This window comes from Actinospineispora spinosispora DSM 44797 (assembly GCF_000429025.1).
Lineage (GTDB): Bacteria > Actinomycetota > Actinomycetes > Mycobacteriales > Pseudonocardiaceae > Pseudonocardia > Pseudonocardia spinosispora.
The window spans coordinates 1-227,009 of the sequence record NZ_AUBB01000021.1; the positions used below are offsets into that span (position 1 = coordinate 1).

Genomic DNA, 227,009 nt, shown 5'->3' on the forward strand with positions numbered 1-227,009 from the left:
TGGACCGACTTCCGTTTCGCACATTGGTTGAGTCCCGGTCCGGCTCCGCCTGATTTTTCTTGTGCCCGAGATGCTCGGTCATTTCCTCGTCAAGCGCCGCTTCCAGCACGTTCTTAGTGAACAGTTTCAGCAGACCGTCCGGGCCAGTCAACGCCAATCCCCGTGCCTTGGCCTCGGCCACCATCGCCGCCGCGGCGGCCTGCTCCGGCGACAACCGCGCCGGCTTCTCGTCACGCTTGCCTGGACTCACAAGGTCCGATGTCATCACTCACAGTGCCCATCCCGCCGGACCTCAGCCCGGCGTGTCGGGCCGGAAACACCGATCTTGGAACAGTCCCGGCCGGTCGAGGAAGCGGGCGTGGAGCCCTGACGTCATGAGGCTGGCTCGTGGCGATTGCGCGCGGCGAGAGTGACATTCCCGGGTGACAGACCGGGGCCGGTTGAGACCCGCGAGCGACTCAACCGCACCGGCAGCGTGACCAGACCGCGAATCAAGGTGCTATTGCGGTAGACCGGCGACGGCGCGGCCGGGTCGAGGGTCAGACCAGGGAAGCGTTCGATCAGCCTGCCGAGAGCGATCCGGCCTTCGAGCCGAGCGAGCGGGGCGCCGAGGCAGTAATGGATGCCGTGGCCGAACGCCAGGTGGGGATTGCTCGGGCGCCGAGGGTCGACGGTGTGGGGGTCGGGGAAACGGGTGTCGTCGTGGTTGGCCGCGAGCAGGGAGATCAGTACGAGCCGGTTTGCCGGGATGGTGACGTTCCCGATGGTGACCGGCACTGTGGTGTAGCGATTGGTCGCGGTGTTCAGCGGACTGTCGAACCGCAGCAGCTCCTCGACGGCGTCGGGCAGCAGGGTGGGCTCGGTCCGCAGCTGGTCCAATCGGGTCGGGTCGTTCAGCAGGGCGAAGACTCCGTTGCCGATGAGGTTCACGGTGGTCTCGTAGCCGGCGACGATCAGCAGAAAGATCATGTTGATCAGCTCTGTCTCGGTCAGCTGGTCGCCCTGGTCGGTCGCTCGGATCAGCATGGAGATCAGATCCTCGTCGGGCCGTCCCCGCTTGTCGGCGATCAGCTCAACCAGGTAGACGGCCAGCTCGGTCTGCGCCTCGACGTACTTCGTCGGATCAGCCTGGTCGACCAGCAACGGGTCGATCCAGTCGCGTAACCGTGGGTGATCGGCCGAGGGTACCCCGAGCATGGCGCCGATCACCCGGATCGGCAGCGGCAGCGCGTAGGCCTCGATCAGGTCGACGGCCGCGTCCCCGGACATGGCGTCGAGCAGGTCGTCGGCGATGCGCTCGATGGCCGGGCGAAGGCGCGTCACGGTGTGAGCGGTGAAGGCCTTGCTGACCAGCCGCCGTAGCCGGGTGTGATCGGGTGGGTCGGCGCTGAGCATGTGCTCGGACATCGGCGTGGAGTGCGCACCGGCCAGCTCGGGCGGGAACAACCCGATGACGCGGTGGAAGTCCTTGCCGAGCCGGGGGTCGCCCAGCAGCTGCCGGGCCTCGTCGTAACCGGTGACCAGCCACACCGGCACTCCACCCCAGGCCAGCGCGGGGCTCACCGGTGCATCGGACCGTAGCTCCCGATACAGCTCGTGCGGATTCTGGACGAACTCCCGGCCCAGCCTTACTCGTTCTGACCGCTGCATGAGGTTCAGCGCAACACAACCCGATCAATGATTCGTCAAGACGGTTTCGTTATCGTGGGCCTGCTCGGAGCGGCCTTCGATACGTTCGTCAGCGAGGTCACCTTTCATCGGCCGAGTCCGTGACGCGCTGGTCGAGCGCAACAATCCGATCGAGCAGGGATTCCAGGGTGGTGCGGCAGGTGGCCGGGGCCATGACCGTCAGTCGCAGGTAGCGTCGGCCGGCCAGTTCGGTCGAGCTCAGGTGGTAGCTGCCCTCGTCCATGAGTACCTGACGCAGCCGCGCATGGTCACCTGTGCCGTACCGGAAACAGACGATATTGCTCTGCGGTTCGTAAGGGAGTTCGAATCCGGCGCGCCGTCGGGCGATATGCCAGAACAGATGAGCGGTCTCGTAGCACTGGGCGACATAGTCTCCGAGACCCCGTTCACCGCGCCAGGCGAGGTTGAGGAATATCTTCAGTCCGAGCGCCGCCTTGGTCCCTTCGACCGTCCGCCGAAGCTGGTCGAAACCCTGGTCGCCGTAGAACAGATAGGACGCCTGCTGTCGGAACGCCGCATCGAGAGCGGCCTCGTCGCGGACCAGCACCGCGGCGGCCACCCCGGACGTGCGCAGCATCTTGTGTGCATCCCAGACGACCGAGTCGGCGAGCTCGATCCCGTCGAGCAAGTGCCGATACCGGTCGGACAACAGCGCTGACGCCCCGTGAGCTCCGTCGACGTGGAACCATATGCCGTTCTCACGGCAGAACCGACCGACGGTGACGAGGTCGTCGTAGAGACCGCTGCCGGTGGTACACGCATTGGCAACCAGCGCGATCGCCGGCTGAGGGTGGTCCAGTATCTCCGGCAGCCGAGTGGAGTCGATGCGTCCCCATTCGTCCACCGGCAGAGGGCGAACATTGTCCGCGCCGAGCCCGATAATGCCCATCGCCCTGGTCAGCGAGTAGTGCGTCGCAGGGGACGCCCACAGTACGAACGTGCCCCCGACCGCATCCGTCCAGGCATTCGGCGCCACTGAGGACCGGGCGGCGAGCAACGCCGTCAGATTGGCCAGCGAACCGCCGTGGGTGAGTACGCCCGCGCCACGGGTGAATCCGACCTTGTCCAGCATCCATCGCAGTACCTCGAACTCGACGGTCGCGGCGGCAGCGCCCATCTCGTAGATCGACATGACGTTGTTGGTGACGCCGTGGATCAGGTCGCCGAGTGCGGCCGGGAAATCTGGGGACGCGACCTGGTGGGCGAGATAGGCCGGGTGATGCATGCGGACGCCCTCGTCGAGGTAACGATCGAGGAACCTTTTGTAGGACTCCGCTGTCATGCCGCCCTCGCGCAGGTAGCGGCGGATGTCCAGGAGCCTCGCAATCTCACCCGGCGGTCTCCGACGCAGCACCGGGGTCTCACCCGCCTCGCTGCGCTCCACATGCCGGGCCAGACGCCGCACCGTCAGGTGGGCGGACCTCTCGAACGCGTGGGCGTCCCACCGGCCACTCCGAGTCGGTCGGGGCGTGCCGATGTCTCCGTCCGAACCGCCCTGTTCATCCCGCTCCGCATTGGTCATCGCATCCTCCGCGCCGCCTCTTCGGCCCTCGATGGTTCGGCTCAGCCCGCTCGGTTTCGGGCAGCTCGAAGGGCCCCGCGCCACGTCCGCTGACCGTGCGGTCCGCACCTGTCGATCAGACCAGTGGACTGATCTGATCGGGCCGGTCGAGCATCGCCTTGCCGTGGATCTCATATCCGACGAAGGAGTTGAGGCCGGCGTGCCGGGCGCCGGTGTTGGCGTCCCGCCAGTAGCGTTGCAGCCGGTTGGACTCGGCGAAGCTGGCGGCGCCGTGTGCGTTGAGCAGGATCTGCAGCGTGTGCAGCACTTGCTGGGCGGCATAGCCGAGTTGAGCCCGCATCTCGGCTCGGGCGAGGTACCCGAGGCCTCCGGCATCCGCGTCGGGGCCGGCGACGAGGCTGGCGTCCAGCTGATCGGCGACGCTGTAGGCGTGCAGCCGGGCCGTCTTGAGATGCAGGGCCGCCTGGGCGATCTGGATCTGGAAGCCGACCGACTCGTCCTGGCGGGTGAAGAACGTATGGTGCATGCCTTTGGCCGAGGCCTGCTCCACGACGAGGTCGAGTGCGGCCTGGCCCAGCCCGAGCAACGGGCCCAGCAGGGCGGCGGTGGCCAGCGTGGCGAAGGGGAGTCGGTACATCGCCTCGTCGCTAGGCGCCGGCCAGGTGCCTTCGACCAGCCGCGTCATGGACAGAAACCGGTGTTCGGGGATGAACAGATCCTCGCCCAGCCAGGTGTTGCTGCCGGTGCCGCGCATACCCACGGTGTGCCATGTGTCCTCGAGGGTGAGCTCGTCGACCGGCACCAGACCCATCCCACCACCGACCGCCGCGCCGTCCTCGTCCGTCAGCAGCAGAGCCACCGTCGCCCAGTCGGCGTGGTGCGCACCGGACGCGTAGGACCACCGCCCGCTGACCCGCACCCCACCGGGCACCGGTCGAGCCAGGGCCGGCGTGCCGCCCCCGGCCAGGAACGCGGTCGAGCCCACGCCGAACAGCTCTTCCTGCGCCTCCCGGGAGATCCGTCCGGCCAGCCACTGCGAGACCGACTCGAGCGCGACCACCCAGGATGCCGAGCCGTCGGCCGTCCCCAGTGTCTCGGCCACCGCAAGCACGGTGCCGATGGTGCTCTCATGTCCACCCAGCCGCCGAGGCACCAGCATCCGGAACAGACCGGCCTCGGCCAGTGCGTCCGTCACCACGTCGGGCATGCGCCGGGTCGCCTCGGCCGAGCCGGCCTGCTCGCGCAGTAGCGGCCGCAAGGCTGCCGCGCGCTCCAGCAGGTCGGCCGGGCTCAACGCGCCCAGGACAACAGGAGAGGTAGTCGCTTCGGCGGCGGTCACGGGCCCTCGTCTCGACCGGGTACTGGGGACGACGAGCGAACCACGCGAGGTTCGACAACGTGTTGATCCGCACGTCCCCGGCGTCCCCCGCCTCCGATCCGCGACGTTCACGGCGCGGCAGACGAGCTCACTTGTTCCGTCGCTCGTTCGGCTTGATCGGTAGGCGGCCACCTGGCTTCACCGTCTTCATGGCGATCTGTGAGGTGATACGGGAAACGGCGGGCAAAGTGGCCAGATGGGTGATGTAGGAGCGTTCGTAAGCGGCCAGGTCGGCGACCGCGACGCGTAACAGGTAGTCAGGTTTACTGACCATTCGGTGGCACTCGACGATGTCTTCGACGTCTTGGACCGCCGATTCGAAAGCGGTGATCGTGCTCTCGTCGATGGGGCTCAGGTCGATGTAGACCAGGACGTCGAAGCTGCGGCCGACTGCCCTCGGGTCGATGACGGCGCGGTAGCCGACGATGATCCGCTCATCTTCGAGGCGTCGTACGCGTCGAAGGCAGGGTGAGGCGCTGAGGCCGACGCGATGTGCAAGCTCCAGGTTCGGGAGCCGACCATCGGTCTGCAAGAGGTCAAGAATTTCACGATCAAGCGTATCCATGGCATCAGATGCTACGAACGCGGCGCCCCGGCGGCAAACTAGGGGCCATATTTCAACCTGAGGCACATAAGATGGCTGAGGTAAGCGTGCATCCTCACCGGGAGTGCCACGCTGTCGGGCGCGCCGTGATCGAGCGCGAGATGTGGGCTTCCTCCTCGGGTATGGCGTTGAGGTGGTCCGAGTGCATTTTTTTGAGAACGGCGGAAGACCCGTGATGGTGAATGGAGAGCTGTTATGGCGGACGAGCTGACCGGGGCTGAAAGTCTTGTTCATACGCTGGTCAATAACGGTATTGAAGTGTGTTTCGCCAACCCCGGCACTTCGGAGATGCATTTTGTCAGCGCGTTGGATCGGATCGACGGAATTCGCCCTGTGCTGGGCCTGTTCGAGGGAGTGGTCACCGGGGCCGCCGACGGCTACGCCCGCATGACCGGGCAGCCGGCCGCCACCCTGACACATCTGGGGCCAGGGATGGCCAACGGGCTCGCCAATCTGCACAACGCTCGTAAAGCCCAGTCACCGGTAGTCAACGTGGTCGGTGACCACGCCACCGGCCACCAGCGTTTCGACGCTCCCTTGACCGCCGACGTCGAGGCTTTCGCCCAGCCCGTCTCGCATTGGGTACATGCCGTTCGCAGCGCCCGGACCGTCGCGGCCGACGCCGCACGGGCGGTCCGTGCCGCGCGAACCCCGCCCGGACAGATCGCCACGCTGATACTTCCGGCGGACACTGCCTGGAGCCAGGCGGAGCGTCCCGCGCCCGCCCTACCGGCGCCATCACCGGCGTCCGTGGCCGATACGGCGGTCACCGAATCGGCCCGTGCGCTGCGTCGTGGGCGCTGCGCCCTGCTGCTTCGCGGTGACGCCTTGCACGGTGCCGGTCTGCGCGCGGCCGGCTCGATCGCCGCGGCCACCGGTGCACGGCTCGTCAGTGACACGTTCGCTCCCCGGGTCGAGCGTGGCGCGGGCCGCGCGGTGGTCGATCGCATGCCTTACCGGGCGGCTGACGCACTCAGGTACCTGGACGACGTCGAAACCCTGATTCTCGTGGGCTCCCAGCCGCCCGTCGCCTTCTTCGCCTACCCTGACCAGCCCAGCGAGCTGACCCCCGAACACTGCACGACGCTGACGCTCGCCCATCCCCACGAGGACGGCACCGCCGCGTTGAACGCGCTGGCAGACGCCGTCGGTGCCACCGGGATGCGGCCGCCCGCCGAACAGTGCGATCGTCATGAGCCACTCAGCAGCGGTCCGCTCGACCCATACAAGATCGCCCGGCTGGTCTCCCGCCACCTGCCCGAGAACGCGATCATCAGCGATGAGGCCATCACCAGTAGCTTCGGCGCCTATCCGCTGCTCGGTCGAGCGGCGCCACACGATGTGCTGCAATGCACCGGCGGCGCGATCGGCGGCGGCCTTCCCTTGGCAACTGGGGCCGCGATCGCCTGTCCGGACCGCAAGGTCGTCAGCCTCGAAGGCGACGGCAGCGCCCTGTACACCCTGCAGGCGCTATGGACACAGGCACGTGAGCATCTCGACGTACTCACCATCATCTACGCCAACCGCTCGTATCAGGTGCTCGAGCAGGAGCTCACGCTGCTCGGCGCGGGCCGGCCCGGGCACAAGGCGCATAGTCTGCTCGACCTGCACAACCCCGAGCCCAACTGGCTGAAGCTGGCCGAAGGCATGGGTGTCGAGGCCCACCGCGTCGACAACGTCGAAGCCCTCGACAAGGTTCTCCGCACTGCCATGCGTGATTCGCATCCTCAGCTCATCGAGGCTGTGATCTAGTGCTCCGCGCCGTGGCATCTCCAACACGTAATCGCGCCCTATCGCGTACCGGCGTCGAAAAATTGCGGAAACGCCGTTACGAAATGGCGTGACGGCAATTCCACGCCCCACCCATGTCTATGTTATTGCAGTCGTCCGACACTACTGGGCGACTACGAACGGGGCGAATGAGTAGTTCTAAGAGTCTGCAAGTTAGGCTGGCTTACACATCGGCAACGAGATGACGTAGTAGGCCGGCGATCGTCACCGTAAAGTGTAAGGGGACGCACGTGACCGATCCGATTAGATTTGGACTGCTGGGGCCGGTGGAAATGTGGTGTGGCCAGCGGGAGATCTCCGTCGGCTCACCTCAGCAAAGAGCGCTGCTGGCGATGCTGCTACTGCGGCATGGAGAGCGCCTCGGGCTGGGCGAGATCGTCCGGGCATTGTGGGGCGAGGAGATACCACGCGGTGCGTATGCCACGGTTCGCACCTACGTCTCCCGGTTACGCCGCATTCTGGCAGGCGTGGCTGACGGAGCCTCCGGACCGCTCGACATCCGCACCGAGGCGGACGGCTACCGCATGCTGGTGGAGCCGACCGCGATCGATCTACACAATTTCCGGGCAGGCGTCGCTTCAGCCCAGCGAGTATGGGGGCTCGGCCAACCGCACCATGCCGCTCGCCAGCTGGCTGGAGCGCTGTCCCTGTGGCGGGGCACCCCGCTGACCGGGCTCGGTCACATCAATGGACCATTCTTCAGCCACCAGCGAACCTGGCTCGAGCAGCTACTGATCGAGGCCACCGAGGAACGGCTGACGGTGGACATCGAGATCGGCAACTACGCCGACGCCGCCGCCGACCTCAAGGCAGCGGTGGTGGAGCACCCTTATCGGGAGCGGCTGTGGGAACTGCTCATGCTGGCGTTGTATCGACTCAGCCGCCAGGCTGAGGCATTGGCCGCCTATCGCGAGGTCAGTGGCAGGCTAGCCAGTGACCTCGGCGTCCGACCCGGTCCCGGCCTGCAACGCATCCACGCCCGCATCCTGGCCACCGATCCGGAGCTGATCACCGGTCTGCCCTCGGCGGTCTGACGAACTCGCGCCAGGACAGCGGCGACCCGGTCGTGCGGTTTCACAGGAACGTCGGCCTCGGATCGAGCCCCAGAAGATACTTCCCGACATCCTCGAAATGCGCTTTACGGCCCTGTGCCTGCTGCGCGAGGGTGTGGATGTCGCGGAACCGTCGCTCAAACGGATGGCTCTCGAAGATGGCCGACGCGCCGGCGGCGTCGTAGACGATATCCACGGCTTCCTTCGCCTGATGAATTGTGTAGGTCGAGGCGAGCCGAAGGGCGACGCGCTGCTCGAGTGTCGGCCACATCTGGTCCTCCAGACGGGCGGCGACCTCCGCTACCGTGGTCCGCAGATAGAGACGCGCCGCACGCAGCCTGCCTTCGCATTGCGCCACCTCTGACTGGACGACGCTGTCGTCGCGCAGCGCGTGGTCGATGCCGATGCGCGTTTTGTTCTGAGCCAGGTCTAGGAAAGAGTCCACGACGGTGCGAGCGATCCCGAGAGCGACGCAGGCAAATCCGGAGGAGAACACCATGCCACCGGGGAGTCGGTAGATCGGGCTCGAGTCGAGTTGTTCGGACTCGACGTCGCGCAGGCAGGTGTAGGCGGCGGGCACGAACAGGTCGCGCAGGACGAAGGAATCGCTGCCGGTCCCGCGCAGGCCCATGACATGCCACACGTCTTTCATCTCGGCCTGTGATTTCGGGTAAAGGACGGTACGCCGCTCAATCTCACCCCGTGCATTCCGTCGTGGCGTACCGTCGGGCTCATCGACGAGGCAGTGTGCGCCGAGCCACGTGGCGTGGCGACTGCCGCTGGCGTATTGGCCTGAATAGTTGACGATGTACCCGCCCTCGACAGCTCGGGCGTGTCCACCGGGGTCGGGGCCCCAGGCGAGCACCCCGTCGGGTTTTCCGAATATGTCACGCGCCACGGCGTGATCGAGATAGCCCGAAACCATGGAACAGCCGGCGCTTTGATTGATGCACCACGCGGCGCTCGCGTCATGTTTTGCGATCTCCTCGACCACGCGCAGGTAGCTGAGAATGCCGAGCTCGCCGCCGCCGAGCCGGCGCGGTAGCAGCATGTGGAACAGGCCGGCTTCGCGCAACGCGGCGACGACGCCACGCGGCAGCTCGCGCCGGTCCTCTTCCTCGCCCGCCGCCGCGGTAAGTACGGGTGCCAGCGTCTGTACGCGAGGTAAGTAGTGTTCGGGCGATTGTGACTCGGTAGCTGTGTGCGACATCCGATTTCCCCCACTGTGGACTCCGAGTAGGTCAAGGCAACTGTCTCAGAGGTGAATCACCGAACTTTAGCGATCGTTGGTCGACGAACTTTCAACCCTAAAGTCATCTGGTGATTGTGGAGTCGCACCATGTTGACAGAATGCTGATCTCGACCAGTCAAGCTGGTACACCCAGCTTGCGGAGGAGACCGGTATCGTTGTCCATCACCTGGTCGAGGACCTTGTCGATCGAAACACGACAGAACGAGCTCGTCGGCTTGCCCTCGGGCCGCCTGCGGATCGATTCGTTTCCCATGTATCTACTGCGTCTGGGGAACCAGAAGTTCTGGATTCCCGATCATATTGATTTCACCCAGGACATCGAGGACTTCGAATCCATGGATGTGTCGGCCCGGCAGACGGTGCGCATGTTGGTGGCCGGGCTGGTGGCTGGCATGGAGCCCGCGACACGGGATGTCGAGCCGTTCGCGCGGGCCGCGGCGGCCGAGGGGCGGCTGGCCGACGAACTCTACTTGAGCCAGTACGCCTTCGAGGAGGCCAAGCATGTCCGGGGCCTTCGGCTGTGGCACGACGCCATCGGGCTGACCGGAGAACTGCACGAGTACGTCGAGGACCGGTCCGACCACACCGCGATCTTCGCGGAGGCCCAATCCACGACCGCGTTCGCGCTGCTGGGCGATTCGTCGCCGGCGGCTCAGATTCGCGCATCCGTGGTGTACAGCCAGATCGTCGAGGGGACCCTTGCGCTGGCCGGCTGCCAGATGTGGCACGAAATTCTGGCCGGAACCGGAGCGTTGCCCGGGATGACGCGGATGCTCAAGAAGATTGCCGGCGATCAGCGCCGTCATACGGCCTGGGGCACCTTCACGTGCCGCCGGCACGTGGCTGCCGCTGACGCGAACTGGAACGTAGTCCTGAGATGTGTCGAGGAGCTGCGTGAGCCGGCGATCGATCTGCTCGTGGCGCGCAGGCGCGCGCTGGACGAGGAGAGCGAACGCGGCCTCCCCGGCGCCGACGTCCACGAGCTGGCCACCAGGGTGAACCGCGCCCTGGACCACCGTCTGGCGCTGATCCACTCGGCCCTCGGCCGCTCTCCCTGGGAAATCGACGGAGACTGCTCTCCGGTGGAACTCGAGGACCGGCTCGGCGAGGAGTCAGCTGGGTGAATCGTCGTTCCGGTTTACGGCAAGGGTCAGAGAAAATCCGGAGCAGGCACTTTCGGGGTGTGGAAATATGGGTTTCGAGACTGATGACACATCGTATGACCTTTATATGGGCCGCTATTCCCGGGTACTGGCTCCGCCGTTCCTGGAGTTCGCGGGTGGGAACTCCAGGAACGAGCTTCGGCTCGCGCTGGACGTCGGTTGTGGACCAGGCGCGGTGACGAATGTGTTGGCTCGGCGGCTCGGGCCCGACGCGGTGTCGGCGATCGATCCGTCGGAGTCGTTCGTTGCGTCGTTGCGCATCGCCCTCCCCGGAGTGGACGTTCGCGCGGGGGTGGCAGAGGAGCTGCCGTTCGTAGAGGGTCGATTCGACCTCTGCGTCGCGCAACTCGTCGTTCACTTCATGGCCGACCCGGTCGCCGGCCTGGCGGAGATGACGCGGGTGACTCGTTCTGGCGGTACCGTCGCCGCCTGCGTCTGGGATCATGCGGAGGGCGGTGCGCCGACCAGCCGATTCTGGCGGGCCGTAACAGCACTCGATCCCGGGTGTGCCGGCGAGCCGAGACGGGCCGGGACGTGGCGTGGGCACCTGGTCCAGCTATTCGAATCAACGCGTCTGACTCGGGTGGAGGCGGGCACGCTCACCGTGCGCGTACGGTACTCGTCCTTCGACGAATGGTGGGAGCCGTACCTCCTGGGGATCGGCCGCGCCGGCGAATACGTCTCCAGGCTGAACCAGAGCGGTCGAAACGCCTTGCGAGAAAAGTGCCGGGAGGAGCTACCGGCAGGTCCGTTCGACATCAGTGCGACGGCGTGGGCGGCCCGAGGTGTCGTCGCCTGAAGCGGAATTATGACTCACGTTGACGGGTGGCGAGCGTCGCGGCGACGGAAAGTCGTCAATGCCCTGTCAATATCGACACCTAGGATCTCGTTCGTGATCATTGAGATTGCCACCCTGGATGTACAGCCCGGACGCGCGGAGGAATTCGCTCAGGCATACCGGCACGTGCAAGATCTGCTGACTGCGTCAGCAGGTTTTCGGTCGGTCCGCTTGACTCGAGGTGTGGAGAACCCGTCACGATTTGTTGCGGTGGTCGAGTGGGACTCGGTCGAGGCTCACGAGGAAAACTTCGTCAAGACGGAGCGATTCAGCAAGTTCGCTGCCCATCTGACGCCGTTGATGTCGGCGATGCCTGCCGTCGAGCACTTCGCCGACTGCTGATCCCAGGAGGCCGATAGCTCCTCGACACCGAATGGACATCCGGCGCCGCCAGGAGATCACCACCGCCTGAGGGTTGTTCCTCGGCCCGAGATCAGCCCTCATGCGGTGGTGATCATGACCGTGCTGTGGCGAGCAGGTTCAGTTCGATGAGGGACACGGCGCTTCGCCGCTGTGACAGGGGGAGCGTGATACGCGAGCCCCGGCGCTGCAGACGCCTCACCGGCCGAGTCGAACGAGTTGCGACTGTAGTCGATCTATGCCCCGATTAGTTAGTCCGTTAATATGACGATATAGCTGGGCAACGGGCAGTGAACATTGGGAGCTGAGGTAGGTGGATCCGCGTCAGGTCAGAGACGAGGGCAACTGCCATGACGAGCTGAGGAGCAGTCAAGGACCAGGTAGAACACCAGACGGGGGTCGAGTTCGTCGACCGGTCGGCCACGGTGCCCCGCCGCGGCCGCCGTCCGACAGATCTTGCGATGGTCGCCGATCCATGATAGTCATGGAAAATGTCTAATCGACTAGCTGGTGATGGTCCTTGATGTCGGTGGGGTGCCGGTTCGATGCCTCGTTCGCTCAGGGGTCAACTCTCCGTGAGGGTTGATGCCCGCCGGCGGCGCGGACCGTCCGGGCTCGATCTGGCGGGCGCTCAAGACCATCCGGACGTCGCGGAGTTCCTGGACGCTGTCGATGTGCAGCGTCTCGGCGGTCATGCCTGCGCGATCGTGTCGGAAGTGCGCGCTTCGCCGCGTCCTGACCGGCACCGTACTACCAATCAGATGCGTTCTCGATGTGAGGAGAAGTGATGTCCGGAAACAAGTTCACCGAGCGGCTGACTCGGGACAACGCCGCGGTGGTGCTGGTGGACCACCAGGTGGGTCTGTACAGCGGCGTTCGGGACATCCCGGTGGGCGAGCTGAAGCACAACGTCGTAGGGATGGCCAAGGCCGCCCAGGTGTTGGGGCTGCCGTTGGTGGTCACCACGACGGCTGCCGAGAGCATGTGGGGTCCGCTGATCCCCGAGCTTGCGGCGGTACTGCCCCAAGAGCTGCAGGTGATTGATCGGTCAACGGTGAACGCCTGGGATGACGAGCGGGTGGTGAGCGCGATCCGGGCGACCGGGCGCAAGAAACTGATCATCTCCGGGGTGTCGACCGAGGTGTGTCTGGCGCTGCCGGCGCTGGCGGCAACGGCCGAGGGCTTCGATGCCTATGCCGCGATCGATGCATCCGGAACGTTCTGGCAGACCAAGCGGGAAGCCGGCCTGGCCCGGATGGTTCAGGGCGGAGTCATCCCGGTGGACTACTCCAACGTGATGGTCGAGATTCTGGGTGACAATGCCCACCCGTTGTCCGCGGATGTCTACGCGGCTCTGGACATGCCGTTCGCGGTGCTGGTGGGTCAGATCGCCGACGCCTACACCAAGAACTGAACTGGGTCGGGGGTCGGCACGAGATGGGTATAGAGATTCCGGCCGGCCGTTATGCGGTCGATCCGGTTCATTCCACCGTCGGTTTCGCGACCCGGTTCGTCGCGGCCAGGGTACGCGGCACGTTCCCCGCGTTCACCGGCGAGATCGAGATCGCCGAGGACCTGACGAAGTCCTCGGTGACGGCCGAGGTCGAGGTCGGTTCGCTCACCACCGGGACCGCGGCTCGGGACGAGCACCTGCGCAGCGTTGACTACTTCGACGCTGACCGGTACCCGAAGGCGTTTCTGCGCTCCACGGGCTTGGAGGTGGACGGCGAGCGTTACCTGCTGGCCAGTGAGCTGACCGTTCACGGTGTCACGAGAAACGTGGAGTTCGTGCTGTACTTCCTGGGGGACGGTGAGGACCACTATGGCAATTTCCGCCTGGGGTTCCGTGCACACACCCGGGTTCCCCGGTCCACGTTCGGTGTGTCGGGAAATGCCGTGCTGCCCGGGGGTCTGCAGCTGGTCGGCGACGCCACCGACCTGACGTTGGAGATCTCGGCGATCCGGCAGTGATGATGAGAGGTGCGTCGCGGCCCGGGCGTAGGGCCGCCGCGCCCGAAGGCATCACCGCGTGACAAAGACGTCCCCAGGAGACGGGGGCCGGGCGAACTCGACACGCTCGGCCCCCGTCGCTGCATGCCCAGCCGGGAAAGTGGCGCCCGCGCAGCGCTCCGGCCCAGACTGTCAGTAGTCGGGCGAGATATCCTCGTAAGCGGATTGATGTTCGGTAATTTCGAACAAGGTGCGCATGAAGTGTCGGTAGTTCTCAGGTCCGACGAGCTGCGCCAAGCGTTTCTGCATGGACACCAAGATCGCATCGGCCGCGCGTATCTGAGCTAGGCCATGTTCGGTCGGGTAGACCAGCTTCGCCCGACGATCGCGCGGATCCGGACGCCGCTCGGCGTAGCCCAGGGCGACCAGATCATCAACGAGGGTTCCGATGTTCTGTTTGCGCTGACGGGTCAGGCGAGACAATTCACTCAGGCGCACACCGTCTGTATCCAGGTAGGCGAGGATGGTTCCGTGGCGGTGCTTCAGGTCGTCATACCCCAGGTCGGCCAGTGCGGCGAATAGCTCACGCTGTACGGTGAACAGTAGCTGGCCCGCAAGTACTGACAGATCAGGGTCGTCTTCGTGTCGTTCCGCACGGTCCGCCATTCGCTGTACTCCTATCTTTCGTGCGGAACCGTCGCCAATAACCAACGGCGGTCACTGCCTTCTATAATAGGTCGTATCGGATGATGCGGCTCGCCGAAATCTGGGTTCGATTCTGAGAAAGTCAGTGCGTAAAGCCATAGCGGGTGGCGGACAGAAATTTCATACCATGTTCAGAGCCGATCGAGCTCACGCCTTAGTGCAGGTGTTCGGCGAGGAGCTTTTCGAGCGTCCGTGGGTCATCGGTGTGGATACGCGGTATCCCCCGAATCCATTCGTGGTCGGTCAGACCCGGGTTGTGGGCCGTGAAACCGTCGGGGAAGAACAGCTGGGGGCTTCCCTGAATCGGCAAGGTCTTGCTCGTCTCGTAGTCACTCAGTACGTCGGCGCGCACCGGTTCTTCTCGCCAGACGCATAGCACTTCGCCGGCGTCCAGCTCGCCGTACTGCCGGGCGAGTTCGAGTGCGCGAGTGAGGCCACCGAGGATGCTGACGTCGACGCTGTCGCGGAAGAATGCCAATCGCAGTGCGTAGTCGACGTTCTCGGCCCCACGCGCGCCGTGCACTCGACGGGCGGCGGCCACCAGCTCGAACGCGGGCAGGAAGGTCGACGGCCACGACGGGTCGGTGTAAGCGCCGAAGATCGTCGGTTCATGGTCGGCCAGAACAGCCGTCTCGTGAACCACGATATGCCGAGGGGTGCCTTCGTTGTTGACCAGTTCCAGCGGCCACGGCCTCGGATCGAGGATCACGCCGGGATGGCCGCCGTCACGGGCCTGCCGAAGCCGATGAACCACGGTGGTCGCCCACGGGCAGTGGATGTCGGACCAGATCGTCACCGTGGGGGTGCTTGTCATGAACTGTTCCTCCCGCTGGATACGAGGTGTGGTTTGGTCGTTTGCTGCGGCGATGGGGTGTAGCGGTACCGGGCTCCTGATGTCGGGCGGGCTGGACAGCTCGGCAGGAACGCGGAAAGTACGGATAGAAGCAGACGGTCATAATACTTTACTTAAAATGTGGCCGATCTGCCCCCTCAGATCGGGATCAGCGGTCGGCCGATCCGGGTGAGCTCAGGTCGGTGGCGGCGTCAGGCTCGTGGAGTCCGTACGAGGAAGCTGCCGAGGGCCAGAGCTCGAATTGTGCCGATGGTCAGCCCGAGTACCAGCAGCGTTATCGCGGCGAGCACTGTGTCCGCCAGTGGCATCCGGATGCCCGGACGGCTCGCGGCGATCAATCTCAGGGCCAGCGCGGCGACAGTCGCGTAGGAGAAGCTGAAAGCCCAGAACCCGGCGGAAAAGGCCAGATCTCGGTATATCCGGACGAGTCGCAGCTGAACCAGCATCATGAGCACGGCATACCCGGTGAGGGCGCCACTGAGAAGGTCCCAGTGGTCGCCGTTGAGTAGCAGGACAGCGTTGGCCGCTACGGCTGGAGGCGCGGCTTCGATCGCCAACGTGGGCAACAGCGGGGCGGGTAGGAGTGGTCGCACGAACAGTCGTCCCAGGACGACCGAGCCCAGGGAGAGCCAGCAGATCATCCCGATCCCGAACGCGCACTGGGCCAGCCCGCGCTGACCAACGGCGGCCAGTGGGCCGGCGGCTACCAGGCCGCCCGCGATCGTGGGCAGGAAATAGCCCGGATGCCAGTCGTCGAGATGGCCTTCCTCCATGATCCAGCCGGCCGTGAGCCACCCACCTAGACCGAGGGTCAGGAAGGCGAAGACGTCGACGATGACCCGTCCGGCGTCGGGGGCGACGAGGGCGAGGGCAGCTCCCAGGAGCATCCCCACGATCGGCGGCAATGAGACGAACGGTCCGTACACCGGGTGGCGCAACTCAGCGCCGAGCCGAAGGCGGCCCGGTCGAAACTGCGCCCCCCACGCGACCACGAGTACGGCCCAGACCAACGCCGATACGCAGAAAAGTGCTGTAGCGGGCCAGGCCGGCGCCCACCGCTGGGCGTGGGCGAACTGCCAGCAGTTGGCCAGCCCTGCGAACCCGAACGCGATGCTGAAGAGGTTCGGCGTGACGCGAATCCGGGTCGCTGTGGGCTCGGTGGGTGTCGGGTGGGTTCGGGGTGAATGGTTCTGGTCCGACTCGGCGGTCATCGTGGCCACCCCATCCTCAGCGATCGATACCGCGGTGTGATTGTCAACCGAGCTCCTCGACAGGTAGGCCTCAGCGTTCGTCGAGACGGCCGAGAGCGATGGTGGCGCAGCCAGGGGCGTCGAACCGCCGACCGAGGGCCAGTGCTCGTTGTCCGGCCCGTGGCCTTCTGTCAAACCACTTGTATACTGATCCTAATACATTACGAGTACGATCCGTTGCGACGCTGTGTGCGATGGCAACGAACGGTCGCCGGCAGGGTCGGTGACTGTTCTCCGTGACGTGGCGGTAGCCATCTTGGTTAGTCATCGTCTGATGAATTGCCTGCCTGTGGCGCGTGCAGAGCCGCATCGCGAGGTGCGTGGCCGCGCCGCGAGCTCGGCACGTGATGGCGAGTCGCCGATACCGAGTTGCTCGCCGATCCTAACTCGTTCGAGTGTTGCCATAGTCATAGATTTTGACCAAAACTGAATCTGAGCCTACCGTCGAGTTCGTATCGATCGAGGAGCCCTGGCCGTATGTCTCGCAGTCGTGGCCGAGCAGTTGCGGTGTCGTCGGGACGCCGTGGGGCGCTCGGCCGCGCCTCGACGGAGAGTGCGGCCTCGATGGAGATCGACTCAGTGCCGCTGGCCGAGGGGCCGCCGTTGACGGACCGGCGTGCGAGCGGGGGCCGGGGTGCTCCGTACGGCGTTCCCGATGGTCCGGTCGGTTCTCGAGGTTCGTCCGACCGGTCGCGGTCGAGCCCGGACGGAGTCGGTCGTTGTGGGCGTCAGCCTGAATCGGGACACGGGGAGGGGACCGGCAGGTGCTAGAGGACGAGGCCAGGTTCCAGTTGCTCGGCCCGGTGCGGGCCTGGCGGGGGCACCGGGAGGTGCGCACGGGCAGTCCACAGCAGCGGGCGGTGTTGGCAATGCTGCTGCTGCACGACGGTCGGTCAGTCTCGTTCGATGCCATCGTCGAGATGTTGTGGGGTGCGCGGATTCCGCCGGCAGCCGCTGGAACCGTTCGGACTTACGTATCGCGGATCCGTTCGACGTTCGGTGGTGCGGGTGGGGACGAGGGCAAGGTGCGGCTTGAAGCTTATGGGGACGGGTATCGGCTGATAGTCGATCGCTCCGCTGTCGATGTCGATCTGTTTCGCGGTCATCTCGCTCAAGCGCGCCTGGATCGGCGATACGGCGATTTGGTCTCGGCGGCTCGGCGGCTGGAGGAAGCGCTCGTGCTGTGGCGCGGCCGACCGTTGGCCGGCATCGGTAGGCCGGCCGCCGCTGTGGAGCCTTTCGGCGCCACACCGCCCTATTTTCGGGGCCGGATTAGTTGGCTGGAGCAATTGCGGTCCAGCGCGGTCGAGGAGCGATTTGCGGTGCAGATCGAGCTTGGTGACTTCGCCGGCGCGATCAAGGAGCTCGAGGAGGCGGTAGCCACTGACCCGTACCACGAGCGGATGTGGGAGCTGCTGATCTCAGCCCAGCGTGGTGCGGGCCGAATTGATGACGCGATGGCCAGCTTTCGAGTGATATGTCGGCGGCTCGATGATGAGTTCGGGTTGGGTCCTGGTCCGGGTTTGCGCGAGCTGTATCGGAGGTTGCGCGCCGATCCGGTCGGTCGGAGTGCGAGATAGGCCCAATCGCTCGGTCGCATCCTGACTCCTGTGTATCCATGACCGACGGAGGATGAGCATGGCAAGGCGGATGGCGGGTAAAGTCGCTCTGATTTCGGGTGCCGCGCGCGGACAAGGGCGTCACCACGCGGTGCGGCTGGCCGAGGAAGGCGCCGACATCATCGCGTTCGATATCGCGGGTCCGGTTCGAGCGCAAGGTGCGCCGGCGGCGTCGCCCGCCGACCTGGCCGAAACTGTGCGTCTGGTCGAAATGCATGACCGCCGTATTCTTGCGACCCAGGCCGACGTGCGCGACTCGGATGCCGTGACCGATTTGGTGAACCGTGGCGTGACCGAGTTCGGTGGCCTTGACATCGTCGTTGCGAATGCCGGAATCCAGGGTAATCCAGGACCCGTCGCGGAGCTGCATCCGGCGGACTGGCGGGCGGTGGTCGAGACAAATCTGAGTGGCGTCTTCCATACGGTGCAGCCCGCCATCCCGCACCTGGTCGCGCGCGGTGGTGGCTCGATCGTGATCATCAGCTCATCCATCGCTCTGCGAGCGGTGCCGAACCTGGCGCCCTACGGGACCGCGAAGGCCGGCCTCGCCGGGCTCATGCGGACCTTGGCGCTGGAGTTGGCGGAACACTCGATCCGGGTGAATTCGGTCAACCCGACCACGGTCGGTACGCCGATGTTGCTGAACCCGATCAACTTCGGGCTTTTTCGACCCGATCTGGACGATCCGACCGAAGAAGACGTTCGGCCGGTCTACCGCTCTCTCAACGCATTGCCGGTGCCTTATCTGGATCCGGATGACATTAGTAATGCTGTGCTCTTTCTCGCCTCGGATGAGGGCCGCTACATCACAGGTGTCGCGCTCCCCGTCGATGCCGGATATGCGATCAAGTAACTGCCTGCTCAGACAATAATCGACTCAGCGAGGGGAATTCGAAATGAAGATCGCTACCGAAGTTCCGTGGCAGGACCGGCGCTTCAGCGTTCCGGTGGAACGGATTCGACGGTGTGAGCAGCTGGGATTTGATGCGGTGTTCACGGCCGAAGGAGTAGGCAATGACGGGTTGACGCCGTTGGGGTACCTGGCGGCGGTCACCGAGCGGATGAGCCTGGGTACACACATCTCGACGGTGACCGCGCGTCCGCCGACGGTACTGGCCCAGGCCTTGATGACGATCGACGCGATGGCGGGTGGGGGACGGGTCATCGCCGGGCTCGGGAGCGGATTCCCGAGCTCGTGCGAGGGCTGGCACGGTCGACCTTGGGGGAAGCCGGTTCGACGGATGCGGGACTACGTCGACGTCCTGCGTCAGGTGTTTCGTACCGCGGGCGCTTATGACGCGGAGGGCGCATCGATCGAGACGACCGAACTGTTCGATGAGAGCACGCGGTCGCGGTTGGCCACCACGGTCCACTGTCAGAGCCCGGAGTACAGCATCCCGTACGCCGGTCGGGACGCGCTCGGTGTTCGCCCGTGGGTGAGTGCCTTGGATCGCGGGCCGGCTGATCCGCCAGTGGTGCTGGCCGCGGTCGGCCCGCACATGATCTCGCTGACGGCCGAGATCGCGGATGGGTGGTTCCCGTGGGGTTTCGCCCCCGGCATGATGCCCACCTACGAGCCCTATCTCGCGGCTGGGTTTGCCCGCGCGGGAGCGGGCAAACGGCGAGAGGACTTCGATATCTGGGCGATCGTCGACGTGTTGGTCAGCGACGATGTCCGGGCCGGGATCGATATGTTCCGGCGGTACGTGGTGGAGTGGGCGCCGCAGATGCGGCAGCAGACGGAGGCCCTGGGGTTCGCCGGACTGTGCGACCGGCTCTCCGAACTGGTCGCGGCGGGGCGCTACGAGGAAGCGCTCGCCTCGGTGCCGGAGGACTACGTCGACCAGTCCTTTCTCATCGGTTCGCACGCGCGAATAGCGAAGCGGCTCAAGCCGTGGTTGGAGTCGGGGGCGACCGGCCTGGTCTTCCGTTACGGTCCCCAGGTCCAGGTCGGGGCATTCGACCTGGTCGAGGACCTCGATGTGTGGGAGACGATCGCCCGCGCCTCGCACGCCTCCTGACCTGGATGAGCGAAATGGCGGATGGTAGCTCGAGCGATCCGGGATCACTGACGGCGACGGTGGCGATCGTCGGAGGGGGAGCCAGCGGGACTCTCACCGCGTTGAACATACTGCGGGCCAGTCGTGACCCGAACCTGCGGATCGTGCTGTTCGACGCCGACCCCGGTCGCCACCATCTCGGGGTCGCATACGGTACGACCGACGAGCGGCACCTGCTCAACCTCCGAGCTCTGATGATGAGCGCGTTCCCGGACGAGCCTGACCATTTCGCGACCTGGGCGCGCCGCGCCGACCCAAGGTGGGGACCCACCGACTTCCTGCCCAGGATGATGTACGGCCGTTACCTGCGCGATCTCGTGCGGGAGCTGGGTGGTGACAGGCTTCGCGTCGTCAGTGTCCGGGTCGAGGATGTGATCACCCTGGAGGGCGGGTTCGAGGTCGTCACCGACGGTCCGGGTGCCACAGCCTTCGTGCGACACGTGGTGCTGGCGCCCGGCGTCGCCGACCCGCCCCGGCTACGCACGGCCGAGGGAGAACCAGTTCCGGACGCCCGATGGCACCAGCCGACTCCCTGGGACCTCGCCGCACTGGCCGGCGTAGCTGAAGACGCCGCGGTCGTGATCGTCGGCAGCGGGCTCACCGCCGTGGATGTGGCGCTCACGCTGCTGGAGGAGAGTCCTCGGCGTCGGGTGTGCATGGTGAGCCGAGGTGGCGAGCTGCCGAAGGCTCACCTCGACGAGATGCCGGGGGAATGGGCGGTCCCCATCCCGTCCGGAGCGCTGACTGCTGACGGGCTCGCCACGCTCGTTCGCGGCCAGATCGCGCTGGCGAAGGAGCAAGGCGTCAACTGGCGCGCGGTGGTGGACGGCATTCGCCCCCACTCGCAGTCGATCTGGCGTCGGCTGGACGAGAGCCAGCGCCGCCGCTTTCTCGCTGAGTACGTCCGCACCTGGCTCAGGCACCGCAACCGGATGGCCCCGGCGGTTGCCGCGCGGATCGGGACATTCATCGCGGCCGGGCGTCTGACCGTCCACGATGGTGGCCTGCGGTCGGTGGCCGACCTGGGCGAGCGCTGTCGGGTGCGCCTCGCCGAGACCACGCTCGAAGCCGACACGGTTGTCAACTGCACCGGACCGATGACCGACATCACGAGGACCATCGATCCGCTACTGCGAAGCTTGCTCGACAGAGGCACCATCGGGCCCGACTCACTCGGTCTCGGCATGGCCTGTACCGAGCTCGGCGAAGTCATCGCTAGGGGCGGTCGGATCGTCCCGGGTATGTATGTCGTCGGTCCGCCATCCATCGGCACCGTCTGGGAAGCGATCTCCGTGCCGGAGATCCGAAACCAGACCGCCCGGCTTGCCGAGCACCTCACCGGCCCGGTCTCGGGGCATCCACCGTCGGTGCCTGTCGGAGGGCGGGATATCTGGCCGGGCGCGGCTCGCTGAGACGCCGGCCGCCGTGGACCGAGCGGGACCGTTCGGCGGACGATGCTCAGCGCACCGGCGGCATGCTGAGAACCTCGTTCAACGCTTCGGTGGAGGACGGATGGGTGTAGATCGCGTCGCGCAGCTCGCTCGCCGGCACGTCGTGGCGCATGGCGAAGGCGACGAGGTTGATCACCTCTTGAGCGTCGACACTGAGCAGGGCGGCGCCGACGAGGCGGTCGGTCTCGCGGTCGATCAGGAACTTCATCAGTCCCCGGGTCTCGCCGACGATCTTGGGGCGCGGCATCGCGGCGATGTCGGCAATGGGTTTCTCCAGCACCTTGATCGACAGACCCTGCTCGTGGGCCTCTCGTTCGGTGAGGCCGACGCGCGCGAGTGGGGGGCTCATGAACACGGTGAAAGGAACGTGCGTGCGGTCCTTGGTGGAACGGGCCCCGGAGCCGAGAAGCTGGTCGGCGACGACGCGGTTGTCGTCCAGCGAGATGTAGGTGAACTGTGGGCCGCCGTTGACGTCGCCGACCGCGAAGATGTGCGGCTGGCTGGTACGCAGGTGTTCGTCCACCTCGACCGCGCCGAACGATGTGGTGCGCACTCCGGCCCGGTCCAGGCCGAGGCCTTCGGTCGCGGCTTTGCGGCCGGTCGCGGCCAGTACCTTGTCGGCGGCCAGCGTGTGAGTGCGGCCGTCGCGCTGGTAGGTGATCTCCACGCCGTTGTCGATATCGCGTACCAGCGTCACGTGGGCGTCGGTCACGAACTCGACGCCGGCGCCTCGGAGGATCTCCGTGGCCGCGGCCGCGATGTCCTCGTCCTCGCGCGGCATGATCCGCTCGGCGGCGTCGAGCACGGTGACCGCACTGCCGAACTGCGCGTACATCGATGCGAACTCCACACCTACGTAGCCGCCACCGAGGATCGTCAAGCGCTTCGGTAGGTGATCGATAGCGATGAGGTCGGTGCTGGTGAGCAGGTGCTCACTGTCCGCGAGACCGGGGATGGGCGGAACTGTCGGAGCGGCGCCAGTGTTGATCACGATGGTCTCGGCGTGCACCGTCAGGACGTCCTCGCCCCGGGTGACCTGGACCGTCTTGGGATCCAGGAACGCCGCCCTGCCGGTGATCACCGTGACCGAGTCGATCGTGTCGAGCATGGCGAAGTTCGCAGTGCGCAGTCTGGTGGTGAGCACGCGCGTCGCCTCGATGGCGGTGCGGTGACGTTCCCCGGGTTTTCCGGTCCCCGGGTGCTCGGCGTGGTGGACGAGTGACTTCGTCGGGACACAGCCGATGTTGATGCAGGTGCCGCCGTACATCTCGGCGGATTGCTCGACCATGGCCACACGCTTACCGAGTCGCCCCATCGTGGCGGCCAACGATTTGCCGCCTTTGCCGAATCCGATGACCAGGAGGTCGACATCTATTGCGTCCATGCAACCAGCATGCTTCGGTCGCCGATCCACGACTACGTATGAAGAACTCATTTTTCGTCGCGATCGGATCATGGAAGGTCTCGTGATCGTCGGGCTGTGCGATGCACACCGCGTCGCTACGTGGCGGCGTCCAGGTGTGTAGATCTCAGGCGGTCTCAGGCGCTAGCGCGGTGGACAGCAGACTGCCCGCGAGCTTGATCGACGCCAGGAACTGAGCGCGTCCGCCGGTCCTGTTCTTGATGTCCTCGACCTGGATGACGCCGACCACGATTCCCCAGACCACGTCGGCCAGGGGCCCGACCGGGACGTTGCGGATCAGGCCCTTGTCCATCGCCTCGCGCAGGATCGCGCGCGCCAGTCTGAAGTCGGCCCGTCCTTGCAGGTCCAGTGCCTCGAGGGCGGTACCGTCGAGCGACTCGATGAGCCGAGTTTGGTGAAGCAGATGGGTGAGCCGAAAGCGCTCGGGATCGTCCTGATACGACGACAACAATGCGTCGATTAATTCTTCGATTAATTCTTCGGTATTTCCGTAGGCGTTCTCCGACAGACGTTCCAGCAGAACTTCGAGATGCTCTCCGATCTGTACGAATATCGGAAGCATCAGATGAAGGAGGATTTCGTCTTTCGTGCGGAAGTAGCCGTAGAGCGTCGGTTTCGTGATCTCCGCCCGCAGTGCGACCTCCTCCATTGTGGTGGCGATGAAACCTCGCGCTGCGAAAGAGTCCCGAGCGGCGGCCAAGATGCTTTCCCGACGGGCGTTACGCTCACGCTCACGCCTACGGCGGGCCACTGCGGATATCTCGCCGGCGCGAGTCATCGAATCTCCTTGAAATTGGGGAGGATCTCCCTCACGCCGCGGCGGTACCGCCCTGGAACAGAGCCGTCGGGTCGGGTGCGGCCGAGGCGCTCGATCACCACGGCGTCGACGTCGTTGAGCTGGTGAACGCATTTCTTGTGCTGATGGGGCACGTTCACCTCGTAATGCGCGGCGCCGATGCGGGCAAAAGCGAGAATAGCACCTGGCACATCTATTGATCGATTCGCTCAGCGACGATCGCGCAGCCGGGCCGGCGTCCGTGGCACGCAATGTCGGCTGTCCTTGTCCCGGAGGGGCGTCCTCTGCTCGACGTCAGCGCGGCGCCGCGTGCTCGTCCGCGCTGCTCCAACGGTGCTCGCCCGCCGCGTCCTCGCGTCGTCCAGCAGCGGCGTCTCGCCGGAAGCGCGCGGGTGAGGTCCCCAGCGTGGCGCGGAAGGCTTGCGCGAACGCCGACTCCGATCGATAGCCGACCTCGTCGGCCACCCGGGCGATCGAGTGGTCGGAATGCGTCAGCAGGTCGGCGGCCCTCATCATCCGAATCGAGGTGAGCAGTCTGGCCGCGGTGGTCCCGGTGCTTGCCGTGAAGCGCCGGATGAAGGTGGCGCGTGACATCGCGGCCGTGGCCGCCATGCGGTCGAGGGTCCATTGTTCGTCGGGACGGTCGATGACGTCAGCGATCACGCGACCGATCACCTCGTCGGCCATGGCGGTCCACAGGGCCGTAGCACCGAGCCGTTGGTCCGGGCGGCTGCGTAGTGCCATGACGAGCAGCGCGTCGCACAACGCGGCGACGATGGCGCCCGTGCCCGGTCCATCCATGCAGGCCTCGCCGCGAAGCACGTCCGCCAGGGTGAGCGCCGGGGTATCCAGCGTGGCGTGAACCATGGGCGGCAGCAGCCGGAACAGTAGCTCGCCCGCGGCCGAATCAAAGTGGTAGTGGCCGCAGAAAAGATCGAGCTCGGGCTTGGCGTCGGCCGAGCGGCGGATCGGGAAGCTTCCTCCGGCCTCCTCGATGATGCGGTGACGCGGTCCCGAACTCGCCATCACGCGGTGCGCGGCGCCTTGCGGGAGCAGGAGGAGCTGGCCTGGGCCGAGTGCGACGGTGGAGGCACCCGAAGCCACGGTGCACCAGCCGTCGAGTACCAGGTGAAACGGCACCACGCCCGGTCCGGCACGCGGATTGTCGAGGGTGAACTGGCCGGCCAGCAGACAGCGTACGTCCACGTCACTGCCCAGCCGGGCCATCCGAACGAGCCTGCTCACCCCGTCCATGAACCGATCCCGACGAAAGATGATCCGATCACCCGTTGTCCTCCCCATTGAGTCAGTGAACGCTTCAGGTATGACGGGCAGGACTGACGGACACGTGCGTTCCGGCGAGTTCACGGCCACGGAGCAGGCGGCGAGTCTGCAACGGGTGCTGGTGAATCTGGTCGCCCTGCGGCTACAGGGTAAGCAAGCGCAATGGACGACCGTGGCCTCGGGCGGTGGCGCGCTCGGGGGACACCTGGATGAGCTGGTCGACGATCTGGGGAAATCCGGCGACCGGGTTGCCGAACGGATCCGTGAGCTCGGTGCGGTCCCCGACGGCAGGGCCCCGACAGTGGTCGCGGGCGCAGGTCTGGATCCCTTCCCCCTTGGCGAGCACACCGGTCCGGTGGCGGCGCGCCTCGTGGCTGATCGGCTGCGGACCGTGGCGGGTGTCGTGCGCGCCGCGCGGGACGACGTCGACGCGGACGATCCGGCGACCGCGGACCTGTTGCGTCAGATCGTCGAATCCATCGACAGGCACGCCTCGCTGGTCGGTGCCGAAGCAGAGCAGGTCTGATGTCCGGAAGCCCGTGCGAGTCCAGGAGAGTGGATGACTGAGAAGAGCAACCTGGTGGTGCGGCCGCCGCACGACCTGGGTGGGCTGCCCGGAGAGCCGTTGGCCCGGACAGAACACGAGATGACACCGTTCGAGAAGAACTGTCATGCGCTTCTCAACGTGCTTGCCGTGCACAGACTGGTGAACACCGAGGAGAAGCGGCGGGGAGTCGAGGACCTCGGGTCGGAGATGATCTCCACGTTGACCTACTACGAGCGGTGGGCGGTCTCGGCGGCGAAGGTCCTCGTGGAGAAGAAGATCCTCACGAACGAGGAACTGGGCAACCGGATGGCCGAGGTCCGCGCGCGGTTGCTGGCGAACTCGTGATGGCGACTCGATTCCGTGAGGGCGACGAGGTACGAATCTCCGATCGGTACGCGCCGGGTCACGTGAGGACTCCCGTCTACGTGCGCGGCATGCTCGGCGTGATCGAACGTGTGCTGCCTCGTTTTCTCAACCCCGAGCTCGAGGCGTACGGGGTCAACGAGGGAACCGAGACGCAGCTCTACCGGGTACGGCTGAGCCAGAACTCGCTGTGGCCCGATTACGACGGCGAGGCATCCGACGTGCTCGAACTGGAGATCTACGAGCACTGGCTGGAGCCGGTCGCGCCTGCATCGAACGGTAGGGAATGACGATGTCAGCACATCTTCACGACGACCCGCACGCTCCGATCGAGGAGAACCCGGAGGAACCTGACTACTTCGACGTGTTGCAGACCGCGATCAGGGAGCTCCTCGTCGAGAAGGGCCTGATCGGCGCGGGTGAGGTCCGCGCCATGATCGAGACGCTCGACGCGCACGCACCGGCTCTCGGGTCCGCTCTCGTGGCGCGCGCTTGGTCCGACCCGGACTTCAAGGAGCGGTTGCTCGCTGACGGCACCGCCGCCATCGAGGAATTCGGCATCGACAACTACGACGGTACCGAGCTGATCGTTCTGGAACAGACACCCGACACGCACAACCTGGTCGTCTGCACTCTGTGCTCCTGCTATCCGCGTCCGGTCCTGGGGTTGCCGCCCGACTGGTACAAGAGCCGTCCGTATCGGACGCGTGCCGTCCGCGAACCGCGAGCGCTCCTGGCGGAGTTCGGCACGACCGTGCCCGAGGACGTGACCATCCGCGTCCACGACAGCAACGCGAACATGCGTTACCTCGTCCTCCCGATGCGCCCGCCGGGCACCGAGGACTGGACCGAGGAGCAACTCGCGGAGCTGGCCACCCGGGACACGATGATCGGTGTGACGACGGCACGCACGCCGTGAGGGCGGCCTCGAACCTCCAGGACGGGCGCCGCGGTCACCACGCCGAGGAATGGCCGCCCTCGGCGTGGGCCGCCGAAGCACTCGGCACCGCGCTGCTCGTCTTCGACGCACTGAGCGCCATCGCCTTGACGATGGCTCCTACTGCGCCGTTGCGGGCTTTGCCCGCGGAGGTACGGCTGCTCATCATCGGTGTCGTGGTGGGAGGCACCGTTGCGGTCTTCGCCATCACGACCGCCGGCAAGAGATCTGGTGCGCACCTCAACCCCGCGGTGAGCGTGTACATGGCCTTACGCGGAGCGCTGTCCGTTCGCGATGCGGTCGCCTACTCCGTGGCGCAGCTGGCCGGGTCGGTCGTTGGTGTGCTGGTGGCACGTCTGTGTTGGCGCGGGCCGATGCTCGAGGTGTCCGATGGGCTGATTCAGCCCGGCCCCGGTGTGGACGCCGGAGGGGTTCTGCTCGGTGAGACGCTCAGTACCGTCGGACTGCTCCTCGTCCTCTCCTGGCTGGTCTCCAAGCCTCGACCGAGGGAGACACCGTGGGTGATCGGGGGATTGATCGCCGTCCTGATCGTGATGACCGGCGCGACATCCGGCGGTAGCTTCAATCCGGCGCGTAACTTCGGTCCGTTCGTGCTGGGGTCCGACTTCGACTTCTTCTGGATCTACATGCTCGCGCCCTGCGGCGGCGCAGTGATCACCGCGGTCGCACTGCACCTGACCGGCGCCTGGACGCCGCGCACCTGCAAGCTGTGCGGGCCTGCCTTCGACGAGGAACCGATTCGCGGGGAGGACCCCGGGGGCCCCTTCCGGCAGAGGGTGTGCCGGGAGATCGAGTTGGCCGGTTTCAGCATCTACAGCCAGGGCCCAGGGGGTGGGGTGGAGGTCAGGATGTGTCCCGAAGAGTACGGCGGCGGCGTGCTCGTCAGTTGGGCCCCGCATTCCGCCGCCTGTGTGCCCCTGAACGAACGAGTGACCGCGGTCGAGAAGGCCATGGCGGATGCACTCGTGGTCGTGATGTCCGAGCTGGGGTTCAGCGCGTCGCGCCTCGGCGAGTCCTTCGCGGTCCGCGTGGCGGACGCGTGACAGCGACGCGCAGCCGCCCCTGGTCAGTCGTCGGTCAGGTGAGAAATATAGACGCGTTGGTTCTCCGTGATCTGGAAGAAGACGCGCTTGAAACGTTGATACTCGTCGTGTCCGATGATCTGCGCGTGCCGCCGCTGCATCGCCGCCAAGATGAGGTCGGCCGCGCGCATCTGTGCGAGACCGCGCTCGGTCGGGCACACGAGCTTCGCTCGCCGGTCACTCGGATCGGGGCGTCGCGTGACGTAGCCTAGGTCTTCCAGCTCGTCGACGAGTGTGCCGATGTTCTGTTTGTACTGGTGGGACAGCCGGGAGAGCTCACTCGGGCGGACGCCGTCGGCGTCGAGGTAGGCCAGGACCGCACCGTGTCTGTGCCTCAGATCGTCGAAGCCCAGCTCCGCGAGCGCGGTGAACAGCTCGCGCTGCACCGCGAACAACAGCCGACCCGCGAGTACGCCCAGGTCAGGGTCGGTCGAGTTCCGTTCCGCGCGAGTCACCACTCGCTGTGCTCCTATCGCTCGTACGACGCTACCGTCAGTATCGACGACGGTCGCAGCTTGCGACGATAGGTGCTGCCCGGCCGCGAGCCGTACCCAGTTTAGGAGGCCCGCAGAGCGGGTGCGGTCGGCGAGGAGCTGGTCGGGTGCCCGGCGGGCGTCGTGGAAGGGTCCGCTGCATGCCGCTGCCGCACGTGGTTCACCAGGTCACACGACGGTCCCGTACCGGCGCGAGAGGACCGCGGACGCGACCGGACCGCGTGGGAAAGTTCCTGTCGATCGGACGCGGGGTGCCCTCCGGGACGTCAGGGAGCCAGCTGTTGCCCGGCACCGTCCAGCTCCGCTCTTTGATCATCAGCCGGGCCGCTTCCGCGTACTCGCCGGTCAACGCCTCCAGGAACAGGTGGCCGTCCAAGTGGTCGACCTCGTGCTGGAAGCAGCGGGCCAGCGTCCCGGATGCGAGGATCTCGATCGGTGCACCGGTCAGGTCCTGCCCGATCACCTTCGCCCACTCGGCGCGCGCTGTCGGGTAGGTGTCGAACGGAACGGACAGACAACCCTCGCTGTCGGTCTCCGGATCAGCGGCTGCCGGTACCCCCGATGTCTGCAGCTGAGGATTGATCACCACGCCCGAGTGCCAGAGCCCGTCGGCGTCCGGGCAGTCGTAGACGAACACTCGCAGTTCGACGCCGATCTGGTTCGCCGCGAGACCGACCCCGCCGGCCGCGTACATCGATTCGAACATGCCCGCGACGAGGGCCGTCAGCGCGTCCCCGAAGTCGAGCACCGTGCGGGTCGGGCTGTGCAGGACCGGGTCACCGGCGATCCTGATCGGATAGATGGTCACGTCTCTGGTGCTCCAACCCCACTTGGCGGGGATGTTCGCGGCTCGGGCCTGGTCGGCCAGCTCCGCGGCGTCGTAGGAGGTCAGCCAGCGGTCCTCGACGAGCCGGTGAATGTCCGTGCTGACCTTCCGCAGGTAGTCGGCGTGAGTCGGGTACAGAACCTTCAGGTACTCGGGGGAGAACGGGATGTCGTAGCCGGCGTAGTAGCTGTTGTTGCTGTGTGGGGCTCTCAGACCCCGAGGCACGAAGGTCGCGATGGGCACGTCGACCGCCACGGTCCGGACGCCGCCGACCGGGTTGCCGAGTTGGTCCAGGTCGGGAACGACCGGCCAGGTGGTCGTGTCGTGAGGGGTGAGCCGGGTGGTGTGCGGCGGCGCGGTACCTGTGCTGACCCAGCTGTCGAGGTTGGCGAACGCGGCGTCGAGAACGACGTGGAGCGGGAACGAGCTGAGCGGGTAGGTGGTCCGTGCCTCCGGGGCGAACCCGGCGCGGGCGAGCTCGTCGGCGTTGGGGAAGTACCAGCCCTGATCACCGGGGAGGTGAGAGCCGCCGCCGATCTCGTAGAGACGGATGCGGCGGGTGGGGGTGTCGCTGTCGGCCGGCCGATCGGTACGTCTGTCGAATGACGCGGCGCTGTAGAAGTCCGTGGGGGTGGTGACCACGATGACCGGGGTTCCCGAGGGCGGGTCGTAGCGGGCTCGTGGATCACCCGAGGGCGGTAGTGCCGCGCACTGGCTGATCGGAGTGGCGGCATAGCTACCGGCGCCGGGGAGATACCCGTCGAAGATCGGCCGTCCGTCCGGCAGCTGGACGTGGCGCGCGATGGCGTCGAGGTAGGTCAGGTCGTACGAGCCGCTCTGGGACCAGCCGGTCAGTGTGCTGATCCGGGGATGCAGGTCGTGCAGAGGATTCGCGGGGGAGTCCGTCTTCACCAGTCGCCCCACCTGGCTGAGGACGTCCCAGGCCAGCCCGGTCTCTCCGCTGGTGTCTGTCGAGCCGGGATACGGGGCGCAGCGGCTGGCGGGTGCCATCGGGCTGGCCATCGACAGACCGCCGTAGCGGGCCGGGTCGAAGCGCTTCAGCGCACCGATGGTGTCCGGCGAGATCGTGACACCGACGTAGGCGTCCCCCGAGTGCATGAAGCCGTTGTGGGCGATCTCCCACTCCGCGTCCAGGTCGTGGCCGGATGTGGGGTTGAGCGGTTCCACCCGCACCGACCCGCTGAACCTGGTCGGGTCCGAGGGGCGGCGGACGAGTATCCGTGTGACGTACGGGCCCGATCCGAGAACCGCCAGCGTTGCCAGGTCGGGCCAGGAGTAGACGTTGGCCCGGCCGCTGACCAGGAATTCTTGCTCGACGTAGCCGTGCTGCCCGAGATCGACCGGAGTGGCGTCGTGGTCCGAGGCCAGGAACGGGTAGGACTCACGATTCGAAGGAAGCGAGGCAGATGCAGCCGGCAACGGGGGAACGGTGATCTCGGTCGTCGAGGCCCGGACGGGGGTGCCCGAGTTGCCGTCGCCAGCCGAGCAGCTCGCCACGCTCAGAGCCAGTGACAGGGCCAGCGCCGCTGCTCGGCAACGTTCGAACGTCACCGGACAGCGTGCCCTCAGACGCCGGGAGCTACTGGACAATGGCCTGCGCCTCGATCACTGCCAGTGGTGAGCCGGTGGGATGTACCGCGATGCGCCGCAGCCCGGCCGCTTCGAACAGCGGGTCGAACATGGACAGCGACCGCTCCCGGCCCTGCAGGACGGCGAGCATGCTGAGGTCCTGACCGGGTACCGCGAACTGCTCCGCGCCGACCTCTCCGAGCAGCATCTCCAGCACACACACCCGGCCGCCGGGGGCCATCGCCGTCCGACAGTTGCTCAGGATGCGGATGCACTGTTCGTCGTTCCAGTCGTGCAGGACATAGCGCAGCAGGTACAGGTCACCGCCGGACGGGACCGAGGCGAAGAAGTCGCCGCCACTCACGCTGAGCCGATCGGAGAGACCGAGCGCCTCAGCGGCCGCCACCGCGTGCGGCAGCACCGTCGGCACATCCATCACCACCCCGCGCAACGTGGGGTTGACCGCCATGAGGGCATGCATCAGCGTGCCGGTCGAGCCGCCCACATCGACCGCCAGCGTGCTCCCGGACGTGTCGAGCACGGCGGCTGCCTCGGAACCGGCCACCGCCGTCATACCGTCCAAGCCAGTGGCGAACGCGGCCTCCTCGTCCGGATGGGTGGTGTAGTAGTCGAAGATGGGCTGGTCAGCCTGGCTCGTCCCGGCGCGGATCGCGGCCGGCAGCTTGCCCCACGGCTGCCAGTGGCCGGGTGCCGGCAACGACACCGCGAACCCCCACTGGGAGCCCTCGGCGTCCCTGCGCAACGTGTCGAGCAACGCGGTGCCGGTGAAGTGCAGGCCGTCGTGCGAGGTCGTCAGTCCGACAGCGGCACAGGCCCGCAGGAACCGCGCGGTCGCGGCAGGGTCGGCGGACTCGGCCCGCGCCAGTTCACCGGCCGTCACGGTCCCCTCGGCGCAGTGTTCCGCCAGCGAGAACAGTGCGGCGGTGCGCACGATCTGGCTGACCCGGTATGCCGTGATCATGTCCCAGATGACCGCGCGGGGGTCGGCGGGCGATGAGCCGTCGCGCGAGTGGTGTCGCGGTTCGAAAAGAGTCATGGCTCCTTAGCTCTCGGCCCGGGGTGCCGCCTCGTGCGCCACCTCGATCCCACTGTGGAGAGGTCGACACCCTGTCAACGCCAGATGAGGATGGAGGCGCGGCCGGCTCGTGGCCGTCCGTTCCGGGACTGCGACGCCGCCGGCGTTCCGTGTCGACGAGGTGTCCATCCGGCTCTGGTCGACTGACCCCGCGGGAAGACGGTCTCGCGGGGAAGGGGCCTGTGATGTCGGAGCGTTACGACTATGTGGTGGTCGGCGCCGGAACAGCTGGTTGCGTTCTGGCGGCGCGGCTGTCGGAGGCCCCGGACGTCCGGGTGTTGCTCGTGGAAGCCGGTGGGCGCGAGCCGTTGCCGGAGTCGAAGGTGCCCAGCGCGTGGCCCCAGCTACAGGGTTCGTCCATGGACTGGGCGGATCAGGCTCTGCCGTTCGCCGGAACAGGTTCCACGATGACATGGCCGGGCGGACGCGGGTTGGGCGGATCGTCGATGATCAACGCCACGTCGTTCCTGCGCGGGCACCGCTCCAGTTACGACGCCTGGGCGGCGGGTGGCGCCGAGGGCTGGGGCTTCGACGATCTCCTGCCGTTCTTTCGTCGCAGTGAGGCTTTCGTGGGACGAGACCCCCGCTTACGGGGGACCGAGGGGCCACTGACACCAGCGCCGGTGGCGACACCGCACCCGCTGTCCCGGGCGGCACTGGCAGCAGCCGAAGAGCTCGGTTACCCGGTGGTCTCCGACCCGAACAACGGGGTCGAGGAAGGGTTCGGCTATTGCGACCTGAACATCGTCGGCCAGCAGCGGCAGAGCGCGGTCCACGCCTACCTCGGACCCGCCCTGACCAGACCCAATCTCACCGTGATCACGGATTCCGTGGTGGAACACCTGCTGCTCGAGGACGACAGGTGCACCGGAGTCCGGTATCGCCCCTCCGAGGCTCACGTGGCGACGGAACCACCAGGGCGGTCCGAGTCGGATGGAACGCGCCGGGTCTATGCCGAGAGGGAGGTGGTGCTCGCGGCTGGTGCACTCGGGTCGCCCGCGCTCCTGCTCAGCTCGGGAATCGGGCCGGCGAAGCAGCTACAGGTGGCGGGTGTGCCGACACTCCACGACCGGCCAGGGGTCGGTGCTAACCTCCACGACCATCCGATGTCGGGAGTGGTGTACCGGTCCGCTCGCCCGGTGCCTCCCGCCGCGCCGGACAGCAATGGGGGCGGCGAGATCAAGGGCCTGCTGCGGGCACTGCCCGACTCGACGATGCCCGATCTGCAGATGTTCACCGCGATCACGCCGATGGTGTCGCGTACTCTGCCTGGTCCGGACCGCGGCGCCGGTTACAACATCATGATTGCCCTGATGCTTCCCCGAAGCCGGGGCTCGGTGCGACTGGCCCCCGCCCACACGGGGTCGTCCGGGCGTCGGAGCCTGCTCATCGAGGCCGGCTACTACCAGGAACGACGTGACCTCGATGTCATGGCAGCGGGGCTCGACACCGCCCGGGAGTTCGGCGCCAGCCCCGCCTTCGACGAGTGGCGACGCGAACAGGTGCAGCCCCGGCCGGGCACACTCGACCGCCGAGAAATCCACGATTATCTTCGACGCAGTCTCGCTACCTACTTCCATTACGCGGGCACGTGCCGAATGGGTACCGACGCGATGGCGGTGGTCGACCTCGCGCTGCGGGTACGAGGTGTCTCCGGGCTGCGAGTCGTCGACGCATCGGTCATGCCGGCTCCGGTCTCGGCCAACACCAACGCCACGGTCTACGCCATAGCCGAACGCGCGGCCGAGTTGATCTCGCGGCCGGTGGACGCCGTCGCGGTGAGCACCGATCAGTATTCGCCTGAGTAGCGTCGAGATGCTGTCGCTCGGTTGCTCATAATACGTCAACAGATTGTCAAGCACCCGGCACTATCCTTTCGCCACATCTCGCGCTCGCGCTCGCGCTGGATAATCGCAAAGGTGGCTGCAAGAATTGCAGAGAAAAATGCTGGGGCGGTCCGGAGTCGGGGTCTCTGAGTTTTTCTTCGGAGCCCACTCATCGTGCGATGCGAACCGCGCGGTCAAGGCCGCGGGAGCCGGCGGTGTTGCGTCGGACGGTATTCAGCGCCTCAGCAGAGCGTATGACATGGGAATTCGCGTTTTTGATGCGGGAGGCTGCCGAGGCGCGGGACCGGATGAACGCGCGGTCGGCGACTGGGTGACCCGGGTGCGTCCGAGGGGCGTGGTCGTACAAACCGCGGTCCGAGCCGGCTACCGAGCCGTAGCCGGGCGCGGCCTGTCTCGGGGGCACATCGCACGACAGCTCGTACGGAGCCTTCAACGGCTTGGCCCGATCGATCTGTATGTGGTGCACGCCCCGGACCCTGTCGCGCCCGTCGAGGAGATGCTGTGTGCGTTCGCGGCGGCGCGGGAGGCGGGACTGGTACGGGCGTTCGGTTGCTCCCATGTCGATGTGCGGACGGTGGAACGGCTCCTTGAAGCCTCCATGACCCATGGCCTGCCGAGGATTGAATTCGTCCAGAACAGGTTCGACTTGCTTGACCGTCACGATGAACGAGAAATGTTGTCATTCGTGGCGGCCGAGGAACTCGGTTACGTGGCGATCCCATCCGTGACGAGTCGGACTTATGCGTCCGAACTGTACCGTCGAGCACCCCGGTTGAGGCTGCTCTCACGGGTGTCCCGGATTGGAATCGAGGGACTGACGCTCGCCTGGCTGCGCTCTCATCCGAACGTAACCGCGACGGCCGTCGTGCCGAGTTCGGACGAACAATGGGGAGCTGTGCGCGATGCGCTGGACTTCGAAGTCGACGACGAGTTGCACGCGGAGCTCGGCGAGTGTTCCTCGGTCGCCAATCGTGCGGCGGCTCGGCTCGCTGGATCGGTCTGACCGGACATCGACTGTCGGCCCGCTGCGCGCCATCGGCGCCGCTCCGAGAACTTCGCTGCCTCCGTTCGGGCGGGGTGGGAAGTGGCCCGACTCATGCGACACGCCTCATCACGGCGGTGGTGCGCCGCACGTCACAGAGTCGGACATCGAGGCAGGTAGCCAACGATGAGTCGGTTACTTTACGATGTGTTGTATGTACGAAGGATCGGGTCCTTGTCGCCGCGTCGCTCGGTTCTGCGCGGCGCCGAAACGGCCGGAGTCCCTCACCATCACGCTGACGCGGCGTTCGTACCGATACGGCTCGACGAGATCCCGGGCATCGCCGTCGAGTGGCTCACTCGTCGACAGGTCGGCCAGGGAACGGACGCTCCGGCAGAGCAGCCATGTCCCGCACTGAGGTATTGCCGACAGTCCGGCAAAGGCATGAGCGCACGCGTGATGCTCGACGGGCGAGCATCCTTGCCGCCGCACGTGAAACCTTTGTATCGCGCGGGTTCGTGAGCGCGACGATGGAGGAGATCGCGCTGAGCGCGGACATCGCGAAGCCGACACTCTACGGCTACTTCCGCACGAAAGACGAACTGTTGCTGCAGTTGATGCTTCCGATCTTCATCGAGATCGGAGAGCAGCTGGAAAGAGTAGTGAGCCGAGTTGCCGCCGGCACATACCACGATCGCGACGATTTCATTGCTGACTTCATCGAGGCGCTGCTTGTGCCGTACCGAGACGATCCGGACGGGTTCAGGCTCACCCAGCTGCTGCACCAGAGTCGACTTGTCGAGTCATTGAACTCGGCGGCGCTGGATGCGCTCGATCGGCAAGGGCGAACGGACTTCCGGCTGGCCCGAGCTGCTCTGGAAGGTGCCATCTGCCAGGGACTGGTTCGGGACGTGGCAGTCGGACCTCTGGCTGACGTGCTCTGGGGGGTTGTGGTAGGTGTCATCCAAGTTGAAGAAATTAAGCGTAGAACGGGCGGTCGGTCGCAGTTCTCGGCCGCGATTCATCTTGCCAAGCGGGCGCTGTCGGCTGCATTGGTGCCATAGTGGGCCGCCAGTCGATCAATTAGTCGGCGGTCGTTGATTCGGTTGTGAAGGCGCATCGTGGCGCTGGCTAGTGTCATATTTCCCGCCTTTCAATTGCTTGACCGGTCTCAGTCTGGTCTGTTGTGGTTTGCCTGGCCGGCCTTCGCCGGAACTGACTTGTCTGATTCATTCTCCTTATCGACGCAACGCCGATCTCAGGTATCGGCCGGCGCGTAAAGATATTTGAGGCTCCAAGCGTGAATCTGAGCGGTGTTCGACATGGGAAGGGGTACGGGGTGATGGCAGACGCAGTGAGGTTCCAGCTGCTAGGCCCGGTCCGGGCTTGGGTGGGGAATCGGGAGGTACGGACCGGTAGCCCGCAGCAACGTGCCGTGTTGGCCATGCTGCTGTTACACGACGGCAGATCAGTGGCTCTGGACTCGATCATCGAAATGTTGTGGGGCGCCCGTGTCCCGATTGCGGCGGCCGGAACCGTGCGAACATATATTTCACGTATCCGCTCGACATTCGCGGAAACGGTCGAGGGCGCGAGCAACCTACGGTTGGAAGCCTACGGTGATGGCTACCGGCTCGTGGTTGACCGGTCAGCGGTGGACATCGACCTGTTTCGTGGTTACCTGACCCGGGCTCGTATGGATCGACGATGCGGGGAGTTGGTCTCGGCGGCTCGGTGGCTTCAGGACGGACTCGGTCTGTGGCGTGGATGCCCGTTGAGCGGAATCGATGGCTCTACTGGCGCCTTCGGGTCCACGGCGTGCTACTTCTACGGCCGGATCCGTTGGCTGGAGCAACTGCGGTCCAGCGCATTGGAAGAGTGGCTGGCGATCGAGATCGAGCTGGGGAACTTCGCCAGGGCAATCGAGGAGCTGGAAGAGGCCGTGGCGGCTGATCCATACCATGAGCGAATGTGGGAGCTGTTGATGTCAGCTCAGCACAGTGCTGGGCGAACCAATGATGCATTGGCAAGTTTTCGCTCGGTGAGTCAACGGCTTGACGATGACTTGGGACTGTCTCCAGGACCGGGATTGAGCGCCCTATGCCAACGAATGCGTATCGACGAGGTGGGTCGGGATTGCTTGAGACCGTGAAGTTCGGCCGAATCAACGGCGGCTCCCTCGCGCAGCTGGGCCGCGGGCATCTAGCATCTCGCTACAACACGACTAGGGGTCTTAGTTGAAGAAGCTCGGCGGGAAGGTTGCCATCGTCACTGGCGCCTCCAGGGGAATCGGTGCTGAGATAGCGAAGACTCTAGCGGGCGAAGGCGTCGCCGTGGTGGCTCACTATTTCTCGAGGAAAGAAGCCGCAGATCAGGTCGTGCGAGACATTACGGCGGCGGGTGGGCAGGCGTGTGCGATGCGTGCCGACATTTCCCGAAAAGTCGAGGCGGCGGCCCTGGTCGCTGCGGCGATCGACCGGTTCGGGCACCTGGATATCGTCGTGAATAATGGAGGGATCGTCGCGTACGCCAGCATTGAGGAATCGTCCGAGGAGCTATATCGACGCCTGTTCGACGCCAATGTACTGGGAATATTCCTGTTAACGCAGGCTGCGCTGAAATATCTCGAGCGTGGAGCGAGCATCATCAATATCAGCTCGGGTTCTACGAAGATGACGCCGCCACAGAGCTCCCTTTACAGCGCCACCAAGGGTGCTGTCGATATCTTCAGTCGCGTACTGGCTCGCGAACTGGGCCCGCGTGGAATCCGCGTCAATACTGTCAACCCCGGACTGGTGGAGACCGAGGGAACGCGGTCGGGCGGATTTCTTGAGGGTGCCAGCCGATCCTGGGCAGAACAGGCCGCCGCGCTGGGCCGGATCGGCCAGGTCGACGATATCGCCCCGGTCGTGGCCTTCTTGGCTTCCGACGATGCGCGCTGGCTCACGGGCGAGGTCCTCTATGCCACAGGAGGAATGGGCTGACGTTCAGCAAGCTGTCGCCGGCCCGGTAGAACGATCGTTATTCTCCTAGGCGGGGTTCGTGACGGCTCCAGTGTCCTGGGCGATCATTCGACGAGCCATGTGGTCGAGCGCCGAGCTGAGCTCCTCCGGGCTGGGTGAACCGTCGTCGAGCCAGCCGGACAGTTGCGCCCCGAGCCAGGCAGTCCACTGATCGATGACCTTGTGAATCTCTCGTTCCCCGGCCATGGTCAATGAGATCCGGGCGTCGTCGACCGTCAGATATCCGAGGGTGACGGCTCGGGCGAACGCCGGCCACAGTACTGGACCTGGCACTCTGAACTGTTCCGCTATGCCGGCGAGAGTCGCCTGGCCCATCAGGTGGATGCGCAGGTGCACCTGGGTGAGACACCAGGCGCTCGCCACGTCCAGGTCCGTGTGGGCTGCCGCGAGTATGCCCGGCGCCGCGGCCCGCCCTTCCTTGCCCAGGACTCGAGCGATCGCCTGCTCGAGTAGCTCGTAGGACGCGCGAGCGTCGGGCATGGCGAATCCGGCACCCACATCGGTTGCTCCCGCACGCACCGCGTCGCACATCGGGATCTGTTTGAGGAACAACGAGAGAACCAGGGCCAGCAGCGCGACCGGGACGCCCGCGAGGAACAGCGACTGCACGGTGCTTGCGTACGCATCGACGATGGGCGCCGCCTGGTCGGCGGGCAAGGCGTGAACCGCCGCCGGTGAGCTGATGGTGTCCGCACTGAGCCCGGGCACGGCGGCCAGTGCACCCGCCATGTTGTCGGTCAGGTGGCTGGCGTAGATGGTGCCGAACACCGAAGCGCCGAACGAGCTGCCCAAGGTCCGGAAGAACGTCACTCCGGAGGTCGCTACGCCGAGGTCGCGATAGTTCGCGGTGTTCTGAACGACGATCGTCAGAATCTGCATGGACGAGCCGACGCCCGCTCCGAACACGAGCATGTACACCGAGGTCACCCACACCGATGTCTGGGCATCCATCCGCGAGAGCAGGAACAAGCCCAGTGCCATCACAGCGCTGCCCACGATCGGGAACGGGCGGTACCTTCCGGTGCGGCTCACCGTCATGCCCGCGAGCGTCGAGGTGACCAGGAGGCCGATCACCATCGGCAGCGTGCGCAGTCCGGACGAGGTGGCGCTCACACCTTGCACGTACTGCAAGAACGTGGGCAGGAAGGTCACCGCGCCGAGCATGGCGAAGCCGACCACGAAGCTGATTGCGCTGGCGAGTGCGAAGACAGGGCCGGTGAACAACCGTAACGGCAGCATGGGCTCCGCGGCGCGTCGTTCCGCCACCACGAACAATCCGATCGCTGCCACTGAAGCAGCGAACAGCCCGATGATCGTCGGTGAGGTCCACGGGTAGGTGCTGCCACCCCAACTGGTGGCGAGCGACAGGGTGGTCGCGCCGACCGAGATGATCACGATGCCCGGGTAGTCGATCAGCGGTTTGACCTTGGTCGGCACAGAGGGCAACGTGCGCATCGCCACCAGGATGACGGCGACCGCGATCGGTACGTTGACGTAGAACGCCCATCGCCAGGACAGATGGTCGGTGAACAGCCCGCCGAGCAGCGGGCCGACGACAGTGATCACTCCGAACACCGCGCCGAGTGCTCCCTGGTAGCGCCCGCGTTCACGCATGGGGATGATGTCCGCGGTCAATGCGGTCGCCGTCACGGTCAGCCCGCCGGCCCCGATGCCCTGCACCGCCCGCATGGCGATCAACCAGCTCATGCTGTCGGCGAACCCGCAGAAGAACGAACCGATGGCGAACAGCGCGCAGGACAGCTGGAACACCAGCTTGCGACCGTAGAGGTCGCCGAACTTGCCGGCCAACACGATGGCGATGGTTTCGGTGAGCAGGTAGGCGGTGATCACCCAGGCCATGTGGTCGACGCCGCTGAGATCGGCGACGATGGTCGGAAGAGCAGTGGACACGATGGTTTGGTCCAGCGCGGCCAGCAGTATGCCCAGCACGATGGTTGCGAACGCGACGTTGGTGCGCGCGCGGTCGAGTGCGGCGTTCGGCTCGGTGCTCGACGCGAGCTCAGCCCCTGACTCCTGGCCCACAGAATCTCGGCCCAGGTCCCGCGCTCCATCCTCGGGCCTGTCTCGGCCGCCGGTCGGCTCCATGGCCCAACTCCTCCGCTAGGTGTGGTCGCGGCGGGCTCGAGCCGGCCACAAAGTAGTCCAGAAATATTATCGCTCTGCCGTGTCATGCGTGGGGGAGCGTAGAAGGGTGAGACCTTCGGTCGGGCGGCGGCCAGGCACTCGCCTCGTGACTGATGGGTCACTACAGGGTACTTGCACGTCAAGCGCGTGTCTCGTGGAGGCGGATGGTGACGGTCCGGCCGCCGAAGCGCGAAGGGCATGGACGTCGGAGGAGCTGCGGGTCGACTGACAACGAGTCTAGCTCGACCTGCCTGCGAGGCCATTTAGTCTTTATGTATGACTAGATTAATACTTGTGGGCTCGACATGAGTCTGTCTGGATGCGAGCGATGGCTCGAATCGAGTCGTGGGCGAACCGGCAGGGGCCGTGGCGTGTAGCGAGATTGAACTCGTCGGCATTCATTTCACGGTTAATCCGTTGAGTTGCTGTCGATCATCCTGGTGTCCAATCGTGAAGGTTCACTGTGCCGCAGTGTGAAAGCACATCGCGGGATCTTGGTATCAGGAAAGGGGAAGGTGTGGGCAAGCTTTCGGGGAAAGTGTGTCTGATTACCGGTGCGGCGCGCGGGCAGGGCCGTAGTCATGCGGTGCGGTTCGCGCAAGAAGGCGCCGACATCATCGCTGTCGACATCTGCCGCCAGATGGACACGGTGGCGTATTCCATGGCCAGTCCCGAAGATATGGCGCAGACGGTGGCCGAGGTCGAGGCTCTGGACAGACGTATTGTCCATGCTGAGGTCGATGTACGAGATGTCGCGGCGTTGAAGAAGGTCGTCGAGCACGGCGCCGCGGAGCTGGGAGGGCTGCACGTCGTCGTGGCGAATGCCGGTATCTCGACGAACATGGATCCGGATGTGGACCAGGACTTGATGTTCCGCGAGGTCGTCGAGGTCAACCTGCTCGGGACCTGGAACACCGTGCGTGCGGCCGCGCCACTCATGATCGAGGCTGGTGAAGGTGGGTCTGTCGTCCTGACGAGTTCCGCACTCGGTCTCAGCGGGCGAAACGGCGACGGTGGTGGCTCGATCAGCGGGTATATCGCCAGCAAGCATGCCATCGTCGGTTTGATGCGAGCGTTCTGCCATTGGCTCGCGCCGCACAATATTCGTGTGAACAGTGTGCATCCAGCGGTGGTGAACACGCCGATGGCAGTCAACGAGGCGATGGAGAAGTGGAGCGCCGCGAACCCGGCGGTGGCTGAGACCTGGGTGAACCTGTTGCCCGTACCCATGGTCGAGCCAGTGGATATCAGCAACGCGATCGCTTGGCTGGTGTCAGACGAGGGCCGTTACGTCACGGGCGTCACCCTGCCGGTCGATGCCGGGTTCGCGGCAAAGTAGTCCGCTAGGACTCGCGACAGAGAGCTGGGAATATGGTCGCAGATCTTGACGATGATTTCAATCCGTCGATATCGCCGTACCGCGCATCACCTGAAAAGTTCTACGAGATGGCGCGTGGTCGACCCGTGTTCTACAGCGAGACCATGGGTGCGTATCTGGTTACCAGGTATTCCGACATCGTCGCGATTCTCCGTGACACCGAGACCTTCTCGTCGTCGGCGTCGGTGCCGCGAATGTACGACGGTCCGCCTGAAGTGGTACATGTTCTCAGTCGTCATCAGGTACCGGAAGAAGGGTTCATCGTCAATGAGTCCGGCGCCGAGCATGAACGATCTCGCCGGGCATTCGAGACCGCACTGACGCCCTCGCGACTACGCAAGATAATGCGATCCGTCGAGGCGAGAGCTCACGACGCGATCGACCAGTTCGCTGATCGAGAAGCGGACCTCGTCGCGCAGTACGCGGTGCCTGTCGCTCGTGCTGCTATCGACGAGTTGATAGGGTTCCCAGACGAGGACGCTGGACGAGTCGCGGTTTGGACGGACGATTTTGTCACCGTGTGCAATGCGGGCGCCCCGGTAGGAGCAAGGGTCGATGCGGCTCATTCCGTGGCGGAGTACACGCTCTACATCCAGGATCTCATCGAGCGCCGCCGGAAACATCCGGAAGACGACATGATCTCTGACTTGATTCATGGAACGCGTGACAACCCGCCGATCTCCGATGGCAAGATACACAGCATTATTCGGGGATCAGCGAGGTTGGCAGGATTTGCTACGAGCTGCAACGCGATATCGACGACCGCCCTGTTGATGCTTCAGAACACAGCCGCCCGGCGCGAAGCAGCCGCCGGGTCTCCCGGCGTGACGCGCACGATCGTGGAAGAGTCACTGCGACTCGAAGCTCCTCACCGAGGGCTGTTCCGTTCGGTGACTCGCCCTGTCGAGTTCGGCGGAGCGTCGCTGAGGGCCGGCGCCATGGTCCTGTTGATGTTCGGCTCCGCGGGCCGGGACGAAGCGGTTTTCCCCAATGCTGACGCTCTGGAGTTCGGACGCAAATCTCGTCCTGGTCATCTGGCGTTCGGTCATGGTCTTCACGCCTGTCCCGGAGCCGCGATGGCCCGGGGCGAGATCGCCACAGCAGTTCGAGTTCTCTTCGAGCGTCTCCCGGATCTGAGGCTGATACACGGGGGAGAGCCGGACTGGTCCGCGAACCCGTACTTTCGCGGCCTTGACTCGCTCCCGGTGACCTGGTGAGTCACCACCGGACGCCGCGTCCTCTCGGCTTGCGAGTTGTCTGCCTCGGACACGGGCCGACCGGCCATCTGGCACAAGAAGACGGTTCTTGAATGGCGAGTCGATGGGAAGCAATCCTGGGCGAGCGGCTCGACCCCCACGGTCGGGAGTCGGCGGCCGCGGCCGCGTCGCTGGTGCCTTTGTTGGCCGCCAACGCCGGCAGCGCGGACACCGATCGACGGATCCCGGAAGCGAATCTCGTCGCGTTGCGCGAGGCAGGACTGCTGAGGCTCGCTGTGCCGCGCGCACTCGGCGGACACGGCGCCGGACTGCGCACGATGATCGCGGCGTGCGCGGAGCTCGGGCGTGGATGCGCATCGACGGCGTGGGTGACCGCGGTCCACGGGGCCGGGAGCACGCTGGCCGGGCGGCTGGGCGACGACGCTCGTGCCCAGATCTGGGCCGGTTCGCCGGATGTGATCATCAGTGGGGCGCTCGGGGTTCCGCGGCGGGCGCGCCGGGTCCCGGGTGGGGTCACCGTGGATGGCCGGTGGTCCTGGGTGTCCGGGATCCGCCATGCCGACTGGGTCGGTCTCGACGTTCAGGCCGAGCCGGCTGGTGGGGGTACACCCCAGCGAGCCATGGCGTTCACGCCGGTCGCGGCCGTGACTGTCGAAGACACCTGGGACATGGCGGGGATGAGGGGCACGGGCAGCGATACCGTCATCGCCGAGAACTTGTTCGTACCTGACGATCTTGTGCTGAGAACCTGGAGCCCTCCGGCCGAGCGTGCCAAACTCCGGAGATACTCGAACATACGCTCGAAGAGCACAAGTCGTGGGCGGTGCTCGCCGCCGAGGCCCGGCGGATCTTCGATACCTCCTGGTCGTCGGTCTCAGACCCGGTACCGAAGGCGTTTCCACGACGCCATGAAGGTCCTGCGGGACGAGCTAGCCTTGACGTTGGGACCGCGCACAGCCGACTGGGCCGTGTCCTGCTGGTTCCTGCAACCAAGCTAGTCGATCTACGAGGCTGCCCGCATCGAAGTAGCTGAGCAGTGCCCCTTAAAACACAAGAATGCCCCGGGCCCATTAAGGGCCAGGGGCGTCCTTGGAGTACAGCTAGTTCAGTTGACGTCGGTGTTGCTCACGTTGACACCAGCCAGGAAGGCCTTCCACTCCTTCTGGCCGAAGCCGAGCATGCCGCCCTGCCGGTCTTTGGTGTCACGAACCAGTACACCGGCAGTGCTGGCCGCGACCTCGACGCAGTTACCGTCGTTGCCGCTGTAGCTGCTGACCCGCCACGGTGAGATCAACTCAAGGTCCATCGTGCACCTCCCAGTGTCATAGGTCCGCAATCATACGGTGAACGAGATCAAGGGACCGGGCAGGACTCAGCGCGACGCGCTGCAAGTCGTTGGCCCCTGCCTGGTAAGTGGCCACCCGCGCGCGGTCTGTCAGATACACCGCGTCGTCCAGCATCTCGACGTACGCAAGCTTGCTAACTGAATCGATCTCCAGAATGACGAAGGCACCCGTGGCGTGAACTGCGTGCGTGCCGTCCTCCGGGCGCAGAATCTGGATGGTCACCGTAGGCAAGGAAGCCATCTTGACCAGGTGCTCCAGCTGGGCGCGACGCATATCGGGCGTACCGATGGCCATTTCAAGCGCCCACTTCGTAGTGATGCAGTGCAGCGTCAACGGTCCATCGGGGTCAGTCAGCCGCTTGCCGCGAGCTTCCCGGAACTTCACCACGTCCTCGTGCCTGTCAGCCCGGACCATCAGAGACTCAGCTGTCACCGCAGCCGCGTATTCAGGAGTCTGAAGCAAGCCCGGCACTAGGTGCGGCTCGTACACGAACTCGCGGTCGGCGAGACGCTCCAGGCCGGCAAAGATCGTGAACCAACGAGGAACGGCGTTAGATCGTGTCGTCCACCAGTTCGCCTCCTCCGTGCGCTTTGCGAGCGCTGTGAGCCTCAGGATGCTCCGCTGCTCTGCGCCGTACACGGTAAGTAGGCGCCGGATGTCTTCCGCGCTTGGCGTCTGACGGCCAAGCTCGATGTTGGCGATCTTCGCCTTCGTCACGCCCACTAGCGCAGCGGCCTTGGTCATCGACAGCTTGGACTCAGCCCGCGCTCGCGCCAGCTCCACGCCGAGAATCCAACGCAAGGGTGGAGTAGGCGGAGTAATCAACAGAGTCTCCTTTTCTCCATGCAACGTTGCATGGTACGGTCTTGGCAATGCTCTCGGGGTGAAGCGTACTCGCCGGTGCATGCCGCTGAGTCATATAGCGAGGGGGACGCGTCGTGCCTGCGCCGATGAACTACACAGTTATCACTTCTAACACAGACGGTCTTGATCACTGTGTCTCTGATGTCTTGGTCCGACAGATGTATATGGACAGAGCACGCGCCGGATACCGCGCGGCGTGTGGAGCCACGGTCCTGCCGACTAATGACGTTCTGACCATGGGCCGAGAGGAGTGCCAGACCTGCACACGGCGATTGCCTGAGGGTGCCCATGTACAAGGCCGCCCCCGACGAGTCCGCCCCTACGTAGCGGAGGGAGCCAGCTGGTGAGCGCTCTGACGTACGTCAAGGTCAAAGGCAGTCTCCAGATTCATGCTCAGCTGGCCATCGACGCATCGGACAACCGAACTGCGTGTGGGCGGCTGGCCGGAGATGAGACAGAAGAGCCTCCCTCCGGTCAGCGTTGTGAAGCCTGCTGGCTGGACTGGCGCGTACGCCGCGAACTGGCGCGTCCCCGCATCGTCCAGACCTAAAGCTCCCGCTTAGACACCAAGCGGGTTAGCCCGGCCCCCGAGGTCGCCTTCCACCCCTCGGGGGCCGGGTGTACGTGAGACACAAAAAGCCCCCTCACCTGATTTCCCAGGGAGGGGGTGTTTTGTTGTTCAACCTGCTCGTACGCCGAGCTAGTCCGCCCGGACCCACTCACCGCCATCGTCCTCGATCTCTGAGGGATCGACGAGTTTGCTCTTGCTTGGGTCTTGCAGAGCTTGGTGAATCTTGGCTGCGTTGCTCCAAGCCGCCATGATGTTTTCAATCAACTCATCTTGGTGAGGAAGTGCGGCAGCCACCTTCGGATCGCCGTTCGAACCGGTAGCAAGCGCCGTTGCGTGGGCGGACAGATCACCGCTCAACTGACGTAGACCCCACAGCACGTCCATCAGAGTCGCAGTGCTCTGCTTCAGCTGATCGGCGCTCGGATCCACAACGTCCGACGCATTGTCGATCTCGAACACAGCTTTCAACTCGGCGAGACGTCGCTGGGTAAAGCTTGGGTCGTAGCCCATTTACTGTCCACCCCTACAGTTCGTTCTCGAATACGCAGAGTCTACCGGCTCAACCTTGAGTCAATGTCAGAGGTGCTTGAGCACCATCCTTTTGTCACACGCGTTTCCATTGGGTGGCCTAGCGGTGACATTAACCGTGATCGTTACTTCGGGGCCATTTACGGTCACGACCGCGTTGAGAGGACTGAATTCGTCGAATGGCTTGGTGAACGACTCTCTGCCGTCAGCGTCATCGATAGAGATGTCAGCTATGCCGCTTCGAGCGGGGTAGATAATCGTGTAAAGCTCAGGACCGGTAATGCGTACGACCCATCTATCGATAGGTTGCCCAGTTCTGCGGAAGGCCTGCACTGTCATGCCGCACTCAGCACGTGCCGCCAGAACCGGAGCGTGTCCCTGCACTGGTTCGGCCGCCATCGCGGTTGGGGCGGATATAATTGTAACCGCAACAGCGACTAGGACTGCTAGGAGCGCACTTAGTTGGCGCATCTGTTCCCCCTGGGGTCTAGCTCAACTGGATGCGTTGACCGTAGACAGGACTGATGACCGTGACAGTGTTTCCTCAGAAAGGGTTTGCGATCGCGAACGAACTTCCGATTTGGTAGACACGACGGGCGCCGCCTGTTACGAGCGGCTACACAAAAGCCCCCTCTCTCTAGGATTCTAGGGAGAGGGGCCTTCGCACCAGCTACGGCTTACCGTACCTCTGAGTCCACGCGGCGTGCCGATACTCCGACAGCGCTGCGTTGTACCGGACGACCTTGCCGGCGTTCTGTTTCTTCTGTATCGCGTGCAAGGGCCACCAAATGAACAGACCCCACATGCCTCCGGTGATCACTGTCAGAGCTACGCGAAGGCCGGTGTTCGTGGTCTTGTAGATCGGCGGTTCTGGAGGCGGATTGTCCGAAGACGGATCAATCGAGGGTTGGAACCCCGCGATGGGGTCGTTGATCATCTCGGAACCCTTTCCGTTGCACCCTGGGAACCTCGGCAGGCGGGCTCCGGAGGCGGGGAGAGGTACGTCACTCTGCAACGTCACGTCAGATGTAGACACGGACAGTCGGAAACTTTACGGTCCGTTGTATGTGGAACGATACGGTGCGGCTCATGCGTGGGCTGGGTTACCCGGAGGCTTGGCTCGAGGAAGCGGCTGAGTACGGCGACGAGGATGCCTACGTTGCGTTCGACCCGAGCTGGGTCGGTGAGTTCCCGGAGATCCCGGAACAGACCGTCGACCAGCTTGTACGCCGACAGGCGGAGAAGTCGCCGAACAGTCCGGCACTCCGTTATCTCGGTCGTACGCTCAGCTATGCCGATTTCGAGGACCTGATCGGCCGTGCCGCGGGCGTCCTCCGAGCCCAGGGTGTCGGCAAAGGCGACGTGGTGGCCGTCATGGTGCCCACCTCCGCGATGCACTGGGTGGTGTTCTTCGCTCTCGCCCGTCTCGGAGCTGTGCATTGCGGAGTGAACGTGATGTATCGAGCCGACGAGCTGTCCTACCAGCTGGCCGATGCAGGTGCGAACGCAATTGTGTGTCTGGATCACTTCCTGCCGTTGGTCGAGGGCCTCCCGCCGGAGGTCAGGCCTACTCACGTCCTGAGCACGACCCTTGGCGATCTCGCCGACCCGACTTTCCAGCCCTATGGCTCACTCCACGACTGGTGGAAGCCCCACGGGGGGACCGGATCGAGCGCGACGCCACTGCTGGAAGCGATGCGGAGCGTCGAGCCGATCCGCGAATCGAGCGACGCCGACGTTCGCACGGAGTTAGGTCAGATCGTCTATACCTCGGGTACCACGGGCCGCCCGAAGGGAGTTATGCAGACTCATTACAACATGATTCACAACGCTCTCACGCATACTCTCGCAATGGTGACGACCACCACGCCGGTGACCTATTCGCCCATGCCGATGTTCCACACCGGTGGGTTCTTCGTGTACTCATTGCCGGTATTCGCCCGGGGCGGGGTGGTCGTGCCCCGACCGCTTTTCGATCCATCCGACGCGCTCGCCTGTATAACCGAGGAACGAGTCAACGTCCTGTTCGGCCCGCCGACCCTTTTCGCGGCTCTGCTGGCCCATGGCCTCGACGGTTACGACCTGGCCGGCATCGAGATCTGCGCCACCGGTGCCGCGCCGGTTCCGAAGGACCTGGCACGGCGCTGGAAGGCGGCGACCGGTCTGGTCATGCGATCAGGCTGGGGGATGAGCGAACTCAACAGCCTCGGTACGTACAACGCGCTGCCCGGGCGTACCGATCTGAACACCGTCGGCGTACCGGTCGTGGGGGAGATGCGCGTCGTGAACGTGTCGCGCGACGTGGTAGGGCGTGATGAGGTCGGTGAGATCGAGTTCCGAGGTATGCAGGTGTCGCGAGGCTATCTCGGCAAGCCGGACGAAACCGCGATCACCTTCCAGCCTGATGGCTGGGTGAGGACCGGTGACGCGGGGCTGATCAACCGGAACGGCTTCCTCGAGTACGTGGATCGGATCAAGGACCTCATCATCGTCTCGGGTTACAACGTCGCGCCCGCGGAGATCGAGGCGGTGATCCGAGCGGTCCCCGGAGTCACCGAGGTGGCGGTCGTGGGTGAACCGCATGAGTACAAGGGCGAGGTTCCGGTCGCGTACGTGTCAGGAGACGTGACCGAGCGCGCTGTGTTGGATTTCTGTCAGCAGAAGCTGTCGAAGATCAAAGTTCCGGCCCGCGTTCAGGTGATGGAAGAACTTCCCAAGAGCTCCATGGGGAAGGTCATGAAAGGGCGGCTCGGGCAACACGCCCGAGATGTGCGCTAGCGCGGGTCGAGAACAGCGATTGGTCCGCTCCGGGCGAGGTTTGCGGTAAATAAGTTCAGTGCTGGTCGGTACAGAAAGCTGGAGATCGTGGTGAGCGAAAAGTGTCTGGAAGGTCAGGTAGCGATTGTCACGGGCGCTGCGCGGGGTATCGGTCGGGCCATCGCGGTTCGATTGTCCGCATGGGGTGCTTCGGTGGTGCCGGTGGATCTGGACCTTGCGCCGTTGGCCGAAGGCGATGGTCACTTCCAGGGGCCGGTGAATCCTGTGGAGGTCGACTTGACACAGCCCGACTCGGGAGACGAGGTGGTCCGGATAGCCCTGGAGGCCTACGGACGGCTCGACATCGTCGTCAACAACGCAGGTTACACCTGGGACGGTCCACTTCATAAGATGTCGGATAGGCAGTTCCAGGCGATGTTGGACATACATACGATCGCCCCGTTCCGAATCTTGAGGGCGGCGGCCGGTCCCATGCGTGCGGCGGCGAAGCAGGATTCTCGTAGTGGGTCCGCTTCGCATCGCAAGGTCGTCAACGTCGTATCGCTGTCCGGTCTCATGGGGCAGTCCGGCCAGGCGAACTACTCGGCGGCGAAGGGCGCGACCATTGCTCTGACGAAAGCGCTGGCGAAAGAATGGGGGCCGCTTCGAATCAATGTCAACGCGGTTGCGCCGGGCTTTATCGATACGCGCCTGACGTCCACGTCGGACGATGCGGGAGAAATATCTGTTGCCGGCGATACGCACGTTCTGGGGATCAGGCCCGAGGTACGGGATCTCGCTGTGGCGACGAACCCCATGGGTCGGGTCGGAACGGTGGACGAGGTGGCGAGTGCCGCTGCCTGGTTGGCTTCCCCGGCTTCCGACTATGTGAACGGGCATGTCTTGACAGTGAGTGGCGGGCAGATCGGCGGTATGACCGCCTGAGCGGGTGCGGTGCGGTTGTGTGCGGACTCTCGGACGTCTGCCGAACTTGATCGATGTGAATAGGAGTAGCTGGTGAACGACAATCTTGTTTTGTTCGAACGGCGTGGAAATATCGCACTGGTGACCCTTAATCGGCCGGAGCAGCGAAACGCGTTCGATCCCGATCTGTCCGCCGCGCTCATCGAGACGTGGGACCTGATCAAGAGGGACAGAGAGATTCGAGCGGTCGTCCTTACCGGCGCGGGTGAGGCTTTCTCGGCCGGGGCCGATCTGAAGAAGCTCATTCCGTCGATCCGAGACGCATCCGACGAGGAGAACCGTCGACGCGCCTACGAAGGGCCGGGATGGGGTGGAATATCGGGCGGATACCAGTTCCACACGCCGGTGATTGCCGCGATCAACGGATCGTGCATCGCCGGAGGGCATGAACTCGCCGAGTTCTGTGATATCCGAATCTGCGTTCCCGAAGCCCGATTCGGGCACCAGGAGATTAGATGGGGGTTGATGCCTGGAGACGGGGGCTGTTCGCGACTCCCGCGCATCGTGGGGCTCGGGCGAGCGATGGAGCTGATCCTCACCGGTCGAATCTATGACGCTGAGGAGGCACTTCGAATCGGTTTCGTCACGCAGATTGTGCCGGCTGACGAGCTGCTCGCCACCGCTGTCGGAACTGCCGAGCGTATTGCGGCCAACGGACCGCTAGCGGTACGTGCGGCAAAGCAGGCAATCCTCCGGGGACTGGGTCGACCGCTCGAGGAGAACATTCCGTTCGAAACCGAGACGTTCAGCTTCCTGTGCAAGTCCGAAGACTGGCTGGCTGGGCAGGAAGCATTCCTCACCGGATCGACGCCCGAATTCAAAGGCCGCTGACCGAGTAGTTCCAGAGCTGTACGCAGCTTTCGCCCGCGTCGAGGGTTACGTACCTCAGGGCGAGGGACGCAGCTCGTAGACAGGCTCTCACCTGAATCGAGTGCGCAAGTCGGGTGCTCCACGGCCAGCTGGGCGTGCAGCGCCCGACTCGTAGCCTGGATTCCCCGGCCGTCACGCTGTCCTCGAGCGCGTGTTCGGAACGAGTGCGTCGAGGCGGTTGAGCGTGCCGGGCACGCTGCCGCTTGTCGGCGAGCCGAGCCAGTGGATTCGTTGACCCTGTGTCGATGATCGGGCGCCAGTATGTATTTCGCCGGCCTGGTGTAGCGCCGGCCCGAGTGCAAGCGACCCCGAAGCGATCGTGTCGTAACGAATGGTCGCCGAGATCGCCACTCGGCAAGGATGATGGCCCTCACCTACGAAGCAGCGAGCATGCATCTCTTATCAGAGCTAGTGTGGGTCGTCAGCCCACGTACCGTCGTGATGTTGCTCGCTTCGGCGGGTGCTGTAGTGGTCGGCATTGCCATTGTGCTGATCAACGACGAGCGCGCCTCAGCCCACGCGCCATCTGTTGTGAATCGCCGAACACGGCGGTGGGCTGTACGGCCGTCGGACATACTTCTGTACTTCGGTGCGCCGTATCAGCCGTCGCATGAAGCCGAGGCTGTACCGCTGAGTTCCCTCGACGTGCAGGGCCTGACGGCGGAGACGGGTGGCCGAACGCCCGATGATCCGGAGATCGGGGGCGACGAGCTGGAAGAGATGTTCGGTGCTTTCGAAGAGGTCATGACGCTGGAGTGGCATTGGAGCCTCCCGCGCGCACAGACATCCCCCACCGAGCTCCCGAGGCACAGCTAGACCTCGTCTGTCTCGATCACGACTTCCGATTGCAGGGTGCGGTGTACCGGACAACGATCCGCGATGGCCAGCAGCCTGGCGCGTTGAGCGTCGTCGAGCGGCCCCTCGAGGCTGATCTCGCGCACGATCCGATCCACGTGACCGGTCCGGCTCTCGCAGTCTTCACAGTCGCGGGCATGTAGCCGGTCATGGGTGAGGGTGGCCTTGACGTGCTCCAGCGGTATCCCTTTGCGATTCGCATACATGCGAATCGTCATCGCGGTACAGGCCCCCAACGCCGAGAGCAGAAGCTGATAGGGGTCCGGACCGGAGTCAGAACCGACGGGGGTGGGTTCGTCGGCGCGCCACCGGTGACGGGCGGTGGAGATGTCCTGGGCGTACCCAGCGGCCTCGATCTCGGTGACGACGACGGTCCCGGGCTCGGGGCGCTCGTCGTCGGACGGCGCAGTGTCGGGTAGATAGGGCGAGGCCCAGGTGTCGATGAGTTGGGTCACGCGATCGGCATCGGAGCTGCGGGAGAGGAGATGATCCGCACCTTCCAGCGGTATCAGCGCCGCTCGGGGCCCGATGGCCTCCACGATCCGTAAGGCGTCTGTGTTCGGGACAATGGTGTCGCCGGTCGCGTGCAGCACCAGTGTCGGCCGGTCGATCTGTCCGAGATAGTCGGGGGAGAGCTGTTCGAGTTCGTCGAGGAACTCCCGACGAAGTCGGATGGGCCGTCCGCCGATGTCGATCGTCGCCTCCCCGTCACGTTCGAGCGCACTCCGGTTCTTGCCGAGGAGCTCGAGGACGTGCGCCGGTGAGAACGGTGCTCCGATGGTGACCACCACGCGGACCTCCGGAATCCGGGCGGCCGCCGCCAATGCGGCGGCGCCGCCCAACGAGTGGCCGACAAGTATCTCGGGGGCGTGGCCGTCCTCGCGGAGCCGATCCGCGGCGATGACGAGGTCGGTGACGTCGCCGCAGAAGGACGATTCTTCCGTTCCTCCTTCGGACTCGCCCAAGCCGGTGAAGTCGACTCGTAGTACACCGATTCCGTGCGAGACCAGACCTCGAGTGATCCGGCTCGCGGCCAAGCTGTCCTTACTGCAGGTGAAGCAGTGTGCGAACAACGCCTGTGCCCTCGGTGCACTATCAGGCCGGTCCAGACGGGCGGCGAGCTGTGCTCGCCCACCGGTAATCACCCAGGGTAGGGAAATCATTTCCGCGACACCTCACTGTGCTCTGGGTCTGGTGAACTTGATCGAGATCCGACGTTCCGGGGTGGGCGCCCCATGGGGCGGCGTACCGGCAGGCGGTGCTGTGGCAGGAAACGCACTGTAAGGCCCCCGTTCAGGGCGGGCTCGACCGACACATCTGGTGGTGGCGGTCCGGCAGAGTCGCCCGGCCCCGGGGCCACGTCAGCCCCGCCAGGATCGTTACCGTCCGGCGGGGCTGACAGGGTGGACACCGCAAGGCTCCCCTGAGGTTCACGGCGCCGTCACTAGTCAAGCGATCCTGAGTGGACATCGGATCAATACGGAGACCGCCGACGCGTGAGCCGCGGTTCCAGGCTCAGTCCACGGCGCGGACGGTCGCCGCCCGCCTGTCACCCGCGAGTCGGGGATGTAGGCACACCGAGTCGCGGGTTTCAGCACCCGTGACCCGAAGTGCTGACATGCCCGAACCGGTGTGCTCAGACTCCCGACTCGCGGGACGACGGCCTGCGGGGGCGAGGGCGTGCGTCGAAGCATCACCACGACACGGCATCCGCATCGGTTCCTATTATCGCGCCAAGATTGTTGACAATAATGGCGCGATGAGTCACGGTGAGACCACGACCTCGAGGAGCCACCATGTTGAGGCTGATGTCAGAGTCGATTCGAGAGGCAGACACCGCGATGAGTGAACCGCTGAAGGTGACTCGATGAGCTCTCGGTTCGCCCCGACTCCGGGCTGGTTGGGCTACCACCCCGCTCCGTCCAGACCAGCCTTCACGCTGCCGGCCGGTGCGGTCGACGCCCACTGCCATGTCTTCGGCCCTGGCGATGTCTTCCCCTACGCTCCCGAGCGCAAGTACACGCCCTGTGACGCGGGCAAGGAGCAGCTGTTCGCGCTGCGCGACCACCTCGGCGTCGCCCGCAACGTGATCGTCCAGGCCACCTGCCACGGCGCGGACAACAGCGCGATGGTCGATGCGGTGCACGCGTCGGGCGGGCGGGCGCGCGGCATCGCGACGGTGCGCCCGGACGTCTCCGACCAGCAGCTACGAGAGCTGGATGCGGCGGGCGTCCGTGGGGTGCGGTTCAATTTCGTCACACGCCTGGTCGACGCCGCGCCGAAGGACGACCTCGCGCTGATCGCCGCGAAGATCGCGCCCCTTGGGTGGCACATCGTCGTCTACTTCGAGGGCGCGGACCTGCCTGAGCTGGAGGGTTTCCTCGGTTCGCTGCCGGTCCCCCTTGTCGTCGATCATCTGGGGCGGCCGGACGTGACGCGGCCCGTGGACGGCCCGGAGTTCGCCAGGTTCCTGCGTTTCGTCGACGGTCACGACGTGTGGGTGAAGCTCAGCTGCCCGGAGCGGCTGACCGTGACCGGTCCACCCGCGCTGGACGGTCGGTCACCTGCCTACGTCGACGTGGTTCCCTTCGCCAGGCGGGCGGTGCGGGAGTTCCCCGACCGGGTGCTGTGGGGTACCGATTGGCCCCATCCCAACCTGATCGACCACATGCCCGACGACGGGCTGTTGGTCGACCACATACCGGAGATCGCAGTCACCGGGGAACAGCAGCGCAAGCTCCTCGTGGACAACCCGATGCGTCTCTACTGGCCCGGCGAGGATCTTCGCGGCGCCACGCTCTGACCCACCTGCTCGTTCTTCTCGACAAAGGCGTTGACATGCAGAGCTCGAACGCGGCCAACCGGCTCGACAGGCTGCCGATCGCCCGCTTCCACCGGACCACGCTGGTGGCCGTGTCCTTCGCGTACTTCTTCGAGTTCGCGGACATCAACAGCTTCGCGGTCACCGCGCCCCGGCTGATCTCGCTGTGGGGCGTCACGGTCAACCAGATCGCCTACGTCACCTCGGTGTCGTTCGTGGGGATGTTCCTCGGCTCGGTGGTTGCCGCCTGGATCGCCGACCGATGGGGGCGCAAGAACGCGCTGACCTTCACCACGATGTTCTTCGGGTTCTTCTCCTTCGCCTCGGTGTTCTCCTGGGGCACGGTGTCGCTGGGTGCGTTCCGGTTCCTGACCTCCGCGGGGCTGTCCGCGATGACGGTGGTGGCGGTCATCTACGTCAGCGAGCTGTATCCGGCCGCTCGTCGTGGCAAGTACCAGGCCTACGCCATCACGGTCGGCATCTGTGGCACGCCGGTCACCAACCTGATCGCCAGCGCGGTCGTTCCGTTGACCGACTGGTCGTGGCGACTGGTGTACCTGTGGGGCGCGCTCGGCATGTTCTTCCTGGTGTTCGTCCGTCAGCTGAAGGAGTCACCGCGCTGGTACGAGAGTCGCGGGGAGTACGCGCGCGCCGACGCGGTACTGCGGGAGATCGAGGAGCAGGTCGCCGCCGAGACGGGCCCGCTGCCTGAGCCGGCCGCCCCGGCCGCTGTGCCCGACGTGCCGCCGGCCAAGGCGCGGTTACGGCTACTGCTGCGGAAGAGATACCTCGCGCCGACCCTGCTGCTCACCGTGCTCTGGGTGACACAGACCATCGGTTTCTTCGGCTATTCCAGCTGGGCACCCACGCTTCTGGCCAAAGAGGGTTTCAGCGTCGAGAAGTCGATCTTCTACGTCGCGCTCACGACGATCGGTGCCCCGCTCGGCTCCTACCTGGCCTCCCTGGTCACCGACCGGTTCGAGCGCAAGTGGTGCCTCGCGGTCTTCGGCGCGGTCATCGCGGTCTGCGGCCTGCTCTACGGGCTGACGTTCAACCCGGTGCTGATCGTCGTGTTCGGCTTCCTGGTGAACCTGATCGAACGCGGCTACACGGCTCTGGCGTACGCCTACTCCCCGGAGCTGTTCGACACCCACGGCCGCTCGCTGGGCACCGGCATCTCCTACGGGCTGGGCCGTCTGTCGAACGCGGCCGGCCCGTTGATCATCGCGGTGCTCTACAACGGCAGCGGATACACCAGCGTGTTCGTGTTCATCGCCGCAACCTGGCTGGTCGGGGTTCTCGCCTTGGCCCTGTTCGGCCCGAGCACCCGACGGATACGGCTCGGAGAGGCCGCGCGTACACGACCGGTGGGTGCCTGACCCCAGTGCCGCCGGCTCGACAGTTTGATCATGACGAATCGTGGCCCCGTTCGGGGCGAGGAGGAGCAGTGATGGCAGAACCGACGTCCGGTGCGGCGGCGCACGGACCGACCACGACGGACGACGGCGGCCTACTGGTCGTCAGCGCGCACGCCGGTGACTTCGTGTGGCGTGCCGGCGGCGCGATCGCGCTGGCGGCCGAGCGCGGCCGGCGGGCGACCGTGGTGTGCCTGAGCTTCGGGGAGCGGGGCGAGTCGGCCCGTGCCTGGCGCGAGGGTCGTGGCCTGGACGAGATCAAGACCATGCGCCGTGAGGAGGCGGAGAACGCGGCCGCCGCGCTGGGCGCCGAGGTCCGCTTCCTCGACGCGGGCGACTACCCGCTGGTGGAGTCCCAGGAGCTCACCGACCGGCTCGTGCGGATCTTCCGCGAGCTCACCCCGTCGGTCGTGCTCACCCACACGCTGGCCGACCCCTACAACGGTGACCATCCCGCCGCGGCACGCATGGCGCTGCAGGCACGCGTACTCGCCCAGGCCATCGGCTACGACGCCCCCGGCGAGCCGCTCGGTGCCCCGCCGGTGTTCTTCTTCGAGCCGCACCAGCCCGAGCAGTGCGACTTCCGCCCCGACGTGCTGCTGGACATCACGGAGGTGTTCGGGCGCAAACGCAAGGCCATGGAATGCCTCCCGGCCCAGCAGCACATGTGGGATTACTACACCGACCTGGCCCGCCGTCGCGGGGTACAGCTCAAGCGCAACGCCGGCCCCAACCTCGGCCTGGCACACGCAACCATGGGTGAGGCCTACGTCCGGCTCTACCCCCAGGTCACCGGCGAGCTCGCATGAGCACCTCGACGGACAAGGTCGTCATCACCGATCCGCCTCGCGCCGATCTCACCGACGTCGACGAGCTGGCCGCACTCGGTGTTGCCACCGTGCACGAGGCACTCGGCCGAAGCTGCTACCTCGGGCCCGGGCTGCGCCCCATCCAGGACGGAGCACGCATCGGCGGTACGGCGGTCACCGTGCTGTGCTGGCCGGGGGACAACCTGATGATCCACGCTGCCGTCGAGCAGTGCCGGCCCGGTGACCTCCTCGTCGTGACCACCACCTCGCCGTGCGTGGATGGATTGTTCGGCGAGCTGTTCGCCACCGCACTGGCTCATCGTGGGGTGCGAGGACTGGTCACCACCACCGGCGTGCGCGACGTGGCGGACCTGCGGACCATGGGCTTTCCCGCCTGGTCCGCCGCGGTGAGTGCGCAGGGCAGTGTGAAGGCCACCGCCGGCGCGGTGAACGTGCCGATCGTGGTCGGCGGCCAGCTCGTCCGGCCCGGCGACGCCGTACTCGCCGACGACGACGGCGTCGTGTGCGTACCGCGCGCGCGGGTCGCCGAGGCACTGGCGGCCGGTCGCGCCCGGCTGGAGAAGGAGGAGGCCACCCGGCAGGCCTTCCGCCAGGGTCAACTCGGCCTCGACCGCTACCACCTCCGAGTCACCCTCGCGCAGCTCGGTGTCGAGTACCTCAGCGCCGCCGAGTCGGGGGAGTGGCAGCGATGAGTGTCGCGTCGGTGCCGTGCATGCTGATGCGGGGCGGTACGTCCAAGGGACTGTTCTTCCTCGCCGCTGATCTGCCCTCGGATCCCTCGGGACGCGACGACCTCCTCCTACGGCTCATGGGCAGCCCGGACAGCAGACAGATCGATGGCCTCGGCGGCGCCCAACCGGTGACCAGCAAGGTCGCCGTGGTGGCACCGTCGACCGAGCCCGACGCCGACGTCGACTACCTGTTCCTGCAGGTGGATATCGAGACGCCGACCGTGTCGGACCGCCAGACCTGCGGCAACCTGCTCGCCGCCGTGGGGCAGTTCGCCGTCGAGCGTGGCCTGGTCACGCCGGGCGACGTACACACGAGCGTCCGGGTCCGGCTGGTCAACACCGGCGGTCTCGCGGTGTCGACGTTCGCCACCCCCGCCGGGCGCATCGACTACAGCGGGAACACCGCGATCGCCGGGGTGCCCGGCACGGCGGCGGCGGTCGCGCTGGAGTTCACCGACACCGAGGGCGCCGTCTGCGGCAGCCTGCTGCCCACCGGGCGGCTCGTCGACGAGATCGACGGCATCGAGGTGACCTGTGTGGACAACGGCATGCCTGTCGTGCTGGCACGTGCCGCCGACCTCGGCCTCACCGGCTACGAGTCACCTGACGAGCTGGGGGCCGACACCACGCTGGCCGAGCGGATCCAGAGCCTGCGCACCCAGGCGGCGACCTTGATGGGGCTCGGCGACGTCAGATCCAGTTCCGTTCCCAAGACGACACTGCTCGCCGCCGCGCGTGCCGGTGGCGCCCTCTGCACCCGTACGTTCATCCCGATCCGACCGCACCCGTCGATCGGTGTCCTCGGCGCGGTCAGCGTGGCCACCGCGGCACTGATCGACGGCGCGGTGGGCCACGAGCTGTTGGCCCTCCCGCCCGACGGCTCCCCGCTCGCCATCGAGCACCCGAGCGGTTCGCTGGAGGTCGACATCACCCTCGACCACGACGTCACTCCGCCACGAGTGCGGCGCTCGGCCATCATTCGCACCGCTCGTTCGCTGTTCGACGGCGCGGCTTTCCCCCGCTCATGACTCGATGTCCGGCACTGGACACGAACCGGAGCATCGAGGTCCGAGATCGACAGAGAACCGCCAGTACCGTGAGAGCATCATTCTTGTTACCGATCCGCACGCGGAGGTTGTTGACGATGACGGCGACGGGGGGCCCCGGCCTGGACGGGAACGATCCGGCGGTACCGGTCGTCGACGCGCTCCGTGCTGCCATCGCCGGCGGCGAGTTCGCCCCCAACCAGCGACTCATCGAGGCTGATCTGTCCGAGCGTTTCGGCGCCAGCCGAGCGAGCGTCCGCACCGCGCTGCTCGAACTGACCAGTGAGGGCCTGATCGAACGACTGCAGAACCGAGGCGCGCGCGTGCGGGCTGTCTCGTTGGTCGAGGCGATCGAGATCACCGAGGTCCGGATGGTCCTGGAAGGTCTGTGCGCGGCGAAAGCAGCGGGACAGCTGACCGAGAACGGCCGTGGCCAACTCCGGGCGATCGGCTCCGCGATGCAGGCCGCGGTAGCGACCGGCAACCTCCTGGACTACTCGGATCTGAATAAGCAGCTTCACACTCTGATCCGGGAGCTGGCCGGACAGAGCACAGCGGGCTCCATCCTCGAACGACTACGGGCTCAGAACGTGCGGCACCAGTTTCAACTGGCCATGCACCCCGGCCGTCCCTCGGTCTCCCTTCCCCAGCACCTGGAGATCATCGAGGCGCTCTGTGCGGGGGATCCGGAGGCCGCCGAGGCGGCCATGCGGCGTCACCTCCGCAGCGTCATAGACACCCTTCCTGAGGTCGACGCGACCCGAACTCGTCGATTCAACACCCTGTGAAGTCGGACGGGACTAGTTCCGCGATCCGTTTCGAGTCGGTCACATAGCTCGGGGCTCTGCCACCACCGGTGTCGCTGGGAGCCTCGGCGGAACGCGGTGCATCGTTGATCGAACGTCGATCGCGGCGACCTACGGTCGCCCGATGATCTGGCGCTCGATAGTGGTTCTTCGGCGACGTGTGAGCTGGCGGGTGGGAGTGCTCGCTACGGCCGCTGTGTTGCTGACAGGATTGGCCGGATGCGGGGTGTTCTCCCCCGACGATCTGGCGCTGGACGGCTTGCATGAGTGCTCGAAGGCCGAGCTGGGAGACATCGGCGCCGACCCACCAGGCGTGCCGCCGAACGTCCCGGTCACCATCGCATTCCACTGTGGCAGCCTGGACGTACCGCTCGACCACGGACTGCTGCCGGGCCCGAAGACCGATGGCCACCTGAGGCTGCAGGTGTCGGTGGCCGACAACAAGGATGCTCCGCGCGGGGTGCTGGTGTGGCTGGTCGGTGGCCCGGGTGAACCCGGGGTGCCGCTGACCGCCGATATCACCAGCGGTTTCGATCCGGCGGTGTTGCGCGACTACCGCCTGGTGTTCATCAGCGGGCGCGGAACGGGCCAGAACGCGTTGCGTTGCCCAGCGCTGCAGGAGGGGGTCGGCGACTCCGACTTCGCGGTGCCGCCGCCCGGTTCGGTTCAGGCGTGCGCCCGGGCGATAGGGGAGAGCCGGCGGTTCTACGGCACGGCGGACACCGTCGCCGATCTTGACCTGGTACGCCAGGCTCTCGGTGTCGAGAAGCTCAGCCTGGACGGCGCGTCCTACGGTTCGTTCGTCGCCGAGCGGTATGCGATCACCTATCCGGACCGGGTCAACCGCCTGGTGCTGGATTCGGTCGTGCCCCACGACGGCTTCGACATGCTGAACTTCGCCGGCTTCGCCCGCACCGCCGAGGTGCTCGGGACGGTCTGCAAGGAGACCGGCTGCACCACCGACCCGGCCAAGGACCTCAGCGAGCTCGTGGCGCGCCGCCACGACGGGGTCGAGCTGCTCGACACCATCAGTGGGCTGTCCAGCGGCCACCCGGACCTCGGTGGCGTGCCGGCCGCCCTGCACAGCGCTGTCCTCGGCGATCCCACCCTGCTCGACGCGATGGTCGCCCAAGGCAAGAAAGACGCGGCCGCTACCGCTGAGCAACTCAGCCAGGGCCTGCACACCGCCGCGATCTGCCAGGACATGCCAGGGCCGTGGGGCGAGGCGGACACACCGGTGACCGGCCGCGTCGCGGCGGCCGGTGTCGCTGTCAGCCGGCTTCCCGACACGGCGTTCTACCCGTTCGACCGGGACACCGCGCTCGGCAACGGGCAGATCGTGGCCTGCGAGCAGTGGCCGGCCACGCCGATCGTGCGCTTCGCTCCCGGCCGTGACCTGCCGCCGGTGCCGGTGCTGGTGCTCGCCGGCGACCACGACCTCAACACACCGCTCTCCGATGCCCGGGCCGAAGTCTCCCGCGCGCGCCTGGGTCGCCTCGTGATCATTCCCGGCTCGGGACACATCACCCAGGACCATGCCAACGGAGCCGCCGGTCGCGAAGCGGTACGACAGTTCCTGTCGAGCTGACGATTTCGCGGCGATCCGATTCGGCCGCGGATAATTGATGGGGACGTTCACGATGACGTCCAACAGGCCAACCTGATGACGAGGACCGTTATGGCAACCGGCCTACTTCGGTGAGGTGTGTTGTTCGACCACCTGGGGATGGTCGGAGTTGCTGGTCGAGATCGAGCCCGCTCCGCTGTCCTCAGAAGATGAAGCGTGGCTGGCCGCTGGTGGCTCCCACCCCGCCGTCGACGCGGATGTGAGCGCCGTTGACGAAGGAGGCGTCGTCGCTGGCCAGGAATGCGATCACGGCCGCGACCTCTGAGGGCTGGGCGTAGCGACGCATCGGGATCCGTTCCTTGAACGCGTTCAGGACGGGCTCACGATCGATGTTCATCGCCGCCATCTCGGTATCGGTCAGCGACGGATGTACCGCGTTGACCCGCACACCCTCGGCTCCGTGGTCGACGGCCATCGCGTTGGTCAGGTTGACGACCGCCCCCTTCGCGGTGTTGTAGACGGCCGCGCCCCAGTCCCCGCCGAACCCGGATGCCGATCCGACGTTGATGATGCAGCCGCCGACCGCGCGCAGGTGCGGCAGGGCGGCCCGGGAGCAGAAATAGATGCCATCGACGTCGACCGCCATGACCTCGCGCCAGTCCGCCGGATCGAGCTGCTCGACGGTTCCGATGGCGGCGATGCCGGCGTTGTTGACCAGGACGTCGACCCGTCCGTGTCGTGCCGCTGCCCCTTCGATGACGGCCGTGATCGCCTCGCGGTCGGAGACGTCGCCGACCGCGACCTCGACAATCCCTTCCGCGCTCGCGGCCGTCCTGTGCAGCTTCTCTTCGGTCCGTCCGACCGCGACCACGGTCGCACCCTCGGCCGCGAAGCGGCGCGCCGTGGCCGCTCCGATGCCCGATCCGGCGCCGGTCACGATCACAACCTGGTTTGTAAAGCGTCCCTCTGCCATCTCTGCCTCCTCGAACCAGCCGCTGTATGAGCCGACGAAGGTCTCGGGAACAGCCTTGCCGGACCAGTCGGTCGGTCTCCGGGTCCGGCTGGAGTCAGCCGGACGGCGTCCTCATCGCTCGCCGCCTCCGAACGCACCCTCGCCGCACCCCGCGAGCATGCCCAACCGGCATCGACAGGCCATAAACGACGCTCGACCTGGAAACCGCCTCCCCGCGGTACAGCTCGGTCACGCGCGTGACTCGATAGCTATGGACCCGACCTGGAAACGGAGCCGCGGTCTACCTCGGCATGCCGCTCACCACCGACCACCGGCATCGCCGGCTGCGACAAACCCAGCGGTGGGCGCTGTTGTGGTCCTCGGCCCGATCTCAACCCGGAGTGATGCTCCCGCTGAGCAGTAAGGGCCGCACAACGCCAGGCAGCGTCATGTCCGAACAGACGCACTGACAGGTCCCTCGCCGCGGCATTACGGCCGATCCTCAACGCTCGCTTCAGTGGCGACCACTTCGCTCAAGCCCCGAAGGTTCCACCGTGCTCCAACGTTCGGCCGAGCTGGTCGGCTGCGCTCATGCGGCCCTGGCACCGGCGCAATCTGGCGCCGCAACGGCCTGAACTCTCGAGTTTCTGGCGGATTCGCTCGCGTGTCGGGCGGTGACAATGCGCTGATGCGCTCACCCAGCGCGGTGCTCAGATCGCGCAGCTGCCGTCGGTGCAGGCCCCACCGTCGTCGGACGGTGCGCCGGGCAGGGTGACCAGCGGCGACGGATTCGCCTCGGCCCACGCCGTGTCGAGCACCTCGCGCAGCGCGGCGGCGGGCTGCGCACCGGACACCCCGTACTTTTCGTCGACCACGAAGAACGGGACGCTGGTGATGCCGTAGCGGCGGGCCTGCAGCTCGTCGGCGCGCACCGCGTCGGCGTACCGGTCGCTGAGCAGCACCGCTCGGGAGCCGTCGGCGTCCAGCCCGACCTCGGCGGCCACTCGCACCAGCGTGTCGGGGTCACCGATGGGCTCGCCCTCGGTGAGGTAGGCACGGAACAACCGCTCTTTGAGCCGGTCCTGCAGCTGGGGGCCGCCGGTCTCCAGCGCGTGGTGCAGCAGACGGTGGGCATCGAAGGTGTTACCCGGGCGGGCCTTCTCGAAGTGGAACTCCAGGCCGTCTGCCGCCGCGGTTTCGGTCATCTGCCGATGCCGGCTGAGGGCGTCCTCGACGCTCATGCCGTACTTCGCGGCCAGGTGCTCGACCAGCGGCCCAGTGCGCTCCCGGGGCGCCTGCCCGTCGAGCTCGAAGCTGTGCCAGCGCACCGTCACCTCGTCCTGGTGCGGGAACCCGGCCAGCGCGGCCTCGAACCGCGCCCGCCCGATGGCACACCACGGACACACCACGTCAGACCAGATATCCACCTTCACCCCAGGGTGAACGCGATAGCCGGAACCATCATTCCGCCGCTGCCCTCGCCTGCAAGTTCGCCGACCCGTCCGACGCACCGGGAACGCTTCCCGCGGGCGCCGGACGGGGTGAGAGCCTGGGGCCTTGCCCTTGTGTGTGACGGCAACCATAAGAGGCGGCGGCGGGACGGACGTGTCTTTGCAGCACCCTCACCTGACGACGGTGAGAACCGGAGGTGGGTTGCGGCGAGCCGGATCTCCGGTCAGGTTCGAGCCTTTCGCGGAGTGACGGTTTCGGGTTGTGGACCGATTTCGGCGAGGCGGCGGGCAACGAGCTGACGAGCACGTCACGATCACCGCCGGCGAGGCCGAAACTCGGCCGACGATGCGCCCAGCGGAATCTCCAGTGACACCCCCACCTGATTGGTACCCGTTGCCGAGTCCGAAGTGGACCCAGGTTTCGTGCTGAGACGGCGTTAGCGTCGACCATCTGGGCCGCCGTGTTCAGGCGGGTTGACGCGATGTCGTTGTGTGTACTGGACGAGGGGAACGTGCGGGATGAAGGCGATCGTGGTGTCGGATCAGGCCGCTGGTACGGCCGGGATGACGTTGGCGGAGCGTCAGTTGCCGGAGGCGGCGGGCAACGATGTGCTGGTCGAGGTCCGCGCGTCGGGGTTCACTCCGGGGGAGCTGGACTGGGACGGGACGTGGACCGATCGTCTTGGTCGTGACCGGACGCCGTCGATTCCCGGGCACGAGGTTGCGGGTGTGGTGTGCGCTCTCGGCTATGGCACGCGGGGTTTGTCGGTGGGGCAGCGGGTGTTCGGTCTCGCGGACTGGACCCGTGACGGCACGTTGGCCGAGTACGTGGCCATGGAGGCGCGCAACCTTGCTCCGCTGCCGGGTGATCTGGACTTCACGGTGGGCGCGAGTCTCCCGATCTCGGGTCTGACCGCGTGGCAGGGTCTGTTCGTGCACGGCCGCCTTCAGGTGGGGCAGAGTGTGCTGGTGCACGGCGCCGCGGGCGGAGTCGGGTCGATGGTGACGCAGCTTGCGCGTGAGGCGGGAGCGTATGTGATCGGCACCGGGCGCGCCGCTGATCGGGAGACCGCGCTCGACATCGGCGCGCACGAGTTCGTCGACCTGCAGGACGACTCCCTGGCCGACGTCGGCGAAGTGGACCTGGTGTTCGACATCTTCGGTGGGGAGATCCAGAAGCGGTCCGTGTGCCTGATGCGCCCGGGAGGCACGCTGGTCACGATCGCCGGTCCGCCCGAGGCACGGCCGGTGAACGGGTTGGCGATCGACTTCGTCGTCGAGGCCGACCGCGCCCAGCTGAGCGAGATCGCCCAGCGCGTGCGGGAAGGGCGCCTGCGCACGATCATCGGGAAGGTCGCGTCGCTCGACGACGCCGTGGCCGCCTTCAACCCGACCGAGCGGGTCAAGGGCAAGACCATCATCCGCGTTCGTCCCTGAAGACGGCAACGTGATCAGCCGGACCGGGTGGCCCGCCCGGTCCGGAGCTGATCGACAAATACCTTGGTGAGGGTGTCACCCGAGCTGGTGCACTCGAGATTCCTCCAGGCGTGGACACCCTCGGGCAGAGAGAACCACGTCATGACATCTGACTTCCGATTCCGGCTCGTCCCGATGGTGCCCCGCGACCCGACCGAAGCCGGGCGCACCGCATCCACCCTGGAGCTGTTCTTCGACCTCGTCTTCGTCGTCGCGGTGGGCACCGCTGCCGCGCAGCTGCACCACGCGCTCATCGTGGGCCACGTGCGCGACGGGATTCTCGGCTACTGCTTCGTGTTCTTCGGTCTTTGGTGGGCCTGGATGAACTTCACCTGGTTCGCCACCTCGTTCGACACCGACGACTGGTTGTACCGGGTGCTCACCATCCTGCAGATGGGAGGCGTTCTCGTCTTCGCCTCGGGTGTCGGCCCGGCGTTCGACGAGCGCGACTACTCGGTGCTCATCGTCGCCTACGTCGTCATGCGCGTGGCACTCGTCGCCCAGTGGCTCCGCGCGTCCCGGTCCTCGGCTTCCACACGATGGACCACGCTCATCTACGCGGTGGGCATCTCACTGGTGCAGCTCCTGTGGCTCGTCTGCCTGCTGCTTCCCGAGGGGAAGGTCACCGTCGCGCTGGTTGTGCTCCTCGCCGCGGAACTCGTCGTACCGATCATCGCCGAGCGCACCGGAACCACACCGTGGCACCCACACCACATCACCGAGCGCTATGGGCTGTTCACCCTCATTCTTCTCGGTGAGAGTCTGCTGGCTTCCGCCAACGCGATCATCGACGCCGTGCACGACACCGAGTCGCTCGGACCGCTCATCGGCATCGCTGTGCTCACGCTCACCGCCACGGCGGCCATGTGGTGGCTGTACTTCTGGCCGCCCCATCACCACGCGATCAAGGACGTCGCCGGTTCCCTGCCCTATGTGTACGGGCACTTCTTGATCTTCGCAGCCGCCCGCGCGTTCTCGGCCGGCATCGAGGTCGAGATCGACGTCCTCACCGCGCACACCACACTGCATCAGTCCTACGCGGCGTTCGCCTACACGATTCCGCTGGCTGTGTTCGTCCTCGGCGTGTGGGTCCTCGCGATCAGGCCCCACGCCGACCGTGTCGTCAACACCGTTCTGCCCGTGGCTGGGCTTCTCACCCTCGTCGACCCCCTCATCCCCATCCCTTTCGCCATCACAGCCGCCGCCCTCGGCGGCGCCGTTGCCGTACTCGTCTGGCGCCCACCCCTCCCGCACCCGGTCGACGATCTCCGGCAGCCGACTCGGGATGGGCTCGACGACGAAGTCGACCGTGCGGCGGTCAGCAGGACGAGCGGCGCTGATGTCGGCAGCCCCTCACCCGCGACCGGGCCGATGAGGTGAGAAGAGTCGCCGGCCATGTTGTGCAGCGACGTTCGGCCGGCCAGATGACGAGGGCAACGAGGAAGACCAGGACGTGGCCTGAGCCGCAGCACGACAGGCATTCAGCTGGGTCATTCGAGCCGTGGCAGTGGCATGGTGTCCTCCGTCGCCGACACCCCGACGGCGACGATGACCCACCGAATCTGACCGTCGATGCGGGCGCTGGTCAGGCACGTCCGGCCCGGCGCAGGTGGGGGCTGCCGCATGTACCACCTTGAACGCCCCGCGTGCTCTGACAGCGGGAGAGCGGTCACCGGAGATCGACCAGCCGGCCGTCTGGCGTGTACTTGAGGATGGTCCGATAGTTGCTGCCGCCTGGTGAAACAGCCGCGTTGCCGTGGTCGTAGATCCAGACCGTGTATCCGTCCGCCGCGAGTTCTTTCGCTGTCTGCTCGACCTCTGTCAGGTCGTCGGCGTCCTGGGTGCGAAGGTCGTTCCGTTGTGGTTGACCGAGTGGACCACGATGCAGGCGCGCATGCATGTGGTACTTCACCGGCTCGCCCTGTTCGGGGCCGCCAGCACGGAGCGAAACCCGGGAACCAAGGCGAGCGGGTGCGGGTTCGCGGTGACGCGGTACAGCAGACGGCGGCCCCGGAAGTCGTTGCGGCCGTGCAACCAGCGCAGGTTGTTGATGACGTACCCGGATCCGGCCGGCATCGGCATCGTCGTGGTGTGCTTCTCGATGGCCGCTTCCAACGTCGACATATGGGTGTTGACGATGGGGCCGAACCGCACGAGGTCATCGGTCCTCAACCGGATCGACACCCTGTCGCCCTGGCGGGTGAAGATGCTGCCGAGGTATCCATCGGCGCTGCCGAACAGCGCGGACCGGGGCGTGCAGAAGGCTTCCAGCGCTGCCGGGCTCGTGCTGGCCAGCTCGTCATAGATCGCTTTGCCATCGGCCAGCAGAGATTCGCCACCAGCCACCGGGACATATCCGCAGGCGGTGAGTACCAGGCCCGGCGGTACGGGAATGCTGGATCGGTCGGTGTGCGGGGCGAGCCCCTGCCGGGTGAAGGCGACCATGCCGCTCTCGGTGGCGCCTCGGTCTTCGATGACGGTGACGCCGTCGGGTCTGCTGTCTCGGTGGGGCGCGAGGACACCGAGCGCCGAGGCCAGACTGAGTAGGTCTGTCGGGCCAGAGACATCGGTCAGCAACGCGATCCCAGCTTGAGCGAGATCGGTGAGGATGTCGGCGACCGATGAACAGCGGTGAGGGGATAGTTCGAGCATGAGTGCACCTCCAAGGACTGCACTCAGCACACCGTGACTACGGGCGAAGAGCCAGTGACAGGTTGTCAACCTCAAAGGACCCGGTGAACGTGTGACCTGCTGCTAGGTTCGGCCGCATCCCGAAATCCGTTGTTCTTGAAAGGGCCGGCCCCTGTGCAATCCACCACGTACGAGCCGCTGATGTTCCCGATCTCCGTCAAGGGAGTCGTGCTGCGGGAGGGCCGCGTGCTGTTGCTCAAGAACGAGCGACAGGAGTGGGAACTGCCGGGTGGTCGCATCGAGATCGGTGAGACCCCCGAGGAGTGCGTTGGTCGCGAGATCGCCGAGGAAACACAGTGCAAGGTCACGGTCGGGCCGATCCTCGATACGTGGATGTACTACATCAACGCAGCAGAAAAGCACGTGTTCATCGTGACCTACGGCTGCTACTCCCAGGACACCGTCGAACCGGTCCTGTCGCACGAGCACAAAGAGGTTGGTTTGTTCACCGAGCAGGAAGTTGCCGGCCTGAACATGCCCGATGGGTACAAGCGGTCGATCGCCAACTGGTACCGCGTGTACAGCCAGACCCCCGAGTCGTAACCGTGGGCGGTCCGGAGAGCCTCGGTCGTCGACCGTCGGCGATGTGGCTGTGGTCGAGCGACCAGGCCAGTGCCGCGCTCCGGAGTCGTGACCTCGGCCAGATTCTGCGGGTGTACCGGCGGATCAACGGCCTGAGTCAGGAACGGCTCGCCGCTGTCCTCGGCTACGACAAGACCTACATCTCGATGATCGAGACCCGCCGCCGTGCGATCACCGACGTCGGGGCGCTGCGCCACATCGCCCACACGCTCGGTGTGCCGGTGCACGTCCTCGGTGTGACCGAGCCTGACGACGCAACGTATCTGGCCATGGTGCAGTTCGCGGGTTCGATCCTGAGCCTGGCAGACATAGCGAGGCAGTCCGGGCGTGCGGTGGACGCGATCAACGAGCTGTGGCCGCTGGTGGCCAGACTCGAAGCACGTGCCGCTGACGGGTTCGCCGACCGGGAGTCCTTGGGCCTGCTCGGGCGCGCGCGAGTCTCCCTCGGGGTCGCGCTGGGCACGGTCCTGCCGGACGAGAAGCTATCGACGGCGGCGCGGTGGACAGGTCAAGCGCTCGTGGTCGCCGAGCGACTCGATAACGAAACGACGTTGGCGCACACCCTGGCCATGCACGGCAACGAGCTACGCAAGGCAGGCCACCTTGCCGCCGCAGTCAGTCGACTGCGGCGCGCGGTCGCCCTGTCGCAGACCCCGGAGGCACGAAGCGCCGCGTGCGCGATGCTCGCCCGCGCGGCCGGCGAGACGGGACACGCCGAGCTATTCGATGAGGCCATCGATGCCTATCAGCGCCAGCTGGACGGCCCCGCCGGCTCCTCCGGCATGTTCGGCAACCGCTTCACGCTCCGCGAGGTCCAGCTACGCGGTCTGGCTGCCACCGGCCGTGCGCCGCTGGCAGCGAGACTCCTCGGCGAAGTGCAGGACGAACTGCCAGCGGCTCCGCAGTGGCAGGTGATCGGGCACGTGACGACCGGCGAGGTTCTCCTGGCCGTCGGCGACCGCCAAGGCGCCGAGCAAGCGTTACTGGCTGCGATTGCCGGTGCCACGACCTACCGACTGCCGCACCAGATCCAGCGCGCTCTCCGGCTCGCTAACGGCCAGCTTGACGAGGTAGTTGCCGCCGGGCGGCCTGCGTTGGACGAACTGGGGCGTCAGTTGGCTCACCCGCTGTAGAGAGAGCAGGGTCTTCATTCCGCTGGGTCTTTGCCGCTCTCGCGCGGTGTCCAGGCCAGAAAGGGGAAGTGCGCGATGACGTAACGGACGCGACCTAGGGGGTCGCGCACCTCTCGGCCCACAGCGAACAGCGACTCGCCGGTTCGGCGATCTCGGTATCGCAACCAGGGGGTGCCCCGAACGGGATCGTGGCCCTGGACGATCTCGACCCCCGTGTCGGTGATGTCGATCCATCGAGGTTCGGCCTTCGGCTTAGGCCGGAGCTGCCGGTTGCGCCAACGGTGGACGTGCTCGTGGATGAGTCCCTCAAGCTGGCCGAGCAGGAAGAAGATTCGCTTGTGAGCGGGGAGGTAGAGCATGTCGGCCAGGAGCGCGGCGTCACGCTCTGTGTCCTTGGTCGGATAGAACCGGGTGACCAAGCGCAGAATCTTGCTGGTGAACTGGCTGGGGTGGAAGCTCGCCCCGAGCATGATGACCCCACCTCCCACGAATGTGCCGATCGCTAGGGAGAGCATCAAGTTCACGCCAGCAGCCTCCTGCGGCGAGCGATCTCGCGCGCGGTCCGCCGTGAAATCGGGCCTTCTATTGACTCCACGTACATGGCTGGGTGTCTGGGAAGCCAAGCCGTAAGGCTCTGCTCCGTTATCTCGATACGCCTAACCGCCTGGCCCTCCCTCAAGACCACCACCTTGAGGTCGTGCCTCCTGGTCTTGCTGCGGCGACGGACGCGGTCGTTGAGGCCGTCGAACAGGCCGGTCTCAAACTGTTCGAGCACCCAGAACCATCGGCGGAGGCGCGGCACCGCGTACAGCTCTGCGGCAAGCTCTTGGCGTCGAGGGTGTTCCTTGGGGTAGCACGGCAGCACTACGGCTCGGAGGAAGAATCCCGGCGCGAACCCGAACACGGCGGCCGCGGTGAAGTAGGTAATGAGGAACCCCTCGGACGTCAGATGCTGGAGCAGGCCCTCGATCTCGTTCACTGCGCGAACCCAAGTCCAGAGGTGGGCGCGAACTTCGTGTTCTCCGCGCGCGCGATGACCGCCCCGAGTTCCATCCGTCCCGCGTCGGTCAGTTCGTAGTACCGACGTGGTGGGCGACCGTGCACCTCTCGTTGGTCCTCCCAGCCGTCGCTCAGCCAGCCAGCCTCAAGCAGCCTGGTCAGCATGGGGTAGAGGACACCGGACCGGACGCCGGATTCTTTGCCCAGCTCGTAGCCATACACGTGCCGATTCGGGTCGCGCATCAGTGAGATGGCGACGGCGACGAGTTGCTTCGATTGGCGCATGCGCGCAAATATACCTATGTAGAGTTAGTAACTCTACATAGGCCTGCCAGTGAATGTCCCTTGAGAACGGGTTCGCTAGATCACCGGGGGATCGATGGCCACCGCCGACCCCGCGGCCCAGCTCGCACGCGTCTACGCGGACGCCGAGGCCGCGCTCATGGGCACACTGGCCGACCAGGTCCGACGTGCGATCAACCGGGGAGGCGACCCCAACGCACCCGCAGTCCAGCTCGACGCACTTCGCGCGATACGGCGACAAGCCCAACGCGTCGTGCGCGCCCTCGACGGCCAGACTCCGACGTTGCTGCGCGAACTGCTCGACCAGGCCGCCGAGCTTGGCGCGCGGGCCGCGCTCGCCGGACTGGCGGCGTTGCTCGGCGCCACGTCCGGCACCGGCGAGCAGTTCAACCGTGCGGCGCTCGACCGACTGGCGGCGAGCGTCACGGACCTGGTCACCGAGGCGCATCACGCGATCCTGCGCACGAGCACCGACGCCTACCGAGACGTCATGTTGCGTGCCACACCGAGCGTGCTCGTCGGCGCCGACACCCGCCGGCAGGCCTTACAACGAGCCATGTGGACACTGCAGACCGAGGTGTCACCGGGTTCACCGGCCGATCCGGCCGCCGGTGGGAGCTGTCCAGCTACGTCGAGATGGCCACCCGCACAGCGGCGCAGCGGGCGACGACCGACGCGCAGATCGACCGGCTACAAGCCGCCGGCCGAAACCTCGTGATCGTGTCGGACAACGTGCAGGAATGCTCGGTCTGTCGCCCGTGGGAAGGCCAGGTACTCGCCATCTCCGGCGCCGCCGGCCGGCAGCCGGTCGAGCACGCCACCCGTGACGGCGAGATGGTCGCCGTGGACGTCAAGGCCACCCTGGCTCAGGCCCGCGAGGCCGGCCTGTTCCCCTCATCCCCATCCCTTTCGCCATCACAGCCGCCGCCCTCGGCGGCGCCGTTGCCGTACTCGTCTGGCGCCCACCCCTCCCGCACCCGGTCGACGATCTCCGGCAGCCGACTCGGGATGGGCTCGACGACGAAGTCGACCGTGCGGCCGTCAGCGGGACGAGCGGCGCTGATGTCGGCAGCCCCTACCCGCGACCGGGCCGATGAAGTGAGAAGAGTCCCCGGCCATCAGTTGGCATCGTTGGACTGGAGGGAGTCTCCAGTGGTGGAGACGTAGACGACCAACAGCTCGGCTGGTTCGGTGGTGCTGGCATTGGCGGCGACGACGTGATGGGCACCTGGTTGTTCGAACCAGTTCTCGCCTTGGCGGTAGGTGGTCGCGGGATCGTCGTCGACCTGGCTTCGGACAGTGCCTTTCAGGACATAGGCGTACACGAAAGCCTGGCCGTGACGATGCGGCGGTGCGGCTGCACCTGGCGGGAAACTTACGACCTGCGACGTGAACGTCTTGCCTTCGGCGTTGGGAAGGGCTTGCTGAAGAAGTATGTTCACCGAGGGCGGCCGTGAGGCCGTGTTAGCCGCCGGGGCGGCGCTCGGTGGCGTGGTCGCCGTGGCGGCGCGCTCGTCGTTCGAGCCACAGGCGGTTGCGCCGACGAGCGCGGCGATGGCCAGAAGTCGGCCGACGATCTGTGATGGAACCATGACTGCTCCCAGTGGAGACGGCGTGACGGCAGGTGATTGGGCGCGGACGTCCTCGGCTGAGCCGGGTATACGAATTGGTGTTGTAGGGGACCGGTTATTGCGTGGTCTGGCCGTCACGATGCCCGTGCACGTTTCTGCTGAAAATCTGGTCGACGCTGAGCGCGAACGTGTTCACAGGCGCGATGGCCACTAACAAGGAAGCGGCCGCGGCGGCGAACACGGAGTAGCTGAACGGCGCTGTCCAGCCGAGGAACAGGCCCATCGACATCGCGAACCCGAGCAACAACCCCGTCGCGGCCAACGCACTCCAGCGCACGAGGACACCGGCGAGCAAAGCCAGGCCAATCGTCGATTCCGCAATGGTCGCCGCCCATGCGGTGGCGCCTTGAAGCCCGTCAGGTATGTACGGCGAGAGAGAGTGCGCATAGGCGGTATACGTGGCGAAATCGCCCCATCCGACCGACCCGGTCCCCGGCGGGCCCCACAGACCGAACCGGTCGGCAACGGCCGAGAGGAAGCCGGCGGCCAACGCCAGACGCGCGAACACTGTCACGGCCGACCACACACGTGCCCGCTGAGCGGCAGCCTTCAAAGACAGCGTCCGCGTACGTCCCTCCGCCCCCTGTTCGCCATTGGCGTGCCCAACCATCAGAACTCCTCTGTGTATTCGAACTACACGCTGAATCGGCTTCTGGCGGTCAGCGCGATTCCGAGGCTAGTCAGGCGCTGGTGCATTATCTGGGGCCACTTGGACGGTGGAAAAGGGAACCAATCGAGTCCGGGGGCGAGCCAGCATTGGTGCACGCCGCCGGCGCAGGCCTGATCGGTTATCGGAGTGTGCGGATCAGGGCGTCGAGGCTGCCTGTCCAGGCGCTGGGGGAGGGGGCGGCGAATCCGACGACCAGGCCGTCGCGGTCCGATGTGGAGTCGGGGTTGCGGAAGAAGTCGAGGGATTCGACGGCTAGTTGTTCGCGAGTCGCGCGGCGGACGAGTTCGGCGCCGGTCCGGCTGGGGTGTTCGAGGAGGACCTGCAGTCCAGCGGACATCCCCACGATGCGTGTCGCGGGTGACTGCCGGTTGACCGTCTCGATGAGCTGTTCACGTCGGCGGCGGTATCGAGTGCGCATCGCGCGGATGTGTCGGTCGTAGGCCCCCGAGTCGATGAAGTCGGCCATTGCCAACTGGTTGACGAACCCGACAGAATCCTCCGCCCACCCCTTCTCCGCGACGATCGGGCCGACCAGACGATCAGGAACGACGAGCCAGCCCAGGCGTAGTCCTGGAGCCAGTGACTTGCTTGCGGTTCCCATATAGATCACGCGATCGTGATCCAGTCCCTGCAGCGCGCCCACGGGAGACCGGTCGTAGCGGAACTCGCCGTCGTAATCGTCCTCGATGATCAGCGCGCCCCGCCGGCGTGCCCAGTCCACGACCGCCGCGCGTCGATCGGATTGCAGCGCGACTCCAAGGGGGAACTGGTGCGACGGCGTGAGCAGTACCGCGCCCACGTCAGGCATATCGTCCAATACGGATGTGTCGGCACCGTCGGCGTCGACGGGAAGCAGGACGGGCTCGATTCCGGCTTTCAGCAACGCCGGTCGCTGGGTATGGAGACAGAACTCCTCGATCGCGACCTTCGTGACCCCGGCGTTCACGAGCACCGCGGCGACGAGACGCAGGCCTTGCGCGGCACCGCTGCAGACGATGACGTTGTCCGCGTGAGCGTGCACGCCCCTGGCTCGAGCGAGATAGCGAGCGACGGCATCGCGCAGCTCGCCCCGGCCATGTGGATCGATGTACCCGAAGGCCTCGAACGGAGAGGTGGTGACCGTACGTTTCACCGCACGAACCCACTCGTCTCGCGGGAACGACGACAGGTCCGGAAATCCAGGCCTGAGGTCGTGCACCCACCTCGGTCGCGCCGCTGGAGGCCGCGGTCGTGACCAACCGCTCGGGAGTTCCGACGAACGCCGCGACACCTCGGTTCCCGAGCCGTGCAACGCGGTGAGCCACCCCTCGTTGATCAGCTCGGAGTAGACCCGGACGACTGTGTTGCGGCCGAGCCCGAGGTCGGTCGCCAGCACGCGGCTCGGCGGTAGCCGCGATCCAGGTGCCAGACGGCCGGTGCGGATCGCTTCGCGGAAGGCGTCCATGAGGCTTGCACGGACGTTGCGACCAGTTTCGCTGATGGGGCCCAGGTGCAGATCGAGACCAGACGTTCGGGTGCCGCGGGCCGTTGGATCAGTCACACCGGGCAACGTTACGGGCCGGTCGGACGAGGCCCGCGAAGCCACAAGGAAAACAAGGAGCACGGGCCTCGTAGCGCTCGACGTGGCCACCGTCGCGGGGTGGCGTCGCCGGTCCCACACGATTCGGCTAGGTAATTTTCGCCGACGCGAGAGCGTTGTCCGGCAGGAGATAGTCGCGACGGTAGTTGATCAAATACCGTTGAGTGTCAGCTGGGAGCGGGAAAAATGACGAGGTACGCCCGACTTGTGATAGTCGGATCGCTGCTGATCCTGACTTCTTCCTGTGGGCCTGGCGGTTCCGGGGAAGAGGAGCAGTCAGTGGGTACGCCCCCGGCGCCCGCCGCGAGTTCATCGACGGTGTCGAAGCGCGCGGAAGGCGGTTCAGCGAGCGACGCGAAATGCACTGATCGCATCAACTATGCCGGGGACCCTCGACCCAACGCCGAAATCAACTCGATCGGCTCACAGTCCGGGAAGTGCCCTGCTCCACGGCATGCGGCCGCGGTCGCACCGCGGAAGTCGGACGTATCGTGCACAGACCAGTTCAACTACGCCGACGATCCTCGGTCGAATGCGGAGATCAACTCGGCGCGGTCGGCCACGGGGGCCTGCCCCGCGCCGAAGCAGACAGGCGGGGTTCCACATCGGCCCGGCGTCCGGTGTACCGATCAGGTGGACTACGCCGGCGACACACGGGCCAACGCCGAGATCAACAGCATCGGTGAAGAAACAGGCCGGTGTCCCGCCGTCCAGCGCTGAGGTGTGAAGGGGCGACAGCCATGCCGCCCGCAGCTGTCGAAGGCCGGGATCGTGCGCGGGACGTATGCCCGTCGCTTCTCGCGGGGGCATGCGCGGGCGCGTTCTCGCTGCCGAATCTGCCCGTCGAAGCCGACCCCGTGCGACTCGCGGCCGGTCTGGCGCCGTTGGCGGAAGCCGAACATGCCGAACACGTGCTGGGCTCGTCCGGTGAGGCGGCGGTCGCGCTCGAAGGCCCTGATGTGCTCACCGCCGAAGCGCTGCGATGGTCCAGGGAAGCGTCGACGGCGGTGTCGGCGTGCTGTGGTGACCGGCTCACCGAGGCAGCCTCGCTTCCCGACCTGCTGCGCTTCCTCGGGCCCGATCCGACCAGCTCGGAGATCACCTCGGCGATGCAGCTGGTGCCGCCGTACCTGAGCGGGGCGGTGGTCAGCGCCGACGCCGGGCGATCGGCCGCGTTCTTCGGACTGCGACTGCAGGACCTGGGGGAGCAGGGTGCATTGCTGGACACGGTGCGTGGCGTCCTCCCGCCCCCGCCACCGGGTTACCGGGCGGAGCTGGCCGGGCTTCCCGTACTGGCGGCGGCGTCGTACGACTCGGTCTCCACCGGCCGTTACCTGGGTAACGTCGCGGGAATCGTCGCGGCCGGCGTGATGCTCTCGCTCGGCCTACGTCGTCGGTCGGACGCGGGGCGCGCGGTCCTCGCCGCGTTGCTCGCGACCGGCTGGGGGCTGTGGCTGGTGCAGCTGAGCGGCCAAGGGCTGACTCCCTTCACGGTGGCTCTCGGCTCGCTCACCGCCGCGGTGGGGTGCGAGTTCACGGTCCTGCTCTGCCAGGGGCACGGGGAGCGATCGGTGCACAGGGCGGTCGGGCTCGCGGTGGCGAGTGCCGTTGCCGCGTTCGTTGTGCTCGGCCTCAGCCAGCTGGCGGTCATGCGACAGTTCGGCCTGTACCTGGCCGCCTCCGTGCTGCTGTCCTACCTGGCGGCTCGCCTCGTCATCTGGTGTCTGCCCGCCCGCCTGTGACTCGCGAGTGGACGCATGGCCGGTTCCGGTCAGTGCCCGGCGTGTTCGAGTTTCGCCACCGCGCTGCGCCAGACGAGGTCGTCGTTGAACCCGGGACCGAGGTCCGGCAACTCCGCGATGTCCTCCTCGCTCAGTTCCGGAACCGGGTTCCCGGAGCTGGTCGCGTGCAGCGTCATTCGTGCCAGCGACTCCAGGTTGAGAGCGCGCACCACGGCCTGGGCGACGGTCTCCCCGGTGGCGACGATGCCGTGACCGCGCAGGACGCACACCGGGGCGTCGCCGAGCGTGCCGGCCAGTGCCTTGCCCAGCTCGGAAGAGCTGATCAGTACGCCCCTCGGGTACACCGGGATCCCTCGGTCGGCAAGGCGCATCGCCGGGATGTTGTACGCGCCGATGATCGGACGCAGCGGCAGCCCCGCCAGGTCCGCCGCCACCACGGCGGGTGGGTGGACGTGTACGACGACCCGCACGTCCGGTCGGGCCAGCAGTATCTCCCGGTGGATCGGCAGCTCGTTGGGCACCGCGTATCCGGCCGGCGGTCGCGGTGTGCCCTCCAGCTCGATCCGGTGCACGTCCTCGGCCTCCGTGAACAGCAGGCCCCGCTCGCGCGGGCCTCGGCAGCGCACGCTCAGGGTGTCGTCGTCACCGCGGACACTGACGTGGCCCAGGATGTCTTCGGCCAGCCCCTGGTGGGCCAGTACCCGGCAGGCCAGCGCGATCTGCTCCGCGTCGCCGTGGTTGCTCAAGGAAGTCCTCCCGGTGTAGCTGTACGTCAGTCGGTGCGGCACCGGGTCCCGCCGATCGCGACGCGTCGATCACGGATGTGGATCCTGCGGCTGACTAAATGGACTAACAGATAGACCGTATGAGGATGCTGGTCGAAGTGTCAAGCGCAACCTCGGCCCGGTGTGACCCTCAGGGACCTGCCTTGAACTGTTGAGGTGACCTGCGCGAAGCGGTAGCAGCGGGGGGACTCATCCGATCAGGTGGGCGCAGCGCTCAGCGTCGCCAGCGTCGGCTCACGGTCGCCGGGGCGTGGTAACCATGCACGGCCACAGTCGGTACCGGCCTGCTGAAATCAGCCGGTCGCCGCCGGATTTCAAGAGGACACGACAGGTATGCACAGTCCAGACCCTGATGGCCTTATCATAAGGCCATGAACACCCAGCCCCAGGCCACGGCCGCTTCTGGATCGCCCGACCGCTCGGACATGTTCAGCAGGGTCAACGCGGGCCGGGTCTCGAACCTGATCGTGGAGCAGATTCGGCTCCTCATCCGCGACGGACAGCTCATCGCGGGCGACCGGCTGCCGTCCGAACGTGAGTTGGGCGAGCGTTTCGGGGTGAGCCGCGTGACCGTGCGGGAGGCGTTGCGGGGCCTCGAGGCCAACGGCCTGGTCACCATCAAGGTAGGTGCGCGGGGTGGGGCGTTCGTCACCGCACCGACGAGCGAGCAGGTGGGCGAGGGCATCTCGGACCTGCTCACCTTCTCGGTCGTGGAGCCGGGTGATGTCACCGAGGCTCGGCAGATCTTCGAGCTGGGGATCGTGCCGCTGGTCTGCCGCCGGGCCGACGAGCACGACATCGCCGAACTGCTGGAGATCTGCGACCGAGCCGAGGCGACGCTCGAGACGGAGAACGAGTACCCGGTGTCGTTGTCGGCGGAGTTCCACGTGCGAGTGGCCCGCGCCGCGCACAACCCGGCGATCGAGCTGCTCGCCCGCTCCTTCCACGGCCCGATACTGATGTCGCTCCTGCGTGCCCAGGAGAGCGATCCAAAAGTCGGTGTCGTGGGCACCAGGGAGCACCGCGAGTTCGTCGAGGCTGTGCGCATGCGCGACGTCGCGGCCGCCACCGCGGTGATGACGACGCACCTCGCCAGGACCGCGGAGCGGTTGCGTCAGTACAAGGCCGAAGGGGCGGGCGGCAACGAGGCAGGTGGAGGCACGCTCGGCAACCGGCCGTTGCGCGAGTGAGCGGCTCGTTGGGTGGCCCGCGACCCAAGGCGGGCACCGCGTGAGGCACCGCCGGGGTCCGCGCGGGTGAACCGAGCACCATGGCCGGTTCGCTCCGAGCAGCGATGACGTACCGCTCACCCGCGCGGACAGGGCCGGTTCAGCGGCCGGCGGCGGCGAGCCGGGCGTCGAGGCGCGGGTAGACGCGGCGAACGTTGCCCTCGAACACGTCGCGGCGGGCCCCGTCGTCCAGCTCGACGGCGTCGAGATAGGTCCTGGTGTCGTCGTAGTCCACGCCCGTCTTCGGGTCGGCGCCCCGCACCGCACCGAGCATCTCCGACGCGAACAACACGTTCCCCGGACCGATGACGTCGAGCAACAACCGCATCCCCGGCTCGTGGTACACGCACGAGTCGAAGAAGACGTTGCCCATGAGGTGGCTGTCGAGCGGTGGACGGCCCAGGCGCTCGGCCAGCCCCCGGAACCGGCCCCAGTGGTACGGCACCGCCCCGCCGCCGTGGGGGATCACGAAGCGCAGCGTCGGGAAGCGGCTGAACAGGTCGCCCTGCAGGAGCTGCATGAACACGGTGGTGTCGGCGTTGAGGTAGTGGGCCCCGAGGGTGTGCACCGCCGGGGCGCACGAGGCCGAGACGTGGATCATGGCGGGCACGTCGAGCTCGACCATGGCTTCGTAGAGCGGGAACCAGTGCTCGTCGGTCAGCGGGGGAGCTGTCCAACGGCCGCCCGACGGGTCGGGATTGAGGTTGGTGCCGACGAAGCCGAGTTCCCCGACGCAGCGCCGCAGCTCGGCGACGCAGTTGCCGATCGAACCCTCCGGGGTCTGCGGGAGCTGGCACACACCGGCGAAGTGCTCCGGGAACAGCTCGGTCACACGGTGGGTCAGGTCGTTGCACGCGCGGGCCCAGGAGCGGGCGAGCGCCGGATCGGGCACGTCGTGCTCCATCGCGGATGCCTGGGGCGAGAGCACCATGAGGTCGCCGCCTCGGTGGCGCAGCACTCGCAGCTGGTTGGTCTCGATGGCCTCGCGGATCTCGTCGTCGGTGGACGGGACGAGCACCGGTTCGTCCAGGCCGGGGTCGGCGAGCCGCGCCAGCTGAGCCGTGCGGAAGTCGCGGTGGCCGAGGGGCGGGCCGGTGAAGTGGCCGTGGCAGTCGATGATCATCGCTTGTCCTCCGTGGCCTCGATGTAGCGCAGGCCCTTGTCGCGTAGGCGCTCGCGCATGCCGGCGACGTCGAGGCCGAGCTCACCCGACCGGTAGCGGGTCCGGGTCCTGGCTTCCTTGTCCTCGCGCGCGGCCGCGGCCGAGGCCACATCGGGCACGTCCGCCAGTGGGACGACGACCACTCCGTCGTCGTCGGCGACGATGGCGTCGCCGGGCCGCACGAGCTGCCCGGCGCAGGTGATGGGCGTGTTGACGCTGCCGAGGGACTCCTTCACCGTCCCGAAGGCGGAGACGCACCGCGACCACACGGGGAATCCCAGGTCGGTCAGCTCCGCGACGTCGCGGCAGCCGGCGTCGATCACCAGGCCCAGCACGCCGCGAGCGACGAGGGACGTGGCCAGCAGCTCACCGAAGTAGCCCGCCTCGGAGCGGGTGGTCGGTGCCACCACCAGTACGTCACCCGCGCGGCACTGCTCGACGGCGACGTGGATCATCCAGTTGTCGCCCGGCGGCACGCTGACGGTGACCGCCGTGCCGGCGATCCTGGCGCCGGAGTAGATCGGCCGCAGCCGTGGCGCGAGCAGGCCGGTCCGGCGCTGCGCCTCGTGCACGGTCGCCACGCCGAAGCGGGCCAGCTCCTTCACCGAGGCCTCGTCGGCCCTCGGCGGGTCGGTGACGACGACCCCGACGTCGGAGGCGCTCACCTGACACCGGCCCAGGGGAGCAGCGACACGTGCACGACGTCTTCCTCCACCTCGCCGCCCACGGCCCGGATGGCATGGTCGACCTGGTCGAGACCGAACGAGTGGGTGGCCAGCCGGTCCAGCGGAAAGCGTGCCGAGGCGAGTTGGGCGAGGGCGAGCTCGCAGGAGCGGTAGCTGTGCCCGCGGGCGCTCTTGATCGTGATCGCCTTCTCGGTGATCTTCTTGAGCGGGAAGTCCGGGAACGCGGCGAGCTCGCCCTGGACGACCATGACCCCCTCACGGCGGGTGAGGGCGTCGACCCCCAGCAGCACCGGTGCGGTGCCCGCGCCCGCCGTGCAGTCGAGCACCACGTCGACGCCCTTGCCCCGGGTGACGTCGCGGACCACGGTGAGCGGGTCCTCGACGGTCACGTCGACCACGTGGTCGGCGCCGAGATCCTTGGCGAGCTGAAGCCGGGCGGCGTCGCGGGTCGTGCCCGCCACGATGATGGTCGAGGCGCCGGCTTGCTTGCAGGCGACCACCTGGGAGAGGCCCTGCTGACCGGGGCCCTGGACCAGGACGGTCGAGTCGTATCCGACGCCGGCCGCGACCAGTGCCCACTCGATTCCGTTCGACAGCGGGGTGACCAGGCCGGCGAGCTCCGCGGAGACGCCGTCGGGTACCGCGTGCAGCACGGCGTTCCACGGCAGGTACATGTACTGGGCGAACCCGCCCCACAGGTGGTACGGGTTGTCGGCGGAGGTGTAGCCGTAGCGGCGCGCGTCCGGGTTGGTCCGCCAGTCGGTGTTCTCGCAGTGGCGGTACTCGCCCGCGTGGCACCACTCGCAGTGGAAACAGCCCACGTAATGCTCGACGAACACCCGGTCGCCCTCGGCCACGCCGTGGCGGCGTGTGAACGCGGGGCCCGCGTGGGCGATCGTCCCGACGTTCTCGTGGCCCATGATCACCGGCGCGTCGAACGGCGGCTTACCGTACATCTTCACGTCGGTCCCGCAGATGCCGGCGACCTCGACCTTGAGCAGCGCCCCGTCGTCGGGCACCTCGGGCATGGCGAAGCTGCGCACCTCGGTGCGCCCGGGTGCGGTGCGTACCGCGGCTAGGACGTCCTCTGCCATCACGGCCCTCTCGTCGATGAACGGACTATTGGTCTGTCGTTAGACCTCAATGGTAGAGTTCGTTCGTCGGTACGGCCAGAGGTGGCTGCCGGACGACCGAGCGGAGGCAGGACGAATGGCCGAGCTGCACCTGAGCACCCTCACCAGGGCCCAGGGGGCCAACGCCGCCCTGCTCGACGGGTCGGTGGTTCCGAGCGCCGGAGTGTTGGACGTCGTGGACGTGCCGGTCCTGGTGCAGGGCTTCCGCCGGATGGTGCGGAACCTGGAGTTCGACGTCGCCGAGCTGGCGGCCACGACCTATCTGGTCGCCAAGGCGCACGGCGCCCGGTTCACCGCGCTGCCGGTGTTCCTCGTGCGCGGGTTCCACCACGGCGCGCTGCAGGTCAGCGCCAGTTCAGGCGTGCACGGACCGGCGGACCTCGAGGGTCGCAGGGTCGGGGTCAGCCGCGGCTACACCGTGACGACCGGCGTGTGGGCGCGTGGTGTGCTGTCCGAGGAGTACGGCGTCGACCTGGACCGCGTCACCTGGGTGCTGTCCGGGGACGAACACGTCGCGCAGTACCGCCCGCCGGCCAATGTCGTGTCGATGGGTGCCGGTGAGGATCTCGCGGGCCTGCTCGGGTCCGGCGGGATTGCGGCCGCCATCGGCGCGGGCGTGGAGCACCCCGACGTCGTCCCGCTGATCCCCGACGCCGAGGAGGCGGGGCTGCGGGCCCTGCGCCGTGACGGGTTCCATCCGATCAACCACCTCCTGGTGGTCCGCGACGAGCTGCTGGAGACGTACCCGGGGCTCGCCGAGTCGGTGTTCGAGGCGTTCGCCGAGGCGAAACACCGCTACGTCGGGCGTCTGCGGGCCGGGATCGCCGACCCGACGAAGGACGACCGCATGCATCTGCGGGTCATGGACGTCACCGGTGCGGACCCGTTGCCGTACGGCATCGAGCCCAACCGGGCGGCACTGGAGCGACTGCTCGACCACGCCGTACGTCAACACATCCTCGCCGAGCGTCCGAGTATCGACACGTTGTTCGCCAAGGGCACACACGACCTGATCGCCTGACCGGTGCCTCAGGGCGCTTCCCGAAGGGGTACATCGATGAAGATAGCGATCGTCGCCGACCACAACGCCGTGCCCATGAAGGCACGCCTCGCGGGGTGGCTGCGCCGACACGGGCACGAGGTCGACGACCTCGGGGTGCACGACGATGTTGTCGTCGACTACCCGCTGCTGTGCGAGGACCTGGGCGCGCGGGTCGTCTCGGGTGCCGCCGGCCTCGGCATCGTCCTTGGCGGTAGCGGCAGCGGGGAGCAGATGGCCTGCAACAAGATCCGGGGGATCCGGGCCGCGCTCTGCCACGACACGTTCGTCGCCGAGATCGCCCGAGGGCACAACGACGCGAACGTGCTGGTGATGGGTGCCAAGGTCGTGGCACCCGACCTGGCCGAACGCATACTCACGACCTGGCTGACGACCCCCTTCAAGGGCGGGCGCCACCAGGAGCGGGTAGACCAGATCATGGCGTTGGACCGAGGCGAGTCACTCCGCTAGCGGTCGCGTGCCGGGCAGCCCGCACAGAGCGAGTGCACGCCGCACAGAGGCCCCACGGACCGGGCCTCTGTGCGGAGTAGCGCGATCCCGGATTGTGAGCTGCGGCTTTGTCGGTGGCCCTGTCTACTACGGTCTGGACCGGGGACGGATTGGCACGTGGCGGTTATGGCCTGCCGGGCGGCGGTGTGGTGTGCGGGCTGCGCCCCGGATCGGAGCCCACCAGTCTCGCCGGCACCGCCGGTCTCCCGTCGCAGAGCGTCGTGTTGTGTCGCAGACGCTGCAGTGTCTGCGACACGACGTGAAGCTCTGCGAAGTCGAGCTCAGTGCGGTCACCGGGCGGCTTCTCATGACCACCACGGTGTGGTGGCTGAATTTCCGCCTGGATTCAGCTACCACACCGTGGTGACCTTGCTTGAGGGCTTTCGGGCGCAGCCCGCGTAGAGAACCTCTGTGCGAGCTGCCCCCGCGAGGCGGTGCATGTGGTGTGCGGCAATCAGGTTGCCGTGTGGTCGGTGACGGAGTCTAGGAAGGCCAGCAGTCGGGCGGGGGCCGTCTCCTCGGTCTGCGCGGCCACCGGCACGTCCCACAGCTGCGAGGCGGGCAGGCACTCGTGCAGGAACCACGCGGCGGAGCGCGCGTGCGAGGCGTCCTGGCCGGGCACGACCAGCGCGGGCACGTCCAGCAGCAGCAGGTCCTCCGGTTCGGGACCGGGCACGCTGTCGCGGTCGAACATGGTGCGGCACAGACCGTCGAGCACCGTTCGGTACCGCACCGGGTCGAGCGCCACATAGGCGGCGGCAAAGTCGGGATCGGTGCGCAGCGCAGTGGCCCATGGCCCGAGGCAGGGGTCCTCGCTGAACCCCGCTTCGGAGCGTTGTGCCCGGTCGGCGACCGCGGTCATCCCGCGCTCGGCGACGAACGCGGCGTGCCGCTGGAAGCGCTGGTGCTGGATCATCCGGTAGCGGGCGCCGCCCGCGGGGGAGTAGAGCACCATCGCGGCTGTGCGGTCGGGGTGGGCGACGGCGAAGGTGGTGGCCACCGAGCAGCCCACGCAGCCGCCCATGACGAACGCGCGGTCGATCCCGAGGTGATCGAGCAGCCCCCGCGCCTGGGTGGCGTAGTGGGCCCAGGTGACCCGCTCGACCCGGCCGCCGGACCGGCCGGACTCGCGCCGGTCGAACGCGATGCAGCGGTAGTGCTCGGCGAGCCTGCGCACGAGGTTCGTCCGCTGGTAGACGCCGTGCGTGGCCCAGTTGTCGAGCGTCGCGTTGAAGCCGCCGGGCGAGAGCAGCAGTAGCGGCCTGCCCTCGCCCCACAGTTCGTATCGCGTGGCCAGTCCGTTGATCGTGGTGGTGGGCATGGTGCTCCCGTCAGAGCTGCTCCGAGTCGTCTTCGAGCGGGATGCCGCCTCGGATCTGCCTGCCCGACCGCACGTCGGCGGCGTAGGCCCTGATCGCGTCGTGGCTGATCCGGGCGACGTCGGCGTAGGTGTCGGGTGTGTCGTCGAGACCGTCCGCGCCGTACCCGATCGCCGCGGTGGCCATCCGGACCCGGCCGTCGAGCCACGGGCCGCCCCCGAAGCCGCCGAGCACCGGGACCGACACCGCCCGTGCGACCGCCGGGCCGACGACCGCGCCGGAGTTGGTGAAGTTGAGCAGCGATGCTCCGGCGGCCTCGAGGGCCTTCGCCTCGGCGACGAGCTCGTCCTTCATCTCGGGCGGGACCTCGCTGCCGGGCCCAGGGGTGGCGGTGTAGGCGACGCCGTAGCGCAGGGCCGTCTGCGGGGTGATGCCGAACTGGGCGAAGACCGGGATACCGGCGCGATGCACGGCGGTGACGGCGTCGAGATGGTCGGCGGCCCCGTCGAGCTTGACCAGGTCGACGCCACCCTCCTTCACCAGCCGGATCGCCGCGCGCACCGCACTGTCGGGCCCCTCCTGCAGCGGACCGAACGGGAAGTCGCACGACAGGAGCGCGCGCCGGACCCCGCGCCGCACCGCCTGGCAGACGATCAGCAGCTGGTCCATGGTGATCTCGAGCGGGTTGGGCTGACCCCACAGGTTGACCCCGACCGTGTCCCCCACCGACACGAGGTCCACGCCGGCCCGGTCGACGATCCGTGCCATCTGGTAATCCCAGGCGACCACGCCGACGATCTTGCGACCGTCGCGCTTCATCACCTGCAGCTCGGGCAACGTCACCCGCGCGGATGTGTGGTTCATGGTCGAGCCCTTCTCGGCGGAGTCATGCTCGGATCGCGCTCAGTACCTCGGCGACGTCCTCCTCGTCGCGGCTGACCAGCAGTACCTGGGCGTGCGGCCGCAGGGCGTTGACGGTGTCGGCGACGAGGGAGTGCTCGCCCAGCACGACACCGGCGGTCATGATCCCGCGATGGGCGCACGCCCGGCCGATGATCGACGCCGCCGTGCCGCTGCTGCCGGTGGTCGCGACCATCACGGCGACGTCGGCCTCGGCGAGCTCGACGTCGAGGCGGGTGGAACGGCCGGTGGTGGTGTGCAACGGCATGTCCGGGCCTCCAGGGTCCGGCCCGCCTGCGACGAGGGTGAAGAACCGCGCTCCGTTCCACGGTGCGCGGGCGAGGCGTCGGACGAGGGTCGCGGCACCGTCGTCCAGCGCCACGACCCTGGCGCCCCGACGCCCCGCGATCGGGGCGTCGATCCGGAACCGGGCCTCTGCCCGGCTCGTCGCGAGCGCACAGCTGCTCTGCAGGATGGGCTGCATCATCGTGCCCGCTCAGACCGACGCGTGCGGCTTGCCGAGCTCGGCGGTGAGCGCCTCGCGGCTGGATTCGATGAACGACGCATCACGGGGCAGCACGACCGCGGCCGAGCGGACCTGGTGGTGGGCCGGTTCGATGCCGGGGGGCGTGGTGCCCTCGTCGCGCAGGGCGAGCGCGGCCTTGCGCAGCTTCTGCCGGGCCTTGATGATCCCGGCATCGGCGGAGACCAGCCGCTCCTTCGACCGGTCGACGATCGGGCCCATGCTCTCCTGCAGCGAGGCGTCCTGGATGGCGATGCCCCTGACCCCGGAGAAGAGTTCGCCTCGGCGTTGAGCGTCCCGGTCCATCAGGTAGTCGTTGTCCTTGTTCGCCGTAGGACGGTAGGTGCCGGGCATGTTCTCGCTGTGCACACCGTGGCCGGCGCGCATGGCGTCGAGCTCGGCCTGGGTCAGCGGACGGGTCGGGTGGTAGTCGAACGAGTAGGTCCAGCAGTTGTCGTCGTCGATCGGGATCCACCAGTGGCCGTGCACCGGGTGGTCGCCACGCGGGGGGATGAGGGTGAAGCTGGGCATCACCCACGGCGTGATCCGCCAGTAGTAGGAGTCCTCCTCGGCGTTGCGCCGCGCCCCGACGAAGAGCCCGCCGTCGGCCTCGGCGACCTCGAAGTACGGGCGGAAGTCGGCCAGGTTGTACTCGTTGCCCTTGGCACCCTTGAACAGCGGGTCGTTCTTGAGGCCGCCGGAATGCAGCCAGGAGACGTGGCTGGAGTCGATGCCGCCCTCGAAGGCCTGCAGCCAGTTGCACTCCTGCCAGCGCTTCGACGTGTAGTTCTGCTCCGCGGCGACCTTCGCGAACTCGAACTCGGGCATCGGAGGGCGCTTGGCCGGGTCGCCCATGTGCGTCCAGAGCACGTCGCCGATCTTCACCAGCGGGTAGGCGCGGAGTTTGACGTGTGCGCAGAAGTTGCTCTCCTCCGGCTCCGACGGCACCTCGACGGCCTGGCCGGTGACGTCGAACTTCCAGCCGTGGTACGCGCAGCGGAGTCCGCCCTCCTCGTTGCGGCCGAACCAGAGCGACACCCCCCGGTGCGCGCAGAACTCGTCGATCAGTCCGTAGCGGCCCTCGCTGTCGCGGAAGGCGATCATGCGCTCGGACAGGAGCTTGACCCTGATCTGCGGGCACCCGTCCTCGGGTAGTTCCTCGGCCAGCAACGCCGGAATCCAGTACTGCCGGAACATCTCGCCCATCGGAGTGCCGGGCCCGGTCTGCGTCAGCAGATCGTTGATCTCCTTCTTGAGCACCGTCGACTTCCTTTCACCCACTGCGTCGTGATGTCGGAGGAGCCGCCCTGGCGCCACCGAATAACCAATGTTAAGACCATTAGACCTATAGGTCCAGAGTGTGCGTGCCGCGGTTCGGACCGGCCGGCACGAGGAGCTCCTTCAACGGTCGGCCGGTGTCGCGCGCCAGGTCCGGGGGGATCGCCGCGCCGGTGCCGAGTGCCTTGCGCACCACGAGGTAGTCCACGGGGGAGTTCACCGCGTCGACGGCTACCACCGCCCCGTTGCGGTAGTAGAGGACGGAGAACCGCTCGGCGTCGAGGTCGCCGCGCACCACGGACTCGTCGTGGCCGGTCGACAGACCGGCGATCTGCAGCTTCAGGTCGTATTGGTCCGACCAGAACCAGGGGACCTCCGGCGCGGGTGGTGGAATGCCCGCCAGCGTCGCTGCGGCTGTCTTCGCCTGGCTCACGGCGTTGGCCACCGACTCGAGCCGGACCAGGCCGACGCCCGTGGTCGGGTGCGGCATCGCGGTGCAGTCGCCGGCCGCGACGATCCCGGCGTTCCCGGTACGTGCGTGCCGGTCGACCACGACTCCGCCGTCGCAGTGCAGGCCGATCGCCTCCGCCAGCTCGGTGCGCGGGACGACCCCGATGCCGACGAGCACGAGGTCCGCCGGCAGCTCGGTGCCGTCGGTGAGCCCGACGGCACTGACCCGGCCCGCGTCGCCCAGTACTCGCGCGACCGCCGAGCCGAGCAGCACCGCGGTACCGCGTCGTTCGTGCGCGGACCGGTAGAAGTCCGAGACCGTGGGGGCGACCGAGCGGCCCACCAGTCGGTCCGAGGCCTCGACGATCACCACGTCCTTGCCCAGCGTCCTGGCGACAGCGGCTGCTTCCAGGCCGATGAACCCGCCACCGACGACGACCACCCGTCGCGCGGCGTCGAGCGCAGCGCGCAGGAGCACGGCGTCGGCCATGTCGCGGAGATGGTGCACCCCGGCGAGGTCGGCGCCCGGGACGGCCAACCTGCGGACCCGCGCGCCCGTGGTGAGCGCGACCTGATCGAACGCGAGCGTGCGGCCGGTGCTCGTGGTCGCGCTGCCCTCGGCGGTTCCAGGACGGAGGGCCAGTCGCTCGACCCGTTCGCCGGTGATCAGCTCGATGCTGCGCTCGGCGTAGAACGCCGGGGTGCGGAATGCGAGTTTCGCGGTGTCGGTCCCGCCGAGCAAGAACGCCTTCGACAGCGGTGGCCGCTGGTAGGGCGGGTGCGGCTCAGCGCCGACCAGCATCACCGGACCTGTCTCGCCTGCCTCGCGCAGGGAGACGGCCAGCTGTACGCCCGCCTGGCTAGCGCCGACGATGAGGGTTGCGGGGCTCACGGCTGCTCCGGTGGGATTTCGACGGTCAACCCGTCCAGCTCCTCGGTCAGCGTGAGCTGGCAGGAGAGTCTGCTGCCGGGACGGCGCTCGGAGACGGCGAGGTCGAGCAGTGCCTCCTCGAGATCGTCGGGCTCCCCGACCACATGGGCGAAGTCCTCTCGCACCCACACGTGGCAGGTCGCGCAGCTACAGTTCCCGCCGCACTCGGCGATGATTCCGGCGACACCGTTCTGCGTGGCCGCCGTCATCACCGAGTCGCCGATCCGGGCGTCGACACCGGTCTCCGTGCCGTCCGCGAGCTGGAAAACGACCTTGGGCACGTGTGCCTCCTTGGGCAACCGGGTCTGAGTCAGATGGCTATTGGTATGACATCATACCGCGATGAATGCCGCTCGCCCAGCCTTTCCGGGGAACCGCGCCGGTACTCGGAGTGACAGCGCGGAGCCGGCCGCCGGCGAGCCGAGTGCCCCGGGCGTGCTCGTGCTGTTGCGCCACGGCTACAGCGTCGGCAACGCCGAGGGCGGCTTCACCGGGTGGCTGGACGTGCCGCTCGCGCCGCGTGGGCGGACGGAGGCCGCACGGGCCGGCGCGTTGCTCGTCGAGCAGGCTCGCACGCCCACGGTCGTGCACGCCTCGGTGCTGCAGCGGGCGGTGGACACGGCTCGGATCGTCGCCGACGTCGTCGTGGCGGCGGGGTCGCCCCGGCCGCCGATACGGTGCAGCTGGCGGCTCAACGAGCGCCACTACGGGGCTCTCCAGGGTCGGTCCAAGGTCGAGGTGCTCGACCGGTACGGCGGTGCGCAGTTCACGCGCTGGCGGCGTTCGTACTGGTCCTCGCCACCTCCGCTGGCACCCGATGACCCGGCGCATCCCCGGCGCGACCCGCGTTATGCCGAGATCCCCGACGAGCTGTTGCCCGGCGCCGAGTCGCTGGCCGACGTCCGGGCGCGTCTGCTTCCGTACTGGCGGGTGATCGTGGACGACCTGCGTCGGGGTGAGTCGGTGCTGGTGGTGGCGCACAGCAACTCCCTGCGGGCGCTGTGCATGCACCTCGACGGGCTGGGGGAGCGAGAGGTCGAAGGTCTCGAGGTTCCGACGGGGGTGCCGCTGCACTACGACCTCTCTTTCGCTCCGGATGGTCGTTCGGAGCCTCGGCCCGTCGTCCGTGGCGGCGTCTATCTCGATCCGGTCGCGGCTCGCGCCGGCATCGCGGAGATGGCCGTGCGGGGCTGGTCACGGGCCTGCGGCGACGGTGCGTGAGTGTCGTGCGGACCGCGGTTCCGTGTCTGCGGTCACAGCGAATCCTTGCGATGGTCTGTTGTTAGACCGTATGCTCATTCGCATGGTTCGGAACACAGGCTCCGCAGAGACGCACCCCGGGACGGGCAGGTCCGACGTCCGGGACGGGCCGATCGCCGGCGGCATCCTCGCCGGATCGGTTCGGCCCGACGCCCCCGGAACCGGCACGACGCTCGCGCACCTCTCCGCCCGTGACGTCCGGATCGAGTACCGGTCGCCCGGTTCCAGCGACGCCGACAGCACCCTCGCGGTCGACAACGCGAACCTGGAGCTGCAGCGCAGCGACTTCGTCTGCGTGGTCGGCCCGTCGGGCTGCGGGAAGACCACGTTCCTCAACGCCGTCGCCGGGTTCCTGCCCATCCAGGGCGGCTCCCTCGAACTCGACGGCAAGGACATCCCGGGTCCCGGTCCCGACCGTGCGATGGTGTTCCAGCAGGCCAGCCTGCTGCCCTGGCGCACCGTTCTCGACAACGTCACCTACGGCCTCGAACTCGGCCGGAAGCTGAAGCGGGCGCAGGCCCGCGACCGCGCCAGGGGGCTCCTCGACACGGTCGGCCTCTCCGGGTTCGGCGACCGCTACCCGGCCCAGCTGTCCGGCGGGATGCAGCAGCGGGTGAACCTGGCCCGCGCACTGGCCGTCGATCCCGAGCTGCTGCTCCTCGACGAGCCGTTCGCCTCGATCGATGCGCAGACCCGCGAGGTCATGCAGGCCGAGCTGCTGCGAATCTGCACGGCTCGCCACGTCACGGCACTGTTCGTCACGCACGACATCACCGAGGCGGCCTTCCTCGCGGACCGGGTGTGCGTGTTCAGCCCGCGCCCCGGCCACATCGTCCGGGAGATCACGGTGCCGTTCGAGCGGCCGCGCGACCAACGGCTGCGCCGCTCCCGCGAGTTCATGGAGCTCGTCGACGAGATCGCCGAGGCGCTCTACGGCCGAGCTGGCATACCGGATGAGGAGCTCCGCTGATGGCAACGGTGACACCGACCCGCGCACCCGCGCCGAGGCCGCCGTCGGCTCGTCGCGCGCCCCGTCGCCGGATCCATCCCAAGTACCTCTACGGCACCGCGGCCGTGATCACCGTGCTCCTGATCTGGCAGCTCGTCGCGGCACTGCGCATCAAGCCCGCGATCGTGCTGCCCGGCCCGTCGGACGTGGTCAAGGCGTTCGGGACCCTGTTCGCCTCGTCGACGATCTGGACGGACCTCGGCGCCAGCGGCAAGGAGCTGCTGTACGGCCTGGTGCTCGCCACCCTGATCGGGCTCCCGCTCGGGCTGATGATCGGCTGGTACGTGCGGCTGTCGTACGCGCTCAGCCCGTTGATCACCTTTCTCTACGCGACGCCGCGCATCGCGCTGACCCCGCTGCTGATCATCTGGCTCGGTATCGGTGACGCGTCGAAGATCGCGATCGTCTTCCTGATGGCGGTCTTCCCGATCCTGATCAACTCGGCGACCGGGGTCCAGAACCTCGATCCGGCGGTCCTGCGGGTCGCGCGGTGCTACGGCGCGAGCCACCTGCAGATCTTCCGGACCGTGGCATTGCCGGGTTCGGTGCCGTTCCTGGTCAGCGGGCTGCGGCTCGCCGTCGGCCAGGCGCTGATCGGCGTGTTCGTCGCCGAGCTCAGCGGAGCCTCGCACGGCGTCGGGATGATGATGAGCACCGCCGGGCAGCAGTTCCAGACCTCGACCGTCTTCGCGGGCCTGTTCATCTTCGCGTTCACCGGAGTCGTGCTGACCGGCGTGCTGCGCCGGGTCGAGCGGCGCTACGCCGCATGGCGACCTCAGACCTGACGCGCCGGACCTGACGCGGGCGCCCGGGTGCCCACACCACCACAAGGAGAACGACGATGAAGTCGGGTATGGCACACAGGGTCGGTGGGGCGCTGCTCGCCGCCGTCGCCGCCTCGGCCCTGGCCGCCTGCGGCAGTTCGGCGACCGGCGGCGGCACGGCCGACAACACGATCACGCTCAGCTACAGCCAGGTCGTCGCCGATGAGCTGCCGCTGTGGATCGCCGAGGACGCGGGGCTGTTCAAGGCCCAGGGGCTCGACGTGAAGCTGGTGAGCCTGAGCAGCTCCGACGGCTTCCCGGCGCTGGTGTCCGGGCAGACCCAGATGGCGTCGATCGGGGCGTCGGAGATGGTCTCGGGCGCCGCGGCGGGCGGTGAGGTCAGCTACCTGGCCACGCTCACCCCGGTGTTCCCCTACTCGCTCTACGCCAAGGTGGCCGATCCGAAAGAGCTCAAAGGCCGGCGGATCGGAGTGACCTCCACCAGCGGCTCGCTCTACATCGCCACGCTGGAGGCGCTCAAGCAGGTCGGCCTCGCCCCCACCGACGTGCAGCTCACCCCGCTGGGCTCGGTGACCAACGTCAACAACGCGCTGGTCGCGGGCACGATCGACGCCGCGCTCTCGCACCCGCCCGCCACCACCCAGATCGAGGCGGCCGGCTTCCACCCGCTGGTGGACCTCGCCAAGCAGAACATCCCGACGTCGAACGTCGGCATCGCCGCCACGAACGACTACGTCTCCGGCCACGGCGACCAGATCCGTCGCTTCATGGTCGCACTGCAGCAGGGGATCAAGCGCGAGAAGTCCGACGAGGCCTACTCGTCGCGGGTTCTCGGCGCTCACCTCCAGATCACCGATCCCCAGGCGCTGCACGAGACCTGGCAGTACTACGCCGGCGAGGTGCTGCCGGACGTCCCCACCCCGACGGTCGAGCAGTTGCGGACGTCGGTGACCGAGCTGGGCCCGTCGGTCCCCGGGGTGCGGGATCTCGACGTCTCCCGGCTGGTCAACGCCAGCTTCCTCGCGCCGTCGGCCTGACCCCGCCGCACGGACCACCACCTCTCCCACCCTCAGAAAGGCCTCACTGTGACCGCAGCGTCGCGCACCACCACCGAGGTGACGCACTACCACATCCAGAAGAAACGGCGAGCCGCTTTCGTGGAGGAGTGGCGGAGCTACCAGAAGACAGTGGTCGCGCTGTCGGACGTCGAGATGATCGAGAGTGCCCGCGGCACCCGGGTCGGGGTCTACTGCGGCGTGGACGGCGACCGCCCGACGCGCACGATGGACGCGCTCGTGCACGAGATCGACCAGGGCGTCGTCTCGACGGTGCACCGCCACTCCTGGGACGCGATGGTGTTCGTCGTCGCGGGTCGCGGCTGGACCGAGGTCGACGGCGAACGGATCGAATGGGGGCCCGGTGACTCGCTGCACCTGCCGGCGTGGTCCTGGCACCGCTCGGGCAACGACAACGCCGAGACCGCGCGCTACCTGTCCTTCTCCAGCGAACCGATGCTGTCGACCATGGGCATGGCGGTGCTCGACGACCGGGGCCACACTCCCGTCGCCGAGCTCCCGGGGCGGCCGGACTACTCGGGTGAGATCGACGGCGCCGACCCGTACGCCCGCCGGGTCCGCCGGTTGGCGAAGGAGCAGCACCAGCGGCGCAACGGACGCCTGCACACGGACTGGGACGGTCTGGAGCTGCTGCCGACCCCCCGTGGCACCCGCACGACGTTCCTGCTGGACCGGGCCATCGGCTACCAGGCCTCCGGCATCACGATGGCGATGTTCGAGATCGGCCCCAACCGCGGCCAGTCGATGCACCGCCACCCGGGTGAGGCGTGGCTGTACGTCGTCGAGGGTGAGGGCCACAGCTATCTCGGCGAGGAGCCAGAGGGCGGCGTGAACCACCCGTGGAAGAAGGGCGACCTGATCGTCGTCGACCACTTCCTGTGGCATCAGCACTTCAACGACTCGCCGGACAAGACGGCGAAGGTGGTGCGCATCCACATGTTCGACAGCCTGCTGGAGACCATGCGGGTGCTGATGGACCCGAAGGTGCTCTTCGAGGAGCCGCCGGACCACATCCGCGACGCCCAGGCCGGTAACTACCACGAGATCCAGTGGCCGGAGATCGTCCGACCCACCTGGCCGTGAGCCCGGTGGCCACCCATCTGCCGCCGGGGCTGCTCTCGGTACACGCCCTCCCGGCCGACCATCACGACGGGCCGTGGGACCACATCCTGGTGCCCGACGGGACGAAGGAGCGGTTGCTCAGCCAGACGCTGCTGCGCCTGCGCCACGGCCGGGAGCTGCGCAACCTGCCCGGCATGCCGCACGGGCTGATCGTCCTCGCCGGCCCACCCGGCACCGGGAAGACGACGTTGGCACGGGGGCTCGCGCAGTCCGCGGCGCGAGCACTGGCGCCGATCGGGGCCACGACCTACATCGAGATCGACCCGCACGCGTTCCCGAGCGAGATGCTCGGGGAGAGCCAGCGCAACATCACCCGGCTGATGACCGACACGCTGCCGGAGTTCGCCGCGCGCCGGCCGCACACGGTGGTGCTGATCGACGAGGTGGAGAGTTTCGCCGTGCGCCGCTCCACCGCGTCGTTCGGCAGCAACCCGGTCGACGTGCACCGGGCCACCGACGCGGTGCTGGCGGGTGTCGACTTCCTTGCCGAGGCCCACCCCCGGATCGTGTTCGTCGCGACGACGAACTTCCCCGAAGCCGTCGACGAGGCGTTCCTCTCCCGGGCGGACCTGGTGCTCAACCTGGCCCTGCCCGACGAAGCGACCATCGCGGCGATCCTGCGCCGCACGCTGGCCGAGCTGGCCGGTATGTGGGAGGGCGTCCGCCCGCTGGTCGCCGACGAGGGCCTGCACCGGAAGCTGGCCGCCCGGTGCGCGGGCTGGGACGGGCGCCGGGTGCGCAAGCTGGTGCTGACCGCACTGGCCCAGCGCCGCGAGGTGGCGCTGAATCCGGGCCTTCTCGAGGCGGGCGATCTGCTCACCGCGGCGGAGGCGACCGGCTGAGTCCGGTGCTCGACCCGTGGCGCGAGCGTGCGCCACCTCGGCCGGATCGGCGCGGTTCCGTGTACCAGCGGTCGCCGGCCCGGCCTGCCTGCGCCCTCGTGCGGCGCCGGTGCACTGACGTCGACCTGCTCGATCGTCCATCTCTGGGAGCCCGATGATGTGCTCGTCCCGACGACCCCCCACCTCCGCCCGTTCCGGCCCCGGGAGCCGGCCGCTCGCCCGGATCACCGGGGTTGCCGCCGTACTCCTCGTCCTCGCCGGCTGTTCCTCAGGGCTCGCCGACAGCCCGGGAGCCGGGCCCGCCAGGGGCGCCTCCGACGCCTACGCGGCCTACACCGGACTGACCGGCCAGGCGCGAACCGACAAGCTCCTCGCCGACGCGAGGAGCGAGGGTGGCGAGCTCGACGTCTACACGTCCAACACCGACATCCAGTCCCTGGTCGACGGCTTCCAGGCGGCCTACCCGGGCATCAAGGTCAACGCGTTCCGGGCCAACTCCGAGACCGTCCTGCAGCGGGTGCTGCAGGAGACCTCCGCCCACAAGACCGCCAACGACGTCGTCGACACCAACGACTTCGAGCTGCGCGTGCTGAACGGCCAGGGCGCCCTCGCCACCTACGACGGGCCCGCGAAGGCGAACCTCCGCAAGGACGCGGTGTTTCCCGGCTGGCAGGCCGAGCGCTTCAACGCCTTCGTCGTGGGATGGAACACCGCGCAGGTGGGCGACGGTCAGGGCCCCGGGGACTTCACCGACCTCGCCGACCCGAGATGGAAGGGCAAGGTGGCGCTCGAGGTCGGTGACTGGGACTGGTACGCCTCGATGCACAGCTACCTCACCGACGTGCGGAAGATGCCGGCCGCCGACGTCGACGCGCTGTTCCAGAAGATCGTGGCCAACGCGAAGGTGACGAAGGGGCACACCGTGCAGGGTGAGCTGCTCAGCGCCGGCCAGTTCGCCGCCGCGGCCTCGGTCTACAGCCACACGATCGACAACGCCGCGGCGAAGGGTGCCCCGGTCGCCTGGCATCCGGTCACGAGCCCGGTCATCCTGCGCCCCAACGGTTTCGGCGTCATGGCCGCGCCGCGCCACCCCGCTGCCGCTCTGCTCTGGGCGGACTGGGTGCTCGGCGACGGCCAGCGGAGCATCGCCGGGTCGCACCGGATCCCGGCCGTCGAGAACGTGCCCGGATTCGCCGACCCCATCCCGGCCGGCACCCAGGTCTACACCGTGCCCGACTCGGTGATCAACGCCTCGGACAAGTGGAACAAGGCCTACGACGACCTGCTCCGCGGCGTCCCGCAGGCCGGCTGAGGGGAGAGCCGGAGATGACCACCACCACGCCGCCCGTCGCGGTCCGCACACCACCGGAGCCTGCCGGTCCCGCACCCCGGCGACGCAGGGGGCCCAGCCCGCAGGTACTCATCGTGGGCGCCGCGATCGTGATCGTCGGCTACCTCGCCGTCGTGCCGTTGGCCTACCTGTTCCATGACACCTTCACCGGCAGCCGCGGCCTGACGTTCGGGGCATTCGCCCGTGCCTACGGCGGCGACACGCAGGCCGGCCAGATGATGCTGAACTCGCTGGCCTTCGCGGTGGGGTCCTCGGCATTGGCGCTGGTCACCGGCACCGTGCTGGCCTACGTGCAGGTGCGCACCGACGTGCCGTTCAAAGGGCTGCTGTTCGCGGCGTCGCTCGTGCCGCTGATCGTGCCCGGCATTCTCTACGCCGCGGCCTGGATCTTCCTGGGCGATCCGACGATCGGCCTGGTCAACACACTGTTGCTGCGGCCGATCTTCGGCGTGAACCCGGTCAACGTCTTCAGCCTCGAAGGCATGATCTGGGTGCAGGGCCTGCACCTTGCTCCCGTGGCGTTCCTGCTGATGGTGGCCGGGTTCCGGGCGATGGACCCGTCGCTGGAGGAGTCGGCCGCGATGTCCGGCGCGCACCGCCTCACGGTGTTGCGACGGATCACCATCCCGCTGCTGCGCCCCGCGCTGATCTCCTCGGCGTTGCTGATGTTCGTGCAGTCCTTGGAGAGCTTCGAGGTACCGGGCCTGCTCGGGCTGCAGAACAACATCTACGTCTTCACCAGCCGAATCTACTTCGTGCTGCGCCAGTACCCCATCGACTACGGCGCCGCGGGTGCCTACGCGTTGGGTCTGCTGGCGATCGCCGCGGCCGGGGTGCTGCTCTCGGGCTGGCTGCAGCGCAACGCGCGCGGCTTCCAGACCGTCACCGGTAAAGCGTTCCGGCCTCAGCCGGTCCACCTCGGCAGGGCGCGGCCATGGGTCGGTGCGGGTGTCGTGGTGTTCTTCGTGGTGACGGTCGTGCTGCCGGTCGGCGTGCTCGTCTACGCCTCACTGCTGAAGTTCTACGCCGCGCCGTCGGTCGAGGCGATCGCGACGATGACCCTGGACAACTACGCGTCGGTGATCCGCAACCCGCTCGCCGGTACGGCGCTGAGCAACTCGTTGATCCTCGGGGTCGGGTCGGCCACCGTGGTGATGCTGCTGTCGGCGGTCGTCTCCTGGGTGGTCGTCCGCACCCGGCTGCCCGGCAGGCGGGTACTGGACCTGCTCGCGTTCACCCCGATCGTGATCCCCGGGCTGGTGCTCGGGCTGGCACTGTCGTTCGTCTACCTGCGGGTGCCGCTGCCGATCTACGGCACGCTGTTCATCCTGCTGATCTCCTACTGCACGCGGTACCTGCCCTACGGCATGCGCTACTCGTCCTCGGCGATGGCGCAGATGTCGAAGGAGCTGGAGGAGTCGGCGACGGTGTTCGGAGCTTCGTGGCTCCAGACCTTCCGACGGGTGCTGCTGCCGTTGGCCAGCAGCGGTGTGCTCGCGGGCTGGGTCTACATCCTCGTCGTGTCGTTCCGGGAGCTCTCCAGCACGATCCTGCTCTACAGCCCCGGCAACGAGGTGCTCTCGGTGCTGATCTGGGAGCAGTTCGAGAACGGCCAGTTCACCACCCTCGCGGCGCTGGGCGTCCTCATGGTGGTGGTCCTCGTCGGGCTCGTGTTCATCGCCTATCGCCTCGGCGCCCGTGTCGGGCTGCAGTCCGACACCGACCGCTGACCGGCACTCGGAGGAACTGACATGTTGATCGTCGACGGCCTCGTGAAGAGCTACGGCGGTGCGGGACGCGGGCGGGCCCGCGCCAGTGCGGGGAAGGCCCCCGATGGTGAACGCGTGTTCGCCGTCGGGGGCGCGAGCTTCGAGGTGGTCGAGGGGGAGCTGTTCACCCTCCTCGGGCCCTCCGGCTGCGGGAAGACCACGACGCTGCGCTCGATCGCGGGCCTGGAGAACCCCGACGGCGGCCGGATCACCCTGGCCGACCGCGTCCTGTTCGATGCCTCGGCCAGGGTCAACGTGCCGGCCAACCGTCGCGCGCTGGGCATGGTGTTCCAGTCCTACGCGATCTGGCCGCACATGAGCGTGTTCAAGAACGTCTCGTTCCCGCTCGACGTGCTGCCCCGTCGCGAGCGCCCCCGGCGTGCGGAGATCACCGAGCGGGTGGAGCGGGCACTGGAGGTCACCGAGCTCTCCGACTACGCCGCCAGGGCCGCCACCAAACTGTCCGGGGGCCAGCAGCAACGCCTCGCGCTGGCCCGCGCGCTCGTCATCCAGCCCGACCTCATGCTGCTCGACGAGCCGCTGTCCAACCTGGACGCCAAGCTGCGCGAGAACATGCGCTTCGAGCTGAAACGGTTGCAGCGCGAGCTCGGGCTCACCGCGATCTACGTGACGCACGACCAGTCCGAGGCACTGGTGATGTCCAGTCGGGTCGCGGTGATGAACAAGGGCCTGATCGAGCAGGTCGGCAAGCCGAGGCAGATCTACACGAACCCGGCGTCGCGGTTCGTCGCCGAGTTCATCGGCACGTCGAACTTCGTGAAGGGGATCGTGGTGTCCGTGGCCGGCGACGAGGTGTCCGTCGACACCATGGAGGGCCGGCTGGTCGTGCGTGGAGCGACGTCGCGGCCCCCGGTCGGCGACGAGGTGCTGCTCTCGATCCGACCCGAGTGCATCTCGCTGTCGGTGGAGCGGACCGCCGGCGCGGTCAACGAGTGGTCCGGTGAGGTGCTCACCAGGGCATTCCTCGGTGACGCCGTGGACCACGTCGTCGGGGTGAGCAAGCTGGAGATCCGCACCCGGTCCAACCCGACCCTGTCGATCGAACCCGGCACCCGAGTGCACCTGAACGTGGATCCGGCCAAGGTCACCCTGGTCCCGGCCGGGTGAGCGGCCCGGCCGAACGGGGTCGGACGCGGCTGCCCCCGGTCCTGCGCAACCGGGACTTCGACCTCTACTGGGGTGGCGTCGTCCTGAGCCAGGTCGGGACGCGGGCGGCGGTCGCGGCCAACCTGTACCAGGTCTACGAGCTGTCGCACTCGACGCTGCAGGTCGGCTTCGTCGGGATCGCCCAGGCCGTCGCGCTCGTGGTGCTCTCGCCGCTCGGCGGGGTCGTGGCCGACCGGATGGACCGGCGCCGGCTCCTGCAGTACACACAGGCGGCGGCACTGGTCGTGGCCGCGGTACTCGCGGCGGTGACCCTCTCCGGACGGGCGACCACGTGGATGGTCGTGCTGTCGTCGCTGCTCGCGACGGCGGCGGCGACCTTCGACCAGCCGGCTCGACAGGCGCTGATCCCGGCGCTCGTCCCACGCCACCAGATGGTGGACGCGATCGCGCTGATCAACCCCTCGCGGGAGCTTGCGGTGCTCACCGGGCCCGCGCTCGCCGGCGTGCTGATCGCGGCGGCGGGCCCGGGCGCGGTCTACCTGTTCGACGCCGTGACCTACGCCGTGCTGGTGGGGACGCTGGCGGCGGTCCGGGTGACCACGCCGAGGCCCGCCGGTCGAGCCGAACCCGTGCTGCGTGCCCTGGCCGAGGGCGCCGCGCAGTTCCGGCGGCGCCCGGTGGTCTGGCAGATGATGGGGCTCGACCTCGCCGCGACGGTGTTCAGCTCCTACCGGGTGCTGCTGCCGGCGTTCGCGCTCGATGTGCTGCACGCCGGGCCCACCGGCTACGGGCTGCTCTCGGCGGCGCCGTCGGCGGGTGCGCTGGTCGGTTCCGTGCTGGTCTTCCGGCTCGTCCGGTCCCGCCGGTCCGGCGTGCTGGTGCTCGTCTCGACCGCGGCGTACGGGTTCGTGGTGCTGGCGTTCGCGGAGGCCACCGTGTTGTGGCTCGCGCTCGCCCTGGCCGGCCTGCTGGGGGTGGCCGACGCCGTCGCCACCACCGTCCGGCAGGCCGCCGTGCAGGTGGAGACCCCCGACGAGCTGCGCGGGCGGGTGTCGGCGATCTACCAGATGGCTTCCCGGGGCGGACCCGCGATCGGCGACGGGCTGGTGGGCGCCGTGGCCGGCGCGCTCGGACCCGTCGAGGCGCTCACGATCGGTGGACTCGTGCCGATCGTGGCCGCCGGTGCGACCGCCCTGGGCGGGCGCACCGTCCGCGGTTACAGCATCGCCGCGTCCGGCCCAGCGCCCACCTGAATCCCGGCACGCCGGCATGCCGCTCGGCATGCCGGCCGGCACGACCACGCGCGAGCGCGCGTACGAAGGAGTGAGGACGATGTCGGTCGACACCGCCGCGAAGCAGGCCGATGCCGGTGACGGCGCGGGACGCTTCCTGCTCGACCCCTACCTGGACTGGGCGAAGGGCGAGGGGATACCGATCCACGACGACTTCGGGTTCGACCTGCTCGCGGTCGAGACCGGCCCGTGGGAGCGCTACGACGCTCGCGGCTGCTTCGCCCACACGCTGGGGCGCGGCGACTTCATGAGCAACTACGTGCTGGAGGTCGAGCCCACCAGGCGCACCCGGCCCGTGCGCCACCTCTACGAGGCGTTCTTCTACGTGCTCACCGGCTACGGTTCCACCACGGTGTGGCTTCCCGACGGCACCGAGAGCAGCTTCGAGTGGGGGCCCAAGGCGCTCTTCGCGATCCCGCTGAACTGCCGCTACCAGATCCTGAACGCCTCGGGTGTCGAGCCGGCGCGGCTGTCGTGCACCACCGACGCGCCGCTGCTGCTCAACCTGTTCCACAGCCCGGAGTTCGTGTTCGGCAGCGACGCGGCGTTCCCCGACCGGGTCGGTGCCGCCGCCCGTTTCGAGGGTGACGGCGAGCACTCGGTCTACAACCAGGACTCGGCGAAGGTACAGAACGTCTGGGAGACCAACTTCGTCCACGACCTGACCAGCTTCAAGCTCTACTCCTTCGAGGGCCGGGGCACGGGCTCGATGAACGTCAACTTCGTGCTGGCCGACGGCACCATGCACTCGCACGTCTCCCAGATGCCCGTCGGCCGCTACAAGAAGGCCCACCGGCACGCCGCCGGCACGCACGTGCACGCCGTCGACGGCGAGGGGTTCTCGCTGCTCTGGTACGAGGGCGACGCGGAGTTCCGGCGCTTCCCGTGGCGGCACGGGTTCATGTACTCCCCGCCGTTCTGGATGTTCCACCAGCACTTCAACACGGGGCCGACACCGGCCCGCTACGTGGCCTGCAGCCTCGGCAGCCGCAAGTACCCGTTCCTCGCGCTGCGGCGCAAGAGCGCCGAGGGCTCCGGGGCGGTGTCGGTGAGCCAGGGCGGGCGCCAGATCGAGTACGAGGACCAGGACCCGCGCGTGCACCGGATGTTCCTGGAGGCACTCCGGGAGGCCGGCGTGGAGTCGCGGATGGGCGACGCGTTCGACGAGGCCGCGATCATGGCCCTGCCGCCGGAGTCGCTGACCGGCGTGATCCACACGCCGCGCAGCACCGGCCCCGCGATCTGAACGGGGTCCGCCGGATGCACGACGTCGACTTCGACCACGAGCACGGTGCGGGCCTCTCCGACGAGGAACGGGAGGCGATCGCCAGGGCGATCCTGGAGCAGGACACCCTGGAACTGCTCACCGTAGGGATCGACATCGGCAGCTCCACCTCGCACCTGCTCTTCGCCCGGGTCTTCCTCAAGCGGGACGTGCGCGCGGTCTCGAGCCGCTTCGAGGTGGTCGACCGACAGGTGGAGTGGCGGTCGCCGATCGTGCTCACGCCGTTCCTGCCCGACGGCACGATCAACGTCCACGAGCTCGGGCACTTCCTGCGCCACAGCTACGTGACCGCGGGCCATACCCAGGCCGATGTCGACAGCGGCGCGGTGATCCTCACCGGCGAGGCGATCAAGAAGCGCAACGCCAGGGCGATCGGGGAGCTGTTCGCCAGCGTGTCCGGCACGTTCGTGTGCGCCACCGCGGGGCACCGGCTGGAGGCCATCCTGGCCGCGCACGGTTCCGGCGCCACCCGGGTGTCACGCGAGCGCGGCGTTCAGGTGCTGCACGTCGACATCGGCGGCGGCACGACCAAGCTCGCACTGATCGACCGGGGCGAGATCGTCGGCGTCGCCGCGTTCGCCGTGGGTGGGCGGCTGGTGGCGACCGATCGGGCGGGGGAGTGGACGCGCGTCGACCACTCCGCGCTGCGGGTGGCCGCGGCATTGGGCCTGGGTACGAGTCCCGCCGAGCTGGCCGATCCCTCGGTCCGGCGCGCCATCGCGGAGCGGCTGGCCGACCTGCTCGTCGACCAGGTAGCCGGCGGCCCCACCGATGAACTCGGGCGCGAGCTGGAGCTCACCGACCCGTTGCCCCGCACCGTGGCACCCGCCTACCTCACGTTCTCCGGTGGGGTGTCGGAGTACCTGCTCGGGAACGAGCGGCGCGACTACGGCGACATCGCGCGGGACCTGGCCGAGGCGGTCGGCGCTCGGCTCGCCGGCCGGGTGGGGCTGCCGGTGCTCGACCCAGGGCAGCGCATCCGTGCGACCGTCATCGGTGCATCCCAGTTCACCGTGCAGGTCAGCGGCAAGACGATCCATCTCACGCCCGGCGCCACGCTGCCGGTGCAGAACGTCCCGGTGGTCCACCTGGGGGAGCCGTTGGCGTTCGACGTCGACCCGGTGGCGGTGACGGCGGCGTTCCGGCGCCGCGCCGCGCTGCAGGACCGCGGCTCGGACGAGGCACTCGCGTGCGCGTTCGCGTGGACCGGACCGCCCACCTACGAGCGTCTCGCCGCCGTCGGCAGAGGGATCGTCGGCTTCGCGGGCGAGAGCGACCAGCCGTTGGTCCTGGTGATCGACGGCGACGTCGGGCAGAGCCTGGGCCGGCTGCTGGAGCGTGAGCTGGGCCTGCGCAGGCCGTTGATCTCGATCGACGGGGCCGAGCTGGGCGACCTCGACTTCGTCGACGTCGGCGAGCTGCTCGACCCACCGGGTGTCGTGCCGTTGGTGATCAAGTCGCTGCTCTTCTCGTGACGGATCACGCCGTTCCGTCGCCACGGTCCGTCGGGCTGGCGGTGTACCTGCCGTCGCTGCTGTTCGGCATCGGCCAAGGCGCGGTGGTGCCGCTGGTGGCCCTGTCGGCGACCACCCGAGGGGCGTCCGTGGGGATGGCGGCGGTCGCGGTGGCGGCGATGGGTGTCGGCAAGCTGCTGGGCGACGTCCCTGCCGGGAACCTCGCCGCGCGCCTGGGGGAGCGGCGGGCGATGCTCATCGCCACCGTCGTCGCCGTTGCGGGCCTGGCCCTGTGCCTGGTCGCCCCGGATGTGATCACGCTGTGCGCGGGTCTCGGCCTGGTCGGGGTCTCCTCGGCGGTGTGGAGCCTCGCGCGGCAGGCGTATCTCACCGAGGTCATGCCCTACCGACTGCGTGGGCGGGCGTTGTCGCTGCTGGGCGGCATGCAGCGGGTCGGGCTGTTCGTGGGGCCGTTCCTCGCCGCCGCGGTGACCGGCCCGCTGGGGCTCGCCGGTGGCTACTGGGTACACGTGGCTGCGGCGTTACTCGCGGGCGGCGTGCTGGTCGTCGTGCCGGACCGGGACGTGCGGAAGCTCGAACCGGGGCCGGACGGGCACTGCGTGGCCGACACCGTAACGCGGTCCTCGACCCGGATCCTCCGTGATCATCTGCGGGTCTTCGCGACGATCGGGATGGGGAGCTTGACGATCAGCGCGGTCCGCACGGCCCGCCAGGTCGTGGTTCCGCTGTGGGCGGACCAGATCGGCATGACACCGACGGCCGCGAGTGTGGTCTTCGGGCTGTCCGGCGCGATGGAGATCGCCACGGTCTACCCAGGTGGCCTGGCGATGGACCGGCTGGGCCGGCGCTGGGTGGTGACGGTCTCGATGGCAGGCCTCGGCCTGGCACTGTCCGTAGTGCCGCTGGCGACGACCCCGGTCCTGCTCGCGGCGCTGGCGTCGGTGATGGGGTTGGCGAACGGCCTGGGCAGCGGCCTCAACATGACTCTCGGCGCGGACGTCTCGCCTGCCGTGGGCCGGCAGGTCTTCCTCGGAGCGTGGCGGTTCTGCACCGACATCGGAAACGGGCTGGGGCCGGTGGTGATCGGCGCGGTGAGCGCGGTGTCGGCCCTCGCGCAGGCGTCGATGGTGATGGGCGGCACCGCCGTCGTGTGTGCGGCGGCGATGCGGCGCTGGCTGCCGCGACCGGACCTTCCCTTAAAGGGCTAATTGTAATACCATCAGTCCGAATCGGACGGTGTTGGTGCTCATCCCGCGGAAGGACCAAGTCGATGAAGACTCGATCGCTCGTCGGGCAGACGGCCGCGCTGACCGCACTGGCGCTACTGGTCACCGCGTGCGGCGGCGGACTGGCCGACTCCGCCCAGGGTCGGAGTGACCAGCCTGCCGCGTCGGCGGCCCAGGCCGTCTACGCCCAGATCGCGGCGCTCCCCAAGGATCAGCAGCGAGCCAAGGCGGTGGAGCTGGCCAAGCAGGAGGGCGCGTTCTCGCTGTACACGTCGATGACCGACAGTCTCGCCCAGCCCGTGGTGGCGGCGTTCACGAAGCAGTTCGCCATTCCGGTGAGTCTCTTCCGGGCCAACTCCGAGACGATCGTGCAACGCACGCTGCAGGAGGGGCAGGCCAACCGGCCCGGTGCCGACGCGGTGGAGAGCGACTTCGCCGAGATGGCGACGCTGGCGGGTGAGCACCTGTTCGCCGACTACGACGGCCCGGCTCTCGACAGGGTGAAGGAGGGACGGTTCGACCACTGGACGGCCGACCGCGTCAACCTGTTCCTGCCGGCCTGGAACACCAACCTGATCGCGCCGGGCCAGGAGCCGCGCAGCTGGGAGGCCCTCGCCGACCCGAAGTACCGCGGCAAGATCACCATCGAGCTGTCGGACAGCGACTGGTACGCGAACCTCACCGACTACTGGCTCGCCCACGGAAAGACCCAGCAGCAGGTCGACCAGCTGTGGCAGGGGATCGTGGCGAACGCCAAGGCGGCCAAGGGGCACGTGGTGATGATGCAGCTGCTCAGCGCCGGACAGACCTCGATGGACGCGATGAACTACACCTACATCACGCAGCAGTCCAAGGACGCAGGCGCTCCGGTCGCCTATCGCCTTGCCGACGGGACGAACCCGATCCCGGCCTTCCCCCGGCCGAACGGCGTCGGGATGCTGGCCAACGCGCAGCACCCGGCCTCGGCCTGGCTGTTCTACGACTGGATGCTCGATGAGGGCCAGAAGCTGCTGGTGGAGCAGCACCTCACCCCCTCGACCGAGGTCGAGGGAGACACCAGCCTGCAGGGGCTGAACATCGTCCCGTTCGACACCCGGTCACTGGTCGAGAACGCGAAGTCCTGGGATGACCGCTACGACGCGCAGCTGCGCGGCGTGCAGCAGGTCAGTAACTAGATCGGAGTAGCTGAATGAGCGACGGCGACCAGCCGGGGGACGACCCGGCACTCGCGCACCTGTACCACAGCCAGAAGAACCGGACCTTCGTCCGCGCGATCCAGGGTGAGTACGGGCTCAACGCGGAGCTGCGGCGGTTGCGCTCGATGCCGCGCGTCCGCAAGGCCAACGAGATCAAGTTCGTCGACGGGCCCCAGGCCTACAGCCGCCACTACGTCGAACCGAAGGACGGCATCGCCCAGACCTTCCATCTGCACCTGGAGGAGTACGGGCCGGGCGGGAAGTCGCAGAAGCACGGGCACGTCAACGAGGCGGCCTTCTACATCCTCGACGGCCGGGGTTATGAAATCCACGACGGCATCCGCTACGACTGGTCGGCGGGCGATGTCGCGATCGTGCACAACAACTGCGTGCACCAGCACTTCAATGCCGATCCGGACCGGCCCGCCCGGGCGCTGGTGATCAAGACGAAGCCGATGTACCTGTTCCTCAACATGCTGTTCCAGAAGCAGGTCGAGCCGCGCGCGACGACGGCCGCCCCCGGCGGGGAGGCCTTCACCGCCCGCGAGGAGGAGACCGACCACAACCACCCGGCAGAGGGGTACTGAGATGGCGTGGGACGAGACCGGTGCCTGGGTCGCGGGGGCGCGCACGGCACAGCTCTACGCCGAGCAGCTGCAGCGGGCGGCTGATGCGCCCGTGCGCAACGCGGGGCGACGCAAGGTGTTGCACCCCGACGACATGCCGTGGGAGATGTCGCGCCAGGGCCTGCTCAAGCACCTGCTCAACGAGGCGCTGGACACACGGATGGAGACCGTCGACGCGTACATGCAGATCATCCCGGGTGGCAGCCGATCCGGTCGGCACCGCCACCTCGCGGAAGAGTGCCTCTACGTACTGGAGGGCACGGGATACGACCTGCACCAGGACTGCGACGTCGAGATCACCGACACGTACCACTGGACGCCACAGGAGGAGGTGCAGCGTTTCAGCTGGGAGGCCGGCGATGTCATCTACGTGCCACCCAACACGATCCACCAGCACTTCAACGCCGACCCGGCGCGCCCCGCCCGGCTCATCTCGGCGACGAACCGCGTGTACCGGTACTGCGGGCTCGACGACCTCGAACAGTACGAGGACGCCCCGGAGTACGACCCTTCGGTCGTGCTCGACGCGGAGAGGGTGCGCCAGTACGTCGCGACCCGCGAGCTCAGCGGACGCTCTGCGGCGGACCAGCCGTGAGCCGAATTCCGATCACCCTGGCCTGCTGGGACTACGACCGCACGCGAGCTCTCGCCGACGGCACCGTCCGGCCTGAGGGTGTGGACCTGACCTACCTGAACCTACCGGTCGAGGAGACGTTCTTCCGGATGCTGCGGCACCGGGAGTTCGAGGCGGCGGAGATGTCGCTGTCGTCGTACGTGACCCACCTGGCGGCGGGCGGCGCGGAGGCCGCCGATGGCCTGGTGGCGATCCCGGTGTTTCCGTCCCGCGCGTTTCGCCACCACGGCGTCTACGTCCGCGCCGACAGCGCGGCCGAGAAGCCGGCCGATCTCGCGGGCGGCACGGTCGGCGTTCCCGAGTACCAGCTGACGGCGGTGGTGTGGATCCGAGGGATACTCGCCGACCGGCACGATCTGCCGGTTGCCTCCGTGCGCTACCGCACCGGGGGCATGCACACGCCGGGACGCGTCGAGAAGCAGCACCTCGACCTGCCCTCCGGTATCGACGTCAGGCCCATCCCGGCCGACCGCACACTGGTCGACATGCTGCTCGGGGGTGAGATCGACGCGCTCTACGCCCCGCGCACGCCCCGGCCGATGCTCACCGGCGGCGGCGAGCTGCGCAGGCTGTTCGCCGACGCCCGCGGCGAGGAGGAGCGCTACGCCGCCGAGACCGGCATCTTCCCGATCATGCATGTGGTGGTGCTGCGCAGGGACGTATACGTGGGCCGACCGTGGGTCGCGCGCTCGCTGTACACGGCATTCGAGCGGTCCAAGGCGCTGACCGAGGCGCGGATGGGGGAGGTCGCGGCCAACCCGTACATGGTGCCGTGGCTGACCGACGAGCTGGAGCGGACCCGAGAGCTGCTGGGCCGCGACTTCTGGCCGTACGGACTCGCCCCCAACCGGGCGACCCTCGAGGTCTTCCTGCGCTACGCCCACGAGCAGGGGCTCACCCGCCGCCGGCTCGCCGTGGACGAGCTGTTCGTCCCCGAGACGCACGAGAGCTACGTGATCTGACGGGGACCGCACGCGGCCTGGACTTCCCGACGCCTCCCGGGTGCTGATGATCGGTCTACGGCCCTCAAACGGACCTGGGTGAAAACGAGCTGGTCGTGGCCGGTTCGAATCCGTCCGCCGTCCAGTCGGCGGTCTCGCCGCCCCGGGTGGGATCGTCGTCGGACCACAGGTCGTTCTGGTCCTCCAGCGGCCATGAGTCGTTCGGTGGGGTCTGGCCGTGGCCCATCGCTTCGGCGGTACGCCGTCGGATTCTGTTGCGCATTCGCTCGAGGAGGCAGGTCAGTCTCACCGCCACGAGCAACAGATGGTCCGGCGGTCCCACGAGAGCGGCAACGTGGTGGCTGAGCGTCATGGACATGGCAGACCTCTCGCATATCCGGGTGTATCGAGGCATTCGGATTCAGGAGGCGAATGGCCTGGTCAGCATCGCCTAATCAGCCGATCGGACGCGCACGGTCGTGGACGATTCGCCCGCGCGTGTTGGACAGCGGTGGGCCTTCACGGGTGTGGCCCGGCTGAACCGGTCAGGGCTCCGTTGGGGTGTTGTGGTTCGCCGGTGAGCCGGTTGATCGGGAGCGGCAGGGGTTCGAGTGGCCGGCGGCGGAGTTGGACGATCTGAAGGATGGTCAGCCCGATCAGGAGCGTCAGAAGTGCGACCGAGCCCCACAGCGTGCCCCAGCCCAGGCCACCTTCGTCGGTTGGTTTGGTCAGTGCGTCACCGCCGGCGGCGCCGAGCGGACGGGTCAGGATGAATGCCAACCAGAACAGGAGGGTGCCGTTGACGCTGGTCAGGTAGTGCGCGGCGACGATGACCAGCATGATCGCCGAGATGACAAGGAAGGCGCCGGTGAAACCGAGTCCGGTGTCGTCGGACAGCCAGTCGCCACTGGAGGTGCCCAGGGTGTTGGACACGAGGATCGCGATCCAGTACAGGAACTCGCCCTTGCGGCTGGCGATGTTCTCCACGTCGTAGGTCTGGCCGGTGCGCCACCAGGCCAGGAACACGAGCGCCAGCAGCCCACTGAGTAGGACCGCGCCCCAGGCGTAGCCGATGCCGTTGGGTTCGCTGGAGTGGCCGAATCCCCGGTTGAGGAAGTCCGAGACCTCGGTGCCGACCATGCTCGTGCCGAGGACCACGGCCCAGAACAGCGCCGGGTGCAGACGTCCGGCTCGGAGCTGAAGTGTCAGGACCGCGCCGAAGAAGACCAGGAAGATGATCGCGGTGGCGACGTAGCCGACCTGGAGGGTGATGCCGAGCAGATCTCCGGCGGTCTCGCCCAGTGTGACCGCGACGATCTTCAGTACCCAGAACAGCAACGTCACCTGGGGGAGCTTCCGCATTACGTATCGGGTCGATTGTTGGGCGTGCGAAGACATCGTCCTCCTGTCTTTATGCCTTGCTGATTGATGCGCGCGTGAGTCCGCTGCGTCGACGTCACGGTAGCGGTCGCGAGTGACCGCCACTCGACATTCACGATGGGTGAGACGGTGCGTTCGAGTCGGAATACGATTCGTGCTGAGTAGCGCTGACCTGCGGATACGTATGGTGCGTCAGTCTTGTTGGGCGACTCACTCGGCCGCCGATAGATGAATTAAATGGTCAAATCATGGCCATCGGATTACCGACAATTTACCTTCCGAGGTGCGAATCGACTTGATCGACCGATTTTCAGGCGGACTCGTCGGGGCCATCCGGTGTCGGTATGAACAGGGTGAAAGTGGGTGGTGCGGGCTTGGTCAGCCGGAGTCGGCCGCCCTCGGCTTCGGCGAGGCTGCGCGCCAGCGCCAGGCCTATGCCGTGACCGGTTGCGGTCGGATTGCGCCGGGTGAACAGCTGGTCGACACCCAGGCTGATCCCCGGGCCCTCGTCGGCCACGTCGATGGCCAGTGCGGCGCCGGCGTCGCGGACGCTCACCCGCACGGTGCCCACGCCGTGGGTGACCGCGTTGTCGATCAACACGGCGAGGATTTGGCGGACCGCCGCCGCGGCGGCGTTGGAGACCGGTAGCCGAGGCGCGGTTGTGCACGCGAACATCCGGTGCTGTGCTTCCAGACGTGGTCTCCAGGTCAGGGTCAGCGCGTTCAGCAGGGGTTCGAGCGCGAGTGGTTCGCGGAGCCGGGTGGAGTCGCGTGCGAGGCTGAGCAGGTCCTCCACGGTCTTCTGTAGCCGTTCGGTGCCTTCGACGGCAGAGGTGACCGCCGCGCGTAGGTCGTGGCTGGGCTCGTCGAGTGCCACCTCCAGGCCGAGGCGCAGCGCGGTCAGCGGGGTGCGGAGTTGGTGCGATGCGTCGGCGGAGAAGGCGCGTTCGCGGGTCACCAGGTCGCTGAGCCGGGTTCCGGTGTTGTTGAGCGCGTCCGCGACCGAGTCGATCTCCGGTATGCCGGCGACCGGGAACCGCACGCTGAAGTCGCCATCGCCGAGTTCTCGGGCGGTCACCGCCAGGTCTTCGAGGGGTCGACTCATCCGTAGGGCCATCCGTCGCGCGATGAGCCAGACCGCGAGCACCGCCATCAGGGCGAGTCCCGCCATCAGCAGCCACACCAGGGCGATGCGGGTGTAGACCTCGGTGGCGGTCGTGCTGGCACGCACCATGGCGAGCAGGGTGTCGCCGTGACGGATCGGTACCGCGACCACGATGCCGCCGTCACGGTCGGCGACATGGATGCGGCCGTTACGTGCTCTGTCGACCGCGACATCGCCGATCGGTGGCCCCTCGCCGATCATCCGTCGGCCTGACGGGTCGTATACGGCGAGGATCGCGTCGTGTTCGGTGCTGGCGACCGGTCCGGGCTGCTGACCGAGCGCCAGCTGGATCCCGACGGTGACGGCGGCGAGGTCGGCGGACCGTTCCAGCTCGCTGTGTTCGTCGTCGATCAGGTACCGCACGACGAACGCCGCGAGCGGAACGCCGAACAGCGCGATCGCCAGCGTGGCGGCCAGGACGGCGAGGCCGACGATACGTGTGCGCACTCCGGGATTGTGCGCCCCGGGCTTCCTCTGCTGACCGCCGGTTAGGCTCGGTGGGGTGACGGCTCGGGTGATGGTGGTCGAGGACGAGATGACGATCGGTCGTCTTCTGGAGGGTAGTTTGCGGTCGAACGGCTACCAGGTCACCTGGCAGCGCACCGCGCACGGCGCGTTGCGTGCCGCGCCGTCGGATTTGATTTTGCTCGATCTGGGGTTGCCCGACTTGGATGGTGTCGAGGTGTGTCGGCAGTTGCGTGTCGCGCAGCCGGGCACGGTGATCGTGATGCTCACCGCTCGTGATGAGGAGATGGATGTTGTCGTCGGGCTGGAGGCGGGCGCGGACGACTATCTGACCAAACCGATCCGGTTGCGTGAGCTGCACGCGAGGATCCGGGCGCACCTTCGTCGCGGTACCACGTCCCAGACTTCCGCGCCGTCCTACACGCTGGGCGATCTGGAGGTTGATGTCGCCGCTCGGCGGGTGCAGCTGGGTTCGGTGCCGGTGGTGCTGCGGGCGCGGGAGTTCGACCTGTTGGCCAGGCTCGCGGCCGAGCCGGGTGTGGCGATCAGTCGTTCGACGCTGATGGCTGATGTGTGGGGTCATGACTGGTTCGGTCAGACCAAGACGTTGGACGTGCATGTCGCGGCGTTGCGGCGAAAGCTCGTGGCGGCGGCCGAGGGGCTTGATGTCGTTCTTCCCGAGATCGTCACGTTGCGGGGTCACGGGTTCCGCTTCGAGCTCGCCTGATCATGCTGTGGTGAGGTCGGGAGTTTGCCGATCGATTACCGTCGGCTGGTCGGGGGCTTGCTGTCGGTTCTTTAGCGTTGATCTCGTGTTGATGACACTGGCTGCGTCCACGGCGGTAGTGCTCGTGCCTCCGGCGCCGAGCGAGAACTGATCTTGGTGTCCGGGGCGATCAGGGCGCTGTCGGCTCATTACCGGTCAGCGGTGCGGGACCGGCCGGCGGCGACGTCCGAGGAGATCGCCGCCATGATCATGACGCGGCTCGATCGTGAGCAACTCGTGGCGTTGGCCGCGGATGGTGTGGGCATGGGTGGACGGCCGGGCGCGGACACCACGACGTTGGCATACGGCTTCGTGCGGAACTTCGTGCGCGCGATGGATTCCCCGGACGACGAGTAGCGCTACCGGTCATCGATCGGTGGGGCGGGTGATGAGGCCTCGCGCGACGAGTTCGAGGGTGATGAGCACGGCGATGACCTCGGCGGCGAGCAGCCCGATGAGGACCAGCAGCTGCGCGGCGCCGGCCTGGACCGGGTCACCGCTTCCGAGTAGCACCCCGACGAAGGCGCCCGGCAGGGTGACCAGGCCGACCGTGCGTGTCTGGTCCATCGGCGGGATGAGCGCCTGGGTCGCGGCCGCCCGGCATACGTGCAGGGCCGCGTCCCGTTCGCGCAGCCCTATCGACAGGCCCGCTTCGTACTCGCCGTGGCGGGTGTGTATCTCGTCGAGTGCTCGGCGCCCGGCCTGGGAGGTCGCGGTCATGGTCCCGCCGATGATGATGCCGGCCACCGGCACGATGGCGATGCCAGTCATCGGTACCGCGGCGGAGCCAAGAGCAACGGTCAGTACCGGTAGCGTGCCGGCCGCGATCGGGATGGCGCTGAGCAGCGCGGAGCGGTCGGGTGACATGCGGCGGGCGGAGGTCCACAGGGCCGCGCCGAACATCAGCACGACGAACGCCGCGGTCAGCCACAGCGACCCGACCACCGCCACGATCACGGCGGAGACGGCCGCGAGCTGCAGGCAGGCGCGGACCGCGGCCGTCACGACCTGGCGTGCGACACCCAACCGGCCTGCCGTGGCCGCCCCGACCGCGACGGCCACCAGCACCACCAGCGCCGCACCCAGACCCCAGCCGAGGTTGATGGTGGAACTGCCCACAGCGTGTGGCCTCCCTGGTGCGGTGTTCCCTGACACAGGGTCAACCGCTTCTGTGTCACGGGCAACCATGCATGGGTCGGGCGTCGATCGTGGGTCAGCGCGTGTGGGCCGGTGCTGTGCGGGGAGCCGCCGCCGTAGGGCAGAGGTGCTGGAGGGTGGCGATGAACAGGGTGAAGGTCGGGGGAGCGGGCCGGGTCAGTCGCAGTCGGCCGCCTTCGGCCTCGGCGAGGCTTCTGGCCAGTGCCAGACCGATGCCGTGCCCGGTGGCCGTCGCGCCTCGGCGGAGGAAGAGTTCATCGGTGGGTGTGGTGATTGCGGGGCCTTCGTCGGTCACGTCGATGGCGAGCGCACCGCCGGCGTCGCGCACCGCGACGACGACACCTCCCGCGCCGTGGGTCAGGGCGTTGTCCATCAGTACCGCCAGAATCTGTCGTACCGCGGCGGCCGAGGCGCCGGAATCGGGCAGGTGTGTTCCGGTGTGGATGGTGAGGGTTCTGTTGTGGGCGGTGAGCCGGGGGCGCCATGCCTGGTCGAGGCCGTGGAGTAGGGCGTCGATGGCCAGTGGTTCGCGCGAGCGCGCCGTGTCTCTGGCGAGTGAGAGGAGGTCTTCGACGGTCTTCCGCAGGCGTTCGGTGTCCTCGACCGCGGCGACGACAGCGGCGCGCAGGTCCTGGTGGGAGTCCTCCAGCGCCACCTCGAGTCCGAGACGCAGGGCGGTGAGCGGAGTCCGCAGCTGGTGGGAGGCGTCGGCGGAGAATGCGCGCTCCCGGGTCACCAGGTCACTGAGCCTGGTGCCGGTGGTGTTCAACGCGTCTGAGACCGAGTCGATCTCGGCTATCCCGGCAGCACGGAAACGCACGCTGAAGTCGCCGTCGCCCAACTCGTGCGCGGTCTCGGCCAGGTCCTCCAACGGCCGGGTCAACCGGGCGGCCATCCGTCGGGCGAGCAGCCACACCGCCAGCACAGCCCCGACGGCCAGACCGGCCATCAGCAGCCAGACGGTGACGACCCGCGAGTACACCTCGGTTGTCGGTGTGCTGGAACGTACGACCCCGAGCACCGAGCCGCCGGCGCGGACGGGCACCGCGACAACGATGTCGCCACCGGGGTCCGAGGTGTGGACCCGACCGTTGCCGGCGGCTTTGGCCACCGGTGGGTCGGCGGTCGGCGGCCCGTCGCCGGTCATCCGACGCCCCGTCGGGTCGTAGACGGCGAGGGTGGCGTTGTGTTCGGTGCTGATGAGCGGGCCCGGGGTCTGGCCGAGTGCGAGCTGGATACCGACCGACACGGCCGCCAGATCCGCGGAGCGTTCCAGCTCGCCCCGCTCGTCATCGAGCAGATATCTCACCACGATGGCCGCCAGCGGTATCCCGAACAGGGCGATCGCCAGCACGGCCGCGAGCGCGGACAACCCGACGATACGTGTGCGCACCCGAGGAGTCTGTGCCCCGCGCCCCCGCCGACAACGCACGGTGACCCGATGATGGGCAGCCGATAACCCTCCGTTTGCCTTGACCGGCAGTGTGGCGAACCGGGCCCGACCTGGGACCACCCGATCTGGACGGCGTCGAGGTGGACACGGCCGCGCGCCGGGTGAGCCCCGGTGACGAACCGGTTCGCTCGCCAGGCTCGTCGGCGAGCCCGGCGCCGCGATCAGCCGTGCCACGCCAATGGCCGGCGACGTCGACATCCCCGAGATCGTCACACTGCGTGGGTATGGATTCCGCTTCGATCCTCACCGACAGCGAAGCTCGGCGGCGCCCGCATCGGCCGGACCGGGGTCAGTCGAGCGCGCGCGAGCGTACTGCCACTGCGCTCTTCTCACCCGATCCGTCACATCCGGCTCGGACCAGCGGTCACCGGGTTCACCGTCCGCCCGCCGGGCGCGACTCGCTGGGTGGCCGCGACGGCGACGGGAAGGAGAACACCGAGACCAGCTCGCCGACGCCGGTGTTGGCCAGCGAGTGCCACCGGCCGGGCGGGATGAAGATCGCGTCGCCCTGCTGGAAGGCGATCGGGTCGCCGTCCCGGCGAAGCTCGCCGCTGCCCGCCGCGACGTACATGACCTCGCCGGTGGTGTGCACCGTCTCGTGCTCGACCACGACGCCCTCGGGCACCGTGGCGACGCCGAGACAGTGCTCGATCTCCGGGACGTTCACCGATGACAGCAGCAGCCCGCTCTCGTCCGGCCCGCCCCGGTGCCGCACGAACCCGCCCACGTGCACGTCCCCGCTCATACCGCACCGTCCTTGCGCAGCGTGTGCCACCACTCGGCGATCTGTGCCCTGGTAGTGATCCACACGTCCGGGAACGACGAGGCGTAGGCGAGGAAGTCGTCGAGGCCGCCGATCCGCCCGGGCCGCCCGATGATCCGGCAGTGCAGCCCGACCGACATCATCCGAGGCCGAATCTGCGCCTCGGCGCGCAGCACGTCGAACGAGTCGCGCGCGTAGGTGTGGAACTCGCCGCCGGTGACCATGGTGCCCATCCACCACTGCATGTCGTTGACGTCGGCGGTGTAGGGCACCACGAGCTGGTCGGTGCCGTGCACGTCGACGTAGTAGGGCAGGTCGTCGTTGTAGGCGTCCGAGTCGTAGCTGAACCCGCCCTCCTCGACCACCAGCTCGCGGGTGTGCACGCTGGGGCCGTAGCGGCAGTACCAGCCGACCGGCCGCGTACCGGTGACCCGTTCGATGATCTCGACGGCCTCCCGGATGTGCGCGCGCTCCTCGTCACGGGACAGCTGGAAGACCTCCTCCCAGCGCAGGCCGTGGCTGCAGATCTCGTGCCCCTGCTCGACGGCCACCCGCCCGACCTCGGGGTGGATCTCGAGAGCCTTGGCCGCCGCGAAGAAGGTGGCCGGGGCGGAGTGCCGCTCGAGCACGTCGAGGATGCGCCACACGCCGACCCGGGAGCCGTACTCGTACATGGACTCCATGGCGAGGTCCCGGGTGCCGTCCGGCACCGGCGAGCGCCCCCACTCGGTGCCGGTCTCCTGGGTGTCGTCGCCGCTCGGATAGGCCCGCTCGGCGCCCTCCTCATAGTTGACCACGATGGACAGTGCCAGTCGCTTTCCGTCTGGCCAGGCCACGTCCGGGTAGTTGTTGTTGTACCCGATGAAGTCTCTCGGCATGTCGTTCCTTCCTGGCCCGGGCGGGCCGGTCTTCCGATGCGGGGTGGGAGCGGGGTGCTCAGCCGGCGCGGACCGGTCTGCCGTGCAGCTCCTCCAGCGAGACCCCCCGGGTCTCGGTGCTCAGCGGCATGAGCAGCGCCATCAGCAGGTACATCACGGCCAGCAGGCAGAACGCGGCGACGACTCCGGTCCGCTCGAAGACGACGGTGGCGACCACCGGCATCACCGCGCCGCCGAGGAAGCCGACGTTGACCACGAGCGCGGTGCCGAACGCCCGGATGCTGGTGGGGTACAGCTCCGGCGACCAGAGCCAGACGGTCGTGTTGACCATGAGGCAGCAGAGCTGGAAGGCGAAGCCGATCAGCAGGATCGACCAGTCGGAGTAGGCGTACAGCGCGAAGACGACCACACAGACCGAGCCGGCCACCGTGCCGATCGCCACCACGGCCCGCCGGGCCAGCACGTAGCTGGCCAGCGTGGCCAGGCATGCGCCGATCAGCGCGCCGAGGTTCTGCACCATGGTCAGCGCGAGGCTGCCGGCGATCGAGTACCCGCGCTGCACCAGCAGGGTAGGCATGATCAAGATGATGCTGAACTCGACGCCCCAGGCCAGGAACGCCGCGACCGACATGACGACGGTGCGCCTGCGCAGCGGCGGGGAGAGCACCTTGGCCAGTTCGCCGGACGCGGACCCGCTGGTCTGCGCGCTCTCCGAGGCCGCGGCGGTGCGTTCGTCGACGAACGCGGTCACCTGGTCGTCCGGCGGCGGCCGCAGGCGTCCGCTGGCCAGCCGGGTCAGCGCGCGGTTGGCCCCGTCGATGTCGCCGCGCTTGAGCAGGTGCGCCGGGGTCTCCGGCAGGTAGCGGCGGAAGAACACGATCAGGATCACCGGCAGCCCGAGCAGCCCGAACGCCCACCGCCAGGCGTCGTCGCCCGCGCCGGTGAGCGTGGCGACCGGGCCCAGCACGAGCAGGGTGTAGGCGAACACGAGGAAGACGCCGACGCCCGCCGAGATGGTGTTGAACAGCGAGACGAACACGCCGCGCACCTTGGTCGGCGACAGTTCGGACAGGTAGGTCAGCCCGATGGCGATCTCGCCGCCCACGCCGAGGCCGGTGATGACCCGGCTCAGCGCGAGTACCAGGTACGAAGGCGCGAACGCCGAGATCACCGTGCCGACGCAGTACACGGCCAGACTGACCGACAGCACCGACCGGCGGCCGAGGCGGTCGCCGAGCACGCCGCCGCTGATCCCGCCCACGACGACGGCGACCAGCGTGATGCTGGACAGGATGCCGATGCTCGACGTGTCGACCCCGAACGCTTTCTGCAGCGCGGGGCCGAGTGAGGACAGGATCAACTGCTCGAACACCTCGAACAGGCCGCCCAGCACTACGAGGACCAGCGCGAAGTAGTGCGTTCTGGTCACGCCGATCCGGTCGAGGACCTCACCGAGGGTGGCGGCGCGGCCTCCCGGACCGGACGCGGTGGCCGCCACGGACTCGTGGCCGGCCGGGGGTGGTTGGTTCATCATGGCTCACCTCGGCGGTGTCGGGCTCGGGTGTCGGCGAGGCCGCGCACGGGACTGCCCACGGTGTGTCCGCGGACGACCTGGTCGACTTCGTCCCCGCTGTGCATACAGCACCGTTGCTGATTGTGTACTGACTTGCATACAGAACGGGATAGCGGGAAAGCTACAGCTGACCTGCGCGTACGGCAAGGGGCTCGGCTCGATTGCCGGTGCGGGGTACGGTGATCGGCCGGACCGGTGGGCCGGACTCGTATACTCCGCGGTACACGGGTTTCGTGTGCGGGCCGCTGGTCACGGGGCGACAGAGAGTAGGACACTGGAGTCGATGGGGGCTGCACAGAACGAAGCACGGAGCCAAAAGGTCGTCGACGCGGTGGCCCGGCAGATCTCGGACTTCGAGCTCGAACCTGGCGAGCGGCTGACCGAGGAGGGACTGGCTCGTCGCTACTCGGTGAGTCGAACGCCGGTGCGTGAGGCGCTGAAGTCGCTGCAGGAGATGGGGCTGGTCGAGCGACTGCCCAGCGGCGGGTACGCGGTCCGGGTGGTCAAGCTGGAGACGGTCGCCGACCTGATGGTCATCTGGGCGACGCTGGAGGATTTGGTGATCCAGCTCGTCGGCGAGCAGGCGGACCGCCCCGCGCTTCAGGCGCTACTCGCCCGGACGTGCGACGGGACCAGCGGGGACCCGGTCGTCGAGGAGCGGGTGCATGCCGAGCTGGCCGCGCTGTCCGGCAACGACGAGCTGGTCCGGATGCTCGGCACCATCTACAGCCGTACCCAGCCCTACCGGCGGCTAGACGGACTCAACCGGCGCGAGGAGGTCCACGGCGACCACGTCCGGATCCTGGAGCTGCTGGTCGACGGCAAGGTGGCAGACGCTCGCTCGCTGATGCGCGAGCACGTGGAGAAGAGTCACCGGTTCGTCGACATGCTGCTGCGCGGCGGCGTGCGCTCGCTGTCCTTCGACTCGCCGGCCTGACCGACGCCCAGGTCACGATCGGCCGGATACCGGCACGCTGCTCCAGGACGCCGTGTTCTCCCGGACCACCTCTGTGGAGCCGCCGTAAGCGCAGGGCGTGACTGTGGCGGTGTCCAAGAATGTAGCGCTGCTAGATATTCGAGCGATAGCAGTGCTAGCGTTGAACGGTTACTTGTCGATGCTAGGTCCTAGCGAGGGTCGCCGTGCTCAACGCACTCGAGGTCGTCACCACCGTGATCGTCGGCGTGATGGTGGGGGTGGAGTTCTCCGTCGCCTTCGTCATGAATCCGATCTTCCACGCGCTCCCCGAGGACAGCGGCCAACTCGGCCACGCCCACGGGGGTCGGATACTCGGCGCCGTGATGCCGATCTGGTACATCGGCTCCCTCGTCCTCGTCGGGTTCTGGGCCGTCGCCGGGCGACACCATCCCGGTAGCGGCCTCGTCGTCACCGCCGGCGGGCTGCTGTTCCTCAGCGTGGTCATGTCGGTCCTGCTGCTCGTCCCGATCAACAACCGGAACAAGACGTGGACCCCCGACAACCGGCCCGAGGACTGGACTCAGCAGCTGCGCCGCTGGGAACGCTTCCACTATGTCCGCGTGGCGGTGATCATCGCTGCCTTCGCCCTGCTCGTCACGGCGCTCGCCTGAAACCCGAGGCCCCACCCGGGCCTGAGCGCGGGTCCCGTTGGCTCACTGTTGCTGGGGTGAGGTGACGGCCTTCGGTGGGTAGGCCCTCAGGACCAGTGAGGTGGTGACGGGGCCGAGGCGGGCGACGGTATCGACGATGCGCTCGAGTCGTTCCGCGGAGCCGGCGTGGACATCGAGCAGGAAACAGTCCTCGCCGGTCAGCCGGTAGGTGTTCGTGATCTCCGCGAGCTTGTCGAACATCGCGAGCGCCGTGGGGATCTGGGCGTGCGTGGTCCGTAGGCGAATGACGGCATGGATGTTGAGTCCCAGTTTCGCCGGATCGACGCTGGCTCGGTACCCGGTGATGACACCCGCCTGTTCGAGCCGATGGATACGGGCGGACACCGCGGGTTGGGAAAGGTTGACCCGGCGCCCGAGCTCCGCCGCGCTGAGCCGGCCGTCGCTCTGCAACAGGGCGAGGAGCGCGGCATCGGTCGAGTCCATGGAATGCATCGTTCCTCCGGGCATCTACTTTCGATTCATTCGTCGAGAGCGACCGGGGTGATACCCCCATGTCATCGTCACCCAGGTAACTGTTCGTCGCCCCACCCTCTGGGCGCATAATGATTGGTGACTCGTGGACTTCGTGCTGGTTCCCGGTATCGACGGATCGGATGAGCGCCACTGGCAGAGCCGGTGGGAAGCCGCCTGGGGCCACCGTGCCACTCGAATCGCGCCGGCGTCATGGACCGCACCCGACCTGGAGGACTGGAGCAACGCCATCACCCGGGCCTGCGCACGATCTGGACCGGACACCGTGCTCGTCGCCCACAGCCTCGGCTGCCTCGCGGTGGCCCACTGGCTGTCGCGGCACGCCGACGACACGCGCGGTGCGTTCCTCGTGGCTCCGCCGGACAGGCACGGCGCTGCCTTCCCCCGAGACGCGGCGCCGTCGTTCCTGGTCGTCGCCGCGCTGCCGCTGGGCACGCCGAGCCTGGTGGTAGCCAGCGACGACGACCCCTACTGCGCGTCGCCCAGCTCGCGGGACCTTGCCCGGCGTTGGGGCGCGCCCCGGGTGAGCGTCGGTGCGCAGGGGCACTTGAGCTCGGACAGCCAGCTCGATTCCTGGGACCACGGATGGAACCTGCTGACCGCCTTCGTGGCCGGCCTCGGCGGTCACCCGGGAACAGACAGCGAGAGCTGACCGGACGCGGTTCGGATCGACCACCGATCCGGCGTGTCGTGCCAGGGTTCACCCGTGGCGGACCTGGTTCGGCGACTCGCCCGCCGCGGTGCTCCGGGCCACGTGCTGCATGAGCCGTTCCGGCCACGCCGCGACGTCCGCCGGGACATGGGCGACGTCGAGGGTGCAGTCCGGCAGCGTCGCGACCAGGTTCTCCGCCGTCGAGACCGGGTGGGCCGGGTCGTCGACCCAAGCGAGCACATGGACCGTCATGCTCAGCCCGGCGAGAGCCCGTCGAGCCGGCAGATCGGTGAGCGCCGCACCCCGCAGCAGTGCCGGGAGGAGGTGCTCGGGCACATCGGGGGTCGTCTCGGGCTGCTGCGAGGTCGCGGGTGGGACCGGGTACAGCCGCCCGGCTCGCACGAACGCCGCCACGCCGTGCTTCTCGACGAGATCGGCCGCGCGACGGTAGTCCTCGGCCTTCGCCGCACGCGTGTCCCACGCTGTCGGCGGGACGAGCAGAGTCAGACCTGAGAACCGGTCCGGCTGCCTGAGCGCCGCGTGCAGCAGCGTCCCGGTACCCATCGACGGGCCCACGCCGTGGACCCGCTCACCTGGGAACCACCGGTCGAGCAGCCGCAGCAGGTCGTCGGCCAGAACCTCCCATCGGTAGTCCTCCGGGACAGCTCGCCCTGCCGAGCGGCCGTGCCCGCGCGCGTCGTACCGCAACAGCCGGGTGCCGCTGAGCCCTCGCCCCAGATCGAGGTCGAGCAGCCGGTCGCGGACGCGGCTGGAGGTCAGGCCGTGCAGCTGGACGACCGGGTGGCCTCCCTCGTCGCTCAGCTCGACATCGAGCTCGGCGCCGGGGACGGCGAAACGCGGCAGAGGGCGGCTCACAGGCGGCTCCAGGAGGGGAGGTTCGGCTCCCTAGAGTACGGAGATGCGGCTGACCAACGTTGCGCACCTGCGACTGCCCTTCGGCCGGCTCCTCGGCTACGACGTCACCGTCGGGCCACCCGGGCGCGCACTCCCGGTCTCCTTCGACCAGCGACGCCACGTCGGTGCCGGAGACCGCCCGGGCTCATGGATGGCGCTGTCGGTGCGCCTTGCCGAGGCTGTGGAGCCGGGGCACCTGGCAGCCGCCTGGCTGGCGGTCGTGGCCCGGCACGGCACCCTCCGGTCGGTCTTCACACGGGCCGGGGACGGCACCCCGCTACTGCACGAGGTCGACATCTCGCCGGGTGGCTGGGTCGAGCACCCGGTCGCGTCCGGGCAGGCCGTGAACGACACGCTCCGGGCAGTGCTCGACGCGGCGTGCACGCCGTACGCGTCTCCGTCACACCGACTCTGTCTGCTCGAGACCGCGGACTCCCCGACCGTCGTCGTTGCGGCCGACCACGCCCACGTGGACATGTGGTCGATGCTCGTCGTCGCCCGCGACCTGCTCGCGGCCCTGGTCGACGCCCGCGCCGGCCGGACACCCGTTCTCGCCGAGACACCTCCCTTCGCTGCGCACACCAGTGCCATGCGCGACCGCCCGCTGGCCCCGGACGGGGTCCGCGCGCGGTGGGCCGAAGTGCTCGCGGCGTGCGGCGGGGTGATGCCGAGGTTTCCGCTCCCGCTGGGGGAGATCGACGCGATGCACCACGAACGGGTCGAGGTCCGCGACGTTCTCGACGTGGACGCCAGCGCCGCGCTCTCGGTGCGCGCCCGTGAGGAGAAGGTCTCAGCGCTGGCGCTGGTGGTCTCGGCGATGACCGCGGTGACCCGTGAGCGAGCGGACATTCCGCTCCGCGCGGTGTTCCCGGTCCACAGCAGATACGAGGCGACCTGGCACGACTCGGTCGGCTGGTTCATCACCAACGCCGTCATCGAGTCGGCCGACGCCTCGCCCCGCGCCTGCGCGGAGGCCGTCAAGGAGGCGGTGCACCTCGGGTCCTGGCCGCTCGAGGACGTGCTCCAGCCATGGGGTGGGATGCCCGAGGCGCCCGGCATGTTCGCGATCTCGTGGCTGGACCTGCGCCGGTTGCCGGTGCGCGTCGATGCGACCGGCCTCGAGGCGCACTACGTCGGAGCGGCGGTCCTCACCGACGGGGTGATGCTGTGGTTCATCCTCGACGAGTCCGGCCTGCACCTCCGTTGCCGCTATCCCGACACCGTCGAGGCGCGTAGGCACGTCGGCGGCTGGCTGGACGCGCTGGTGGCGCGGCTGCGTGACCAGGCAAGGGCCGCCGACCACAGTGTGCTCCAGCTCGCCGGACGGGTGTACCGCATCGACCGAGCCGCCCGGTCCGACGTCCCAGCCCTCATCGCACTGCTCGCGAGCGACGAGACCGGGCAGGACCGCGAGGTCAGCGACGTCGAGCGCTACGAAGCGGCCTTCGACGCGATCTCGCGCGACCCGTCCCACTTTCTCGCCGCGGTCCGTGACGAGCTGGACCGTGTCGTCGGCACCATCCAGCTGAGCATCATCCCCGGTCTGTCCCGAGGCGGCGCCAGCCGGATGCAGGTCGAGGGGCTCGGTATCGCTCCCGCAGAGGGCGCCGGCAGCCTCGGTTCGGCCATGATCGAGTGGGCCCACGACTACGGCCGCGCCCGCGGCGCCACCCACGCCCAGCTCATCACCGACACGGCCCGTACCGATGCCCGCCGCTTCTACGAGAGCCTCGGGTACGTCGCCAGCCACGCCGGTTTCACACGGCCGCTCTGACCTGGGGGAGGCTGTGGAGAATGGGGCGGTACAGACCGCCGTGCCCGCTCCAACGAAGACTGCAACCGCTCCAACGGTCCGTCAGGCCAGCGGCCATCTGCGCAGGGTGTGGTCCGCGGCCGAGGTGAACACCCAACGGTGGTCCGCCGAGAGCGCTGAGGCGGTGACCACGTCGTCGTGGCCACTCAGTGTGGCGTGTGGGTTCATTTTCTGGCTGGTCCACACACGCGCGGTGCGGTCCTGGCCGCCGGTGACCATGATCTCGTGGTCAGCGGAGAACGCCATGGTCCGGATCTTGCCGACGCGACCGACGCCGTGCGCCTGCAGCCGGCGTAGGGCGAGGCCGGTGGTGATGTCCCAGATTCTGACGGTGCCGTCCGAGCTTCCCGAGACCAGAGTGCCGTCCGGTCGGAAGCGCAGGCAGCGGACCTTGCCGGTGTGGCCGCGCAGCCAGCGCCGCGGCTCGCCGCTCGCGGTATCCCAGACCGCGATTCGGTGTGCCTCGTCACCGGAGGCGATGTGCCTGCCGTCCGGGGCGAAGGCTACCGAGCGGACCGGCGCGTCGTGCCCGGTCAGCACACGGTGGTCCGGCCGGTCGGTTCGCCACAGCCTCACCGACCCGTCGTTTCCGGCGGAAGCGATCAGGGACGTGTCGGGGGAGAAATGGACTGACCACGTCCGGCCCTCGTGTCCGGTGAATCCGCGGATGCGTGTTCCGGTGGTGGTGTCCCACAGCGCCACCGCTCCGTCATAGCCCGCCGTCACCAGGCGTTGCCCGTCGGCGGAGAAGGCCAGATCGCGCACTTTCGCCTCGTCGGCCCGCCAGCGGCGCAGCGTGTCGAACGTTCGAGGGGCGAGCAGACGAATCTCACCCCGGCATTCGACCGCAAGCACGCCGGTGGCGGGTGACAGGTCCATGGCCAGCACCGATCCGTCCAGCTCGGTGACCACGTCGGCGACGGGAGTCGCGGAATCTGCCCTGACGGTCGCGGTGCGCATCGTCGGCACGCTACGGACTCCACCGTCGGACCACCGCATCCGAGGCTCAGGAACCTGCCAGTTCCGACAGACCGCTGCTCAGCCCTTCACGGTGCCACTGATCTCGCTCAGCGCCCAGCCGCCCGAACCGGAGAGGTCCAGATGGTTCGTGTGCACTGATTCCAGGGTGTGATGGTGCGCGACGCTCACGATCGTGCATTCGGGTAGGTCGTCACGGAGCAGGCGGTAGAGCATGAGCTCGATCCCGGCATCCATTGCCGAGGTGGCCTCGTCCAGAAAGGCAATCCTCGGACGGTTGAGCAGGATTCGTGCGAAACCGAGACGCTGCTGTTCCCCGGGGGACAGGATTCTTCCCCAATCGCGGGGTTCGTCGATTCGTTCGGCGAGATGACCGAGCTGAACCCGGTGGAGAATGTCGACACCCCGAGCCGGGTCGGAGTCGGTCGCGGTGTCTTCCGGGTAGTACAGCGACTGCCGCAGGGTGCCGAGCGGGAGATAGGGGCGCTGGCTCAGGAACAGTGCTTGCGTGCCGGTCGGTCGCCGCACCTGGCCGTCGGCGTACGGCCACAGGCCTGCCAGGGCGCGCAGCAGAGTGGTCTTGCCGCATCCGGAAGGCCCCTTGACCAGTAACGTATCGCCGGTGCCCAGCGTGAACGTGAGGTCTTCGATCAGCGGCTGACCGGTGGGGAGATTGATCGTCAGGCGTCGGACATCGAGGCGTCGGTCGGTTCCGATGCTCAACGTGGGCATCTTTCGTGCCTGCGCATTGACCTTCTTCAATCCGATGAGCCGATCGATCGTGGCGCGGTAGGTCGCGAAGGTGTCGTAGTTGTTGCGGAAGAACGACAGGGAGTCGTGGACCTGCCCCATCGCCGAGGCGGTCTGCTGCATATCGCCCAGGCTGACCGCTCCACTGAAGAACCGGGGCGCCTGCAGGATGAACGGGATCACGACGGAGAGCTGGGTGACCACGATGTTGAGGCCGTTTAACTTGACGTTTCGGTGCACCAGGTCCCACGCGTTGCCGATGACGGCGCGGAATCCGCTGTCCAGATTTCGCCGTTCCACCCGCTCCCCGGAGTAGAAGGCGACGCTCTCGGAGTTGTCGCGCAATCGGACGAGCGCGTACCGGAAGGATGCCGCCAGGGCTTCCTTGACGAAATTCAGCCTGATCAAGGGGTGGGCGACCTTGAACACCACGACCGAGGCCACGGTGACGTAGATCAGGATGGCGAACGTCATGGCGCGCGGAACCTGGAATCCGAACACCGACATCGGTCCGGACAACGTCCACAGCACCGCGACGAACGAGCAGGTCGAGATGATCGCGCTCACCGCGCCGAGCAGCAGATCCTGTGAGTTCGAGGTGAACGAGTTGATGTCCTCCTGAATGCGCTGGTCCGGGTTGTCCACCGCATCGGGGAGGAAGTTGGCCACGTGGTAGGACCTGTCCGTCATCCAGTCGGTCAGCATTTCGTTGGTCAACCACACTCGCCAGCGGATCACCAGCAGCTGACCGAGGAAGTAGCTGAGCATCACTTGGACGACGTTGACCGCGGCGATGAATCCGAAGATTCCCATGTAGCGGTAGAACTGTGAGGCGTCCCGTTTCTGGAACGCGGTGTAGAGCCCATTCTGGAAGTACGAGTCGAGTACCTGCAGCCTGACTCCGACGATGGCCAGGACGAGCACGGCGGTGATCGACAGTATCGGTTGCCAGCTGGCCCAGCTACGGCCCGGGATGAAGTGCGACAGGGTCAGTGCCTTGAAGTTTCGCCCCCAGCCGGTGAACTTCATGACCGAGGCGGCCGACAGTGCGAGTACGACGAGTGTGACGACGGAAACCTTCAGCGTCCACGACAGGCTCAGCAGCCACTCGTCGGGCCAATCCAACGAGTCCTCCATCAAGCGATTCGCTCGGTGCGGACGAGGGTGCCCTGGTTGTCGTCGCACGCCTCCGGTGGGAGCCCGATCATGACCCCACGCTAATCCGGCCTGGCTGGGGAACTGTCAGCTTCGCCGAGACCCTTGCCGATCCTCGACCGGTCGTTGCCGCCGATCTCGGCGACTTGACCTGAGTCGCACGACTGTGCGACACTGACTGAGTCGTACAGTCGTGCGACTCTCTCAACATCGCGGAGCGGGTCGATGAAATCCTGGGTAAGCCACGAACCGGGTGGCCCCGAAGCGCTTGTGCTCGAGGACGTACCGGTACCGACACCCGGCCAGGGCGACGTGCTCGTGCGGGTGCGCGCGGTCGGGATCAACTTTCCGGACAGTCTCCTCATTCGCGGGCAGTACCAGGTCTCGCCACCTCGCCCTCTCACACCCGGAAGTGAGTTCTGCGGCGATGTCGAGGCCACTCGTGACCATGAGTCGGGCCTGAAACCGGGAGACAGGGTCATCGGCGTCTCGGGCTGGGGGGCGATGGCCGAGTACGTGACGATGCCGGCCCGAGCTCTCACAAAGGCACCCGACTCCCTGCCGTACGCGACGGGCGCCGCATTCCTGTTCACGTATGCGACCGCGTATCACGCGCTCCGCGACGTCGCCGATCTGCAGGCCGAGGAGAAGCTGGTGGTGCTCGGCGCCGCCGGGGGCGTCGGTCGCGCCGCGGTGGAGCTGGGGAGGGCATTGGGGGCAACCGTCGTCGCCGGAGTCTCCTCGGCGGAGAAACTCGACTTCGCGTTGGCGGCCGGAGCGACCAGCGGGATCGTCTACGACGCCGAGCTGGGCCCCGGCGGACCCCAACGGGACTTCACCGGCCGGCTCAGGGCCCTGGACCCGGCCGGAACGGGGTTCGACGTCGTCTTCGACCCGGTCGGCGGGTCGTACTCCGAGCCCGCGTTTCGCGCGCTCGGCCGGGGAGGCCGCCACCTGGTGGTCGGATTCGCCGCGGGTATTCCCCGAATACCGCTGAATCTGGTACTGCTCAAAGGTGCGAGCATTATCGGCGTCGACTGGCGTACGTTCGTCGAGGTAGAAGCGGCGTCGAATCGGCGCAACGTCGGAGAGCTTCTCGCGCTGTGGGGTAGCGGGTCCATATCGCCCGCGGTCACGCACATCATTCCGTTCTCGGACGCACCGAGCGCCCTTGCTCTCCTCGATGCCCGGAAGGCAATGGGGAAAATTGTGGTCATGCTGCCGGAATAGCCCGAACGACCGACATGCTCGACATAGTCGACAAAGGAGAGTGTGCGAACATGCATTTCGAACTCACGGCGGAGCAGCGCGATCTGCAGGAGCGTGCCCGTCGATTCATGGACGACGAGGTACTCCCGAACTATCAGTCATGGCCCCTGCGGGAGGAAGATTACGGCGCTGAGCTGATCACCTGGCTCAACGCCACGCAGGAGAAATACGGTATCAATAAGATCAATGTTCCGAAAGAGTATGGTGGACGAGGCCTCGGTGCGGTCGAAGACGTCATCGTACTGACGGAGATAGCGAGATGCCCCCGGCATATTCCAGGGAACGCGTACAGCCCGTGGCCGGTGATGTACGAGTCCTCAGAGGAAATCAAGCAGAAGTATCTGTACCCGGTTCTGGACGGAAAGACCGGTTGGTCACTGTGCTTCACCGAGCCGGGAGCGGGTTCCGACCTGTCGGCGATGACCACGTCGGCGGTTCGCAAGGGGGACAGTTGGGTGCTGAACGGCCGAAAGTTGTGGCACACCGAGCATGCTTTGGCCTCGCACACCGCCGTCGCGGCGGTAACGGACCCGTCGAAAGGATCCCGGGGTATCAGCATCTTCCTCGTCGATCACGGCACCCCCGGCTTCCGGCCGGTGCGCCAGATTCCGGTTCTGTCCCGGTCGTGGGGGATCGAAGAAGAGCTCGAGCTGGACAACGTCGTCGTGCCGCACAAGAACCTCCTCGGAGAAGAGGGAGCCGGGTTCGCGATCGCGCAGCATCAGTTCAACCGCTTCCGCCTGCGACTGGGCGGCAGTGCATTGGGTATCTCGGAACGCAGCCAGGAGCTGGCGGTCGCGTACGCGAAGGAACGCGAGGTGTTCGGTCGCAAGCTCGGCGAAAACCAGGCAATCCAATGGATGTTGACCGACAACTTCTACGACATCGAGTCGATCCGCTGGAACACATTCCACGCCGCGTGGCTCGTGGACAAGCTGGGATATCCGGCCGTGCGTCTCCAGGTCGCGTCGGTAAAGGCTTACTGCATCGACGCCGGGCTCCGTGTCGTCGATCGTTCGATGCAGGTCTTGGGCGGTCGGGGTCTGGCGGTCGACGACTATCCGTTCGGCGACTTCTATGGGTTCCTGCGGATGTGCAAGCAGATGGAAGGATCGACAGAGATCATGAAGATCGTCATGGCCAGGGAGATCTTGGGGCAGCGGACGTGAAGCCCCTGTTCTTCCCGTCGAATGTGTCGAGTGACACCGTCGACCGACTCTCGTAGGATCGCATAATGGCTCGACCTCGCGCTGACGACGTGCGCCGACAGATTCTGCTCGCCACGTTCGCGCAGATCGCCGGCCGCGGGGTCGACGGGATGAGCATGCGAACACTCGCAGCAGCGGCCGGTGCGAGTGTGGGAACGGTTACCTACCATTTTCCGAGCAAGAGGCAGCTGCTGCACGAGGCCATCAGGTACGGCTACGAGCGCCCGCCGGCGAACTTCGTCGAGGGCGACCCGTTGGCCAGCATGTATGCGTTGCTCGAACGCTTCGACCTGACGGCGCCACATCGGCGGACGTGGTGGCAGTTCTGGATCGCGATCATCGCCTACTCCCAGAAGGACGACGAGATTCGCCATCTTCTCGCCGAGCAGCATCACTCGGCGGTCGGGAGATTTCGCACAATCATCGCCGATGGGATTGCGTCCGGCATCTTTCACACCGACGATGTCGACGCATCCGCCGTCGAGATCGCGGCGCATGCTCATGGAATCGCCGTGTCACAGCTCGTCGATCCTCCGTCCGCCGAGGCACTGAGTCGTAACCTGCCGGCGCTGGTGGATCCGATCCGGGTGGCCAGCAGGCGCGCATAGGCGGCTGCCAGCGTTAGTACCCGCCGCTACTCGGCGCGGCTGGATCGGCGATCGTCGGCATTCAGCGGCGATACCCGACTGTATGGGTCCCCGCGGGAAACGTTCGGAAACGAGTTTTCGCGAGCGCGAAAGGTGTAAATCTGTGGCGTACCTCAACACGTACGAAGTGATCAACGACCGCGCGCGTCGACATCCGGACCGGGTGGCGCTCATCTTTCTCGAAGACGGGACGACGGACGGCCAAGAGCGGTCGTTCTCCTACCAGGAGCTCCGAGATGACATCGTGCGTGCCGCGAACATGCTGGCCCAGCTGGGTGTCGGTCGGACCGATGCCGTGACCCTGATGTTGCCCAACGGCCCCGAAGCGCAGGTGGCGATGTGGGCCGCCGAGTCCGTCGGTATAGCGAACCCCGTGAACGGCCATCTGAGCCTGGGCCAGCTCGCCCATATCCTCAACGCCGCTGGCACGAAAGTCCTCGTCGTCCAAGGACCGTCCGAGCCCGCGGTCTGGGAGAAGGCCGTTGAGCTGCGGGACCTCGTCCCGTCCCTGGGGTGCATCCTGGCCGTGGACGGAACGAACGACGTCGCCCTCGGATGGCACTCTCGAATCAGTTCCCAGACCGCCGGCCGGCTGCAGTTCCCCGCTCCTCGGCCGTCGGACATCGCCTCCTACTTCCACACCGGCGGTACCACGGGGACCCCGAAGCTGGCCCAGCACACACACGGGAACGAGGTCTTCAACAGCGCCGCGATCGTCGATGTACTCGGCTGGTCGCGCTATCGCTCTTCGGCGATGGCTCTGCCCATGTTCCACGTCGTCGGCGCGATCGCCGTGTCGCTGGGCGCTTTCACCTCGGGGATGACACTGGTTGTTCTCGGGCCTCTTGGCTTCCGCAATCGGACCGCCGTCGCGCGCATCTGGGAAACGGTCGACAGACATGACATCGAGGTGTTGGTCGTTGTACCGACAGTCATGTCGGCGATCCTGGAGACCAGCGATCATGGTCGGATCTCTCGAACTCTCGCACAGACCGTCTCGGGATCGGCGCCGGTCCCGATCGCTCTGGCGCAACGGTGGGAACGCACCGTCGGACACCGGCCGCTCGGTGCCTACGGTCTGACCGAAGGGACTTGCGCGAGTGCGTTGACACCGCCGGGTGGCCCGGTCAAAGCAGGCTCGGTCGGGCGATCGCTGCCCGGGTGCGAGATTCGCATCGTCGATCACGATCTCTCCGGGACGGAGCCGTCGGTGGAGAGCGTCCGGGAGACCGGAGAGCCTGGTCTGGTGCTGACCCGAGGCCCGAACATCTTCCCCGGCTACAAGGTCCCTCGGCGTGACGCGGGTGTGCTGCTCGACGGCGGGTGGCTCAACACCGGGGACATCGGGTACGTCGACGGCGACGGCGATCTGTGGATCACCGGGCGCGCAAAAGACCTCATCAAGCGCAGCGGCCACGGCATCGATCCGTCGGAGGTCGAAGAGGGCTTGGCGCGGCACCCGGCCGTGACGATGGCGGCGGTCGTCGGGCGCCCCGATGCCTATGCCGGAGAGGTGCCGATCGCGTTCGTGCAGGTCCGCCACGACCTGGCCGCACCCGAGGTTGCTGAAGAGCTACGTCTGTGGTGCAAGGAACGCGTCGGCGATCCTGCCGCGGCTCCGGTGCAGGTCGTTGCCGTGAGCGAGCTACCGATGACGGGCGTCGGCAAAATCTCCAAGGTCGAGCTGCGCCGTCGGGCGGCCCGCCTCGCGATCGAACTGGAAATCGCCGGCATCGTGAAGAACTCCCGATCGGCCTACGCGCTGGAGCTTCACGACGAGGGTACGAGATTCGTGGGTCGGGTCGTGACGAGCAGTGCACCGGCCGATCTCGCCGAACGGATCCGGTATCGGCTTTCCCTGCTCTCGGTGCCCACGGTCATCTCGGTCGAGTCCGGCTGACAGCGTGGCGGAGGCATCAGCCCGCTCGGGTGGGGAGCCGCTACGACAGCTGCGCCTCGTCGTCCACCAGGTTCAGCTCGTGGGCGGGCGGGCTAGGCCGGCGGATGCACAGTGAGCAGACCGCTGCCAGCGCGCAGAGGCCGCCCGCGAGGTACCAGGCCAGGCTGTAGCTGCCGGTGTGGTCACGGATCAGACCCGCCCCCGAGGCGGCGATCGCGGCCCCGACCTGGTGGGAGGCGAACACCCAGCCGAACACGATCGGTCCGTCGTCACCGAAGTGTTGTCGGGCAAGGGCCACGGTGGGGGGCACCGTGGCCACCCAGTCCAGCCCGTAGAAGACGATGAAGGCCCACATCGGTGGCATCGTGGTCGGGGCCAACAGCGGCGGCAGGGCCAGCAGGGACGCCCCGCGCAGGAAGTAGTAGACGCCGAGCAGCCAGCGTGCGTCGACCCGGTCGGTGAACCACCCGGAGGCGATCGTGCCGACGATGTCGAACAACCCGATCACGGCGAGCAGACCGGCAGCCATCGAGGTCGGCATGCCGTGGTCGTGCGCGGCCGGCACGAAGTGTGTGCCGACCAGGCCGTTGGTCGTCGCACCGCACACCGCGAACCCCGCTGCGAGCAGCCAGAACGTCCGGGTACGTGCCGCCGAGACCAGGACCTCGATCGCACGCCGGGCCGCGCCGCCGGTCCGGACCGGCGGCATCGCCACGCCGCCGAGCGCGACGGTCCCCACGTCACTGGGATGGTCGCGTAACAACAGCCAGACCAGCGGGAGCACGATCAGCGCCGCCCCGGCGACCAGGAGCGAGGCGACCCGCCAGCCGTGGTGGGTGGACAGCAGCGCGATCAGCGGCAGGAACACCAGCTGGCCGGTCGCACCGGCCGCTGTGAGCACGCCGCTGACCACACCCCGGTGACGGACGAACCACCGCCCGGTCAGCGTCGCCACGAACGCCATCGCCATCGAGCCGGTACCGACCCCGATCAGCAGCCCCCAGCACAGCATCAGTTGCCAGGGAGCGGTCATGAAGACGGTCAGACCGCTTCCGCAGGCCACCAGCGTCAACGCGCAGCACACCACCCTGCGCATGCCGAAGCGGTCCATCAACGCCGCCGCGAACGGCGAGAAGACGCCGTAGAGCAGCAGGTTCAGCGAGACCGCTGACGCGATCGTCGTGGTGGACCAGCCGAACTCGGCGCGCAGCGGGTCGATCAGCACGCCGGGCGCGGACCGGAAACCGGCGGCTCCGATCAGCGCGATGAACCCCGCGAACGCCACCAGCCACGGCCAGTGCGACTTTCTGAGCGCCGTATCCGTCATCGGGGACGATCCTCCGTCGGCTGCGATCCGGAGGTCGAGTGGCAAGAATGCCAATATCTGTCAAGATTCGGCCATGTCGCGCGCCCGGACCGTCGCAACTCGGCCACACCGCATCGCGATTCTGGCCGTCCCCCAGGTGATCGGTTACGACCTGGCGATTCCGGCCCAGTTGTTCAGCGGGGCGACCGGGCGGGACGGGCAGCCGCTGTACGAGGTGCGGGTGTGCGGGCTGGACCGGCTGCCGATACCCACAACGGTCGGCTACCAGCTCGTGCCCGAGCTGGGACCGGAGGGTCTCGACAGTGCCGACACCGTGATCATCCCCGGCACCGACGCATCCGGTCCGAGGCAGCACGGCAGCCTGGACGAGCGGCTGGCCGCCGCGCTGCGCCGGATCCCGGGCGACGCCAGGCTGATGTCCATCTGCACCGGTGCCTTCGTGCTGGCCGCGGCCGGAGTGCTGGACGGGCGCCGGGCCACGACGCACTGGTCGCACACGGAGCGGTTCCGGGAGCTGTACCCGGCGGTAACGCTGGACGAGTCGGTGTTGTACGTCGACGAGGGCGATGTGCTGACCTCGGCCGGGCTCGGTGCCGGGGTGGACCTGTGCCTACACGTTCTGCGCTCCGACCACGGCGTGCAGGTGGCCAATGCGGTGGCCCGCTACTGCGTGGTGCCGGCATGGCGAGACGGAGGGCAGTCGCAGTTCATCGACCGGCCGGTACCGGAGCCGCACAGCGGCACCACGGAGCCCACCCGTTCCTGGGCCCTGCAACACCTGGACGAGGCACTCACGCTCGCGGAGCTGGCGGCGCACGCACACCTGAGCGTGCGCACCTTCAACCGCCGCTTCCGCGCCGAGACCGGGTTGTCCCCGCACACCTGGCTGACGCGCCATCGCATTCAGCACGCCCGGCACCTGCTGGAGACCACCGACCTTCCCGTGGACCAGGTGGCGAGTGCGGCCGGCCTCGGGTCGGCGGCCACCCTGCGCCACCATCTGGGCAGGTCGCTCGGCGTGCCCCCACTGGCCTACCGCCGCACCTTCCGCTCCGAGTGAGGCGACCTCCGCGTCCATGGGCGTCGGCCCGGCTCACCTCGTGAGTGTTGAGTCTGGCTATAGCCACACCCAACACTCACGAGTCCACCGAGGCCGCGTGCTCGTCAGTCCGGCAGGCCACGGCTGAGCGCTACCCAACCCAGTCGTTCGCGGCGCGCTCGGGGCAACCCCGCTACCACCAGGTCGTAGGAGTCCTCGATCATGTCGTCGACCAGGTTCGCCGGCACTGAGCCGTCCAGGGTCACGGTGTTCCAGTGGCGCTTGTTCAGGTGGTAGCCGGGGGTGATCGCCGGGTAGCTGATGCGCAGTTGCACGGCGAGGTCGGGGTCGCACTTCAGGCTGACCTGGAGCGGGGAACCGGCCAGCCGACTCAGCGCGAAAATCTTCCCGGCCACCTTGAAGACGCTGGTCGCCTCGTCGAACGGAAACTCCTCGCCGGCACCCGCCAACGACAGGCACATCGCTCGTAGCTGCTCACCGCTGAAGGAGCTCATGGCGCCACGTTAGTCATCGGCGCCGACACTACCGCTGCCGCCGGAAGGACGGGGTGCTCCCAGCTCGCCGGGGGAGGTTCTCGCGGGTGTCTCACGTCGTTGATGGGGTGAGGACGATCTTGCCTCGGGTGTGCCGGTCGGCGAGTCGGTGGTAGGCGTCGCGGACCTGGGTGAGGGGGTAGGTGGCGGCGATGGGGATCTCGAGGGTGCCGGTGGTGGCGAGGTCGACCAGCCGCTGCAGCCCGGTGGTTCCGCCGGCGTCGTCGGTGCCTCGGATGCCGGCGCGATGGTCGATCGCGGCGTCGAAGTTCACCACCGTGTTGATCCGGGTGGCTGGGATGCCCAGCTCGTGAGCGAGGTCGACGTAGTCGGCGCCGAAGGTGTCGATGAACGCGTCGACCCGGCCGGCGGCGGTGTCGCGGATCCGTGCGGCTTGACCGTCGCCGTAGGCGACGGGGGTGACGCCGTGCGCGCGTAGCCAGTCGTGGTTGGCTTCACCGGCCAGGCCGATGACGGTGGCTCCGGTGTGACGAGTGAGTTGGGCGGCCACGAGTCCGACCGCTCCGGAGGCTCCGGACACCACGACCGTGTCGCCCGCCCTGGGCGCGACCGCTTCGACGCTGGCCAGCGCGGCCATCGGCGCGACGAACATCGACCCGGCGACCTCCCAGCTCAGGCCGGCGGGTTTACCGACGAGATGCTCGGCTGGCACGGCGACGAGCTCGGCCTGGGCCACCCGCTGCTCGGACCAGCCCAGGACCTCGTCACCGGCGGCGAACGCGGTGACGCCCTCGCCGACGGCGATGACCACGCCGGCGAGGTCCATGCCCTGCCCGGCGGGAAAACTCATGGACCACCTCGGCGCGTCGGAGCCCGGCCCGGACAGCTGGGCCCTCAGGGCCCAGGCCCGTTCGGCGAGTCCTTGCCGTACGTAGATGTCGCCGGGGTTGGTCGCGGCGGCGCGAACTCTGACCAGCACCCGCCCGGGTGTCGCCTCCGGGTCGTCGACATCGCGCACGTCGAGCACGTCAACGTCGCCGTACCGGTCGAATCGAACTGCTCTCATGACGGGCTCCAATGCGCGGTGGGCTCTGCACGACCATTTATACATGAGATATGTCGAACATGAGCAATGTCGTTCATGTTCGATGTATTCTCCGGTAAGGTGCCGGCGTGGATTCGAGGATCGGTGCCACCCCGGAGTCCGGCGTCGGCGACGCGGTCGAGCCGTCGGAGGTGGCCGGCGAGCTGGGGTTTCAGGGCACGACGTCGTGGCTGCTGGCCGGTGCCGGCAAGCTCGTGCTGCAGCGGTGGGGTGTGATGCTGGCCGACCTCGAACTGACCTCCAGCCAGTACAAGCTCCTGCTGGCACTCAACGAACTCGGCCCGCTCGGTCAGCAACGACTCGCCGAACTCGTCGGTATCGACCCCCGCAACACGGTCCCGATCATCGAGACCTTGGTCGAGCAGGGCCTGCTCATTCGCACAATCGATCCCACCGACCGCCGACGCCGAGTCCTCGAACTCTCCTCGACCGGCCAGCGTTACGCCGCGCAGCTGGAGTTGACGAGCGCCGAGATCGAGACGGAACTGCTCAGCCCTCTGAACCTCGCTGACCAGGCCAGCCTGCGGCGGCTGCTGCACTCGGTGCTGGACGCCTCCGAGTCGCACCCCTGACTCGTCGGGACGGGTTCGCTCGGGTCGGCACGCCCGCGCGGATGAGGGAGCGGGTCGCTGATCGCGGTCGGAGCACGCGTCGGAGTCGACGCGCCCGGCGGCCTGTGCGCCGGCCAAGAAGTCGGCCCGCCGGGACGGGGCTCCGCGTGTCCGGGGGACGGGCTGCGGAAACGTTCCGGCGGGCCTTCGGGAGACTCCCCGCACGTGCTGGGCGAGGCGCTCTCGCGGCAGATGGTACTACCCAGCGTGAGGCAACAGGAGAACTATTCACTCACTTGTGTCACATTGGTCACGGTCATGAGCGTCGGTCGTTGTACCTCTTGCCTGGCCACGGTGATTCCGGCGATAAGCCGTGGTCGGGAGAGGTCGGGTCGGCGCGTGTATCGGGGGTGGCGCCACCCGTAACGCCGACCCCGCGCGACGGGGGCACCCGTCAGGGCGTTGAGCGGGGTCGGCGAGGGGGCTCGCGTGGACGGAGAGCGGCGCCGGCGGTCCCGTCGATGTCGACCCGTCTCACTGTGACCAGGAGTTCCCGTCGGTGAACCGCGGCGTGGGGACCAACCGGAGCGGTCCCCGTGGGCCGTCGCCCTCACTCGGCCTCGGCCCGCCGCTCAGGCACCGCGACGGCTCGGCCCACCGCGAGCCGATAACGTGCAGTGAGCTGGTGACGCCGTCGTCTCCTCGACGACCGGTGACAGCTGGGAAGCAGGTGTGGGGACGCTGTGTGGAAGCGAGGACGTGGCCCCGTCGGCGGCCGGTTACCGTGGTCGATGGTTCCTCGCGGTTCGCGTGACGGTGACCTACTCGAACGACTCGGGGGAGCGTGGCGAACGTGGTGAGGTTGTCCCGCTGGGTGCTGGTGGCGATGGTTGCCGTGACCATGATCAGCGGTGTGGTCACGGCATCGGTACTGCAGACCCGCCACACCGGCGGAGCGGGCGACATGGTCGCCGACGCCGAGCCGGCGCCGGTGCTGACGATGTCCCCGACCGGAACTCAGCCGGTCAGCCCGGCGACCCCGGTCGTGGTGACGGCCGAGCACGGCAGACTGACCAGTGTGCAGGTCCGCGACCTCGCCAGCGGTGCGGTTGTGGCAGGCACTCTCGACAGCGGGGGAAAGGTCTGGACCTCGACCGCCCCCCTGAAATACGCCGCCAGCTACACCGTGGTGGCCAACGCCACGAACACCGAGGCCAAGAGCACGCAGAACACATTCACGATCGCCACGCTCAAGCCGGGTAAGACCTCGTACCCGAACATGGTGCCCGCCCCGGGGTCGGTGGACAGCGTCGGAGTGGGACAACCGATCGTGTTCCAGTTCAGTGAGCCGGTCACCGACAAAGCCGCGGTCCAGCAACATCTCCGGGTGACCAGCAATCCGCCTCAGGAAGGCGCCTGGTACTGGGTGGACGCCAGGAACGTGCACTACCGGCCGAAGGAGTTCTGGCAACCGGGCACCACGATCACCGTGGGAGCCGACATCTACGGGGTGGACTTCGGCGCGGGAGTCTATGGTGCGGAAAACCGGGAGGTCACCTATCGGGTACACGACTCGTGGATCGCCCACGCCGACGGCAACACACAGAGCATGGCCATCTTCCACAACGGTCGCCAGGTCAAGACGATGCCCATCTCGATGGGCAAGGACGTCACCCCGACCCACCACGGCATCCATGTGGTGTCGTTCAAGAGCGCCAACTACACCATGGACTCGTGCACATACGGCGTGTGCAAAGGCGACAAGGGTTACTACCGCACCAACGAGAAATGGTCGACGCGCATCTCCAACGATGGTGAGTTCGTGCACGAGAACCCGAACTCGGTCAGTGCGCAGGGGAACTCGAACGTCTCACACGGCTGCATCAATCTCAATGCCGCCAACGCGCAGTGGTTCTTCCAGAACTTCGGCCTCGGCGATGTGGTCGACGTCGTGAACTCCGGGGGCCCCGCGCTCCCGGTCTGGGACCTCTACGGCGACTGGTCCCTGTCCTGGGCTCAGTGGCAAGCCGGCAACAATCCGTGAGACACCGCGAGAGGGTGACCGCGCGAGGGGAGCTGGTGGACGAGAACGCGGCGGATCTGGTCGTGCGCGGGGCGCGGATCTGGACGCAGGATCCCGAGCGTCCCTGGGCACAGGCCCTCGTGGTGCGGGACGGGGTGATCGTGGCCGTCGGCTCGGACGAGGCGGCCGTCGATCACATCGGCCCCGGCACGGAGGTGGTCGAGCTGAACGGGGCCATGGTGATGCCGGGCCTCAGCGAAGGGCACGTTCATCTGTACATGGGTGGCTCGCAGGCGGCGTTCGAGCTGCCGGTTCTCCCGACGGACGGGATCGACGACGTACTGACGAAGGTCCGGGCCTGGTCGGGTCGTCTGGGCCCCGACGAGTGGGTGGTCGGGGGGATTCTGGGTGCCACGCTCATCGACACCTTGGCGGACCGACGGCATCTGCGACGGCTGGACGAAGCCGGCGGTGGACGGCCGGTGCTGCTGCGCGACGACTCGATGCACAACCGGTGGGTGAACAGCAAGGCGCTGGCGCTGATGGGGGTCGGGCCGGCGACCCCGGATCCTGAGGGAGGCCGGTACGTCCGGGACGAGGACGGTCAGCTGACGGGCGTGTTGCACGAGCTGGCGTGCACGGTCGCGGAGGGCGCGTTCGCCGCGTCGTTGACCGAGCCGGGAGCGCGCACCAGGACCGCGGTAGCGACCGCTCTTGAAATGCTCAACTCGTATGGGATCACCTCGGCGCAGGATGCGCTCACCATGGGACCGACGTACGCGGCGTTGAGGGAGCTGGAGCGGACGGGCGAGCTCACCGCCCGGGTGGTCGCGTCGATGCCTGTCCGTCCGTCCCTGCTCGAGCAGGGTCAGGTCGGCGACGAGCTGATCGAGATCGTCATGGCGGACCCGGGGGAGTTGGTGCGCCCGGCGTTCGTCAAGGTCTTCCTCGACGGCGTGCCCATGACCCGCACGACCGCCCTGCTCGAGCCGTACCTGTGCTCGCACGGGCAGAAACCCGGGACCGGAGAGCTCCTCTGGACACTCGAGGACCTCGTGACACAGGTCGAGAAGTGCTACGAGCTGGGTCTGGGAGCCAAGTTCCACGCCACCGGTGACGCATCGGTCCGGCTGGTCCTCGACGCGGTGCACCGCGTGCGCGACGAGCGAGGTCCCGGTCCCCGCTTCGAGATCGCTCACGTGGAGTTCGTCCACCCCGACGACATCGCCAGGTTCGCCGGTCTGGATGTCGCCGCCGACGCCTCGCCGTTCATCTGGTTCCCCAGCGTGCTGCAGGAAAGCATCCAGCAGCAGGTCCCGGCGCCGCTGGTCGAGGCGTCGTGGCCGTTCCGAAGCCTGCTCGATGCGGGCGCCACGGTCGCGGCCGGATCGGACTGGCCGTGCGCCGCGCTGACACCCGACCCGTGGGTGGGCATGCAGACGATGGTGACCCGTCAGAATCCGGACCCCACCGTCACCGGTTCCCTCAACCAGGCACAGGCGCTCACTCTCGAGGAAGCCATCACGGCGTTCACCAGCGCTCCCGCGCGGGCGATGGGGCTGGGCGAGGTGACCGGCCGCCTGAAGCGGGGGTACTCCGCTGACTTCATCGTCCTGGACCACGACCTGTTCGACGTGGACATCTCACGGGTGCACGCCACGCGAGTCCTGCGCACCTATTTCGCCGGCCGTCTCGTCCACCACACCGCGCCCAGCCACGAGAGGTAGCCGGTCGCCGCATGCTGCGCGGTGATCGATCATCTGAGCAACTAGTCTCGCTGTATGACGTCTTCCGGTCTCAACAGGGCACCGTTGCGCACTCAGATCAGGCAGGTTCTGGTGGACGGGCTGATCGCGGGGCGGTGGAAGCCGGGCGAGAGGATCGTCGAGCGGCAGATCGCGGCCGAGTTGGAGGTCAGCCAGGCGCCGGTGCGTGAGGCGTTGCGTGAGCTCGAGGCGCTGGGGCTGCTGACGTCGGTTCCGAACAAGGGCGCTCGGGTGCGGGAGCTGAACCTGAGGGACGTGTACGAGTTCTATACCGTCCGTGCGGCGCTGGAGGAGCTTGCCGCGAACCAGGCGGTGGTGAAGCTGGGTGGTGATGTCTCCGTCCTGGAGGGGTACAGCGCGGCGCTACATGTCGATGCCGCCGATATCGACCCTCTTGCTCAGATCGAGCACGCGGTGGCGTTCCACCGGGCGATGGTCTCCGCGGCCGAGAACCGAATCTTGATCAACATGTGGGAGTCGATCGGCGTCGAGGTGTGGACCACCCTGTCGTTGCGGCTGTTCCGGGTCGACCTGCAGGTCAACGCCGATGATCACGACGAGATCATCGAGGCGTTCCGAACCTGCGATCCTGAGGTGGGCAGGATCGTCCGCGACCACGTTCTGTCCTATGGCCCCTCGGCGGACGCGGTGAGATAGCGGCCCGGGTTCGACCTCGGGGAGGCCCGTCCAGCTGGTGGGCCTGGAGGCAAACGTATCTTGACAAATGATCGATCATTGCGCAAACTGAGTTCGCGCTCGCCCCTTCAGGGCAACGGGCGTGGGACGGTCCTCATCTCAGACGTCGCAAAGGTGGGTCTCTGAATGTCAACCACTCATGATCTGACTGGCACGCGCAATTATCAGGACTGGCGCCTGAAAGATATTCCGCACTACCGCGAAGGCATGACTCCGTACGAGTTCATTCGAGCGACCCACGAGCTGGATTATCGGACCTACCAAGCCGAGGCGGTCGCTGGGCGAACCTTCGGTTTCAACGGCATCGGCCGTCTTACCGAAGTGGCCCTGCACATGCCGAACAAGTACACATTGCACGACCGTAGTCCGCAATATCAGGAGAACCCTGACTTCTTCAAGAATCTCATGGGCGTCCCGGATCGCGGTCCCGTCGACCTCGCCGCGTTCCAGCGGGAGACCGAAGAGCTTGCCGTGGCCTTCGAAGACAATGGCATCACCGTGCACTGGGTTGATTTCCCGGAGGAGCCGGCGAACCCGTACGGCCCGCTGATGGGCCACGTGTTCCTGTCCTGGGGGTCGGTGTGGCGCGGCGGGACCGTCATCTCCAGGTTCGGCTTCCTCCCCGGCATGGTGGGGGTGACCGAGTACCTGGCGAAATGGGCGTGGAACAACCTGGGGATCCCCCCGCTGGTGGCGATCACCGAGGGTGCGATGGAGCCGGGCGCGTGCAACATGATCGCGGACGATGTTCTGGTCACCTGCCTGTCCGCGTCGTACGACCAGCGCGGAACGGACCAGTTCGTCAACGCGATATCGAAGACCAGTGGCACGGAAGAATTTCACAACCTGCAGCTGAGGCCGGCCGCGGAGGGGTTCTTCAATCAAGCGACCGGCGCCAGCGCACATCCCGACATCAATATCAATGCACTCGACGTCGGCAAGCTGATCGTATCCCCGGCGGCACTCGACTACGAGGCTCGGGCGTGGCTGTACGACAACAACTTCGAGCTGATCGAGGCTGATCCCGATGAGCAACGCGAGTTCCGGGCACCGTGCAATGTCCTGCTGCTGGAACCCGGCAAGGTCATTGCGCACGCGGACTGTGTGAAGACGAACCAGAAGATTCGAGACGCCGGTGTCGAGGTCATCGAGGTGACCGGAACCGAGATTCGTAAGGCCTGCGGTGGCATCAAATGCCGGGTCATGCAGATCAATCGTGAGCCGGGGCCGGCGCTGGCGGACGTGCGCAGCCGAGAATGGCGCTGACCGGTTCGTCGTAGAGCCGACGGTGGTCACCGCTCACCGAGGGAGCGGTGACCACCGTCCGAGTCGAAGCCCGGTCTTGCGGCGGGTGTCCCGGTTACCGATAGGGGGCGTGCTCGGGCTGCTCCGGGCCATGCGGGATGTCGAACGTCTCCTCACCGGTACGCAGGAGCCGCACGACGAAGTCGGCGACGTAGTCGGGGCTGTGTACCACCATGCCGGGTCGGGGAGAGGCGCCGAGGGTGAACATGCTGTCGCCGAACTCGGTCGCGGTGATCGAGGGCAACAGCAGCGACACCGCGATGCCGTCGTCGGCCAGCTCGTGGGTCAGGACGGAGCTGAGCATGTTGACGGCGGACTTCGACGCGGCGTAGGCGCCGAGGCCGACCGCGGCCCGACGGGTGGTGCCGGAGCTGATGTTGACGATCCGGCCGAAGGCCTGGCTGCGCATGGCCGGTAGCACCGCCTGGGTGGTTGCCAGGAGGCTGACCACGTTGAGCTGCAGGATCGACGTGAACTCGGCCGGGTCCACGCGGTCGAGGGGGCCGTTGAGGCTGGCTCCGGCGTTGTTGACCAGGCCGTCGATGCGGTGGTGGCGGTCGAGGGTGGCGGCGACCAGGGCGCGCAGTTGGACCGGGTCGGTGACGTCGGTGGGGATGGCGAGTGCCCCGTCGAGTTCCTCGCTGAGCGCGGCCAACCGGTTGGCGCGGCGCGCGGCCAGCACCGGGTGAGCACCTTCCGCGTGCAGCCGACGCGCGACCGAGGCCCCGATACCGGATGAGGCACCGGTGACGATCACCGTCCTGCCGGTCAGGTCGATGAGGCCGGTCATGGGCTGAGCGGTCGGGGTGGTGGAGTGGTCTGCACCGGTGTTGTCGAAAGACATGATCATTACCGCTCTCGTGTGGTGGCTGGTCAGGGCTGAGCCGGGATGTAGGCCAGGCCATGGGCTCCGGGCTCTTCGGTCTTCGGTACGTCCACGGTGTGGATGACGCCGGGACGGCTCGGGTCGGCCAGGTCGACGACGCTGACGGTGGAGGAGCCGACGGCCGCCGCATAAGCGCGTCGTCCGTCAGGGGATGACGTCAATGTCAGTGGCAGTGCGCCGATCTCGACGCTTCCGACCTGCTTCATCTCGGTCGGCGACGAGCCGGCCCACACCGACAGCCGCCCGGCGGAGGGCGCCGCGATCCCGCCGAACGGGCCGGACTTCGAGCGCGTGGAGTTCTTGCCGGGGGTCCCCGTCTCCCCGGCCAACAGCAGCCCCGTGGTCGTCCAGTGCACTGGGATGACGACGTGTGCGGTGTGCAGGGTCGCCACGATCGCGCGGGTGCGAGTGTCGATCAGTCGCAGACCAGGTGGGCCGGCCAACCGGCTCAGGCCGGCCTTGGGCGCGGCGACGGCCACGGTCGAGCCGTCCGGGCTCACCGAGATGCCCTCGCTGCCCGGTACGTCGATCGTGCTGACGACCTCGCCGGTAGTCAGGTCGACCACGGTGACGAACGGTGCTTCCTTGTTGGCCGCGTATCCCGTCGTGCCGGTGGGATCGATGGCGAACCAGTGGGGCCCGGGTGCGAGTGTGTCGATGCGGCGCAGGACCCGGCGAGTGACGGTGTCCAGCACGACGACCCCTCCGGGGCCGGCGGGTCCGGCCTCGACGCTGATGTAGAGCAACCGGCGGGTCGGGTCGAGGGCCAACCCGTGCGGTCCGTGCTCGGGCGACAGGTCGATCACCTCGACCACCTGGCCCTCGTCCGGGTCGATCACGGTGACCAGGTGGTTGGTCCCGTCGTGTGCGCCGTAGTAGCCGCGAATGTAGGCACTGGTGCAGTACAACAGGCGGTGCTCGGGGTCGAAGCACAGCTCGTGCGGCTCGGCCGGGACGGTCAGCACGGAGTGGACCCGGTGGTCCACGGCGTCGAGCAAGGTGACGGTGGGACCGCTCTGGCTGACGACAGCCAGTCGGTCGCCGTGGCGGGGGTAGGCGAGGGACATCGGTGGGTCTCCTGACGAGCGGGACGGGATCGGTCCTGCCCACAATGCGACCGGGTGACGTTTTGCCACAATAGGAACGTTGGCAATGAATAGTTGCCCAGAATGGAATGGTGCCCCATGGACGAGCGGATTGTCGATGCCAACCTCGTGGTGGCCTTGGACGCGTTGCTCGCCGAGCACAGCGTGACCCGCGCCGCGCAACGGTTGCGCACGTCACCGGCGGCGATGAGCCGGACCCTGAGCCGGCTGCGTCGGTTGTTGGACGACCCGCTACTGGTCCGAGCCGGGCAGCGAATGGTGCCGACTCCTCGCGCGGACGCGCTGCGCGACGAGGCGGCCGCCGTGGTGCGCCGGTGCGGCGCGCTGCTCGCCCCGGACGTCGCGGTCGATCCGGCCACGTTGCGACGCACCTTCACCGTGCAGGCCGCGGACATCCTCGCCGCCGCCCTCGGGCCCGGTCTGCTCGAGGTCACGGGAACGGAAGCGCCGGGGGTGTCCCTACGGTTCCGGTCGGAGGAAGTGGAGGGCGGGCCGGCACTGCGCGACGGTCGGACGGACCTGGAGGTCGGATCGCTCGACCGTCTCGATCCGGAGATTCACAGCGAACCGCTGGCCACCCTGCGCATGACGGCGGGTGTTCGAGCAGGGCACTCGTTGACCATGGGCGAAGTGACACCGGCACGGTTCGCGTCCGCGCACCACATCTCGGTGAGTCGCCGAGGACGCTTCACCGGACCGATCGACGTCGCCCTGGCCGAGCAGAACCTGCATCGGCGGGTCGTCACCGTGCTGCCCAGTCACGTGGCCGCGATGGCGGTGGCCGCCCGAACCGATCTGGTGTGCTTGATCCCGACGCCGTCCGAGGGCGGGTCGCGCGGTCCGTTCGCCGCGCTGGCCTCGGACTTCGGGCTGCACTTGATCGAGATTCCGCTGTCCCTGCCTGCGGTGGTCATCGGTATGGCGTGGCACCCCCGTCACGACGCGGACGGTGGCCACGAGTGGATGCGCTCCGCCGTGCGACGAGTTCTCCAGGTGCCCGCCACGGCCGGGCCGTGCCCACCGTCTCCCGTTGCCTCGACATCCGAAGATGACGCGGCCCCGGTGCGCAAGTGTGAACTCGGAGCTATCCGGCCCGCCGGCCATGCTCGATGAGGGCGAACCCGAGGTCGATGGTCGAGGAAGGATCATCGGAATCCATCGCAACGATCAGCGTCTGGAGCGCGAAGGCCGCTACGAGGCGGCATGTCCGGTCGTCCGAGGGAAGGTGCTCGGCTTCGGCGACAGCGGCGGTGAGGGCGTCTTGATGGCGCAGCCACATGTCGCGCTCGTGCTTCGTGAGTGCTGCCTCCGACTGCACCAGGACTCGGAACCGGGTGGCTCCCGGCGCCGCTGATGCATGCACCGCTCGCTCCTTGAGGTGCTGGTGCAGCGCCGTGACCGCCGATGTTCCGGCTGGACGGTCGGTGATGGCCGCAACCAGCGAAGCCTGTACATCGGCGTCGTGATCGAAGACGAGGGTCTCCTTGGTCGGGAAGTAGTTGAGCAGGGTGGTTGCCGAGACATCCGCCTCCTCGGCGACCTCGCGCATGGTCACCTTGTCGTATCCGTGTTCCAGGAAGAGTCGGAGAGCGGCATCGGCGATGGCCTTGCGTGTGGCCGCCTTCTTACGTTCCCTGCGTCCGACCAGCGGTTCCTGTGTCGCCATGCATCAAAGCTAGCAACTGGCGTTCGGTGACCCCATACTTGGTACGAGACAAAGTTTTGTATCGCCATAGATTGTGTGTCGATCACCTGAATGAGGCACAGCGAGGAGAACAGTCATGACCCTTCAGCCCTCCACCGCCGAGGTCTTCCGGCGTGCCACCTATCTCATGCAGGCCGGCGAGATCGATCAATGGCTCGCCCTGTTCCACGATGACGTCGTCTTCGAGTTCCCTTTCGCGCCGCCGGGCGCGCCCCGGCGACTCGAAGGCAAAGAAGCTCTCACCGCGCATGTCACAGGCCGCGCCGCCCGGCGATTGGCCGCTCCGAGGGTCGAGAACCTCACCGTTCACCAGTCTGTGGACCCCACCACGCTGGTGGCCGAGATGACAGTCCGAGGTGAGGGCGGAGCTGAGCGGCCCGCCATCGCCGTCGTGAGCGTCCGCGAGGGCCGCATCACCCTCTACCGCGACTACTGGAACCCGTTGGATGTGATCAACGGCAAGCAGTGACCGACCCGGTTCTCGCCGATCCAGCGGGCGAGTGACACGGGAGAACACCTGTCCTGCCTATCCCTGGCGTGGTGTGGCTAAGTGTGCTGCCGCACCAGAGACTGTGACACGTGGATGGAAGACGGCAGCTGGGCGAGTTCCTGCAGGCGTGTCGCGCCCGGCTGCGTCCGGAGGACGTCGGGCTGGTCCGGCACGACGAGCGACGGCGGGTGCCTGGTCTGCGGCGCGAGGAGCTGGCGCTGCTGGCCGGCGTCAGCTCGTCGTACTACTCCAGGCTCGAGCAGGGGCAGGCGGTCAACGCCTCCGTCGAGGTCCTGTCGGCCATCGCGGGTGCGCTGGGCCTCGACGAGGCCGAGCGCCGTCATCTGCACAATCTCGCGGGGGCGCCTCGCCGGCGACGAGGCGTCCGCCGGCCCACCCCGGAGCGGGTCACCTCGGCGGTGCGTCAGCTGATGACCGCGCTCGCGGACGTTCCGGTCGTCGTCCTGGGGCGTCGCAGTGACGTCCTGGCGTGGAACCGCGCTGGGCACGCCCTGTACGCCGGACACCTCGACCCGGACAGCCCGGATCGTTCGGCCGATCGACCGAACATGACATGGCTGGTGTTCTCCGACGTCCACACCCGTGAGCTGTACGCGGACTGGGAGGCGAAGGCGAAGGACGTGGTGGGCAACCTTCGCCTCGCGGCCGGTAATAACCCGGACGACCCTCGGCTGACGTCACTGATCGGCGAACTGACGATGAAGAGTCCGGAGTTCAGCGCGATGTGGTCCGGGCACCGGGTTCGCGCCTGCGACGTCGGGGTCTACGAGATGCGACATCCACTGGTGGGCTCCATGACCGTCACGCAACAGACCTTGCACACCGAGCAGGGACAGAAGGTCGTCGTCGCTACCGCGGAACCCGGTTCGGCCGCCGAACACGCCCTGGTCCTGCTGAGCAGGACCACCTATCTCGCCGAGGGCGACAGAAGAGTCGATTGCCCGGGATGACGGCCAGATAAAGAACTCACGCACCGATCGCCCCGGGAATTAATTCAGGGGTTTTATTCGACACGCCCGAACAGTGCGCCGACCGGGCGGCTCTGTTCAATTCTGACAAAATGCTTTTCCGAACCGATAGGGGAAACAACACATGAGTGACATCGTTCTCGGTGACGTAGAAGTGACGCGGGTCGAGGAGATGCACGGACCGGTCGGTATGACACCGGACGTCTTCTTCCCCGGCTCGCCGAAAGAAGAATGGGCCGAACATCAGTCTCTGCTCGTACCTGACTTCCTCGACGCCGACACCGACATCTGCGCGATCGCGGTGCAGACGTGGGTGCTGCGGAGCGAAGGAAAGACGATCCTGATCGACACCGGCGTCGGTAACCACAAGGAGCGTCCCTACGCGCCGTTCTGGGGCCACCTGGAGCTGGACTTCCTCGGCAACCTCGAGCGCGCCGGAGTCCGCCCCGACGACGTCGACATCGTGATCAACACCCACTTGCACGTTGATCACGTCGGATGGAACACCCGGCTGGAGGGCCAGTACTGGGTGCCGACCTTCCGCAACGCCACCTACCTGATGCCCCGAGCCGACTTCGAGTACTGGAACCCGGCCAACAACCCGAGAATCGCCGGTGGTGTCAACCAGAACGTGTTCGAGGACAGCATCGCGCCCGTGCATGCCGCTGGCCAGGTCATGCTGTGGGAATCCAGCTATCTGATCGATTCCGACCTCTACCTGCAGTCGGCGCCCGGGCACACCCCCGGATCGAGCGTCCTGATGCTCGATTCCGGCACCGATCGCGCCGTGTTCGCCGGCGACCTGCTGCATTCGCCGTTCCAGATCATGCAACCCGAGCACAACAGCTGTTTCTGCGAGGACGCGGACGCCGCCCGGATCACCCGGCGCGACATCCTCGGACGGGCCGCCGACAACAACGCGCTGATCCTGCCCGCCCACTTCGCGGGCCACGGAGGCTTGGAAATCGAACGCGCCGCCGGCTCTTTCCGCATCACCCGATGGGCCCCGCTCGACCGCCTCTGAACGCCCGACACGACCGGCGAGAACCCATAAACGGAAAGTGACGACAGTTCATGACGATGTTCCAGCTCTGGGGCGGGCCGTATGTCCAGCGGGAAACACGCTGATGAGTATTCGCGGCTCCTCGGAGCAGATCGACGGCCAGACCGTTTTGACGATCGCGGGAAAGGTCGATACCGCGATGGCGGCAGCTCAGTTCGAGTACCTGATAGCCCATGCTCCCGGGTGCGGGCGGCTGGTTCTCGACCTGACCGACGTCTCCGCCTTCGGTAGGGCGGGGGCGGCGGTGCTGGCTCGGACGTCGCGTGGCGACGAGCGGGGGTTGGCCGTTGTCATAGGCGAGCGGCATGACGCGGTGCTGCGCGCGGCGGAGACCGCGTCCATCATGATCCGGGTACGACTGTTCGACAGCCTCGAGTACGCGCTCGCGGCGGCCGAGTCGAACTCGGCAACGCATCGGTCGGCGAGCCGGTACGGCGACTCATGACCCGGGGCGCAGGTGGCTGCGTTCCCCGTCGTGATCGAGGATGATCAAGATTTCGACCGGACCTCCGTGCGGCCCGATGGCGTGCGGAACCATCGTGGAGAACTCGGCGGCCTCGCCGGTCTCGACCAGGATGGTCCGCTCGCCCAGCTGCAGGCGCGCGGTTCCGGACAGCACGGTGAACCAGTCGCGCCCCGGGTGCACGCCCAGCCCCTCGGCGCCGAGTGGTCGAACGGGTCCCGTTATACGCATCTTCGCCACGGTCACACCGTGCGAGCCACGATCCCGGGTGAGTGTCCAGATCGTCCTGTCGTGTACGTCGTCGCGCTGTGGCCGGATGACCACGTCACCGTCGTCAGCGGACTCGACCAGCTGATCCAGGGTGGTGCCCAGTGCCCGAGCGATGGGGACGAGCTGGTCCAGGGCGATCCGCCGATGGCCGGTCTCGATTCGGCTCAGACTGGACGGACTGAGGTAACAGCGAGCAGCGAGGGCGTCCAGCGACCACCCCTTGGCCACGCGCAGCCCCCTGATCCGCTGGCGGATCAGGCTGTCGATGCCGGGATCTTGTGTCATAAGCAAGACCTTATGCCAGATATGCACGCCGTCGATATGTTCGAAGTGATCGACGACAACACGACACTCAAGGAGCCGCGTGATGGCCCGCATGAAGAACCCCGCCACGGTCCTCCCCGACACCGGGGAGGCCATCCGGTTCCTCACCCGGGCAACCCGCGCCGGCGGCGTCCCGGAGTCGACCCTCGAACTCGTCCACCTACGGGTCAGCCAGATCAACGGCTGCGCGTTCTGCGTCGACAACGGGGCGCGGTCGGCCCGTAAGAACGGTGAGACCGACGACCGGCTCGCCGCGGTCGCCGCCTGGCGCGACACCCCGTACTTCACCGCTCCGGAACGCGCCGCCCTCGACCTGGCCGAGCACTCGACCCGTCTCGCCGATCGCATCGATCCGGTGCCGGACACCGTCTGGGACGAGGCGGCTCGGCAGTACGACGAGGCAGCTCTGGCCGCGCTGGTCGTCTCCATCGCCACCACCAACTTCTTCAACCACGTACTCGTCACGACGAAGCAGTCGGCGGGCAGCTGGTGACGCTGGCGTGGCGAACGTTCCTCCTTGATCGACCAGCTCATCCGAATCGCACGACGGGCGGTGCGCCCCGGATGTTGCGGGTCAAGCCAGGTGGCACCAGCCGCCGGGGCGGGCCGGGTAGAGGCGGTCGCCGATTCCCGCCATGTCGAATGCCTCCTCGGTGGCCGCGAAGCCGCGGGTGAAGTGCGCCCAGCCGTCGTGATGTGCGGCGATGACGTGATGGGCGCCGAGGACCTCAGCCGCGGCGGCGGCACGTTCAGGGGTCAGGCTGAGTGGCCGTCCGCCGAATTTCGCGGGAACCGACGCCGCGCCGACATGGAGGATCGCGTGGTCGATCGGTCCGTGCTGCTCGCGGATCCGCTGCACGAGCTCGACCGAGGCGTTGTCACCGCTGACATAGAGGCGTGGCACGTCCTGGTCGGTGGATTCGAGGAGAAACCCGATCACCTCGCAGTTGATGAAACCGTCTTCGTCGCGCTCACCGTCGGCCGGGCCGTGTTGTGCCGGCAGGGCCGTCACGCTCAGCTGACCGTTGGGGCTGAGCCAGCGTTCACCGAGCGCGAGCGGTTCCGCCGGCCGGCCGATGCGCGCCGCGGCCGTCGGAGCGGTGACGACGACCGGGCAGCTCAGTGCGAATGCGCGTCCGGCGCGGTCGAAGTTGTCCGCGTGGAGGTCGTGGCTCAACAGCACGGCGTCCACCGGACCGAGCGCCTCGGCGGGGACGGCGGGTCCCTCGGTTTTCTGGAGATAGCCGTAGTCGCCGGGCGGATCGAAAGTCGGGTCCGTGACGAGCCGGACACCAGCGATGTCGATGACCGTGGTCGGGCCGCCGATGACGGAGACGGCACAGTGCTGCCGTGCGCTGTCCACCATTCCACGTGGCTCCGGTGGCTCGCGGTCATCACTTACCACGGGCGGCCTCGCTGACTTTGCGCCACTTCTCCCAACCCACCATCCGCTGCTCGAACTCGGCCTCGACCACTTCGATCATGCCGCGACCGAGGAAGATCCGCCGTGGCGGTTCGGCCGCGTCCACCACGGCAAGGATCGCGCGTCGCGTTGCGGACGGCACCCCGAGCGCGCCCGGCCGTACCCGTGACGCTTGCTTTCCGTGCGGCCGAGCGTCTCGTCGACCACTTCCCTCGGCCTTCCTTCGGGAATGGCCGTATCCAGGCTGACCAGGAATTCCATTGTCTTCTCCCGCCTGTCGGGGTCGTTATGTGTGTGTCGTTCACCCCGAGTATCGAGTGCCGGCTCCACCAGGCTTACCTCTCGAATCGTGAATGAGCTACGACGTTTTTCTTCTCTGCTGAGAGGTTCCGGCTCCTACAGCATCGTCTCTTTTAGTCGGTCGTTCACGCTTGGCGACGTTCGTGACAAAGTGTGGTAGACGTTGTTACGCGACAGGGCGTCCGCGCGCACAATCGGAATTGGCGCTGCAAATCGTGTGAGCGACTGAACGGTTCACCTCGTCAGGAAGGAGACATACGGTGCCGGATCGTTTTCTGGTCGAAGAGCTCGGGCGGTTCAGCGCGGATTCCCGGTGGGAGCACGTATCCGAGTCGGCGCGGTCGCTGCTGCGGCGCAACGTCCTGGACTCGGTCGGTTGCGCGATCGCCGCACTGGACGGCGAGCTGCCCACCACACTGCGCGAGCACGCCTCGGAAGTCGGCGGCAATCCGGTCTGCACGCTCATCGGCGGTGGCCGGACCAGCATGGACCAGGCGGCGTTGATCAGTTCGGTGCAGGTGCGTTACGTCGATCTGCTCGACACCTATCTCACACCAGGTGGGTTGTGCCATCCGGCGGACAATTTCGGGGCGCTCCTCGCGGTTGCCGAGGCGAGCGACGTGGGCGGGCGCGACTTCCTTCTGGCGCTGGCGCTGGCCTATGAGCTGCAGGCCCGCTTCAGCGCGCAGGTTCCGGTGATGGCAAAGGGCCTCAATCACGCGCTGCAGCTGGCGATGTCGGTGGCGGCGGGCAGCGCGAAGCTGTGGGGGCTGGATGCCGGGCTGACGGCACACGCGATCTCGATCGCGGCCGCGGACAATGTCTCGCTGGCGGCGGTCCACTCGGAGCCGGTGTCGCAGTGGAAGGGCGTCTCGCCGGGCATCACCGCACAGCGCGCGGTCTACACGACCGGGCTTGCTTCCCGCGGTGTCACCGGTCCGAAGGGACTGTTCGAAGGGCCCAACGGATTGTTCCGGCTGTTCGATCAGACCGTCGACTTCCGGCTGTCCGATCCGTCTCTGGACGTGGTGGAGCAGACGCACCTGAAGAAGTACTGCGCGCTCATCCACGGGCAACCGGTCATCGAGGCGGTGCTGAAGCTGGCGCGGTTCTACGACATCGCCGCCGGTGAGATCGCGCGGGTCGATCTCGAGGTGTTCCAGACCGCCTTCGACATCGCGGGCGGAGGTTCCTTCGGTGACAAGGACGATCCGGGCACGAAGGAACAGGCCGACTACAACCTCAGGTACCTCGCGGCGGTGGCACTGCTCGACCGCCAGGTGGGCCCCGAACAACTGAGCGAGGAGCGGATCCAGCGCCGGGACACCCAGCAGCTGTTGGGTCGGGTGCACGTACGCGCTGACGATGCCCTGACCGAGGGATACCCGGCCACCACTCCGGTACGAGTGCACATCACGTTGCGCGATGGACGGCGACGTTCCCGCGAGCAGATCGACTTCGAGGGTGCTCCGGGGCGAGCGATGAGCTGGGATCAGGTAGTGCGGAAGTTCCACTGGCTGGCCGAGCCCTACGCCGACGAGGAACTGCGCGGGCAGATCGTGGCGTGCGTCGCCGCGCTGGAGGTGAAGCCGGTGACCTCACTGACTCGTCTGCTGGGCAAGGTCAGCCGGCAGCCGAGGCGGGCTCGGCAGCGCTCACCCTTCTGAGCCACCGCCGCGCTCGCTCAGGTCGAGCCGGTGGCCACCACGTCGTAGCCGGTGGCCCGGTCGAGCAGACCCGCCCGGTGGCTGAACTCCAACAGCGACGCCACCGTCGGGGCGTCGATCTCCTGCTGGTAGAACGGGCCGTCGCGCCGGACAAGCTCCGCGATCGTGGCGGCCTCGACCGGTGGGAACAGCCGTCCGCCGGTCCCGGTGGCGAGGTCGGGGTCGGCGCGCAGCGCGCGCTGTGCCCGGCCGACGGCCCTGGACACGGCGGCGACCAGGTGGGGCCGGGCCGCGAGGGTGGTGTCGGTGGCGGTCAGCGCGGGGAAGGTGTATCCGCGCAGGCCACGTGGGGTGGTGTCGCGGCGGGCGTCGACGACCACGGTCCCGGTGCCCGCCCGTACGGCGAGCTCTGCTCCCATCCCGTTGGCCCAGAACCCGTCGACGGTGCCGCCGGCCAGCGCGGCGGTCGCGGCCAGACCGAACGAGGTGCCGGCCTCCTTGCTCGGCGGGACCGCGGTCAGTGAGACGCCGCGAGCCTCGAGGTCGATCCCGGCCTCCGCGAGCATGATCCTCAGCGCCAGTTCAGGGCCGGGTGCGGCCGCGATCCGCACATCGCGCAGGGCGGTCAGCTCGCCCGGTGCGATGCCCAGGTCGGCGCGCATGACCAGGAACCAGTAGCTGTACCGGGACAGCGCGGTGACCAGCTTGGCGCCGCGCCACTCCGGGAAGGCGTACAACGGGTCGTGCGCGGCACAGGCCAGCAGATCGATCCGACCCTCGCGCAGCGCGTGGGCGGCCTCGGTGACCGGGAACCGCAGCTCGAGCCGGGCGTCGAGGCCTTCGTCGCGGAGGAACCCGAGGTCGACGGCGGCGATGGCCGGGAAGTACGACGGCGACACCAGGTCCGGCACCGCGAGCACCACGTCCGGGGCCATCGGGTCAGCCACCCGCCAGCCGAGGGCCGATGACGTTCGCGAACGCCTCGACGTCGGCGCTGGGCAGGTCGTAGCCGGTGTTCGCGGTGTGCGAGGGGAAGAAGAACACGTGGTCGACCCCCGATTCCTCGTGCGCCGCGAGCAGTCGTTCCGCGCAGTACTCCGCCGGTCCGAACAGCCCGAAGGCGTCGCAGGCTCTCGCCGCCAGCTCGGGGGACAGTTCCGAGGGGTCGTGGTCGGCCGGGATGTCGACGCCGGCGGCGGCGAGCCAGCGCAGGTTGGCGGTGCTCGGGTAGTTCAGGAACGGTGTGCCGGGGCGGAACCAGCGGCGTGGCCATTCGCGGGCGGTCTCGAAGTCCTCGACGGCGGTGGGCACGATGAAGATCTCTTCGACCTCGTCGGGAGCACGCCCGGCCCGACGGGCGCCGGCCCGCACATGTGAGCGGGCGGCCTCGATCGAGGCCGGGTGCAGCCCGGCCATCATGAGCACACCGTCCGCGACCTCGCCGGCCAGCTCCAGCATCTTCGGCCCGGCGGCCAGCACGAACACCTCGGGCGCCTGCGGGTACACGTTGTTCATCCGGGTCTCGTGGCCCTCGATGACCGCCGATCGCCCGGAGAGCAGCGCCCGCAGTGCGGTGACCACCTCGGCCAGCTGGTCGCGTCGCGCCTGGGGCTTGCCCGCGCGTTCGACGGACAGGAAGCCGGGGGCGAGGGTCAGTAGCACCCGGCCGGGGGCGATCTCGGCCAGCGAGTTGGCGGTCGCGGCGAGGACCAGCGGATGCCGGGTGATCGGGTTGGACGTGGCCGGGTACAGCGTCAGTGAGCGGGTGCGTGCGGCGGCCAGGGCCAACACGGCGTAGACGTCGCGACCGGAGTGGTGATGGTCGTGCACCCCGACACCGTGGAACCCGGCGTCCTCGCAGGAGGCGATGAAGTCGGTCAGCTCGGGAAGCGGGCGCCCGACCGGCACTCTGATGTCGACCTTGACAGTCATGGAGCTCCTCAACGAAATCGATGGATCAGTCCGGCAGGGGTTGGCCCTTGGTCTCGGGAAGCCAGAGGACGGCGAGCATGCCGAGCAGGTAGATCGGGGTGAAGATGGCCGCGGCCGTGCCGAATCCGCCGACGGCGGAGGCGAGCGTTCCGGCCAGCACGGCGCCGATCATGGCGAGATAGCGGGAGCCGCTGAACACGACGCTGATCGCGGTGGCGCGCAGCGACGTGGCGAACAGCTCGGGGGTGTGCACGGTGTACCAGCTGTAGGTGCCGCCGGTGAGGAACCCGGCGACCAGTTGCAGCCAGGTCACCGCCGTCGCGCTGTGCACCGAGAGGAACACCACCGGCACGATGACCAGACAGCCGACGAAGTACGCCTGGATCGTGGGCTTGCGTCCCCAACGTTCGGCGAGGAACCCGAGTGCGATGCAGCCGCCGATCTCGCCGAGGTTGTACAGCGCTCCCGCCCAGCCGGTGAAGAACGCCACCCGCCGGGTGTCGTCCACCAGGCTGCCCACGAAGCTGGGCAGGAACGAGCTGACCGCCCACCAGCCGCAGGTGATTGCGATCGACACCACGAGTGCGCCGAGGAAGTTACGGCGCACGGCGGGGGAGAGCAGCTCCGACACCGGGACGCGCCGTCCGGTGGTGGCCGCCCAGCGCCGCGACTCCGGAATGTGGCGGCGCACCAGCACCGCGATGACCAGCGGGATCAGCCCGAACAGGTACATCCACCGCCAGGAAAGACCGTAGGTCGAGCCGAGAAGCACCCACAGACCGGAGACCAGCACCCCGCCGAGGGAGAACCCGCTCTGTAGCAGTCCCGCGCCCCGGGTGCGCCAGCGTTGCGGCCACACCTCCTGCAGCAGCGACGTCCCCACACCCCACTCGGCGCCGATCCCGACACCGGTCAGGAAACGGGTGATGCCGAAGACCCACCAGTTGTCGGCCAGTGCCGAACAGGCCGTGCACACGCTGTAGACCGCGACCGCGGCGAGCATCGTGCGGCGCCGGCCGAGCCGGTCGCCGACCACACCGCCCACGATGCCGCCGCTGGCCCACCCGGCCAGCGTGATGGCCACCAGATAACCCTGGTACGCGGGAAGGTGCGGCAGCTGGGCGGGGGTGAGCAGCTCGGTGAGCGTCGGTCTCGCGGTGATGAGCAGCACGAACGTGTCGTATCCGTCGGCCACCCAGAAGACCAGGGTGATAGCGAGGACCGTGACCGCTGCCCGGTCCAGCCCCGCCGATGTACTGCCGAACGCGGGTCGGCTGGTCGTCATGGCCACCTCACTCGTCGAGATACGTGCGGATGACCGAGAAGCTGAGGTAGGCATCGTTGACGTGCACCACGGTGACCGCGACCGGCCGCTCGTCGGCCCGGATGTGGGTGTGGCTCAGCTGCAGCAGCGGGGTCGTCGAGCTCACCCGCAGTGCCGCCGCGACGTCGGGCGTCGGCAGCACGGGGCGAATCCGCGCCACGGAATAGCACACCGGAGCGCCGAGGTGGGTGGAGACGAACTCGAAAGTCGATCGCTGCTCGTCCAGCCGGTCGTGGTCGGCCGGCAGCAACCTGGCCGGGAAGAGGTCGACGCTGTGCACGGCGGGCTCGTCACCGGCGAGGAAGACGCGGGTGATGCGCAGCCCGGTCTCGTCCTCGCCGAGTTCCAGCGCCCCGGCCTCCTGCTCGGCCAGCGGTACCAGCCGACGATCCAGCGTCCGTACCGACGGCCGGTAGCCCTCCTGGGCGAGCAGGTCCATGAACGCGCCCGCCTCGGCCAGGTTGGCACCGATCCCCAGTGCGTGCCGGTTGATGAACGTCCCGTGTCCGTGCAGCCGCCGGATCCGGCCCTCCTTCTGCAGCGAGAGCAACGCCGAGCGCAAGGTGGCCCTGCTGACCCCGAGCGCCTGGGACAGGTCCGCCTCGGACGGCAGCCGCAGGGCGCCCGCCGAGCCTTGCTGGGCGATGACCTCGCGCAGCCGGAGCTTGACCTGGCCGTAGCAGTCGGTGTTCAGCGTCTGCAGGTCCGGCGACCCGGTCACGGCTGTTCGTCCGTTGACCCGCCGGCCGGGCCGCCGATCGGGCCCTGGTAGCCGCGCAGCCACTGCACCAGCTCGGCGAGGCGGCCGACGATGTGGTCGTGGTAGCGCTTGCCCTTGTCCTCCGACAGGCCCAGTGACGAGCTGAAGCTGCCGCTGGGGGTGAACACGCGCTGTTCGGCGCCGGACCAGATGATCTCCACCCCGTCCGGGGCCGGACCGAACAGGTCGGTGCCGACGAAACCGCCGAACACCTCGTCGAAGTCGACCCCGGCGTCGGTCAGCCGGTCGGTGCGAATCTTGCCGGGGTAGCGGTAGTGCACGTGGGACAGCTCGAGCTCACCCGCGTGGTGCTCGTTGGTCTCCTTGATCGTCGGAGCCGCCGAGCGGGCCAGATGCAGTGGGTCGGCGACGGCGAACAGCACCTGGGGGAGCTCCTCGTCGTGCAGCACGCGGACCGCGCTGTTGAGCGCGGGCAGGTTCGACCCCTTGTGCCCGTTGAGCAGGATGATGCGGGTGAACCCGTGCTTGGCCAGGCTCCGGGCCACATCCCGGATCAGCAGGGTGAGTGTGTCCGGGCGGATGCTGATGGTGCCGGGGAAGCCGCCGTGGTGTGAGGAGTCGCCGTACCAGATCGGCGGCGCCACCAGCACGCCGGTGCGTTCGGCGACGTCCTCGGCCAGGGTGATCGCCACGTAGGAGTCGACGCCGAGCACGCCGGCCGGACCGTGCTGCTCGGTGCTGCCGACCGGCACGATCACGATCCGCTCGCGCTCCAGGTAGGAGTTCACCTCCTCCCAGGTCAAATCCTGGATCCAGACCGACGGCAACGTCGTGGACATGGCACCTCACAGTTCTCGGCACTGGTAGACGTCAGACGTCTAACCTAAGCTGCCCGATAGAGAATGCCAATCCGGGACCAGGGAGTGAGATGGACAGCACGAGCGAGGAGGTGCAGCCGGCTCGTTCTCCTCGGCTGCGGGTGCCGCCGCTCCTCGGCGCCGGGATGCTGATGGCGATGAGCGCGGCCGGCCCCGGATTCATCACGCAGACCGCCTCGTTCACCGTGCTCTACCAGGCGTCGTTCGCGGCGGCGGTGGTGCTGTCGATGATCGTCGACGTGGCGGTGCAGCTGAACGTGTGGCGCATCCTGGGCATCTCCGGGCAGCGGGCACAGGACCTGGCGGGCAAGGTGTTCCCCGGTGCCGGCCAGCTGCTGACCGCACTGGTCGTGCTGGGTGCGGTGGTGTTCAACATCGGCAACATCGGGGGTGCCGGCCTCGGGCTGCACAACCTGCTCGGTGTGGACAGCAGGGTCGGGGCGGCGATCAGCGGATGCCTGGTCATCGCCGTTTTCTTGGCGAGGTCGATGTTCGTGGTGTTCGACCGGACCATGATGCTGCTCGGGATCGTCAAGATCGTGCTGATCGTCGTGCTGGTGGCGGTCACCGCGCCGCCGCTGGGCCAGGTGGCGATCGGCACCGTCGCGCCGAAGGGCCTGCCGCTGCTCGCCGTGCTGACCCTGATCGGTGGGACCGTGGGCGGCTTCATCACCTACTCCGGTGCGCATCGGTTGATCGACGCGGGGATCACCGGTGTGGAGAACGTGCGCCGGATCAACCGGGGAGCGTGGACGGGTGTGCTCGTCGCCTGCGTGTTGCGGATCGTGCTGTTCCTCGGGTTCTTCGGCGTGGTCGCCACCGGGGCGCACCTGGCCAACCCGAACGACGCTGCCGGGTCGAGCTTCCTTGCCGCGTTCGGCACGGTCGGGCTGCACCTGTTCGGACTGGTCTTCTGGGCCGCAGGCATGACCAGCACGATGGGCAACTCCTATACGACCGCGACGTTCCTGCAGACCTACCTCGGCCCGGTGCGCCGGCACTTCAACCGTGCGGTGATCGTGCTGATCGGCTTGGCCACGGTCGTCTTCGTGGCGGCCGGGCAGACGCCCCAGTCGATGTTGGTCTTCGCGGGCGCGATCAACGGCCTGGTGCTCCCGGTCGGCCTGGCGATCATCCTGTGGGTCGCGTTGCGGCGGCGAGAGCTGATCGCGGGTTACCGCTACCCCTCGGTGCTGCTCGGTGCCGGTGTCGCGGCGTGGCTGTTCACCGCGTACGCGGCTGTGCTGTCGATCACCTCGATCGGTTCGATATTCCGCTAGTTCGACCCATGCCAACAGTCCGAGATCAGGAGTGCCTGTGACCGTCGTGAGTTCGACCCCGGCCGAGGCTCGGGCGCGGTTCCGAGCCGGTGAGCGGACCCCCACAGCGGGCTGGGCGCCCGGGTACGCCCAGGCCAACATGATCATCGTGCCCCGCGAGTACGCGTACGAGACGCTGCTGTTCGGCCAGCGGAACCCGAAGCCGTGCCCGATCATCGACGTGACCGACGCCGGCAGCCCGTACACGGCGTTGGCCGAAGGGGCCGACCTGCGCACCGACCTTCCCGCCTATCGGGTGTGGCGCGACGGTGAGCTGGTCGACGAGCCGGACGAGATCCACCGCTACTGGGCCGATGACCTGGTGAGCTTCCTGATCGGCTGCAGCTTCACCTTCGAGACGCCGTTGCTGGCGGCCGGCATCGAGGTGCGGCACATCACCGAGGGTCGCAACGTGTCGATGTACCGGACGAACCGCGAGTGCCGAGGGGCCGGACGCCTCGGCGGTCCCATGGTGGTGTCGATGCGCCCGATCGCCGCCGACCGGGTCGCCGAGGCGGTGCGGATCAGCGGACGGTTCCCGTCGGTGCACGGGGCGCCGGTGCATGTCGGTGCGCCGGAGGCACTGGGCATCACCGACCTCGGCTCCCCGGACTTCGGTGATGCGGTGACCATCCGGGAGGGCGAGGTCCCGGTGTTCTGGGCCTGCGGGGTGACCCCGCAGGCGGCGATCATGGCGTCGCGCCCGCCGTTCGCTATCACCCACGCCCCCGGCTACATGTTCGTCACCGATGTCCCCGACCACACCTACGCCGTGTGAGGACGTCTTCGGACCAAGTGACGAACCAGTCGGCAACAGCGAGTACGGAGGGCAGCACCATGCCGAAGGACCTGCGGACCTATCTCACCGACCTGGTGCGGGGGAAGAGCGGTGACCTGCGGACCGTGGACACCTCGGTGGACCCCCGGTTCGGCATCACCGCCTACGGCGCCTGGTACGACAAGCGCAACGAGTACCCGGCCCTGCTGTTCACCGACGTGGCCGGCACCGACATCCCGTGCCTGAGCAACCTGGTGGCGACCCACGAGCGGATGGCGCTGGCCCTGGGGGTTCCGGCGGACACCCTCACCCGGTCCTCCATCGCCGGGCAGGGCCGCGCGGCGCACCCGCCGATCGAGGTCTCCGCCGAGCAGGCGCCCGTGCAGGAGGTCGTGTGGCGCGGCGCGGACGCCGACCTGCGCCGACTGCCGATCCCGGTGCACAACGAGCTGGACGGCGGGCCGTTCCTCACCGCCGCTGTCTCGGTGACCCGGGACCCGGAGTCGGGGCGGCTCAACGCCGGCATCTACCGCCACCACGTGTACGGCCCGCACCGGATGGGCGTGTGGTTCTTCGGCTCGCACGACGGCGGAGTCATCCACCGCCGCTACGCCGCGAAGGGTGAGCCGACGCCGATCGCCATCGTGATCGGTCACCACCCGGCGTTCCTGATGGGCGCGGTGTCCCGGGTACCCGGGATCGGCGGCGAGTACGACGCGGCGGGCGCGTTCCTGGACGAGCCGGTCCAGCTGGTCCGGGCGATCACCTCGGACCTGTTGGTGCCGGCCAGGGCGGAAATCGTCATCGAGGGTCGCATCCTGCCCGACGAGCTGGCCGAGGAAGGACCGTTCGCGGAGTGGCCCGGCCATTACGTCGGCGGCGGGATGAAGCCGGTGATCGAGGTGGACGCGATCACCCTGCGCCGTGACGCGATCTTCCAGGACATCCAGGCGTCCGGGCGCGAGCACCGGCTGATGGGCGCGCTGCCCCGGATCGCCAGCGTGCACCAGGCGGTTCAGCAGAAGGTTCCGGGGTTGCGCGCGGTGAACATCCCGCTGCACACCCGGATGCACTGCTACCTGTCGATCCGCAAGGAGTTCGACAGCGACCCGACCAGGGCCGCGTTCGCCGCGTTCAACACCGAGCCGGAGAACCTGCGCGCGGTGATCGTGGTGGACGACGACATCGACGTCTACGACGAGCGTGAGGTGTCCTGGGCCATCGGCACCCGCTTCGACGCGGCCGAGGACCTGCAGATCATTCCCGCCTGGAACGGTCCGGGCGGGCTGCTACCGACCAACTGGAGCTACGACGCCGAGGGCGGGCGCAGCGCGCGCAGCTCCTCGGCGGTGATCATCGACGCGACCAAGCCGGCACCGCCGGTGGTGTTCCCGACCCGGGCGAAGGTGCCCGACGACGCGGTGGCGGCGGTGCGGCCGGCCTCGGTGCGCGAGGTCGGCTCCCTCGATCAGCTGCCGTGGCTGAGCTGAGCACGCTCATCTACCGAGAGGATCTTTCGTGCCGTTGCGTGACCGTGCAGGCCTCGTGGTGCCCGAGCAACCCCAGTACATCCCGGGCAGCCCGCTGGCCAGGGCCTTCGAGCAACCGCTGATGCTCGGGCTGTTCCTGCCCCTGCAGACCGGTGGGTGGTCGCAGTCCACCCTGGCCCGGGACACGGACTGGTCGTTCCACTACAACCTCGCGCTGACCCGCCAGGCCGAGGACCTCGGCTTCGACGTGGTGTTCGGGTTGTCCCAATGGTTACCCAAGGGTGGTTTCGGCGGAGCGACCGGATATCGGGAGAACTTCCTCGACCCGTTCGTGTCCGCCATCGCGCTCGCCTCCGCGACCCGCTCGATCCTGCTGCTGGGCACCGTCCACATCCTGTACGGGCCGTGGCACCCGCTGCACCTGGCGAAGTTCCTGGCCACCGCCGACCACATCTCCGGCGGGAGGTTCGGTGCCAACATGGTCACCGGGTACGCCGACACCGAACCCGCCATGTTCGGCATGACCCGGCCCGACCACGACCGGCGCTACGCGATGGCCGACGAGTTCGCCGCGATCTGCAAGGACCTGTGGGCCGGACACGACAACCTGACGTTCCATGGCGAGCACTGGTCACTCGACGAGGCCTACGTGTCACCCCGCCCCGCCTACGGCCGGCCCATCCTGGTCACCGCCACCGGGTCGCCGTCCGGTTTCGACTACGCCGGTGAGCACGCGGACATCGTGTTCGTCTCCAGCCCGGTGGGGGAGGACTTCGAGCGGGCGATCGAAGCACTGCCCGGGCATGTCGCCATGGTCAAGGCCGCCGCGAGGGCACGCGGCCGGGAGGTCCGGGTGGTGATCAACCCGACGATCGTCGCGCGACCCAGCCACGCCGAGGCGGTGGCCCGCTACCGGGCGATCGGTGACCACGCGGACCTGGAGTCGATCCGCAACTTCACCGGTCGCCACGACGCCGGCGACAGCCAGTCCTGGCTGGAACACACCGCGCGCGGTCGGGCCGTCGGCGGCCACCTACACCTGGTCGGTTCTCCGGAGGAGATCGCCGACCAGCTCGAACAGCTTCACGACGCCGGCCTGGACGGCGTCCAGATCACCTTCTACGACTACCAGCCCGAGCTCACCTACTTCGGCCAGGCGGTCCTGCCCCTGTTGGAGAAACGCGGCCTCCGGAACTCCTGATCGCCTGCGTGGCGGGACGGGAGCGGGATCGCGCTCAGGGGGCGAGGCGTTCCAGTTCGATCACCGGGATCTCCCGTTCGGTCTTCTGCTGGTACTCGCCGAACTGCGGCGCGACGGCGACCTGCTTCGCAAAGATCTCTTCCCGTTCCTGGCCCTCCAGGAACCGGGCCCGCACCGGGAAGGTCTCGCTGCCGACCTCCACCGTGGTCCGAGGGTGCGCGCGCAGGTTGTGGTACCAGGCCGGGTGCTTCGGGTAACCGCCCTTACTGGCGAACACGAAGATCCGATCGCCGTCCGGGAGGTACACCAGCGGGTTGATCCGTTCGGTGCCTGACTTCGCGCCGACGTTGTGCACCAGGATCACCGGGAAGTCGGCGAACACGCCACCGACCTTTCCGTCATTGGCCCGGAACTCGGTGATGACCGAGCGGTTCATTCCCTCGAAGTCGAACTCGTCGAGCTCGCTCATCTGCACTCCTCTGTTTTCGGTGTCGCGGTCGGTGAGACGGTGCGGGTGGAGCGTGCCGGGCCCCACCTCTGCCTGAAGTCGTGCACGCGCGGTCCTATTCCCTCCGGAGAAGGCGCCGCTGAGGATCTCGCTCGCATGTCAGAGCCGCTTGACTGGACTACGGCGTCCAATACTGAGGCGAGTGAGATCCGCAGGATCGTCTTCTGCGGCCACTGTCTTGGGGAAACCTCACTGGTCCAAGCATTGTGGCCCGTCGGATGCCCATTCCGTGGGGGTCTCTGCGGCAAGCTTAAGTGGACTATATAGTTCATCGTGTTACTCGCGACGTGCGGTGGCGTGGGCTGGACAAGGGGAGATACCGGATGAAGGCAATCGTGGTGACTGACCAAGCCGCCGGAACAGCGGGGATGACGCTGGCCGAGCGGCCCGATCCGGATGCGGAGAGGCTCGCCGGCCTCTCGGGTGCGAACTACGGCGACGTTCTCGTCGACGTTCATGCGTCCGGGTTCACCGTGGATGAGCTGGAGTGGCCCTCGACCTGGATCGATCGGGTCGGCCGTGACCGAACGCCGTCGATCCCCGGACACGAGGTCGCCGGTGTGGTCAGCGCCCTCGGGTACGGCACAACGGGCCTGTCGGTGGGGCAGCGGGTGTTCGGCCTCACCGACTGGACCCGCGATGGGACCCTCGCGGAGTACACGGTCGTCGAGGCGCGCAACCTCGCGCCGCTGCCCGGCGACGTCGACTTCGTGGCAGGAGCAGGCGTCGCCATGACGGGTCTGACCGCGTGGCAAGGTTTGTTCGAGCACGGCCGCCTCAGGGAGGGCCAGAGCGTCCTCGTGCACGGCGCGGCCGGAGCGGTCGGATCGATGGCGACCCAGCTCGCGCGCGAAGCCGGCGCCTACGTCATCGGCACCGGGCGCGCCGCCGGCCGCGAGCAGGCGTTGGCCTTCGGCGCGCGGGAGTTCGTCGATCTTGAGAAGGACGCGCTGGAGGACGTGGGCGGCGTCGATCTGGTGTTCGACGTTCTCGGCGGCGACGTCCAGAAACGCTCCGCGGGTCTGGTTCGAGCCGGAGGAACGCTGGTGACCGTGACTGGGCCGCCCGAGGCGCGGCCCAGTGACGGACTGGCGATCGACTTCGTCGTCGTGTCCGATCGCGCCCAGCTCGGTGAGATCGCCCGGCGGGTGCGTGACGGGCGACTGCGGACGAACATCGGCACCGTCGCGACTCTCGACGACGCCGTCGCGGCCTTCAACTCGACCGGGCGGGCCAAGGGAAAGACGGTCATCAGCGTTCGTGCGTAGGACGCGGGGACAGCAACCGGGGCCCTCCGAGTGGATCAATGGTCGCCGATCGTCTCCGCCTGTCAGCCGGCGGCGAAAAAGCCGATGTGGTTGAGGGCCATGTCCAACGCGATGCCCATGGGCTCGGCGTTGTGCGCGCTCTGCGCGAGCAGGTATCCGCCCTGCAGGGCGGCGAGCGCAGGTTGGCGCGCTAGTGTCCGGGGACGCAGATACCGCACAGGACTTCGTCGCCGAGAAGTCGAGCTTCTTCGAGGCCATGCCGTCGTATCGGAGGGTGATCGCGCGAGAGGGTGTCGCCAGCACGGTGGACCTCGCCGCGGTGGGTTCGGCGCAGTCGGTCAGGCGTCAGATTCGACGCTACCTGGACGCGGGTGCGACCGACGTGGTGCTGAGCCCGCTGGCCTGGACGGACACCGCTGCCTCCGAAGAACTCTGGGCTGTCGCCGCCTCGATCTGACCGACCGAGGCGGCCGGTGGCGGGGCGACCGCCCGATCCGCGCCCGACTGGATGAAGAGCCGACAGGACGATGTTGTGAACAGCACGCATGATGCCGGAACCCCGGCGGGACGATCGAATGCCGCGCTGCGCGGCATCTACGAGGAGATCCTGGCGGACCCGGACAACGTGGAGGCCACGCGGGCCGGGCTGCGCCCGGTGTACACCGCGCATCCCGAGGCCCGCATCCTGCTCATCGGGCAGGCGCCGGGCTCACGCGCGCAGCGCAGTGGCGTTCCATGGGACGACCCGAGCGGTGTCACCCTGCGGAGCTGGCTCGCGGTCACGGACGAGCAGTTCTACGACCCCGCATCGTTTGCACTGCTCCCGATGGATTTCTACTATCCGGGCAAAGGTGCACACGGCGACCTGCCGCCCCGTCCCGGGTTCGCCCAACGTTGGCACCCCCGCTTGTTGGCCGAGCTGCCCAGGCTGCGGTTCACCGTGCTGATCGGCCGCTACGCGCACAAGCAGTACCTGTCGGTCGTGGGCACCAACCTCACCGAGACCGTGCGCGGGTTCCGCGACCACCTGCCCGACCGCATGCCGCTGGTCCACCCCTCGCCGCTCAACTTCCGCTGGCACACCCGCAACCCTTGGTTTCTCGACGATGCCGTGCCCGCCCTGCGGGCACGCGTGCAGGAAGTCCTCGCCTGACGCCGAGCGGCCCGGAGCCGGAGGTACACAAGTTCTCCACATGATTGATCAGTAGGCTCGGAGGGGAGTCACGAGTCCGGAGGCAGTCATGGATCGCCCTGCTCAACAGAACTGGGGCCCTTCGGCCTCGGCCGGCGGGGCACCGCCGCGGTGGCAGGGGCCTCGCCCTGGGCCGCCTGGGGGCTCGCCGCCGCCCGGGGGTCGGCCCCCGGGCAGACGTTCGGGCTGGATGTGGTCCGGTCTGGCAGCGGCCATCGTGATCCTGCTGGTCGGCAGCTATCTGGTCGCGAACCACCTGGGTGGCACCACGCAGTCCGGCGGTTCGGCGACCGTCGAGGCGGAGGCGCTGACCGACTGCACCGTCAGCGCGGCCGACGCGGCGAGCGCCAGCAAGGCGCTCGAGGCCGCCAAGCCCGGTGACCGGATCTGTCTGAACGGCGACCTGGGTGGCCAGGAGCTTCTGCTGCGTGCCTCGGGTGCGGACGAGCAGCCCATCACCGTCCTCGGCGGTGGAAAGGCGAACACCGGGCAGATCACCGTGCGCGGCGACCACGTCGTGATCGACGGAGTCCGCATGACCAAGCCCCGGTCGCCCGGGTTCATGCTGGTCGGCAACGACATCACCGTGCGCGCCAGCGTGGTCGACGGCCCTCAGGTGGTGAAGAAGGGCGACGACGGTGACGGCATCCGGTTCTTCGGCAACGACATCAAGATCGTCAACAACCTGATCCGGAACGTGGTGAACCTGAACGGGCAGAAAGGCAATCACGCCGACGCGATCCAGACCTTCGCGACATCGGAGGAAGAGGGGCCGAGTCAGCGGGTGCTGGTCAACGGCAACAGGTTCGAGAAGATCGACAACATGTGCCTGATCGCCGAGGGCCCGGACAGTGAAGAAGGCGACGGTCTCGGCGAGGGCGAGTCCGGCCAGTTCACCGTGACCGACAACTACTGCGACAACGGTGCGGGACAGGCGTTCTTCTTCGACGACATCACCGGCGTCACGCTCACCGGCAACACCGTGGTCGGCACGATCGACAAGGCGTTCGCGCTGCAGAACAACTCCACCGGCGCCACCATCCGGGACAACGAGGTCGGACCGAAGGTGGGCTTCGAGGTCGGTATGGACGACTCGTCCGAGGAGGACTACACGGGCCCGAAGCCCGGCGGCGCCCCGTGATCGCCGTCCGCGCGCGTACAGGTCACGACCACCGACCCGACGAGCCTCGGTCAGTTTCGAGGGCTCGGAGCACCATAGCCTGACCGATCCCGCTGCGAGATCGAACCGAAGGCGGACTTCGAGGTGTGGGGATGGACGACTGGATCGCGGGGCAAGGCGCAGGTGTGCGGGCATTGGGCATTGGGATGGAGCAGGGCTGATCCCGCACCCGCACCCGCGGCCGCTCGCGAAGCAAATTTGTTTGCAGTAACAATCTTTAAACAGCGACAACAGCCAGTGAGCAGGCTCGCGGCCTGCGTCTTTTGGCTCGCGGGTCGGGGACCGTCGTCGGGTACGTCGGCGACGCAACCTTCGGGGCTTCAATTTCTTGAAAACTTTCTCCCCGGAGTCCCGGATTTTGCTGCAAAACTGTCAGACCCCCCTGAGACCATGGGGTTATGACCGAAACCGTGCTCCACACCGACACCCCGAACGGGATGTCGGCGTTGAACGCGTGCGCAGGTCAAGAACTCATCGACCGACTGCTATACGAACGCCACCACATCCAACGCCGCTCCCGCTACAACGAGCTGTACCTCATCTCCCGCCTAGACGCCGAAGGCGAGTTCGCCGAACGCGGAGTAGTCGCCAAAGCAGCGGTCGCCGACATTCTGCAGATCAAACCAGCTGAGGCGTACAAGGTGACCCGGCTGGCCAGGCACGTGTTTCCCACCGTGACGCTGACCGGTGAATCCCTGGGGCCGAAGCTGCCGCACACCGCCTCGGCGTTGGCCGACTATGCGATCGACCCAGCCCACGGTTTGGTCATCGACATCGTGCTCAACAGCCGCGCCGCCGGGCGGTTAGACCCGGGTGCGTGGTCGAGTATTGAGCAGACATTCTCCGAATGGGCGCTCACTCTCTCCCCTCACCAGTTGGCGGTTGAAGCGCACTGGCTGATCAGCCACCTCGACCAAGACGGCCCCGAACCCGGCGAAGACGGGTGCGATGAGCTGCTCAACGAACTGTGGCTCACCCCGAACCCTGACGGTGGGGGCTGGATCAAAGGCACGCTCGACGCCGGGTCGTTCGAAGAAATAAGGCGCGCTGTCCTGGCCAAGCTGTTGCCCGAGGCAGACGAGGGCAAGACCCTGCCCCAACGCCAAGCCGACGCACTCGCCGAAATCTGCTCCCACTCCCTGGACGAAGGCCGGCTACCCGCCGAAGGCGGAGTACGGCCGCACGTCACGGTTATCATGACCGAACGCGACCTGCAGCAGAAAGCACGCGGCGCGCAGTTGGAGTTCGGCGGCAAAGCACCCGCCTCCTATCTGCGGGCGATGTTGTGTGACTGCGGGATCACCCCTGTTGTCCTCGGCGGGAAGAGCCTGCCGATCGACGTTGGGTACGAGTCCCGCACCGCACCAACCGGACTCCGCAAAGCGCTCAGCGTGCGAGACCGAGGCTGCGCCCACCCTGGCTGCACTCGGCCTCCGCACTGGTGTCAGGTCCACCATGTGGTCGAGTGGAGCGTCGGTGGCCGGACTGATCTCGATAACTGCATGCTGTTGTGCAAACAACACCACCGCATGATCCACACCAGCGGATGGACGGTCAGAATCCGCGAGGGATGGCCCGAATTCATTCCACCCAAATGGCTCGACCCCACCCAGACAGCGAGACGAAGACCCCAACCACCGATGTCACTTTCGCGCGCCTCGCGGTAGCGGCGGGCAACAGACGCTCACCATTCGACCTCCGCGAGCGTCGCCGACGTCGGAATGAGCGGACCGCACGGCAGATAACCGGTCCATCCCAGGCGGCGCACCCGACGCCGCAGCACCGTCGCGCCGCCCACCAAACGGCTGTCTGACCAGGCGAAACATACAACGGCTGGTAGACGGTCAGAGCAGCTCCTCACGGTACAGGCCGAGTGCCTTGACGACCGGCTCGTTCGAGTAGGAGAAGAGCACCGCGTCCTCGGTCCGCGAGTCGTTGAGGTGCCGGTAGCTCGCCCACGACGGCACGGCCAGCACGTCCTTCTCGTGCCAGTGGAACTCCTCGCCGTTCACGACCGTCATCCCCTCACCGCGCACGACGTGCAGGATGGTGGCGGCGGTGTGCCTGCGGGCGACACCGTGGAAACCGGGAACGAGGCGCTGGACCCGGCAGGCCATGGTGGGCATGACCGGGCCACCGTTCCACGGGTTGGTGTACTCCAGGGAGATGCCGTCGACCTCACTGCCGGTGGCATGGTCGGCGATCGCCTCGAAGGCACGTGCGGTCTCGGTCCACGGGTACTTCCCGATCGGTGAGCTCGGGCCTCGGTCGCCGATCCAGGACGGGTTGAGCCTGCCGTGGATGAACTGCAGTGAGGACAGGTCGTCGGGTACCGAGGCCTTCTGCGCGGCGTCGGAGTAGAGCTCGAAGAAGGCGGTGTCGAGGGAGTTGACCAGCGGGAAATCCAGGCCGTCGAGCCACATCATCGGGCCTTCGCCCTCGTGGTAGTGGTCGTGCCACCGCCAGCCGGGGGTGAGCAGCAGGTCGCCGGGGCTCATGTGCACGCGTTCGCCGGACACCGTTGTATACGCGCCGGCCCCTTCGATGATGTAGCGGAACGCGTTGGAGGAGTGGCGGTGTGCCTGTGCCTGCTCGCCGGGAAGGATGATCTGGATGCCGGCATAGAGTCCGGTCACCGTTGCCGAGGTGTCCCGCATTCCCGGGTTGAGGAGCATCAGGACGCGGCGCTGGGCCTCCTCGATGGACAGCGAGTCGGCGAAGTGCAGCATGTAGGGCCGTAGCCGGCGGTAGTCCCAGTGATACGGAATGGCTCGGGCCGGCGGCTCCGAGGGGAACAGGCCGCCGAGGTGGCGCCACAGCGCCCCGACGCCCAACGCGTCCATCTCGGCGTAGGCGGTGTCCGTGCGGACGTCGGGGTCCGGTGTCGTGGTCATGCGGAGAGCTCCCTCGTGGTGTGTCCGAATGTGCCGGCCGCGTCGAACCCGTAGAGCCATTCGACGGCCTGGTAGTCGTCCTCGGCTCGGTCGGCGAGAAGCGCGGCGCGCAGCCGGCCGCCGATCCCGTCGACGTGGAGGACCTCGCCCCAGTCGCGGGCGGTGCTCTGGACGCGTGCGGTCCTCGGTGCCCGCCGCGCCTCGTACGCCCTGAACGCCGCCGCGATGTCGTCGGGATGTTCGTCGACGCTGTCGGCGAGTGCGACCGAGTCCTCGATGGCCTGGCATGCGCCCTGTGCCAGGTACTGCAGCATGGGGTGGGCAGCATCGCCGACCAGCGTGATGGCGCCCTGGCTCCAGCCGGTCGCGGGCGGGCGATCCAGCAGTGACCATCGACGCGTGGTGTCCATCAGCTGGATGCCGGTGCGGACGTCCGGGCACGCCTGGTCGAATGCAGCGCGAAGCTGAGCCGTCAGGTCGCCGGCGTGTTCGGTGTAGCGACGGGTGTCGATGGTCGCCACCTGGTTGCACAGCTCGCCGCGTCGTACCGGGTACTGGACGAGATGCAGACCAGGGCCCGCCCAGATCACCATGCCGTCCGGCTCGGGGAGACCGCCGTGTCGGGCGAGAACCTCCATCGGGACGGTGCCTCGGTAGGCGACATAGCCGGAGTCGGTCGGCGCGCCGTCGCCGATCAGTAGCCGCCGGGTGGGGGAGTGCACGCCGTCCGCCGCCACGAGGGCGTAGGTCGAGTACTCGCTGCCGTCGGCGCACCGGACGACGGCACCGCCGCGCCGGGGGCGGACCTCCAGCACCTCCTTGTCGGGGAGCAGCTCGACGAGCCCGGTCTCTTCGCAGGCGGTCAGCACGGTTCGGTGCAGGTCGGCTCGGTGGGCGACGAAGTAGCGGTAGCCGAACAGCTCGCGGAATGCGTCGCCGGTCGCGAGCGAGGTGAGCCGCTCGCCGGTGAGTGCGTCACGCAGGGTCAATCGGGTCGGGAAGAACGCGTGAGTGGTGACCGCGTCGAGGACGCCGAGCCGATCGAGCACCCGGGAGGCGTTCGGGCCGACCTGCAGCCCCGCGCCGACCTCGCCGAACTCAGGCGCCCGCTCGAGTACCCGCGTCCGGTGGCCGGCGCGAGCGAGGGCGAGCGCGGCGGCGAGCCCGCCGATCCCACCACCGATGACGAGGAAGGGACTGGTCACGGGCGAGGTGATCATCGTCGACCGATCCAGACGAGCGGAAGTTTAATCAGCATACGGACGAAACTGCCACTCTTGCTTGATGGCTGTCAATAGCGCCTTCTGTAGCGCACAATGACCTTGACGCAACATTGAAAGTCACATATTGTCCGTGTACTGATGGATATTGTTTCTCGCGGTAAGGCAGGTATGCATGCGACTGGTGACCTACGAAGAGGGTGACGGCGTCGACCGCGTCGGATACGTCCTCGGCGATCGGATCGTCGACCTGGGCGCCCTGATCGGCGGCTACGACCGGCCCGATGCGAAGGGGCCGATGCGGCGGTTGCTCGCGCGGTGGGACGAGGTCCGCGACACGCTTCCCGGTCCGGCCGACGCGCCGGGTGCCGCGCTGGCCGACGTCCGCCTGCGGCCACCGGTGACGGACCCGACGAAGGTGGTCGCGGCGCCCGTCAACTACCGAGACCACCGCACCGAGATGGAGATGACCGTCGACGTCAGCGACCTCGCGGTGTTCCTCAAGGCACCGTCCTCGGTGATTCCGCACGGCGGTGTGGTTCGGCTGCCCTATACCGACCGCCGGGTCGACCAGGAGGGTGAGCTGGCCGCGGTCATCGGGCGGCGTGCGTGCAACGTCGCCGAGGCGGACGCCCTGTCCTACGTCGCCGGGTACACCGGCTGCCTGGACATCACCATGCGCGGCAAGGAGGACCGCTCGACCCGTAAGTCCTTCGACACGTTCACCCCGCTCGGACCCTGGTTGGTCACGACCGACGAGGCCGATCCGGCGGACGACATCGACCTCGACTGCACGGTGGCCGGTGAGCATCGGCAGAAGACGAACACCAAGAACCTGATCTGGGGTGTGGCGAAGCTGATCTCGTACATCTCGTCGGTCATGACCCTCGAGGTCGGCGACGTCATCGCCACCGGTACACCGGCCGGAGTCGGGCCGATCGTGGCGGGTGACGAGATCGCGCTGACCTTGTCGAGTATCGGCACCCTGGCCGTGACGGTCGCTGCCGCGCAGGGTGCGGGACCGTCGCCGACCGGGACCAGGGGGCGCTGACGGTGAGCCCCGCCGGCGACCGATCGGCCGGTTACGAGCAGGCCGTCGCCTTCGCTCAGTGGATCGCGGACAAACGGGAGATGCGGACTACGGTCTGGGGGCACACGGACCCTGGGGTACCCGGGCTACCGACACGCGCTGGTGTTCGTGCTCTTCGGCGTCCCTCGGTTGATCGATACCTGACCGGTTCGTGACGAGCCTTGCCCAGGCCACGGTGAGCGAGCCGGCGACCGCGACGCGCCTCCGTCGACGGTCCCGCCGGGGGTCCGCTTGTACGATCGGCGGACGTCCTCCGGCAGGTGGGCGGCGGCCGACGACGGGAGTGAGGATTGTGGCGGCGCCACGGCAGCGGCCCGAGCCCGTCGAGTTCGACCTCTCGAACATGATCGGCCACCTTCTGCGGACCTGTCAGCAGGTCCACGTGGCCATCTGGGCGGACCACTTCCCGGGTGGCCTCACCTCGCCCCAGTTCGCCGTGTTGCACGCACTGGCCCACGAGGGCGCGCTCACCCAGGTCGCGCTGCGCTCGAAGATTCGGCTCGACCGGTCGACCACGGCCGACGTGGTCCGCAGGATGGTCGCGCGCAGGCTTGCCACCCAGGTCAAGGATCCGCACGATGCGCGCCGGCGCCTGGTGCGTCTGACCGCCGCCGGCCGGGCGCTCTACGCCGAGTCGACGGTGCGGGCCACGCAGGTCAACGAGTCGATGCTCGCCGGGCTCGAGGAGGAACAGCGCACCAGGCTCGTGACCCTGCTCGGCTCCCTGCTGGAACATCACAAGGGTCTGCTGGACTACCGCGAGGACTGAGGCTCACACCCCGGTCCCGCCGCCTCCAGATCGGTCCCGCGCTTCAGAGTCCGCTCGTCGCCGAGGGCGTGTTCGCGCTGCCCATGGGAGATCGGTCCTGACCGAACGAAGGAGAACCGGTGTCAACTCCCAACCCAGCCGCCACCGCGGACCGCGGCCGCGTCACCCACGCGGAGCTCCGTCTGGTCGACCTGCCGCTCGGCGCCGCCCGAGGCGGATCGGGCGCGACCCGGCTCCAGCTCGCCGTCGTCACGCTGACCGACACCGACGGCGCCACCGGCACCGGCTACACCTACTCGCTCGGGCCTGGCATGGCAGCGGTCGGCGCGTTGCTCGAGGAGCTGCACCTGCCCGCTGTGGTGGGGACGCGGCCGGACGAGTGGGACCGCAACTGGTACCGGATGCGGGACGCCACCCACCGGCTCGGAACGGGCGTGCCGTTGCTGGCGACCTCGGCCGTGGACATCGCGATGTGGGACCTACGTGCCGTGCGCGCCGGGCTGCCGCTGTTCCGGCTCCTCGGGGCGCAGCGCGAGCAGGTCCCGGTGTACGGCAGCGGCAGGGCGACACACGTGATGAGCACCGAAGAGCTGGTGGAAGGCTCACGCAGTTATGTCCGGGACGGTTTCCCGGCGGTCAAGCTGCGGGTCGGCGTGCGGACGCCCGCTGACGACGTGGCGAGGGTGGCGGCGGTCCGCGAGGCGGTCGGCGACGAGATCGGGATCATGGTCGACGCCAACGAACGCCTGGACCTGGCCACCGCTCGATGGATGGCGCCCCGGCTCGCCGACCTCGGCATCAGCTGGTTCGAGGAGCCGGTGCCGTCCCGCTACATCGAGGCCCACCGTGTTCTGGCGGGCGGACAGGCCCCGCCGTTGGCGGTCGGGGAGCACATCCTGGGGCTGGCCGGATTCACCGACTTCACCGACAGCGCCCCGGTGTGGATGCCCGACGTCCCACTCACCGGCGGCGTCTCGGAGTTCCGCCGCATCGACGCGCTCGCCGAGGCACACGGGGCGAGCGTCACGCCACACTTCCTGCCAGAGCTCCACGTGCACCTCGTGGCGGCCGGCACCGTCACTACCTGGCTGGAACACTTTCCGCTGCTCGACGACCTGCTCGTCGAGACCTTGACGATCACCGACGGCGTCGCGGCGCCGCCCGACCGGCCCGGCCACGGGCTGCTGTGGGACGAGGACAGGGTCGCCGCCCACACGGTACGGACAGCCCGGATCGGGACATAGTGGCTGACCTCGTGGCCCGATGAGGAAATCTCAGTTCACGGGCACAGAGGCACTTGATTTGGCTAGGCTGCCCTAAGTGTCATCTCGCGAGGATGGGCCGGGCGAGCTGTTCGGAAGGGTGCGGTGGGACTCACACAGGCGTTCGCCATAGCGCTGCGCAGCATGCGAGCCAGCGCCTTGCGCTCCGCGCTCACCACCCTGGGCATCGTGGTCGGCATCGCCGCCGTCATCGTGCTGTTCGGGTTGGGGCAGGGCGTCCGGACCAACTTCCACGACAACTACAGCCCGCTCACCGAGTCGATCATCGTGTCCAAGACCGCGGCGGCGACCGGGCCGGTGTCCTCGACCGAAAGCCTGCGCGAGTCGGACCTGGAGGCTCTCCAGTCGAGTGGTTCGCCGGCGATAGCATCCGTGACGCCGTTGCGTTCCGGGACCGCCGTGGTCAAGTACGGGCAGAAGGCGATCTCGGTGAGCATCGCGGGTGTGAATGGCACCTACCTGGCGATTCGCGGCCGTGTGGTTGCGGCGGGCCGGATGTTCACCGACGAGGAGGGCCAGGCCAAGGAACGGCTGATCGTTCTCGGGCCAGACGTCGTCACCGACCTGTTCGGCGGTGATACGAACGCGGCGCTCGGTTCCGAGGTGCGGGTGGGGAGGCTGCTGTTCCGGGTCGTGGGGGTGCTCGCGCCGGAACATGACAGCCAGGACGTGCTCGGGCTCATTCCGCTCGACTCGGTGCGTGAGGTCATCGGGGGAGCGGACACGCTCAACGGGATCGGTGTCGAGGCGGCCAGCGTCGATCAGGTCCCTGAGGCGTACTCCGTGGTCACCGGCATCATGGATCGCCAGCACGGGATCGTGGTCGCGGGAATGCGTGACTACCGCGCCGTCGCGGTGAACACCCAGGTGCTGCAGATCGAGAGCGTGGTGAACCTGTTGACCTGGTTCACGATGGCGGTCGCGGTGATCGCGTTGTTCGTCGGTGCGCTCGGGGTCGCGAACATCATGTTGATCACGGTGAAGGAACGGACCTCGGAGATCGGCGTGCGCAAGGCGATCGGCGCCCGGCGCGGCGCGATCATGAGGCAGTTCCTGACCGAGGCGGTTGTGCTGTCGGGCGTCGGTGGGGTGCTCGGGGTCGGGGCCGGCTTCGCCGCCACGGTTCTCGCCGACCGGCTGCTTCCCCGGTACCTGCCGGAGCTGGGTGCGCCGGAGATCTCGGTGCCCGCGGCCCTCGTGGCGTTCGCGGTCAGCCTGGGAATCGGACTGGCGGCGGGTGGGTATCCCGCATTCCGGGCCGCGTCACTCAATCCCATCGACGCGCTGCGGGCCGACTGACCCGACATCCCCCAGCTCCGTCAGTGAGCAGGCGGTGAACGTGTCGCCGGCCGTGAATAGTCGTTGTCACCCGTTTCGGCCCCGCTTATTGTTCGGTGAGGGGCGGCTAGCAGGTACGGAGGCGGGATGATCGTCCGCGACATAGTCGCCATCGCGATGCGGGCCTTGCGTGCCAACAAGTTGCGTTCCGGGTTGACCATGCTCGGCCTGGTGATCGGGGTCGCGGCGGTGATCCTGTTGACCTCGTTCGGCCAAGGACTGACGAACTCGGTCAACGCGGCGGTGGCGCCGATCGCGAACAGCGTCACCGTGGTGCCGAAACTGTCACCGATCCCGGGTGGACCGCCGGCCGAGCCGCTGACCGACTCCGACGTCCAGGCACTGGCGGCGATCCCGCAGATCGACCAGATGGTGCCGTTCGTGAGCGGGTCCTCCACCGGCGCGGCGGGCCAGGTCAGCCGGGCGGTGACCGCTTCGGTGCCGGGCGCCCAGTACCTGTCCGCCTCGGTCATGGGAACCACCGCGAACTTCCCGGCCGCCGCGCAGAAATCAGTGTCGGCGGGAACCTTCTTCAGCCAGACGCAGTCCGACAGCGGGGCGCACGTCGTGGTGCTCGGCCCGCTGATCGCCACCGCGCTCTACGGGCAGAACCCGGATGCACCGTTGGGCAGGCAGCTGCGGATCAACCACGCGTTGTTCCAGGTGATCGGCGTGATGGAGTCCTTCGGGGCCAACAACGACAACGTCATCATCATGCCGATGAAAGCCGCCCGGTCCGGCGTGTTCGGCTTCGGGAAGGGCGGCGACGAGGTCAGCGGCCTCTACATCAAGGCGATCTCGACGCAGGAGGTCAAGAACGTCGAGAACCAGGTGTACGACGTCATGCGTCGCCAGCACGGGGTACGGGATGCCAGATTCGACGATTTCCAGGTGCAGGACCTCGGGTCGCGGCTGTCCACCTTCACCAACCTGATCAGCCTCATCGCCGGATTCGTGCCGGCCGTCGCGGCCATATCCCTGCTGGTGGGCGGGATCGGCGTACTCAACATCATGCTGGTCTCGGTCACCGACCGGACCAGGGAAATCGGTACCCGCAAGGCGGTGGGTGCCAGCGACGGTGCGATCCTGACCCAGTTCACCCTGGAGGCGACGACACTCGGCGGCTTCGGCGGCCTGATCGGGGTGTTGTTCGCGATCGGGCTGATCGTGGCCGCCAAGATGGCCATTCCCGCGCTGGGTGGATCGCAAGGTTTCCTGGCCACGTTCAGCCCCGTGCTCAGCGCGCCGCCGATCCTGGTCGCCTTCACGATCAGCCTGCTGATCGGGCTCGTCGCGGGCGGCTATCCGGCCTGGCGGGCAGCTCGCCTCGAACCCATCGAGGCACTGCGCTACGAATGACCTGGGGATCGCCGTGTGAGTGAGAAGAGCAGGAGGCACCACCTGATGACCGACCGACCACACCACTCCGCCACAGATGGGGACATCGTCAAGGGGGTTCTGGTGACGGGGGCGTCGCGCGGTATCGGTCGGGCCGTGGCCACCGCGTTCGCCACTCGCGGATATCGGGTCGCGGTGCACTACGCCAGCAGCCGACATGACGCCGAGACGACGCTGCGTGGGCTCGACGGCGACGGCCACGTCGTGGTGGGCGGTGACCTCGCCGATCCCGGTGAGGCACGGCGGATCGTCGACGAAGCGGTCGAGGCGTTGGGGCGGGTCGACGTGCTGGTCAACAACGCCGCCCAGGCTCCGACCGAGCAGACCCGTCACCCGGTCGCCGAGGTCGACTATGACGGCTGGGTCGCGGTGTGGCGCCGCACGGTCGACGTCAACCTCCTCGGCGCCGTGAACGTCACCTGGGCGGTGGCCCGACACCTGATCGAACTCGGGAACGGCGGCAGCATCGTCAACGTCGGCTCTCGCGGCGCGTTCCGAGGTGAACCCGAGCACCCCGCCTACGGCGCGAGCAAAGCGGCGCTGCAGGCCTTCGGCCAGTCGATGGCGCAGGCGCTGGCGCCGCACGGAATCTCGGTGACGTCCGTCGCGCCCGGACTCGTGGCCACCGAACGTCAGGAGGCGGCGCTGACCGGCCCCGACGGTGACGCACTGCGCGGGCAGAGCCCGTTCGGTCGCGTCGGCACCCCGAGGGACGTGGCCGCCGCCGTGGTGCACCTCGCGTCGCCGGACGCCGTGTGGAGCTCCGGCGCGATCCTGGACGTCAACGGTGCGTCCTATCTGCGATGAGTCCCGTCGCGCCGGCCGAGTCGACAGGGCCGTTGCCGACCCGGCATCGTCGCGGTGGCAGCGCGGCCGGTCGGTGATGGTCGGCCGGTCAGCAACGGCCGGCGACGCCCTCGGCGGGCATCACGGTGCGCTGAATGCCGTGACCACCGGCGCCAGCTCGGTCGGTGTGGCGCCGTGCATGATCACGCCGTCGACCCCGAGGTCGAACTGGTGGCGCACCGCCCGCGCGCAGTCGTCGGCGGTGCCGGTGGCCGCGACGTCGAGCCAGTCCTGGGGCAGGACGGCCTGGAGCCGTTCGAGTTGCTCGTTCGTCGCGACCGCGTCGGCCCAGCCGTCGAGCTCCTGGACGACCGAGGAGGCGCGGAAGTCCGTCAGCCGGGCGGGATCCCAGCGGTTCGTGCCGACGAGCAGATCCCCATACACCTGGAGGTAGGTGGCGAGACGCCCGACCGACTTGAGGAGTGCCCGGTCAGGGGCGATCTCGTCCACCAGGGTGGCGTAGCAGGACCAGATGGCGATGGCGGCGGGGTCGCGTCCGGCACGTTCGGCGGCCTCGCGCACGGTGCGCACGCATCGGCGGACGGTGTCATCGGCGAAGAAGGTGTGCAGCACGACCACGTCGAACGCGCGGCCCGCCAGCTCGAGTGTCCTCTCCCCGAAGGCCGTGATGCCGAGCCGGATCCGTTCGTCGAAGCCGGCGTTGAGCGCGATCCTGGGAAAACGGCCGGCCGGTCCGTCATGGTCACGGACGGTCTCGCCGGCCCACAACCTGCGCATCAGGCCGGCGAAGTCCTCCATCTCGGCGGTCGTGGTCTGGGACAACCCGAGGCCCGCGATCTGCGGCCGAAGCCCTCGGCCGATCCCGAACACGAAGCGTCCGCCGGTGAGGCGGTGCATCGTCGTGGCGAAGGCGGCGGAGATCGCGGGGTGCCGGGTGTTGATGTTGGTGGCGGCGGTGGTGATGTCCATGCGCTCGGTGGCCGCGCCGGCGGCTCCGCTCAGCGAGCAGGCCTCCTTGACGTTGAGTCGCTCGGAGATGAAGGCGTTGCCAAGGCCCATCTGCTCGGCCAGCCGTAGTTCGGACAACATGACTCGCGGGTCCTCGACGTGGCCGCCCAGGGTATAGAACCCGAGCCTGTCGACACCTGGTCGTCCTGACACCGGTCATACCTCCGAGGTGGTTTCGAGCTCGTGGAAGCCGTGCCGGTCCTGGGCCTGACGTACGGCGTTGGTCACCATGGAGGTGAACAGGTCGTCGCCCCGGGCGGTGCGCTCGACCAGCATGGCCGCCGCGACCCCGATCACGAGATTCGCGAAGCAGCTGACGGCGTAGTCGGCGGCGAGACGGTCTGAGTCGTAGTCGACCCCCTGCGCCCGCAGCTCTGCGTGGTAGATCTGGAGCAACCGGTCCTCGTGCCGACGGCGGGTCTCCTGATCCAGGGCACCTCCGACGAAGTAGGCGACGTCGACCGAGGCCGGTCCGAGGATGACCGTCTGCCAGTCGACGATGGCGAGGGTTCCGGGCTCGTCGTGAATGTCGAACAGCACGTTGTCGGGCCGGAAGTCACCGTGCTGCACGGTGAACGGGCACGCCCGCAAGCGGCGGTAGTAGGCGCCGATCCGGTCGACGAAGTGCTGCGCGGCCTCGAGGTCGGCGGCGTCCATGCGCGGGGCGTAACGCTCGACGAAGCCGGCGAACCAGGTCGGCAGCATCTCCTCGAAGCGCGCCCAGTAGCTCTCGGAGATGTCGAGCCAGTCGACTCCGCGCAGGGATCGGTCGCCCCAGAAGGGCGCGTGGAACCGCGCGGCGTGGCGAAGCGCGAGCTCGGTCTCCTCGACGGAGCAACCGGTGAGCTGGTTGCCCGGCCTGGCGGGGCTGAGGTCCTCGAGCAGGAGCACGAACTCGGTTCCGTTGGTGTCGATCTCGGCGTGGTGACAGGCGGGGACACGGGCCGCGACCCGAGGAGCCACCTCCTGGTAGAAGCGGACCTCGCGCAGGTAGTTCGTCTCGCTACGGCCGGCTGCCCGGCTCTGTGGCGAGTCCGACGTCAGCTTGGCCACCAGGCTCTGTGGCCGAAGGATGTCGGACGGCTCCGACCGCAGGCGCACCTGGTAGCTGTCGGCGACCTGGCCGGTCCCGATACGGCAGGTCTCGATGTCGGTGATCCGCGAGGCCGGGTCGGCGCGGGGGAGCACGGCGTCGAGCCATGCCGCGTTGAGGTCACTGGCGTGCATCGGTTCGCCTCTCGTCAGCGGGGGTCGTGCGCGCGCAGTCGGGTGGCCTCGACCGCATCCCAGTCGGCGACGGCCGCGCAGTTGCGCTCGAGCAGCGCCAGCAGCAGCGTGTTGACCTGATCGACGTCGGGCAGGACGGCGATCGCGGCTGTCGTGATCATGAGCCCGCTCATCACCTGCGTGCGGTAGTCGTCGATGGCCTCACCGGAGGTGTACGAGGCCCCCCGCGCGGTGAACTCGCCGAGGTAGTGGTCGAGCAGCTCCCGTTCGTGCGCGCGCCGGTCATCGACGGAGAGACTGCCGGAGAGGAAGTAGCCGACGTCGTACATCGGGTTGCGCAGTCCGGTGACCTGCCAATCGATCAGCACCGCCTGGCATCCGCCGTCGGCGGGCTCGAACAGGACGTTGTCCACTCGGGGGTCGCCGTGGGTGAGGCTGAGTCTGGCCTGGGGGAGCAGGTGCCACGCCTGCGCGAGCTCGCCCGCCGCGGCGACACTGTGCAGGTCGGTGCGTGAGAGCCGGGCCGAGTAGCGCTCGACCGCGATCGCGGCGCCCCGCTGGATCATGGGTGTCCAGTAGTCGGCGGCCTCGGTCATGCGGATGGGCCAGGTGGGCGCCGTGGCGGGATCCATCGGCGAGAAGCAGGCGTGCAGGCGGGCTAGCTGGGTGAGGACCGCTCGAGCCTCGTCGGTCCCGCACCCCGCGACCTGGTCGCCGGGTGTCGCGGCGGTCAGGTCCTCGACGACGAGGTTGATGTTGGTCTCGTCGCCGTCGACGTGGAACAGGCGGGGTATCCGACAGGCGGCCCGCTCGGTGATCGCCCGGTAGCCGCCGATCTCGCGGTGGTAGGCGCCGCTACCCACCCCGTGTTCGTGCACCTCGGGGGACCGAGGGCGGAACTTCGCCACGACGGCGTCCGGGGCACCGGGAGGGCGGTCCGCGTAGTCGAGCGAAATGTGCACCGTGTCGCTGACGTTGCCCGCTCCGATGGGGCGCAGCGCCGCTGAACGCACCCGCGCCCCGGGGTACGTGCGGTCGAGTACCGCGCTCAGCCAGCCGGCGCCGATCTCGCTCGTCGTCTCCAGCAGGGGGATGGCGGTCAGGTTCATCGTCGGACCTCGCCTCTCGGTGCGACTCAGCCCCAGGGCATCGTCGAGTAGGGGGTGTTCCACACGTCGGTGATGCGACCCTCGCGCACTCGGAAGACCTCGATTCCGGTCAGCAGCCGATCGGCGGTGCGGCCGCGCGCGGTCCAGACGAGGACGGCGTGCTCGTCGTCGCCCGCGAGCACGTCCGCGGTGAACCGCGGCCGCCACTGCGGGAGGTCCGCCTCGATGCGGGCGATCTGTGCGTCGTGATCGAGCGTCCGTGTGCTTCCGGGATCGTGGCGTACCAGGCCGTCGGCGGTGATCTCGCGGACCACCTCGGTCCGGCCCGCGTGGTAGACCTCGTCGAGGTACCGGCGGATCACGTTCACCGGACTCGTTGCACTCATGATCCGCCCTCCACCGAACGTCCCTGTGCCCGAGCCGACCCGACGGGCCGCGTCGGGTCGCCTGAGCGACACCGCCCGAAAGTGGAACGGTGTCGTGTCAAAAACAGGAACACGAACCTAATTGTCGACACGCATGTGTGTCAACATGTGTCGCTACGCCGGCTGACCTTCGAGCTATCTGAACACGGCTCATGCGCGGGCGACGGCGACGGCCCGCCGCCTCCTCCGGTTGCTGGCGAGCACGACGAGCAGCACGAACAGCTGGGTGGGTCGGTCGAGCCCGGGCAGGTCCGCTTCCACGCCACGCACGACCTTGCGGACTCGACCGATCGGCTCGTTCCCCTCGGCGAGGACCTGCGCCCCGATCCCCTCCGAGTCGCGCCCCAGTCGGAACGTCCGACCGCCGGCCTCGATGGTCCAGTGCGTCAGGCCCTCCCGCTGCGCGGTAGCGAGAAACCTCCCGTCCTGGGAGCTCAGCTGGTGACTCCGGCCGAACGCCGACCCGCTCAGCGTGTAGCGGGATCCGTCGATCTCGACGTCACCGCCTCGGCGCAGGACACGGGCTGAGATCGTCGTGGCGGGAGCGCCGTCCTCGACGATGTCGTAGCGGGGCGGCAGTCCGGTCCGAGAGGCGTGCAGGACAGGGTTCATCTCATTTCTCTTTCTCATTGACGGGCCCGTTCCGGGCAGAATCGTTTCCACACCGCCGCGAATCAGCGGATGCGTCGAGGCCTCAGCGCACGAGGCCCGATCGCCACACCCAGATGGCTACCTCGGTGCGGTTACGCGCCGCGACCTTGCGCTGGATCGCGGTGAGATGGGTCTTCACCGTGGACAGCGAGATCATCAGTTCTCGGGCCATCTCGGCGTTCGTCTGCCCCCTGGCCACCGCTTTGGCCAGTTCCAGCTCGCGCTGGGTCAGTGCGGGATCGGCGGGACGGGCCGAACGACCCAGGGCAGCGAAGTGCGCCAGTAGCCGCGTCGTGATCGATGGTGACGCCAGGGACTCACCGTTGGCCGCCGCGTGCACGGCCTCCACGAGGAACCGGGGGCCCGCGTCCTTGAGGATGAAACCGCACGCGCCCGCGACGAGCGCTTCGTGGACCAGCTCGTCGAGATCGAAGGTCGTCACGATGAGAACCCGCAACGGCTCGGTGACCTCCGGGCCGGCGAGAGCCCTCGTGGCAGCGAGCCCGTCGAGCAGTGGCATGCGGATGTCCATCAGCGTGACGTCCGGCCGCAACTCCTTCGCCAGTGAGACGGCTTGCCTGCCGTTCTCGGCCTCGCCGACCACCTCGAGGTCGGGTTCCCGTTCCAGGATCAGCCGGAATCCGGTGCGTACCAAGGCCTGGTCGTCGGCCAGCAGGACCCGCAGCGTCACGGTTCGATCCCTCCCTCGGACGATCGTGTTGCCACGACGCCGCTCGGCAGGGGCAGCTCGACGAGGACCCGCCAGCTGCTCTCGCCGTGTTCTCCCCAGATCAACGTGCCATCCAATGCCGCGATCCGCTCGCTCATGCCCAGCAAGCCGTATCCCCCTGCCGATCGTCCGCGCCCCCGTCGGTGCCCGTCGTTGATGACCTCGACCATCAGCCTGCGAGCCGCCGCGGTGACCGGCCGCACCGTCACGACGACGTGGTGGGCATCGGGTGCGTGCTTACGCACGTTCGTCAGCGACTCGAGCACCACACGATGGACCGTCGAGACGGTTTCCGGTGCGATACTCAGGTCTTCCAGCCTTGGCTCGAGCCGTAGCGAGACGGCGTCGTCGCCGTCGACCGCCGCCTCGACCGCGTCGGTCAGGCCGCCCATGGACACGGCCGTGGCCTGATCGAGGCGCAGCATCATGACCAGGCGTCGCACCGCGGCCAGTGCCTCCGCCCCGGAGTGCTCGATCTCCTGGATGAGGTCGTGTTCCGGGCCCTCGCCCAGGATCAGCCCGGCGGCCTGGGTACGGACCACCACGCCGGTGATGTGGTGAGCCACCAGATCGTGCAGCTCCCGGGCCAGCGCGAGCCGCTCCCGGTTTCGGGCCGCCACCAGCGCGGCGTCGCGCCGGGCGTCACCATCGCGCAGGATGAGTCCGACAGTGACGCTGCAGCCCCACAGCACCGCCCACACCACGGCGACCGTGATGGGGTTGGCTCCGGTGCCGTAGCGCAGCACCGGAGCGGCCGCTATCGCCAGCCCGCCGAGTACCACCGCCCCGCAGGCGAGCCGGCGCGGTAGGCGGTGGCACCCGGCCCCCACCAGAAGCATCAGGGCCAGTACCTCGGGATCCCCGCTGAGGGTCGCGGCAGGCGCGACGAGGTAGCCGACGAGGCTGGTTCCCAGCGACAGCGCGATCGCCGATGCCGCGAGCGTCGCGATTCGTTCCGGGAACCAGTGCCGTGCCAGCGCGAACACGCCGGCGGCCGTGCCCACCGCGAGGTAGGCGATGCCACCTGCTCCGGGTGCCCCCTCCAGGAACAGCCGATGCACACCGGACTCGACGTTCAGGCCGACCAGGACCAACAGCTCGACGATCACCCACACACGGCGCAACGGTGGTCGATCACCGGTCCGAGTCACCGATCCGTTCTCCTCTCCGCTCGTGTCGACCCAGTGTGTCCGGTGAGATCAACCGGTCGCATCACACGCGGGGACGGTCTTTGTCCCGTCGCGCCTCGGCCGGAAGTATGAGGCCGTCGCGGGCGCCGTCACCGACCCGACCGGGCGGCCCGCCGTCAACGTCCGGTGCGGGCAGAGCGAGTCCCGCCGGGGACGCCGGACAGCCGGCCTCGACGAGCCGCTGGGCCCAGCCGGGGCGGCCGTCGGGGGTGTCGGACCACTCGGTTCCCTGAAGCAGACCGTCGTGGACGAGCACGATGGGGCAGGGCTTGGTGACGTGCTCGGGCGCCTCCCAGCCACGAACATCGGGCCGTGCGCAACGGTGTGCCCGTCGCGGGCGAGGCGTTCCCCGGGTATCCAGAAGCGTCCCCGTCGGCTCGCGCGAACCGTAGTGGCGGACCGGAAGGGGCGAGTACCAGCAGGGCCGGTCGACGTTTGTGAGGTCATGACTCCGACGCCAGGGACGCCGCGGTCTGCTGGGAGGGTGTGTCACACCCATCCGTTCCGGATCGGCCGCCGCTACCGTCGAGCGGTATGAACCGCGACCTTGCGTTGGCAGAGTTCCTCCGCGCGCGTCGAGACCTGGTCACCCCGCGCGACGCCGGGTTGATCGAGGACGACGGTCGACGTGTGCCGGGGTTGCGCCGCGAAGAGGTCGCCCTGCTGGCCGGGATCAGCACCGATTACTACATCCGCCTGGAGCAGGGCCGCGAACGGCGCCCCTCCGGTCAGGTTCTGCAGGCGCTCGCGCGCGCTCTGCGCCTCGACGAGGCCGCCGCCGAGCACCTGTTCCGGCTGGGTCTGTACACGCCACCGTCGCCGGCGCACGGCGACTCGGAGGTAGGTCCCGAGCTGCGCCGGCTGATGGACCAGATGCACCAGGTCCCCGCGTTCGTGGTCGGTCCCGGGCAAGACGTACTGGCCGCCAACGCACTGGCAGGGGCGCTCTACTCGGGCTTCGCGCGCTTCGACAACCTGCTGCGCATGATCTTCCTCGACCCGTTCGCCCGCGACTTCTACCTCGACTGGGACCAGGCCGCACGGGTCGCCGTGCGGAACCTGAGGGCCTCCACCGTCCCGGCCGACGAGCGCACCGAGCAGGTCATCGGCGCACTGAGCGTGCGCAGCCCGGCCTTCGCCGCACTGTGGGCCCGCTACGAGGTGCGCCCGCGCACCACCGAGACCAAGCACTTCCGCCATCCCGACGTCGGCGAGCTGCACTTGCACTTCGAGGCGTTGGCCGTGAGTAGTGCACCTGGCCAGCACCTGTCGGTCTACACCGCGGAGCCGGGCAGCCGCAGCGCCGAGGGACTGGCGCTGCTGTCCACCCTGCGTTGCGCCACTGCCGCCGACGCCCAGGAGCCCGTGCGGGACACACCGGCGGTCTGACGCGACAGGGCGGGAGTGGCAGTGGCGGAAACTTCCTGGCCGGTCCACCCCGTCCCCGCGGCGGGAAGGGGCCGAGGACGGCTCATCGTGAGGTCGGTTGCCTCTTCCTTCGGGCTCGGTAGCCGGAGATCTTGACGAGGTTCCCGCAGCGCTCCATGGAGCACCATCGGCGACGCCTGCCCTGGGTCTCGTCGAGGAAGAGCAGCGAGCAGTCCGGGTGTTCGCACTCCTTGACGCGCTGGGCGTCGGGCCCGCCCAGCAGCGTGGTGGCCTGGCGCGCGATGCGCGCGAGAGCCTCGGACACGGTGCCGGGCGCCGGCTCGGCGCGCAGGCCTTCCGCCGTGGCGACGAGTCGATCGCCGAGCGCGGGACGAGCGCCGATCTCGTTGACCACGGCCACCGCCTCGTCGGCGTCACCGGTGGCCGGCGGGTCGAGGAGAGGGCGAAGCAGGTCGTAGACGGCCTCGCGCAGCCGCAGCGCCAGCTCGAGGTCGGCGTCGGTCGGCTCGGTGAGTGTGCGTGCCTGACCGGAGCCGATCAGCCATCGCGCCAGAGCAGGGGGATCGGGCAGCCGTTCGATCGGCGCGGCGGACCGGCGCCGCCCGAGCGTCGCGACCAGGTCGAGTGGCGCGCTCCCGCCGGTGAAGACGAACGCCGGCCCCCTGTCGGCCTCCTCGGCGGACTGGCTCACCGGGTCACGATATCGCGGTGCGGGTGGGCGGGGAACGTGTCGACGGACCACAGGACTCCGTTCCTCCTCCCACTCGATTCCCCGGTCCGGCCGAGGGGAACAGGTCGACTGGTTGACACCAGTTCAACCGGTGTTCTTTGATGACACTAGTTCAACCGGTGTCGCACGGGGAAGGTGTGGGATGCGTGCTGTGGTGATGGAGGAGTTCGGTGATCCGGACGTGTTGGTGTGGTCCCACCGTCCGGACCCGGTGCCCGGGCCCGGACATGTGGTGATCGCGGTGGAGGCCGCCGGGGTGAACCGGGCCGATCTGCTGTTCCGGTCGGGCAACTACCACCGAGGTCCGGTGCTGCCCTCGGTCCCCGGCCTCGAGGCCGCGGGGACGGTGCTCGCCGTGGGTGAGGCGGTGGAAGAGCTCGCTCCCGGTGATCGTGTCCTCGCCTGGGGCGCGACCGGCGAGCCCGGCTTCTACAGCGAGCAGGCCTCGGTGCCCGCCGTCCGGACGGTGCGGATCCCGGCTGAGGTCCCCTCGGCGGCCGCCGCCTCGCTCCCCACGGCCTGGCTGTCGGCCTGGTACTGCCTGCACCATCTCGGCGCGATCGTCGAAGGGCAGACCGTTCTGGTGCACGCCGGGGCCAGCGGTGTCGGCAGTGCCGCGGTACAGATCGCCAAGGACGCGAAGACGCGGGTGATCGCCACCGCGGGCGGCGTTCACAAGAGCGGCTGGGTGCGTGACCTCGGAGCCGACGAGGTGCTCGACCACAACCTCGTCGACGTCGCGGCCGAGATCGCCCGGCTGACCGACGGCCGAGGCGCCGACATGGTGCTCGACCTCGTCGGGGGTGACACCTTCGCGGTCAGCCTGCGCTCGGTCGCTCGCGCCGGGACGGTCGTGGCGATGGCCAACGTCGCGCTGGAACCCAGCCGGATCGACACGCGGGACTTCTACCCCAGGAACGTCCACATCCACGGCTTCCAGATCACCGACCTGCTCGAGCACGGCTACGACCCACGCCCCGACCTGCGGGAGCTGCTCGCCGGGATCGCCGGCGGCCGCTTCCACGTCCCGATCGACTCGACCTACCCGCTCTCCGACGCCGCGGCCGCGCACCGCAGGCTCGCCTCCCGCGCCGCGCTCGGCAAGGTCGTCCTCACTCCCGGCGCGAACTCAGCTGACCTCGCATAGCCAGGGTGCACTGCACACAGGTTGTGCGTACGCGACGTGCAGGCTGGGTATGCGAAGTCGCTCGATGCCGCCACCGCGACGAACAGGACAGGGACATGCCGGTACTCGTGACGGGTTCCGCCGGACTCATCGGCCACGCGGTGCGGACCCGGCTGGAGGCAAGGGGTACCTCGGTCGTCCCGGTGGATCGTGACGCGCGCTCCGTCGACGGAATCGAGCAGGTGGCGTGCGACGTCACCGACCCGGTCGCGCTGGAGCGGATCGTGGCCTCGCGGCGGGTGACGGCCGTCGTCCACTGCGGCGCGGCGTCCGGTCCGACGGTCGAGAGCGACAACCCGCGAGGCGTCGTCGAGGTCAACGTCGGCGGCACCGCGAACCTGCTGGAGATCAGTCGGCGTCACCGGATCCGCCGCTTCGTCTACTGCTCGTCGATCTCCGCCTACGGGGTGACCCCACCGGCGCCGGTCCCCGAGAGCGCGCCGCTGCGACCGTTGGACGTCTACGGCGCGACCAAAGCCGCCGGTGAACACCTGGTCGCGGCCTATGCGGCGCAGCACGGCCTGGACGGAGTGTCGCTGCGGATCGCGACCGTGTTCGGGCCGCGACGGCGTACCGACTGCCTCATCCGTACGTTGCTGCGGGACGCCGCGGCGGGCCGGGCCACGTCCGTCGCGATCGCCGCCGACGCGCCGCAGCAGTACGTGCACGTCGACGACGTGGCGGCCGCCGTGGTCGCCGCGCTGGACGCCGACGGCGTGATCGGGCCGTACAACGTCGCCGGCGGCACCGTCCAGACCGTCCAGGACGTCATCGACCGCGTGCACCGGATCGACCCCCGCTGCCGGGCGACGCCCGCACCCGCCGATCCCGGCGGCGCCCAGCTGTGGCCGGCCCGTCTCGATCTTGCCGCCGCCGCGCAAGCCCTGGGCTGGAGGCCGGTCAAGAACTCCGACGACGCCGTGCACGAGTACCGCAGGTGGCTGGAGCACCACGAGGCGTGACGCTTCGCGCGGCCACGCACGTGGCTCCGGCGGCGACGGATCTCAGGACTCGGCTCGGGGTGGGCGTCGCATGAACAGGGCCAGCACCAGGCCCACCAGGGAGACTCCGGCCAAGGCGATGAACATGTCGGCGTACGCCAGCGCCTGCACTTCGTGCGAGAGCCCTTCGTAGAGTCCGGCGAGCATGCTGTCGGGCCGGCCGACGGAGGCCGAGTAGGCCGCTTCCCGCCCTCCGGGTAGGCCCATGAGGGAGGTCGGGGTGAGCACCGCGCCTCGGTCGGCAGTCAGCTGTGCGTCGGCCCGGGTGACCAGGGCGCCCATCGCGGCAACTCCCATCGCGGAGGCCACGCGCTGCATGACGTTGTTCATCGCTCCGCCTTGGCCCACCAGGGACGGGGGGAGCCAGTTGAGGCCGTTGGTCATGATCGGCATCAGACCCAGCCCGCCGCCGAGCACCCCCACCGCCGCCCAGGTCGCGACCTCGGTCCGGGTCATGTGGACGCTGATGCCGGTCGCCAGCAGCAGCGCACCGACCACGGTGCCGCACAGCCCGATCACCGCCGGCACCCGAGGGCCGACGCGGTCGTAGAGCACCCCGGCGACCGGGACGAGTACCGCCATGACCACGCCCATCGGCAACAGGAGCATGCCGGTGTCGTGGGCGCCGAGCCCCTGGGCACTCTGCAAGAACTGCGGCAGGTAGAAGACCGTTCCGAACACTCCGAGCAACAACACACCGATGATCAGCAGCGAGTTCACGTACGGCCAGCAGCGCAGCACGCGCAGGTCGAGCAGCGGGTGGTCCACCTCGTTCTCGATGACCACGAACAGGGCCAGTGAGATCAACGAGGAGGCGGCGAGAATCATGATCGGGTACGAGTCCCAGTGCCATCTGGTGCCCTTGGCCGTCACCACGATCAAGCCGGTCAGTCCGTAGCCGAAGGTCGCGAAGCCCCACCAGTCGAACGGGGGCACCACGCGCGCCTTCTCGAGGCTGGGCAGCAGCAGGATCCCGGCGATGACCGCGGCGATGCCGAGCGGTGTCTTGAAGTGGAAGATCCATCGCCAGCTCAGGTCCTGGACGATCAGGCCGCCCAGGGTGGGCCCGATGCTGGGCGACACGGCCACCCCGAGCCCGTAGAGCCCCATCGCGGCACCGATCTTCTCCTTGGGCACGATCTGGAAGATCATCGAGATCGTCACCACGGGCACGATGCTGCCGGGGATCGCCGTGAGCACCCGGAAGGCGATGAGGCTGTCGAGGTTCCAGGCCATACCGCACAGGGTGGAGCCGGCCAGGAACCCGATCAGGGTGAGCCGGTGCAGCAGGGTCAGGCCGAGTCGCTGTGACAACCACGTGCTCAGCGGAACGAACAGGCCCAGGCCGAGCGAGTAGGCCGTGCTGACCCAGGCCATGTCGTCCGAGCCGCCTCCCAGATCCTTCTGGATGTGCGAGATGGCCACATTGACGATGCCACTGTCGAGCGGGGGCAGAAAGCTACCGACCATCAGCACCAGTAGCGGCGGCAGCCACGCCGAACCGGTGGGTGCCGCACGCGAGGTCGGGGTGCGCGTCCGACCGGTGGGCGCGGGGCGGGCATCGGTATCCGGGGCAACGATCGAAGTGGACATGCCGCCGATGGTTCGACTTAATGTCGACATGAAGTCAAGTTCGATGACGATCGGCCAGGTGGCCGGCCACTTCGGCCTACCGACACACGTCCTGCGTCACTGGGAGTCGATGGGTCTGCTGCAACCCGCGCGCGTCCACGGCGACCGCCGTCGCTACACCTACGATGACCTCGTCCGAGTCGCGTCGATCGTCGTGGTCAAGCGAGCCGGGTTGTCACTGGTGGACATCCGGGAGTTCCTCGGTTCGATGCACACCACCACCCGCAACGAGGTTCTCCGCCGCAACCGCGACGCGCTGCGGGCCAAGATGACAGCACTGCGGTCGGCTCTGGAACTGCTCGAGGCCGCCTTGGACTGCCCGTACAACGACATCACCACGTGCCCGATCTATCGGACGAACCTGGCCGAGCTGGTCGACACCGACTCGGACACCACGCGGCGGGTGACCGGTTGATCGAGGCCGGCTGAGTCGTTCGTGGGGAGCACCGCCTCGCAACACGAGCCTCTGCGAAGTCGCCCCAGGTGTTGCTCGTGTGGGTAGGCGGACTAGGCGCTTGTCCGAGCCAGCTCGTGCGCATTGGACAGCAGTGATGCGAGGTGTCTGGTCTCGGGCTCCTCCAGCGGGAGGAGGGGCAGACGCGGTTCGCCTACGTCGAGGCCGAGTGTCCGCAGGCCTGCTTTCACCGTGGTGGGCAGTCCGCCGTTGAGGATGAACTCCAGGATCGGAAGCATGTCGCGGAACTGCCGGCGTGCGTCGGTCAGCGATCCGGACTGCATGGCGTCCCATAGGTTCAGGCAGTGGCGGGGGATCAGGCAGGGCGCTGCGGTGCACCAGCCGGCGGCTCCGGCCGCGAGGGCTTGGAAGATCAGGGGGTTGCTTCCGTTGAAGAAGGGCACCCGGCCGTCGGTCAGCTGGGCGATGCGCTGCATTCGGGTGATGTCGCCGCTGGACTCCTTGATCATGGTGATGTTGTCGACGTGTTCGACCAGGTGGACGAGGAAGTCGGGGGACATGTCGATTCCGCTGGTCGCCGGGTTGTTGTAGACCATGATCGGGAGGTCGATCGCGCCGGCGACGGTCGTGAAGTGCCGGAGGAGCTCGCGCTCGGACAGTTTCCAGTAGGACGCGGGCAGCAGCATGACGGTGTCCGCGCCGTACCGCTGGGCCGCGACCGCGCGGCGTACGGCGCCGGCGGTGGTGAGGTCGGAGATGCCGACGACGGTGGGGACGCGCCCCGCGACGGCCGAGATGGTCCGTTCGGCGACGGTGTGCCATTCCTCGTCGGTGAGGTAGGCGCTCTCACCGGTGCTGCCCAGCGGCGCGATGGCGTGGACACCTGATTCGACGAGTTTGTCGATCAGCTTGGCCAGCGCGTCGGTGTCGATGCCGGAGTTCGAGCCGGAGCCCGATGAGGTGAACGGCGTGACCGGGTAGGCCACGATGCCCTGGATGGTGGGAGCGGACATGGATGTCTCCTGGTTAGTGCGCGGGGCTGGTCTGGGCGAGTGCGTCGGAATGGTGGCGTAGTGCCTTGCGGGCGTAGTAGGCGAAGTTGGCCTGGCTCCGTTTGCCGGTCAGGGTCCAGTCGTGGGCTTCGCGCGCGAGGTCGTCGGGAAGCGGCTGGATCGTGCCGGCGGCCATGGCGAGCAGTTGCAGGCGCGCGGCCCGCTCGATCAGTACCGCGAGCGAGCATGCTTCCTCGACCGTCGAGGCGGCGACGACCTGACCGTGGTGGGCGAGCAGGACCGCACGCTTGTCCCCGAGCGCGGCGGAGATGATCTCGCCCTCTTCGTTGCCGACGGGGACGCCGGGCCAGTCCTTGAGGAAGGCGCAGTCGTCGTACAGGGGGGCGAGGTCCATCTGGGACACCTGTAGCGGGACCTCGAGCATGGACAGCGCCGCGACGTGCAGCGGATGAGTGTGGATCACGCAGTTGACATCGGGGCGTGCGCGGTAGATCCATGAGTGGAAGCGGTTCGCCGGGTTGGGCATCCCGCCGCCGGAGACCACCGTGAGGTCCTCGTCGACCAGGACCAGGTTGTCCTCGGTGACCTCGTCGAACCCGAGACCGAGTTGCTGGGTGTGGAACGTGCCGTCCTCCGCACGCGCGGTGATCTGGCCCGCGAGGCCGGAGTCGTGTCCGGCGTCGAACAGGATGCGGCAGGTGAGCGCCACCTTCTGCTTCACCGTCCAGGCGCTGTCTCCGATCATCTTCTCCATGTCGCGCCGGGAGCGCGTCATGAGGACTTCCTTGCTGTCGTGCAGCGTGGTTGCCATGTGCTTCCCCTCCTCGAGCTAGCTAAGGAAACCATGTGTACTGTAGGACACAAGGTGTCATACAGCAAGAAGCGCACCCGAATCGAGGTCGCGTCGCCGCCGTGAATACTGGGCGGAGCGCGATGACCTCGACACACACGTCGGGCGGGAGGGCACGGGTGGCAACTGTCAGCTTGAGGATGTTGCGGCGTGAGAACGGGCTCACGCTCGAGGCACTGGCCACCCGGACGGGGCTGACCAAGTCCTATCTGTCCAAGATCGAACGCGGCCACAGCGTTCCGTCGATCGCGTCGGCGATCAAGCTCGCCGACGCACTGAACGTCGAGGTCGGGTATCTGTTCGGTCAGCACGACCAGTCGGTGCTGATCAAGGTCGACCGTGCCAGCGACCGAATCTCACTGGCGCCGACCTCGTCGAGCGAGGGCTCGCGGTACGACGGCATCGCCGTCGGGATGACCGACAAACAGATGTTGCCGTTCGTCCTCTACCCGCCCACCGTCGAGATCGACTGTGTCTTCCGTGAACACGCGGGCGACGAGCTCGTCATCGTCCACCGCGGATCGGTGGAGGTGCAGTTCCCCGATCATGCCGTCGTTCTCGGCGAGGGGGACACGGCCTACTTCAAAGGCGGTATACCCCACCGGTTCCGATCGGTGGGCGAGGTGCAGGCCAGCATGTTCGTCGTCATCGGTGCCGTCGCCGAGCACGAGCCGAGAGCCGATCGCTGAGGAACCCTTCGGGCGTTCGAGAGTGCGGGCAGCGTTGAGGACGGTGCCCGCACTCTCGTTCGGCGGGCCGGCGGTCTACTCGACCCGGACGTACTGCTTCAGGAAGTGGCCCGGCATGTCCCAGGTGAAGTCTCCGTGCTTGGTGAGCATCCCGGACTCGCCGGGGCCGAGCTCGAGCCGGACTCCGGTCTGCCGGTTGGTGATGATCACCCGGCCTTCCAACACGATGAAGTACTCGTCGAAGGGGTAGTCGTCGGTCTGTAGCACTCCGGCCCGGCTCTCCCACAGCCGCACGGCGAAGTGCCCGTCGGCGGACACGTAGTTGGTGGCCTCGCGGCACTCGCCTGCGAAGCCGTCCGGGCCGCCCACCACCATCTCCGGCGGGTACTGGCCGTTGGAATCGAGTGGGGCATCGGTGCGCATCGGTGCGCAGTCCCGAACCACGGTCGTCGTCTCGGACATCGTGACCTCCTTTGGTCAGACCGCAATGGTGCTCGTGGGTACCGGTACCGGACGCGGATCCGCGTGCACACCGGGCGGATCCGCGTGCACTACTCGTGGACGCCCGACCGGTACCGGCCGGGCGTCATGCCGTACGCGGCGCGGAACGCGCGCTCGAACCCCCGGATGTCACCGAACCCGTGTCGCGTGGCCCGCGCGAGGACCGGCATCTCGGCCAGCCGGGGATCTCGGAGATCCCGTGCACAGCGGCGCAGGCGTCGCCTCCGGATGTGGGCGGCGACCGAGTCGGGCTCCTCGGCGAACAGTGCGTGCAGCGCGCGCAGGGACATGTGGTGCGCGGCAGCGATCCGTCCTGGTGTGAGGCCGGGTCGGACAGGTGCACGCCGATGTAGTCCTTGACCCGCGCCAGGGTGGCCTGTCGGTGGGGCGGGCGGACGGCACCGTCGGACACGCAGTCGCGCGGCAGACAGATCACCAGGTCGGTGAGGTCCTCCACGATGCGATCCGGGGCCGACGGCGCCAGCTCGTCGGCATGGTCGGCCAGGTCGGTGAGGAACCGGGAGACCAGCCCGCCGGCGCCGCCGCCCCAGGCAGCAGCCGTGCGGTGAGCTCGCGGCACTCGGCCTCGGCCAGCCTGACGGCGGTCCGGGGCAACGTGAACACACTCGCCGCCCACGGGCCGTCGAAGGACCAGGGGAACGGGCGGGTGGTCTCCTAGACGACCAGATCGCCTGGCTTCAAGCTGACCTGCCGGTCGTCCTGGTCCAGCCGGACGCCGCCGTTGCGCGCGAGCGATCTGCCAGAGCTGGGGGTCGGTGCTGGAGGTCTCCATGCGACCGCGGGTTATCTGCTGTGGGGAGGAACTCAGCGAGGTGACCGACAGGTCGCCGACGTGCGTGCTGCCTAGCGATCCGGTGAACGTGGCCGGGTCGAGGCACGAGATGTCCAGTGGGACGAAGGTCTTGGACATGGCTCGGCGCCACGGCTCGATCGAGTGTCGACGGCGGTCCTCGCGCTCGTTTCTCACACCGCCGGGGCGCTATCCTCGGGTGGCGCCGGACGGAATCGTCCTCATCGGGCCGCCCGCCGGTCCAGGATGGGGCGGAGTGCCTCCAGAACGCCTGGGTCGTCGATGGTCGAGGGCACGGGTTCTTCTCCTCCGTTCGCGATGCCGCGTATGGCTGTGCGGAAGATCTTCCGGAGCGGGTTCTCGGCAGGGCGGGCACGACCGCGATGTCGCGTAGTGACGCGACGGCGCTGATCTGCTCACGAACCATGCGGACGAGCTCGGCGACCTGGAGCTGTCCGAGAGAACACATCGCTGGGCATAGCGTTCCGGAAATGCTCCGTGGAGACAGCGGTCAGCGCTCGGGTGTGCGGTCCTCCGAGATCCAGAGCAGCGTGGGACGGTCGGCCTGCCAGGCCGAGGCGACCTCGGCCGTCAATGCCGTGGGGTCGTCGATCCGTATGCCGTGGCAGCCCATCGAGCCGGCCAGTGCGGCGAAGTCGACCGGAGCCAGGTCGACCGCGACGGGCCGGTCGCCCCGGTCGACCATCTCGTTGCGGATCTCGCCGTAGCCGCCGTTGTCCACGACCAGGACCGGCAGCGCGAGGCCGAGCTGAGCGGCGGTGGCCAGCTCGGCGACGGTGAACATGATCCCGCCGTCGCCCAGGACCGCGAGCACCCGCGCATCGGGTGCGGCGACGGCGGCGCCGATCGCGGCGGGCAGCCCGTAGCCGAGGGTTCCGGCGCCGGTCGGGTAGAGGAAGCCCGCCGGCCGGTGGACCCTGAGCCCGGACAGCAGACCGTAGTAGCAGGTCATCGTGCTGTCTCCGGCGACGATCGTCGTGCTGTCCACGACGGGGGCCAGCGCGGTCAGGATGTCGCGCCAGCGCCTGCCCTCGGCCTCGGCGTCGGCACCCAGCGCGTCCCGTGCCGATCGTGCACGATCGTCGTCGGGCCGGTCCCCGGGTAGTCGCGCGGTCAGTGCGGCGAGGGTGGCGCCGGCGTCGCCGAGCAGACGGATGGCGGGGTCGGCGTTCGTGACGATCGCGGAGGCATCGACGTCGATCCGGATCAGGGTTCCGGGCAGGGCGTACGGACCGTTCCACAGGTCCGAGGGCGCCAGCTCGGTGCCGACCGCGAGGACGACGTCGCTGTTCTCGACGAGTCGCCGCGCGCTGGGGTGGTGCAGACCGGCACCGACGGACAGCGGATGGTCCTCGTCGAGGACGCCCTTGCCGTTGGCGGTGGTCAACACGGGTGCGGCGCAGCGTTCGGCCAGCGCCCGCAGCTGTCCGGACGCTCCCTTTGCGCCGCCACCGGCCAGGACCACCGGCCGGTGCGCCGCGCCGAGCGCCGCGGCGGCCGCGTCCAGCGCGGGCTCCGGGGGAACGGCGAGCGAGCGCTGGACCGGAGCCGTGAGTGTGACGTCGCCACATGCGTCGAACAGGTCGAGTGGAATCTCCAGGTGCACCGGCCGAGGTCGCCCGCCGAGCATCGAGGAGAACGCGTTCGCCACGGCGAGCGGAATCTCCGCCACGGACCCGACGCGGTGGCTGTAGGCGACGAGTGCGGCCATCGCGGCGCGCTGGTCGCGCACCTCGTGCAGATAGCCGTTCCCGAGCCCGGGGTGCCCGGTCGGCAGCCCGGGGGAGATGAACAGCACCGGGACCGAGTCGGACCAGGCCTGCGCGGCCGAGGCGGCGGCGTTCAGGATCGCGGGTCCGGTCGTCGTCAGGCACACGCCCGGGCGACCGCTGACCCGGGCGTAGCCGTCGGCGGCGTAGCCGGCGCCCTGTTCGTGGCGGGTCAGGATGGTGCGCAGGCCCGCCGAGGTCAGGGCCGCGAACGCACCGAGGTTATGGGTGCCCGGGATCCCGAACACCGTGTCCACCCCGTGCGCGCTCAGCGCGGTGACGAGCGCTTCGCCTCCGGTGAGGGTCGCCATCAGCGTGCCACCTGCGTGGTGCGGTCGTCCTGGGCGTCGGCACCGCCCAGCCGGTCGAGGGCCTGTGGGTGGCGGCGGCGCAGCACCCGGTAGAGCACGACGGTTCCGACCAGCAGAGCGAAGAACAACCACGCAACGACACCCTTCGCGCCGGTGGGGAAGGGCGCGAAGGAAAACGAGTAGACCAGGATCGCGCCGGCGGCGGCGAGCAGCGTGGCCAGTGCGATGCCAGGGCGTAGCTGCCGGGTACGTGCCGCATGCACGCCCGCGCAGATCGTGGTCAGGCCGTAGGAGACGATCAACATGTAACCGGCGAACGTGCCCAGCAGACCGTAGGAGGTCTCCGCGCGGACCAGTATCGCGCCGAGCGCGCCGACCACCCCGAAGAACACGCCGACCGTCAGCACCGCCGCCGACGGGGCGGTACGCGCGGCACCGACCCTGGACAGTCCGCGCGGCAGCATGCCGTCCTTCGCCATGGTGAACACAGTGCGGCTGGTACCGGCCAGGATCCCGAGCGTCGAGCCGAAGAAGCTGATCGCGACGCCCGGGTCGATCAGGAAACCGATCCAGCCAACGCCGTTGTTGGCCGCGAGCAGATCCAACGGTGCGTCCAGCTGGGTCATCGGGACGTCGCGCAGGCCGAGCACGATCACGTAGGTGGCGAGGATGTACAGCACGCCACAGCCGAGCACCGAACCGAGCACCGACACGCTGACCGCGCGGTGCGGCTCGGCGGCCTCCCTGCCGAGGGTGACGGCGTGGTCGAAGCCGGCGAGGGAGAACACCGAGAACCCGGCGGTGGCCAGGATGGCCGTGGCGCTGAATCCGGAGAAGTCGAACTGGCGGGCGTCGAACGGTCCGCCCGGTGCCCTGACCAGGATCGCCACCAGCAGGATCACGATCACCGCGACGGTCAGGAACTCGATGGCCAGCAGCAGCTTCGCGGACAGCTTCACCTCACGCAGCGACAGCCAGGTGACCAGTACGGCGACGACCGCGGCGACGGCTCCCAGGGTCGCGGCGTTGTCCGGTACCCCGAACTTGCGCAGCCAGGCATTCAGGTAGATCGCCGAACCGAGCACACACGCCGGCCCGGACACGAGTGACGAGCACAGGTGGAAGATCATCACGAAGTAGCCGCCGCCACGCCCGACCGCGCGGGTGGTCAGCACGTAGATGCCGCCGGTCGTCGTGAACCGCTTGGCGAGCCAGGCGATACCGCCGGCGAAGCCGAGTACCAGCGCCGAGGTGACCGCCCAGGTCAGCCAGCTGAGTGGACCGGCGATCTCCACGACGACGCCGATCGCCAGCGCAAGTGTGGACGCGGGCGCGAGCACGCCGAGAGCGACGCCGAACACCGCCCAGGAGGGGAGCTGGCCCCGGCGAAGCTCGCCCGAATCTGTGTCCTGCACCGCGTCCTCCGGTGGATCGTCATCGATCGTCATGCCAATAACTGGCTGGCTGGTTAGTTATGTTCGTGGTGTCGGTAGTGCCTGTCAACAGCCAGTTTTCGCTCTTGACGGCATCGGCGAAGCGGCCACTATAATTGACTGGTGACTCAGTTATGAGCTTGTCGATGTTCCGCGACCCCGCGTCGGTCGCCGTGGTCGGTGCTTCGGAGGACGAGACGAAATGGGGGTACTGGCTGGCCCGAGGCGCATTGCGGGGTAGCCATCGGCGCGCGGTCGAGCTGGTCAACCGGCGGGCCGGCACGTTGTTCGGCCGCCCCTGCTCGGTGAGCATCACCGCACTGGATCGGGCGCCGGAGCTCGTCGCGCTGTGTGTGCCGGCGCCGATGGTCGCCGGGGTCGTGGAGGAAGGGCTCGCTCTCGGCGTCCGGGGGTTCCTCGGCATCACGGCGGGTGTGCCGGACGAGTGTGCGCTCGCGGCTCGGGTCCGCGACGGCGGGGCACGGCTGCTCGGCGCGAACAGCCTCGGCATCTTCGACGCCGCGACCGAGCTGGAGCTGGCCTGGGGCCGGTTCGAGGCGGGGCCGTTGGCGATCGTCTCGCAGAGTGGTCAGCTGGGATCGGAGCTGGCGATCCTCGGGGCCCGGGTCGGTCTGGGGATTTCCCGCTTCGTGTCGATCGGCAACCAGTCCGATGTCTCGGCGGCGGAGGTGCTCGCTGATCTGGCCGAGCACGAGCCGACCAGGGTGATCGCGCTCTACCTGGAGAGTTTCACCGAGGCCGAGGAGCTGTTCGGCGTGCTCACCGCGCTGCGCGCGACCGGTAAACCGACGCTGCTGCTCACCGTCGGTGCGGGGGAGGCGAGCAGCAGGCTGGCCCGATCCCACACTGGCTCACTCACCTCCCGGACTGACGTCGTGGACGCCGCGTGCCGGATGGCGGGGGTCGCGAGAGTGAGGACACCCGCTGAGCTGATCGACCTCGCCCGTGCCTGTCTCACCGGCGTGGGCGTACGCGGGCACCGGGTCGCGGTCGTCGGGGACAGCGGCGGACAGGGCGGTGTGGCGGCGGACCTGGCGGACGCGGTCGGGCTGGTGGTGCCAGCGTTCCCCGCCGGGCTGCACGAGCGACTCGCCGATGCGCTACCCGAGGGCGCGGCCACCGGCAACCCGGTGGATCTCGCGGGTGCGGGCGAGCGGGACCTGGCCAGCTACGCCGACACGGTCGAGGCGGTACTGGCCGACGACACCATCGACGCCGCTGTGCTGACCGGCTACTTCGGTCGTTACGCCGAGGACGTTCCGGGCCTCGCCGAGCACGAGCGGCAGATCGCGCGGCAGCTCGGCGCGGTGTCGCACAGGCACGGCAAGGCCCTGGTCGTGCACAGCATGGCCGAACCGGGCACGAGTACCGCGCAGCTGTGGAGCGCCGGGGTGCCCACGTTCGGCGACATCGGTTCCTCGATGCGGACGCTGGCCGGGCTGGCCGCGCTGCGGCCAAGAGGGACCGAACCGATGCCGCCGCTCCCCGAGCCGGAGCACGAACCGGTGGACGGGTACTGGGCGGCCCGGGAGGCACTGGGCAAGCACGGCGTCCGGTTCCCCGACGGTCGCCAGGTCCGCTGCCGCGACGACCTTCTGGGGACCGGGCTGCGGATGCCGCTGGTACTCAAGGCCGGCTGGGTGGCGCACAAGAGCGAGGTCGGCGGCGTCGCGGTGGGGATCACCGACACCGAGGCGCTGCTGGCCGCGTTCGACCGGATGTACGCCGCGCTGGGCCCGGGGGAGTACGTGCTGGAGGAGCAGGACCGTCGGCCGGACGTCGTCGAGATGCTCGTCGGCGCCCGCCGCGACCCCGGATTCGGGCCGGTCGTCCTCGTGGGCGCGGGCGGCACCGAGGCCGAGGTGTGGGCGGACACCACCGTCGAGCTTGCCCCCCTCGGCTCCGAGACCGCGACCGACATGCTCGACCGGCTGCGCTGCGCGACCCTGCTGGCCGGATGGCGCGGCCGTCCTCCGGTGGCGACACAGGCGCTGGCCGAGGTGGTGTCGGCCGTGTCCCGGTATGTCACCGCGAACGACTGGATCACGGAGCTGGAACTGAACCCGGTCCGTGTCGGAACCGACGGCGTCCTTGCCGTGGACGCCCTGATCATCAGGAGAGACCAACGATGAAGAGCACCTCCGCATGGTCGTTGACCGACGAGCAGCGCCAGATCGTCGAGCTGTGCCGGGACTTCGCGGCCAAGGAGATCCGTCCGCGCGGACGGGAGGTGGACGAGGCCGACATCGTCACCCCGGTGGACCTGTTCGCCAAGGCCGCGAAGGTCGGCATCACCGACTTCATGCTCCCTGACGAGTACGGCGGCGGCGGTTTCACCGACGTGTTCACCCAGTGCCTCGTGCAGGAGGAGCTCTGCTGGGGTGACCCGGGCATCGGGAACCTGGTGTGTTCCAACGGCTTCTTCGCCGATCCGATCCTTGCCCTGGGTACCGAGGAGCAGAAGCGCGCCTGGCTCACCCCGCTCGCCGGCCCGGACACCCCGATGACCGCGCTGGCCACGACCGAACCGGACTCGGGCTCCGATGCCGCGTCGATCGTCACCACCGCGCGTCGGGTCGACGGCGGCTATCGGATCAACGGTCAGAAGGCATGGATCTCCAACGCGGGCGCGGCGGAGCTCTACGTGGTGTTCGCCAAGACCGACCGCACGAAGCGCTCCGCCGGGGTCACGGCGTTCCTGCTGCGCAAGGACAGCGAAGGTCTGTCCTTCGGCCAGCCCATGCGCAAGATGGGTCAGCGCGCGATCGTCTGCCGAGAGATGTTCTTCGACGACGTCTTCGTGCCGGAGGAGCAGCGGCTCGGCGACGAGGGCCAGGGCTTCTACGGCCTGATGACCACGTTCGACATCTCCCGGGTGGTCCTCGGCTCGGCCGCGCTCGGTGCCGCGCGCGCCGCCTACGAGTACGCGCTGGAGTACGCGCGGACCCGCAAGCAGTTCGGGGTTCCGATCATCGAGCACCAGGCGGTCGCCTTCCGCCTCGCCGACATGGCCACCCGGATCGAGTCCGCGAGGCTTCTGGTGCACCACGCGGCACGGGTCATCGACTCGGGCGAGCGGGCCACCGGGCTCGCCGCGATGGCCAAGCTGACCGCGACCGAGAGCGCGATGTTCGTGACCTGGGCGGCGGTGCAGACGCTCGGCGGCTGGGGGTACTCGAGGGAGCACCCGGTCGAGCAGTGGATGCGGGACGTGAAGCTGGAGGAGATCGAGGAGGGCACCTCCGACATCATGCGGCTGGTCATCTCCCGCAACCTGACCCCCTGACGGGCGACGGGGGTGGTTCCGGCCGCCCTCGGCCCGGCCGCACGTCGTAGGATTTGATCGGCTGACCGGTTATCAGGGAGAACGATCATGCCTCGGCCCAACGTGGAAGTCGAACGTCGCAAGCAGATCCTCGACGCGGCGTGCAGCGTGATCGCCAAGCGCGGACTGCAGGAGCTGCGGCTCACCGACGTCGCCGGGGTGGCCGGGGTCAGCTCCGGCACCATCCACTACTACTTCGACACGAAGCGCGAGCTGGTCAACGCCGCGTTCGAGTACAACTTCCGGCATTCGCTGGAACGCCGCCAGTGGCTACGGGACGAGAACCGCGAGCCGCTGGAGATGCTCATCGAGATCATCGACTCGTACCTGCCGAACCGGGGTGCGTCCCTGCGGGCGTGGCGGGTCTGGGCCGATCTGTGGGCCGAGGGTATGCGTGACCGGGCGCTGCAGAAGACCAACGAGGAGCTGTACGGGCAGTGGCGTGAACTCGTGCGTGCCACCATCGTTGCGGCTCAACAGGCCGGAACAGCCCGGGCGGGAGACCCCGAGCTGCTCGCGAACATGCTGATCGGCATGGTCGATGGTCTGGCGATGCAGGTGCTGCTCTCGGCGAAGGCCATGTCGCTCGACACCATGCGCCACACCTGCCGGGCCTTCATCGACCAGGTGATCGCCCGCTAGTCTCCCACCGGCCGATCAGGAAGAACGCCACGCCGATGGCGAGGAACAGCGCCAACGGCACCAGCTGGGTCACCTCGTAGGTCCAGCGCTGCCCCTCGAATGCCGAGGGCAGCGCGTCGTCCGGGGAACCGCTCGACCCGAACCAGCCGATACCGACGCCGGGCCAGAGCAGCTGGGACAGGGTGAACGCCACGATCGAGGTGGACAACACCGACACGACGTACCCGCCGAGCCTGCCTCCCGGAACGGTGAACGGCCGGGCGACGTCCGGGAACCTACGGCGCAGCACCGGCAGTGTCGGGAACACCGTCAGGTACGCGACCATGGTCATCGAGATGGCCAGGTTGAGCCCCGCGCTGAAGTACTTGCCGGAGTCACCGTCGGTGAAGTTCAGCGCCGCGACCATGACGGCGCTGGCCAGCAGACCGGACAACACGTTGATCCGCACCGGCGTCCCTCGGGTCGGTGACAGCACACCCAGGTAGCGCGGCCCGGCACCGTCCGCGCAGGCCACCGCCTGTGCCCGGCATTCCCCGAGCGCCCAGGACACACCGCTGGTGAACAGCCCGACGATCAGGCCGAGCGCGGCGAGGACACCGACGACGGCGCCGAACCCGGTCAACGTGACGGTGCCGTCCGCGTTGATCTGCCCGCCGTAGACGGTGAACACGGCCTTGCACGCATCGACGAACCCGCCGAGATTGCTCACCTGCGCGCCGGGCAGCACCAGCAGTATTCCCGCGACCGGTGCGGCGACCATGAGGAACGACAGGACCCCCGAGCGCAGCACCCCGAGCGGGATGGTGCGGTGCGGGTTCTCGATCTCCTCGGCGGCCGAGCTCGACACCTCGAAGCCGACGAAGGTGAACACGATGATCGGGACCAGGGCGATGAACCCCAGGTAGGTGGGGCTGAAGTCGGACAGGTTCAGCTCCTGGACGCCGCGTTGCACGCCGTAGACGACGGTGGAGACGAAGAAGAACCCGAGCAGGACGATCCGGGCGATCCCGCCGATCGCCGGAACCCAGCGGCCGACCGCCAGCGACACCGACGTACACAGCACGCCCGCCCAGATGAACACCAGCCCGGCCAGGTAGGTCCAGAGTCCGGGCAGTGGGTGCACGAACTTCTCGAAGGTCGTCAGCGCCACCACGCACAGTGTGCCGCCGACCCAGACCGGGTTGGACAGCCAGTACACCAGCTGCGCGACGCCGGAGACGAAGCGCCCGAACGCGAGCCGCGTCCAGGTGTACTGCCCGCCCTCCAGCGGGAACGTGGCGCTCAGCTCGGCCACGATCAGTCCGTACGGCACGAAGAACAGCAGCGAGAGCACGAACAGCCAGGTGAACGCCTCGTGACCGGCGGCGGCGAGCGAACCGATGGTGTCCAGCCCGACCAGCGAGCAGAGCAGCAGGAAGAACACGTCGAACCGCCCGAGCCCGCGCCGGGGCGTCCGGGTGGTGCGCTGATCCGTCGTGTCGGCGAGCGCCACGGGTTCGGACACGGAGCCTCCCAGTTCTGACCAGAGACTGACTGACTGATCAGACAGTTAGGGCAATACGATGCGACGCCGGTCACACGGTGTCAAGAGCGGGTAGCGTGACCGGGTGCCGAGGACGAAGAAGGAAGCCGACGTCAGGCGTGGCGAGATCCTCGGTGTGACGCTGGAGCTGATCAGCGAGCGCGGCATCGCCGCGCTGCGCGGCGCCGACGTCGCACAGCGCCTCGGAATCAGCTCCGCGCTGGTCTTCTACCACTTCGAGAACCTCGACAACCTGATCGTCAGTGCGTTCCGGTACGCCACCGAACGCGATCTCGTGGCGCTCGACGACCTCCTCGCCGCTGACGCGCCGAGCACCCTGGAACGCCTGCGCGCGGCCCTGCGCGAATACGGCCCGACCGGCTCAGCGCAGAGCTGGCGACTGTGGATCGAGGGCTGGTCGGCGGGCCTGCGCAGCGAGTCACTTCGTTCGGTGATCCACTCGTTGGACGAGCGGTGGCGCGCCGTCATCGCCGAGCTCATCGCCGATGGCGTGAGACTGGGGGAGTTCCGCTCCGAGGACCCGGTCGGCGCGGCATGGCGGCTGACCGCCCTGATCGACGGACTGGCCGTCCAGCGGGTCGCGTTCGACAACCCGGTCATCCGCTCCCGTGCCGAGACCTGGGTCGACTCCGCCCTCCGCGCCGAGGTGGGCCTGACGCCCGGCGCATGACTCACTGTTGACCGGGGCATCCCACGATGTTATTAACTGTCTGGTCAGTCAGTAAACGTCCGGAGGTGGCTGTGGTGCTCGTCCTGCCCAATGCGATCTCGGAGGAAGCCGACACGGCGGTGGATCGTCCCTACTTCGAGGCCACCTGGCACGACACCGAAACCGCCGCGCGCGGGTACCTGGTGATCGACCGGTTGGTGCGCGGCCTGTGCAGCGGCGGACTGCGGATGCGGTCGGGATGCACCCTCACCGAGGTGCGAGGGCTCGCGCGGGGCATGACCTTGAAGGAGGCGATTCACTTCGAGCCGGAGGCGCGGTACGTGCCGCTCGGCGGCGCGAAAGGTGGCATCGACTTCGACCCGTACCACCCGGACGCCGAGGGAGTGCTGTTCCGTTACCTCTGCGCGATGAGCCCGTTGATCGAACGGCGATGGACCATGGGGGAGGACCTCGGCGTGCGGCAGGAGGCCGTCGACCGGGGCGTCCACGCGAGTGGGCTGGACAGTTCGGTGCAGGCCGCCTACCGGATGGTCGCCGATCCGGAGGAGTCACGCGAGCGGATGCGGACCGCGTTCGCCGCGGTTGTCGACGGCGTCGCGCTCGACGAGCTGGTGGGCGGGTACGGCGTCGCCGAGGCGGCGTTCGCCGCGTTGCGGCACATCGGATCAGACCCGGCTTCGACCACCGCGTTCGTGCAGGGTTTCGGGTCGATGGGTGGCGCCACCGCCCGCTACCTGGCCCGTGCCGGGGTGCGTGTGGTCGGCATCAGCGACGTCCGTGGGGTGGTGGCGAACCCGGCGGGTCTCGATGTCGAGCGGCTACTGCGCACTCGCACTCCCAGCGGCGAGATGGACCGCGCTCAACTGCGCCCCGGCGACACCGAGCTGCCGGGCGAACAGTGGCTCACGGTGTCCTCGGACGTGCTCGTCCCGGCGGCGACCTCCTACTGCATCGACGCGGACAACCAGCACCGCATCGCGGCCTCGGTGATCGTGGAGGCCGCGAACATGCCGGTCACACCGGAGGCAGAGGAGCTGCTGCGCGGCCGTGGTGTGCTCATCTCTCCCGACTTCCTGGCCAACTCCGGCACCAACGCCTGGTGGTGGTGGGTCCTGTTCGGTGACATCGACGGCACGGCCGACGCTTCGTTCGCCAAGCTCGCGCACCGCATCGGTGCACTGAGCGAAGAGGTCTTCGCGCACGCCGACCTCCACCGCACGAGCCCACGCGCGGCGGCCCTCACCCTGGCGAGTTCGCGGCTGGAGGAGGTCTCGCACCGGTTCCCCGAGGGCTAGCTAGCCCTCGGCGTAGCTGGGTGCGTAGTGCGTCGAGCAGGTCGTGGGGTCCGTGTTCGCGGTGCCAGCGGGTGAACAGGCCGTGCACGGTGGACCAGGGTGGGAAGTCCGCGGGCAGTGCTCGCCATTTGATGCCGTTGTCGAGCACGTAAAAGATCGCGTCGAGCATGGTTCGGCGATGGTGTTTTTCCGGTCGTCCTCCCAGCTCGGATCGCGACAACGGTATGGGCAGCAGCGGTTCCAAGATCGCCCACTGCGTGTCGGTGAGATCGTCGGGTACCGAGGCCGGCCGGTCATACAGCCACAACCACAGCGTGGGCCCGATCGTGGCGAGGGGCGATATCAAGAGCCCGCCCTCGTCAGGGCCTACGACACGCCCACGCCCACCCGAATACTGCGCAACAGCCGCCTACCACAAACCGGCCACACCAGTTCTCAGACAGGCTCTATAGGCGCCCGGAGCACTCACGAGGGGGAGGTTAGGCGGGGCGGAGGGTGGTGAGGGCGCGGTTGAACTCCCAGAAGGCGCGCAGGGAGTGGATTCGGCCGTCCTCCGTCGCCCGGTAGACGAAGACGCCCTCCGCGTCGATGCGTTGGTCGCTTGGCAGGTACGAGGTGATCGTGCCGACGTTCGCCACCTCGTCGCCCGCCGCGAAGGAGTCACGGATGGTGAACTCGAAACGCTCGGTGTGTGCGACCGTGTTGTCCCAGAACGTGGAGATCGCCGCGAGGCCGTGGTGGCCCTTGCCGTCCTCGTCCAGCGGTGACGGGCCCACCGGGTCCTGCACGAACGCGTCGGGGGCGAACAGCGCCAGCCATTCGTCCTTGGCCTTCCGGCACACGGCGTCCATCGAACGCCTCGACAACGCCCGAGCGGGTGTCTCCTCCTCGGGGCCCGACCAGTTGACCGTCATCGCTCTCCCATCCTGCTGATGATCTCGTCGGCGAACTTCTCGATGCTGTCCTGCTTGGCGCGCAGGTCGCCGTCGAAGCCGATCCCGTCGAACGCCCACGGCACCGTGATCGAGTCGGTGACCCCGATGTCCTCGAGCTGGCGGTATCCGTCCAGCCCGAACCGGTCCACGCAGATCGCCTGGATCTCGAACGGCTCGTCGGCGCGCCCGTTCTCCTTCCGCAGCGTGCCGAGAGTGTTGATGACGTCCTTCAGATCGGTGTATTTGATCATCGCTGAGGTCCAGCCGTCGTACCGCGCGGCGCGACGCAGACCGGCCTCGGTGTGACCGCCCACGAAGATCGGTATCGGTTCGCTCGGCGCGGGGCTCATCTGCAGCTCGTCGAAGTCGTAGAACTCGCCGTGATGCGCCACCATGCCGCCGGCCAGGATCGCCTGCAGGATGTCGAGGAACTCGTCGGCCCGCTTACCCCGCCGCTCGAACGGGACACCACACCATTCGAACTCCTCGGGCGACCAGCCGAGCCCGACGCCGAAGGTGAACCGGTTGCCGGTCAGGTTGGCCACCGAACCGACCTGCCTCGCCAGCGGCAGCGGTTGCCGGGAGCCGAGTTTCAGTACCTGGGTACAGAACCGGATCCGCTCGGTGGCCGCGCCCATCGCGGCGGCGGCGATGAGCGGATCGACCCATGGGGTGTCCTTCGTCCACATCCGCGACCCGTCCGGCGTGTACGGGTAGTCGGCGCTCACCTTCTCCGAGTAAAAGATCGAATCCGGCAGCGCGATCGAGTGGAAGCCGCAGCGCTCGGCGGTCTTGGCCAGCTCGACGATCTGGTCGATCGGGTTCATCGCGATCGAGACGGTGAATTTCATCTGGTCACTCCCGGCTTGTCGGCGCTGACTACCCACATGGCGAAGAACTGTGATCCGCCGCCGTACGCGTGGCCGAGCGCCGTGCGTGCGCCGTCCACCTGATGCGCGGCGGCTCTACCCATGACCTGCCTGGCTGCCTCGGTGAACCGGATCAACCCGGAGGCGCCGATCGGGTTGGAGGACAGCACTCCACCGGAGGGGTTGACCGGGAGCCGGCCACCGATCGCGGTCTCGCCTGCCTCGGTGAGCTTCCAGCCCTCGCCCTCGGGCACGAAACCGAGGTTCTCCAGCCACATCGGCTCGAACCAGGAGAACGGCACGTAGATCTCCGCGACGTCGATCTGGGAGAGCGGGTCGGTGATGCCTGCCTTCGCCCACAGGTCGGCCGCCGCGTCCCGGCCCGCCCTCGGGTTGACCTGGTCACGCCCGGCGAACATGGTCGGTTCGGTACGCATCGTCGTCGCGTGAATCCAGGCGGGCTGGGAGCCGGAGGCCTTCACGGCGTCGCCCGCCGCCTCGTCGCCGATGACGACCGCGCACGCGCCGTCGGACGAGGGACACGTCTCGTCGTAGCGGATCGGGTCCCACAGCATGGCCGACGCGGTCACCGACTCGACGGTGATGTCGGGCTGGTGCAGATGGGCGTGCGGATTGAGCGCCCCGTTGCGGCGATCCTTGACCGCGACCATCGCGCCCACGTGTTCGGGCGCCCCGGACCGGCGGATGTAGGAGCGGACGTGCGGCGCGAAGTAACCGCCGGCGCCGGCGCCCACCGGCATGGTGAACGGGGGCATGATCGACAGGGCCCACATGGCGTTCGACTCGGACTGCTTCTCGAACGCCACGGCCAGCACCTTCCGGTGCACGTCCGCCTGCACGAGGCTCGCGGCGACAACACCGGTCGAACCGCCGACCGAACCGGCGGTGTGGACCCGGATCAGTGGCTTGCCGGTCGCGCCGATCGCGTCGGCAAGCGTCAGCTCCGGCATCATCACGCCTTCGAACAGGTCCGGCGCCTTGCCGAGCACCACGGCGTCGACCTCGTCCCATTCGAGCTGGGCGTCGGCCAGCGCCCGGTCGATCGCCTCCCGGCACAAACCCGCCATCGAGACGTCGGTGCGCCGGGCCACGTGCGCTGTCTGTCCGGTGCCGAGCACCGCGGCCAGCTGTCCACCCATCTATCGGCCCTCCATCACGCAGATCAGGTTCTGTTGCAGCAGCTGACCGTTGGTGGCATGACCGAGCACCCGCTGTGCGCTGCCCTCCATGACCCGGTTCGCCGCCTCGCCGATCCGGACGAGGCCGGTGGCGAACAACGGGTTGCCGCACAACGGGCCGCCCGACGGGTTGATCACGACGTCGTCGGCGAGGCCGAGCTCACGCCGCAGCAACAGCTCCTGCGAGGTGAACGGTGCGGCCAGCTCGGCGATCTGTACGCCGTCGATTCCGGCCGCCTCGGCCGCCGCGGCGGCGGAAGGTGCGTGGGCGAGGTCTCTCGCTCCGAAGGCGGGGGAGTCCACCCGATGCTCGAGGCCGGTGATCCAGGCGGGCCGCTCGCACAGCTCGGTCGCCTTCGAGGCGGACGCGAGCACGATGGCGGCCGCACCGTCGGTGACGGGCGCGCAGTCGTGGGCACGCAGTGGATCGGCCAGATACGGGCTGTCCAGCAGCGCACCCGGGTCCACGACGCCGCTGAGCTGGGCGTTCGGGTTGTCGACCGCGGCCGCGCGGCTGCGGGCCGCCACCTCGGCCATCTCCTTCTCACTCCACTGCCCGGACTCGATGCCGATCCGTGCCTGGAGCGCGGCGAGGCTCACCGAGTCCGGCCACAGTGGCGCGACCAGGTAGGGGTCGAGCTGCAGTGACAGCACGCGGCGCAGCTGGCCGGCCGAGGACTTGCCGAAGCCGTACACCAGCGCGGTCTCCGCTTCGCCGGTGCGAATCTTCAACCAGGCCTCGTACAGGGCCCACGCCGCGTCGGCCTCCACGTGGGACTCCGCGATCGGTGGCATGGCCCCGATCGCGTCCACCGCCGAGACGAAGGAGAACGCCCGGCCGGCGAGGTAGTCGGAGGAACCGGAACACCAGAAGCCGATCTCGCGTCGGCTCAGCCCGGTGGCCTCGAACAGCTCCTGGAAGATCGGAACCAGCATCTCGACACCGTTGGTCGTGCCGTCGGTGCGCCGTACCTGCGGTGACTGGGCGAAACCGACCACCGCGACGTCAGGGAAGCTGCTCATCACAGATGCTCCGCATAGGACTCGTATGGGGCGTCCGGCTCTCCGGTCGGACGGAAGTGGTCGATGTTGCGCAGGGTGTGCTCCCACTCCTCACGAGGCCGCCAGCTGGCCCGCACCCGCATGCCCATCCGGACCTCGGCCGCGGCACACCCGAGCACCAGGTGCTGGATCGGGATGTCCGCGCCGTCGAGCAGGATGTAGGCGGCCACATAGGGCGGCTTGAGGCGCTGGCCGAGGAACGGCACGTTGACGATGCAGAACGTGGTGACCGTGCCGGTGTCGGCGAGCTCCACGTCCTCGACCGTCGGCACACCGTCGGTCGGGCAGGCACCGCGTGGCGGGACGTAGACCTTCTCGCACTCCGGGCAGCGCTGCCCGATCACCCGGCCTTCCTTGAGACCGCGCAGGTACAGGCTCTCCTCCCGCGACGCCGAGTGCATGTAGTGAAGATGGATCGGGGTGGTGACCATGGTGACCAGGTCGACGAGCTCCTCGGGCACGGGTGTCGGCGTCGCCGGCGTGGCGTCGCCCGAGTCGACCGGCTCGAAGCACGCGATGTCGTTGATGTGGCCGACCGTCTCCTCGGCCCACCGGACGCGGACCCGCATGCCGGTCTGGACACGGCTGGGATCCCCGGCGTCGAGCGCGTGCAACAGCGACGTGTCGGCGCCGTCCAGCCGGACCAGCGCCCAGGCGAACGGGTGATCGAGGGGCTGGCCCTCGATCGGCTCCGGCTGCCACGACCAGGACACCACGGTGCCTTCGGACGCGACCGCGACGGGTTCACCCAGCGGTTGACCACTGACCGGGTCGTACTCCACCGGCGGCACGTGCACCCGGCCGTCCGTGCCCCGCACGCCTTCCACCCGTCTGTCGCGCAGCGCGGTGACGAATCGGGAGAGCACTGGGCCGAGCGATCGTGTGTAGTCGAACCCGATTTCCAGCGGTGCCGCCAACGGCTTTTCAATGGCAACCATTCGCTAAGTAGAACAGGTTCTCGATTCGACTGGCAAGATGGGATAGAACAGGGGACCGACGAGGAGGTCGTGATGCAGCTGGGACTACAGCTCGGATATTGGGGTGCCGCACCGCCGGAGGGTGCCGCTGATCTAGTGGTGGCGGCCGAGCAGGCCGGCTTCGACGCGGTGTTCGCCGCCGAGTCGTGGGGGTCCGACGCCTTCGGTCCGCTGTGCTGGTGGGGTTCGCGCACGGAACGGGTGTCGCTCGGGACATCGGTCGCGCAGCTCTCGGCCCGCACGCCGACCGCATGCGCAATGCACGCGCTGACCCTGGACCATCTGTCCGGCGGCCGCGCCGTCCTCGGCCTGGGCGTGTCCGGTCCGCAGGTCGTCGAGGGCTGGTACGGAGCACCGTTCAGCAAGCCGCTCGCCCGGACCAGGGAGTACGTGTCGATCGTGCGGCAGGTGCTGGCTCGGGAGGCGCCGGTGCGCAACGGCGGCCCGCACTATCCGCTGCCCTACGCCGGGGAGGGCTCGGTCGGACTGGGTAAGTCGTTGCGGCCGATCACCCATCCGCTCCGGGCTGACCTGCCCATCTGGCTGGGTGCCGAAGGGCCGAAGAACGTGGCGTTGGCGGGCGAGATCGCCGACGGCTGGCTGTCGATCTACTACTCGCCGAGACTCGCCGACGACTACCGCACCTGGCTGGCCGAGGGCATGGCCCGCCCGGGTGCTCGCCGCCAGCGCTCCGACTTCACCGTCGCGGCCAGCTGTCCGGTGGTCGTCACCGACGACCCGACGGCCGAGATCGCCGGGTTGAAGCAGGTCATGTCCCTCTATCTGGGTGGAATGGGCGCGCCGGGGCAGAACTTCCACGCCGATGTGTTCGCCCGCATGGGGTACGCGGACGCGGTCGCCGAGATCGGTTCTCTCTTCAGGGAGGGCAAGCGCGCCGAGGCTGCCGCCGCGGTGCCCGACGAGCTCGTCGAGGACACCGCGATCATCGGCACGGCCGATCAGGTGCGTGCCGGAATCGCGCGCTGGGAGGCCTCGGGTGTGGACATGCTGATCGTCGGATGTAAGGACATCGGCGCGATCAAGGCTCTGGCAGGGGCTGTCGAAACGTCCGCGACCTGATAGAACTGGTTCTAGTTTGGGTCACTGTGGGATCGACGGGAGCAGCATCATGACGACCGCTCTAGGGCTGTGGAACATCGCGGCGGAGGAACCTGACCGACCGGCGGTCTTCGGCCCGGACGGCAGCGCGTTGAGCTATGGCGAGCTGGCTACCGCCGCGAACCGCTACGGGCGGGGCCTCCAGGCGATGGGGCTGAAGGCGGGCGACGCCATCGTGCTGATGATGCCCAACTGTCCCGAGATGGTCGCGGTGCACTTCGCCGCGTTGCAGACCGGGCTGTACATCGTGGCCGTCAACTGGCACCTCGTCGGGCCTGAGGTGGCGTACATCCTGAAGGACAGCGGGGCCAAGGCGTTCGTCTCGCACGAGCGCTTCGGCGTGGTCGCCTCGGCCGCCGCCGACGAAGCCGGGCTGTCTGCGCAGGCGCGGTTCGCGGTCGGTGCCGTCGAGGGGTTCCGTCCGCTCGCGCGGCTCGGCGCGGGTGAGCCCGAGGGACGGCCGGACACGCGCACCACGGGTGGGCCGATGCTCTACACGTCGGGCACGACGGGCCGGCCGAAGGGTGTTCGCCGCCCGTTGACCGGTGCGGACCCCGACGCCGTGCCGGGAACGGCGGTGTGGTTCTTCGGTATCTTCGGAATCGCGCCGCACGACGACCACGTCCACCTGTGCGGCTCGCCGCTGTACCACACAGCGGTGCTGAACTTCGTGGTCATCTCGCTGCAGCTCGGTCATCCGGCGGTGCTGATGGATCGGTGGACGCCGGGCGAGATGCTCCGGCTGGTCGACAAGCACAGGGTGACGCACAGTCATCTCGTGCCGACCCAGTTCTCCCGTCTGCTGGCGCTGCCTGAGGCGGAGCGCACCAGTCATGACCTGACATCGATGCGCGCGATGATCCACGGCGCGGCGCCGTGCCCGCAGTCGGTGAAGCGGCGGATGCTGGAGTGGTGGGGCCCCGTCGTGGTCGAGTACTACGCGGCGACCGAGGGCGGCGGCACGACCATCATGGCCGACGAGTGGCTGCGCAAGCCCGGATCGGTCGGTCTTCCGTGGCCGGGGTCGACCGTGAAGGTGTTCGACGAGGACGGCACCGAGAAGCCGGTCGGCGAACCCGGCCTTGTCTATCTCAAGATGGGCACCTCGAGCTTCGAGTACCACGGCGACAAGAAGAAGACCGAGGCCGCGCGGATCGGTGACATGTTCACCCTCGGCGACGTCGGGCATCTCGATGAGGACGGCTACCTCTTTCTGCACGACCGCAAGGCCGACATGATCATCAGTGGCGGGGTCAACGTGTATCCGGCCGAGATCGAGGGTGAGCTCGCGGGTCACCCCAAGGTCGCCGATGTGGCGGTCTTCGGCATCCCGCACGCCGACTGGGGTGAGGAGATCAAGGCGGTCGTCCAGCCGGTCGACGACGCCGTGCCGGGCGACGAGCTGACCGAGGAGCTGTTGGCCTACGCCGCGACGCGACTGGCGAAGTTCAAGCTGCCGCGCAGCATCGACTACCTGGAGGAGCTGCCCCGCGACCCGAACGGCAAGCTCTACAAGCGACGGCTGCGTGACCCGTACTGGGCCGACGACCAGCGCGTCAACTGAGAGACGAGGAGTCGGGCATGAGTCGCAGGGACCAGATCACCATGTCGGCCGAGGAGATCGAGACGTTCCTCGGTGAGCAGCAGACCGTGATCGTGGCGAGCCTCGGTGCGGCGGGGCACCCACATCTGGTTCCGATGTGGTTCGCGCTGATCGACGGTCGGATCGCCTTCTGGACCTACCGGGGCTCGCAGAAGGTGCTCAACCTGCGGCGCGATCCTCGGTTGAGCTGTCTCGTCGAGGCCGGCGAGACTTATCCGGAGCTGCGCGGCGTCTCGATCGAGGGCACCGCCGAGCTCGTCGAGGACCCGGACGAGGTCCTGAACATCGGCGTGGCCGTGACGGAGCGCTTCGCCGGCACGCTGGACGAGGACGGCCGCAACGGCCTGCGCCCCATCGGCGCGAAGCGGGTGGGTGTCCTGCTGACCCCGACGAGAACGGCCAGCTGGGACCACCGCAAGCTGCCCACCGGCGTCTACTGACCAACCTCGTGAGTGTTGAGTATGGCCTGAGCCATACTCAACACTCACGAGCGGTCAGCGGCCGTGGAACTCGGGCTTGCGCTTCTCGGCGAAGGCTCGGGGGCCTTCCTTCGCGTCGGCGCTGCCGAAGACCGCCATGCCCAGCTTCGCGTCGACGGCGAAGGCGTCGTTCTCGTGCATGCCCTCGGTCTCCCGCATGGTCCGCAGGATCGCCTGGACCGCCAACGGTCCGTTGGCCGCCACCAGCTCGGCCAGCTCCATCGCGCGCGCGAGAGCCTCGCCGTCGGGGACGACGCTGCCGACCAGGCCGATGGACCGGGCCTCCTCGGCGCTGAGGTGCCGGCCGGTCAGCAGGATCTCCGCGGCCAGCGTGTACGGGATCTGCCTCGGCAGGCGGACCGCGGAGCCACCCAGCGGGAAGAGGCCCCAGCGCGCCTCGGACACGCCGAACCTGGCGCTCTGCCCCGCGACGCGGATGTCGGTCGCCTGCAGAATCTCGGTGCCGCCTGCGATGGCCGGCCCTTCGACCGCGGCGATGAGCGGCTTGGTGAGCCTGCGGCCCTTGAGCAGCGGCTCGATCACCGACAGGTCCCAGCCGCCGGCCGCGAACGAGTCGCCGGGGTGGGTGCTGGTCATGGCTTTGAGGTCGGCTCCGGCGCAGAACGCTCCGCCCGCGCCGGTCAGGATCGCGACCCGGATCGTCGGGTCCTCGTCGACCTGGTTCCAGGCCTCGCGCATGATCGCCATCATGTCGGCGGACAGCGCATTGCGTGCCTTGGGGCGGTTCATCGTGACGACCAGTACGGCGCCCTGACGCTCGACGAGGCAGTGCGGCTGCTCGGTCTCGGCGGTGGCGGACCCGGTGGCGGGCGACTTCGAAGTCATGGGCACTCCAGGGAGGTGGACTGTTGCCGAAAACAGTAACATGTTCTAGTTTTGTCCGATGGCACTGAACATTGCCGATCTCTTCGAGCACGCCGTCGATCTCGTCCCCGATCGGCTCGCGTTGATCTGCGGAGCCGACGAGCTGACCTACGCGCAGCTGGACGAGAACGCGAACCGCCTGGCTCATCACCTGCGGGAACACGGGGTGACCACGGGCTCGCACATAGGTGTCCAGGCCCGGAACTCGGTCGAGACCGTGCAGGCCATCCTCGCCGCGTACAAGCTGCGCGCGGTCCCGATCAACGTGAACTACCGGTACGTCGAGAACGAGTTGCGGTATCTGTACGACAACGCGGACCTGATGGCGCTCGTGCACGACCAGCGCTACACGGAACGCGTCGCGGCGGTTCGGGATGAGTCGACGACCCTGCGGCACGTGATCGTCATCCCGGACGACAGCGGAGCGGAGATCCCCGAGGGCCACGGCGTCCGCTATCCGGACGCCGTCGTGGGCCGGTCCGGCGATCGGGACTTCGGCGAACGCAGCGGCGACGACACCTACGTGCTCTACACCGGCGGCACGACCGGCATGCCGAAGGGCGTGCTGTGGCGCCACGAGGACGTCTGGCGCGCTCTGGGCGGAGGGATCGACTTCGCCACCAAGGTGCGGGTCGTCGACGAGTGGCAGCAGTCCCGGATGGGCAAGGACTTCGCGTTGGTTCGCCTGTGCCTGCCGCCACTGATCCACGGCGCCGCGCAGTGGGGTGTGCTGCTGACCCTGTTCTGTTGCGACACGGCTGTGCTGATGCCGCGGTTCGACGCCGACGAGGCCTGGCGCGCGATCGATCGTCACAAGGCCAACATCGTGACCTTCGTGGGTGACGCGATGGCGAGACCGCTGATCGAAGCCTACGAGGCGGGGGACTACGACGGCTCCTCGGTCATGGCGATGTCGAGCCACGCCGCGTTGTTCTCCCCGGCGGTGCAGCAACGCGTCATGGCGGCACTGCCCAACGTGGTGCTGACCGACGCGATCGGCTCCTCGGAGTCCGGTTTCAACGGCATCCAGATGGTGTCCAAGGACAGTAGACCCACGGGCGGTCCCCGGGTCAGCCCCGGAGCGGACGTGATCGTGATCGACGAGGACGGCCGCCAGGTGCCCTCCGGTTCCGGCAGGGTCGGCAAGGTGGGGCGCGGCGGACACATCCCGTACGGCTACTACAAGGACCCGGAGAAGACGAAGGCGCTGTTCGTCGAGGTCGACGGCACGAGGTACGCGGTGCCGGGGGACTTCGCCCGGATGGAGACCGACGGGACCATGACCCTGCTCGGCCGGGGCAACGTCTCGATCAACACCGGCGGCGAGAAGGTGTTCCCCGAAGAGGTCGAAGGGGCGCTCAAGGCGCATCCCGACGTGTTCGACGCGTTGGTGATCGGTGTGCCCGATGAGCGCCTCGGTCAGCAGGTGGGCGCCGTCGTCCAGCCCCGGCCCGGCGCCCGGCCGGGACTCGAGGCACTGGACGCTCACCTGCGCACGTACATCGCCGGGTACAAGGTGCCCCGCGTCCTGTGGCTCGTCGACGAGGTGGGCCGGACGCCGAGCGGCAAGCCGGACTACCGGTGGGCCGTGGAGCATGCGACCGCGAACGAACCCGTCGGTCGCAGGCGGTCCACGCCCGTCACATCCATCAACTGAACGGAGGCGCCGTGCGCACCGAGATCTGCGACCGGTTCGGGATCGAACACCCGATCATCGGCTTCACCCCGTCCGAGCACGTCGCGGCTGCGATCAGCAAGGCCGGCGGGCTCGGTGTGCTGGGCTGCGTGCGGTACAACGACGCCGCCGAACTGGATCGCGCGCTGGACTGGATGGACGAGAACACCGACGGGCGTCCGTACGGGGTCGACATCGTGATGCCGGCGACCGTGCCGACCGAGGGGACGCCTGTCGACCTGGACACGCTGATCCCGGCGGGGCACCGGGACTTCGTCGAGCGGACCCTGACCGAACTGGGTGTCCCCCCGCTGCCCGCCGACGAGAAGGGCAGGGACGGGGTGCTCGGCTGGCTGCACTCGGTGGCCCGCTCGCACGTCGACGTGGCCCTCACCCACCGGATCGCACTGATCGCGAACGCGCTCGGTTCTCCGCCGCCGGATGTGATCGATCGCGCGCATCGGGCCGGCGTTCCGGTCGCTGCACTGGCCGGCACCGCCGCGCACGCCGTCCGGCACGTGGACGCGGGTGTGGACCTGGTCGTGGCCCAGGGTTACGAGGCGGGCGGGCACACCGGCGAGATCGCCAGCATGGTGCTGCTGCCCGAGGTCGTGGACGCGGTGGGGGACAGGGCGCCGGTGCTCGCCGCGGGCGGCATCGGTACCGGCCGGCAGATCGCGGCCGCGCTGGCACTGGGCGCGGCCGGTGTGTGGATGGGCTCGACCTGGCTGACCACCAGCGAGTACACGCTCGACATGCCGGAGTCGGCGACCCAGCGTGCGCTGCTCGCCGCCGGTTCGTCGGACACGGTCCGCTCGCGCATCTACACCGGCAAACCGGCCCGGCTGCTGAAGACCCGGTGGACCGAGGCCTGGAACAGTGCCGACGCGCCGAAGCCGCTGCCCATGCCGCTGCAGAACCTGCTGGTCAGTCCCGCGCACAACCGGATCACCCGGTCCGACGACCCCGAGGTCGTCGCCATGCCGGTCGGGCAGATCGTCGGACGGATGAACGAGGTACGCCCGGTCGCCGATGTGTTCGACACGCTGCTCACCGAGCTGACCGCCACTCTGGACCGCCTGGACAACCTGCGTAAGAACTGACCCGCGGCCGAGTCCGACAAGATCACCACCGCGTGAGGGCTGTTCTCGGGCAGAGAATCAGCCCTCACGCGGTGGTGATCTTGTATTTTGACGCTGTCGGTCAGGGTTTCGCGTCGGCCAGGATCGTGCCGAGGCGGACGAGCTGCTCGGTGGCGCCGCCGAGGGCGAACTCGTTGCGTTTCGCCGCCGTGAAGTAGCGGTGCAGTGCGTGGTCGACGTCGATGCCGACGCCGCCGTGCAGGTGGACCGCGGTGTGGGCGACCCGGTGACCGGCGTCGGCCGCCCAGAACTTCGCGGTGGCGACCTCGGCCTCGGCCGCGCGGCCGGTGTCCAGGTGCCAGACGGCCTGCCACAGGGTCATGCGAATCGCCGCGACGTCGATGTAGGCGTCCGCGATGCGCTGCGACACGGCCTGGAAGCCGCCGATCGGGCGGCCGAACTGCACACGGGTGCGCGCGTACTCGGCGGTCAGCTCCAGAGCGCGGTCGGTGATCCCGAGCTGGAGCGCGCAGAGCCCGACGGTTGCACGGGTCACGAGCCAGTCGGCGACCTCGCCGGCTTCGGTGGCCCCGCCGAGGATGCGGTCCGAGGACAGCACGACACCGGTGAGCTCCAGCTGCGCCGCACTGTCCAGGTCCGTCATGCGCTGCGCGCGGACCCGTACGCCGGCGTCCCCGGGCTCGACGAGGAAGACGGTGCGCCCGGTGGGGGTGTCCGCGGCCACCAGGAACAGTGCCGAGATCGAGCCGTCCGGGACCGCGACCGCGGTGCCGTCGAGCACCCAGCCTCCGTCCGGCGAGGCCACGGCGCGCGGCGCGGTGGCGGGCTCGGCCGCTTCCAGTGCCGCGGTCAGCACCACCGTGCCCTCGGCCGCCGGTGCGACCCAGCGGTCCCGCTGCTCGGCCGTACCGAACCGGGACAGCGCCGAGGCCGCCACCACGATGGAGGAGAGATAGGGCGCGGGCGCGACCGCCCTGCCGATCTCCTCGAGCACCGAACACTGCTCGAACAACCCGAACCCACTGCCGCCGACCGACTCGGGAAGCGCGGCGGCGAGCACGCCTGCCTCCGCGAGCGCCGCCCACAGAGTCGCGTCGAAGCGGTTCGGGCCGTCCTCGATCGCGCGGAGACGTTCCTGGGTGACCTGGTCGGTCAGGATCTGTCGGGCCAGCGCGGCGAGGTCGGCCTGCGCTTCGGTGGGGGAGAAGTCCATGACGGTTCCCTTCGGGGAGTCAGCGCCGGGAGACCGGCAGGCCGAGTGCGGTTGCCGCGATGATGTCTCGCTGTACCTCGTTGGTGCCGCCACCGAAGGTCAGGATCAGCGCGGCGCGGTGCATACGCTCGATCCGGCCGCGCAGCAGCTCACCCGGCGAACCGAGCCGCACCGTCGCGGACGGGCCGAGGACTTCCATGAGCAGGCGGTATGCCTCGGTGGCGAACTCGGTGCCGAAGACCTTCGACGCGGAGGCGTCGGCGGGGCTCGGCGAGGCCTCTGCGGACGAGGCGATACGCCAGCCCATCAGCTTCAGGAACTCGGCCTTCGCGTGCACCTTGGCCAGGTGAGCCCTGACCCACTCGCGGTCAAGGGCCCCGGTCGAGCGCGCCCACTCGGTGACCTCACGGAGCGCGATGAACAGCGGTGCCGCCGAGGTGAGCGCCACGCGCTCGTGGTTGAGCTGGTTGGTGATGAGTCCCCAGCCCCGGTTCTCCTCCCCGACCAGCGCGCTCGCGGGCACCCGCACGTCGGAGTAGTAGGTCGCGCTCGTGCCGACACCGGACATCGTGCGGACCGGGGTCCAGGAGAAGCCGTCGGCATCGGTCGGGACGATCAGGATGGACAGGCCGCGATGGGCCTTGGCCTCCGGATCGGTGCGGCAGGCCAGCCACACGTAGTCGGCGTGCTGGATGAGGCTCGTCCACATCTTCTGGCCGTTGATCACGAAGTCGTCACCGTCGCGGACCGCGCGGGTGCGCAGCGACGCGAGGTCGGTGCCGGCCTCGGGCTCGGAGTAGCCGATGGAGAAGTGCAGCTCACCGCGCGCGATACGGGGGAGGAAGAACTCGCGCTGCTCGGGCGTGCCGTATTTGATGATGGTCGGCCCGACCGTGTTGATGGTCAGGAAGGGCACCGGGACGCCCGCGATCGCGGCCTCGTCGGTGAAGATCAGCTGGTCCATGACGGACAGGTCGCGCCCGCCGTATTCGGAGGGCCAGCCGAGCGTGAGCCAGCCATCCGCGCCGAGCTGTCTGATGATCTCGCGGTAAGCTCCGCCGCTCCCGTACTCGCCTTCCCCAGAGGTGAGGTCGGCCCGCCGTTCCGGTGTCATCACGCTGGCGAAATACGTGGACAGCTCGGTGCGCAGCGCTTGCTGTTCCGGAGTGAACGCAAGGTGCATGAGTAGCTCCGTTCAAGGAAAACTGAAACGCGTTCTAGACAGTGTAGAGGGCGAGAACGGAGAGTTCCAGATGCACGTGTGTCAACCCGGGTTTGACCAAAAAAGGAACTCGTTCTAGTCTCTCGGTAGACGCTGGCCGGGCTGCTCGCTGCCAGATACGTCACAGCATCTTCTGCACGTCGAGGAGGACTTGGACGATGGTGAGCGGGTCGAGGGGCAACGGCCTGGCCGGTCAGGTCGCGGTGGTGACCGGGGCGGGTGCCGGACTCGGTCGAGCCGAGGCACTGGCCCTCGCCGCCGAAGGTGCCGACCTCGTGATCAACGACCTCGGAACGGCCGCCGCCGAGGTGGTCGACGAGATCGAGGCGCTCGGCGGCAAGGCCGTCCTGGTGACCGGCGACATCGCCGAGCGGGCAACGGCCGACGAGCTGGTCGAGACGGCGGTGCAGCGCTTCGGCGGGCTGCACGTCGTGGTCAACAACGCCGGGATGTTGCGGGACCGGATGCTGTTCAGCATGTCCGACGAGGACTGGGACCAGGTGATCCGGGTCCACCTGCGTGGACACTTCCTGCTGTGCCGCAATGCCGCCGCCTACTGGCGAGGCCGGTCCAAGGAGGGCAACGCGGTCTACGGGCGGATCATCAACACCGCGTCCGAAGCGTTCCTGCTCGGCCCGCCGGGCCAGGCCAACTACGGCGCGGCGAAGGCCGGCATCGTGGCGCTGACCGTGTCCGCCGCGCGCTCGTTGCAGCGCTACGGGGTCACCGCGAACGCGATCTGCCCGCGCGCCCGGACCGCGATGACCGAGAACGTCTTCGGTGCCGCGCCCTCGGACGGTCAGGATCCACTCGGAACCGGCCACGTCGCGCCCCTGGTCGCCTATCTCGCCTCCCCGGGAGCCGCCGCGATCAGCGGTCAGGTCTTCGTGGTGCACGGTGGGAAGGTCGCGCTGCTCGCCGCTCCCACGGTGGAGCAGCGGTTCGACACGAGCGCCGGGCAGTGGACGCAGAACGAGCTGAACGACACCGTCGGCCGTTACTTCGCCGACCGGGACCCCGCACACATGTTCGCCGCTACGGAGGTACTGGAGCTGTGAGCCTTTCTGTCCTCGCCCACCGGGAGGCCGTCGGCCTGCCCGACGGCCTGATGTTCATCGACGGCACGTGGCGATCCGGCCAGGACGACACGAGCTGGACACACAAGCACCCGGCCACGGGTGAGGAGATCGGTTCCTTCTCGGTCTCCGGGGTCGCGGACGTCGACGCCGCTGTCCGTGCCGCCCGGATCGCGTTCGACGAGGGCCCGTGGCCCAGGATGCGTGCCGGCGAGCGGATTCGGCTGCTGCACGGGTGCGCCGCGACCCTGCGCGACCACGCGGACGAGCTACGTTCGCTGCAGGCACTCGACAACGGCGTCCCGCTGTCCTTCGCCTCGGTCTACGCCACGTCTGTCGGCGCCGCCGCCGACGTGTTCGACCACCACGCGGGCTGGGTGGACAAGGTGGGCGGTCAGACGCTGCCCGCGTACCAGGGCGGCGATCACCTGGCGATGACCTTCCGCGAGCCGGTCGGCGTCGTCGCGGCGGTCCTGCCGTGGAACGCCCCGTTCCTGCTGTTCGCGCAGAAGGTCGCTCCGGCGCTCGCGGCGGGGTGCACCGTGGTGGTGAAGCCGTCGGAGCACGCGACGTTCACCGTGCTGCGGATGGTGGCGCTGCTGCTCGACGCCGGTCTGCCCGCCGGTGTGCTGCAGGTCGTGACGGGGCCCGGCGAACCGACCGGCCAGGCACTGATCTCTCACCCCGGCGTCGACAAGGTGAGCTTCACCGGTAGCCGGGGGATCGGCCGCAAGGTCATCGAGGCATCCGCGAGCACGATGAAGCGGGTCTCCCTCGAGCTGGGCGGCAAGAGCCCGGCCATCGTCTTCCCGGACGCGAACGTCGACCTCGCCGGCATGACCGCGATGGGCATGGTCACCATGGGCCTCTCCGGTCAGGCCTGTGTCGCGCACACCCGCGCGCTCGTGCACCGGGACGTCTACGACCAGTTCGTCGCCGCGACCCAGCTGCTCGCCGGGATGATCACCTACGGCGACCCGTTCGATCCGTCGGTGCTGGCGAGCGCGCTGATCAGCGAGCGTCAGCTCGATCGGGTGCTCGGCTACATCGAGACCGGTGTCAAGGAGGGTGCCCGTCTGGTCGCCGGTGGCACCAGAGGTGAGGGTGACCTCGCCGCGGGTAACTTCGTGACCCCGACGATCTTCGCCGACGTCGACAACTCGATGACCGTCGCCCGTGAGGAGATCTTCGGTCCGGTCCTGGTCGTGGTGCCCTTCGACGACGAGGACGAGGCGGTACGTATCGCCAACGACACCGAGTACGGCCTGGGCGCGGGGCTCTACACGACCGATGCCGCGCGGGCGTTCCGGGTGGCCAGGAAGCTGCGGGCGGGCACGATCGGCATCAACGGCTTCCAGGTCGAGCCGCACCTTCCGTTCGGTGGCTTCCAGCAGTCCGGTCTCGGTCGTGAGGGTGGGCTGGCGGCGTTCGAGGCCTACACCGAGCTCAAGTCGGTCGTGATGCCGTTGACCGAGGAACTGATGTGACGCCCCGGCTGGCCGGCAAGGTCGCGCTCGTGACGGGCGCGGCCCGGGGCATGGGCGCGGCCACGGTCCGGCGGTTCGTCGCCGAGGGCGCTCGGGTGATGATCGCCGACATCTCGGACGACGCGGGCAAGGCGCTGGCCGACGAACTGGGCGAGCCCGCCGCCTACACCCACCTCGACGTGAGCAGCGAGAGCGACTGGGCCTCGGCGATGGAGGCGGTGACCAGCACGTTCGGTGCACTCCACGTGCTGGTCAACAACGCGGGCGTGCTGCATTTCGGCAGCCTGGTCGACACGACGCTCGCCGACTACCAGCGGGTGATCTCCGTCAACCAGGTCGGGACCTTCCTGGGCATGCGTACCGCGGTCCCGGCGCTGCGCGCGGCGGGGGGCGGCTCGATCGTCAACCTGTCCTCGGTCGAGGGGCTGGCCGCCGCACCCATGCTGACGGCGTACACGGCCAGCAAGTTCGCCATCCGAGGGATGACGAAGGTCGCGGCGCTCGAGCTCGGGCCGGACGGCATCCGGGTCAACTCGGTGCACCCTGGCATGATCGACACCGAGCTGATCAGCGACGCCGTCGGTGGCCACAAGCTGGACCTGGGCCCGGTCGGACGCAAGCTCGCGCTGCGCCGGGTGGGCGAGCCAGAGGACATCGCCAACCTCGTGCTGTTCCTGGCCAGCGACGAGAGCCGGTACTGCACCGGCGCGGAGTTCGTGGCTGACGGCGGTGCCACGGCTACGCACGCCCTCAACGTCACCTAGGGCGAGGCCGAATCGTTGCCACACCAGCCCCACTTGCGATGTCAACCACCTCACACCGTCGGGAGTCAGGCATGACCCGTCAGGCCACGATGGCCGACTTTCCCGGCGTGCGCGCGCTGCGTCAGATCGGCAATCTCGCGACCCTGGCCTGGCTGGTGCTGCGGTCGCTGCCCCGGCGTCCGTTCCAGTGGCGCGAGTTCCTGCAGCAGGCGTGGTTGTTCGCCTCGGTCACGATTCTGCCGACCGCGCTGGTGGCGATTCCGTTCGGCGCGGTCATCGCGCTGCAGCTCGGGTCGCTGACCCAGCAGATCGGCGCACAGTCGTTCACCGGAGCGGCCAGCGCGCTGGCCATCGTGCAGCAGGCCAGCCCACTGGTCACCGCGTTGCTGGTGGCGGGTGCCGGTGGCTCCGCGATGTGCGCCGACCTCGGCGCGCGGGTGATCCGGGAGGAGATCGACGCGCTGGAGGTACTCGGCGTCGATCCGGTACAGCGGTTGATCGTGCCGAGGGTGCTGGCGGCCATGGGCGTGTCGGTGCTGCTGAACGGACTCGTCAGCGTCGTCGGTGTGCTCGGTGGTTACTTCTTCAACGTGGTCATGCAGGGCGGTACCCCGGGCGCCTACCTGGCCAGCTTCAACGCACTCGCGCAGCTCCCCGACCTGTGGATCAGTGAGTTCAAGGCGCTGCTCTACGGGTTCGTCGCGGGTGTGGTGGCCGCCTACCGGGGGCTCAACCCCCGAGGCGGGCCCAAAGGCGTCGGCGACGCCGTGAACCAGGCAGTGGTGATCACGTTCCTGCTGCTGTTCCTGATCAACCTCATTCTCACCGGCATTTACCTGCAGGTCGTCCCCCCGAAGGCGCTCTGATCCGATGACTCGTCCCACCCCCGTCGTCTCCCCGATCGTTCCGCCGTCCCGTAGGTCGCTCAGCGCGATCGCGGCGCGCGCGATCGACGAGCGCGGCACCGCACTGGCCGACGTCGGCTGGCAGCTGGCCTTCTACGGCCGCACCGCCGCGTCGGCGCCACGTGCCATCCGCCGCTACCCGAGGGAGACCCTGCGCCTGCTGTCCGAGGTGTGCTTCGGCACCGGCGGGCTCGCGGTCATCGGTGGAACGCTCGGCGTCATGGTCGGCATGACCTTCTTCACCGGCGCGGTGGTCGGCCTGCAGGGTTACTCCGCGCTGGAGCAGCTCGGCACGGCCGCGCTCACCGGGTTCATCTCGGCTTACTTCAACACCCGCGAGGTGGCCCCGCTCTCGGCGGGGCTCGCGTTGTCCGCGACGGTCGGCTGCGGTTTCACCGCTCAGCTCGGCGCCATGCGCATCTCGGACGAGATCGACGCGCTCGAGGTGATGGCGGTGCAGAGCCTGCCGTACCTGGTCACCACGAGGGTCATCGCGGGTTTCGCCGCCGTCATCCCGCTGTACGTGGTGGGCCTGCTGGCCTCGTACCTCGCGTCCCGTCAGGTCACCATCTGGTTCTACGGCCAGTCGGGTGGCACCTACGACCACTACTTCCACCTGTTCCTGCCGCCGGGCGACGTGCTCTGGTCGTTCCTCAAGGTGATGGTGTTCGCCCTGGTCGTGATCCTGTCGCACTGCTACTACGGCTATACCGCTCGCGGCGGGCCCGCCGGTGTCGGTGTGGCGGTCGGACGGGCGGTGCGCACGTCGATCGTCCTGGTCGCCTTCACCGACTTCTTCCTCAGCCTGGCCATCTGGGGTTCCAGCACGACTGTTCGGATCGGCGGATGATCGGCTACTCGCCCGAGGAGCGGCGCCGCTACCAGGTACTGGGTGTCATCTTCCTGGCGGTCATGGTCGCATTCGTGGCGGTGACCGTCGGCATCTACCGCAAGGCGTTCACTCCGGCGGTGATGGTGACCCTACAGGCCGAGCGCATCGGCACCCAGCTGATCGCCGGCGCCGACGTGAAGGTGCGCGGGGTCCGGGTCGGAGAGGTCCGGTCCGTCTCGACCAGCGCGTCCGGCGCCTCGGCACAGCTGGCGCTGGATCCCGACTCGGTACAGCTCGTCCCGGCCAACGTGACCGCGCGCCTGCTGCCCAAGACGCTGTTCGGCGAGCGCTACGTCGACCTGTCCATCCCGGCCCGTCCGGCGCCACCGATCACCGCCGGTGCGGTCATTCCTCCCGATCGCTCCAGCTCGGCGATCGAGGTGGCGCAAGTGATGGACCACCTGTTGCCGACGTTGGAGGCCGTGCGGCCCGCCCAGCTGGCGAGCACGCTCGGCGCCCTGTCCCAGGCGCTGCACGGGCGGGGCACGACGCTCGGCACGACCCTGGTCGGGCTCGACACCTACCTGAAGGGCGTCAATCCGGCGGTGCCCGCGGTCCTCGCGTCGCTGAGCGACCTGCGGCCGGTCACCGACACCTACTCCGACGCGGCGCCCCAGCTGTTCGGTGGGCTCGCCGACCTGGGCACGACCAGCCAGACGTTCCTCGACATGCGGGACGACCTGCGGCGCATGCTCCTCGGCATCACCGACGCATCCGGTGACCTGACCGACTTCCTCGACGAGAACCAGGAGAACCTGGTGGCGCTGAGTGCCTCGGCCCGCCCCACACTGGAGATCTTCGCCCGCTACTCGCCCGAGTTCCCGTGCGTCTTCCGGCAGATGGTGACCGGCATCCCCCGCGCGGAGGCGGTGTTCGGGAAGGGCTCGACACATCCGGAGCAGGGGCGCTACACGATCGAGGTCACCGCGAGCCGGGGGAAGTACCTCCCGGGTGTCGACACCCCGATCAACGCCGACGACCGTGGCCCTCGGTGCTACAGCCAGACACCGACCGCGCCGCAGTACGCACCCGGCGGACCGCTCAAGGACGGCGCGCGTAAGCCTCCGGCCGCGTCGAACCAGCCCGATCCGAGCCTCGGCGGCCTGCTCGGGCTGAGCACCGACGACACGTCGAAGGGGGTCACGAGCCCACCGCCCGCCGACCGGCAGGCGCTCGTGCCGCTGCTCGGCGGTGACGGGTCCGCCGGGCCCTCGGGCTCGGGCGGGCCCGGCTTCCTCGGCCCGCTGGACGGTGGTGACCGGTGAGAAGCGTGCTGGGACCCTCGATCAAGCTGGGGATCTTCGCGGTGGTGACCGTGTTGCTGACCGGAGTGCTCGCGGCCACGATCGCGAACACGAACTTCAGCTCGTCGAACGGCTACACGGCGATGTTCACCGACGCGTCGGGGCTGCAGACCGGTGACGACGTGCGCATGCGGGGGGTCAAGATCGGTCAGGTGACCTCGCTCGAGGTCGCCGGTGGCCAGTACGCGGCGGTGGGGTTCGACGTCGACTCGGCCCGGTCCCTGCCCGCGACGGTGCGTGCCACCATCAAGTACCGCAACCTGATCGGCCAGCGGTATCTGTCGCTCGACGCGGGCGCCCCGGCCGGTCCGACGCCGGCGAGACTGGCGACGGGCGCCACGATCCCGCTGGCCCGGACCCAGCCGGCGTTGAACCTGACAGACCTGTTCAACGGCTTCCAGCCACTGTTCCGGGCGCTCAACCCGGCCGACGTCAACCAGCTCTCCTACGAGATCATCCAGGTCTTCCAGGGTGAGGGTGCGACCGTCGAGGGTCTGTTGGGCACCACGGCGGCGCTGACGAACACGTTGGCGGACCGTGACCAGGTGATCGGCAGGGTCGTGGACAACCTGAACACGGTCATCGGCAACGTCAGCGCACACTCACCGCAGCTCGACCAGATGATCGACACGCTGCAGCTCCTGGTCAGCGGACTGGCACGGGATCGTGAGCCGATCGGCTCCGCGGTCAGCGCCATCGGCGACCTGACGAAGACGACGGCCGGTCTGGTCGGGCCCGCGCGGGCGCCGCTGGAGGCGGACATCGCGGCCCTCGGGCAGCTGAGCGGCACACTGAACGACAACTCTCCGGTTGTCGACAAAGCACTGGTGGAGTGGGGGCCGAAGTTGGAGAGGCTGACCCGCACGGTCGGCTACGGCAGCTGGTTCAACTTCTACCTCTGCCAGATATCCGGTCAGGTATCGGTGTCCTCGATCGGCATCACGCTGCCGATCTACCCGCTGCCCGCGACCCAGCGTCCGGTGCGGTGCGGCCCATGAAGTCGCTGAAAGAACGTAACCAGGCCGTGGTCGGCGGTGTCACCCTCGTGCTGATCGTGGCGGTCGCGCTCGCCGCCTTCTATGCCGAGCGGTTGCCGTTCATCGGGAGCGCGGGTACCGAGTACACGGCCCAGTTCGCCGAGTCGGCGGGGCTGAGCGTCGACGACGAGGTGCGGGTCGCGGGCATCCGGGTCGGCAAGGTCATGAAGGTCGGGTTGGACAAGGGTCGCGTCGTCGTCCGTTTCCGGGTCGACGGGGTTCGGGTGGGCGACCAGAGCCGGGTCGGCATCGAGATCAAGACGCTGCTGGGGGAGAAGTTCCTCGCAGTGCTTCCCGCCGGTTCACGGGACCAGGACCCGGACACGGTGATCCCGGTCGCCCGCACAAGCACACCGTTCGAGATTCCGGACGCGTTCGGGCAGCTGAGCACCACGGTCGACCAGATCAACACCACCCAGCTGGCCCAGAGCTTCCGGGTGCTGGCCACGACCTTCGCCAACACGCCGGACGAGTTCGGCAAGACCCTCGATGGGCTGTCGCGGCTGTCCGAGACCATCGCCTCGCGCGACCAGCAGCTCACCGCACTGCTGGCCAGCGCCAGCAACGTCAGCGGTGTGCTGGCCGGCCGCAACGAGCAGGTGGGCACGCTGCTCACGGACGGCTCGCGGCTGCTGGACGAGCTGAACCGGCGCAAGGACGCGATCAACACGTTGCTGGTCGGCACCCAGCGCCTCGCGGACGAGCTGCGCGGACTGGTGCAGGACAACCAGGACCAGCTCAACCCCGCGTTGGAGGAACTGGACGGGGTGACCAAGCTGCTGCAGCGCAATCAGGACGCGTTGTCCCACGGCGTCGCGGCGCTGGCCCCGTACGTGCGCGCCTCGAACAACCTGGTCGGCAACGGACGGTGGTTCGACGGCGCCCTGTGCGGCCTGCTCTCGCCCACGATCAACGTGCAGGGTCTGCAGCTCAATCCCGGCACGTGTGGGCCGCCGGAGACCAAGGACGGACCACTGCCGTCAGGGGGTAGGAAGTGAACGCGGTCGAGACGCGGGGCACGAGCAGGACGACGGTGATGGCCGTCGTGTGTGTGGTCGCGCTGCTGGTGGCGGCCACCGGCTGGTGGCTGCTGCGTGCGCCGTCCGGCACCGTGATCACCGCCTACTTCGACCGGGCCGTCGGGTTGTACGCGGGTTCGGACGTGCGAGTGCTGGGGGTCAAGGTCGGCAAGGTGACCGACGTGACGCCGGCGGGCTCGGTGGTGAGGGTGGCGCTGACCGTCGACGACGAGTTCCCCATCCCGCCGAACGCGTCGGCGGCGGTCGTCGCCTCCAGCCTGGTGAGCGACCGGTACGTGCAGCTCACGCCGGCCTACGTCGATGGACCGGTGATGCGGTCCGGCACTGTGATTCCCCGGGAGCGCACCGAGACCCCGGTCGAGATCGACGAGCTGCTGCACAGCGTGAACCAGCTGTCGACCGCGCTGGGGCCGGACGGGGCCAACAAGACCGGTGCGTTGTCCGCCGCGGTCGACACCGCTGCCGCGAACCTACGCGGCAACGGGACCGACCTGAACGCCACGTTGACACGGCTGGGCGCGCTGGCCGGGACGCTGTCGCACTCGCGGGGTGACCTGTTCGCCACGATCGACAACCTGAACAAGTTCACCGGGACGCTGGCCGAGAGCGACGCGCAGGTGCGCGACTTCCAGAGCAGGCTGGCCGCGGTGAGCTCGAACCTGGGTTCACAGAGCGACCAGGTCGGTCACACGCTGGACTCGCTCGCCGGTGCGCTCGGGCGGGTCAACGACTTCGTCGGGGAGAACCGTGAGCTGGTGTCGTCCAACGTGCATCGACTGACCGGGATCACCAGGGCGCTGGCCGACGAGAAGAAGGCGCTCAGCGAGGTGATCGACGTCGCCCCGCTCGGGGCGTCCAACTTCCTCGGTTCCTACGACGCGGCGTCCGGTTCCGTCGCGGTGCGCCTCGCGGTCGACGAGTTCGGCCTGACCCCCGACATGCTGGTGTGCACGATCCTGCAGCGCTACACCCCGGACTCGGTGCCCTCCCTGCTGCGCGACGGTTGCGTGCGGACAGCCCAGGGGCTGGACAAGCTGCTTCCCCTCCCCACAGTGGGTCAGACGCTCGGAGACCTGCAGAAGGGCGCGCTGCCGTTGCCGGGAGGAACCCGATGAAGCTTCGGTCGCGCACGTCCCGGATACGTGCCGGGATGGTGCTGTTATCGGTGTTGCCGCTGATCGCGAGCTGTGGTCAGGCGGGTCTGTACGGTGCTCCGC

Annotated in this window: 221 protein-coding genes and 3 pseudogenes (1 of these 224 running past the window's edge); 125 read left to right on the forward strand and 99 right to left on the reverse strand. The window is 68.0% G+C overall.

Annotated features, from left to right (window positions below; all coding sequences use genetic code 11):
• The 5 genes from G406_RS45570 to G406_RS0108505 form a co-directional block, all read right to left on the reverse strand.
• The coding region (locus tag G406_RS45570; protein WP_037075765.1) for a transposase at positions 1-265 on the reverse strand (265 nt) is incomplete at its 3' end.
• Between the two features lie 107 nt (positions 266-372).
• Positions 373-1,650, reverse strand: a complete 1,278-nt coding sequence (locus G406_RS45575) for a cytochrome P450 family protein (RefSeq protein ID WP_084215877.1) — start codon at positions 1,648-1,650, stop codon at positions 373-375.
• 97 nt (positions 1,651-1,747) lie between these two features.
• On the reverse strand, positions 1,748-3,211 hold the full coding sequence (locus G406_RS45580; RefSeq protein ID WP_051341826.1) for a pyridoxal phosphate-dependent decarboxylase family protein: 1,464 nt from the start codon (positions 3,209-3,211) through the stop codon (positions 1,748-1,750).
• Between the two features lie 115 nt (positions 3,212-3,326).
• Complete coding sequence (locus G406_RS0108500) at positions 3,327-4,550, reverse strand: acyl-CoA dehydrogenase family protein (RefSeq protein WP_084215879.1); 1,224 nt, start codon at positions 4,548-4,550, stop codon at positions 3,327-3,329.
• A gap of 127 nt (positions 4,551-4,677) precedes the next feature.
• On the reverse strand, positions 4,678-5,154 hold the full coding sequence (locus tag G406_RS0108505) for an Lrp/AsnC family transcriptional regulator (RefSeq protein WP_028933490.1): 477 nt from the start codon (positions 5,152-5,154) through the stop codon (positions 4,678-4,680).
• A 234-nt stretch (positions 5,155-5,388) separates the two neighbouring features.
• Here G406_RS0108505 and G406_RS0108510 point away from each other — a divergent pair, with 234 nt between their 5' ends.
• Positions 5,389-6,945: an acetolactate synthase large subunit gene (locus G406_RS0108510; RefSeq protein ID WP_211241079.1), complete on the forward strand. Its 1,557-nt coding sequence runs from the start codon at positions 5,389-5,391 to the stop codon at positions 6,943-6,945.
• A 269-nt stretch (positions 6,946-7,214) separates the two neighbouring features.
• Positions 7,215-8,018 (forward strand): AfsR/SARP family transcriptional regulator, encoded by an 804-nt coding sequence (locus G406_RS45585; RefSeq protein WP_245607055.1) that lies wholly within the window; start codon positions 7,215-7,217, stop codon positions 8,016-8,018.
• A gap of 40 nt (positions 8,019-8,058) precedes the next feature.
• Here the strand turns inward: G406_RS45585 and G406_RS0108520 are convergent, their stop codons facing one another.
• The gene (locus G406_RS0108520; RefSeq protein WP_028933492.1) at positions 8,059-9,246 is read right to left on the reverse strand and encodes an acyl-CoA dehydrogenase family protein; all 1,188 of its coding nucleotides are present in this window, start codon (positions 9,244-9,246) and stop codon (positions 8,059-8,061) included.
• A gap of 197 nt (positions 9,247-9,443) precedes the next feature.
• On the opposite strand from G406_RS0108520, the gene G406_RS0108525 reads away from it, so the two are divergent.
• The 5 genes from G406_RS0108525 (at position 9,444) to G406_RS0108550 (ending at position 13,620) form a co-directional block, all read left to right on the forward strand.
• A complete protein-coding gene (locus tag G406_RS0108525) occupies positions 9,444-10,412 on the forward strand; it encodes a R2-like ligand-binding oxidase (protein WP_169736650.1) in 969 nt (322 codons plus the stop codon).
• A 106-nt stretch (positions 10,413-10,518) separates the two neighbouring features.
• On the forward strand, positions 10,519-11,250 hold the full coding sequence (locus tag G406_RS0108530) for a class I SAM-dependent methyltransferase (RefSeq protein ID WP_211241080.1): 732 nt from the start codon (positions 10,519-10,521) through the stop codon (positions 11,248-11,250).
• A gap of 93 nt (positions 11,251-11,343) precedes the next feature.
• A complete protein-coding gene (locus G406_RS0108535; protein WP_028933495.1) occupies positions 11,344-11,631 on the forward strand; it encodes an antibiotic biosynthesis monooxygenase family protein in 288 nt (95 codons plus the stop codon).
• Between the two features lie 805 nt (positions 11,632-12,436).
• Positions 12,437-13,063 carry an isochorismatase family protein gene (locus G406_RS0108545; protein WP_028933497.1) on the forward strand — a complete coding sequence of 209 codons (627 nt, stop codon included), beginning with the start codon at positions 12,437-12,439 and terminating at the stop codon, positions 13,061-13,063.
• 23 nt (positions 13,064-13,086) lie between these two features.
• Positions 13,087-13,620 carry a YceI family protein gene (locus G406_RS0108550; protein ID WP_028933498.1) on the forward strand — a complete coding sequence of 178 codons (534 nt, stop codon included), beginning with the start codon at positions 13,087-13,089 and terminating at the stop codon, positions 13,618-13,620.
• A 171-nt stretch (positions 13,621-13,791) separates the two neighbouring features.
• Here G406_RS0108550 and G406_RS0108555 read toward each other — a convergent pair whose 3' ends face one another.
• The 3 genes from G406_RS0108555 to G406_RS45590 all read right to left on the reverse strand — a co-directional run bounded on the left by G406_RS0108555 (position 13,792) and on the right by G406_RS45590 (position 16,368).
• A complete protein-coding gene (locus tag G406_RS0108555; RefSeq protein WP_028933499.1) occupies positions 13,792-14,265 on the reverse strand; it encodes a MarR family winged helix-turn-helix transcriptional regulator in 474 nt (157 codons plus the stop codon).
• 193 nt (positions 14,266-14,458) lie between these two features.
• Positions 14,459-15,118, reverse strand: a complete 660-nt coding sequence (locus tag G406_RS0108560; protein WP_156934745.1) for a DsbA family oxidoreductase — start codon at positions 15,116-15,118, stop codon at positions 14,459-14,461.
• Between the two features lie 230 nt (positions 15,119-15,348).
• The gene (locus tag G406_RS45590; protein ID WP_156934746.1) at positions 15,349-16,368 is read right to left on the reverse strand and encodes an SLAC1 family transporter; all 1,020 of its coding nucleotides are present in this window, start codon (positions 16,366-16,368) and stop codon (positions 15,349-15,351) included.
• A gap of 869 nt (positions 16,369-17,237) precedes the next feature.
• Between G406_RS45590 and G406_RS0108570 the strand changes: the two genes are divergently transcribed.
• From G406_RS0108570 to G406_RS45595, 4 genes are read left to right on the forward strand one after another with little or no spacing between them, the layout of a single operon-like run.
• Positions 17,238-17,987 carry an AfsR/SARP family transcriptional regulator gene (locus G406_RS0108570; RefSeq protein ID WP_281172413.1) on the forward strand — a complete coding sequence of 250 codons (750 nt, stop codon included), beginning with the start codon at positions 17,238-17,240 and terminating at the stop codon, positions 17,985-17,987.
• A gap of 58 nt (positions 17,988-18,045) precedes the next feature.
• The gene (locus tag G406_RS0108575) at positions 18,046-18,879 is read left to right on the forward strand and encodes a mycofactocin-coupled SDR family oxidoreductase (protein ID WP_028933502.1); all 834 of its coding nucleotides are present in this window, start codon (positions 18,046-18,048) and stop codon (positions 18,877-18,879) included.
• A 43-nt stretch (positions 18,880-18,922) separates the two neighbouring features.
• The gene (locus tag G406_RS0108580) at positions 18,923-20,047 is read left to right on the forward strand and encodes an LLM class flavin-dependent oxidoreductase (protein ID WP_028933503.1); all 1,125 of its coding nucleotides are present in this window, start codon (positions 18,923-18,925) and stop codon (positions 20,045-20,047) included.
• A 14-nt stretch (positions 20,048-20,061) separates the two neighbouring features.
• Positions 20,062-21,498 (forward strand): FAD/NAD(P)-binding protein, encoded by a 1,437-nt coding sequence (locus tag G406_RS45595; protein WP_211241081.1) that lies wholly within the window; start codon positions 20,062-20,064, stop codon positions 21,496-21,498.
• A 46-nt stretch (positions 21,499-21,544) separates the two neighbouring features.
• On the opposite strand, the gene G406_RS0108590 is transcribed toward G406_RS45595, so the two are convergent.
• The 4 genes from G406_RS0108590 to G406_RS45600 form a co-directional block, all read right to left on the reverse strand.
• Positions 21,545-22,921, reverse strand: coding sequence for an FAD-dependent oxidoreductase (locus tag G406_RS0108590; protein WP_028933504.1), 1,377 nt, complete (start codon positions 22,919-22,921; stop codon positions 21,545-21,547).
• A gap of 145 nt (positions 22,922-23,066) precedes the next feature.
• Complete coding sequence (locus G406_RS0108595; RefSeq protein WP_169736651.1) at positions 23,067-23,738, reverse strand: TetR/AcrR family transcriptional regulator; 672 nt, start codon at positions 23,736-23,738, stop codon at positions 23,067-23,069.
• On the reverse strand, positions 23,735-23,947 hold the full coding sequence (locus G406_RS57745; protein WP_028933506.1) for a hypothetical protein: 213 nt from the start codon (positions 23,945-23,947) through the stop codon (positions 23,735-23,737). The genes G406_RS0108595 and G406_RS57745 overlap by 4 nt, the downstream gene beginning before the upstream one ends.
• Before the next feature lie 103 nt (positions 23,948-24,050).
• Positions 24,051-25,058 (reverse strand): cupin domain-containing protein, encoded by a 1,008-nt coding sequence (locus G406_RS45600; protein WP_084215882.1) that lies wholly within the window; start codon positions 25,056-25,058, stop codon positions 24,051-24,053.
• Positions 25,059-25,080: 22 nt separating this feature from the next.
• Between G406_RS45600 and G406_RS0108610 the strand changes: the two genes are divergently transcribed.
• Genes G406_RS0108610 through G406_RS53765 form a run of 5 tightly spaced genes read left to right on the forward strand, consistent with a single transcriptional unit; the run spans position 25,081 to position 27,951 of the window.
• Positions 25,081-25,566, forward strand: coding sequence for a ferritin-like domain-containing protein (locus G406_RS0108610; protein WP_037075768.1), 486 nt, complete (start codon positions 25,081-25,083; stop codon positions 25,564-25,566).
• Between the two features lie 33 nt (positions 25,567-25,599).
• On the forward strand, positions 25,600-25,932 hold the full coding sequence (locus tag G406_RS59310) for an SH3-like domain-containing protein (protein ID WP_028933508.1): 333 nt from the start codon (positions 25,600-25,602) through the stop codon (positions 25,930-25,932).
• Positions 25,932-26,240 (forward strand): SH3-like domain-containing protein, encoded by a 309-nt coding sequence (locus tag G406_RS59315; RefSeq protein WP_028933509.1) that lies wholly within the window; start codon positions 25,932-25,934, stop codon positions 26,238-26,240. The genes G406_RS59310 and G406_RS59315 overlap by 1 nt, the downstream gene beginning before the upstream one ends.
• 2 nt (positions 26,241-26,242) lie before the next feature.
• Positions 26,243-26,869 carry a nitrile hydratase subunit alpha gene (nthA, locus tag G406_RS0108625; protein ID WP_156934749.1) on the forward strand — a complete coding sequence of 209 codons (627 nt, stop codon included), beginning with the start codon at positions 26,243-26,245 and terminating at the stop codon, positions 26,867-26,869.
• Positions 26,866-27,951 carry an MIP/aquaporin family protein gene (locus G406_RS53765; RefSeq protein ID WP_051341836.1) on the forward strand — a complete coding sequence of 362 codons (1,086 nt, stop codon included), beginning with the start codon at positions 26,866-26,868 and terminating at the stop codon, positions 27,949-27,951. The genes nthA and G406_RS53765 overlap by 4 nt, the downstream gene beginning before the upstream one ends.
• 23 nt (positions 27,952-27,974) lie before the next feature.
• Here the strand turns inward: G406_RS53765 and G406_RS0108635 are convergent, their stop codons facing one another.
• The 4 genes and pseudogenes from G406_RS0108635 to G406_RS0108645 form a co-directional block, all read right to left on the reverse strand.
• A complete protein-coding gene (locus G406_RS0108635) occupies positions 27,975-28,445 on the reverse strand; it encodes a MarR family winged helix-turn-helix transcriptional regulator (RefSeq protein ID WP_281172407.1) in 471 nt (156 codons plus the stop codon).
• Between the two features lie 307 nt (positions 28,446-28,752).
• Positions 28,753-29,292: pseudogene (gene def / locus G406_RS55500) on the reverse strand (peptide deformylase); the annotation flags it as partial.
• 69 nt (positions 29,293-29,361) lie between these two features.
• A pseudogene (locus G406_RS58760) lies at positions 29,362-30,882 on the reverse strand (alpha/beta hydrolase domain-containing protein); the annotation flags it as partial.
• 28 nt (positions 30,883-30,910) lie between these two features.
• Positions 30,911-31,957, reverse strand: a complete 1,047-nt coding sequence (locus tag G406_RS0108645; RefSeq protein ID WP_064742872.1) for a methyltransferase — start codon at positions 31,955-31,957, stop codon at positions 30,911-30,913.
• Between the two features lie 224 nt (positions 31,958-32,181).
• Here G406_RS0108645 and G406_RS45615 point away from each other — a divergent pair, with 224 nt between their 5' ends.
• The 5 genes from G406_RS45615 (at position 32,182) to G406_RS0108670 (ending at position 37,809) form a co-directional block, all read left to right on the forward strand.
• Positions 32,182-33,804 carry a GMC family oxidoreductase gene (locus G406_RS45615; RefSeq protein ID WP_051341881.1) on the forward strand — a complete coding sequence of 541 codons (1,623 nt, stop codon included), beginning with the start codon at positions 32,182-32,184 and terminating at the stop codon, positions 33,802-33,804.
• A gap of 136 nt (positions 33,805-33,940) precedes the next feature.
• Positions 33,941-34,846 (forward strand): aldo/keto reductase, encoded by a 906-nt coding sequence (locus tag G406_RS55505; protein WP_084215884.1) that lies wholly within the window; start codon positions 33,941-33,943, stop codon positions 34,844-34,846.
• 383 nt (positions 34,847-35,229) lie between these two features.
• The gene (locus G406_RS53770; protein WP_084215885.1) at positions 35,230-35,889 is read left to right on the forward strand and encodes a TetR/AcrR family transcriptional regulator; all 660 of its coding nucleotides are present in this window, start codon (positions 35,230-35,232) and stop codon (positions 35,887-35,889) included.
• A gap of 278 nt (positions 35,890-36,167) precedes the next feature.
• Entirely contained in the window at positions 36,168-36,977 is an 810-nt protein-coding gene (locus tag G406_RS45625; RefSeq protein WP_064742882.1) for an AfsR/SARP family transcriptional regulator, read from the forward strand.
• Positions 36,978-37,062: 85 nt separating this feature from the next.
• Entirely contained in the window at positions 37,063-37,809 is a 747-nt protein-coding gene (locus G406_RS0108670) for a glucose 1-dehydrogenase (RefSeq protein WP_028933515.1), read from the forward strand.
• A 45-nt stretch (positions 37,810-37,854) separates the two neighbouring features.
• Here the strand turns inward: G406_RS0108670 and G406_RS0108675 are convergent, their stop codons facing one another.
• A complete protein-coding gene (locus G406_RS0108675; protein ID WP_084215886.1) occupies positions 37,855-39,954 on the reverse strand; it encodes an MDR family MFS transporter in 2,100 nt (699 codons plus the stop codon).
• Positions 39,955-40,510: 556 nt separating this feature from the next.
• On the opposite strand from G406_RS0108675, the gene G406_RS0108680 reads away from it, so the two are divergent.
• The 3 genes from G406_RS0108680 to G406_RS45630 all read left to right on the forward strand — a co-directional run bounded on the left by G406_RS0108680 (position 40,511) and on the right by G406_RS45630 (position 43,586).
• Positions 40,511-41,332: a mycofactocin-coupled SDR family oxidoreductase gene (locus G406_RS0108680; RefSeq protein ID WP_028933517.1), complete on the forward strand. Its 822-nt coding sequence runs from the start codon at positions 40,511-40,513 to the stop codon at positions 41,330-41,332.
• A gap of 32 nt (positions 41,333-41,364) precedes the next feature.
• Entirely contained in the window at positions 41,365-42,588 is a 1,224-nt protein-coding gene (locus G406_RS0108685) for a cytochrome P450 (RefSeq protein ID WP_028933518.1), read from the forward strand.
• Positions 42,589-42,680: 92 nt separating this feature from the next.
• Entirely contained in the window at positions 42,681-43,586 is a 906-nt protein-coding gene (locus tag G406_RS45630; RefSeq protein ID WP_051341839.1) for an acyl-CoA dehydrogenase family protein, read from the forward strand.
• Positions 43,587-43,693: 107 nt separating this feature from the next.
• On the opposite strand, the gene G406_RS0108695 is transcribed toward G406_RS45630, so the two are convergent.
• The 3 genes from G406_RS0108695 to G406_RS0108705 form a co-directional block, all read right to left on the reverse strand.
• Positions 43,694-43,894 carry a DUF397 domain-containing protein gene (locus G406_RS0108695; RefSeq protein WP_028933519.1) on the reverse strand — a complete coding sequence of 67 codons (201 nt, stop codon included), beginning with the start codon at positions 43,892-43,894 and terminating at the stop codon, positions 43,694-43,696.
• A 16-nt stretch (positions 43,895-43,910) separates the two neighbouring features.
• Positions 43,911-44,717, reverse strand: coding sequence for a helix-turn-helix domain-containing protein (locus G406_RS0108700; RefSeq protein WP_051341840.1), 807 nt, complete (start codon positions 44,715-44,717; stop codon positions 43,911-43,913).
• Positions 44,718-45,498: 781 nt separating this feature from the next.
• Positions 45,499-45,879 carry a hypothetical protein gene (locus G406_RS0108705; protein WP_028933521.1) on the reverse strand — a complete coding sequence of 127 codons (381 nt, stop codon included), beginning with the start codon at positions 45,877-45,879 and terminating at the stop codon, positions 45,499-45,501.
• Positions 45,880-46,962: 1,083 nt separating this feature from the next.
• Between G406_RS0108705 and G406_RS0108715 the strand changes: the two genes are divergently transcribed.
• From G406_RS0108715 to G406_RS0108730, 4 genes are all read left to right on the forward strand, one after another.
• Positions 46,963-48,675: a class I adenylate-forming enzyme family protein gene (locus G406_RS0108715; RefSeq protein WP_084215888.1), complete on the forward strand. Its 1,713-nt coding sequence runs from the start codon at positions 46,963-46,965 to the stop codon at positions 48,673-48,675.
• 87 nt (positions 48,676-48,762) lie between these two features.
• Entirely contained in the window at positions 48,763-49,599 is an 837-nt protein-coding gene (locus G406_RS0108720; RefSeq protein ID WP_211241082.1) for an SDR family NAD(P)-dependent oxidoreductase, read from the forward strand.
• A 72-nt stretch (positions 49,600-49,671) separates the two neighbouring features.
• Positions 49,672-50,469 carry an enoyl-CoA hydratase/isomerase family protein gene (locus tag G406_RS0108725; RefSeq protein WP_037075769.1) on the forward strand — a complete coding sequence of 266 codons (798 nt, stop codon included), beginning with the start codon at positions 49,672-49,674 and terminating at the stop codon, positions 50,467-50,469.
• A 399-nt stretch (positions 50,470-50,868) separates the two neighbouring features.
• A complete protein-coding gene (locus tag G406_RS0108730) occupies positions 50,869-51,324 on the forward strand; it encodes a hypothetical protein (RefSeq protein WP_028933526.1) in 456 nt (151 codons plus the stop codon).
• Here G406_RS0108730 and G406_RS0108735 read toward each other — a convergent pair.
• Positions 51,321-52,526 (reverse strand): bifunctional alpha/beta hydrolase/OsmC family protein, encoded by a 1,206-nt coding sequence (locus G406_RS0108735; protein ID WP_037075770.1) that lies wholly within the window; start codon positions 52,524-52,526, stop codon positions 51,321-51,323. The genes G406_RS0108730 and G406_RS0108735 overlap by 4 nt on opposite strands.
• Before the next feature lie 704 nt (positions 52,527-53,230).
• On the opposite strand from G406_RS0108735, the gene G406_RS0108740 reads away from it, so the two are divergent.
• The 7 genes from G406_RS0108740 to G406_RS0108770 all read left to right on the forward strand — a co-directional run bounded on the left by G406_RS0108740 (position 53,231) and on the right by G406_RS0108770 (position 60,600).
• Positions 53,231-54,166 (forward strand): amidohydrolase family protein, encoded by a 936-nt coding sequence (locus tag G406_RS0108740; protein WP_028933528.1) that lies wholly within the window; start codon positions 53,231-53,233, stop codon positions 54,164-54,166.
• 35 nt (positions 54,167-54,201) lie between these two features.
• Complete coding sequence (locus G406_RS0108745; protein ID WP_028933529.1) at positions 54,202-55,563, forward strand: MFS transporter; 1,362 nt, start codon at positions 54,202-54,204, stop codon at positions 55,561-55,563.
• 71 nt (positions 55,564-55,634) lie between these two features.
• Positions 55,635-56,408, forward strand: a complete 774-nt coding sequence (locus tag G406_RS0108750; RefSeq protein ID WP_051341842.1) for a PIG-L deacetylase family protein — start codon at positions 55,635-55,637, stop codon at positions 56,406-56,408.
• The gene (locus G406_RS0108755; RefSeq protein ID WP_028933531.1) at positions 56,405-57,121 is read left to right on the forward strand and encodes a 4-carboxy-4-hydroxy-2-oxoadipate aldolase/oxaloacetate decarboxylase; all 717 of its coding nucleotides are present in this window, start codon (positions 56,405-56,407) and stop codon (positions 57,119-57,121) included. Before G406_RS0108750 ends, G406_RS0108755 begins: the two co-directional genes overlap by 4 nt.
• Positions 57,118-58,188, forward strand: coding sequence for a 4-oxalomesaconate tautomerase (locus G406_RS0108760; protein ID WP_037075772.1), 1,071 nt, complete (start codon positions 57,118-57,120; stop codon positions 58,186-58,188). Before G406_RS0108755 ends, G406_RS0108760 begins: the two co-directional genes overlap by 4 nt.
• A 116-nt stretch (positions 58,189-58,304) precedes the next feature.
• The gene (locus G406_RS0108765) at positions 58,305-58,994 is read left to right on the forward strand and encodes a GntR family transcriptional regulator (RefSeq protein WP_051341843.1); all 690 of its coding nucleotides are present in this window, start codon (positions 58,305-58,307) and stop codon (positions 58,992-58,994) included.
• Between the two features lie 217 nt (positions 58,995-59,211).
• Positions 59,212-60,600, forward strand: a complete 1,389-nt coding sequence (locus G406_RS0108770) for an alpha/beta fold hydrolase (RefSeq protein ID WP_169736655.1) — start codon at positions 59,212-59,214, stop codon at positions 60,598-60,600.
• A 181-nt stretch (positions 60,601-60,781) separates the two neighbouring features.
• Here G406_RS0108770 and budC read toward each other — a convergent pair whose 3' ends face one another.
• The gene (gene budC, locus G406_RS0108775; RefSeq protein ID WP_028933535.1) at positions 60,782-61,552 is read right to left on the reverse strand and encodes a meso-2,3-butanediol dehydrogenase; all 771 of its coding nucleotides are present in this window, start codon (positions 61,550-61,552) and stop codon (positions 60,782-60,784) included.
• Between the two features lie 689 nt (positions 61,553-62,241).
• Positions 62,242-62,958, reverse strand: a complete 717-nt coding sequence (locus G406_RS0108780) for a DsbA family oxidoreductase (RefSeq protein WP_051341882.1) — start codon at positions 62,956-62,958, stop codon at positions 62,242-62,244.
• A 543-nt stretch (positions 62,959-63,501) separates the two neighbouring features.
• Here G406_RS0108780 and G406_RS0108785 point away from each other — a divergent pair.
• Complete coding sequence (locus G406_RS0108785; protein WP_028933537.1) at positions 63,502-64,419, forward strand: NADP-dependent oxidoreductase; 918 nt, start codon at positions 63,502-63,504, stop codon at positions 64,417-64,419.
• A 141-nt stretch (positions 64,420-64,560) separates the two neighbouring features.
• Entirely contained in the window at positions 64,561-65,838 is a 1,278-nt protein-coding gene (locus tag G406_RS45635; protein WP_245607056.1) for a low temperature requirement protein A, read from the forward strand.
• A 110-nt stretch (positions 65,839-65,948) separates the two neighbouring features.
• Here the strand turns inward: G406_RS45635 and G406_RS59320 are convergent, their stop codons facing one another.
• From G406_RS59320 to G406_RS45640, 3 genes are read right to left on the reverse strand one after another with little or no spacing between them, the layout of a single operon-like run.
• Positions 65,949-66,083 (reverse strand): hypothetical protein, encoded by a 135-nt coding sequence (locus tag G406_RS59320; protein ID WP_281172409.1) that lies wholly within the window; start codon positions 66,081-66,083, stop codon positions 65,949-65,951.
• 44 nt (positions 66,084-66,127) lie between these two features.
• The gene (locus G406_RS0108800; protein ID WP_028933538.1) at positions 66,128-66,370 is read right to left on the reverse strand and encodes a hypothetical protein; all 243 of its coding nucleotides are present in this window, start codon (positions 66,368-66,370) and stop codon (positions 66,128-66,130) included.
• Positions 66,367-67,110 carry a TauD/TfdA family dioxygenase gene (locus G406_RS45640; protein ID WP_051341845.1) on the reverse strand — a complete coding sequence of 248 codons (744 nt, stop codon included), beginning with the start codon at positions 67,108-67,110 and terminating at the stop codon, positions 66,367-66,369. The genes G406_RS0108800 and G406_RS45640 overlap by 4 nt, the downstream gene beginning before the upstream one ends.
• A gap of 180 nt (positions 67,111-67,290) precedes the next feature.
• Between G406_RS45640 and G406_RS0108810 the strand changes: the two genes are divergently transcribed.
• On the forward strand, positions 67,291-67,692 hold the full coding sequence (locus G406_RS0108810) for an NUDIX hydrolase (RefSeq protein ID WP_051341883.1): 402 nt from the start codon (positions 67,291-67,293) through the stop codon (positions 67,690-67,692).
• 41 nt (positions 67,693-67,733) lie between these two features.
• Positions 67,734-68,864, forward strand: a complete 1,131-nt coding sequence (locus G406_RS55165; protein ID WP_211241096.1) for a helix-turn-helix transcriptional regulator — start codon at positions 67,734-67,736, stop codon at positions 68,862-68,864.
• A 14-nt stretch (positions 68,865-68,878) separates the two neighbouring features.
• On the opposite strand, the gene G406_RS0108820 is transcribed toward G406_RS55165, so the two are convergent.
• The 3 genes from G406_RS0108820 to G406_RS0108830 are packed head-to-tail and all read right to left on the reverse strand — an operon-like array spanning position 68,879 to position 70,148.
• A complete protein-coding gene (locus G406_RS0108820) occupies positions 68,879-69,334 on the reverse strand; it encodes a hypothetical protein (RefSeq protein WP_156934750.1) in 456 nt (151 codons plus the stop codon).
• A 50-nt stretch (positions 69,335-69,384) separates the two neighbouring features.
• Entirely contained in the window at positions 69,385-69,843 is a 459-nt protein-coding gene (locus G406_RS0108825; protein ID WP_028933541.1) for a hypothetical protein, read from the reverse strand.
• Positions 69,840-70,148 (reverse strand): PadR family transcriptional regulator, encoded by a 309-nt coding sequence (locus tag G406_RS0108830; RefSeq protein WP_028933542.1) that lies wholly within the window; start codon positions 70,146-70,148, stop codon positions 69,840-69,842. Before G406_RS0108830 ends, G406_RS0108825 begins: the two co-directional genes overlap by 4 nt.
• A gap of 157 nt (positions 70,149-70,305) precedes the next feature.
• Between G406_RS0108830 and G406_RS59670 the strand changes: the two are divergent.
• Positions 70,306-71,333 (forward strand): annotated as a pseudogene (locus G406_RS59670) (phage minor capsid protein).
• Here the strand turns inward: G406_RS59670 and G406_RS55510 are convergent.
• From G406_RS55510 to pdxR, 3 genes are all read right to left on the reverse strand, one after another.
• Positions 71,285-71,758, reverse strand: a complete 474-nt coding sequence (locus G406_RS55510; RefSeq protein WP_084215892.1) for a cupin domain-containing protein — start codon at positions 71,756-71,758, stop codon at positions 71,285-71,287. The pseudogene G406_RS59670 and the gene G406_RS55510 sit on opposite strands and share 49 nt — an antisense overlap.
• A gap of 94 nt (positions 71,759-71,852) precedes the next feature.
• Positions 71,853-72,407, reverse strand: coding sequence for a hypothetical protein (locus G406_RS45655; protein ID WP_211241083.1), 555 nt, complete (start codon positions 72,405-72,407; stop codon positions 71,853-71,855).
• A gap of 178 nt (positions 72,408-72,585) precedes the next feature.
• Entirely contained in the window at positions 72,586-74,097 is a 1,512-nt protein-coding gene (pdxR, locus tag G406_RS0108850) for a MocR-like pyridoxine biosynthesis transcription factor PdxR (RefSeq protein WP_245607058.1), read from the reverse strand.
• A gap of 689 nt (positions 74,098-74,786) precedes the next feature.
• On the opposite strand from pdxR, the gene G406_RS45670 reads away from it, so the two are divergent.
• Entirely contained in the window at positions 74,787-75,788 is a 1,002-nt protein-coding gene (locus tag G406_RS45670; RefSeq protein WP_156934751.1) for a hypothetical protein, read from the forward strand.
• Between the two features lie 29 nt (positions 75,789-75,817).
• Here G406_RS45670 and phtC read toward each other — a convergent pair whose 3' ends face one another.
• Positions 75,818-76,534 carry a 3,4-dihydroxyphthalate decarboxylase gene (phtC, locus tag G406_RS0108865; protein WP_028933545.1) on the reverse strand — a complete coding sequence of 239 codons (717 nt, stop codon included), beginning with the start codon at positions 76,532-76,534 and terminating at the stop codon, positions 75,818-75,820.
• A gap of 410 nt (positions 76,535-76,944) precedes the next feature.
• Between phtC and G406_RS45675 the strand changes: the two genes are divergently transcribed.
• Entirely contained in the window at positions 76,945-77,763 is an 819-nt protein-coding gene (locus G406_RS45675) for a FadR/GntR family transcriptional regulator (RefSeq protein ID WP_051341848.1), read from the forward strand.
• A 139-nt stretch (positions 77,764-77,902) separates the two neighbouring features.
• Here G406_RS45675 and G406_RS0108875 read toward each other — a convergent pair whose 3' ends face one another.
• From G406_RS0108875 to G406_RS0108885, 3 genes are read right to left on the reverse strand one after another with little or no spacing between them, the layout of a single operon-like run.
• The gene (locus tag G406_RS0108875) at positions 77,903-78,925 is read right to left on the reverse strand and encodes an amidohydrolase family protein (protein WP_028933546.1); all 1,023 of its coding nucleotides are present in this window, start codon (positions 78,923-78,925) and stop codon (positions 77,903-77,905) included.
• Complete coding sequence (locus G406_RS0108880; protein ID WP_028933547.1) at positions 78,922-79,629, reverse strand: 4-carboxy-4-hydroxy-2-oxoadipate aldolase/oxaloacetate decarboxylase; 708 nt, start codon at positions 79,627-79,629, stop codon at positions 78,922-78,924. Before G406_RS0108880 ends, G406_RS0108875 begins: the two co-directional genes overlap by 4 nt.
• Positions 79,626-80,744, reverse strand: coding sequence for a zinc-dependent alcohol dehydrogenase (locus G406_RS0108885; protein ID WP_028933548.1), 1,119 nt, complete (start codon positions 80,742-80,744; stop codon positions 79,626-79,628). The genes G406_RS0108880 and G406_RS0108885 overlap by 4 nt, the downstream gene beginning before the upstream one ends.
• Positions 80,745-80,859: 115 nt before the next feature.
• Between G406_RS0108885 and G406_RS0108890 the strand changes: the two genes are divergently transcribed.
• Together G406_RS0108890 and G406_RS0108895 are read left to right on the forward strand one after the other, a co-directional pair.
• Entirely contained in the window at positions 80,860-81,804 is a 945-nt protein-coding gene (locus tag G406_RS0108890) for a substrate-binding domain-containing protein (protein ID WP_028933549.1), read from the forward strand.
• Positions 81,805-81,840: 36 nt separating this feature from the next.
• Complete coding sequence (locus G406_RS0108895) at positions 81,841-82,293, forward strand: RpiB/LacA/LacB family sugar-phosphate isomerase (protein ID WP_084215895.1); 453 nt, start codon at positions 81,841-81,843, stop codon at positions 82,291-82,293.
• A gap of 493 nt (positions 82,294-82,786) precedes the next feature.
• Here G406_RS0108895 and G406_RS0108900 read toward each other — a convergent pair whose 3' ends face one another.
• The 6 genes from G406_RS0108900 to G406_RS0108925 form a co-directional block, all read right to left on the reverse strand.
• Entirely contained in the window at positions 82,787-83,653 is an 867-nt protein-coding gene (locus G406_RS0108900) for an alpha/beta fold hydrolase (RefSeq protein ID WP_028933551.1), read from the reverse strand.
• A 10-nt stretch (positions 83,654-83,663) separates the two neighbouring features.
• Positions 83,664-84,515 (reverse strand): 3-methyl-2-oxobutanoate hydroxymethyltransferase, encoded by an 852-nt coding sequence (locus tag G406_RS0108905; protein ID WP_028933552.1) that lies wholly within the window; start codon positions 84,513-84,515, stop codon positions 83,664-83,666.
• A gap of 22 nt (positions 84,516-84,537) precedes the next feature.
• Positions 84,538-85,038 carry a hypothetical protein gene (locus G406_RS0108910; protein WP_037075775.1) on the reverse strand — a complete coding sequence of 167 codons (501 nt, stop codon included), beginning with the start codon at positions 85,036-85,038 and terminating at the stop codon, positions 84,538-84,540.
• Between the two features lie 9 nt (positions 85,039-85,047).
• Positions 85,048-86,355, reverse strand: a complete 1,308-nt coding sequence (locus tag G406_RS0108915) for an aromatic ring-hydroxylating dioxygenase subunit alpha (protein ID WP_028933554.1) — start codon at positions 86,353-86,355, stop codon at positions 85,048-85,050.
• Positions 86,356-86,419: 64 nt separating this feature from the next.
• Positions 86,420-87,694: an NAD(P)/FAD-dependent oxidoreductase gene (locus G406_RS45680; RefSeq protein ID WP_051341849.1), complete on the reverse strand. Its 1,275-nt coding sequence runs from the start codon at positions 87,692-87,694 to the stop codon at positions 86,420-86,422.
• Positions 87,691-88,014: a 2Fe-2S iron-sulfur cluster-binding protein gene (locus G406_RS0108925; RefSeq protein ID WP_028933555.1), complete on the reverse strand. Its 324-nt coding sequence runs from the start codon at positions 88,012-88,014 to the stop codon at positions 87,691-87,693. The genes G406_RS45680 and G406_RS0108925 overlap by 4 nt, the downstream gene beginning before the upstream one ends.
• 61 nt (positions 88,015-88,075) lie before the next feature.
• On the opposite strand from G406_RS0108925, the gene G406_RS0108930 reads away from it, so the two are divergent.
• From G406_RS0108930 to G406_RS0109015, 17 genes are all read left to right on the forward strand, one after another.
• Positions 88,076-88,954: a 2,3-bisphosphoglycerate-dependent phosphoglycerate mutase gene (locus G406_RS0108930; protein ID WP_084215896.1), complete on the forward strand. Its 879-nt coding sequence runs from the start codon at positions 88,076-88,078 to the stop codon at positions 88,952-88,954.
• A gap of 82 nt (positions 88,955-89,036) precedes the next feature.
• On the forward strand, positions 89,037-89,963 hold the full coding sequence (locus G406_RS45685; protein WP_156934752.1) for an ABC transporter ATP-binding protein: 927 nt from the start codon (positions 89,037-89,039) through the stop codon (positions 89,961-89,963).
• Positions 89,963-90,787 carry an ABC transporter permease gene (locus G406_RS0108945; RefSeq protein WP_028933557.1) on the forward strand — a complete coding sequence of 275 codons (825 nt, stop codon included), beginning with the start codon at positions 89,963-89,965 and terminating at the stop codon, positions 90,785-90,787. The genes G406_RS45685 and G406_RS0108945 overlap by 1 nt, the downstream gene beginning before the upstream one ends.
• Positions 90,788-90,843: 56 nt before the next feature.
• The gene (locus G406_RS0108950; RefSeq protein WP_084215898.1) at positions 90,844-91,824 is read left to right on the forward strand and encodes an ABC transporter substrate-binding protein; all 981 of its coding nucleotides are present in this window, start codon (positions 90,844-90,846) and stop codon (positions 91,822-91,824) included.
• 48 nt (positions 91,825-91,872) lie between these two features.
• Complete coding sequence (locus tag G406_RS0108955; protein ID WP_028933559.1) at positions 91,873-92,946, forward strand: cupin domain-containing protein; 1,074 nt, start codon at positions 91,873-91,875, stop codon at positions 92,944-92,946.
• Positions 92,913-93,827 carry an AAA family ATPase gene (locus G406_RS0108960; RefSeq protein WP_211241084.1) on the forward strand — a complete coding sequence of 305 codons (915 nt, stop codon included), beginning with the start codon at positions 92,913-92,915 and terminating at the stop codon, positions 93,825-93,827. The genes G406_RS0108955 and G406_RS0108960 overlap by 34 nt, the downstream gene beginning before the upstream one ends.
• A 157-nt stretch (positions 93,828-93,984) precedes the next feature.
• Entirely contained in the window at positions 93,985-95,139 is a 1,155-nt protein-coding gene (locus G406_RS0108965) for an ABC transporter substrate-binding protein (protein WP_084215926.1), read from the forward strand.
• Between the two features lie 14 nt (positions 95,140-95,153).
• Positions 95,154-96,908, forward strand: a complete 1,755-nt coding sequence (locus G406_RS0108970) for an ABC transporter permease (RefSeq protein ID WP_028933562.1) — start codon at positions 95,154-95,156, stop codon at positions 96,906-96,908.
• A 21-nt stretch (positions 96,909-96,929) separates the two neighbouring features.
• The gene (locus G406_RS0108975) at positions 96,930-98,075 is read left to right on the forward strand and encodes an ABC transporter ATP-binding protein (RefSeq protein ID WP_028933563.1); all 1,146 of its coding nucleotides are present in this window, start codon (positions 96,930-96,932) and stop codon (positions 98,073-98,075) included.
• Positions 98,072-99,328: an MFS transporter gene (locus G406_RS0108980; RefSeq protein ID WP_211241085.1), complete on the forward strand. Its 1,257-nt coding sequence runs from the start codon at positions 98,072-98,074 to the stop codon at positions 99,326-99,328. Before G406_RS0108975 ends, G406_RS0108980 begins: the two co-directional genes overlap by 4 nt.
• 79 nt (positions 99,329-99,407) lie before the next feature.
• Positions 99,408-100,613 carry a cupin domain-containing protein gene (locus tag G406_RS45690; protein WP_051341884.1) on the forward strand — a complete coding sequence of 402 codons (1,206 nt, stop codon included), beginning with the start codon at positions 99,408-99,410 and terminating at the stop codon, positions 100,611-100,613.
• A 14-nt stretch (positions 100,614-100,627) separates the two neighbouring features.
• Complete coding sequence (locus tag G406_RS0108990) at positions 100,628-102,127, forward strand: ethanolamine ammonia-lyase reactivating factor EutA (protein WP_028933565.1); 1,500 nt, start codon at positions 100,628-100,630, stop codon at positions 102,125-102,127.
• Positions 102,124-103,335, forward strand: a complete 1,212-nt coding sequence (locus tag G406_RS0108995; RefSeq protein WP_028933566.1) for an MFS transporter — start codon at positions 102,124-102,126, stop codon at positions 103,333-103,335. The genes G406_RS0108990 and G406_RS0108995 overlap by 4 nt, the downstream gene beginning before the upstream one ends.
• Before the next feature lie 62 nt (positions 103,336-103,397).
• The gene (locus tag G406_RS0109000; protein WP_028933567.1) at positions 103,398-104,528 is read left to right on the forward strand and encodes an ABC transporter substrate-binding protein; all 1,131 of its coding nucleotides are present in this window, start codon (positions 103,398-103,400) and stop codon (positions 104,526-104,528) included.
• A gap of 14 nt (positions 104,529-104,542) precedes the next feature.
• Positions 104,543-105,136, forward strand: a complete 594-nt coding sequence (locus G406_RS0109005; protein WP_028933568.1) for a cupin domain-containing protein — start codon at positions 104,543-104,545, stop codon at positions 105,134-105,136.
• Between the two features lies 1 nt (position 105,137).
• Positions 105,138-105,770, forward strand: coding sequence for a cupin domain-containing protein (locus tag G406_RS0109010; RefSeq protein WP_028933569.1), 633 nt, complete (start codon positions 105,138-105,140; stop codon positions 105,768-105,770).
• Positions 105,767-106,771: a substrate-binding domain-containing protein gene (locus G406_RS0109015; protein ID WP_028933570.1), complete on the forward strand. Its 1,005-nt coding sequence runs from the start codon at positions 105,767-105,769 to the stop codon at positions 106,769-106,771. The genes G406_RS0109010 and G406_RS0109015 overlap by 4 nt, the downstream gene beginning before the upstream one ends.
• Before the next feature lie 64 nt (positions 106,772-106,835).
• Here the strand turns inward: G406_RS0109015 and G406_RS0109020 are convergent, their stop codons facing one another.
• The 3 genes from G406_RS0109020 to G406_RS0109035 form a co-directional block, all read right to left on the reverse strand.
• Positions 106,836-107,129, reverse strand: a complete 294-nt coding sequence (locus tag G406_RS0109020) for a hypothetical protein (protein ID WP_156934753.1) — start codon at positions 107,127-107,129, stop codon at positions 106,836-106,838.
• Between the two features lie 140 nt (positions 107,130-107,269).
• Entirely contained in the window at positions 107,270-108,112 is an 843-nt protein-coding gene (locus tag G406_RS0109030; RefSeq protein WP_211241086.1) for a COG4705 family protein, read from the reverse strand.
• Between the two features lie 328 nt (positions 108,113-108,440).
• Complete coding sequence (locus tag G406_RS0109035) at positions 108,441-109,742, reverse strand: sensor histidine kinase (RefSeq protein WP_028933573.1); 1,302 nt, start codon at positions 109,740-109,742, stop codon at positions 108,441-108,443.
• A 70-nt stretch (positions 109,743-109,812) separates the two neighbouring features.
• Between G406_RS0109035 and G406_RS0109040 the strand changes: the two genes are divergently transcribed.
• Both G406_RS0109040 and G406_RS0109045 read left to right on the forward strand, forming a co-directional pair.
• Positions 109,813-110,487, forward strand: a complete 675-nt coding sequence (locus G406_RS0109040) for a response regulator transcription factor (protein ID WP_037075869.1) — start codon at positions 109,813-109,815, stop codon at positions 110,485-110,487.
• Between the two features lie 156 nt (positions 110,488-110,643).
• Positions 110,644-110,883, forward strand: a complete 240-nt coding sequence (locus G406_RS0109045; protein WP_028933575.1) for a hypothetical protein — start codon at positions 110,644-110,646, stop codon at positions 110,881-110,883.
• Positions 110,884-110,892: 9 nt separating this feature from the next.
• Here G406_RS0109045 and G406_RS0109050 read toward each other — a convergent pair whose 3' ends face one another.
• The 5 genes from G406_RS0109050 to G406_RS0109070 form a co-directional block, all read right to left on the reverse strand.
• Positions 110,893-111,645 (reverse strand): ABC transporter permease, encoded by a 753-nt coding sequence (locus tag G406_RS0109050; protein WP_037075780.1) that lies wholly within the window; start codon positions 111,643-111,645, stop codon positions 110,893-110,895.
• A gap of 94 nt (positions 111,646-111,739) precedes the next feature.
• Positions 111,740-113,077 carry a sensor histidine kinase gene (locus G406_RS45695; protein WP_064742875.1) on the reverse strand — a complete coding sequence of 446 codons (1,338 nt, stop codon included), beginning with the start codon at positions 113,075-113,077 and terminating at the stop codon, positions 111,740-111,742.
• A 433-nt stretch (positions 113,078-113,510) separates the two neighbouring features.
• The gene (locus G406_RS45700) at positions 113,511-113,882 is read right to left on the reverse strand and encodes a cupin domain-containing protein (RefSeq protein ID WP_037075782.1); all 372 of its coding nucleotides are present in this window, start codon (positions 113,880-113,882) and stop codon (positions 113,511-113,513) included.
• On the reverse strand, positions 113,879-114,778 hold the full coding sequence (locus tag G406_RS0109065) for an allantoinase PuuE (RefSeq protein ID WP_028933577.1): 900 nt from the start codon (positions 114,776-114,778) through the stop codon (positions 113,879-113,881). The genes G406_RS45700 and G406_RS0109065 overlap by 4 nt, the downstream gene beginning before the upstream one ends.
• 58 nt (positions 114,779-114,836) lie before the next feature.
• Entirely contained in the window at positions 114,837-116,309 is a 1,473-nt protein-coding gene (locus G406_RS0109070; protein ID WP_169736657.1) for an MFS transporter, read from the reverse strand.
• 325 nt (positions 116,310-116,634) lie between these two features.
• On the opposite strand from G406_RS0109070, the gene G406_RS55520 reads away from it, so the two are divergent.
• Both G406_RS55520 and G406_RS0109080 read left to right on the forward strand, forming a co-directional pair.
• A complete protein-coding gene (locus G406_RS55520) occupies positions 116,635-117,288 on the forward strand; it encodes a GntR family transcriptional regulator (protein ID WP_169736658.1) in 654 nt (217 codons plus the stop codon).
• 203 nt (positions 117,289-117,491) lie between these two features.
• A complete protein-coding gene (locus tag G406_RS0109080; protein WP_028933580.1) occupies positions 117,492-117,938 on the forward strand; it encodes an anthrone oxygenase family protein in 447 nt (148 codons plus the stop codon).
• 42 nt (positions 117,939-117,980) lie between these two features.
• Here the strand turns inward: G406_RS0109080 and G406_RS0109085 are convergent, their stop codons facing one another.
• Positions 117,981-118,421: an Lrp/AsnC family transcriptional regulator gene (locus tag G406_RS0109085; RefSeq protein ID WP_245607059.1), complete on the reverse strand. Its 441-nt coding sequence runs from the start codon at positions 118,419-118,421 to the stop codon at positions 117,981-117,983.
• Between the two features lie 133 nt (positions 118,422-118,554).
• Here G406_RS0109085 and G406_RS45705 point away from each other — a divergent pair, with 133 nt between their 5' ends.
• Positions 118,555-119,121 carry an RBBP9/YdeN family alpha/beta hydrolase gene (locus G406_RS45705; protein WP_037075783.1) on the forward strand — a complete coding sequence of 189 codons (567 nt, stop codon included), beginning with the start codon at positions 118,555-118,557 and terminating at the stop codon, positions 119,119-119,121.
• A 48-nt stretch (positions 119,122-119,169) separates the two neighbouring features.
• Here the strand turns inward: G406_RS45705 and G406_RS0109095 are convergent, their stop codons facing one another.
• A complete protein-coding gene (locus G406_RS0109095; protein ID WP_211241087.1) occupies positions 119,170-119,997 on the reverse strand; it encodes an alpha/beta fold hydrolase in 828 nt (275 codons plus the stop codon).
• A 43-nt stretch (positions 119,998-120,040) separates the two neighbouring features.
• Between G406_RS0109095 and G406_RS0109100 the strand changes: the two genes are divergently transcribed.
• The gene (locus tag G406_RS0109100) at positions 120,041-121,810 is read left to right on the forward strand and encodes a GNAT family N-acetyltransferase (RefSeq protein WP_028933583.1); all 1,770 of its coding nucleotides are present in this window, start codon (positions 120,041-120,043) and stop codon (positions 121,808-121,810) included.
• Positions 121,811-121,891: 81 nt separating this feature from the next.
• On the opposite strand, the gene G406_RS0109105 is transcribed toward G406_RS0109100, so the two are convergent.
• Both G406_RS0109105 and G406_RS0109110 read right to left on the reverse strand, forming a co-directional pair.
• On the reverse strand, positions 121,892-122,809 hold the full coding sequence (locus tag G406_RS0109105) for a WD40 repeat domain-containing protein (RefSeq protein ID WP_169736660.1): 918 nt from the start codon (positions 122,807-122,809) through the stop codon (positions 121,892-121,894).
• Positions 122,810-122,887: 78 nt separating this feature from the next.
• Positions 122,888-124,702 (reverse strand): ABC transporter ATP-binding protein/permease, encoded by a 1,815-nt coding sequence (locus tag G406_RS0109110; protein ID WP_051341885.1) that lies wholly within the window; start codon positions 124,700-124,702, stop codon positions 122,888-122,890.
• A gap of 255 nt (positions 124,703-124,957) precedes the next feature.
• Here G406_RS0109110 and G406_RS0109115 point away from each other — a divergent pair, with 255 nt between their 5' ends.
• From G406_RS0109115 to G406_RS45710, 4 genes are all read left to right on the forward strand, one after another.
• Positions 124,958-125,962: an NADPH:quinone oxidoreductase family protein gene (locus tag G406_RS0109115; RefSeq protein WP_028933586.1), complete on the forward strand. Its 1,005-nt coding sequence runs from the start codon at positions 124,958-124,960 to the stop codon at positions 125,960-125,962.
• A 50-nt stretch (positions 125,963-126,012) separates the two neighbouring features.
• The gene (locus tag G406_RS0109120; RefSeq protein ID WP_028933587.1) at positions 126,013-127,170 is read left to right on the forward strand and encodes an acyl-CoA dehydrogenase family protein; all 1,158 of its coding nucleotides are present in this window, start codon (positions 126,013-126,015) and stop codon (positions 127,168-127,170) included.
• A gap of 65 nt (positions 127,171-127,235) precedes the next feature.
• Positions 127,236-127,817, forward strand: a complete 582-nt coding sequence (locus tag G406_RS0109125) for a TetR/AcrR family transcriptional regulator (protein ID WP_084215904.1) — start codon at positions 127,236-127,238, stop codon at positions 127,815-127,817.
• 142 nt (positions 127,818-127,959) lie between these two features.
• Positions 127,960-129,756 carry an AMP-binding protein gene (locus G406_RS45710; protein ID WP_051341851.1) on the forward strand — a complete coding sequence of 599 codons (1,797 nt, stop codon included), beginning with the start codon at positions 127,960-127,962 and terminating at the stop codon, positions 129,754-129,756.
• A 40-nt stretch (positions 129,757-129,796) separates the two neighbouring features.
• Here G406_RS45710 and G406_RS0109135 read toward each other — a convergent pair whose 3' ends face one another.
• Complete coding sequence (locus tag G406_RS0109135; RefSeq protein WP_028933589.1) at positions 129,797-131,083, reverse strand: MFS transporter; 1,287 nt, start codon at positions 131,081-131,083, stop codon at positions 129,797-129,799.
• A gap of 73 nt (positions 131,084-131,156) precedes the next feature.
• Between G406_RS0109135 and G406_RS0109140 the strand changes: the two genes are divergently transcribed.
• Entirely contained in the window at positions 131,157-132,143 is a 987-nt protein-coding gene (locus G406_RS0109140; RefSeq protein WP_028933590.1) for a GlxA family transcriptional regulator, read from the forward strand.
• Between the two features lie 104 nt (positions 132,144-132,247).
• Here the strand turns inward: G406_RS0109140 and G406_RS0109145 are convergent, their stop codons facing one another.
• Positions 132,248-132,637: an MmcQ/YjbR family DNA-binding protein gene (locus G406_RS0109145; protein ID WP_028933591.1), complete on the reverse strand. Its 390-nt coding sequence runs from the start codon at positions 132,635-132,637 to the stop codon at positions 132,248-132,250.
• A 91-nt stretch (positions 132,638-132,728) separates the two neighbouring features.
• Entirely contained in the window at positions 132,729-133,703 is a 975-nt protein-coding gene (locus G406_RS0109150) for an NADP-dependent oxidoreductase (RefSeq protein WP_028933592.1), read from the reverse strand.
• A 107-nt stretch (positions 133,704-133,810) separates the two neighbouring features.
• On the opposite strand from G406_RS0109150, the gene G406_RS53780 reads away from it, so the two are divergent.
• The 5 genes from G406_RS53780 to nnhA all read left to right on the forward strand — a co-directional run bounded on the left by G406_RS53780 (position 133,811) and on the right by nnhA (position 140,044).
• Positions 133,811-134,314 (forward strand): MarR family winged helix-turn-helix transcriptional regulator, encoded by a 504-nt coding sequence (locus G406_RS53780; protein WP_051341852.1) that lies wholly within the window; start codon positions 133,811-133,813, stop codon positions 134,312-134,314.
• An 832-nt stretch (positions 134,315-135,146) separates the two neighbouring features.
• A complete protein-coding gene (locus tag G406_RS45720) occupies positions 135,147-136,337 on the forward strand; it encodes a L,D-transpeptidase (protein ID WP_425414575.1) in 1,191 nt (396 codons plus the stop codon).
• Between the two features lie 14 nt (positions 136,338-136,351).
• Positions 136,352-138,043, forward strand: a complete 1,692-nt coding sequence (locus tag G406_RS0109165) for an amidohydrolase (RefSeq protein ID WP_245607060.1) — start codon at positions 136,352-136,354, stop codon at positions 138,041-138,043.
• Between the two features lie 54 nt (positions 138,044-138,097).
• Positions 138,098-138,739: a GntR family transcriptional regulator gene (locus G406_RS59325; protein ID WP_028933594.1), complete on the forward strand. Its 642-nt coding sequence runs from the start codon at positions 138,098-138,100 to the stop codon at positions 138,737-138,739.
• Positions 138,740-138,904: 165 nt separating this feature from the next.
• Positions 138,905-140,044, forward strand: coding sequence for a 2-nitroimidazole nitrohydrolase (gene nnhA, locus G406_RS0109175; RefSeq protein WP_084215906.1), 1,140 nt, complete (start codon positions 138,905-138,907; stop codon positions 140,042-140,044).
• Positions 140,045-140,138: 94 nt separating this feature from the next.
• Here nnhA and G406_RS0109180 read toward each other — a convergent pair whose 3' ends face one another.
• Positions 140,139-140,927, reverse strand: coding sequence for an SDR family NAD(P)-dependent oxidoreductase (locus G406_RS0109180; RefSeq protein ID WP_245607061.1), 789 nt, complete (start codon positions 140,925-140,927; stop codon positions 140,139-140,141).
• Between the two features lie 29 nt (positions 140,928-140,956).
• Positions 140,957-142,036, reverse strand: a complete 1,080-nt coding sequence (locus G406_RS0109185) for a beta-propeller fold lactonase family protein (RefSeq protein WP_028933597.1) — start codon at positions 142,034-142,036, stop codon at positions 140,957-140,959.
• A gap of 117 nt (positions 142,037-142,153) precedes the next feature.
• Here G406_RS0109185 and G406_RS45725 point away from each other — a divergent pair, with 117 nt between their 5' ends.
• A complete protein-coding gene (locus G406_RS45725) occupies positions 142,154-143,188 on the forward strand; it encodes a LysR substrate-binding domain-containing protein (RefSeq protein WP_064742876.1) in 1,035 nt (344 codons plus the stop codon).
• Here G406_RS45725 and G406_RS0109195 read toward each other — a convergent pair.
• The gene (locus tag G406_RS0109195) at positions 143,160-143,741 is read right to left on the reverse strand and encodes a TetR/AcrR family transcriptional regulator (protein ID WP_028933598.1); all 582 of its coding nucleotides are present in this window, start codon (positions 143,739-143,741) and stop codon (positions 143,160-143,162) included. The genes G406_RS45725 and G406_RS0109195 overlap by 29 nt on opposite strands.
• Before the next feature lie 115 nt (positions 143,742-143,856).
• Here G406_RS0109195 and G406_RS0109200 point away from each other — a divergent pair, with 115 nt between their 5' ends.
• The 4 genes from G406_RS0109200 (at position 143,857) to G406_RS45735 (ending at position 146,767) form a co-directional block, all read left to right on the forward strand.
• On the forward strand, positions 143,857-144,249 hold the full coding sequence (locus G406_RS0109200; RefSeq protein WP_028933599.1) for a nuclear transport factor 2 family protein: 393 nt from the start codon (positions 143,857-143,859) through the stop codon (positions 144,247-144,249).
• 110 nt (positions 144,250-144,359) lie between these two features.
• A complete protein-coding gene (locus tag G406_RS45730) occupies positions 144,360-145,241 on the forward strand; it encodes a helix-turn-helix domain-containing protein (protein ID WP_051341853.1) in 882 nt (293 codons plus the stop codon).
• A gap of 142 nt (positions 145,242-145,383) precedes the next feature.
• The gene (locus G406_RS0109210) at positions 145,384-146,283 is read left to right on the forward strand and encodes an MBL fold metallo-hydrolase (protein WP_028933600.1); all 900 of its coding nucleotides are present in this window, start codon (positions 145,384-145,386) and stop codon (positions 146,281-146,283) included.
• Positions 146,284-146,386: 103 nt separating this feature from the next.
• The gene (locus G406_RS45735) at positions 146,387-146,767 is read left to right on the forward strand and encodes an STAS domain-containing protein (protein WP_037075784.1); all 381 of its coding nucleotides are present in this window, start codon (positions 146,387-146,389) and stop codon (positions 146,765-146,767) included.
• Here the strand turns inward: G406_RS45735 and G406_RS0109220 are convergent.
• A complete protein-coding gene (locus G406_RS0109220) occupies positions 146,762-147,340 on the reverse strand; it encodes a helix-turn-helix transcriptional regulator (RefSeq protein ID WP_028933601.1) in 579 nt (192 codons plus the stop codon). The genes G406_RS45735 and G406_RS0109220 overlap by 6 nt on opposite strands.
• Positions 147,341-147,422: 82 nt before the next feature.
• Between G406_RS0109220 and G406_RS0109225 the strand changes: the two genes are divergently transcribed.
• Complete coding sequence (locus G406_RS0109225; protein WP_342666203.1) at positions 147,423-147,872, forward strand: carboxymuconolactone decarboxylase family protein; 450 nt, start codon at positions 147,423-147,425, stop codon at positions 147,870-147,872.
• An 81-nt stretch (positions 147,873-147,953) separates the two neighbouring features.
• Here the strand turns inward: G406_RS0109225 and G406_RS0109230 are convergent, their stop codons facing one another.
• Both G406_RS0109230 and G406_RS59330 read right to left on the reverse strand, forming a co-directional pair.
• Entirely contained in the window at positions 147,954-148,742 is a 789-nt protein-coding gene (locus G406_RS0109230; RefSeq protein ID WP_028933603.1) for an MBL fold metallo-hydrolase, read from the reverse strand.
• A gap of 31 nt (positions 148,743-148,773) precedes the next feature.
• On the reverse strand, positions 148,774-148,908 hold the full coding sequence (locus G406_RS59330) for a hypothetical protein (protein ID WP_281172410.1): 135 nt from the start codon (positions 148,906-148,908) through the stop codon (positions 148,774-148,776).
• 454 nt (positions 148,909-149,362) lie between these two features.
• Here G406_RS59330 and G406_RS0109240 point away from each other — a divergent pair, with 454 nt between their 5' ends.
• Positions 149,363-150,769 (forward strand): MmgE/PrpD family protein, encoded by a 1,407-nt coding sequence (locus tag G406_RS0109240; RefSeq protein ID WP_028933604.1) that lies wholly within the window; start codon positions 149,363-149,365, stop codon positions 150,767-150,769.
• Between the two features lie 17 nt (positions 150,770-150,786).
• Here G406_RS0109240 and G406_RS0109245 read toward each other — a convergent pair whose 3' ends face one another.
• From G406_RS0109245 to G406_RS45745, 5 genes are read right to left on the reverse strand one after another with little or no spacing between them, the layout of a single operon-like run.
• On the reverse strand, positions 150,787-151,716 hold the full coding sequence (locus G406_RS0109245) for an ABC transporter substrate-binding protein (protein WP_211241088.1): 930 nt from the start codon (positions 151,714-151,716) through the stop codon (positions 150,787-150,789).
• Positions 151,709-152,701 (reverse strand): LLM class flavin-dependent oxidoreductase, encoded by a 993-nt coding sequence (locus tag G406_RS53785; protein ID WP_051341854.1) that lies wholly within the window; start codon positions 152,699-152,701, stop codon positions 151,709-151,711. The genes G406_RS0109245 and G406_RS53785 overlap by 8 nt, the downstream gene beginning before the upstream one ends.
• A gap of 25 nt (positions 152,702-152,726) precedes the next feature.
• Positions 152,727-153,986, reverse strand: coding sequence for an MFS transporter (locus tag G406_RS0109255; protein WP_037075892.1), 1,260 nt, complete (start codon positions 153,984-153,986; stop codon positions 152,727-152,729).
• A 7-nt stretch (positions 153,987-153,993) separates the two neighbouring features.
• A complete protein-coding gene (locus G406_RS0109260) occupies positions 153,994-154,746 on the reverse strand; it encodes a GntR family transcriptional regulator (RefSeq protein WP_028933607.1) in 753 nt (250 codons plus the stop codon).
• Complete coding sequence (locus G406_RS45745) at positions 154,743-155,585, reverse strand: creatininase family protein (RefSeq protein WP_051341855.1); 843 nt, start codon at positions 155,583-155,585, stop codon at positions 154,743-154,745. Before G406_RS45745 ends, G406_RS0109260 begins: the two co-directional genes overlap by 4 nt.
• An 89-nt stretch (positions 155,586-155,674) precedes the next feature.
• Here G406_RS45745 and G406_RS0109270 point away from each other — a divergent pair, with 89 nt between their 5' ends.
• From G406_RS0109270 to G406_RS0109285, 4 genes are read left to right on the forward strand one after another with little or no spacing between them, the layout of a single operon-like run.
• Positions 155,675-156,904 (forward strand): NRAMP family divalent metal transporter, encoded by a 1,230-nt coding sequence (locus G406_RS0109270; protein ID WP_028933608.1) that lies wholly within the window; start codon positions 155,675-155,677, stop codon positions 156,902-156,904.
• Positions 156,905-156,941: 37 nt separating this feature from the next.
• Positions 156,942-157,721 carry a putative hydro-lyase gene (locus G406_RS0109275; RefSeq protein ID WP_425414576.1) on the forward strand — a complete coding sequence of 260 codons (780 nt, stop codon included), beginning with the start codon at positions 156,942-156,944 and terminating at the stop codon, positions 157,719-157,721.
• Between the two features lie 59 nt (positions 157,722-157,780).
• On the forward strand, positions 157,781-159,211 hold the full coding sequence (locus G406_RS0109280) for a UbiD family decarboxylase (RefSeq protein ID WP_028933610.1): 1,431 nt from the start codon (positions 157,781-157,783) through the stop codon (positions 159,209-159,211).
• Positions 159,212-159,239: 28 nt separating this feature from the next.
• Positions 159,240-160,412, forward strand: a complete 1,173-nt coding sequence (locus G406_RS0109285) for an LLM class flavin-dependent oxidoreductase (RefSeq protein WP_245607062.1) — start codon at positions 159,240-159,242, stop codon at positions 160,410-160,412.
• Positions 160,413-160,446: 34 nt separating this feature from the next.
• On the opposite strand, the gene G406_RS0109290 is transcribed toward G406_RS0109285, so the two are convergent.
• Positions 160,447-160,881: a nitroreductase family deazaflavin-dependent oxidoreductase gene (locus tag G406_RS0109290; protein ID WP_028933612.1), complete on the reverse strand. Its 435-nt coding sequence runs from the start codon at positions 160,879-160,881 to the stop codon at positions 160,447-160,449.
• Between the two features lie 362 nt (positions 160,882-161,243).
• Between G406_RS0109290 and G406_RS0109295 the strand changes: the two genes are divergently transcribed.
• The 5 genes from G406_RS0109295 to G406_RS53790 all read left to right on the forward strand — a co-directional run bounded on the left by G406_RS0109295 (position 161,244) and on the right by G406_RS53790 (position 166,227).
• Positions 161,244-162,188 (forward strand): NADP-dependent oxidoreductase, encoded by a 945-nt coding sequence (locus G406_RS0109295; RefSeq protein ID WP_028933613.1) that lies wholly within the window; start codon positions 161,244-161,246, stop codon positions 162,186-162,188.
• Positions 162,189-162,381: 193 nt separating this feature from the next.
• Positions 162,382-162,645: an LLM class oxidoreductase gene (locus tag G406_RS0109305; protein ID WP_028933614.1), complete on the forward strand. Its 264-nt coding sequence runs from the start codon at positions 162,382-162,384 to the stop codon at positions 162,643-162,645.
• Between the two features lie 75 nt (positions 162,646-162,720).
• Positions 162,721-163,341: a uracil-DNA glycosylase family protein gene (locus G406_RS0109310; protein ID WP_245607063.1), complete on the forward strand. Its 621-nt coding sequence runs from the start codon at positions 162,721-162,723 to the stop codon at positions 163,339-163,341.
• A 229-nt stretch (positions 163,342-163,570) separates the two neighbouring features.
• Positions 163,571-164,521: a right-handed parallel beta-helix repeat-containing protein gene (locus G406_RS45750; protein ID WP_051341856.1), complete on the forward strand. Its 951-nt coding sequence runs from the start codon at positions 163,571-163,573 to the stop codon at positions 164,519-164,521.
• A gap of 437 nt (positions 164,522-164,958) precedes the next feature.
• Positions 164,959-166,227: an HNH endonuclease signature motif containing protein gene (locus G406_RS53790; RefSeq protein ID WP_051341857.1), complete on the forward strand. Its 1,269-nt coding sequence runs from the start codon at positions 164,959-164,961 to the stop codon at positions 166,225-166,227.
• Positions 166,228-166,404: 177 nt separating this feature from the next.
• Here the strand turns inward: G406_RS53790 and G406_RS0109330 are convergent, their stop codons facing one another.
• Both G406_RS0109330 and G406_RS0109335 read right to left on the reverse strand, forming a co-directional pair.
• Positions 166,405-167,454: a cupin domain-containing protein gene (locus G406_RS0109330; RefSeq protein ID WP_211241089.1), complete on the reverse strand. Its 1,050-nt coding sequence runs from the start codon at positions 167,452-167,454 to the stop codon at positions 166,405-166,407.
• Positions 167,451-168,659, reverse strand: coding sequence for an FAD-dependent monooxygenase (locus G406_RS0109335; RefSeq protein WP_245607064.1), 1,209 nt, complete (start codon positions 168,657-168,659; stop codon positions 167,451-167,453). Before G406_RS0109335 ends, G406_RS0109330 begins: the two co-directional genes overlap by 4 nt.
• Before the next feature lie 190 nt (positions 168,660-168,849).
• On the opposite strand from G406_RS0109335, the gene G406_RS0109340 reads away from it, so the two are divergent.
• The 6 genes from G406_RS0109340 to G406_RS0109365 all read left to right on the forward strand — a co-directional run bounded on the left by G406_RS0109340 (position 168,850) and on the right by G406_RS0109365 (position 175,359).
• Positions 168,850-169,725 carry a fumarylacetoacetate hydrolase family protein gene (locus tag G406_RS0109340; protein WP_028933618.1) on the forward strand — a complete coding sequence of 292 codons (876 nt, stop codon included), beginning with the start codon at positions 168,850-168,852 and terminating at the stop codon, positions 169,723-169,725.
• A 331-nt stretch (positions 169,726-170,056) separates the two neighbouring features.
• Positions 170,057-170,533 (forward strand): MarR family winged helix-turn-helix transcriptional regulator, encoded by a 477-nt coding sequence (locus G406_RS0109345; protein ID WP_051341858.1) that lies wholly within the window; start codon positions 170,057-170,059, stop codon positions 170,531-170,533.
• 119 nt (positions 170,534-170,652) lie between these two features.
• Positions 170,653-171,777, forward strand: a complete 1,125-nt coding sequence (locus G406_RS0109350; protein WP_028933620.1) for a mandelate racemase/muconate lactonizing enzyme family protein — start codon at positions 170,653-170,655, stop codon at positions 171,775-171,777.
• Positions 171,778-171,900: 123 nt separating this feature from the next.
• The gene (locus G406_RS0109355) at positions 171,901-173,115 is read left to right on the forward strand and encodes an ABC transporter permease (protein WP_028933621.1); all 1,215 of its coding nucleotides are present in this window, start codon (positions 171,901-171,903) and stop codon (positions 173,113-173,115) included.
• 126 nt (positions 173,116-173,241) lie between these two features.
• Positions 173,242-174,513, forward strand: coding sequence for an ABC transporter permease (locus G406_RS0109360; protein ID WP_028933622.1), 1,272 nt, complete (start codon positions 173,242-173,244; stop codon positions 174,511-174,513).
• A gap of 45 nt (positions 174,514-174,558) precedes the next feature.
• Entirely contained in the window at positions 174,559-175,359 is an 801-nt protein-coding gene (locus G406_RS0109365; protein ID WP_051341859.1) for an SDR family NAD(P)-dependent oxidoreductase, read from the forward strand.
• Positions 175,360-175,479: 120 nt separating this feature from the next.
• Here G406_RS0109365 and G406_RS0109370 read toward each other — a convergent pair whose 3' ends face one another.
• From G406_RS0109370 to G406_RS0109405, 8 genes are all read right to left on the reverse strand, one after another.
• A complete protein-coding gene (locus tag G406_RS0109370) occupies positions 175,480-176,520 on the reverse strand; it encodes a TIGR03857 family LLM class F420-dependent oxidoreductase (RefSeq protein WP_028933624.1) in 1,041 nt (346 codons plus the stop codon).
• Positions 176,521-176,523: 3 nt separating this feature from the next.
• Positions 176,524-177,594, reverse strand: coding sequence for a phosphotransferase (locus G406_RS45760; protein ID WP_051341860.1), 1,071 nt, complete (start codon positions 177,592-177,594; stop codon positions 176,524-176,526).
• 14 nt (positions 177,595-177,608) lie between these two features.
• On the reverse strand, positions 177,609-178,703 hold the full coding sequence (locus G406_RS0109380) for a phosphotransferase family protein (RefSeq protein WP_028933625.1): 1,095 nt from the start codon (positions 178,701-178,703) through the stop codon (positions 177,609-177,611).
• 26 nt (positions 178,704-178,729) lie between these two features.
• Positions 178,730-179,089, reverse strand: coding sequence for a nuclear transport factor 2 family protein (locus tag G406_RS0109385; RefSeq protein WP_037075785.1), 360 nt, complete (start codon positions 179,087-179,089; stop codon positions 178,730-178,732).
• 189 nt (positions 179,090-179,278) lie between these two features.
• Complete coding sequence (locus tag G406_RS0109390) at positions 179,279-179,740, reverse strand: hypothetical protein (protein WP_028933627.1); 462 nt, start codon at positions 179,738-179,740, stop codon at positions 179,279-179,281.
• A gap of 82 nt (positions 179,741-179,822) precedes the next feature.
• Positions 179,823-180,470, reverse strand: a complete 648-nt coding sequence (locus G406_RS0109395) for a response regulator (RefSeq protein WP_028933628.1) — start codon at positions 180,468-180,470, stop codon at positions 179,823-179,825.
• Positions 180,467-181,660: a sensor histidine kinase gene (locus G406_RS0109400; RefSeq protein ID WP_028933629.1), complete on the reverse strand. Its 1,194-nt coding sequence runs from the start codon at positions 181,658-181,660 to the stop codon at positions 180,467-180,469. Before G406_RS0109400 ends, G406_RS0109395 begins: the two co-directional genes overlap by 4 nt.
• A gap of 61 nt (positions 181,661-181,721) precedes the next feature.
• Complete coding sequence (locus G406_RS0109405; RefSeq protein ID WP_028933630.1) at positions 181,722-181,955, reverse strand: hypothetical protein; 234 nt, start codon at positions 181,953-181,955, stop codon at positions 181,722-181,724.
• A 278-nt stretch (positions 181,956-182,233) separates the two neighbouring features.
• Here G406_RS0109405 and G406_RS45765 point away from each other — a divergent pair, with 278 nt between their 5' ends.
• Positions 182,234-183,088, forward strand: a complete 855-nt coding sequence (locus G406_RS45765) for a helix-turn-helix domain-containing protein (RefSeq protein WP_037075787.1) — start codon at positions 182,234-182,236, stop codon at positions 183,086-183,088.
• Between the two features lie 82 nt (positions 183,089-183,170).
• Here the strand turns inward: G406_RS45765 and G406_RS45770 are convergent, their stop codons facing one another.
• Positions 183,171-183,779, reverse strand: a complete 609-nt coding sequence (locus tag G406_RS45770) for a CGNR zinc finger domain-containing protein (protein WP_037075789.1) — start codon at positions 183,777-183,779, stop codon at positions 183,171-183,173.
• Positions 183,780-183,960: 181 nt separating this feature from the next.
• Here G406_RS45770 and G406_RS0109420 point away from each other — a divergent pair, with 181 nt between their 5' ends.
• Together G406_RS0109420 and G406_RS0109425 are read left to right on the forward strand one after the other, a co-directional pair.
• Positions 183,961-184,965 carry a quinone oxidoreductase family protein gene (locus tag G406_RS0109420; protein WP_028933631.1) on the forward strand — a complete coding sequence of 335 codons (1,005 nt, stop codon included), beginning with the start codon at positions 183,961-183,963 and terminating at the stop codon, positions 184,963-184,965.
• Positions 184,966-185,060: 95 nt separating this feature from the next.
• A complete protein-coding gene (locus tag G406_RS0109425; protein ID WP_028933632.1) occupies positions 185,061-185,966 on the forward strand; it encodes an NAD-dependent epimerase/dehydratase family protein in 906 nt (301 codons plus the stop codon).
• Positions 185,967-186,008: 42 nt separating this feature from the next.
• Here the strand turns inward: G406_RS0109425 and G406_RS45775 are convergent, their stop codons facing one another.
• On the reverse strand, positions 186,009-187,598 hold the full coding sequence (locus G406_RS45775; protein WP_051341862.1) for a DHA2 family efflux MFS transporter permease subunit: 1,590 nt from the start codon (positions 187,596-187,598) through the stop codon (positions 186,009-186,011).
• A gap of 28 nt (positions 187,599-187,626) precedes the next feature.
• Here G406_RS45775 and G406_RS45780 point away from each other — a divergent pair, with 28 nt between their 5' ends.
• Complete coding sequence (locus G406_RS45780) at positions 187,627-188,052, forward strand: MerR family transcriptional regulator (protein ID WP_064742877.1); 426 nt, start codon at positions 187,627-187,629, stop codon at positions 188,050-188,052.
• Between the two features lie 92 nt (positions 188,053-188,144).
• Here the strand turns inward: G406_RS45780 and G406_RS0109440 are convergent, their stop codons facing one another.
• Both G406_RS0109440 and G406_RS0109445 read right to left on the reverse strand, forming a co-directional pair.
• Positions 188,145-189,065 carry a dihydrodipicolinate synthase family protein gene (locus tag G406_RS0109440; protein ID WP_028933633.1) on the reverse strand — a complete coding sequence of 307 codons (921 nt, stop codon included), beginning with the start codon at positions 189,063-189,065 and terminating at the stop codon, positions 188,145-188,147.
• 13 nt (positions 189,066-189,078) lie between these two features.
• Entirely contained in the window at positions 189,079-189,876 is a 798-nt protein-coding gene (locus G406_RS0109445; protein ID WP_028933634.1) for an aldolase, read from the reverse strand.
• A 158-nt stretch (positions 189,877-190,034) separates the two neighbouring features.
• On the opposite strand from G406_RS0109445, the gene G406_RS45785 reads away from it, so the two are divergent.
• A complete protein-coding gene (locus tag G406_RS45785; protein ID WP_211241090.1) occupies positions 190,035-190,604 on the forward strand; it encodes a helix-turn-helix domain-containing protein in 570 nt (189 codons plus the stop codon).
• A 75-nt stretch (positions 190,605-190,679) separates the two neighbouring features.
• On the opposite strand, the gene G406_RS0109455 is transcribed toward G406_RS45785, so the two are convergent.
• Positions 190,680-191,066 (reverse strand): cupin domain-containing protein, encoded by a 387-nt coding sequence (locus G406_RS0109455; RefSeq protein ID WP_028933635.1) that lies wholly within the window; start codon positions 191,064-191,066, stop codon positions 190,680-190,682.
• A gap of 89 nt (positions 191,067-191,155) precedes the next feature.
• Positions 191,156-191,536, reverse strand: a complete 381-nt coding sequence (locus G406_RS59335; protein ID WP_281172415.1) for a helix-turn-helix domain-containing protein — start codon at positions 191,534-191,536, stop codon at positions 191,156-191,158.
• Here G406_RS59335 and G406_RS57755 point away from each other — a divergent pair.
• Complete coding sequence (locus tag G406_RS57755) at positions 191,443-191,784, forward strand: hypothetical protein (RefSeq protein WP_169736649.1); 342 nt, start codon at positions 191,443-191,445, stop codon at positions 191,782-191,784. The two genes, G406_RS59335 and G406_RS57755, sit on opposite strands and share 94 nt — an antisense overlap.
• A 19-nt stretch (positions 191,785-191,803) precedes the next feature.
• Here the strand turns inward: G406_RS57755 and G406_RS59510 are convergent, their stop codons facing one another.
• Genes G406_RS59510 through G406_RS0109475 form a run of 3 tightly spaced genes read right to left on the reverse strand, consistent with a single transcriptional unit; the run spans position 191,804 to position 195,465 of the window.
• Complete coding sequence (locus tag G406_RS59510; protein ID WP_342666205.1) at positions 191,804-192,385, reverse strand: hypothetical protein; 582 nt, start codon at positions 192,383-192,385, stop codon at positions 191,804-191,806.
• A gap of 42 nt (positions 192,386-192,427) precedes the next feature.
• The gene (locus G406_RS0109470; RefSeq protein ID WP_028933638.1) at positions 192,428-194,017 is read right to left on the reverse strand and encodes a 5-guanidino-2-oxopentanoate decarboxylase; all 1,590 of its coding nucleotides are present in this window, start codon (positions 194,015-194,017) and stop codon (positions 192,428-192,430) included.
• Entirely contained in the window at positions 194,017-195,465 is a 1,449-nt protein-coding gene (locus tag G406_RS0109475) for an APC family permease (RefSeq protein WP_037075793.1), read from the reverse strand. Before G406_RS0109475 ends, G406_RS0109470 begins: the two co-directional genes overlap by 1 nt.
• 119 nt (positions 195,466-195,584) lie before the next feature.
• On the opposite strand from G406_RS0109475, the gene G406_RS0109480 reads away from it, so the two are divergent.
• The 3 genes from G406_RS0109480 to G406_RS45795 all read left to right on the forward strand — a co-directional run bounded on the left by G406_RS0109480 (position 195,585) and on the right by G406_RS45795 (position 199,438).
• A complete protein-coding gene (locus G406_RS0109480) occupies positions 195,585-197,603 on the forward strand; it encodes an acetate--CoA ligase family protein (RefSeq protein ID WP_028933640.1) in 2,019 nt (672 codons plus the stop codon).
• Entirely contained in the window at positions 197,600-198,757 is a 1,158-nt protein-coding gene (locus tag G406_RS0109485) for an acyl-CoA dehydrogenase family protein (RefSeq protein ID WP_028933641.1), read from the forward strand. Before G406_RS0109480 ends, G406_RS0109485 begins: the two co-directional genes overlap by 4 nt.
• Positions 198,758-198,844: 87 nt before the next feature.
• A complete protein-coding gene (locus G406_RS45795; RefSeq protein ID WP_037075795.1) occupies positions 198,845-199,438 on the forward strand; it encodes a TetR/AcrR family transcriptional regulator in 594 nt (197 codons plus the stop codon).
• Here the strand turns inward: G406_RS45795 and G406_RS45800 are convergent.
• Positions 199,413-200,942, reverse strand: a complete 1,530-nt coding sequence (locus G406_RS45800) for an APC family permease (RefSeq protein WP_169736662.1) — start codon at positions 200,940-200,942, stop codon at positions 199,413-199,415. The genes G406_RS45795 and G406_RS45800 overlap by 26 nt on opposite strands.
• Positions 200,943-201,045: 103 nt before the next feature.
• On the opposite strand from G406_RS45800, the gene G406_RS0109500 reads away from it, so the two are divergent.
• Both G406_RS0109500 and G406_RS0109505 read left to right on the forward strand, forming a co-directional pair.
• Positions 201,046-201,651 carry a TetR/AcrR family transcriptional regulator gene (locus G406_RS0109500; RefSeq protein WP_028933642.1) on the forward strand — a complete coding sequence of 202 codons (606 nt, stop codon included), beginning with the start codon at positions 201,046-201,048 and terminating at the stop codon, positions 201,649-201,651.
• 65 nt (positions 201,652-201,716) lie between these two features.
• Entirely contained in the window at positions 201,717-202,946 is a 1,230-nt protein-coding gene (locus G406_RS0109505) for a Glu/Leu/Phe/Val dehydrogenase dimerization domain-containing protein (RefSeq protein WP_245607065.1), read from the forward strand.
• Here the strand turns inward: G406_RS0109505 and G406_RS59340 are convergent.
• The 6 genes from G406_RS59340 to G406_RS0109530 form a co-directional block, all read right to left on the reverse strand.
• A complete protein-coding gene (locus G406_RS59340) occupies positions 202,891-203,292 on the reverse strand; it encodes a transposase (RefSeq protein WP_084215913.1) in 402 nt (133 codons plus the stop codon). The genes G406_RS0109505 and G406_RS59340 overlap by 56 nt on opposite strands.
• Positions 203,293-203,425: 133 nt before the next feature.
• Positions 203,426-203,860: a nuclear transport factor 2 family protein gene (locus G406_RS0109510; protein ID WP_028933644.1), complete on the reverse strand. Its 435-nt coding sequence runs from the start codon at positions 203,858-203,860 to the stop codon at positions 203,426-203,428.
• The gene (locus G406_RS0109515; protein ID WP_028933645.1) at positions 203,857-204,732 is read right to left on the reverse strand and encodes a TIGR03619 family F420-dependent LLM class oxidoreductase; all 876 of its coding nucleotides are present in this window, start codon (positions 204,730-204,732) and stop codon (positions 203,857-203,859) included. Before G406_RS0109515 ends, G406_RS0109510 begins: the two co-directional genes overlap by 4 nt.
• Positions 204,729-205,910: a thiolase domain-containing protein gene (locus G406_RS0109520; RefSeq protein WP_028933646.1), complete on the reverse strand. Its 1,182-nt coding sequence runs from the start codon at positions 205,908-205,910 to the stop codon at positions 204,729-204,731. Before G406_RS0109520 ends, G406_RS0109515 begins: the two co-directional genes overlap by 4 nt.
• A complete protein-coding gene (locus G406_RS0109525) occupies positions 205,911-206,972 on the reverse strand; it encodes a thiolase domain-containing protein (RefSeq protein WP_028933647.1) in 1,062 nt (353 codons plus the stop codon).
• Positions 206,972-207,949, reverse strand: a complete 978-nt coding sequence (locus G406_RS0109530; RefSeq protein WP_028933648.1) for a Zn-ribbon domain-containing OB-fold protein — start codon at positions 207,947-207,949, stop codon at positions 206,972-206,974. Before G406_RS0109530 ends, G406_RS0109525 begins: the two co-directional genes overlap by 1 nt.
• Positions 207,950-208,021: 72 nt before the next feature.
• On the opposite strand from G406_RS0109530, the gene G406_RS0109535 reads away from it, so the two are divergent.
• Genes G406_RS0109535 through G406_RS0109545 form a run of 3 tightly spaced genes read left to right on the forward strand, consistent with a single transcriptional unit; the run spans position 208,022 to position 211,150 of the window.
• Positions 208,022-209,068, forward strand: coding sequence for an LLM class F420-dependent oxidoreductase (locus G406_RS0109535; protein WP_028933649.1), 1,047 nt, complete (start codon positions 208,022-208,024; stop codon positions 209,066-209,068).
• 49 nt (positions 209,069-209,117) lie between these two features.
• Positions 209,118-210,671 (forward strand): acyl-CoA synthetase, encoded by a 1,554-nt coding sequence (locus G406_RS0109540; protein WP_028933650.1) that lies wholly within the window; start codon positions 209,118-209,120, stop codon positions 210,669-210,671.
• A gap of 17 nt (positions 210,672-210,688) precedes the next feature.
• Positions 210,689-211,150 carry a PPOX class F420-dependent oxidoreductase gene (locus G406_RS0109545; protein ID WP_028933651.1) on the forward strand — a complete coding sequence of 154 codons (462 nt, stop codon included), beginning with the start codon at positions 210,689-210,691 and terminating at the stop codon, positions 211,148-211,150.
• 54 nt (positions 211,151-211,204) lie between these two features.
• On the opposite strand, the gene G406_RS0109550 is transcribed toward G406_RS0109545, so the two are convergent.
• A complete protein-coding gene (locus tag G406_RS0109550) occupies positions 211,205-212,035 on the reverse strand; it encodes a crotonase/enoyl-CoA hydratase family protein (RefSeq protein WP_037075797.1) in 831 nt (276 codons plus the stop codon).
• 58 nt (positions 212,036-212,093) lie between these two features.
• Between G406_RS0109550 and G406_RS0109555 the strand changes: the two genes are divergently transcribed.
• Positions 212,094-213,731 (forward strand): acyl-CoA synthetase, encoded by a 1,638-nt coding sequence (locus G406_RS0109555; RefSeq protein WP_028933653.1) that lies wholly within the window; start codon positions 212,094-212,096, stop codon positions 213,729-213,731.
• 11 nt (positions 213,732-213,742) lie between these two features.
• A complete protein-coding gene (locus G406_RS0109560) occupies positions 213,743-214,852 on the forward strand; it encodes an NAD(P)H-dependent flavin oxidoreductase (RefSeq protein WP_028933654.1) in 1,110 nt (369 codons plus the stop codon).
• A gap of 100 nt (positions 214,853-214,952) precedes the next feature.
• On the opposite strand, the gene G406_RS0109565 is transcribed toward G406_RS0109560, so the two are convergent.
• Positions 214,953-216,065, reverse strand: coding sequence for an acyl-CoA dehydrogenase family protein (locus tag G406_RS0109565; protein WP_028933655.1), 1,113 nt, complete (start codon positions 216,063-216,065; stop codon positions 214,953-214,955).
• Positions 216,066-216,084: 19 nt separating this feature from the next.
• Positions 216,085-217,248 (reverse strand): acyl-CoA dehydrogenase family protein, encoded by a 1,164-nt coding sequence (locus G406_RS0109570; RefSeq protein ID WP_028933656.1) that lies wholly within the window; start codon positions 217,246-217,248, stop codon positions 216,085-216,087.
• Between the two features lie 197 nt (positions 217,249-217,445).
• On the opposite strand from G406_RS0109570, the gene G406_RS0109575 reads away from it, so the two are divergent.
• The 10 genes from G406_RS0109575 to G406_RS45820 all read left to right on the forward strand — a co-directional run.
• On the forward strand, positions 217,446-218,345 hold the full coding sequence (locus G406_RS0109575) for a 3-oxoacyl-ACP reductase (protein ID WP_037075799.1): 900 nt from the start codon (positions 217,446-217,448) through the stop codon (positions 218,343-218,345).
• Complete coding sequence (locus tag G406_RS0109580) at positions 218,342-219,850, forward strand: aldehyde dehydrogenase family protein (protein ID WP_028933658.1); 1,509 nt, start codon at positions 218,342-218,344, stop codon at positions 219,848-219,850. Before G406_RS0109575 ends, G406_RS0109580 begins: the two co-directional genes overlap by 4 nt.
• A complete protein-coding gene (locus G406_RS0109585; RefSeq protein WP_028933659.1) occupies positions 219,847-220,614 on the forward strand; it encodes a glucose 1-dehydrogenase in 768 nt (255 codons plus the stop codon). Before G406_RS0109580 ends, G406_RS0109585 begins: the two co-directional genes overlap by 4 nt.
• Before the next feature lie 71 nt (positions 220,615-220,685).
• Positions 220,686-221,480 carry an MlaE family ABC transporter permease gene (locus tag G406_RS0109590; RefSeq protein WP_028933660.1) on the forward strand — a complete coding sequence of 265 codons (795 nt, stop codon included), beginning with the start codon at positions 220,686-220,688 and terminating at the stop codon, positions 221,478-221,480.
• A 4-nt stretch (positions 221,481-221,484) separates the two neighbouring features.
• Positions 221,485-222,369, forward strand: coding sequence for an MlaE family ABC transporter permease (locus G406_RS0109595; protein ID WP_084215914.1), 885 nt, complete (start codon positions 221,485-221,487; stop codon positions 222,367-222,369).
• Positions 222,366-223,676, forward strand: a complete 1,311-nt coding sequence (locus tag G406_RS45805) for an MCE family protein (protein ID WP_051341864.1) — start codon at positions 222,366-222,368, stop codon at positions 223,674-223,676. Before G406_RS0109595 ends, G406_RS45805 begins: the two co-directional genes overlap by 4 nt.
• On the forward strand, positions 223,673-224,713 hold the full coding sequence (locus G406_RS0109605) for an MCE family protein (RefSeq protein WP_028933662.1): 1,041 nt from the start codon (positions 223,673-223,675) through the stop codon (positions 224,711-224,713). The genes G406_RS45805 and G406_RS0109605 overlap by 4 nt, the downstream gene beginning before the upstream one ends.
• On the forward strand, positions 224,710-225,750 hold the full coding sequence (locus G406_RS45810; RefSeq protein ID WP_037075915.1) for an MCE family protein: 1,041 nt from the start codon (positions 224,710-224,712) through the stop codon (positions 225,748-225,750). Before G406_RS0109605 ends, G406_RS45810 begins: the two co-directional genes overlap by 4 nt.
• Positions 225,747-226,907: an MCE family protein gene (locus tag G406_RS45815; protein ID WP_037075801.1), complete on the forward strand. Its 1,161-nt coding sequence runs from the start codon at positions 225,747-225,749 to the stop codon at positions 226,905-226,907. The genes G406_RS45810 and G406_RS45815 overlap by 4 nt, the downstream gene beginning before the upstream one ends.
• Positions 226,904-227,009 carry the 5' end (the start) of an MCE family protein gene (locus G406_RS45820; RefSeq protein ID WP_037075803.1) on the forward strand. 1,070 nt of this gene lie beyond the right edge of the window, so 106 of the gene's 1,176 nt are visible here — the first part of the coding sequence; it begins with the start codon at positions 226,904-226,906; its stop codon lies off the right edge, out of view. Before G406_RS45815 ends, G406_RS45820 begins: the two co-directional genes overlap by 4 nt.

Excerpts from the sequence above, each read along its gene's own strand:
- G406_RS0108885 (WP_028933548.1), bottom strand. The coding sequence starts at position 80,744 with ATGGCAGAGGACGTCCTAGCCGCGGTACGCACCGCACCCGGGCGCACC.
- G406_RS0108990 (WP_028933565.1), top strand. The coding sequence starts at position 100,628 with ATGCACGACGTCGACTTCGACCACGAGCACGGTGCGGGCCTCTCCGAC.
- G406_RS0109525 (WP_028933647.1), bottom strand. The coding sequence starts at position 206,972 with ATGAGCAGCTTCCCTGACGTCGCGGTGGTCGGTTTCGCCCAGTCACCG.
- G406_RS0109590 (WP_028933660.1), top strand. The coding sequence starts at position 220,686 with ATGACCCGTCAGGCCACGATGGCCGACTTTCCCGGCGTGCGCGCGCTG.
- G406_RS0109470 (WP_028933638.1), bottom strand. The coding sequence starts at position 194,017 with ATGGCGACCCTCACCGGAGGCGAAGCGCTCGTCACCGCGCTGAGCGCG.
- G406_RS0108745 (WP_028933529.1), top strand. The coding sequence starts at position 54,202 with ATGCAGAGCTCGAACGCGGCCAACCGGCTCGACAGGCTGCCGATCGCC.
- G406_RS45765 (WP_037075787.1), top strand. The coding sequence starts at position 182,234 with ATGAACCGCGACCTTGCGTTGGCAGAGTTCCTCCGCGCGCGTCGAGAC.
- G406_RS0109330 (WP_211241089.1), bottom strand. The coding sequence starts at position 167,454 with ATGACCACGACACCGGACCCCGACGTCCGCACGGACACCGCCTACGCC.
- G406_RS59320 (WP_281172409.1), bottom strand. The coding sequence starts at position 66,083 with ATGCGGCAGCCCCCACCTGCGCCGGGCCGGACGTGCCTGACCAGCGCC.
- G406_RS0109150 (WP_028933592.1), bottom strand. The coding sequence starts at position 133,703 with ATGAGAGCAGTTCGATTCGACCGGTACGGCGACGTTGACGTGCTCGAC.
- G406_RS45580 (WP_051341826.1), bottom strand. The coding sequence starts at position 3,211 with ATGACCAATGCGGAGCGGGATGAACAGGGCGGTTCGGACGGAGACATC.
- G406_RS45750 (WP_051341856.1), top strand. The coding sequence starts at position 163,571 with ATGTGGTCCGGTCTGGCAGCGGCCATCGTGATCCTGCTGGTCGGCAGC.
- G406_RS0109220 (WP_028933601.1), bottom strand. The coding sequence starts at position 147,340 with ATGACACAAGATCCCGGCATCGACAGCCTGATCCGCCAGCGGATCAGG.
- G406_RS0108735 (WP_037075770.1), bottom strand. The coding sequence starts at position 52,526 with ATGATTTCCCTACCCTGGGTGATTACCGGTGGGCGAGCACAGCTCGCC.
- G406_RS0109575 (WP_037075799.1), top strand. The coding sequence starts at position 217,446 with ATGGTGAGCGGGTCGAGGGGCAACGGCCTGGCCGGTCAGGTCGCGGTG.
- G406_RS0109065 (WP_028933577.1), bottom strand. The coding sequence starts at position 114,778 with ATGCCGAGAGACTTCATCGGGTACAACAACAACTACCCGGACGTGGCC.
- G406_RS0109555 (WP_028933653.1), top strand. The coding sequence starts at position 212,094 with ATGGCACTGAACATTGCCGATCTCTTCGAGCACGCCGTCGATCTCGTC.
- G406_RS0108830 (WP_028933542.1), bottom strand. The coding sequence starts at position 70,148 with ATGCGCCAATCGAAGCAACTCGTCGCCGTCGCCATCTCACTGATGCGC.
- G406_RS0108820 (WP_156934750.1), bottom strand. The coding sequence starts at position 69,334 with ATGCTCGGGGCGAGCTTCCACCCCAGCCAGTTCACCAGCAAGATTCTG.
- G406_RS59325 (WP_028933594.1), top strand. The coding sequence starts at position 138,098 with ATGACGTCTTCCGGTCTCAACAGGGCACCGTTGCGCACTCAGATCAGG.
- G406_RS53790 (WP_051341857.1), top strand. The coding sequence starts at position 164,959 with ATGACCGAAACCGTGCTCCACACCGACACCCCGAACGGGATGTCGGCG.
- G406_RS0109070 (WP_169736657.1), bottom strand. The coding sequence starts at position 116,309 with ATGAACCAACCACCCCCGGCCGGCCACGAGTCCGTGGCGGCCACCGCG.
- G406_RS59510 (WP_342666205.1), bottom strand. The coding sequence starts at position 192,385 with ATGTGTTCTCTCGGACAGCTCCAGGTCGCCGAGCTCGTCCGCATGGTT.
- G406_RS0108610 (WP_037075768.1), top strand. The coding sequence starts at position 25,081 with ATGACGGGCAGGACTGACGGACACGTGCGTTCCGGCGAGTTCACGGCC.
- G406_RS0109475 (WP_037075793.1), bottom strand. The coding sequence starts at position 195,465 with ATGACGATCGATGACGATCCACCGGAGGACGCGGTGCAGGACACAGAT.
- G406_RS0109390 (WP_028933627.1), bottom strand. The coding sequence starts at position 179,740 with ATGAACCCTGTCCTGCACGCCTCTCGGACCGGACTGCCGCCCCGCTAC.
- G406_RS0109520 (WP_028933646.1), bottom strand. The coding sequence starts at position 205,910 with ATGGGTGGACAGCTGGCCGCGGTGCTCGGCACCGGACAGACAGCGCAC.
- G406_RS0109125 (WP_084215904.1), top strand. The coding sequence starts at position 127,236 with ATGGCTCGACCTCGCGCTGACGACGTGCGCCGACAGATTCTGCTCGCC.
- G406_RS0109255 (WP_037075892.1), bottom strand. The coding sequence starts at position 153,986 with ATGACGACCAGCCGACCCGCGTTCGGCAGTACATCGGCGGGGCTGGAC.
- G406_RS0108705 (WP_028933521.1), bottom strand. The coding sequence starts at position 45,879 with ATGGGCTACGACCCAAGCTTTACCCAGCGACGTCTCGCCGAGTTGAAA.
- G406_RS45685 (WP_156934752.1), top strand. The coding sequence starts at position 89,037 with ATGGTTCGGAACACAGGCTCCGCAGAGACGCACCCCGGGACGGGCAGG.
- G406_RS0109420 (WP_028933631.1), top strand. The coding sequence starts at position 183,961 with ATGCGTGCTGTGGTGATGGAGGAGTTCGGTGATCCGGACGTGTTGGTG.
- G406_RS0108965 (WP_084215926.1), top strand. The coding sequence starts at position 93,985 with ATGTGCTCGTCCCGACGACCCCCCACCTCCGCCCGTTCCGGCCCCGGG.
- G406_RS45760 (WP_051341860.1), bottom strand. The coding sequence starts at position 177,594 with ATGCACGCCAGTGACCTCAACGCGGCATGGCTCGACGCCGTGCTCCCC.
- G406_RS0108900 (WP_028933551.1), bottom strand. The coding sequence starts at position 83,653 with ATGCCCACCACCACGATCAACGGACTGGCCACGCGATACGAACTGTGG.
- G406_RS45630 (WP_051341839.1), top strand. The coding sequence starts at position 42,681 with ATGGCGAGTCGATGGGAAGCAATCCTGGGCGAGCGGCTCGACCCCCAC.
- G406_RS0108555 (WP_028933499.1), bottom strand. The coding sequence starts at position 14,265 with ATGGCGGACCGTGCGGAACGACACGAAGACGACCCTGATCTGTCAGTA.
- G406_RS0109360 (WP_028933622.1), top strand. The coding sequence starts at position 173,242 with ATGATCGTCCGCGACATAGTCGCCATCGCGATGCGGGCCTTGCGTGCC.
- G406_RS0108930 (WP_084215896.1), top strand. The coding sequence starts at position 88,076 with ATGAATGCCGCTCGCCCAGCCTTTCCGGGGAACCGCGCCGGTACTCGG.
- G406_RS0109515 (WP_028933645.1), bottom strand. The coding sequence starts at position 204,732 with ATGAAATTCACCGTCTCGATCGCGATGAACCCGATCGACCAGATCGTC.
- G406_RS0109595 (WP_084215914.1), top strand. The coding sequence starts at position 221,485 with ATGACTCGTCCCACCCCCGTCGTCTCCCCGATCGTTCCGCCGTCCCGT.
- G406_RS0108905 (WP_028933552.1), bottom strand. The coding sequence starts at position 84,515 with ATGAACCACACATCCGCGCGGGTGACGTTGCCCGAGCTGCAGGTGATG.
- G406_RS55510 (WP_084215892.1), bottom strand. The coding sequence starts at position 71,758 with ATGGTTCCATCACAGATCGTCGGCCGACTTCTGGCCATCGCCGCGCTC.
- nthA (WP_156934749.1), top strand. The coding sequence starts at position 26,243 with ATGTCAGCACATCTTCACGACGACCCGCACGCTCCGATCGAGGAGAAC.
- G406_RS0108875 (WP_028933546.1), bottom strand. The coding sequence starts at position 78,925 with ATGATCATCGACTGCCACGGCCACTTCACCGGCCCGCCCCTCGGCCAC.
- G406_RS0109530 (WP_028933648.1), bottom strand. The coding sequence starts at position 207,949 with ATGGTTGCCATTGAAAAGCCGTTGGCGGCACCGCTGGAAATCGGGTTC.
- G406_RS0109270 (WP_028933608.1), top strand. The coding sequence starts at position 155,675 with ATGGACAGCACGAGCGAGGAGGTGCAGCCGGCTCGTTCTCCTCGGCTG.
- G406_RS0108945 (WP_028933557.1), top strand. The coding sequence starts at position 89,963 with ATGGCAACGGTGACACCGACCCGCGCACCCGCGCCGAGGCCGCCGTCG.
- G406_RS45600 (WP_084215882.1), bottom strand. The coding sequence starts at position 25,058 with ATGGGGAGGACAACGGGTGATCGGATCATCTTTCGTCGGGATCGGTTC.
- G406_RS0108970 (WP_028933562.1), top strand. The coding sequence starts at position 95,154 with ATGACCACCACCACGCCGCCCGTCGCGGTCCGCACACCACCGGAGCCT.
- G406_RS0109195 (WP_028933598.1), bottom strand. The coding sequence starts at position 143,741 with ATGGCGACACAGGAACCGCTGGTCGGACGCAGGGAACGTAAGAAGGCG.
- G406_RS45745 (WP_051341855.1), bottom strand. The coding sequence starts at position 155,585 with ATGTCCACGACGTTGCCGTCGGTCTGGATCCAGGATTTGACCTGGGAG.
- G406_RS59310 (WP_028933508.1), top strand. The coding sequence starts at position 25,600 with ATGACTGAGAAGAGCAACCTGGTGGTGCGGCCGCCGCACGACCTGGGT.
- G406_RS0109180 (WP_245607061.1), bottom strand. The coding sequence starts at position 140,927 with ATGTCTTTCGACAACACCGGTGCAGACCACTCCACCACCCCGACCGCT.
- G406_RS0109290 (WP_028933612.1), bottom strand. The coding sequence starts at position 160,881 with ATGAGCGAGCTCGACGAGTTCGACTTCGAGGGAATGAACCGCTCGGTC.
- G406_RS0109010 (WP_028933569.1), top strand. The coding sequence starts at position 105,138 with ATGGCGTGGGACGAGACCGGTGCCTGGGTCGCGGGGGCGCGCACGGCA.
- G406_RS0108645 (WP_064742872.1), bottom strand. The coding sequence starts at position 31,957 with ATGACTCTTTTCGAACCGCGACACCACTCGCGCGACGGCTCATCGCCC.
- G406_RS0108560 (WP_156934745.1), bottom strand. The coding sequence starts at position 15,118 with ATGACAAGCACCCCCACGGTGACGATCTGGTCCGACATCCACTGCCCG.
- G406_RS45780 (WP_064742877.1), top strand. The coding sequence starts at position 187,627 with ATGAAGTCAAGTTCGATGACGATCGGCCAGGTGGCCGGCCACTTCGGC.
- G406_RS45595 (WP_211241081.1), top strand. The coding sequence starts at position 20,062 with ATGGCGGATGGTAGCTCGAGCGATCCGGGATCACTGACGGCGACGGTG.
- G406_RS0109120 (WP_028933587.1), top strand. The coding sequence starts at position 126,013 with ATGCATTTCGAACTCACGGCGGAGCAGCGCGATCTGCAGGAGCGTGCC.
- G406_RS45635 (WP_245607056.1), top strand. The coding sequence starts at position 64,561 with ATGACATCTGACTTCCGATTCCGGCTCGTCCCGATGGTGCCCCGCGAC.
- G406_RS55505 (WP_084215884.1), top strand. The coding sequence starts at position 33,941 with ATGCTGGGGCGGTCCGGAGTCGGGGTCTCTGAGTTTTTCTTCGGAGCC.
- G406_RS55165 (WP_211241096.1), top strand. The coding sequence starts at position 67,734 with ATGTGGCTGTGGTCGAGCGACCAGGCCAGTGCCGCGCTCCGGAGTCGT.
- G406_RS45590 (WP_156934746.1), bottom strand. The coding sequence starts at position 16,368 with ATGACCGCCGAGTCGGACCAGAACCATTCACCCCGAACCCACCCGACA.
- G406_RS0108750 (WP_051341842.1), top strand. The coding sequence starts at position 55,635 with ATGGCAGAACCGACGTCCGGTGCGGCGGCGCACGGACCGACCACGACG.
- G406_RS0108505 (WP_028933490.1), bottom strand. The coding sequence starts at position 5,154 with ATGGATACGCTTGATCGTGAAATTCTTGACCTCTTGCAGACCGATGGT.
- G406_RS0109295 (WP_028933613.1), top strand. The coding sequence starts at position 161,244 with ATGAAGGCAATCGTGGTGACTGACCAAGCCGCCGGAACAGCGGGGATG.
- G406_RS0109140 (WP_028933590.1), top strand. The coding sequence starts at position 131,157 with ATGTCGCGCGCCCGGACCGTCGCAACTCGGCCACACCGCATCGCGATT.
- G406_RS0109210 (WP_028933600.1), top strand. The coding sequence starts at position 145,384 with ATGAGTGACATCGTTCTCGGTGACGTAGAAGTGACGCGGGTCGAGGAG.
- G406_RS0108785 (WP_028933537.1), top strand. The coding sequence starts at position 63,502 with ATGAAGGCGATCGTGGTGTCGGATCAGGCCGCTGGTACGGCCGGGATG.
- G406_RS0108510 (WP_211241079.1), top strand. The coding sequence starts at position 5,389 with ATGGCGGACGAGCTGACCGGGGCTGAAAGTCTTGTTCATACGCTGGTC.
- G406_RS45725 (WP_064742876.1), top strand. The coding sequence starts at position 142,154 with ATGGACGAGCGGATTGTCGATGCCAACCTCGTGGTGGCCTTGGACGCG.
- G406_RS0109280 (WP_028933610.1), top strand. The coding sequence starts at position 157,781 with ATGCCGAAGGACCTGCGGACCTATCTCACCGACCTGGTGCGGGGGAAG.
- G406_RS0109185 (WP_028933597.1), bottom strand. The coding sequence starts at position 142,036 with ATGTCCCTCGCCTACCCCCGCCACGGCGACCGACTGGCTGTCGTCAGC.
- G406_RS0108740 (WP_028933528.1), top strand. The coding sequence starts at position 53,231 with ATGAGCTCTCGGTTCGCCCCGACTCCGGGCTGGTTGGGCTACCACCCC.
- G406_RS0109225 (WP_342666203.1), top strand. The coding sequence starts at position 147,423 with ATGGCCCGCATGAAGAACCCCGCCACGGTCCTCCCCGACACCGGGGAG.
- G406_RS0108895 (WP_084215895.1), top strand. The coding sequence starts at position 81,841 with ATGAAGATAGCGATCGTCGCCGACCACAACGCCGTGCCCATGAAGGCA.
- G406_RS0109105 (WP_169736660.1), bottom strand. The coding sequence starts at position 122,809 with ATGCGCACCGCGACCGTCAGGGCAGATTCCGCGACTCCCGTCGCCGAC.
- G406_RS0109085 (WP_245607059.1), bottom strand. The coding sequence starts at position 118,421 with ATGGACTCGACCGATGCCGCGCTCCTCGCCCTGTTGCAGAGCGACGGC.
- G406_RS45775 (WP_051341862.1), bottom strand. The coding sequence starts at position 187,598 with ATGTCCACTTCGATCGTTGCCCCGGATACCGATGCCCGCCCCGCGCCC.
- G406_RS45625 (WP_064742882.1), top strand. The coding sequence starts at position 36,168 with ATGGCAGACGCAGTGAGGTTCCAGCTGCTAGGCCCGGTCCGGGCTTGG.
- G406_RS0109445 (WP_028933634.1), bottom strand. The coding sequence starts at position 189,876 with ATGGCAACCACGCTGCACGACAGCAAGGAAGTCCTCATGACGCGCTCC.
- G406_RS53785 (WP_051341854.1), bottom strand. The coding sequence starts at position 152,701 with ATGACTGTCAAGGTCGACATCAGAGTGCCGGTCGGGCGCCCGCTTCCC.
- G406_RS0108910 (WP_037075775.1), bottom strand. The coding sequence starts at position 85,038 with ATGATGCAGCCCATCCTGCAGAGCAGCTGTGCGCTCGCGACGAGCCGG.
- G406_RS0109440 (WP_028933633.1), bottom strand. The coding sequence starts at position 189,065 with ATGTCCGCTCCCACCATCCAGGGCATCGTGGCCTACCCGGTCACGCCG.
- G406_RS0109510 (WP_028933644.1), bottom strand. The coding sequence starts at position 203,860 with ATGACGGTCAACTGGTCGGGCCCCGAGGAGGAGACACCCGCTCGGGCG.
- G406_RS0109550 (WP_037075797.1), bottom strand. The coding sequence starts at position 212,035 with ATGACTTCGAAGTCGCCCGCCACCGGGTCCGCCACCGCCGAGACCGAG.
- budC (WP_028933535.1), bottom strand. The coding sequence starts at position 61,552 with ATGGCAGAGGGACGCTTTACAAACCAGGTTGTGATCGTGACCGGCGCC.
- G406_RS0109545 (WP_028933651.1), top strand. The coding sequence starts at position 210,689 with ATGAGTCGCAGGGACCAGATCACCATGTCGGCCGAGGAGATCGAGACG.
- G406_RS0108545 (WP_028933497.1), top strand. The coding sequence starts at position 12,437 with ATGTCCGGAAACAAGTTCACCGAGCGGCTGACTCGGGACAACGCCGCG.
- G406_RS0109135 (WP_028933589.1), bottom strand. The coding sequence starts at position 131,083 with ATGACGGATACGGCGCTCAGAAAGTCGCACTGGCCGTGGCTGGTGGCG.
- G406_RS0108580 (WP_028933503.1), top strand. The coding sequence starts at position 18,923 with ATGAAGATCGCTACCGAAGTTCCGTGGCAGGACCGGCGCTTCAGCGTT.
- G406_RS0109200 (WP_028933599.1), top strand. The coding sequence starts at position 143,857 with ATGACCCTTCAGCCCTCCACCGCCGAGGTCTTCCGGCGTGCCACCTAT.
- G406_RS0109535 (WP_028933649.1), top strand. The coding sequence starts at position 208,022 with ATGCAGCTGGGACTACAGCTCGGATATTGGGGTGCCGCACCGCCGGAG.
- G406_RS0108810 (WP_051341883.1), top strand. The coding sequence starts at position 67,291 with ATGTTCCCGATCTCCGTCAAGGGAGTCGTGCTGCGGGAGGGCCGCGTG.
- nnhA (WP_084215906.1), top strand. The coding sequence starts at position 138,905 with ATGTCAACCACTCATGATCTGACTGGCACGCGCAATTATCAGGACTGG.
- G406_RS0108675 (WP_084215886.1), bottom strand. The coding sequence starts at position 39,954 with ATGGAGCCGACCGGCGGCCGAGACAGGCCCGAGGATGGAGCGCGGGAC.
- G406_RS0108590 (WP_028933504.1), bottom strand. The coding sequence starts at position 22,921 with ATGGACGCAATAGATGTCGACCTCCTGGTCATCGGATTCGGCAAAGGC.
- G406_RS45575 (WP_084215877.1), bottom strand. The coding sequence starts at position 1,650 with ATGCAGCGGTCAGAACGAGTAAGGCTGGGCCGGGAGTTCGTCCAGAAT.
- G406_RS0108550 (WP_028933498.1), top strand. The coding sequence starts at position 13,087 with ATGGGTATAGAGATTCCGGCCGGCCGTTATGCGGTCGATCCGGTTCAT.
- G406_RS45735 (WP_037075784.1), top strand. The coding sequence starts at position 146,387 with ATGAGTATTCGCGGCTCCTCGGAGCAGATCGACGGCCAGACCGTTTTG.
- G406_RS0109540 (WP_028933650.1), top strand. The coding sequence starts at position 209,118 with ATGACGACCGCTCTAGGGCTGTGGAACATCGCGGCGGAGGAACCTGAC.
- G406_RS0109340 (WP_028933618.1), top strand. The coding sequence starts at position 168,850 with ATGCGACTGGTGACCTACGAAGAGGGTGACGGCGTCGACCGCGTCGGA.
- G406_RS0108755 (WP_028933531.1), top strand. The coding sequence starts at position 56,405 with ATGAGCACCTCGACGGACAAGGTCGTCATCACCGATCCGCCTCGCGCC.
- G406_RS0108730 (WP_028933526.1), top strand. The coding sequence starts at position 50,869 with ATGATGGCCCTCACCTACGAAGCAGCGAGCATGCATCTCTTATCAGAG.
- G406_RS45670 (WP_156934751.1), top strand. The coding sequence starts at position 74,787 with ATGCCGCCCGCAGCTGTCGAAGGCCGGGATCGTGCGCGGGACGTATGC.
- G406_RS0109005 (WP_028933568.1), top strand. The coding sequence starts at position 104,543 with ATGAGCGACGGCGACCAGCCGGGGGACGACCCGGCACTCGCGCACCTG.
- G406_RS0109425 (WP_028933632.1), top strand. The coding sequence starts at position 185,061 with ATGCCGGTACTCGTGACGGGTTCCGCCGGACTCATCGGCCACGCGGTG.
- G406_RS0109000 (WP_028933567.1), top strand. The coding sequence starts at position 103,398 with ATGAAGACTCGATCGCTCGTCGGGCAGACGGCCGCGCTGACCGCACTG.
- G406_RS0109100 (WP_028933583.1), top strand. The coding sequence starts at position 120,041 with ATGCGGCTGACCAACGTTGCGCACCTGCGACTGCCCTTCGGCCGGCTC.
- G406_RS0109570 (WP_028933656.1), bottom strand. The coding sequence starts at position 217,248 with ATGCACCTTGCGTTCACTCCGGAACAGCAAGCGCTGCGCACCGAGCTG.
- G406_RS45810 (WP_037075915.1), top strand. The coding sequence starts at position 224,710 with ATGAAGTCGCTGAAAGAACGTAACCAGGCCGTGGTCGGCGGTGTCACC.
- G406_RS45795 (WP_037075795.1), top strand. The coding sequence starts at position 198,845 with ATGCCTCGGCCCAACGTGGAAGTCGAACGTCGCAAGCAGATCCTCGAC.
- G406_RS0108595 (WP_169736651.1), bottom strand. The coding sequence starts at position 23,738 with ATGACTCGCGCCGGCGAGATATCCGCAGTGGCCCGCCGTAGGCGTGAG.
- G406_RS53770 (WP_084215885.1), top strand. The coding sequence starts at position 35,230 with ATGTCCCGCACTGAGGTATTGCCGACAGTCCGGCAAAGGCATGAGCGC.
- G406_RS0108715 (WP_084215888.1), top strand. The coding sequence starts at position 46,963 with ATGTGGAACGATACGGTGCGGCTCATGCGTGGGCTGGGTTACCCGGAG.
- G406_RS45655 (WP_211241083.1), bottom strand. The coding sequence starts at position 72,407 with ATGGTTGGGCACGCCAATGGCGAACAGGGGGCGGAGGGACGTACGCGG.
- G406_RS45690 (WP_051341884.1), top strand. The coding sequence starts at position 99,408 with ATGTCGGTCGACACCGCCGCGAAGCAGGCCGATGCCGGTGACGGCGCG.
- G406_RS0109385 (WP_037075785.1), bottom strand. The coding sequence starts at position 179,089 with ATGAGTGCAACGAGTCCGGTGAACGTGATCCGCCGGTACCTCGACGAG.
- G406_RS0108575 (WP_028933502.1), top strand. The coding sequence starts at position 18,046 with ATGGCAAGGCGGATGGCGGGTAAAGTCGCTCTGATTTCGGGTGCCGCG.
- G406_RS0108950 (WP_084215898.1), top strand. The coding sequence starts at position 90,844 with ATGAAGTCGGGTATGGCACACAGGGTCGGTGGGGCGCTGCTCGCCGCC.
- G406_RS0109455 (WP_028933635.1), bottom strand. The coding sequence starts at position 191,066 with ATGTCCGAGACGACGACCGTGGTTCGGGACTGCGCACCGATGCGCACC.
- G406_RS0109020 (WP_156934753.1), bottom strand. The coding sequence starts at position 107,129 with ATGTCCATGACGCTCAGCCACCACGTTGCCGCTCTCGTGGGACCGCCG.
- G406_RS45640 (WP_051341845.1), bottom strand. The coding sequence starts at position 67,110 with ATGCTCGAACTATCCCCTCACCGCTGTTCATCGGTCGCCGACATCCTC.
- G406_RS0108530 (WP_211241080.1), top strand. The coding sequence starts at position 10,519 with ATGGGCCGCTATTCCCGGGTACTGGCTCCGCCGTTCCTGGAGTTCGCG.
- G406_RS0109040 (WP_037075869.1), top strand. The coding sequence starts at position 109,813 with ATGGTGGTCGAGGACGAGATGACGATCGGTCGTCTTCTGGAGGGTAGT.
- G406_RS0109115 (WP_028933586.1), top strand. The coding sequence starts at position 124,958 with ATGAAATCCTGGGTAAGCCACGAACCGGGTGGCCCCGAAGCGCTTGTG.
- G406_RS0109380 (WP_028933625.1), bottom strand. The coding sequence starts at position 178,703 with ATGAACCTGACCGCCATCCCCCTGCTGGAGACGACGAGCGAGATCGGC.
- G406_RS0108695 (WP_028933519.1), bottom strand. The coding sequence starts at position 43,894 with ATGGACCTTGAGTTGATCTCACCGTGGCGGGTCAGCAGCTACAGCGGC.
- G406_RS45615 (WP_051341881.1), top strand. The coding sequence starts at position 32,182 with ATGTCGGAGCGTTACGACTATGTGGTGGTCGGCGCCGGAACAGCTGGT.
- G406_RS0108520 (WP_028933492.1), bottom strand. The coding sequence starts at position 9,246 with ATGTCGCACACAGCTACCGAGTCACAATCGCCCGAACACTACTTACCT.
- G406_RS45805 (WP_051341864.1), top strand. The coding sequence starts at position 222,366 with ATGATCGGCTACTCGCCCGAGGAGCGGCGCCGCTACCAGGTACTGGGT.
- G406_RS0109480 (WP_028933640.1), top strand. The coding sequence starts at position 195,585 with ATGAGCTTGTCGATGTTCCGCGACCCCGCGTCGGTCGCCGTGGTCGGT.
- G406_RS0109030 (WP_211241086.1), bottom strand. The coding sequence starts at position 108,112 with ATGCGGAAGCTCCCCCAGGTGACGTTGCTGTTCTGGGTACTGAAGATC.
- G406_RS0108685 (WP_028933518.1), top strand. The coding sequence starts at position 41,365 with ATGGTCGCAGATCTTGACGATGATTTCAATCCGTCGATATCGCCGTAC.
- G406_RS0108975 (WP_028933563.1), top strand. The coding sequence starts at position 96,930 with ATGTTGATCGTCGACGGCCTCGTGAAGAGCTACGGCGGTGCGGGACGC.
- G406_RS0109145 (WP_028933591.1), bottom strand. The coding sequence starts at position 132,637 with ATGAGCTCCTTCAGCGGTGAGCAGCTACGAGCGATGTGCCTGTCGTTG.
- G406_RS45675 (WP_051341848.1), top strand. The coding sequence starts at position 76,945 with ATGAACACCCAGCCCCAGGCCACGGCCGCTTCTGGATCGCCCGACCGC.
- G406_RS45700 (WP_037075782.1), bottom strand. The coding sequence starts at position 113,882 with ATGAGCGGGGACGTGCACGTGGGCGGGTTCGTGCGGCACCGGGGCGGG.
- G406_RS59315 (WP_028933509.1), top strand. The coding sequence starts at position 25,932 with ATGGCGACTCGATTCCGTGAGGGCGACGAGGTACGAATCTCCGATCGG.
- G406_RS0108890 (WP_028933549.1), top strand. The coding sequence starts at position 80,860 with ATGGCCGAGCTGCACCTGAGCACCCTCACCAGGGCCCAGGGGGCCAAC.
- G406_RS0108765 (WP_051341843.1), top strand. The coding sequence starts at position 58,305 with ATGACGGCGACGGGGGGCCCCGGCCTGGACGGGAACGATCCGGCGGTA.
- G406_RS0109565 (WP_028933655.1), bottom strand. The coding sequence starts at position 216,065 with ATGGACTTCTCCCCCACCGAAGCGCAGGCCGACCTCGCCGCGCTGGCC.
- G406_RS0109365 (WP_051341859.1), top strand. The coding sequence starts at position 174,559 with ATGACCGACCGACCACACCACTCCGCCACAGATGGGGACATCGTCAAG.
- G406_RS0109485 (WP_028933641.1), top strand. The coding sequence starts at position 197,600 with ATGAAGAGCACCTCCGCATGGTCGTTGACCGACGAGCAGCGCCAGATC.
- G406_RS0108760 (WP_037075772.1), top strand. The coding sequence starts at position 57,118 with ATGAGTGTCGCGTCGGTGCCGTGCATGCTGATGCGGGGCGGTACGTCC.
- G406_RS55520 (WP_169736658.1), top strand. The coding sequence starts at position 116,635 with ATGGGGGCTGCACAGAACGAAGCACGGAGCCAAAAGGTCGTCGACGCG.